Raw genomic sequence first — 218722 nt, forward strand, 5'->3', positions numbered from 1 at the left:
CCGACGCGCTCCGGGAGGGCAGCGTGGGCTACGAGGTCACCGAACTGGGGTGACGCCTCCCGGCCTGGCGCGACCGACTACGCGTCTTCCCCGGGTCCGTAACACCGAACGGCCCCGTTATCGAGCCCCGTGAATCCGAAGTACGCCCGCTCGCCGACGACGGTTATCGGAGTCGGGTCGTCGTCGTCCTCGAATTCGTCGACCCAGCGCTCGGCCCCGTCCTCGGTGGCAATCGCGTACAGCGTCTCGTTGTCGGTTCCAGCGTACACCGTCCCGCCCGCGACGGCCGGGGTCCGGAACGTCCCGATGGCACCGGTGTTCCACAGTTCCGTCCCGGCGGCGTCGTAACAGGCCAAATCCTTGTTCGCCGCCGCGAACACTCGGCCGTCCGCGACTGCGGGCGCTCCCGTCCCCTCGTCTCCGTTCGACCAGAGCGAGCGACCGGTGTCGGCGTCGAACGCCCGCACCGCCGCGTCGTCGGTCGCAACGAACACCGTTCCGTCGGCGACCGTCGGCGGAAAAGTCATCTTCGCGGCGTCCGTGCGCCAGTTCTCCGACCCGTCGGCCGCGTCGAGTGCCGCGAGGCCGCCGCCGGTCTCACCCACGTACGCGGTCCCGGAGTCGACGGCGACGCCGGTCGCTCCATCGGTCTCGACCGGCGTCGTCCAGCGTTCGTCGCCGGTGTCGGCGTCGAACGCCTGCACCGCCGCCTCGTCACCGTCGAAGGTCTCGCTGGTGCCGACGTAGACGGCTCCGTTCGCGACTACCGGCGAGTTGACGCTCCCTCCGCCCGCCAGGTCGGCCGTCCACGCGGTTTCCCCCGAGTCGAGCGCGACCGCGTAAAGCTTGCTTGCTGCGTCCGTGACGTACGCCGTCCCGTCGGCGATAGCTGCGGAAACGTTGACCGAGCCGTCGGTGGCGTACTGCCAGCGCTCGTCGCCCGTCTCGGCGTCCAGCGCGTATAACACGCTCGAGTGCGACGTCACGAGCAGCGTCTCGCCGGCGAGCGTCGGTTGGGCCGGCGATAGGTCGTAGGTGAGTTCGGCGCGCCATCGCTCGTCGAACCCCTCGCGGGGTCCCTCGGCGTTCGGATTCGACCCGGTGTTGGCCGCGTCGTACTGGAACGACGGCCACGAGGCGTCGCCCCCGTCGCCGGTCGCCGTGGTCTCGTCTTCCGTCGTCGGCTCGTCGGTCGTCGATTCGTCGGCCGTCCCCTCGTCGTCGGGGGTTGGCGTGGTTTCGGTCGTCGCGTCGGTCCGGGCCGTCCGAGCGGACGAGTCGTCCTCGTCCGACCCCGTACAGCCCGCCAGGCCACCCAAGGCGGTCGTGAGCCCGAGCGCGATGACGTGGCGTCGACCCTCTCTCATTACCCCACGTACTTTTCTCAATATACAAGTATCTGACTGTCTCAGCGGTTTGCAACCCGGATTTCGGGCGGGCGGTGCGTCGGACCCTCCGCGATCTAGCTCGCCCGGTTCTTGGCCGCGGTGTACGCCTCCCGGACCCGCTGGAACTCCTCGCGGTCGCCGCCGTGGTCGGGATGGACCTCCTTGACCCGCTCGCGGTAGGCGCGCTTGACCTCCGAGCGGGTCGCGCCCCGGGGGACGCCCAGAATCGCGAACGCGGCGTCCGCGGGGTCGACGCGGTCCTCGTCGTCCGCCTCGGAGAGGTCGGGCGTCTCGAACGGTAACCGGTCGCCCAGATGCAGTCCCGGCATCTCGTGTTCGACCAGGACCGCGTAGGTGGGCGAGCGCTGGATGCGGAAGTACGCCCGCGCGTCGAAGGTGATGGCCACGTCGCGCTTCGGGAGGTAGAACGCGACGTGCTGGCCCTCGACGAAGTGGTCCTCGGCGAACTCCTCGCCGACGGTCGAGAGGTACTCGCGTATCTCGACGCGGCGTCGGCCCTCGCCCGTGGAGTAGGTGGCGTTCGGCGTGCCGTCGGGGACCAACCGCGCCCCGGCGACGAAGATGGCCGCGATGAGGACGCCGACGCCGGCCGACAGCCAGAGGCCGACCACCAGCCATTCCGGCAACACGCGCGGCGGTACGCGCCGTGCGGTAAAGAATCCCTCGCCGGTCGCGTCCGGCAGTTTTCGTGAGACGATACCAACATTAATGTTGGTCGACCAAGATACGTCGAACGGTAGATATCATCCAGCGCTATCATCACGACAAATGACAGTCGAGGACCAAGGCGCGGACTACGACTCGCGACTCGACCCCGGCCAGATACACAACGTCCTTCGGAACGACCGGCGTCGGCGAGCCATAAAGCACCTCAGGCGCTCCGAACAGCCGGTCTCCGTCGATGCGCTGTCAGAACACATCGCGTCGGTCGAGACTGGCGAGTCCCCGCCGCCCCGAGACGTCCGCAAGAGCGTGTACGTGTCACTTCATCAGACACATCTCCCGAAGTTAGACGAACTCGACATAATCGAGTACGACCAGCGCGACCAGCAGATAGCCCTCCGGGACCGGGCCGAGGAGGTGGAGGTGTACATGGAGGTGGTCCCGAACGAGGACATCTCGTGGGCGACCTACTACCTCGGTCTCAGCGTCCTCGGCGTGGTCAGCCTCCTCGCCGTGCGGTTCGAACTCCTCTTTCTGTCGTCGTTCGACGTGGAGTTCTGGGCGTGGTACTTCCTCGTGCTGGTCGGGGTCTCGGCGCTGTACCACAGTTACGCCGAGCGCAAGCACCGGCTGTTCGGCGACTGAGCGCGGCGCTCGGTCCCGTCCGCCACCGCCGGGCGTGACCTCGCCGGCCGGCGGTCGGGGCCCGCTCCGACACCGAGACACCACGCTTTTCCACCCGGGTCGCTAACTCCTCGCCATGGCAGACGACGAGTCCACCGAGAGCGAGCCCGAGACCGAGTCCGAATCCGGCGACGACGGCGAGGAGAAGTCGTTCCGCGAGCGCGTCGAGGAGATTCGCGAACAGCGCGCCGAGGAGGGCGACGGCGACGGCGAGGACCGCCGCGAGAAGATGGAAGAGATGATGGGCGGCGGCGGGCCCGGCGGCATGGGCGGGGGCAACCCCTTCGCCCAGATGATGGGCGGCATGATGGGCGGCGGCGGGCCCGGCGGCATGGGCGGCGGGCCCGGCGGCCCCGGCGGTCGCCCCGGCGAGAGCGAGAGCGCCGGCGACGAGGAACTCGTCCGCGAGGTCCGACAGCTCCGCGACGAGGTCCGCGACGCGACGCGGCAACTCCAGCGCATCGCCGACGCGGTCGAAGACCTCGACTGACGCCGGTCGCGTTCTGTCGTCTTTCGTCCGGCCGACGTCGCACGGGTTTCCGGAGCCGTAGCCTTATTACCCCGACCCCAGCTATTTCGGTTCGTAACAGTGTCCGAGTCGAGCGGCGGGTCGCTCCGCCTCTTCGGAAACCGGGAGTTCCTCGCGCTGGCCAGCACCGCGTTCGCGCGGAGTCAGGCCTACTCGACCATCATCATCGCGCTGGCGCTGTACGCCGACATGTTCGACACGACCGGGACGGTCGAGGGACTGTTCGGCACGGCGTTCGCGGCGGCCCAGTTGCTCATCGTCCTGCCGCTGGGCCGGTACGTCGACCTCCGCAACTCCAAGCGGCTCCTGCTGGCGGGGCTGGTCGTCAACGTCGGCGTGTTCGTTGGCTTCACGCAGGTCTCGTCGGTCGGCCACGTCATCCTGCTCCGGATGGTCCAGGGGCTGGGCGCGAGCGTCCTCTGGATAACCGGGATGACGGTGGTCGGCGAGATAAGCCCGGACGAGTCCCGGGGACTGTGGATCGGCACGTACAATCAGGTCGGCGCGTTCTCCAGCCTGTTCGGCGACGTGTTCGGCGGGCTCATGCTGTTCCTCTACGGGTTCGAGCTCACGTACGCCCTGCTGTCGGCGTTCACCGTCGGCGCGTTCGTCGCGGTGCTGGCCGCGCTCCGCGACGACCCCGGCGGCACCGCCGACCCAGAGGACGCCTCCGGCATCGAGACCATCCGCGAGCTGCTGGGGCGGCGCGCCATCCAGGCGCTCGTCTTCTTCCGCGGGTCGTTCAGCGTGGGCAAGATGGCGGTCATCATCTTCCTCCCCATCTACGCCCGGACCGGGTTCGGCATCAACGCCTTCCTCATCGGCGGCATCATGGCGGGGGGCAAGCTCACCAAGTCGCTCACGCAGGGCTGGGTCGGCGACCTCACCGACAGGGTCGGCAAGCGCGAGCGGTTCATCCTCGCGGGCGCGCTCGTGTACGCGGTCGGGGTCGCGCTCATCCCGCTGGCCGGCTTCGCGGAGGGGCACGTCCCCGGGGTGACCGTCGCGGCGTTCGGCGAGCAGATGGCGCTGCCCGGGGCCTTCTTCGTCCTCTTTGGGGCCTACGCGGTGCTGGGCATCGGCGACAGTCTCCGGCTCCCCGCGAGCATGGGGCTGTTCGTCGAGGAGGGCGAGTACTTCGACGCGGTGGGGTCGAGCCTCTCGCTGCGCTCCATCGCGTGGAAGGTCGGACAGGTCGGCGGCCCCGTCCTGGTCGGGGCCATCTGGGACGCCACGTCGGTCCTCGTGGCGTTCTGGACCGCCGCGGCCTTCATCGTCGCCTCGACCGGCGTGTTCGCGTACCTGTTCAGGGTCGAGTCCGCGCCGGACCACGTCGCTTCCCCGGCCGACGACTGAGCGGCCGACGACCCGGCGAGGTCCGCGAACCGAAAGAGAGGGCGACCGATTACGACACCGCGACTTCGTCCGCACGCTTGATTATCTCGACGTCCTCGGCGTCGACGGACTCGACTTCGAGCCAGTGGGGCACGTAGTTGCGCCGCTCGAAGTCGTCGCGCTCGTCCTCGGTGCCGATGGTACACCACAGCTGGGGCTCGTCGGGGCCGTGCCAGTCGCCCTGCCGGTTGATGGAGAAGCAGACGCGCTCGCCGCCGTCGTACTCGATGACGGCGTTCTTCCGGATACCCGGGTTGCCGTGGATGATGAGCTGCTTCATGCCCGGTGGTTCGGAAGGCCGGCGTTTAAGCGCTTCGGGAACGCCCGAGGCCGGTCTCGGCGGTCGACGCGGTGACCGGACGTCCCGCCGACGCTCACCGGACGAACGCCTCGATGGCGTCGGCGACCGACTCCTCGCGACGGTCGACCCGGCGCTCGTAACACTCCGAGCAGACCAGTCCCGGCTCGCCGACCGGCGTTCGGTCGGGGTCGCTTCGCTCGGGGGCGAACGAGTAGCCACAGTCCGCGCAGACGAGGAGGTCGTCGGCGGGCACGAGCAGGCCGCGGAGCGACCCGTACGCCGTCTCTCCGGACAGCAGGTCGTCGGGCGCGGGGTCGTCGGGCCACCGGGGCGTCGACGCGAGTCGGTCGGCGTGGGCGTTCGCGAGGTGGGTGCCACCGGCCTCGCGGACGCGCTGTCGGGCCGCCTCGCTGTCCTCGCCCCTGCCGTGGATGCGGTGTCCGCAGAGGGCACACTCGAAGCGATGTTCGACGGTCATGCGGACTCCGGCGGGCGAGGGCCGCTGTCCGTCGCTCCGGTCGGCGTCCCGCCGTCGCCCGGCCGGCCCGCGGGGCCGCCGCCCGGCGTGGCGGCCGACCGCGCGCTCGCCATCCGGGCGCGAGTCGGATTCGTGGGCGTCGGCTGCGCGATACCGTCGCGTGCGTGTCGGGGGCGTGGAACGTCGTGGGCGTGCATGCGTCGTTGTCCTCCCGCTGGCGGGTCGTCGGGCCACACCACCGCGTCCCCGCCGCGTTCGGTACGTCGTACGTCTGCGGGAGCTACCTTAAAATCGCTCCACCCGAAGCGGAAGTAAAACTGGGTCCGGCCGCCGCGGCTGTTCGGAACCAAACGGGTTTTAAGCCCCGTGGCCCTACGTAGCGACAAGGTAGATATCTATGGAGATGCCACGACGCTTCAACACGTACTGCCCTCACTGCAACCAGCACGAGGAACACGAGGTCCAGAAGGTCCGGACCGGGCGCTCGTCCGGCATGAAGTGGGACCAGCGCAAGCAGCGCGAGGGTTCGAAAGGCATCGGCAACCGGGGTCGGTTCTCGAAGGTGCCCGGCGGCGACAAGCCCACCAAGAAGACCGACCTGAAGTACCTGTGCGGCAACTGCGGCAAGGCCCACCTCCGCGAGGGATGGCGCGCCGGCCGACTCGAACTCACCGACTGAAACCATGGCAGGCAACTTCTACACCGTCCAGTGTCCCGACTGTGACAACGAACAGACCGTCTTCGACAAGGCCGCCAGCGAGGTCGCCTGCGCTGTCTGTGGCGCGACGCTGGCTCGCGCGACCGGCGGCAAGGCCGAATTCGAGGGCGAAGTGACCGACACCGTCCAAGCGCGATGAAGTTCAGCGGCTGGCCCGACCCCGGCGAACTCGTCGTGGGCAAGATCGACGAGATAGAGGACTTCGGCGTGTTCGTCGACCTCTCGGAGTACGAGGACAAGCGCGGGCTCGTCCATGTCAGCGAGGTCGCGAGCGGATGGATAAAGAACATCCGCGACCACGTCAGCGAGGGCCAGACGGTCGTCGCCAAGGTGCTGGAGGTCGACGAGGACTCCCAGCAGATAGACCTCTCGCTCAAGGACGTCAACGACCACCAGCGCTCGGACAAAATCCAGGACTGGAAGAACGAGCAGAAGGCCGACAACTGGATGGAACTGGCGTTCGGCGAGGACCTCGACGACGAGACGTACACCCGCGTCGCCAACGAGATGCTGGCGTCGTTCGGCGGCCTCTACGGCGGCTTCGAGCAGGCCGCCATCCACGGCCCGGAGGCGCTCGACGAGACCGACCTCGACGACGAGGAAACCGAGCGGATAGTCGAGACGGCCCGCGAGAACGTCTCGGTGCCGTACGTCACGGTCACCGGCTACGTGGACCTCGAAAGTGCGGCGAGCGGTGGCGTCGACGACATCAAGGAGGCCCTGCAGGCCGCCGAGGGCAACGGCGACATCCCCGACGAGGTCGAACTCGACGTGACCTACGTGGGTGCGCCCGAGTACCGCATTCGGGTGCGTGCGCCCAACTACAAGACCGCCGAGTCCCAGTTAGAGGAGAGCGCGGCCCGCGCCGAGGACGCCATCGAGTCGGTCGGCGGCTCCGGACAGTTCCACCGCGAGCGCCGGACCGACGACGAGTGACCCGCCGCCCGCGACCCGGACGATGAAGTCCGACATTCTGGTCTGCTCGGCGTGGCGCGACCGACACGACCGCCCCGTCTACACGCTGGCCGACTCCTGTCCGGCGTGTGGAGCCGACGCGGTCAACAGCGCGCCAGCCCCGTTCAATCCCGCCGATCCTTACGGCGAGTACCGACGGGCACTTAAGGAACGCGACCGGCAGTGACTACCATGAACGAGATAACCGTCGATGCGGTCGCCGACCCCGAGCTCCGAGACCCCGTGTTCGTCGAGGGACTACCGGGCGTCGGTCACGTGGGAAAGCTCGCCGTCGAACACCTGCTCGAGGAGTTCGACAGCGAACTGGTGCGTCGCGTCTACTCCGAGCACCTTCCGCCCCAGGTCGTCCTTCAGGACGACGGGACGACCCAGTTGTCCTGCGTCGAGGTCCACGCCGTAGCACTCGACGACCGCGACCTCCTGGTGCTGACCGGCGACCACCAGGCGAGCGAGGGCCCGGGCCACTACCGGCTCGCCGAGGCGTTCCTCGATATCGCCGAGGCGTTCGACGTCGAGACCGTCTACGCGCTGGGCGGCGTGCCGACCGGCGAGCTCATGGACGAGTACGCCGTCCTCGGGGCGACCAACGACGCCGACTTCGTCTCGGAGCTGTCCGAGGTCGGCGTGGAGTTTCGCGACGAGGACCCGGCCGGCGGTATCGTCGGCACGAGCGGCCTGCTGCTGGGTCTGGGCGAGCGCCGCGGGCTCCGCGCGGCCTGCCTGATGGGCGAGACCAGCGGCTACCTCGTCGACCCCAAGAGCGCCCGCGCCGTCCTGGAAGTGCTCGAGGAGATGCTTGGGTTCGAGGTCGACTTCGAGTCGCTCGAAGAGCGGGCCGAGGAGATGGAGGACGTCGCCAACAAGATTCAGGAGATGGAGAACCAGCAGTCCGGCATGCCCTCCGAAGAGGACCTGCGGTACATCGGATAGCCGCCGACTGAGGAGTCGGACAGCCGGCGGCCCCGTTCGGCCCCCGCTCGACCGACTCGCGAGATGCGCCTGGGGTCGGGGCGCGCGGGTCGCCGCCGCCCGGCGCGAAGGGTTGGGTTTTTAATCGCCCCCTCCGTGGCGGTTCGTATGCGCGTCGCGTTCGTCTCGGAGACGGTGGCTCAACACCGCGAGACGGGGGTAACGCGACGGCTCCGCCGGACCGCCGAGGGCCTCGCGGCGCGGGGCCACGACGCGGTCGTCTGCTGTGCGCAGTGGTGGGAAGGCGACCACGAGACGTTCGAGCAGAACGACGTGACCTACCGGCGGGTCACCGAGGAAGCGCCCCGCGAGTCGCGCCGGTTCGCGCTCGCGCTCCCGGCCGTCCTCCGGGCGGCCGACCCCGACGTGATTCAGGCCACCGCCGCCGTCCCGAGCCACGTCCTCGCCGCCAAGCTCGCCGGCGTCGTCCTCCGCGCGCCCCTCGTGGTCGACTGGTACGCCTCGCCCGACGCGGGCGACGCCGACGACCCCCTGTGGCGACTCGCGGCCACGCTCCCGGAACTCGTCCTCGCCCCCTCCGAGACCGTCAAGACCCGCGTCCGTGAACTCGGCGCGGCCGACGACGCGGTCAGGGTCGTCCCGAACGGCATCGACCTCGACGCCGTGCGGGCGGCCGAACCGCGAGACGTCGCCGACGTGGTCTACTCCCGGCGGCTCGACGAGGACGCCAACCTCGAAAGCCTGTTGCTCGCGCTGGCGGAGTTGCGAGACCACGACTGGTCGGCGCTGGTCGTCGGCGACGGCCCCGAGCGCGGGACCTACGAGCGACAGGTCCGGGACCTCCGCATCGACGACCGGGTGTCGTTCGCGGGCGACCTGCCGCTCGACGACCGGCTCTCGGCGTTCAAGGGCGCGCACGTCTACGCCCAGACCGCCCGCCGGGAGGCGTTCCCGACCGACATGCTCCGGGCGCTGGCGTGTGGCTGTGCCGGCGTGGTCGAGTACCACGTCGGGTCGAGCGCCCACGAACTGGTCGAGCGCGAGGACCGCGCGTTCCGGACCACCAGCGAGCAGGAGTTGACCGAAGCGCTGGTGGCCGCCAGCGAGATGGAGCGGCTCGACTACAACGAGAACTTCGCGGCGTACGACGAGCGCGAGGTGCTGGACACGTATCTGGACTGCTACCGCGAGGCCATCGACCGGATGGGCGTGGTCGAACTGGCTGCGGTCGCGGGCGTCGTGGTGGTCGCCGTGGCGCTGGTCGCGCTTCTCGTCGTGGGGTTGTGAGGGAGGTTCCGTCGGCGGCGGACCCGGCTTCCGGTCGTCACCCGCCACACTGCAGGACGGTCACTGCGTTTTGCGACGCACTGAGATATCGTCCGGGCTCCCCGCAGTCGACCTCCCGAATCGCCTCCACGCGCTCGTAATCGTAGACCGCGTCGTACGTCTCGACGAACTCGGCCCGCTCGCTCGCGTTTTGCCAGGTCACCCGCCACGAGACGACGGTCGAGTTGTCCGCGCGGTAGTGGTCCAGCCGGTCGTTCGTCCAGCCCGCTGCTGCGGCGGCCGCGCGTTCGGCACTCACACCGTTAGTTCTGAACGTCCCCCGGAGGAATAGTTCACCGACGCGGTCGGACTTGACGTGTTCGACCGAATCTATCGATAGATTTGGACGTTCGGGCAGTCTAACTACGTCGATTTCCCGATTGGGGTGAAGGATTTGTGCTGTCGAATTGGGCGTACTAGTTTCGGGTATCGACCGCTGGTTGGTCTGGACGCTGTAACGGTAGCCCGAGGAGTACGCAGACTGGACCACTCGCCGTTTCCAGTTCGACTCGTTCGCATCCAATACTGAGACGTTCAAGTGACCGCCATACCGTTCGACGTACCTGTCGGCGACGTACAGCGAGACGCCGTTTGCGAGGGCCTGTTGGGAGAGTAATCCATCGGTTGTCTGCGGCGGAGTTGCCTGTTCGTTTCTAGGAACGTCATCGGGAATTTCTGCCGGTATCCTGCTTGCGTCACTTAGTTCGTGAGCGACGAGACCCTCGTACGAAATCCACGAAACGTTCTCGACCACACTTTCGTTCGCGAGAAATATCTCCACCGGCCCGCCGTTCAGTGATACCGACGTGTGGCCGAGTGACGACCGCACCCGTGAGTTCGGCGTCACGTCGAGTCCGAAGAACGAGAGGCCCGGTTCCCCAATTCGGGCGAACTGTCCCTGATTCGGTGTCGTGTCGATTCCACCTTCTTCCCGTTCGACGCACATCGACACGTTCCGCTCCAACTGGGTCCCCTTTATCTCCTCGACGCGAGCGGCCATCCGTTCGTAGTCGTAGCTCGGGAGGGAGTCGCACGTCTCGATGTCGACGTTCGGCTCATCGGCTTCGGGTGGCGTGACTTCGACCGCGTGGAGGGCTCCAAGCGCGAGGACCAGTATCGCAGCGGCTATTAGCCATCCTCGAACATTCATACGGCCAACAAATACTGCTCCAGCACATATCAGTTACGGATGGTGCTGCCTTCGAAAAACACGAGACGTTACTCTTCGAACCGCTCGGCGTCGTCGGCCGCCTCGACCGCTCGCACCGCCGCCACGTTCGCCGCGACGTCGTGGACCCGGACGATGTCAGCACCGCGCTCGGCCGCGACGGCGGTCCCCGCGACCGTCGCGGCGGTCCGGTCGTCGTCCTCGCCGATGAGCCCGAACATCGACTTGTGGGAGTGACCCACGAGGACGGGACAGTCGAGCGCGTGGAACTCGTCGGTCCGGCCCAGTAGCTCGAAGCTCTCGACGCTGGACTTGCCGAAGCCGAGTCCGGGGTCGACGATTATCTGCTCGCGGTCGAGGCCGGCCTTCTCGGCCAGCAGGACCGTCTCTTCGAGTTCGTCTATCACGTCCGCCACGACGTCGTCGTAGTGGACCTCGCGGTCCGGCACCACGGGCGCGTCGATGCTGTGCATCACCACGAGGGGCGCGTCGTACTCGGCGGCGACGAACCGCATCTCGGGGTCCTCCAGTCCGGACACGTCGTTGAGAACGTCCGCACCGGCCTCCAGCGCGGCCCGCGCGACCTCCGCCTTGCGGGTGTCGACCGATATCATGGCGTCGAGCTCGGCGACGCGCTCGATTACGGGCACCACGCGCTCTATCTCCGCTTCGACCGGGATCTCCTCGGCACCGGGCCGGGTGCTCTCGCCGCCCACGTCGATCACGTCGACGCCCGCCGCGACCATCTCCTCGGCGCGGGCGACCGCGTCCTCGATTCGCTCGTACTCGCCGCCGTCGTGGAACGAGTCGGGCGTGACGTTCAACACGCCCATGACCGCAGTGCCGTCCTCCCACGGGTAGCCCCGGCGCTCGGGGTCGGTCCGGATGTCGAGCGACTCCCGGAGGTCGTCGGCGAACACCGAGAGGCCGTAGGGCTGGCCGTCGAGTTTGTTCGCGAGGCGCTTGAACTGCGCGAGCGTTCCCATCAGCACCACGTCGACGTTCTCCTCGTCGTGCTCGTTGAGCCCCGAGAGCGCACACTCCCCGCCGAGGCTCAGCATCTCCTCCTTGAGGTAGCGCGCCTGCCGGACCTGCACCCGGGTTTCGAGGACGCGGTGGACCGCCTTGCCCCGCATCCGCCACACGCCGGGGTCGGTCACGTCCGCGCGTTCGAGCGTCTCGCGGGCGTCGTCGAGGTCCCCGACGCGCTTGGGAATCTCCGCGCGGGTCCACCGCGTCCGGGCCTCCGCGACCGCGTACAGCGACCCCGCGACCAGCACGAGGTCGCCCGAATCGGCGGCGTCGAGGGCGTTCTCGACCGCGCCAGCCACCGCGTTCCGCGCCAGGACCTCGTCCGCGCCCGCCTCCGCGAACGCGCGGGCGACGACCGCCTTGTCCTCCGCGCCCCGGATGTCGGGCTGGCAGGCCACCACGCGGTCGGGCGTCGGCAGCGCGGCCGCCATCCCCCGGAGGTCCTTGTCGTGTTTCGCGCCGAAGACGAGGTGGAAGTCGTCGTACTCGCCGTCGAACTCCGCGAGCGTGTCCGCGAGCGCCTCGCACGCGCCGGGGTTGTGCGCGCCGTCGAGGGCCACCACGGGGTCGGTTCCCATCACCTCGAACCGGCCGGGCCAGTCGGCCTTCCGGAGGCCGCGAGCCAGCGTCTCGGCGTCCACGTCGGCCACCTGTCGGGCCAACGTGGCCGCGATTCCCGCGTTGCGGGCCTGATACGCGCCCAGCAGCGGGATGGCGGTCTCGACCGACCAGTCGGGGCCAGCCAGCGAGACGGCGGCCTCGGTGTGGTTAGTCCGGCCCTCGTAGGCGACGCGCACGTCCGGCGGGTCGCCGGCCCCGTCCTCGCCGCTCACGCGAACGAGTTCCCCTGCTTGCTCGCGCACCGCGTCGAGGGCGTCGCCGGTCGCGGCGGTCACGAGCGGCGCGTCGTCGGGCGCGACGTGGGCCTTGTCGGTGGCGATCTCGGCGATGGTGTCGCCGATGATACCGGTGTGTTCGAGCGTGACGCTGGTGACCGCGCTGGCGACCGGGTCGACGACGCTGGTCGCGTCGTACTTCCCGCCGATGCCGACCTCGAGGACGGCGACGTCGACGTCCTCGCGGCCGAAGTGCCACAGCGCCAGTCCGGTCATCACCTCGAAGAAGGTCGGAGCCTCGCCGTCGGTGGCTCGGGCCTCGACGTGGTCGCCGATCGACTCGGCGTACTCGACTATCGCCCCTTTGGGCACCTTCCGGCCGTTCACCCGGACGCGCTCGCGCACGTCGTCGAAGTGCGGCGAGGTGAACAGCCCCACGTCGAGTCCGGCCTCCCGGAGCGTGCGCTCGACCATCCGGGCGGTGCTGCCCTTCCCGTTCGACCCGGCGACCTGCACGTACTCGACCCCCTCGTGGGGGTCGTCGAGGTGGGCGAGTAGCTCCGCCGTCGACTCCGTCCCTGGCTTGGGCCGGTACCGCCGGAGCTCGAACAGGAAGTTCGCCGCCTCGTGGAAGTCCATGTCTGCGAGAACTGGCGCGGCCCGCTTTAGCGTGTCGGAGTCGGGAGAGCAGGCCCTACTGGTGTCGCTGCTCGCGTGCGTTCCGGCGGTCGTTCGCCGCCCGTTCGAGCGAGCAGTCTCGGACAGCACCGCAACCACACAGCCACGCCCCGAGACTACGACACCGACCACGCCCCGAGACCACCACACCGACCACGCATCGAGACCACCACACCGACCACGCATCGAGACCACCACACCGACCACGGGACGCGCCGCGAGCGCGCTCGTGCGCTCGCAAGCGGGGAGGCACGGGGCGCGGTGCGGGGCGGTTGCGGTGCAGTCGCGGTTGCGGTGCGGTCGACTCATCGGCTCAAGCAGAAGCTAGCGTCCTGTTGTTGTCCTCACTTCGTTCGTAGTTGGGTCGCTGTCCTCTCACTACTCGCGGTTGCGGTGCGGCCGACTCATTTGCTCAAGCAGAAGCTAGCGTCCTGTTGTTGTCTTCACTTCGTTCGCAGTTGGGTCGCTGTCTCGGTCTCGTTCGAGCGAGCGGGTGTATATAAAATGATAGGAACGCTGCTATTGCTTGAGCCAAGGAGAACAGCGACCGCACGACACAGCGACCGCACGGCCCCCACCACCGCAGCACCCTGAACCACACGTCCGACCGCGACTCACCGCTCGAACTCGTACTCCGACTGGGTCCGACCTCGCTCGCGCCCGACGCGGTCGTCGTCCGCGTCCTCGTCGCGCAACAACGCCTGTAGCTCGCGCTCGTACTCGGCCTCGGTGATCTCGCCGTCGACGTACCGCTGCTTGAGGTCGTCGATGCGCTCTTCGGTCGTGGGTGCGACGTGCTCGGAGAGGTCGCCGTCCCGAATCTGGGGGACGTGGCGCTCGACGCGCCGGGCCGCGTCGGCGAGGCGGTCGTTCCGGGGCAGCGACGCCCGCCGGACCGCTGCGACCAGCAGCCAGACCAGGAAGACGACCGAAATGCCGCCGACGAACACGCCGGCCAGCAGGTACTGGACCACGGCTTCCAGCATCGCTACCAACACCGGGGTCCCGGCGGGCGGCGCGAGCAGCGCCGAGACGACTGCGAGGACGCCGAACGCCGCGACGCCCACCAGCGCGAACAGCGAGAGCAGAAAGCCCGCGACCAGCAGTTTGACTCGCCGGTCGTCTAGCAGTCCCATCGTGGCGGGGTAGGGCCGGGGCGTACTTGATTCGTTCTCTTCGGCTCGCGCGTGCGTCCACACCGAAGAAATCAAGCTATAAACACACCTATTTCATGAAGTATATTATATTTATATACTAGAAAAAATATGATTATGGGAAGTATAAATTAGTTCCTATGGACATTGACGAGGTAAATAGGCGAGAGTTCTTAGGTACTGCTAGTGCAGTTAGTGGATTCGCTCTTACCGGTAAGGTCAAAGCAACGCGACAAGATGTGACTCGACTTGGTGAACTCCTCCAGTCGGACAAAGTCTCTTTCATCCGTTCGGAACTCCCGAATCTGAGTCTGCAACCGGACCAAGCGACACAGGTAGAATTGTCAGCAGAAGGGGACTCGTTTTTCAGCATGACACACGTACCCGCGAATGTCGGGCGTCGGTGCGTGTTTGGTTTGCTTGACCCACTCTTGCGGTGTTGCAGCACTTCCCGACGTTGGATCGTGTAACACCATTGCGGCTTGCGCTGGAATTATACCGGACTGGGAACTCCCAGACGCGTAATCGACAGCCACACGTTCAGGCCCGACTAACTACCGGCACTACGAGCCGGATTCCGAAATCATGATGCTCGATAATCTCTCCACGACGCAGAAACACGCTATCTCCCTTGCGTACTACGTGACGGCTGGTACTCTGCTTGCGGCCGTCGTCTTCGATGTCGTCGGCTCTGCCGCGCTGCTCGTGTTCTTCCTACTCGTCGTAGCGAGAGCACTCTGGATATGGCGGTTCTGGGTCGCTGACTCGTAAGCTTCTGTGTATCCTGTTCGCCGAATCGCCGTGGTTCAGTCGTGGCGGAAGCTACGCGTCCCCGTAAAGACCATCGCCATGTCGTGGTCGTCGGCGGCCTCGATCACGTCCTCGTCGTTGACCGACCCGCCGGGCTGAATCACCGCCTCGATGCCGGCCTCGGCGGCCGCCTCGATGGCGTCGGGGAATGGGAAGAAGGCGTCGGAGGCCATCACCGCGCCCGCCGCGGACTTGCCCTCGGCGTCCGAATCGGCCTTCATCCGCGCGATTTCGACCGCGTCGACCCGGCTGACCTGCCCCGCGCCCACCCCGACCGTCTCGGTTCCGGTCGCGAACAGGATGGCGTTGGACTTGACGTGCTTGACGGTCCGCCACGCGAACAGCAGGCTCTCGTACTGGTCGTCGGTGGGTTCGCGGTCGGTGACGACCTCCAACTCCTCGCGGGTCGGCGCTTGCAGGTCGCGCTCCTGAACGAGCGTCCCGCCCACGAGGTCCTTCTCGGTGGTGGTTTCGGTGACGTCGCCGAACTCGTCGCCTCCGCCGACGTCCAGCACGCGCAGGTTGTCCTTCTCGGCGAGCGCGTCGAGCGCGTCGTCGGTGTAGCCCGGCGCGACCACGACCTCCTTGAACGAGTCGGTGATTTGCTCGGCGGTCGCGCGGTCGCACTCCCGATTCAGGGCCACGACGCCGCCGAACGCGCTCTTGGGGTCGGTCGCGAGCGCCCGGTCGTAGGCGTCGGCGAGCGTGTCGGCGGTGGCACACCCGGCCGGGTTTGTGTGCTTGATGACTGCGGCCGCCGGGCGGTCGAACTCCTTGACGAGGTCGAGCGCGGCGTCGGCGTCGTTGTAGTTGTTGTAGCCCATCCCCTTCGCGCCCTCGTTCAACTGGGGCGCGCCCACCACGCTGGCCTCCTCGCAGGTGGCGTCCCCGTAGAGCGCGGCGTCCTGATGGGGGTTCTCGCCGTAGCGCAACTCGTCGGCGCGGTCGGCGGTCTCGACCCGTCTGCGGGGGAACTGTCCGCCGTCGTCGCCCGCCACGCGGACCCGATTCTCGTCCCAGTCTATCTCGACCCGGTCCTCGGCGAACCACTTCACGGCGCGGGGGTAGGCTTTGAACTCGCCCTCGTAGAGCACGCGCTCTTTCAGCGACTCGCGGTCGTCGCCCTCGTAGACGGGGACCGGTTCCTGCGTGACGACCGGGCCGGCGTCGACCTCGTCCTCGATGACGTCGCCCTCGTCGTCGGTGGCGTCGGTGACCGCGTGGACCGTACACCCGGCCACCTTCGCGCCCGCGTCGAGCGCGTCGCCCCACGCGTCGGTCCCGGGGAACGACGGGAGCAGCGACGGGTGGACGTTCAGCGTCGTGGGGGCCTCGTCGAGGAAGGCGTCCGAGAGGATTCGCATGTAACCGTCGAGACAGACGAGGTCGACGTCGTAGTCGGCGAGCGCGTCGAGGACCCGCCGTTCGTGGTCCCGGCGCGACTCGTCGTCTCGGAGTGCCACGACCTCGGTCGGAATCCCGCGCTCGCTCGCGCCGTCGAGAGCGGGCGCGTCGGCGTCGGTCGTCAACACGACCGCCAGCTCGGCCCCGCCGGGCGCGAGGTCGGCGACGTGAAGCAGGTTCCTGCCGCGATTGCCAGCCAGTCCGGCGATTCGAGTCATGGTCGAATCAGCGCCCGCTCCGGCAAAAGAAGTTGCGATTCCAGACCGATTTGTATCCAAGCTCGTGCATATGTCTGGGGGACAGAACGCGATTAATCGGCCTTACTATGCACGAGCTTGGCCTCCCCGACCGACACGCTTTTTGCTCGCGCCCCGGCAGATACGCGCATGAACTCCCTCTACGCGGTCTCGCCGCTCGACGGCCGGTACGCCGACCGAACCGAACCGCTCCGGGCGTACGCCAGCGAGGCCGCGCTCATGCGCGCCCGCGTGCGAGTCGAAGCCGAGTACCTGCTCGCGCTCGCGGACCTCGACGCCACGCCGCTGACGGTCAGCGAGCGCACCCGAACGTACCTCCACAGCCTCTACGAGGACTTCGACGAGTCGGACGCCGAACTGATAAAGCAGATCGAAACCGAGGGGTACGGCGAGTACGAGGCCACCAACCACGACGTGAAGGCCGTCGAGTACTTCGTCCGGGAGCGACTCGACGACCCCCAGCAGGCCCACGTTCGACCGTGGATACACTTCGGGCTGACCAGCGAAGACGTGAACAACCTCGCGTATCGCCTGCTCGTTCGGGACGCGGTCGAGTACGCGCTCGTACCGGAGTTTCGGCGCATCCGGGCCGCCCTCGGCACGCTGGCCGAGGACCACCGCGACGTGCCGATGCTGGCCCGGACCCACGGCCAGCCCGCGACCCCGACCACCTTCGGCAAGGAGATGGCGGTGTTCGCCTCGCGGTTCGACCGGGCGCGGAACCGAGTCGAGGACGCCGTCGACGGGCTACAGGGCAAACTCGCGGGCGCGTCGGGCACCTACGCGGCCCACGTCGCGGCCTACCCCGAGGTCGACTGGCCGGCGTTCGGCCGCGAGTTCGTCGCGGGACTCGGATTCGAGCACGCGCCCCTGACCACGCAGGTCAACCCCTCAGACGACCTCGCCGAACTGTTCGACGCGCTCGGCGCAGTCAACGACGTGTTGCTCGATCTGGATCGGGACGCCTGGCGGTACGTCAGCGACCGCTACCTCGGTCAGGAGGCCGCCGAGGGCGAGACCGGTTCCTCCACGATGCCCCACAAGGTCAACCCCATCGACTTCGAGAACAGCGAGGGCAACCTCTCGAAGGCCAACTCGGACCTCGACTTCCTCGCGGACTACCTCACCAAGTCGCGCCTCCAGCGGGACCTCTCGGACTCGACGGTCAAGCGCAACGTCGGCGCGGCGTTCGCCTACTGCCTGCTGGGGTATCTCAAGCTTCAGGACGGCCTCGACAAGGTGGTCCCGAACGAGGCGGTCATGCGCGAGGACCTCGAATCCACCCCCGAGGTCATCGGCGAGGCCGTCCAGACCATCCTCCGGCGCGAGGGCCACGACGACGCCTACGAGCGCGTCAAGGACCTCTCCCGGGGCCGGCGCGTCGACCTCGACGACTTCCGGGACCTGTTCGCGGACCTCGACGTCGACGAGGGCACCCGCGAGGAACTGCTGGCCCTGACGCCCGCGGGGTACACGGGCGTCGCCGACGAGATGGTCGACGAGTTGGGCGAAGAGTGAGCGCTCGGAGTCGCGTCGACGCGCTGGAACCGAGGTAGCGCTACTCGGTACTGTCCGGACCACGGGAAAGTGAGGAGAGGTACTGATGGCGTCTCGTCAGTCGGGACAATCGTTTTCGCCCTCCGAGAGTGTACGTTTAACCGATGAGTACCACCGCCGATGACCGCCACGAGGAAGGCGTCGAGTTCACCTCCGAGGAGACCCTCGTGACGGCGCGTGACATCGAGACCGGCGTCGCTGGCTCGGGCGAATCGAAGCCGGAAGCGCTCTCCATGCTCGCCGAAGCCCTCGAACTCCACGAAGGCGGTGGTGAACCCATCGAAGACGAAGACGCGTTCCTCCGCGAAATCGGGGTCGACCCCAGCGAGGTCGAGGAAGACGAATCCCCGCCACCGTGGCTCGGTTGAGACCGGATGGCGTACGCCGACTTCGATGGCCGGGAGAGAGTGAAGGCACTCCGGTCGAAACGCTACAAACCCATCGACCGAACGGGCAGCCACGTCAAACTCCGTTCCGAGCATCCGGAAACTGGCGAAGTCCGAATCGTCACGGTACCGTTGACCGACGCGGACCACATCTCCCAGGACACGTACCGGTCTATCGCCGAGCAGTGCGGCGCGGCCGATTTCGGCGAGCGGGTCGCCCGGAACTGCTAATTCTCCGTCCGACGCCCGACGGGACGCCGAAGAGCCTGTCCGTTCGCAGGCGGCTTTCCGCAACTGCGGACTCGACCGGGCGTCGTACTGGTTCGGCACTGAGAACCGAGTGTCACCACCGCACCAGACCGAACAGCGCGCCCACCAGCGCGGCAACCCCGACCAGATACGGCCCGACCGCGTCGAGGACGCCGGCAGTCGCCGCCCCGACGAACGCGACCGCGAGCAGTCCGACCGCGACGCCGAATCCGACCGGCGGCCGCTCCGTTCGGGCGTCGGCGTCGTCCCCCTCGCCGAAGGCGTCGCGTCGCTCGTCGACCATCACGCTCCGAATCGGACGCCGCCGTCAAAAGTTCCCGCGTTCGACGCGAGTCGCGGCGAACGCGTCGGGCCCTCGCACTGCTCGACGTCGGTCACCCGCACAGGGCCGCGAGCGCGTCCGCGAGCATCCCGGCCGCGCGCTCGACCTGGGGGACGCGGACGTACTCGCGGGGCGCGTGGGCCACCGCGCCCTCGTCGTCGGCCAGCGCGCCCGGCCCGAACACCACGGTCGGGGCGACCTGTGCGAAGTACGAGGCCTCGGTCGCGGCCCCGAAGGGCCGCACCCGCCCGGCACCCGCCGCCCGGAGCGCCCCCACGACGTCGGCGTCCTCGGGCGTCTCGAACGCCCGCAGGAACGGGGTCTCGCGCTCGGCGAGGCGCACGTCGACGGTCGCCTCGCTCGGCGTGCGCTCGGCGAGGTGGTCCGCGAGCGCCGCCCGGAAGCCGTCGGCGGTCTCGGGCGGGACGGTCCGGCGGTCGACCACGAACGAGCAGTCGGCGGGCACCTGGTTCGTGGCGGTGCCGCCCTCGACGGTCGTGGGAACCAGCGTGGGCGCGCCCAGCGCGTCGCTCGGGTCGGGCGCGTCCGGTCGGTCGTCGAACGAGTCGAGCGCCGCCAGCGCGTCGGCGGCGGCCCGAACCGCGTTGACGCCCGCCTCGGGTTCGGCGGCGTGGGCGTTCGCGCCGCCCACGGTCACCGCGGCCTGAAATCTGCCCTTCGCGGCGGTACAGACGTCGAGCTCCGTCGGCTCGCCGACGACGACGGCGTCCGGAACCGGGCCGAGGTCGTCCCGGGCGTCGAAGTCGAGCGCGGCCGCACCCGTGGACGCCGTCTCCTCGTCGGGCGTGACCGCGAGGGTGACGCGCCCGCGGTCGACTTCCGCGCCGAGGAACGCCGCCAGCATCGCGGCCAGCGGCCCCTTGGCGTCACACGAACCCCGGCCCCGAATCACGTCTCCCTCCCGCTCGAACTCGACGTGGGGCGGCACGGTGTCGACGTGGGTGTTGAGGACGACGTGGGGTCCCGCGCGGTCCGCCTCCCGGACGGCGAGGGCGTTGCCGGCGTCGTCGACCGCGACCGAGACGTCGGCGGACGCGGCTTCGACCGTTTCGACGAGCAACTCGCGCATCCCGGTCGCGTCCTCGTGGGAGGGCGTCCGGACGGCGGTCTCGAGGAAGTCGACGGGGTCGAAACTCATGCGTGGCGGATTCGGCGGGGTTCGGGCGTCGACGCGAGTTCGCCCGCGAACTCGCGGACCGTCGGGCCGGTCAGGGTCGTCCGTCCGTCCCGGACGCCGACGTCGAGGCGGCCGCCCGGCGGGAACACCGCGACCGACTCGTCGTCGGTCAGTCCGAGCCTGTGGGCGACCACGCCGACGGCGACCGCGCCGGTGCCACACGACCGCGTCTCGCCCTCGACGCCGCGCTCGAAGGTGCGCTGGTCGAACCCGCCGTCGTCCCGGGGCGCGGCCAGCGTGACGTTCGCGCCCTCCGGGAAGACCTCGGCGTGACGGAGCGCTGGCGCGACCGCGTCGAGGTCGACGGCGTCCACGTCGTCGACGAACGCGACCGCGTGCGGGACGCCGGTGTTCACCGCGGTCACCGCGAGGTCCGGGGCGTCCTCGCCGGCGACGACCTCCTCGACCAGCGGCTCGTCGCGGGCGAGCGGAACGTCCTCGGGCGCGAACGAGGCTCGACCCATCTCGATGGTCACGGCGTCGTCGCGGACCTCGGCGCGGCGAGTCCCGGCCTGCGTGTCGAGCATGATGGCGTCCGCGCCCGTGCGCTCGGCGGCCCATCTGGCGGCACACCGCGCGCCGTTGCCACACATCGCGGCGGTCGAGCCGTCGGGCTGGACCAGCGTCATCACCGCGCGGGGCGGCGAGAACTGGGCTTCGAGCGCGAGGAACAGGACGCCGTCCGCGCCCACGCCCTCGGCCGGGTCACACACCTCGCGGGCGAACGCCGCCCGGTCGGGGACGTACTCGTCGGCGTCCACGACCACGAAGTCGTTGTCGGTGCCGTGGTACTTCTCGTACGCGACGGTCATCGATCCACCTCCTGTTCTACCCGCACGACGTCCGCGACCGTCTCGCGCCGCCGGGCCAGCGAGGCCGTCCCGCCGTCGAGGACGACCGACGCCGGCCGGGGCCGAGAGTTGTAGTGGCTCGCCATCTCGTAGCCGTAGGCTCCGGCGTTGCCAACCGCGAGCAGGTCGCCCCGCTCGGGGTCGGGCAGCCAGTGGTCGCCGAAGGAGTCGGCGCTCTCGCAGACGGGCCCGGCGACGGTCACCTCGCGCTCGGGGCGACCGACCGCGTCGCCGCGTCCGTCCGCCCCGGCGTCGACGCTCCCGTCCGCGCCGGCGTCGGCCGAGACGTTCCGGACCTCGTGGTGGGCGTCGTAGATGGCGGGCCGAGCGAGCGCGGTCATCCCCGCGTCGACCCCCGCGACGACGCCCGAGGGCACGTCCTTGACCGTGTTGACCTCGGTCAGCAGGACCCCGGCGTCGGCCACGAGGTAGCGGCCGGGTTCGACCGCGAGCGCTGCGTCGACCTCGCCCAGCGCCTCGCGGGTCGCGGCCGCGACCGCCCCGAGGTCGAGCGGGTCGTCCTCGGGTCGGTAGGGGACGCCGAAGCCGCCGCCGACGTCGACGAACTCGAGGGACGCGCCGCGCGCGGTCACGTCCCGCGCGAGCTCGCCCATCCGCGAGACGAGTTCCCGATGGGTCGAGAGGTCCTCGCCCGAGATGCCGCTGCCGGCGTGGGCGTGGAGACCCACGAGGTCGAATCGCTCGCTCGCGTCGACCGCCACCTCGGCGGCGCGGTCGTAGGGCACGCCGAACTTGGCGTCCGCGCCGGTCGCGACCTTCTCGTGGTGGCCCGCGCCCACGCCCGGATTGACCCGGACGCATATCCGCCCGTCGTAGCCACGCTCGGCGAGGCGGTCGAGGGTGTCGACCGCGCCCGCCGTGACGGTGAGGTCGGGGTGCTCGTCGGCGAACTCGACCGCGGCGTCGAGGTCACGTGCCGGCGGGTTGACCGCGGTGTAGTGGACGCGCTCGGCCGGGACGCCAGCGCTCGGCTCGTCGCTTTCGGCCGGCGAATTCCGGGCGCGCCGGGCCTCGCCGGCGTTCAGGGCTCGCGCCAACTCGCCCGCCGACGCGCACTCGACGCCCGCGCCCTCGTCGGCGAGGGCCTCGAGGACGGGTCGGGCCGCGTTGGCCTTCGCGGCGTAGAAGATTTCGGCGTCGGGGAAGGCGTCGGCCATCCGGCGGTAGTTCTGCCGTGCGCGGTCGAGGTCGAGGACGTAGAGGGGCGCGCCGTACTCGGCGGCGAGGTCGGCGAGCCGGTCGGCCGACCAGTCGCCGAGCCGTCGTACCGGCGGATTCTGTCCGGAGTCGCCGGCCTCGCCACCGTCGGTAGTTCGGGCGCTCATTCTCGCAACGCCTCCTCTCGCTCGACGCCGGCCATCGTGGTCTCTTCGAGGTCCATCGCGACCACGGCGGGCTTGTACGCCCCGCCGTCGAACAGGTCGTGATCGCCGACCGACGACTCCACGAACCGGGTGAACGCCCGGCGCTCGGGCGGGAGTCGACCGTAGAGGACCTCCTCCTCGACGAGGTCGTACACCGGAATCCGGGGCGTGAGCAGGGTGTTCTCGGCGACCACCGAGTTCTCCCCGACCACGAACCCCGAGGTGACCCGACAGCCAGCGCCCAGCGACGCGCCGTCCTCCACGACGACCGGCGCGTCCTCGACGGGTTCGAGGACGCCGCCGATCAGGGTGTTCGCGCCAAGCTTGACGTTCGCGCCGATTTGGGCGCACGACCCCACCGTGTCGCACGAATCCACGAGCGCGCCGTCGCCGACGTGCGCGCCGATATTTACGAAGCTCGGACTCATCAGGATGGCGTCCGCACCGACGTAGGCACCGCGCCGCAGGACCGTCCCGTCGGGCGTGTTGCGCGTCCCGCGCCCGGGCAAGTCGGCCGTCTCCCGCAGCGGCAGGACGTCGTGGTAGGTCACGTCGCCGTACTCCCGGCCGACGATGTCCCGGAGGCCGAAGGTGAGCAAAATGGCCTGCTTGACCCACTCGTTGGCCTCCCACGACCCGTCGCGCTTCTCGGCCGCCCGAACCTCGCCGGTCTCGAGCGCGTCGAGGAACGCGTCGAGCGTCGAGAGTTCGCCGGCTTCCGCGTCCTCGGCGGTCAGTACTCCCTCGTCGTATCGGTGCCACATGCCCCGTATCTCGGATTCCAGGCTCATCGGTCGCTCCCTCCGCGTTCGTCGGTCGCGTCGCGTTCGTCGGTCGCCTCGGCGTCCGCGCTCACCGCGTCCGCGAACTCGTACCGGCCGGGGTCGCGGCCCGCCAACCAGACCGCGGCGTCGAGCGCGCCCTCGGCGAACACGCCCCGGTCCTCGGCCCGGTGGGTCAGTCGCACTTCCTCGTGGTTGCCCGCGAGCAACACCTCGTGTTCGCCGGTTATCGACCCGGCGCGGCGGGCGTGGACGCCGACTTCGCCCGCCGCGCGCGGGGCCTCGCCCTCGCGGCCGTGGACGCGCTCGGGGTCGTCGGGTCGGGCGTCCTCGACGGTCTCCAGAATCGTCTTCGCGGTGCCGCTCGGGGCGTCGCGCTTCCGGTTGTGGTGGGTCTCGGTCACCTCGACGTCGTAGCCGGGGAGGTCGGCCACGGCCGACTCGACCGCCGACACCAGCGCGTGGACGCCCCGGCCGAAGTTCGCGGCCTTCAGGACGGGCGCGCGCTCGGCCGACTCCCGGAGGGCCTGCTCGCCCTCGTCGTCGAACCCCGTGGTGCCGACCACGCTGGCGACGCCCGCCTCGGCGGCGGCCGCGACGTACTCGACGCTGCTCGCCGGGCCGGTGAAGTCCACCAGCGCGTCGGGGTCGCGCTCGGCGAGCAGTCGGTCGAGGTCGCGCGCGGGTTCGACCGGGACGGCGTCGAGGTCGCGCGCGTCCTCGCGGTCGCTCGCATCGCGTGCGACCGCGAACGCGACCGAGACGTCCTCGCGGTCGCTCGCGGCGTCGAGTACCGCGCGGCCCATTCGCCCGGTCGCCCCGGTGACTGCGAGGTCTACGCCCATGGGTTTCGCTCCGCACGTAGTCGATTCATGGTCGTACCTCAGTCGGTTCGTCCGATAACTCGCCGAGGATACCCGCAAGTTCTGCGCGGTGCTCCTCGGCGAGTCGGGTCAGCGGCGACCGGAGGTGGCCCGGCCCGTAGCCCCGAATCGCCATCGCCTCCTTGACCGGGATGGGGTTGGTCTCGACGAACAGCGCGCGGAACAGGGGCGCGAGTTCCTCGTGAATCTCGCGGGCCTCGCCGAACTCGCCCGACCGCGCGGCCTCGACCAGCGCGGCGGTGCGCTCGGGTTCGACGTTGGCGGCCACGCTGATGGCCCCCGTCGCGCCCAGCGAGAGCATCGGGAGCGTGAGGTAGTCGTCGCCCGACAGCACCGAAAAGGCCTCGTCGCGGGTGCGCTCTATCACCTCGCCGATTCGGGCGAGGTCGCCGCTCGCGGCCTTGTAGCCAACGACGTTCTCGTGGCGGGCCAGCGAGGCGGCGGTCTCGACCGCGATGTTGCGCCCGGTGCGCGAGGGGACGTTGTAGATAATCTGGGGCAGGTCCACCTCGTCGGCGACGGTCCGGTAGTGGCGCTCCATTCCCTCGGGCTCGGGCTTGTTGTAGTACGGCGAGATGAGCAACAGGGCGTCGGCCCCGGCGTCGGCCGACCGCCGGGCGAGTTCGAGCGCCTCGCGGGTGTTGTTGCTCCCCGCGCCCGCGACGACGGGCACGTCGACCGCCTCGGCGACCGCCTCGACCACTGCGACGTGTTCGTCGTGGTCGAGGGTCGCGCTCTCGCCGGTCGAGCCGACCGGGACGAGGCCGTCGACCCCGGCGTCTTCGAGGCGCTGGGCGTCGTCGCGGAGCTGTTCGAAGTCGATGCTGTCGTCGGGTCGGAACGGGGTCGTCATCGCGGGATAGACCCCGGCGAAGGGTTCGTCGGTAGCTGTCATCGGTGTGGGTTGTGGGAAACGCCGGACGCTGGTGGAGTGGTGATACAGAACGAGGACGGCCCGCGACGGGTGTGCCACGCCCGCCGGGGACCACCGTCTACCGGAATTTTGTGCGTTTCCGCCCGGCAAAACCGACCGACCCGCCGCTGGTCGCGCTCGCGCGACCGACTGCGGCGGCGTCGGAGTGCATGTACAGTTCTGATTCGTGCCGGCACTTAACTCTTTGTCTTCGAATCTCGGTCGTCGTTCGGGGACACGGTTCGACTCGGTCGCGCTTCGCCGAGCGCGGGCGGGGCACACTGACTCGGTTTTTCACGGTCGGCGCGCGCTGGCGCGACCCGTCAGTGGTCGCCCCAACGCGTGCGAGGGAGGCGAGCGCGTTTAGGCGCTCGCCGAGGCTGGGGAGGGGTGAGGCCCGCCGTCGCGGTGCGGGTGCGGGTGCGGGGCTGTGCGGCTGTGGTGCTGTCCCCTCGGTGGACTGAAAGGGCGAGGCGGGCTCGCGCAACGCTTGGTCGCCTCAGCGTGGCAACTATTTCGCGGCTCGGGCGGTGTGGAGAGAGCCGCGAAATATCCCGCTGAGCGACCGCGAGCGCGCCGAGGGCTTTCGAGGAGTTGGTTGCAGTCCTGTTGTCACAGAGCGCGCCGAGGGCGTTCGAGGCTGTGATTGCGGTTCAAGCGTTGTCACAGAGCGGTCCCAGGGCGGTCGGCGAGTCCACCGTAAACGAGGAGCTTTATCCTTCGGCCCGCCAAAGCCGCGACCGATGCTCGTCCTCGGAGACGCCCACGCCGACGACCCCGCCCGGCGACGCGCGCTGTTCGCCGCCTACCGGGCCGCCGACGCCGACGTCGCGCTCCAGCTCGGCGACCTGCTCTGTTACGACCTGCCGATTCCGACCTACTTCGTCGCCGGCAACAACGAGGACTTCGACGTGGTCGAGGCGCTCCGGCACGGCCGCGTCGAGAGCTCCGACGTCGACGGCGTCACCCTGCTGGCGGGCGACGTCGTCGAAATCGAGGGCCTTCGAGTCGCGGGACTGTCGGGCAACTTCGCGCCGACCCAGTTCGAGCGCCCCCGGCCGAACCTGCAGGGCGAGCGCAGGCGACACTTCGTCCGCGACGACGTGGAGGCGGCCAAGCAGCTCTCGGACGTCGACGTGCTGTTGACTCACGAGGCACCCCACGGGCTGCCCGTCACCGAGTCCTACGAGGTGGGCTGTGAGCACGTCGACGAACTCCTCGACGCGCTCGACCCCGACCTCTGTCTGGTCGGCCACCACCACGAACACGCCGAGACGACGTACGGCGACACCCGCGTCGTCGGCCTCGCGCCGGCGTGGGAGCGCTACTACGAACTCGACCCCGAGACGCTCGAACTGACCAGCCAGCCGACGCCCGAGGCGTAGGTCGCCCCAGCGCGCCGGTGGCCGGTACGGGGCCGGGGGTCAGGTCAGTCGGCGGCCTCGACCAGCGCCTCGCGGCGCTCGACCGTCGAGCGATTCGACACCGCGTCCTTCTCGACGGACACCACGTCGTCGGCGGCCGCGACCAGTTCGTCGTCGTGGCTCACGACGAGTATCTGCTCGACGCCGAGGTCCCGCATCGAGTTCACGAGCTCCGCCAGTTGCGAGACGTGGCCCGAATCGAGGAACACGGTCGGCTCGTCGAGGATGAGCGGCGGCATCGGCGCGGTCCCCTCGATGCCCTCCGAGAGCAGCCGGTAGATGGCACACCGGAGGCTGAGGTTGAACAGCGCGCGCTCGCCGCCCGACAACTGCTCGGGGTCGAGCGGTTCGCCGTCCTTCTGGTAGACGGTGAGCTCGTACTCGCCGTCGAGTTCGATGCGCGCGTACGAGTCGTTCTGGTAGACGAGCTCGAACACGTCGTTGAGCATCGCCTCCAATTGCTCGACGTTGCGCTGGCGCAGGTCCGCCCGGAGGTCGCCGTACATCTCCTGGAGGTCGGCGGCCTCCTCGCGCAGCGATTCGAGCGCGTCGACGCGCTCGGCGAGATTCGCCCGGCGCTCGCGCAGATTCTCCAGCTGGCGTATCTCGCCCTCGACGCCGCCGATCGCGCCCTGCAGGTCGTCGCGCTTCTCCCGGAGTTCGCTCAGTTTGACCTCGACCTTTTCGAGGTACGCCTCGGCCTCCCGTTTGTCCTCGCGGGCCGACTCGACGGCGTTCTCGTCGTAGCTCTCCCGGAGGTCGGCCCGGCGCTCGCGCTTGTCGGCCAGCCGGTCGCGCCGCAGGTCGTTCTGCTCGTCGAGGGTCGCGCGCTTCTCGCGGCGGCGCTCGACCTCGTCCTCGGCGTCGGCGACCGCCTCGCGTCGCTCCCGAATCTCGGTCAGTCGCTCGCGCTCGGCGGCGAGTGCCTCGCGCTCGGATTCGAGTTCTTCCACGCGGCGTTCGGCGTCTTCGGCCTTCTCTCGGAGGTCGGCGGCGTCCCCGCGCTTGTCCTCGGCCTCGGCGGCGAGGTCGGCGGCCTCCTCGCGGAGCTGTTCGGCCTCGGCGCGCTTCTCGGCGACCGTCTCCTCCCTGTCCGCGACCGACTGTTCGGCCAGCTCGCGGTTCTCGCGCAGGTTCCCGACCTCGCGCTCGGCCTCGACGAGGGTTTCGGCCGTCTCGACCGCGTCGGCGGCCGCCTCGCGCTCCGCCCGGAGGTCGTCGAGTTCGGCTTCGAGTTCGGCCACGCGCTCGCGGTCCTCCTCTACGGTGTCGACGTGCGGGGAGTCCTCGACCGGCTGGCCGCACTCGGGGCACTTGCCCTCGGCCAGCAGCGCCTCGGCCTCCTCGACGCTGTCGCGGGCGCTCTTCAGGTCGGCCTTCACGTCCTCGACGCGGCTCCGGAGGTCGTCGCGCTCCTCGCGGCAGTCGGCGAGGTGCGCCTCCGCGTCGCCGAACTCGACGGGCTCGTCCTCGAACTTCGCCCGCTCGGTCTCGATGCGGTCGTCCAGTTCGTCGCGTCGCTCGCGCCGGCGTTCGAGGTCGTCGGCCGCGTCGTCGGCTTCGGCCGCCAGCGCGTCGGCGCGCTCGCGCTTCTGCTCGGCGCGCGCTTCGAGTTCGTCGATTCGGTCGCTCAGGTTCTCGACCTGCGTGTCGAACCGCTCGGCCCGCTTCTCGGCGTCGTTCAACTCCGACCGGAGGTCGTCGTCCTCGGCGTCGAGTTCGTCGAGTCGGGCGTCGATAGCGCCCTCGTCGGCCGAGTCGAGCCCGGTTTCGGCCACCTTCTCGTCGACCTCGCGTTCGAGGTCGTCGATTCGCTCGCGGAGCTCCCCGATTCGCTCGCGATGGTCGGTCCGCTCGCGCTCGGTTTCGGAGATTTCGGTCTCCAGCTCGTCTATCTCCTCGGCCAGCGTCTCCAGCTCTTCGCGCTTGTCCTCGTACTCCTCCAGCACCTCGATTGCCTGCTCGCGGGTCTCGCGGGCGGTCTCCTCGTTGTCCTCGAAGCGGTCGATTTCGCTCTCGACGCCCTTGCGGTCGGACTTGAGTTCGTTCAGGCGCGCGTGGAGGTCCGCGTCCTCCTTGGCCTCGATCTGGGAGTCGAGTTCCGAGAGGCTACCGCGTCGGTCGTCCAGCACCGACTTGACTCCGAGTCGGGCGTCGCTGGCCCGCTCGCGGTACTCCTCTAACGTGCCCAGTTGGAGCAGGTCGTCTATCATGTCCTGGCGCTGGGACGGGCTGGCGTTGATGAGCTTGTTGACCTCGCCCTGCCGGACGTACGCGCAGTTGACGAACGCCTCCGAGTCCATCCGGAACAGTTCGGCCACCTCGGCGCGCACGTCGCGTGCGCCCTCCACGGTGTCGTCGGGGGTCTCCAGCACGCACTCGGCCGTCGTGGCGCGCTCGCCGGTCGCCCGGACGCGCCGTCGGACGTGGTAGTCGCCGCCGTCGTGGGTGAACCACAGCTCCACGATGGCCTCCTCCTCGCCGATGGTCACCACGTCGTCGAGCGTGCGGTCGAGCGCGGTCGCGCCGTACAGCCCGAAGAAACACGCCTCCAGCAGCGAGGACTTGCCGCTGCCGTTCAGCCCGTGGATGACGGTCACGCCGGGGTCGAGCCGCAGGTCGGCGTCGGCGTAGCACTTGAAGTTCCGAAGCCGGACGCGGTCGAACTTCATTGGTACTCCTCCAGCGTGGCCACGTCGTCCGCGTCGGTCGGGTCGTCCGACGCCGACTCGTCGTCGGTCGGCCCCTCCGGGGTGGCGTCCTCGGGTGACGGGTCGTCGGGCGCGGACCCGTCGTCGGGCGCGGACTCGAACGCGTCGAGGTCGCCGTCCGCGACCAGTTCGTCCACCCGGTTTTGGACCGACTCGCGCACGTTCGCGTCGGCTACCTTGCTCGCGCGGACGGTCTCGTCGATGCCCCGCGCGGCCTCGCTCAGGCCGAGGTCGCGGACGCGCTCGCGGACGGCCTCGTCGGGGTCGGCGAACGACACGTCGACGCTCTCGTCGTCGTCGTCGACCTCGCGGCGGTCGGTTACGCGGGCGACCAGCGCGCCCCGTTCGAGCGCGAACTCCTCGACGCGGGCGGGCGTGACCCGCTCGCCCTCGCCGTCTACCTCCACGATTACGACCGCGTCGTCGAGGTCCCGCTCCCGGAGTTTCTCGCGGACGCGCTCGATTCCCTCGTCGTCGGCGAGGTCGACCGAGACGAACGCGAACTCGCGGGTCGCGTCGAGCCCCCGGCGGGTGATGGACGCCCCGTCGTCGAAGGTCACGATGTTGTACCCCCGCTCGTCGCGCTCGGTCGCGCTGCATCGCTCGGTCGACCCGCAGTAGGTGACCCACGCGTCGGCGACCTCCGTCTTGCCGGGGTCGTGGTTGTCGCCCAGCAGCATCGCGTCGAAGTCGACGGTGGCCTCGGTCAGCACGGTCTCGGCGTCCCAGTCGCCCAGATCGAACGGCTGGAACAGCCCGTGGCTCACCAGCGCGGCGTGGTCGGCGTCGTGGGGCGCGAACTCGTAGTCGAGGTCGTCGCGCTTGGACTTCGGGACGTGGTCGAGCCCGTAGAAGGCGGTCTCGCCCACCCGAACCGGCTCGTCGCCGAGTCGCGTGGCCAGTCCGAGCGTCTCGAAGAGGTCGAGCCACTGGCGACCCCGCGTGCCCTCGTGGTTGCCGACGATGGCGAGGAACGGTATGTCGGCGTCCCTGAGTCGGCCGAGGATGGAGATGGTGGCGTGGAGGGCGTCGAGGTCGGGCCGGCTGTCGTGGAACAGGTCGCCGGCGTGGATTACGGCGTCGACGTCGTCCGCGATGGCGTCGTCGACGACCTGCTCGAACGCCCGTCGGAAGTCGGCGCGTCGCTCGGGGGAGTGGTACTGCCGATACCCGAGGTGGGTGTCCCCCGTGTGAATCACCCGTGTCATCGTCCCGTGGTTGGCGTCGGCCCCCTAAAGTCGTTCCGCGACACTCGTCGCGGCCCCGAGGCCGGGTCGACGGAATTACTTTCGGGAATACGGAGACCGCGCGGAAACTGCCCTCACGGTTCTTTTTAGAGCCGACACACCGCGAATGTAGCTGTAGCGTACTCATAAGTTATAGACATTCTATGGAGATAGTGCAACCAGCTTACCGAAAATGCCCTCCTCATGTATGGGAAAGAGTTATATGCCTCTCCCGCATATTTTGTAATGGATTATGACTGGGTACTACGACATCGTCCTCGGACTCATCCCGCTTTCACTCGTCGGTGTAACTGCCGTGCTGAGCGCCGTCGGCTTCTCGGTGACCTCGGCCGTCCCGGTCGCGGCGACGATTCCGGTCGCGCTCATCGGCCACGCACTGTTCGTGAACGGTCCGGTCGAGGACTCCCAGTCGTCGCCCGACGCCGTCGACTCGTCGGCCGCGTCGTTCGAGCCGGCGGACTGACTCGGCCCGGTCGCTCTCTCGGCGCTTTCTCCCGATTTTCCGGCACCGTAGCGCGATTCCGTCGTTCGCTCGACAGTCCCCGACTCGCGGGACGGATTCGACCCCTGCGTGGCTTGCACCTAGCTATCAAATCGAAAGACATTATGCAATACCTACCAATGTTCCCGCATGGACTGGGCCTTCAGAGTCCGGAAGGACGTCCCGCCGTGGGTGATGAAGCTCGTACTGCTCGTCGGCATCCTGCTGATCGCTGGTCTCCAGCAGTTCGGCGTCCTGTCGTGAGAGTTCGGCCCCGGATTTCGGCGGCGCGAAGGTTCTCCCGATGCCGACAGCCACGAAACGGAACGCTTCCGACGAGCGGTCGCCGAACAGTTAACTGCGCGACCTCCGATTGGCCGACCATGGAGCTCCTGTCCGAGCAGACCGAGCGGTTCGTCCGCGCGATGGTGCCCGACCGCGACGACGTTCTCCGGGAGATGGAGGCCCACGGCGAGGAGACGGGCTTTCCCACCGTCGGCCCCGAGGTCGGGGCCTTCCTCCGGCTCGCCGCCCGGATGGTCGACGCCGAGCGCGTGTTCGAGTTCGGGTCGGGCTTCGGCTACTCGGCCTACTGGTTCGCCGGGGCGTTGCCCGACGACGGCGAAATCGTGCTGACCGAACACGACCCCGACGAACTCGACGAGGCCCGCGATTTTCTGGCGCGGGGCGGGTACGCCGACCTCGCGGTCTTCGAGGACGGCGACGCCCTCGAAACTGTCGAACGTCACGACGGTCCCTTCGACGTCGTACTGGTCGACTGCCACAAGGAGGGTTACCCCGACGCGCTCGACGCGGTGCGCGGGAAGGTGGCCGAGGGCGGAATCCTCGTCGCCGACAACGCGATGCACAGCGGGATTCAGGACTTCGAGACCATCCTCGACGTTATCGAGGGCGGCGACCCCGACGACGTGGACGACCAGAGCCGGGGCATCGCCGACTACCTGGTCGAGGTCCGGGACAGCGACGAGTTCGAGACCGCCGCGATTCCGCTCGGTGAGGGGCTCGCAGTGAGCTACCGCCGGTAGGTGAGGGTAGGCGACTGCCGGACGTGGAACGGAGTGCAGCGTCGACGTTCCGACCGCTGGGGCATGGGAAGATATTTACCGGTCTCGTCGCTACCCCGACACGACAGGCCCCCGCGACCCCTCCATCGCGGGCGACCCACAGACAGATGTCACCGACACCCACGAGCAACCAGTCCCGTCCCGGTTCCCGACGACGCCGACGCTCCCCGCGCTCGCCGCTCGACCCGCGGGAGGTGTCGGTCCGTCGATGAGCGCGCTCGAAACCCTACAGGGGGCGCTCTCGGGTGCGTTCCTCCGGCCGCTGGGGCTGGCCGCGCTCGCGGCCGCGATACCGATTTTGCTCCTCTACCTGCGAAAGCCCGACCCCACGACCGTCGCGTTCCCGGCGGTCGAGTTCCTGCTGGGCGACAGCGACGAGCGCACCCAGCGTCCCGCCTTCCGACGGCTCCGGCGGAGCGCGCTCCTGGTACTCCAGTTGCTCGCGGTCGCCGCGCTCGCCGTCTCGCTGGCCGCGCCGTACGTCCCCGTCTCCGAACAGCGGACCGTCGAGGAGACCGTGGTCGTCGTCGACCGGAGCGCGAGCATGGCGACCCAGTCCGACGGCGCGACCAGGTTCGACCGGGCGGTCGCGGCCGCCACCGAACAGGTCTCGGACGAGACCTCGGTCGTCGTCGCGGGCGGCGAGACGACCGTCAGCGCTCGGCGCGTCCCCGCCGCCGAGGCCCGCGAGACCCTCGACGGCCTCCGTGTCACGGGCGCGCCGGGCGACCTGTCGAGCGCAATCGAGCGCGCGACGGCCGTGGCGGGCGCGGACGCTCGGCTCGTCGTCCTCAGCGACTTCGCGAGCGACGACGACTGGCGGACCGCCGTCTCGGCGGCCCGCGCTCGCGGTCTCTCGGTGTCGCTCCGGCAGTTCGCGGCCGGCGGGTCGGGAAACGTCGGTATCGTGGACCGGTCGTTCAACGACGGCACGGTGTCGGTCCGGGTCGAGAACTTCGACGACGCGCCGGCCGAGCGTCGGGTCGAACTCGGCGACGCCTCGCGGTCGCTGGCGCTCGCCCCCGGCGAGGTCGGGCAGGTCACGCTTCCCGTCCCGGCCGGCGGCGGCACGCTCCGGCTGACGCCCGGCGACTCGCTGCCCGTCGACGACTCGGTGCCGGTCGCCGCGCCCGCCGACCCCACGGTCGACGTGCTGGTCGTGACCAACGAGGACAACCGCGAACTCGTGACCGCGCTGTCGGTCGTCGAGTCGACCGACGTGACGGTCGCCAACCCGCCGGCGTCGGTGTCGGGCGAGTACGACGTGGTGGTGTTCGGCGGGGTCGAACCCGGCCGCCTGCTCGACGGCACCCGGCAGGTCGCCCGCGAGACGCTCTCGCGGGGCGGCGGCGTCGTGATTCAGGCCCAGTCGAACCTCTCGGCGGTCGGCTACGGCGACCTGCTCCCGGTCGAACCCACCGGCGTCGAGACCGACCCGTCCGTCGGCCAACCCGCCGACGGCCCGCTCACCGAAGGCATCACCTTCCCCGCGCCGGCGTCGACCGTCGGGGCCGACCTCCGGACCGGCGAGGCGCTCGTCCGGACGGGCAACGGGACGCCGCTGGTCGCGACCGCCGACGTTGCGGGCGGACGGGTCCTCTACTACGGCTATCCCGCCAACGACTCGACGTTCGCGCGCAACTACCGGTATCCGGTGTTCTGGAAGCGCGCGGTGTTCGAACTCACCGGCCGCCAGTCGCTCGACGAACGCAACCGTCGGACCGGCGACCGGCTCGGGTTCGGCGAGTCCACGACCGTCGAGACGCCGGCCGGCACTCGCGAGGCGGCGTCGGTCGCGCTCGACCGGGTGGGCTTCTACGAGGCCGACGGCCAGCGGTACGGCGCGTCGCTGTCGGACCGCGCGGAGTCGAACGTGACCGCCCCTTCGATTGCCGGGGACGGGTCGACGGGCGGGAACGCCACGTCCGAGTCCCGGACCGTCCCGCTCGCGCTCACGCCGCTCGCCGCCGGACTCGCGGGCCTGGTCGCGCTGGCCGAACTGGCCTTCCTGCGCTACCGGGGTGACCTCTGATGGCGCTCGCAGGCGGCCTTGCGGTGCCCGGAGTCGACGCCTCGGTCGCGTTCGCCCGCCCCGCCGTGCTGGCGGCGCTCCCGGTCGGGGCGGCCGCCCTCTGGGTGCTGCTGTTCTCCCGGCGGGGCGGCGAGGCGAGCGACGCCGGCGGGGAATCGGAGCCCGACGCCGCCGGCCCGGTCGCGAGTCGGCGCGCCCGCTGGGCGCTGTACGCCAGCCGGCTCGCGGTCGTGGCGTGTCTCGTGGTCGCGGCCGCCGGCCCCGCGACCGTCGCCACCGAGACCACGGCCGGCGACCCGCAGGTGACGATGGTCGGCGACGAGTCGGCCAGCATGGGCGTGTACGACCCGGTCGCAGACGACCTCGAAACCGCCCTCGAGGACGAGGGCGTCGCGGTCGAGCGCGTCACCGCCGGCTCGGGCAACCGCTCTCGGCTCGGCGAGGGGCTGGTCGCCAACCTCCGGTCGAACGGGAGCCTGCTGGTGGTCTCGGACGGGCAAGTGACGGGCGGGCCGTCGCTGGCCCGCGCGGCCGATTTGGCGGACTCGCTGAACGCCACGGTCAACCGGGTCGACCTCTCGGCGAACCGGAGCGACGCCCGCGTGACCGTCTCCGGCCCCGCGAAGGCCAGCGTCGGCGTCGAGACCGAGTTCGGCGTCCGGGTCGCGGGCGTCGAGGACGCGCCCGACGACGCCGAGGTGACGGTGTCGGTCGACGGCGAGCGGGTCGAGGCCCGGACGGTGCCCGACGGCGGGGCGTTCACCGTCTCGCACAACTTCTCGTCGGTCGGCCCCCACCGCGTGACGGCCCGCCTCGCCGGCGGGGACGCGTTCGCCGTCAACGACGTCTACTACAAGAGCGTACAGGTGGTCGAGCGGCCCGAGGTGCTGTACGTCGCCCGGGGCGACTACCCGCTCGAAGACTACCTCTCGGAGCTGTACGACGTGACCCGCGCCGAGTCGGTGCCCGAGGAGTTAGACGACTACTACGCGGTCGTGGTCCAGGACGTGGCCGCCCCGGACGTCGGCTCGGTCGGCGCGCTACAGGAGTTCGTCGTCGGCGGCGGCGGACTGGTGGTCGCGGGCGGCGAGAACGCCTACGAGAACGGCGGGTACGAGAACGCCCGGCTGTCGTCGCTGCTCCCGGTCAGCGTCGGCGGCTCCTCGGGGCGAGAGGCCAGCATCGCGCTCGCGGTCGACGTCTCGGGCAGCGCCCGGTCGGGGATGCGCGTCCAGAAGGCGCTCGCGCTCGACGTGCTCTCGCAACTGGGCGACCGCAACCGGGTCGGGCTAGTCGGGTTCAATCAGGACGCCTACCGCGTGGCCGACCTCGCACCCCTGTCGGACTCGCGGAGCGACCTCCAGGAGCAGATTCGGAGCCTCCAGAGCGGCGGCGGCACCGACCTCTCGGCCGGACTGCTGGGCGCGGCCGAAGCGCTGGGCGGGGAGGGCGGCACCGTGGTCCTGCTCAGCGACGGCCGCGACGACGCCGAGCGAGCCTTCGCCGCCGCCGAGCGCCTCGCCGAGCGCGACGTCCGCGTCGTCACGGTGGGGGTCGGCGACGTCGACGCCGAGGTGCTGCGAGGCGTCGCCGAGCGGACCGGCGGGTCGTACCTGCCGGCCGACGAGACCAACCGGCTCCGGGTCCAGTTCGGCGGCCCGAACCGCCAGTACCGCGGCGACCACGCCGTGGTCGTCGACGACGGCCACTTCGTGACCGGGGGCGTCGAACCCGCCGCGTCGCTGCCCGGCGCGAACGAGGTGAGCGTCAAGGAGGGCGCTCGCCTGCTGGTCGCGACCGGCTACGGCGCGCCAGCGCTCTCGACGTGGCGGTTCGGCCTCGGCCGGGTCGCCGCCATCACCGCCTACGGCGCGGACGGCAGCCTCGGCGACCTCCGGACCCGCCCGGACTCGCTGTTGCTCTCGCGGTCGGTCAACTGGGCCATCGGCGACCCCCAGCGCAAGGCGGCCGGGGTCGTCTCCGCGCCCGACACGCGCGTCGGCGAGCCGACCACCGTGGTCTACGCGGGCGAGAGCCCGCCGGCGGTCGAGAACGGGAGCGAGAGCCTGTCGTTCTCGCCCGTCGGCGAGTCGCGCTACGAGGCCCGGGTGACCCCGACCGAGTCGGGCTACCGGGCGGTGCTGGGAAGCTCGTACGCCGTCAACTACTCCGCGGAGTACGCCGCCCTCGGCGTCTCCGCGGACCTCGACCGGGCGGTCGAGCGGACCGGCGGCCGGACGTTCGCGAGCGACGAGTCGGCCGCCATCGCGGCGGCGGTCACGCGCCAGACGACCCACGCCCGCACGATAGAGCGGTCGTGGGACTGGGCGTTCCTCGTGGGCGCGCTCGTCGTCTACGTCCTCGAGGTCTGCGCGCGGCGGCTCCGCCGCCACCGAAACCAGGAGGTGATTCCGTGAGTCACATCGGCACGACCATCAACGTCGCGCTGGCGCTGTTCGTGGCGCTGTCGGGCGTCGGCATCGTCGGCACGACCCTCTACTACCAGGAGTCGGTCGAACAGCTCCGCTCGCAGAACCAACAGCTCGCCGACCGGGGCGAGGAGCTGTCGTCGGAACTCGACGACCGCGAGCGCCGCATCGACGAACTGAACGAGACCCTCGCGTCGGTCAACGAGACGCTCGAGACCAGACGCGAGGACGTCGCGGAGGTCTCTGACCGGCTCCGGGCGACCGAGCGACGGCTCAACGCGACCCGCCAACAGCTCAACGAGACCGAGGCCGAGCTCGGCCGGGCGAACGACCGGGTGGAGTCGCTCCGCGAGCAGGTGTCCGAACTGGAGGAGCGCCGCGACGAACTGGCCGAGCGCCGCGACCAACTCGAATCGGAACTCGAACGCGCCCGCGATATCAGCGACGAGCTCAACGAGACCCTAGAGCGGCGAAACGAGCTACTCGACCGGCGAAACGAGACGCTCGACGAGAAGAACGAGACCCTCGACAGGCGCGACCGGCTGCTCGACCGGAAGAACCGGACCATCGCGGACCTCCGGGAGCGAATCGAGGAGCTCGAACGCGAGTCGGAGGAGCAATGACCGGGGACGAGCCGAGCGAGCGCGACGGAAGCGGTCCGACGGGACGCGACGAGGGCGTTCCGGCCGGGAGCGCCGACAGTCGGGACGGGCCGGACCCGGACGGCCGACCCGAAGTCGACGAGACGTGGGGCGGGACCGGCGGCCCGAACCAGGCTGTTGGCGAATCGAGCGACGACCCGGACGAGCCGGTCCACAGCGGCGGCGCGGCTGGCGACGACGGCCGGGTTCCGGACGACCCGGCCGAGGCGAAGGCGGGCGACGCGCGAGCCGACGACGTCCGGAGCGCGCTCGCGGAGGTACGCCGCGAGCAGTACAAGGTCGCGGTCGTCCACGCCAGCCTCGAAGCCGCGTGTCTCGCGCTCGCGGTCAACCTCCTCGCCGGCGTCGTCGGCGTTCCGGCGCTCGACGCCCCCGTGCTCCCGTCGGCGTTCGAGTCGTCGGGCGTCCCCGCGCCCGACGTCGGCACGGCGGTCGCCCTGCTGGCGGGCGTCGCGGCCTTCGCCGCCGGGGTCGGCCTGCGCGCGCGCCGGCCCGCGGTCGAGTCGTTCGAGGCCGCCAATCCCGAGGTGGCGGAGGCGCTCCGGACCGCCCGCGACGCGGTCGGCGACGACCGGGCGAACCCGATGGCGCTCGCGCTGTACGACGACGTGCTCGACCGCCTGCGCGGGACGTCCAGCGTCCGACTGGTCGACCGGCGGCGGCTCGTCGCGAGCGTGGCGGTCGCGTTCGCGCTCGGCCTCGCGTCGGTCCAGACCGCCGTCGTCGGCGTCGACCTCGCCGGACCCCCGTCGGACGCGGCGGTCGGCGGAACCGGCGACTCGGAGGCCGACCGCGCGGCGCTGGAGAACGGGTCGACGCCGACCCTGCGGGACGGCGACGAACTGCTCGGCGAGCCCTCGGAGGTCGACGCCGGGTCGGAGAACCTGACCGCCTCCGTGGGGTCGAGTCCCGGCGGGGAAGGCGACGAGGCGCGCAACTACGACAGCGACGGTAGCGGGAGCGACGGCGGCGCGGTCGCGCCCGAGCGCGCCGGGTTCGACTCGCCCGAGCGCGTCGAGGACGCCGACCTCGTGGCGCGGTACGCCCGCGAACTCGAAGGGAACCAGACCGATGACCGATAGGAATCCGTCCATCGACGACGTGACGAACCGCATCCAGGCCATCCGCTCGGCGGTCGGGCGGCGCATCGTGGGCCAGCAGGAGGTGGTCGACCACGTGCTGGCGTGCATGCTCTGTGACGGCAACGCGCTGTTGGAGAGCACGCCCGGCCTCGGCAAGACCCTGCTCGTCCGGACCCTGGCGGAGGTGACGGGGCTCTCGTTTTCCCGCATCCAGAACACGCCCGACCTGATGCCCTCGGACGTGGTCGGGACCGAGATGGTTCGGGAGACCGAGGCGGGCCGGACGTTCAGCTTCGAGAAGGGGCCGGTGTTCGCAAACCTCGTCCTCTCCGACGAGATAAATCGGGCGACGCCCAAGACCCAGTCCGCGCTGCTCGAAGCCATGGAGGAAGGGCAGGTGACCGCCGGCGACGAGACCTACGACCTCCCCGAACCGTTCTTCGTGCTGGCGACCCAGAACCCCATCGACCAGGAGGGGACCTACCCGCTCCCGGAGGCCCAGACCGACCGCTTCCTGCTGAAGGTCGTGGTCGACTACCCGACTGCCGACGCCGAACGGGAAATCGTCGACCGGTACACCGGCGACGTCGACGCCTCGATATCGGTCGACAGGCAGGTGTCGCCCCGCGAGTTCCGGACGATGCAGCAGTTCACCCATCAGGTCCCCATCGCCGACGACCTGCGGGATTTGGCGGTCGGCATCGTCAGGGACACCCGGACCGCCGAGGACCTCGAATACGGCGCGAGCCCGCGCGCCAGCATGTCGCTGGTCCGGGTCGCGAAGGCCCGCGCGCTGATGGAGGGCCGAACCCACGTCAGCGCCGACGACGTGACCGCGATGGCGAAGCCGGTGTTGCGCCACCGCGTCGTGGTCGACTTCCGGGCCGAGCGCGAGGGGCTGACCGCCGCCGACGTCGTCGAGTCCATCGTCGAGGACCGATGATAACCCCGGAGTTTCTGGCCGAACTCGACCGGTTCGAGGCCGCCCGCGACCGACAGGCCCGCTCGGAGCGACAGGGCGAGCGCACCACCGACGCGGTGGGCGAGGGGCTGACGTTCGCCGACTACCGGCGGTACGAACCCGGCGACGAGCCCAGATTCATCGACTGGAACCTCTACGCCCGGACCGACGAGCTCTACGTCAAGCAGTTCGAGGCCGAGCGCAACTTCACGGTCCACGTGCTGGTCGACGCCAGCGCGTCGATGGACTTCGGCGCGGGCGAGGCCCACAAGTTCGAGTACGCCGCCAAGCTCGGGCTCGGGTTCGCCTACCTCACCGCCCGCGAGCACAACGACTTCCGGTTCACCGTCTTCGACTCGACGGTCGACCGCCTCGACCGGGGCCGGTCGAATCGCGGCGAGGTGATGGGGCTGGTCGAGGAGTGCAACGCGGTCGACCCCGACGGCGAGGCCGACTTCGAGGCCGCGCTGGCCGACTACGCCGCCACCATCGACTCGAAGGCGCTGGTCGTGGTCTGTAGCGACTTCCTCGGGGACGCCGACGCCATCGACGCCGGACTGGAGGCGCTGGCGTCGAACCAGCTCGTGGCCGCCCACGTCGTCGCGCCCGAGGAGCGCGACCTGCCCAGCACCGGCGACACCCTGTTCGAGGCGCTCGAATCCGACGAGTCGCTGCGGGCGTACGTCGGCAGGCGCTTCGAGCGGACGTATCGGGACCGCTTCGACGACCACGCCGACGCGGTCGAGGGCGTGGCCCGCGACCTCCGGGCGCGCTACGAGCGCGTCGACACCGGCGCGCCGTTCTTCGAGTCGTTCGGCGACCTCTGGTTCGAGTGAGGTCGCTCGGGGCGTCTCGATTACGGTCGGTTCGCGTCGGACGGTTCCACCGAGATTCCGAAACGACTATAATCGATGCTTGAAAGGGAGCGAACAACCCGCTTGGGGGAGAACCAATGAACGAGGGAACCGACGAACGGGACGCATTCGTGCGGATGGCGAGCGACTTTCCGGTGCGGACCGGCATCTTCACCTTCGGCCTGCCGGCGTTCGGACTGTTGCAACTGATAAACGGCTATCTCCACGAGGCGTCGCTGGTCTTCATCGCGGCGTTCACCGTGTTGGCGGTCGCCTTCTCGGTGATGCTCACGCGGTATCACGTCGCAAACTACCGACGGACGCGGCTGGCCCGTCGAGTGTGGAGCGACGAGTAACGCCGCGTTTCCGCCGGTTCGTCTCGACCGAGGAGCGTCCGACCCGGCCAGCCCCGCGAGGGCCGCCCTCGCGTCGCCGGCCGACTTGGGCGGCGACGCGCTACCGCCGACTGCCGGGCTGGGGGTCGACGTGCGGTTTCGCCAGCAGGTCCTCGAACCGCCGGTCGTCGAGCCACTCCAGCAGCTTCACGAGCTGGTCGCTCGCGGCCTCGAACAGCCGTTCGCCCTTCTCGGGCGTGGCGTCGGTCTGGTCGCCCAGCACGCCGTTGTCGGTGTTGTCGATGGAGTCGTAGAAGTCGCGCGCGCCGTGGACGTACGCCTCGCCGCTGTCGGCCCAGTCCACGAGGCCGCCGTCGCGGGCGTCCTCCAGCTTCTCGGTCTTCACGTTCTCGGGGTCCAGGTGCAGCATCATCGACGTCTCCTTGGGACCGCCGTGGGGACCGTTGGTCTCGAACAGGTCGTCCACGAGCTCCGGAATCGACTCGTCCCACATCCACTCGACCGCGTAGGCCACCTCGTCCTCGCGCAGTCGGCGGCCCACCTCCCGGAGGTGGGTCTGGTTGCCGCCGTGGGCGTTGACGTAGACGATGCGGTCGATGCCGTGGTACGCCAGATTCCGCGAGAAGCTCTCGACGTAGTCGCGGAACTCTGGCGGGTCGGCCCACATCGTGCCGTGGAACTGCTTGTGGTGGACGCTCACGCCGACGTTGACGGTGGGCGTACAGAGGTAGCCCGTCCGGTCGGTCGCTTCGCGCGCCAACCCCTCCGCGATGGCGTGGTCGGTCGACAGCGGGAGGTGCGGGCCGTGCTGCTCGGTCGACCCGAGCGGCACGACCGCCAGCGACTCCTCGGCCACGTAATCGCCCAGTTCCGGCCACGTCTGGTCTGCGACGTACATATCGGCATCCGGGGAGCGAATCGACAAAGGTCTTGCCCGTCGCCGCGCTCACGACTCCCGGACCCCGCTCAGCCCAACAGGCCTTCCTCGTCGAGTACGTCGCGGAGGCGCTCCATCGTGGCGACCACCACGTCGCAGGCGGGCCGGACCGCAGGTTTGGGGACGAACCCGACCGCGAGGCCGGCCACCTCCAGCATCGGCAGGTCGTTCGCGCCGTCGCCGACCGCGACGGTGTCGCCGATGGGAATCCCGCGCTCGCCCGCGAGGCGTTCGAGCGCGTCGTCTTTCGTGCCCTCGATGAGCGGCCCCTCGACCTCGCCGGTCAGGCGGCCGTCTTCGACGGGGAGGCGGTTTGCGACGATGGCGTCGACCGAGACGCCTTCCGCCTCCAACGCGCGCTCGACGCCGCGCTCGAAGCCGCCGGTCAGGACGGCAGTCGTCACGCCCGCGTCGTTCAACTCCCGGACGACGGTCCCGGCGTCGGGACGGAGTTCGACCTCGTCGAACGCCGCCTCGGCGTCCTCGACCGCAAGTCCCTCCAGCAGGGCGGCCCGGTCGCGCAAGCTCCTGGCGTAGCTTATCTCGTCGTTCATCGCGCGCTCGGTGATCTCGGCCATCTCGTCGGCCACTCCGTTGCGCTCGCCGAGCAGGACCGTCATCTCCGAGTCCGAGAGCGTGCCGTCGAAGTCGAACGCGACCAGTGACATGCCTGCGGATTCGGCGGCCGGGGGCTTGAAACGACCGGATGGCGCAGGTGACGCGGGAGCCGCGTTCTCGCGCCCGTCGCGGCGAACCCGCCGACGCCGAGGGGGAACCGGCGAGCGAACGGCCCGACCCGACCAGTCGGCGAGCCCTGACGGGTCCGGGAGATTTAGACCGCCGCCGCCTCAACCCACACTCGATGAGCCACTTTCCCGAGTTCGAGGTCGTCCCCGCCGTGGACGTGCAGGACGGCGAGGTCGTGCAACTGGTGCAGGGCGAGCGCGGCACCGAGAAGACCTACGGCGACCCGGTCGCGGCCGCCGAGCAGTGGGTCGAGCGGGGCGCACAGACCCTCCACCTCGTGGACCTCGACGGCGCGTTCGACGGCGAGCGTGCGAACGCGCCGGCCGTCGAGTCGGTCCTCGACGCGGTCGACGCGGACGTGCAACTCGGCGGCGGCATCCGGTCGGTCTCGGACGCGACCGCCCTGCTCGAACGCGGCGTGGACCGCGTCATCCTCGGGACCGCGGCGGTCGAGAATCCCGACGTCGTCGCGGAGATATCCGAGACGCATCCCGATTCGGTGGTGGTCAGTCTCGACGCCAAGGACGGCGAGGTCGTCGTCTCGGGGTGGACCGAGGGCACGGGCCTCGACCCCGCCGAGGCTGCCGCGCGCTACGAGGAGCTGGGCGCGGCCGCGATTCTGTTCACCGACGTCGACGTCGAGGGCCGGCTCGCGGGCGTCCAGACCGACCGCGTGCGCGAGGTGGTCGAGGCGGTCGAGATCCCGGTGGTGGCGTCGGGCGGGGTCGCCTCGCTCGACGACGTGCGGGCGCTCCGGGACGCCGGGGCCGCCGCCGTGGTCGTCGGCACCGCGCTCTACGAGGGGGAGTTCACGCTGGCCGAGGCGAAGTCGGCGTAGCGGGCTCGCGGCGGGTGGCGTCGAGTCGGTTCGGGACGGGTGGCCTCGCCCCGCGGTGCCGTAGGTATTTGGGCGATGGCGGCCAAGGGCCGGACATGGACGAACTGACGCTGTCCGTCCCCGACCCCATCGTGGAGTCGCTGCCGGCCGACGGCGAGGACGCCGCCCGCGACATGCGCGAGGCGGTCGCGGGCTGGCAACGACGCCTCAACCGCGCCATCGAGGACGCCGAGAGCGACGACGACGCGGCCGGCGCGGTGGTCGACGCGCTCGAACGCTTCGAGGGGCGGTGGGAGCAGTACGACGACTTCGTGGCCGAGTTGCGCGCGTGGGGCCAGTCGCCCATCTACGCGATGGCGTGGCGCGACCTGATGGCCGCGTTGATGCGCCAGCTGTACGACCACGGGGACCTGAGCGACCGCATCGACCGCGAACGTCACGCCCGCATGGTCAGCGACGGCATCCGGCCGGGGCGATAGGATGGCGCTGGAACTGCGCTTTTTCGCCAACTTCCGGGAGGCGGTCGGGCAGAAGACGGTCGAGCGCGAGTGCCCCGAGGGGACCACGGTCGGGGACGTGCTCGCCGACCTCGCCGACGAGTACGACATGGACCTGTTCGAGGACGGCGACCTCCGGCCCCAACTGTCCATCATGAAGAACGGCACGGACGTCGTCCACCTCGAGGGCCTCGACACGCCGCTCGACGACGGCGACGTCCTGAGCGTCTTCCCGCCGGTCGCAGGGGGATAGATGCGCGTCGAGCGGTCCTACCGGGGCATCTCCGAGCGACTGGCGCGCCACTACCTGACGAACCTCGGCGGGCGCGTCCGGGACGCGGACGACGGCGGGGACGCCCAACAGCCGGCGGTCGTGGCCGACGACTGGCGCGCCACCCTCAGCTCCGAGAAAGTCGGCGTCGGCCCCTCGCTGACGCTGACCGAGGTGACGGTGGTGTTCGAGGGCGACGAGGCGGTCCTCGACGACCTCGTCGCGAGGTTCTCGCGGAAAGCCATGCGGGCGGGCGGGTGACCCCGACTGATTCGGTCGCGCTCACCCGCCGGCGCGCGGCGCGGTGGACTTGCCGGCGCTCGCCGGCTGCAGTTCCGGGACGGAGGCCCCGATGACCGAGGACAACCCCGTGGAAGGACAAGTGCTCGTGCTCACCGCCGCGAAGGCCAGCGTCCCCGGCCGGCGCGTCCCGGACCTCGTGGCCGAGGCGCGCCGCGAACTCGACCCCCGGACCGACGAGTTGCGGCGGCGCTACGAGCGCGTCCACGCCGACGACGTCCGGGACATATTCCTCGCCCCGACCGGGTTCTGGGTCGAGGTGGGCGAGGACCTCGGCTGGAGCGAGCGGGCGCGCGAGGCGGTCGCCCGCGCCCACGCCGAGCAACTGCTTCGGGTCGGCCGGCGTGAGGGCCGCGAATCGGAGTTCGAGGCCGCGCTTGACGTCCGCGAGGCGGTCGTCGTGAGCGCGTCTGACCCCTAACTACGCCTCCCGGTGGCTCGCCCGCGTGGCGGTCGCCTTGAACGAGGCCACCACGTCGACGCCCTCCTGTAGGCCCAACTGCTCGACGCTCGACGCCGTGACCAGCGCCGCGACGCCCTCGTCCGCGCCCACGTCCACGAGGACGCGCGCGACCGCCTCGCCGCGGTCGAGGCCGACGACGACGCCCGCGAACCGATTGCGAGCGCTGGTGGCCGCTTCGGCCGGCGCGTCCGTCGGGTCGTGGAGGGTCACCGCGTCCGCGCGGACCGCGACCTGCACCGGGGTCCCGTCCGGCGTCGTCCCGGTGGCATCGTCGCTTCGGCCACTGTTCGATTCCGGGGCCAGCGCCCGGACCCGACCGGCGGGGGTGTCGACGCTCACGAGTTCGCCTTCGCGGGCTCCGACCCGTCCCGACAGCACCGTCTCCTCGACCCGCGCGGTTCCGGTGAACTCCGCGCGGAGGCGCTCGAAGCGCGCCAGCAGGTCGCGGGCGTCGTCGGTGAGTCGGCTCCCGCCGCCGCCCGACCCGCCGCGCTGGCGGACCACCAGCGGGCCGACCGATTCTTCGAGGTCGGTGAGCCGCTGGTGGGCCCGCGAGTACGACCGCCCGAGCGCGTCGGCGGCCCGGTTGAGCGACCCCGCCTCGTCGATGGTCCGGAGGAGCTCGGCGTCGGCGGCGTCGAACCGCACGCCGTCGGTCCGGAGGTGGGCCTCGAATCCGGCGTCCATGTGGTCCGGGAGGCGGGGGAGTTCCAAAGTCGTTGGGTCGGCCGCGACCGGCCGGCGTCGGGGGCCTCGTTCCGGGCGGAGGTCGTTCCCGGGCCGAACCCGTTCGGCCCGACTCTCGTCGGTCGAGAACGTGAGCGGGTTTATATCCCCCATCGGCGGGAACCTCCGGATACAGATGACCTCCCACACGCTCCGCTCCGGCGACGGCATCGAGCGACGAACGTTCCTGAAGGGCGCGGCGGGCGTCGCCGGCGTCGCGGTCGCCGGCACCGGCGCGACCGCACCCGTGACGGCCCAGTCGGCCTTCGACGGGTGGTTCGACGGTGTGAGCAACTACGACGGCGTGGTCGACCGGACCGACGAGTCCGAGGTGACGATCGAGGTTGGTGCGCAGGGCAACGACGGTAACTTCGCCTTCGGCCCGGCTGCGGTCCGCATCGCGCCCGGAACGACGGTAGTCTGGGAGTGGACCGGCAAGGGCGGCAGTCACGACGTGGTCGCCGAGAGCGGTGCGTTCAGCAGCGAACTGGTCGGCGACACGGGCCACACCTTCGAGTACACCTTCGAGCAGGCGGGCGTGAGCAAGTACGCCTGCACGCCCCACAAGGCGATGGGGATGAAGGGCGCGGTCGTGGTCGGCGAGGACGCGGCCGCCGACGCGCCGGCGGCCGCCGCGTCGGCGTCGGGCGGGCGGAGCCTCACCGAACTGCTCACGCTCGGGTTCGCGGGAGCCATCGTGGCGGGACTGTTCGGCCTCCCGTTGGCCGACCAGCGCTCGAAGCGCCGCGAGGCGTAGGCCGGGACCTCGACCCGTCCCCGTCGTCGGCGCGGGCACTGCAACCACGTCTCCGAACGTCTCCGGCGTATTCTGAGACGACGACTGCAAAACCGGTGGCGAAACCTCGAACGCTCTCTATCTCCGGAACCGTACCCACAGCCTCGAACCCCCCGGCGCGCGCGTCGTTCGCATGACCCCGCCTCGCCCGTTCAGTCCGCCGGCGGACAATCCGCGTCCGCCGGGGTCTGCGCAAGCGAAGCGCGCGCAGGCCCCGCGCAGGTTGGCGCGAGCTGAACTCGCGCCAGCGCGCGCCGACGTAGACCAGACGAACTGGCGCGCGCCGACGTAGGGGAGCCCGTCGACCACGGCGGTCGGCGAACCGGCGGGTCGCGGCGGCGTCCCGGTAGACGTTCGCGGTGAGCCGCTGCTGGGGCGACTCGGCGACTATCTCCCCGAGCGGTCCGGACTCGAAGTCGTGGTTGCCGAACGTCTCGAAATCGGGCTCGACCGCGCGGAAGCAGTCGAGTGCCCGCCGAACGGTGCCGAGGTGGTCGCTCCGATGGTTTTAAACGGTCGAACGCCCCACTTGAACACAATGGCTTTTGAGGACCTCCTCGAAGACCCGGTAATCCAGAAGTATCTTCACGAGCTGGTCGGTCCCAAGGGGATGCCGGTCGCGGCCGCGCCGCCGGACGGCGAGGTCACCGACGAGGAGCTCGCCGAGGAGCTCGACCTCGAACTCAACGACGTGCGCCGCGCGCTGTTCATCCTCTACGAGAACGACCTGGCGACCTATCGCCGGCTCCGCGACGAGGACTCGGGCTGGCTCACCTACCTCTGGACGTTCCAGTACGAGAACATCCCGGACAACCTCGAAGCGGAGATGCACCGGCTGCTGGACGCGCTCGAAAACCGTCAGGAGTACGAACACCAGCACGAGTTCTACCTGTGTGAGGTGTGTTCGATTCGGTTCGAGTTCGGCGAGGCGATGGACTTCGGCTTCGAGTGTCCCGAGTGTGGCTCGCCCCTGGAGTCGATGGAGAACAGCCGGCTCGTCGACGCGATGGAGCACCGCATCGAGCAGTTGCGCGAGGAACTCAACGTCGAGCAGCTCGAAGAGGCCGAGGCATAGATGGTCGTCCTCGCAACCAAGGTGTACGTACAGGGCGAGGCCCGCGAACGCGCGCTCGACGCGCTCCGGTCGCTCGCGGACAACGCGGTCGGCGACCTCGAGGTCGAGTACACGGTGGGCGTGCGCCACGACGAGTTCGCCACGGTCACGCTGGAGGGCGACGACGAGGTGGTCGCGCGAAACCTGCTCCGCGAGGAGTACGGCGAGATAACCCCGGAGTTCGAGGCCGGCGAGACCTACGTCGGCACGCTCGAAGGCTGGGACGAGGAGGGGTTCGTCCTCGACGCGGGCGAGCGAGTCCGGATTCGGGCGAGCGAGCTCGGACTCGGACAGGGGACGCCGATCCAGATCGTCGAGCGGTTCGGCCTCGTCCAGCACATGCCGCTTCGGTTCGTCTACGGTGACCAGGCCGATGTAGACGACGGGCATGCGGACGGCGACGCCGACGAGGACGGCGGTTCCCACCGACTCGCCGACGCCGAGCGCGACCGCCTCTACGAGTGGACGCGGGGCTCGGGCCGGGTGAACGTCAACAGCGCCACCCGGGGCGAGGTGCGCGCGACGGTCAACCGCGCGGGTCACGCTCGGGACATCGTGACGGTCGAACGACTCGGCCTGTTAGAGCAGAGCGTCGTCTGCAAGGACGAGACCGACCCGCCGGGACTGCTGGCGGCGGTCGGCGACTACCTGCCGGCCGAGATTCGTTGCGTCATCCCCTGACGGTTCCCATGAATCGACGACTCCTGCTCGCGGTCGCGTCGCTCGCGCTCCTGTCGCTGACCGCCGGGTGTATGGGCATGTTCGGCCCCGGCGAGATAAGCGACGAGCAGTTGACGGGCGACGAGAACGCGACCTACGACTGGGACACCACCGCCGACGTCCACCTCAACGTCACCAGCGGCGAGTACGTCGCAACCTACGACTTCACGAACCGGTCGGAGCTCGCGGTCCACCAGCGCCAGTCGTTCGGTGAGGAGGGGCCGGTCGAGGTCGGGACGGTCCGGTTCCGCTATCCGAACGGCACCGTGGTCGCGCTGGGCCAGGAGCGCGTGCACCGACAGGACGACCAGACGCTTTTCGAACTCCCGGCCGAGGACGGGACGTTGGCGTACACCGCGCCCCATCGGGGCAAGACGTTCACCACGCCCGTCTACGTCGAGGGCTCGTACGAGGTCGTCCTGCCCGACGGGATGCGGGTCGGGGCCCCGATACTGAGTCAGGTCCGGCCGAACGCCGACGACCGGGAGCTGCGGGACGGCCGGACCCACCTGCGGTGGGGTTCGGTGACCAGCGACAGCCTCGTGGTTCGGTTCTACCTCGCGCGGGACCTCACCATCTTCGGCGGCGTCGTCGCCGCGGCCCTCGTCGTCGGCCTCGTCGGACTGGGCTACGTCCGGCTCCAGATTCGGGAGCTCGAACGCCGGCGCGAGGAGATGGGACTGGACGTCGACACGGGCGACGACGAGTTCGACCAGGGGCCGCCGCCCGGGATGGGGTAGTCGCGGCCGAACGACCCCGCCGGGAGAGCGCTCGCTTTTTGGTCGCGTGACCGCTACGGACGGTCATGCGAGTAGCGCTGGTCACCGTCGGCGACGAACTGCTGAGGGGCGACACCGTAAACACCAACGCCGCGTGGCTGGGCGAGCGCCTGACCGACCGGGGCGCGAGCGTCGAGCACGTCGCGGTGGTGCCCGACAGGGAGGCCGACGTCGCCCGCGTGGTCAACGAACTCCGCGCCGAGCACGACGCCGTCGTCGTCACCGGCGGGCTCGGGCCGACCCACGACGACCGCACCATGGAGGGCGTCGCGGCGGCCGTCGGCGTCCCGGTCGAGGAACACGACGAGGCCGTGGCGTGGCTCGCCGAGCAGGGCGGCTACACGCACGCTGACCTCGCGGAGGGGACGGCCCACCTGCCGAAGGGGTCGCGGCTGCTCCCCAACGAGGTGGGCGTGGCACCGGGTTGTGTGGTCGAGGGCGTCTACGTCCTGCCGGGCGTCCCCGAGGAGATGCACGCGATGTTCGAGTCGGTCGCCGACGAGTTCTCGGGCGACCGCCGCCACGTCCGGGTCGTGGCGGCCGACGAGCCCGAGAGCGCGCTGATAGACCGGCTGGCCGACCTCCGGGCTCGGTTCGACGTGACCGTCGGGAGCTACCCCGGCGACCACGTCCGGCTCAAGCTTCGGAGTACCGACGAGGACGAACTCGACCGCGCGTCGGCGTGGCTGCGCGAGCGAGTCGACTCGGCGGAGTGACCCGGCGTCCGGCGGGCCGAGCTACCGGTAGAAGTAGACCAGCCACGCGACGACCAGCAGGATGCCGAGTCCGCCGACGACGATACCTGCGGCGTTGGCCGGGACCGACGCGGATTCTGCGAGTACGAACATACCCGGAGGTTCCGGAGCGGGTCCCTTAACGCTTGCCAAGCCGCCCCGGACCTCGCGCCGTCGTCGGGCGAAATCCCGGGTTGAAACAGCGAACGGTCGGGAAACGTCGGCCTACCGGACGTTCGTTTCCGAGCCGAGACTCGTTTTTTCGACCCGCTCGGGGACGAAACACTACGTTGCGCGGATGAACGGTCGCCAACAGTCGACCCGGTTTATGCGTCGTTCCGGCGAACGCCGTCGTGTCCGCGCCGGTCGCACCGAGCGGGCGACCGACGCGGCGGGAGAGTACCAATGTCACGGCAGAACCAACAGCCAGCGGGACGCGTCGGTCAGGAATCGTACGGCGGTAAAACGACGGGCGGCACGCAGCAACCCATGGGGCAGTCGAGCGGAATGGGCGGCCAGCAGATGGGCGGTCAGGGCGGAATGGGCGGCCAGCAGATTGGCGGTCAGGTAGGGAGCCAACAGTTCGGCGGGGCAGGGACGTCCCACCAGCAGACCCACCAGCAGGTCGGCCAGCAGTTCGAGTCCGAGCTGACGCCCGAACTCAACGAGGCGCTCGAAGCGTTCGACCGCGTGGGCGAGATCGCCGCGTGGTGCGCCGACAGATGCATCGAGAGCGGCCCGCAGATGGCCGAGTGCGCTCGCCTGTGTAACGACCTCGCGGACCTGGCGGAACTGAACGAGAAGCTCATCGCCCGCGACTCCATCAACGGGCCGGAACTAGCCGAGACGTTCCTCCGGGTCGCCCACGAGGGGCTGCCGATACTCGAACAGTACCAGCAGTCACCACACGTCCAGGAGACTCTGCACGCGGTCGACCAGGCCATCGAGTCGACGAACCAACTGCTGACGTCCATCGGCGGCCAGCACCAGCAGGGGTTCCAGGAGATGGCCCAGCAGACGCAGCAGGGCGGGATGGACCAGCAGGGCGGAATGGGCCAGCAGGGCATAGGCCAACAGTCGCAGGGCCAGCAGTTCCCGCAGTCGTACTGACCCACTGGGGCCGCACCCGGCGCGGCGCTTTTTTCGGTATCGGACGGTTTTTGCACCGGACCCGCGTAGTTCGTGGTATGCGACGCATCGGCGTGGTCGTCAACCCCGTCGCCGGAATGGGCGGCCGAGTGGGACTGAAAGGCACTGACGGGAAGGTCGCGGAGGCCCGCGAGCGCGGGGCGGAGCCGCGCGCGCCCGACCGGGCGACCGAGGCGCTGCGCGCACTCCGCGAGCGCACGAGCCAGCGCGGGGGCGACGCCGCCGTCGAGCTTCTGACCTACGGCGGCCGGATGGGCGCGGACGAGGCCCGCGAGGCCGGCTTCGACCCCGAGGTCGTCGGCGACCCGGTCGGGTCGCCGACGATCGACGAATCGTCAGGGAGCGAGACCACCGCCGAGGACACCCGCGAAGCCGTCCGGCGGTTCGTCGAGGAAGGCGTCGACCTCGTTCTGTTCGTCGGCGGCGACGGCACCGCGGTCGACGTGGCCGAGACGCTCGATCACCTCGACGCCGACGTGCCGATGCTCGGCGTGCCGGCGGGCGTGAAGGTGTACTCGGCGGTGTTCGCGGTGTCGCCCGAGGCGGCCGGCCGGGTGGCCGCCGACTTCGACCGGACCGAGACCCGCGAGGTCAACGACATCGACGAGGACGCCTACCGCGAGGGCGAGGTCCGCGCCGACCTGAAGGCGCTGGCCGAGGTGCCGGTCGCCGAGGACCTCCAGTCGAGCAAGCAGGTCGGCGGCGGCACCGTCGAGAGCCTCGCGGCCGGCGTGGCCGAGGACGCTCGCGCGGACGCGGGCGGGACCTACGTCCTCGGGCCGGGCGGCACCGTCGGCGCGGTGAAGGCCGAACTCGGGTTCGACGGGTCGCCGCTCGGCGTCGACGTGTGGCGCGGGGTCTCCGGAAGTAGTGCGACCGGCGGCTCGTCGGACGGCGGCGAGGTGCTGGTCGCGGACGCCAGCGCCGACGAGATTCTGGACGCGCTGGGCGACCGGAACGTCGTCGTGGTGTCGCCCATCGGCGGGCAGGGGTTCGTCTTCGGCCGTGGCAACGACCAGCTCTCGCCCGCGGTCCTCCGGCGGTGCGACGTCGAGATCGTCGCCTCGAAGCGAAAGCTCGACGGGCTGGGCGTCCTCCGGGTCGACACGGGCGACGAGGCGGTCGACGAGTCGTTGCGGGGCTGGCACAAGGTCCGGGTCGGTCGGTTCGAGCGCCGGATGATGAAGGTAGTTTAAGGCACAATAATGGTCCCTTAGTCAGGCTTAAGGTAGTCGGTCACCCACTGTTCCAACATGGAAACCCGCAAGGTACAGCGGCTCGGGCCCTCGACGCTGGCGATGACCCTGCCGGCCGAGTGGGCCTCGGAGAACAACGTCGAGAAAGGCGACGAGGTCTCGCTCCGGATGGGCGGCAAGGGAACGCTGACGGTCCTGCCCGAGTCCACCCAGACCGAGGAGTCCGAGGCCGTCATCCACGCCGAGGAGCTCGACGCCGGCGCGGTCGAGCGCGCCATCGTCTCCCAGTACGTCCTCGGGCGGCGAGTCATCCACGTCCGGAGCGAGGAGGCCCTCGACAGCGCCATCATCAACGCGGTGTACAAGGCCGAGACCCAGCTCATGGGACTGGGCGTCGTCGAGGAGACTCCCGACAGCATCGCCATCAGGTGTTCGGTCGACCCCGAGGACTTCAGCCTCGACAACCTGCTCGAACGCCTCGAAAACACCGGTTCGACCATGCGCGGCGAGGCGGTCAAGGCGCTGGCCCACGGCAACCCCGACCTCGCCGAGCGCGCCCTGAATCGGGAGCGACAGGCCAACAAGATATTCGTCCTGCTGCTCCGGCTCATCTTCACCGCCTACCAGAACCCCACGCTGGCCCGCGCGGTGGACCTCGACACTGGCTTCCCGCTCATCGGCTATCGCTCCATCGCGAAGAACCTCGAACTCACCGCCGACAACGCCGAGGACATCGCCGAGATCGCGCTCGACGCCGAGGGCCACACCCTCGACGTGGACGGCGCGACGATGCGGCGCATCCGGGAGTTCACCGACCAGGTCGACGAGATCACGGCGCTGGCGGTCAAGGCCGCCGTCGAGCGCGACTACGACACCACCCTGGAAGTGCGGGCGCTGTTCCACGAGATCGGCGACCGCGAGAGCGACATCCTGTCGGACCTGCCCGAGATGGACAACGACGCGCTGCTGGCGGTCCGCGAGGTGCTGGTCAGCCTCCAGCAGACCGCCCAGTACGCCATGCGGAACGCCGAGATCGCCGCGAACCTCGCGCTGAACGAGGAGAGCGAGCACACCACCATCAAGTAGCTGGGGACGGACCGGGTCGGCGCTCTCGGCCCGCCAACGACCGCGTTCTACCCCGACGCCGGGGATTCGTCCACGAGCCTCGTCGACTCGTCAGTGACGTCCTCGTCCCCGACGCCGAGCCGGGGCGTCGCACTGGAGCCTACAGACTGCGGCGAGCGGTTCGACGAACCGCTCGGTGAGTGTCCGAACTGCGGGTCCGAGGACGTCAAGGAAGTGGAGGGGTTCGACATGGCTCCGGACTCGTAGCCCGGCGAGGCCGTCGGAAGGCGGTCAGACGAGCTAACGCGCCGGGGTCGATAGCGAGCGGGCCGTCTCCCGGTCAGTCCGCACTCACCACCTCGGCGTCTTCGGCCGCCGTCGGTTCGTCGGACGCGACCGCCTCCTCGACGGACCCGTGGTCGCCGGTCTTCTCGGCGGTCAGGGGATTCCGGCTCGCGATACCGCAGTCGAACGCGGGATGCTCGGCGAAGTGGCGCACCAGCATGTGCCGTCGGGAGCCGGTGATGCCGGCTCGGCCGACGTCCTCGGCTCCGAACGCCGCCGGCAGGCGGTCGAACAGCCGGCGCAGGGCCCCGAAGCCCTCGAACACCTTCGAGTTGCCCGCCGAGTCGGCGCCCCGGCGTGCGACCTCGTAGCTGCCGTCCGCGCGGTGGACGCCTTCGGTCCGGAAGAACTCCCGGCGCTGGGTCAGCGCCTCGCCGACCGCGTCCTGCAGGTCGGCGGCCTCGTCGCTGGTTAGTTCGTGATCGCGGCCGTCGACCGCCAGCACTATCGATTCGCCGTCTCGTCGCACCGAAACCGATGTCTCATCGCCCGAGAAGAACTCGATCAGGAGCGTCTACACTCCGTGTCATGCGTCCGTACGTGGCAGTGCCGGGGTTAAAACGGTTTCGCCGCCGCTCGATGCTGCGCGGTCGGTCGAGCTGGCCGCCGAGTGCGGCGAAAACCCCTCGCAGACGACCGGGACCGACACGCTAATCCGGGCGATGGACCTTCCCGGGAATGTATGGCCGACGTCCGCAAGCGCGTGCTCGCCATCTGGCGGCGGACCCTCTCGTTGTCGTGGCCCATCGCCGTCCAGCAGACGCTCAACACGCTGATGCGGACGGTCGACGTCGTGGTCACGGGCCTGTTCTCGCCGGCGGCGGTGGCGGCGGTCGGCCTCGCGGACCTCTACGCCCAGATTCCCCTGCGGGCGGGACTGGGGCTCGGGACGGGCGCGATCGCGCTCTCCAGCCAGGACACCGGGCGCGGCGACGAGGCGACCCGCAACCGCGCCATCACGCAGGCGTTCCTGATAGGATTCCTGATAGGGCTGCCCCTGATAGTCGTCGGACTCACGATTTCCCCGTGGCTCATCCAAGTTCTGGGTGCCGAACCGGCGGTCGTCCGGCAGGGCGGGCAGTACCTCGCTATCGTGTTCGCGGCCGCGCCGATGCGCATCGTCGGCCTCGTCGCCTCCCGGTCGCTGCAGGGCACCGGCGACACCCGCACGCCGATGCTGGTCAACGGCTCCGCGAACCTCCTCAACATCGGCGCGACCGTCGGACTGGGGCTGGGCGTGGGCCCGTTGCCGAACCTCGCCATCGTGGGCGTCGGCGTCGCGACGGCGGTGAGCCGCACGTTCGAGGCGGCGGCGATGTCGCTGGCAATCCGGAGCCGCCGGACCGACCTCTCGTTCGCGCGTCCCCGGAGCCTGACGGTCACGCGCCAGCTCGTCTCGGTGAGCCTCCCCACCTTCGCCGAGGGGATGAGCACCTCGCTCGCGAACTTCCCGTTCAACGCCCTGCTGTTGACCTTCGGGACGGAGGTCAACGCCGCCTACCACATCGGGCGGCGCATCTACCAGCAGGTCAGCGGTCCGCTCTACCGGTCGTACAGCACGGTCGCGAGCATCGTGGTCGGCCAGACGCTCGGCGAGGGCGACCCCGAGGGCGCGCGCTTCTCGGGGCTCGCCATCACGGCGCTGGGCGTGCTCACGCTGGGCGTGGCCGGCGGCGTCCTGTTCTTCGGAGCCGAACCCATCGCCCGGGTGTTCACGAGCGACGCCGCCACCCTGGGCTACGCTGCGGACTTCACCCGCGTATTCGGCGTCTCGATGCTGTCGTTCGGCGTGTTCTCCCCCATCGCCGGGAGCCTCCGGGGCGCGGGCGACACCCGGACGCCGTTCTACGCCCGGCTGAGCGGGACCCTCGGCTTCACGCTGGGCTTCTCGTACCTGTTCGGCGTCGTGCTGGACTACGGCCTCTGGGGCGTCTACGTCGGCCTCGGGCTGTCGTACGCGTGGTGGGCGGTCGGAGTCGCCGCCGGGTTCTGGTGGGGCGACTGGGCCGAGAAGGCGGGCGAGATGATGGCCGAGCGGGCGGAAGCTTCGGATTGAACGGACGCTACAGCGCGGAAGAGCGCTACTCCTGTGGCGACCTGGCGCGCTCGGCCACCAGCACGCCGACCTGCTCGTGGACCCGCTCCACCGCAGTCAAAGCAAAACCAGCGTCCGTCAGCGCGTCCGCCAGATGCCCCACCGTCGAAGGGTCGTCGACCTCCGGACTATAAAAGGGCTCGTCGGGGTCGGGCGTCCCGAAGAACATCACGTCGCCGAGGACGAACGTCCGCGGTCCAAGCTCGGCAATCGCTTCGATGGCCTCGCGCTTCTCCGCGTCGCTCAGGTGGTGCATCGCGAAGTTCGACACCACCACGTCGACCGCGCGGTCCTCGGCGACGTTCGGCTCGCGGAAGCGCCCCTCGTCGAACTCGACGTTCTCGATGCCCTGCTCTGCGGCCTTCTCGCGGGCCTTCTCCATCATCCCCTCGCTGATGTCCCGGCCGAGTACCTCGCCGGCGTCGTCGGCGAGCGCGAGCGCGATGGCTCCCGTGCCGGTGCCGAGGTCCACCACGGTTTCGTCGGCGTCGGGGTCGGCATGCTCGACCACCAGCGAGACGCAGGCGCGGTACTCGTCGGTGTCGTTCTGGCTGTCGTCGTACTCGCCGGCCACTTCGTCGAAGCGCGCGGCGTGGTCCTCAAGACTCCGTTTCATACCTGCCGCGTTTGACTCCCGGGCCAATGAACTCGTCGGAGCGGCGCTCGCGGTTGCGCTCGGCGAGGTCGGCCCACTCCCGGAGGCCGCGTCGAATCTGGTCCGCCGAGAAGCCAACCGACTCCCCCACGGCGACCAGTTCGCGGGGCGCGCGCAACTGAAGGTGGCTGGTCGGGCGGGCGCTGACCACGAACGGCGCGTCGTAGTGGGTCACGATTTCCCGGAGCTTTCGGAGGTCCTGAATCGCCTGCACGCGCGGCCCGCCGTCGGCCCGGAGGACGCGCGAGAAGTCGAACTCCACCCGGACGCCGTTCTCGGCCGCCGCCTTCGCCAGCACGTGATTGAAGTCGCCTCGGCCGGCCATCGGGTGTGCGAGTACGTCGACGCGCTCGTGTTCGACCGCGAAGCGATTGAGCGCGTTCGTCCCGCCGTGGACCGCGAGAATCGTGACCTTCGGTCGGTAGTTGCCGACGTGGCCGGCCGCGACCTCGGGGTCGTCCGCCCGCAACTCGATTGCCTCGACCACGTCCACGCCGTACTCGTCGGCGACGCGCTCGGCGTCGTAGTCGGCGCGCGCGTCGCTGTGGTTGCGCACCACTACGCCGTCGAACTCGTACTCGGCGGCGGTGGCGGCCATGCGCGCGACGGTGCTGTCGCCGTCCGGATGGGCGTGGACGCTCTCGTAGCGTGGCATAGTTTGGATGGTTCGTCGAGAGGTCGAGACGGAATCGTCGGTCGTGGCTTCTCGGCCGTCCGGTTTGGGCGTTGTCCTTCGTCGACGGGACGCCGGACGACTAGAACTGATACCGCCGGTCGTCGTTCTGCTGTTGCTGGGGGAACTGGTTCCCGCCGGTCATCTCCTCGAAGCTCATCCCCGAGAGGTACTCGTCGTAGGTCGCGTCGTACTCGCTCCGGAGGTGGAAATCGAGGTTGCCCGTCTCCACGGCCGTCCGGAACAGCGCGTGAATCCCGCGTCGGAGGAGTTCGTCGGTCCCCTCGGGGTCGAACGCGGCGTTCAACATGGCCAGTTCGTTTCGGGTCTCGCGGTCGAGCGACACCGCCACCTCGTCGCCGAGGTCGGCGTACTCCGACTCCACGTCTTCCTGCAGGTCGTCGAGGCTCATGCCCGGACGCTCGGGCGCGGGCGGGAAACGCCTTTCGACCCGCCACGAGTCTTCAAGTAGTCGGGCGTGGTTTCACCCGTGGGGATTCAGATGGAGAAGAACGTCGGCGGACTCGACCAGGGGATTCGAATCACGCTCGGTCCGGCGCTCGTCGTCGCCGCGATAGCGTCGATGGGCGGCGAGCGAAGGCTCGGCCCCGCGCTCACGGCGGCCGCGTTCGCTGTCGGCGCGATGCTCACCGTCACCGGGCTGACCCAGACCTGTCCCGCGAACAGCGCGATGGGCCGGAACACGTACGGACAGTCGGAGGACCTCGGCGATGCGGCCCGCGAGGTTCGGGAGAAGGCGCTCCAGTAGCGCGGTCGGTCGAACGACCCGAACCACCGCCTCTTTATCCGCGTCGCCCCTACCGCGAGGCGATGAGCGACGCCGACGCGGACGACGGTCCGTCTCCCGCACTCCCCGACGACCTGCCGGCGGTCCGCGACGCCCTCGTCTCGTGGTACGAGGCCGACCACCGGTCGTTCCCGTGGCGCGAGACCGACGACGCCTACGAGATTCTGGTCTCGGAGGTGATGAGCCAGCAGACCCAGTTGGGTCGCATCGTGGAGGCGTGGGAGGCGTTCCTCGACCGGTGGCCGACGCCCGAGGCGCTGGCCGACGCCGACCGCGCGGACGTGGTGGGGTTCTGGACCGACCACAGCCTCGGCTACAACAACCGCGCGAAGTACCTCCACGAGGCCGCCGAACAGGTCGTAGCGGAGTACGGCGGGGAGTTCCCCGAGACGCCGGACGAGCTTCAAAATCTCATGGGCGTCGGGCCCTACACCGCCAACGCGGTCGCCTCGTTCGCGTTCAACGACGGCGACGCGGTGGTCGACACCAACGTCAAGCGCGTACTGTATCGGGCCTTCGACGTGCCGGACGACGATTCGGCCTTCGAGGAGGCCGCGAGCGAGTTGATGCCGGCGGGCGAGTCCCGGGTCTGGAACAACGCCATCATGGAACTCGGCGGCGTGGCCTGCGAGCAGTCGCCCAAGTGCGATTCGGCGGGCTGTCCGTGGCGCGAGTGGTGCAGCGCGTACGCGACCGGCGACTTCACGGCTCCGGACGTGCCGACCCAGCCCGAGTTCGAGGGGAGCCGCCGGCAGATGCGGGGCCGAATCGTCTCGGTCCTGAAAGAGTACGACGAACTCCCGCTGTCGACGCTCGGCCCTCGCGTCCGGGTCGACTACGCGCCCGACGGGGAGTACGGCCGGGAGTGGCTCGAAGGCCTCCTGAGCGACCTCGAAGACGACGGACTCGTCAGCGTCGAGGAACGCGACGGGGACGACCAGAGAGGAGGAGTCACGGCGCGACTCCGCCGATAGTCAGGCCAGCGCCAGCGTGTACGGCTGGGCGTCGTAGCTCCCGATGGAGACGTAGACGACGCCGCCGACGACCGCCGCGTCGCCGGGGACGTTGGTTCCGGTCCGGAACTTCCACCGGCGAGTCCCGTCGCTCCGGTCGATGGCGTGCAGGCCCGGCTCGCCGCCGTTGTCGTCGCCGCCGACCAACACGGTGTCGCCGACGACGGTCGGAGAGGCGTTGAAGATGCGCGTTTCCGTCTCGTACTTCCACTCGGGGTCGCCCGACTCGGCGTCGAGCCGGTAGACCTCCCCGTCGCCGGTCCCGTAGTAGACCGAGCCGTCGGCGAGCACCGGCGAGCCGTCGGTCCCGTTGAGCGTCTCGAACCGCCAGACGACCTCGCCGGTGTCCTTGTCGAGCGCCCGGAGGGGGTAGTCCGAGTTTCGGGTGACGTACACCCGGTCGTCGCCGAGCGTGGGCGCGGACTCGACGCTGCCCACGTCGGCGACCCACAGCTTCTCGCCGGTCTCGGGGTCGAGCGCGTGGACGCCGCCCGGTCCCGAGTCGGCCTGTCCGGTCGGGACACAGAGGAGTTCGTCGTCGACGCCGAACGGGACGCCGGCGACCCTGACCTCGGCGGAAGACAGCGTCGTCCGCCACGCGACCGACCCGTCCTCGGGAGCCAGCGCGTAGACCGTCGGCTCCTCGGTCGCCGCCGCCAGATACACGTGACCGTTCGCGAGGCTGAATCCGGTCTTGATGGCCGACCCGTCGTCGAGGGTGACGTCCCACCGGGACTCGCCCGTCGCGGCGTCGAGCGCGTAGACGTGCTTGTCGCTCGTCCGACCGTTGTGCGCCGAGAAGTACACCGTCCCGTCGGCCACCTGCGGCCAGCGCACGTACGAGAGCGTGTCGACCAGCGCGTCTTCGGTCGACCACGCGAGGTCGCCCGTCACCCGGTCGAGCGCGCGCAGGTGGTCCCCGTTGCCGCCTTTGATAACGACGTCCTCGGTGACGACCGTCGAGTAGAGCGGCCGCGACGGCATCTCCCGCTTCCACGCCACGCAGGGTTTCTCGGTCGGGACCGACCCGTCCGAACGATAGCCGGTGTTCGCGCCGTCGAGATACGACTGGGGCCACGCGGCCGAGACCGACTCCGGAACGGGGTTCCCGTCGCAGGTCCGTTCGAGGTCGGTGTCGGGTTCGGCAGTGGTGGTCTCGGTCGTCGTCTCGGTCGTGGTCGACTCGGTGGTCTCGGTCGTCCGCGTCGTCGGGGTCGTGCGCGTGGTCGTCTCGGCGGTCGTCCCCGAGGTCGTCGTCGCGGGGTCGTCGCCGCCGAGACAGCCGGCGGCCGCGAACGCGCCGACTCCGGCGAGGAACTGTCGTCGGTCCATCGGTACGAACGACGAGCCACTATCCCGAGATATAGCTACTGGTCGGGGCGAATCCGGCACGCCGTCGCCGTGACGGCCTTGGTCCCAGCCCCCGGTGGCGGCTCGTCCCCGTCACTGAAAGCGGCGTTTCAGTCTTCAGAAAGCGTTTACCGGCCCGCGTCGACTCCCGAATATGACCCGCCCACCCTCCGACCGACTCCGACGACGCGAGACCCTCGCGCTGACCGGCGCGTTTCTCGCGGGACTCGCCGGCTGTGCGGGCGACGCTCCGGCGACCGACGACGAGGTGGACGCGACGACTCCCGGCGCGGCTGGCGGAACCGAGACGACACCGGCCGACGGGACGACGACCACCGACGACGGGGACGGGTTCGCCGACTCCGAGGTGCCGCCGTTCCCCGAGCTCGACCCCGCGACCGACCCCCGGATTCCGGCGGACGCGCTCGCCGACCAGATACGTGGCAACGTCGCGTTCGCGCTCGACCTGCTCGGCGTCCTGCGCGAGCAGGAGGGCGGCAACCTGTTCGTCTCGCCGTACAGCGTCTCGACCGCGCTGGCGATGACCTACGCCGGGGCGCGGGGCTCGACCGCCGACGAGATGGCCGACGCGCTGTACTACGTCCTCGACGGCGAGTCCCTCCACGGGGCCTTCGGCTCGCTGGAAGCCGAGTTCGAGCGCCGAAACGAGGACGGACGGGACGCGAACGTCCCGACCGGTCCCGACGACGGCGAGGACGCGGGACCGGCGTTCGCGCTCTCGACCGCCAACGCCGCGTGGGGCCAGGACGGCTACCCCTTCCGGGAGGACTTTTTCGAGTTGCTCGACGCTTACTACGAGGCGGGCCTGCGACTCGTGGATTTCGCGGGCGACGCCGAGGCCGCGCGCCAGCGAATCAACGACTGGGTCGCCGAGCGGACGAACGACCGCATCGAGGACCTGTTGCCCCAGGGCTCGGTCGACGCCGCGACGAAACTGGTTCTCACCAACGCCGTCTACTTCTCGGCCCGGTGGCAACACCCCTTCGACGAGGACGCCACCGAGCCCCGCGCGTTCACCGCGCTCGACGGCTCGACCGCCGAGGTACCGACGATGCACCAGGAGTTGAAGGCCCAGTACGCCGCAATCGACGGCCATCAACTCGTGGAACTGCCCTACGCCAACGCCGACACCAGCATGGTAGTCGTCCTCCCCGCCGAGGGCGAGTTCGCGTCGTTCGAGCGCGAGTTGACGGTCGACCGGCTCGCGGTCATGCTCGACCGGACGAGTCAGGCGCTTGTCGACCTCGCGCTCCCGACGTTCGAGGTCGAGACGGGGGTGAGCCTCGTGGAGACCATGGAGTCGCTCGGGATGGAGGACGCGTTCACGGGGAGCGCCGACTTCGGCGGCATGACCGACTCCGGCGATCTGTTCGTCGACGACATCCACCACCGGAGCTTCGTCTCGGTCGACGAGCGCGGCACCGAAGCGGCGGCCGCGACGGCGGTCGTGATGACCGAGTCCGCACCGCCCGAGCGCGTCGAGATGCGAGTCGACAGGCCGTTCCTGTTCTACGTCCGGGACCGGCCGACCGAGACGCCGCTGTTCGTCGGTCGCGTGACGAACCTGTCCGAAAAATAACCGACCGCAGTTCCCGCCCCTGGCCCGGCGCGTCGGCGTCGTCCGCCGCAAGCGAACCCCTTCTTCGCGCGAAGCGAACGCGACGCGCCCGCCGTCTCCGGAGTTCGCTTCGCGGGGTCTCGTCCGTTCGGACTCCCGTCCGCCGAGCTACCCTACGGCCACAGCCCGCGGCTGGCCTTGGCCTCGCCGACGCGGCCCAGCGCGACGACGTAGGCGGCGTCGCGCCAGCTCACGTCGCCGGCTTCGACTTCGGCCTCGACGTCGTTCCACGCCGACAGCATCATCGACTCGAGTTCGTCGTTGACGCGTTCGAGCGACCACTGCCGGCGGTTGATGTCCTGGAGCCACTCGAAGTACGAGACGGTCACGCCGCCCGCGTTGGCGAGGATGTCCGGGATGACCGGAATCCCGCGCTCGTCGAGGATGGTGTCGGCGGCCGAGGTGGTCGGCCCGTTCGCGCCCTCGACCACGATGTCCGCCTGGACGTCGTCGGCGTTGTCGGCGGTGAGAACGTTGCCCAGCGCGGCCGGAATCACCACGTCCACGTCGAGTTCGAGCAGTTCCTCGTTGGTGAGCGTGTTCGGCGCGTCGTAAGTCATCACGGCCTCGGGCTGCTCCTCGTGGGAGGGGACGGCGTACGTGTCGAGCCCGTCGGTGTCGTAGGCCGCGCCGTTGACGTCGCTGACCGCGACCACGTCCGCGCCCCAGTCGTCGAGTAGCCGGGCGGCGTTCGCGCCGACGCTGCCGAACCCCTGGACCGCCACCGTGGCCCCGTCGACGGTCTTGTCGTAGTACCGGAGCGCCTCGCGGGCGGCGATGGCGACCGACCGGCCGGGAGCCTCCTCGCGGCCCTCGCTCCCGCCGACGACGGGCGGCTTGCCCGTGACCACGCCCGGCGTGGTGACGCCCTCCTGCATCGAGTAGGCGTCCATGAACCACGCCATGGTCTGGGCGTCGGTCCCCATGTCGGGCGCGGGGATGTCCTTCTTCGGACCGATGGTCTCGCGAATCTCCTCGGCGAACCGGCGGGTGAGTCGCTCCTTCTCGCCGGGGCTCAGGTCCTTCGGGTTGACGACGACCCCGCCCTTCGCGCCGCCGAACGGGAGGTCCATCACCGCGCACTTCCACGTCATCCACATCGAGAGGCCAGTACACTCCTCGGCGGTGACCTCGGGGTGGTAGCGCAGGCCGCCCTTGTACGGGCCGCGCACGTCGTCGTGCTGGGCGCGATAGCCCGTGAACACCTCGACGCTGCCGTCGTCGCGCTTGAGCGGCACGCCGACCTCGACCACCCGGGTCGGGTGCTTGAGCCGCTCGATGACGCCGTCGTCGACGTCGACGTGCGTGGCGGCCGCCGAGAGCTGTCGGAGCGCGGTTTCGAGCGCCGATTCGGTCTCCTCGTAGTCCGTCGCGTCCTCGTCGTCGAGCGTGTTGGTCGCCATGTTCGGGAGTTATTCGAGGGGCGTCCGCCTGTTACGCATTGCGGTTCCGCAATCAGAGCAGGTCCCGGGGTGGGAGGCGGCACGCAGTATCGTCCCACACGCCAGACACTCGTACGCGCGTTCCTCGTCGGAGTCGTAGTCGACGTCTCTGTCGGTCATCGTCTACTACGTGCTAGCGCGTCCGGGCCCATGGACTGGCATGTTGAATAGTAAGCCGTCGGCCGCCGGGACCCGGGTTACTATTCAACGTCTTCCGGTCGCGGGGCGTTCTCGAACAGCGACCCGAACAGCTTGCGCTGGATGCGCCGGACGTGGTCGTAGAACGCCGTGTGGGAGATGCCCAGCATCTCCGCCACGTCCCGGCCGGTCACGTCGCGCTGGGAGTCGAAAAAGCCCGCGTGGTAGGCCATCCTGGCCACTTCGAGCTGGCGCTCGGTGAGCTCGTCGAGCAGCCGGCCCGGCCGACCCGCCGTGTCGAGCGCCCGGGTCCGCTCGCGTCGGGCGACGAGCTCGGCGTCGTCGTAAGCGTTCGACACCACCTCGTCTATCGACCGGGCCGTGACCGAGTCGGGCACGTCGACCGAAAGCGAGAGCCCGTCGGGGGTCGCCCGCAGACTGCGGGCGACCGCCCCGTGGTCGGCGAGCGCCGTCGCCACGACCGCCTCGCGGACGCCCAGTCCGACCAGATCGGCGTCGTCGGACTCCCGGACGGACTCGGCGTCGGCGACGCCCACGAGGTCGTCGGCCGCCTCGAGCACGCGGTCGGCCCCGCCGGGTTCGGTGGCGACGAACACCAGGGTCGTGTCGTCGTCGCGGTCGGCGGTCCCCTCGACGGTGAGCGGCGCGTCGCTCTCGTCGGCGAGTCGAGCGAGGGTCGCGTTCGGGTCCGGCACGTCGTATTCGAGTTCGACCACCGCGTCGCTCCGGAGCGCCTCCTTGCGCTGGGCCGCGTTGATGGCCGACGCGACGGTGTCGCCGAGCTCCGAGAGCACCGACCGGACCATCTCGTCGAAGGCGTCGGGTTCCTCGGCGTAGATGGTCAGCGTCCCCAACAGCACGTCGTCGTACGCCAGCGGAATCGCCAGCACCGACTGGAAGTCGCGGGCGAGAGCCTCCCTGCACCACCGGCCGGCCCGGAGTCGGTCGGCGACGTTCGAGACCAGTACGGTCTCGCGCTCGGCGGCGGCCCGGAGGCTGGGTTCGGCCCCCGGGAGGGCGTCGGACTCGGCCGCCGGTCGCCCGGCGTCGAGCGACAGCGACACGTCGTCGAGGTACCCCCGGTCGTCCCCGGCCCACGTCCCGGGCTGGAGCGTCCGGTCTGGCCCCGCGGTCTCGCCGACCCACGCGAACGCGAACCGGTCGTCGTCGGTCAGCCGGTCGCAGACCGCCGCCTCGATGGTCCCGCGGGACCCCGCCCCGACCAGCGCCTGGTCTATCTCGCGGATGAACTCGTTGACCCGGTTGAGCTGGGAGAGCCGCTCGTTCTGGCGCTGGAGTCGCCGGTCGCGGTCCCGGAGTTCCCGGTCGCGGTCGACCCGGTCGAACGCCGCCTCGGCGGTCGCCGCGACCAGTTCGACCACGTCCTCGCCGACCTCGTCGAACGAGTCGCCGTCGGTCGCGGCGGCCAGAAAGACCCCGTGGTCGCCCAGCGGGACCGCGACGTACTCGTCCAGCGGCGCGAGCGGGCCGGCCCCGGCGTCGGGCGCGCCCCCGGGGTGGGACTGGCCGTCGACCGACCGAGTCTCGCCCTCGACGAACGCCCGGCCGACGGCCGTCTCCCGGTCGGGCCGGAGTTCCGGGAGCGTCCCGACCGCCGCCGCCAGTTCGTCGGAGGTGGCCGTGGGGTACAACACGTTGTCCTCGCGGTCGAACTGGTAGACCGCCGCGGCGGCCGACGGCAGGATGTCGGTCGCGTCCGACGCCACGCGGTCGGCTATCTCCGGCCCGGTCTCGGCGTACAGCAGGTTCCGGCTGGTGCGGTGGAGCTGGGTGAGCGCGCGCTCGCGCTGCTTTCGTCGGGTGATGTCCCGGCAGCTGTACAGCGTCGTCCCGTCCTGAATCGACACGCGTCGAACGTTGACCAGCAGGGTGTGCTCGCGGCCGTCCTCGTCGGTCGCGGTGCACTCGACGTTGGTGAGGACGCCCTCCTCGTCCAGTCGCTCGCGGTCGAACAGGTCCTCGCCGAGGAGCTCGTCGATGGTGCCGAGGGCGTGTATCTCCTCGGCGCTGTAGCCGAAGATGAAGTGGACGTTCGGGCAGACGTAGGTGAACGCGCCGTCGTCGTCGGTGACGAGGACGGTGTCGGTCATGTTGTTGAGCGTCACGCGGTGGAGCTCCTCGGACTCGCGGAGTCGGGCCTCCAGTCGCGCGCGCTCGGCGACCGCCCGCCCGTCCACGAGCAGTCGGTCGGCGGCCCCGTCGTCGGCGGCGATGTCCCCGACCGGGCGCACCGTGAACTCGAATCGAACGCCGCCGTCGCCGCCGGGGAGTCGGGCCTCGAAGTCGGCGTACTCACCCTGTCGAGCCCGGCCGACGGCGCGCTGGAGCGTTCGCCGGACTCCGTCGGCGTCGGGCCACGGGAGCGCCCAGAGTCGCTTGCCGAGGGCGGTGCGCTCCCCGACCCCGAACCGTTCGAGCGCGGCCTCGTTCGCCCGAACCACGGTCCCGTCGGGGTCGAGGACCGCCGCGAACTGGTCGGGCGTCTCGAAGAACGCCGCGAACGCGTCGGCCCGCTCGTCGTTCCGGCGTCGGTCGACGGCCCGCCGACACCGACGGCGGAGGTCGGCGGGGTCGGCGTCCGCCGGGACGTAGTCGGCGACGCCCGCGTCGAGGGCACGGCTGGCCAGCGACTCGTCGCCGCCGGCGGGCGCGAGGACGAACGCCGGCGGGTCGGTCAGCGAGCGCAGGTCCGACAGGAGGTCGAGCCCGGTCGCGTCGTCGAGTTCGGACGCGGCGACGACGCAGTCGACGCGGTCGCTCGGGTCGCGGTCGCTCGCGGCCGTCGCCGTGTTCGTGGCCGGTCCGGCGTTCGCGGCCGTCCCGGCGACGACCGCGACGGCTCGCTCGGCCGTCCCGACGGCTCGCGTCGAGACCGCGTCCGACGACTCGAACGCGGATTCGAGACTCGCTCGCCACTCGTCCGGGCCCGCGAGCAGGACCGAGACCGGGCCGTCCTCCCCGGGGGCGTCGGCTTCCCGACCACTGTTCATCGTCGGACGGTTCGTGCCCCGACCGATAAGGATGTCGTCGCGGCGGCGCGGAGTCGGGCTCACAGCCGCGCCGCGCGAGGGACCGACCGCTGTCGGCGTTCGCCGACCCGCGGACCGCGTCGGCGTTCGAGACCCCGACCGCTACGGAACCGGCAGCCAGTCGGTCGTCTCGCCGACGCCCGTGACGCGGAGTTCCGACCCGCCGTCGTCGGTCGTCCGGACCTCCATCTGGCCGTCGAACAACTGCTTGAGGGTGCTGGTGGTCTGTTGGTCGTGGGCCGTCGAGTCGACGACGAACACGCCCAGTGCGTCCGCGCTCTGGACCCGACCGGTGAACACGTGGAGGAACCGGAACACGGTCTGGAGGTTCGAGTACATCAGCAGGGTCGACAGCGAGTGGAGCAGGATGCGATTTCGCTCGACCCCGGCATCCTTGTAGAAGGCTTCGAGGAACTCCGAGAGCTGTATGCCGATGCCGGTCATGTCCTTGGGCGAGGACGCGTAGGTTATCTCGTCGGTGTCCACCGGGGCCGTCCCCTGCTGCTTGGAGACGCAGTCGACGATGCCGAGCGGGCCACTCTCCTCGCGGCCGAGCAACTCGCGGAGGGAATCGCGCACGTCCGCGCCGCCGTCCTTCGTCGTGACGACGATGGAACCCTCGCCTCGGCGGCTACCGTGCGCGAGAATCTCCAGGGCGAGTTCGCGTTTGCCCGTCATCGGCGGCCCGGTCACCAGGAGGTTCGTTCCCGGTTCGACCTCGACCCCCGCGGGCTCACCCAGTCCGTACATGGCAGTTCCTCGCGGTGAAATCGCGACCGGGAGGCGACCCGACTCGGAACCGACGCGACCCGACTCGGAATCGAACCCGGCGTCTTCTGACAGTAAAATCTCCTGTTCCGTTTATATTCTTTTTGATTACTATCGCACACGCGGAACGACCGACCGATACAACCCGGTTCACGCTCCGGCGGGGCCGACAGCGCCCGTGCCGGCCCGCAGGCCGGGGGCGCGGTCACGCCCGCAGGCCGTCGATGCGGTCGAGCGACTGCTGGCGGACGTACTCGACCGCGATGCGGGTGAGGTGGTCGCCGTCGTCGGCCCACTCGTCGGCCCGCGAGAAGTACGTCTCCACGATGCGTCGCAGTCGCTCGACGCCCGTCCCGCGGTCGTCGGCGAGGTTCAGTTCGGCCGTCACGGGCGTAAGCTGCGTGCCACGGTCCTCGGGGTAGTCGTCGGTGTCGTCGAGCCCGATTTGCGCGCCGACGACCAGCAACACGATGGCGCGCTTGAACCCCTCGCCGAGGTCGACGCCGAGGTCGGCCTCGTACATGTTGAGCATGTCCTCGTAGAGGATGCCGACCCGGGCGTACTGGGTGGCGAAGTACGGGAGGTCGACGTCGGCCTCGAACAGCCCGGCCTCCTCGGGGTCGGCGAACTTGTACCGCTCGCGGACCGCGTCGGCCGCCGCCTCGCGCTCGTCGGGGTCGGCGGCGTTCCGGAGGCGGTCGAGCAACTCGCGGAACCCCCGGTCGGCCTCCTGGTGGCGCTCGGAGCGGTCGACCGCGTGGTCGTACGAGGCCCGGACCGCCTCGGGGGTGTCGGGGTCGTCGAGCCACGACTCGACGCCCGCCTGGAGGCTCCGCTGGGCGAGTTCGGCCACGCGCTCGCGCGGGCGGAGGTTCGTCTCGAAGTCCTCGTACTCGTCGTCGTTGACCGCGTCGCGCATGTCGCCGTCCAGCAGCGCCCGGACGACGTTGCGCGTGGTCTCGCGGCCCCGCGCCACGAAGTCGCGGTCGACCTCGCGGCCGACGCGGGCCAGCGGCACGTCGCCCGCGAGGACGTGGATGCGCCCGAGCGTCAACATCGCGGGCAGGACGAGCCGGGTGTCGTACTCGAACCGGGCCTCCTCGTCGGCCGCGCCGGGGACCGGTTCGAGGTCGCCCGACTCGCGGGCGCGCTGGAGGTCCCGCTCGACCTCCGCGAACAGCCGCTCGGTCATCGACTCGATCTCGGACTCCGCCTCGCTCCGGAGCAACACCGTGGCGAACACCCGGGGGTCCCGGCTCTCCGCGAGGTGGCTCGCCAGCGCCCGCACCGTCGCCGGAACTCGTGACCGAACGCGACCCATGCCTTGCCCGCAACTCTCGGGCCGCCGCACATGAGGATTGTGGAAGGCGTCCCAGCGCGGCGGCCCACCGGGCGCGAACGAGCGTCTCGGAGAAGCGACCCTTTTATCATCGCTCCGGCGGGCCCTTGAGGCGTATGACGACGCTCGACGGGATCGCCCGCCGACTGGGGCGGCTGGCTCGCGGGGGCTCGGTCGCCGCGCGGACGGCGCTGCCGGTCGACACGAATCCGGTGCCCGCCGACTGGACCCACGTCACCAAGGTCGACCCCGAAGACGACAAGCAGTTGCCCCTGCTGTACCCGCTGTACCTCCGGCACACCGACGCGGTGTCGGTCGGCGGGTCGGCCGACGTGACCGCCCGGAACACCGAGGAGACGTTCGAGTTGCTCGCGCCGGCGTCGGTCCCGGCGTTCCACGAGCCCAGCGGACCCCGACAGGTCACCCGCCGGACCCGCGAGCGGGCCGATTTGCTGGCCATCCCCGAGGTGCTCAACGGCGACGTCGAGGCGCTGGTCGGCGAACTGGGCGCGGCGACCGAGTACGTCCGCGAGGAGCTGGTGCCCGACTTGCTCGCCGACGAGTACCCGTGGCTCCCGGCCGGCGTGACCGACCGGCTCGCGAACGCCGCGGCGTCGTGGCTGCTCGCCGAGGCGGTGTTCGAGGCGTACGTCGTCCAGAACCCCGACAGCGCCGCCGCCCGCGAGTCCGGCGTCTCGGCCGACGACGTACTGTCGCCTCGCGAGGCCAAACGGCGCGCGATGGCGGCCGAACGCCACCTCGACAGCGAACTCGTCTACCTCGAATACTCGGGCACCTACGGCGGCGACGAGGCCGCCGAGACGCTGGCCCGGATGGACGACGCGCTGTCGTGGTCCCGGCTCTGGTACGGCGGCGGCCTCGCCTCCCGCGAGCACGCCGCCCGGATGCTCGACGCGGGCGCGGACGCGGTCGTGGTCGGCGACGCCTTCCACCGGGTCGCCGCCGAGGAGTTCGACGTCTGCGAGCGCGCCGCCCGGGACCTCGACGCGGACACAGAGCCCTCGGACGTCGCGGCGTGGGTCACCGACCACGTCGCGGTGGCCGACTCGAACGCGGCGGCCTATCTGGCCACGATTCCCTCGGTCGCCGACCCCGAGCGACTGGCCGACCGCTACCTGACCGCCACGGTCCGGGCGTGGCTCGGACTCCGGGGTGGGGCCGACCGCGAGCGACCGGTCGATGGGAGCGCCACGCCGCGTCTCGACGACCTCGTCGGGACAGGGCTGGTGGATGGACTGTCCGAAGCCGACGCCGCACTCCTCGCGCGCTGTCTGGGCGCGCTCCTCGCGGACGTCGACGGGTCGCCGACGCTCCCGACGAACCACTTCGCGCTCTCGCTGTCGGGCTGACGCCCTCGGCTCGGGTGTCGGTTCGGCGGCACGTCCGGCAAAAACCGCGACGTTTAAAACAACGGGTCGATTACGTGTTGGCGCGGGCGCTTAGCTCAGTCTGGACAGAGTACTTGGCTTCGGACCAAGCTGCCGCGGGTTCAAATCCTGCAGCGCCCATTCGTTTTCCGAAAGATTCGGGATTATAAACGCACGAACTCCTATTTCGGTATCGCCCATCGACATCCAAAATCTATCATTAGGGGTTTCCGCCGCGTACTGTACTCAAGCGAGCACCCGGTCGGAATTGGAACTACGTCGAGGTGGTGCGGCTCCGTGCCGATCCGCGCCATTTCGAACGCATGAATTACCCGGTTTAAACCGTTCTCGTGGGACTTTCGCGCGCTCGAAAAATCGTCCGCTGGAATGCTCCGTCAGGGATTCGAACCCTGGTCCTTGCCGTGAGAGGGCAAGATGATTGGCCGGACTACACCAACGGAGCGTGCACTTTCGGGTAGTCGGACGGACCGTTTAACAGTTGCGCTTTCGTGCCGTCGTGTCCCGGTTCCACACGGACCGCAGCCGCCGAACATTCGCGGAGAAAATCGGAGCGTGACGCCGTTCGGGACGCCGGACGAGGAATTGGTCAGCGTGAACGGTCACTCCTCCAGCGGGGAGCCCGCCGCGTCGGGTTCGTGGCCCTCGAGGCTGATGATGTTCTCGCGGCCGACCCGGAGCTTGCTGATCTCGCCGTCGTCTTCCATCTCCGAGAGGAGCATGCTCACCTTCGACTTCGACCAGCCGGTCTCGTCCACGATGTTGACCTGCTTCATCCGACCGCCGTTCTCGTCGAGGAGCTTCTTCACCCGGGCCTCGTCTGTGAGGAGTTCCTCGTCGCTGACCGCGGGTTCCGTCGACCCGCCGGTCGCGCCGCCGGCCACCGCACCGGCGGCGTCGCCGCCGTCCGGATTCCCGCCGTCGCCGGCGAGCGAGCCGAAGTCGCCCTGCCGCCACGCGAACGCGGCCGCGAGGCCGAGCAGGACGACCACGGCACCGACGAACAGCATCAGGGGCGACCAGCCGTTAGTACCCGTCGGCTGCTGGGCGGGCTGGGTCGTCCCGGCCGGCGGCGTCCCGGCTTCCCCCGTCGTCTCGGCGGTCGCTCCGCCGCCGGTCGGGCCACCGTCGGTCGTCTCGCGTGCCGTCGTGGTGGTCCCGGGAACCGGCTGGAACGTCACCCTCGGTCGCCGGTCGGTGAAGTCGTACTCGCCTTGCCACGTCACCGACCCGCTCTGGACCAGCGTCTCGGCCGAGGTCACCGCGGGGTCGAGGGGCTCGGCCGAGGCGAACCTGAGTTGCGGGCCCGCGTGGACGACCAGCGACTGGTTCGGGCCGACGTAGAGTCCGCCCTCGAACACGTCGTCGACGATGACGGTCTCGTTGTCGGAGTAGGTGAAGCTGGTCCACTGGAACGTCATGGTGACGACGCCCCGGTTGCCCTCGACCAGTCCGTCGATCTGGGCCGCCTTCCGGAAGTTCTGGGCCTCCATCGTCCGTCCGGTGACGTTCTGGCCCGCGTCGGTGAGTTCGCGGGCCTGCGCCCGAAAGTCCGTCCACATCGGCGTCGACTCGTTGTTGAACTCCCGGGCGAACTCCCGGAACTGCTGGCGTTCCGAATCGTTGTCGAGCGTCTGCTGGTACGAGAACGTCCACTCGGCGGTGCCGTTCTCGTACACCGTGATGTGGAACTCGACGTCGTCGAACTCGTCGGTCGTATCGAGCGTCCGGGTGACGTTCGGGTCGCGGAGTTGACGGGACTGGGCCGTCGAGTCGAGCGCGTCCGACGGGGTCGTCGCGGCCTGTGGTCCCGGGGCGGGGCTACCGCGCGCGGGAGCAGCGCCCGTAACGGACGCTACGGGGACCGCACCGACGAGTAACGCGACTACGAGGGCGACAGCCAGCAGCCGTCTCATGCACGTTATTCCTCCATTGCCCGGTATAAAAGACCTTTTGACGTGGCCCTGTCACCGGACGGCGATTCCGTCGGCCACGACGCGGGCGGGCGACTGCCACGCGGTCACGTCCGCCGTCGGGTCGTCGTCGAGCACCACGAGGTCCGCACGATACCCTTCCGCGACGACGCCGACCTCGTCGCCGAGCCCGAGCAGGTCGGCAGCGTTGACGGTTGCGGCCGCCAGCGCGTGGTCGGGCGTGAGCCCGTGTTCGACCAGCAGTTCGAGCTCCTCGGCCGCGTCGGCGTGGAAGTTGAACGGCGTCCCGGCGTCGGTCCCCATCGCGATGGGGACGCCCGCGTCGAGCGCGTACTCGAACGATTCGGCCCACGAGTCGGCGGCGTCCTCGGACTTCCGGACCGCGAACTCCGGGACGCCGGCCTCGGTGCCCGCCTCGACGATGCCGAACAGCGCCTTCCCGGTCGGCACCCAGTAGGTGCCCCGCTCGGCCATCAACTCGGCCGCCTCGCGGTCCATGAACGTGCCGTGTTCGATACTGGCGATGCCTGCCCGGGTCGCGTTCTTGATGCCGGCCGCGCCGTGGGCGTGAGCCGCCGTGGGCACGCCCTTGGCCGACGCCACGTCGACCAGCGCCGACAGCTCGTCCTCGTCGAGTTCCGGCGCGCCGGTCAGCGCGCCCTCGGTCAGGACGCCGCCGGTCGCCATGCACTTGACCACGTCGGCACCGCGCTTGAGCTGCTCGCGGACCGCCTTCTTGACCTCGGGGACGCCGTCGGCCTCGCGGCCGAACCAGTGGCCGTGGCCGCCGGTCATCGCCACGTTCTCCCCGCAGGCCAGCACGCGAGGGCCGTCGAGGACGTCCGCCTCGACGGCGTCGGCGGCGTCGAGCGCCAGCGTTCCGGGCGCACCCAGATCGCGAACCGTGGTCACGCCCGCGTCGAGCGCGTCCTCGAGGTTGGCCGCCGCCCGGTAGGCCAGCATCGTCTCGCTCTCGCCGTCTATCGTCCCCGGGTCGGGCCGGCCGTCCATCATCAGGTGGACGTGGGCGTCCACGAGTCCGGGCGCGACGAACTGCCCGCTCGCATCGATGACCTCGTCGGGGTCGTCGGGCGCGTCCCCGACCGCAACGATGTCGCCGTCTTCGACCGCCACGTCGGCCTCTCTCGTTCCGTTCGCGTCGACGACAGTGCCGTCTCGCAGTACGAGCATATCGGTGCTTCGGACGCGAGCGCCTAAGTATCGGGGTAGCGGCAACGGACCGCGCTCGAGTCGCGTTCGCGTCTCGGAATCGGAACCCGGTTCGTCGAGTTGGCCTTGCAGTGGGACGTGGCTCCGTGCCGGGAGTTCCCGGCGGCGGGGTGGCGCGCGCGAGCAACGCGTGCAAGGGATGAGCGAGCGACTGCACGGAGCGAGCGAATCGGCTGGGGAGGCGTGTGGTTGCGGCGACTCAGAGGTCTCGGTAGTAGCTAGCGTGTTCGATTTCGAGACAAACGTAGACGGACTCTCGAAGCTAGCTTCTGCCGAGGCCCAGGGAAACCGCACCGCAACCGCACGACATCGCACGGTACCGCACGACATCACACGATATCTCACGGCACCGCAACCGCACCGCGAACCGCACGCCTCCCAGCCTCCTGCGGTCTCTGCGAACCACGTTCGCAGATTAGCGGGACGCCCCCGGCGTCCCGCAAGTCTCACCGCGTTGCGGTCCTCGTCCCTCGCGCGGGTTGGCGCGACACGAGGTCGCGCCAACCCGCACCACGTGGAAAGCATCGTCGAGTTCGAGAGGGGGCGGTCGATTCGAGCGACCGTGTCGAGGCGAGTCGATGGGGAACGAGCCGAGATCGTCGAATCGGCGAAAGACCCAACTCGGTCGCCCACGCACCGCCGACCATGGCGAACGAACCACTGAGCGGGAAGACCGCACTGGTCACGGGCGCGAGCTCCGGCATCGGCGAGGCGACCGCACACGCGCTGGCCCGCGACGGCGCGCGGGTCGCGCTCGCGGCCCGTCGCGAGCAAGCGCTCGACGGCGTTGCGAGCGACGTCGAGCGCGAGTACGACGCCGAAACGCTGGTCGTCCCGACCGACGTGCGCGACGAGTCGTCGGTGGCCGAGACGGTCGAGACGACCGTCGAGGCGTTCGGCCATCTCGACGTCCTCGTCAACAATGCGGGACTCGCCCGGGGCGAGTCGGTCGAGGAGATGACCACCGACCAGTACGCGGCCATGATGGAGACCAACGTCGACGGCGTCTTTTACGCCACCCGCGAGGCGATTCCCCACCTCCGGGAGACAGACGGCAACCTCGTCTTCGTCGGGAGCTTCGCCGGCCAGTACCCCCGGCCGTTCAACCCCGTCTACGCCGCCTCGAAGTGGTGGGTCCGGGGGTTCGCCCACAGCGTCGAAGCGCGCGTCGGCGCGGACGGGGTGGCGGTCACGGTGGTCAACCCCACCGAGGTCCGGACGGAGTTCGGGTCGGCCTACGGCGAGTCGTTCGCCGAGCGGTTCGAGGAGGGCGAGGTGACCGAGCCCGAGGAGGTCGCCGAGGCCATCGCGTTCGCGGCCGGACAGGAGAAGTCGACGGTCAGCGAACTCGACCTCTATCGGCGCGACAAGTTCTCGGGGTTCTGACGCGGCAGACTGCGGTTGCGGTGGTGTGCGGTGGCGGTGGCGGTTGCAGCGCCGTGCGGTTTCTCATCGGTGTCGGCAGAAGCTAGCTCGACAGGTCCACAGTAGAGGTCGACGCCGTCACGGAGCGAGCTCCTGGCTCGAACAACGAGAGGGCCGCACCGCAACTGCATCACAACCGTACGCGACCGCACCACGACCGCAACTGCACGGACGCGCGGTCCTCGCGTGCCGGGGCCCAGTCAGACCGAGACGAAGCTCTTCCCGCTCAGCGACGGGGGCACGGTGATTCGGTACACCGTCGTCGCGCCCGAGGCGGTCGTGAGGTGGAGTTCGGCCTCGCTGCCGGCGGGGAGCGGTTCGGCGAACGGTGGGGTCACGGCGTCGCGGGTCTCGGCCTCGACGAGGGCGGCGTTGACGTAGACGGTGATGCGGTCGTCTTGCTCGCCCAGGACGACGTGGTCGCCCCCGTCGACCGAGTAGGTGTTGAATACTCGATGGGCATCGGTGGCGGTGCGGCCGCCGCCGCGTCGACCGCCCCTGGGTTCGAGTCCGAACGTCCCGGCCTCGTCCTCGTTCTGGACGCCGGGCGCGTGGTCGGCCGCCTCGCCGTGGACCAGCGTGGTCGAGGTCTCCGGGCCGACCCACGCCACGGTCGCCTCCGAGAGGTTCACCGTGCCCGAGCCCGGCGCGCGCTGAATCGTGAGTTCGAGGGTGTCGACGCTCTCGTTTGGCATCACGTCCTCGTCGGTCTTGATGCCGGAGTTTTTCGTCTCGTCGGTGACGTGGCCGTAGGCGCTCACCACGGCCAGCCGGTTCGAGACCTGCTGGACCGACTGGTCGCCGGTCGCCTCGGCGCGGTTCGAGAGTACCCCGGCGGTGTCGAGCAGCACCCCGGCGGCGATGGCAGCGACCAGCACCATCGCGATGAACACGACCAGCGTGCCGATGCCGACCTGCGCTCGCTCCCGATTCCATCGCGTTCGACCGCCCGTCAGTCCACCTCGCTGCACGGTTGTATACGCGCCGAGTTTGTCCACGATTATATTTAAACCCCGGTGGACTCCCCGCTACCGGAGCGCGGCGGCAACCTTCTCGACCGGGTGGGGCGGCTCGCCGCGAACGCCCTCCCAGCCGCCGAGTTGTGCCCGGCAGGACGCGCCCGGCGCGACCACCGTCTCGCCGTCGCTGTCGGCGACCTGCTCGAAGAGGACGTCGGCGATGGCCCGGCTCATCGAGTAGTGTTCGGCCTCGTAGCCGAAGCTCCCGGCCATCCCGCAACAGCCCGAATCGAGCGCGTCCACCTCGTAGCCCGCCGCGCGGAGGACGTTGGCCGCGTGGGCGTCCTTCGTGGTGGCTTTCTGGTGGCAGTGGCCGTGGTAGGTCAGGCGCTCGTCGGGCGCTTCGAACCCGAGGTCGAACTCGAAGGCGTCGAGGTACTCCATGATGCCGTAGGCGTTCGCGGCCACGCGCTCGGTCGCAGTTGCGAGCGATTCCGCCTCGTCGACGGTCGAGCCAGCCGAGTCGCCCGGGAGCAGGTCGAGGTAGTCCGACTGGAGCATGACGGCGTCGGAGGGCTCGACCACCACCACGTCCCAGCCGTCCCGAACCCGCGGCGCGAGCGCGGTCACGTTCGTCCGGGCGCGCTCGCGGGCCGTCTCGACGAACCCCTGGGAGAGCGCGGGCCGCCCGCTGTCGGTCACGTCGTCGGAAATCCGGACGTGGACGCCGGCGGCTTCGAGGACCCGGACGGCGGCCCTGCCCGCGTCGGGGTGGTTGTAGGTGGTGTAGGCGTCGGGGAACAGCGCGACCCGGCGAGCGGCCTCGGACTCGGGGACCTGCGGGCCGCCCCGCGCCTCGAACCAGTCGAGGAGGCTCTCGCGGTGGAAGGTCGGCAGGTCGCGCTCGCTGGCGATGCCGAGGGTCGCCTCCGCGAGAGCGCGCGCGCCCGGCACCTTGCTCGCCCAGTTCGACAGCGGCGCGAGCGCGCTCCCCACCTTCGAGAGCGTTCCGACGTTGGCGAACGCGCGCTCGCGGAGGCTCGCGCCGTGGCGCTGGTGGTACTCGTGTTCGACCTCGGTCTTGAGCTTGGCCATGTCGACCTCGCTCGGACAGTCGCGGGCACAGCCCTTGCAGCCGATACAGAGGTCCATCACCTCCGCCATGAACTCCACGTCGAGGTCGTCGTCGCTCGCGCCCGCCCCCGCAGGGAGGTCGCCGCTCATCGCCTGCCGGAGCAGGTTCGCCCGGCCGCGCGTGGCGGTGACCTCCTCGTCGGCCGCGCGGTAGGTCGGACACATCACGCCGCCGGTGGCGTCCTGGCCCCCGCGACAGCCGCCACAGCCATGGCAGAGTTCGACCATCCCCTGAAAGCCGTTCTCGTTGTCCCAGTCGAGTTCGGGGGCGAACCCCGCCGAGAACTCGTAGTCGGGGTCGAATCGGAGGTTCTCGGTCATGTCGTGGTCGCCACAGACGTTGCCGGGGTTGAGCAGCCAGTCGGGGTCGAACGCCGACTTGAGGTCGCGGAACACCCCCCAGACGGCGTCGCCGTACAGCTTCCGGTTCCACTGCGTGCGAGCGCGGCCGTCGCCGTGTTCGCCCGACACCGACCCGCCGTGTTCGACCACGAGGTCGGTCGCCGCGTCCGCGATTGCTTCCATCTGGTCGACGCCGGCGGGACTCTTGGTGTTCACCAGCGGCCGGACGTGGAGACAGCCCGGCCCCGCGTGGGCGTAGAAACTGGCGAACGTGTCGTTGTCGTCGAGCACCTCCTGGAAGTCGGCGACGTACTCGGGCAGGTTCCCGGGCGGCACCGCGGCGTCCTCGATGAACGAGATGTGCTTGGCGTCCGAGGTTCGGGACAGCAAGATGGGCAATCCTGACTTCCGGAGCTTCCAGAACCGGGCGCGGTCGGCCTCGTCGTGGGCCTCCAGCGCCGCGAACGCCCGCTCGTTCCGGCGGTCCGCCGTGAGTTCCGCCACCTTCTCGCGGCCCTCCTCGTCGTCCTCGGCGTAGAACTCCACGAGCAGCACCGAGTCGGTCCCCTCGGGCAGCATGCCGACCACGTCGGCGAACTCCTCGGTGTCGCGCGCGAGGTCGAGCAGCACGTCGTCCAGCACCTCGACGGCCGCCGGGTCGTGGTCGAGGATGGGTTCCACGTCGGCCATCGCGTCGAGCAGGCCGTCGTAGGCCAGCAGCGCCATCGACTTGGTCTCGGGGAGCGGTTCGAGCGAGACGGTGGCTTCGGTCACGACCGCGAGCGTGCCCTCGCTGCCCGCGAGCAGGCGCGCGAGGTTGACCGACCCGGACTCGGCCTCCTCGACCAGCCGGTCCAGGTTGTAGCCCGAGACGTTGCGCTTGAGCTGCGGGTAGGCGTCACGGACCGTCTCGGCTTCCTCGTCGACGATGCGGGCGACCGCCGCGTGAATGCGCGCTTCGAGGTCGCCGTCGGGGTCGGCGCGCTCGCGGAGTTCGGCGAGCGAGACCTCGCCGAAGGTGGTCACGGTGCCGTCGGCCAGCACCACCTCGCAGGCCTCGACGTAGGCGTCGGTCTTGCCGTACTGCAACGAGTGCGCGCCGGTCGAGTTGTTGCCGATGGCCCCGCCGAGCGCCGACTTGTCGCCCCACGCGGGGTCGGGCGCGAACTTCAGACCGTGGGGCGCGAGTTGGTCGTTCAACTCGGCCAAAATTGCGCCGGGCTGGGCGCGCGCGGTCGGCGTCTCGGCGTCGGGGTCGACCGCAACCACGTCGTCCATGTATCGGGTGAAATCCAGTACCACCGCCTCGTTGACCGCCTGCCCGGCGAGGCTGGTGCCGCCGCCGCGAGGCAGGACTGGAATCCCCCGTTCGGCGCAGTAAGCCATCACGGCCGCCACGTCGTCGGTCGACGCCGGGAGGACCACGCCGATGGGCGTCACCTCGTAGGCGCTGGCGTCGGTCGCGTACAGGTCGCGGGAGTAGCTGTCGAACCGCACCTCGCCGTCCACGCGGTCGCGGAGGTCCGAGACCAGCCCCGGCCGCGCCACGTCGTCCGAGCGGTAGTCGTAGTCCGCGCGCGGGTCGCTCGCCGGGTCCGACGCGTCGTGGGTCGCCATGCGACGGCGTACGGACGGCGGACCGAAAAGGAATGGGTTCAATCCGTTCCCCCTCAATTCGGCGATTTATCTAATCGGGATTCAGTCACCTCCGCCTCGATACCGTGTTCTGTTAGTAGTTGTTCGACGACTCGGGAGAATACGTTCGAAGTCCCCGGCTTGCAGACGACAGCATTTACGAGCGCATCCGTATCTATTGAAACGTATTGGCCCGAATCGGCAACGTCCATCTCTTTACCGGTGAGCAATCCATGTAATTGAGCCCCATCGAGTCCGCTCTGATCTGGTGTCATGACTGAGTCGTCTTCGAAAACGGCCCGAAACTCCCGCTCGTCCTCGAACGCGTTTCGCTTGTGAAAGTACCTCGAATAGGAGAGTTGACTACCGGGAATCGCGTCCTCGTCGTAATCGACGTACTCTACGCTACCAATCTGGAGTTTCGATAGTTCGTCGTACACCTCGTCGAGCGCTTTGGAGCGCTTTCTTCCCGTAGCTCGCACATAGTTTCGATACGTTTCGAGGTAGCCGTCCGAAACCGACATCTCGATAGCGTTCCGAAAGTCCCCAACGGTCGTTTCGACTGCGACGCCGGGTTCCGTCCCGAGATACGCGTCCCAGAACACGGCCGACTCGTCCCGACCAACGCGCCAACAGTTGATGTACGTCTTGTCGTCACTTCGATTACGAACGCGTTCGTTGTGGTCTATCTCGGCGGGGTTTCGCCCGGACCAGCGCTTGACGGCGTCTCGAAGATTTGCATTCGGCCTCGGGAGCGTCGCCTCGAAAGAGTCCGAAAACCCATCGACGCGCGAAAACCAGATTCCCGATTCGTCGAGTAGAGATTGAAAACGTCCTATGCTCAGATAGCGACGTATCACTCGGTCATCGGACGGGATTTCGGGCTCCCACTCCGAGTGGATGGTCAATCGTTCTCTGAGTTGGTCCAAATCGTTTTCGACTGCAAACAGCGTATTCTCGACGTCGTCGAGACCAGGGTTAGCACGTCGAAGTAGTTGCAGTTCCTCTGCATCGAGATACTCGTCCTTGACGAACGACGCATAGATGCGCTTCAAAACTCGTCGCAGTTTTTCTTGGTCATCCAGGTCCATACTGTTTCACTCGACTACGGTGCGAGCCGATTCTTCCTATTTTTCATGTGCTCGTTATAGTATTTGAAGGTGAGGGGACACCACTCCTCGGCGATATCGAGGACGGTTTCGGTCATCTCCCGTATCTCCCACTGAGCGTCCGCAGCCGCCCGCATGTCCGCGACGTGCATGAGCATCCTCGGATTCATCGACATGACCATATTCACCTTCGTTCCGATGGGGAGGACGAACCGAGCGTCTTCCGGTGGAACACCGAGGTCGAGCAGTTCCTGATATGCTTCGACCGATTCTCTGACCGACGATTCGAACACCTCCTCGCGCTTTTCGACGGTTTCTTCGTCTACTGCACCGACCTGTTGATTTCGACCGATCCAGTCCGGGTCGGTTATCGAAGGCGGAATCACTATCATCTCACCGCGACCGACGTCGTCGGGGTCGATGTCGTCGAAGGAGACGTATCTCATGCTCTGGACATCGAAACTTACGTGTCTGTGTCGCGTTATTTGAGCCATACAGGAGCGACTAATCCCTTTTACTGCGAAGATAGCCTTCGGATGTTCGAATGGCCCGAAGTGTCCGTGACTGAGAAGGTGACTGATGAGGGTATACCGTTTTTCTTCGGTCGTATCACCGTCGATTGTTTCCATAATCTCCTCGAAACTCTTCTCTCCGACCCAGTCGTTCATATAATCGTTGCGCGCGGCAGTACAGATGGCTTCTTCCGGATTCTCGGTCGCATCCAGCAGCGTGACTTCCATAGGTGAGACGACTAGCGTCACACTATAAAAAGTCTCACCAGACGGCTCCTCCGAGTAACGACACCCACAAATCACCCGCGCGCCTATCCCCGACCATGATAACGAACATCGCGCGCGGCGTGCAGGCGTTCACGAGCAACGCCTTCCTCGTGGAGGGCGACCGGACCGTCCTCGTCGACGCCGGCGCGAACTTCGACGCCGTGGCGGAGATTCGCGAGCGGACGGACGACCTCGACGCGGTCGTCCTCACTCACACCCATCCCGATCACGTCGGCAATCTCGACGCGGTCAAAGACGCGTGCGACGTGAGCGCGTGGGGGTTCGACGCCGACCAGCCCGGCGTGGACGAACCCATCGCGGACGAGGGGACGGTCCGAATCGGCGACCACGGCTACGTCGCACTCCACACGCCGGGACACAAGAACGACCACCTCTGTTTCTACTCGGCGGGCGCGAGCGTCCTGTTCGCGGGCGACCTCGTCTTCCAGAACGGCGGGTTCGGCCGGACCGACCTCGAAGAGGGCGACCGCCGGCAGTTGATAGCGAGCATCGACCGACTGGAGGACCGCATCGACGAGCGCCTCGAGGAGATGTACGTCGGCCACGGCCCGACCGTGACGACCGACCCGTACCACGACGTCGAACTGGCGGCCCGCGCGGCCCGGATGGGGTGAGTCGCGGGACGAACTCGTCAGACCGAGGCGACCGCGTTCCCGACAGCGCGGCGTTGCACGCCCCGTAGACCCGATTTCGGTCCGGGGCCAAGCTTGATACTGTTGGCCCTACAACGTCTACGCGACTATGAATTGCAGAGTTGTCGTGGAAGCCGCAGTCCCGGTCTACGACGTGGAGACGCCCGACGAGGCGGTTCGGATCGCCATCTCCAAGACCGGCGAGTTGCTCAACCCGGACCTCAACTACGTCGAGATCAACATGGGCGAGCGGTCGTGCCCCCACTGCGGGGAGGCGCTCGACCCGGCGTTCATCGCGGCCGACGAGAGCCTGGTCGCGCTGGAGCTGGAGATGACGGTGTTCAACGTCGAGCGCGAGGAGCACGCCTCCCGCATCGCGCGCAAGGAGATCGGCCAGCGGCTCGAAAACATCCCGCTCACCGTCCTCGAAGTCGAGGTCGTCGAGGAGGAAGACGACGAGGAGTCGGACTCCGAGCCGGGCGAGACCGACCGAACGGAGACCGAGGCCGAGACCGACGACGACGAGGTCCTTCCCGAGTTCGAGGACCTCATCGAGTGACCCGGCGACCGCGGACGTGCGAGGCCGGGCCCGACGCGGGCTCGGACCCGCCGGACGAATCGGTCGCCGGTCGGACGGGCTCCCACGCGATTCGTAGTCCACGGCGTTGGTCGGGGGTTTCCACGGGCGTCGCTTTGTCGAGCGTGTCGTTTCCAGCGAGCAGGGCGACGCGGCGAAAACACGTACGGGAGGAAGCGAAAGCAGGGAGTACGAGAGCGGTCGCTACCGGGTTCGGTATGTCGACAGGAAGCGTCGCGTCGCCTTTCAGTCGGCCTTGGCGGCGACTTTCTCGTCCGCCTCGACCTCGGCCATCTCGGATGTGATCGATTTCGCCATGGCAAAGACTGCGGTCTTGTGGTCCGTCTTGGATTTATGAATCGACGTTGGTCGTACGCCGAGAGAATCGTAGTCGTCGAGATCGATTTGGGTGTTGTGCTCTTCCTCGTAGTAGTTTCCGACCTCCGCGAGCAGGCCGTGAAGGTGGATGAGTTCCTGCTTCTTCATAACCAAGCGACGCTAACAGTTGCAGGGTTATAGTATTATCTTGAGTCCCGTTAACACGGAGTGTGAATTACTCCTCCCCATGGGAACGTAATGCGGGGGAACGAACCCCTGCCGAGAACTGTGAAACGGTCGCGTTGGGTTCAGCCTACCCGACTCGTAAGCCGTGCTTACCACGGTACGGCGGGGGTTCGCGGCCGCGGTCTGAAAGGATTTTTATCGGTCGCAGGTCCTTTGGACAGCTATGGAGAGCTACGACGACCACCTCGACAGAGCGCTCGACGAGACCCCGGACATCGAGGGGAGCGACGACCGGTTCGAGGTTCCGGACGCCGAGGTCCGACAGGAGGGCAACGTCACCGTCTACGAGAACTTCCAGGACGCGCTCGCCGAGTTGGGCCGCGACGGGGACCACGTCCTGAAGTTCCTCCAGAACGAGCTGGGGACCAGCGCCCACATCGACGAGAGCGGGCGCGCCCGCCTGACCGGCGAGTTCGGTCGCGACCGAATCGAGGACGCCCTGGCGGACTACGCCGACGAGTTCGTCCTCTGTCCGGAGTGTGGTCTCCCGGACACGCAACTCGAACGCGAACAGGGCGCGGTGTTGTTGCGGTGCGAGGCCTGCGGCGCTCGCTCGGCCACCTCGGGATAGCTACGCGAACTGCTTGAGCGTCTCGAGGTCCCGCTCGGTCCGCGTGAACTCGGCCGTCCGGCGGACCACACCGCACTGCGGACAGGTGAACTCCTCGTCGTGGGTCGGCAGGTCGTCCGGCGACGACTCCCAGTCTTTGTCGCACTCGGGACAGACCAGCCGCACGTACGTTTCGTTCATGCGTTCGTCAATGGGCGTGGCTGGTAGAAAAAAGTTGCCGCGAGACGGGCCGACTCGGGGCACGGACATGGGAAACCGTGGCGGTCTGGCCTGACCGGGCCCGACCGGAAGCCGGGCGACGCCCGGGGAAAACCGGACGGACGTATCGTTTCCCGGAAATCTACCAACAGTTAAGGCCCACCCATACCATCGTTGGCCCATGGACGGAACACCGCAGGAGATCACGACGCTCGTCGGACGGGAGGTGTACTCCAACAGCGGCGTCTTCGTCGGCGAAATCGAAGACGTCCGCCTGAACGTGGACGCCGTCGCGGTCACGGGGCTCGCGCTCGGCGAACTCAACCGCGAACTGTTCTCGGAGGTCGTCGACCACGACGACGGCGTACTCGTCCCGTACCGCTGGGTGCGGGCGGTCGGCGACGTCGTGCTCATCAACGATACCATCGAGCGCCTCCAGCAACCCGGAGCCGACGGCGACGAAAAGGCCGCGGTGTAGTGCGGTCGGTGTCGTCGAGTAGTTGCAGTGGTGTCGTCGAGTAGTTGCAGTGGTGTCGTCGAGTAGTTGCGGTCACCCGTCGGCTCAAGCGACGCTAGCTTTCCCGCGATTTCGTTTCGCCGTCCGGCTCGGTCCGAGCTAGCTACTGCCGAAGCCAATGAGGTACCGCAACCGCAACGCACTGCAACCGCACAGCACCGCCACCGCGACCGCACAGCGGGAGCCTCACGCCTCCCCAGCCTCGGGGCGCACGAGCGCGCCCCTCCCTCGCGCGTTGCGTGCGGCCACGAGGGCCGCACGGCGCGCGCCGAGCGGAACGGTCGCGTGCCGCGAACTCCAGTCCGAGTCGGTAGTCGGGGGGATAGAACGGTCCGAAGTCGACAATTGAAGACGTCAGCACGGCGGTTCGGGGTTCAGCTCCCGTTGGAGCTCTCGCCGCTCTCGACGCCCATCGCGTCGAACAGCTTCCGCTTGACGGCCTCCTCGGTCAGCGACAGCAGGGTGTCGCGGTTGTCGTCGGTGGTCTCGATGCCGGTGAAGATGCCCAGCGGAATCTCGACGCTGGCCTGGGTCGAGTGGCCCGCCGCTTCGCCGATGTCGGCGAAAGCGTCCTGGAGCACCTTGCCGATGTTCATCCGGATGTCCTTCGAGCGGGCCGCCAGATAGATGGTCTCCTCGGCGATGCCGAACACGGCCGTCGTCGTGATGCCCTCCAGGTTCAGCAGGTGGGAGGCGGCCTGGGTCAGCGCGTCGCGGTCCCTGATGAACCCCGCGTTGCTCACGAGGTGGCTCCCCTGGACCTCGCGGTTGGTGATGGCTTCGGCCAGCACGTCGAGCGTCTCGGGGCTCATCGAGGGCGACTCGACCTGTTCGAGCGTGTCGTGGTTGGCGAACGGGTAGAGGTACGCCGCCGCGGTCAGGTCCGCCGGCGTGGTGTCGCGCTTGAAATCCAGCGTCTCGGCGCGGATACCGTACAGCAGCGCGGTAGCGACCTCCTCCGAGACGTTGAGGTCGAACTCCTGGACGTACTTCGTGAGGATGGTCGAGGTCGAACTCACGCTCGGCCGGACGTCCACGAAGTCCGCTTCGTACTCCTCGTCGGGCTCGAAGTGGTCGACGAGCACGTTCACCGGCCGGTCGAAGTTGGCCTCGGTCGCCTTGGCGTGGTCGACCAGCGCGATGGTGTCGTAGGCCTCGACGTCGGCGTCGTCGTACGGCAGGAGTTCGATGCCGAGCAGGTTGACGAACGCCCGGTTCTCCTGGTGGCCGATGTCGCCGATGTAGAGGATGTCGGCCTCGACGCCGAGGTTCTCGGCGATGGCCTGTAAGGCGACCGCGCTGGCGATGGAGTCGGGGTCGGGGTTGTCGTGGGTGACGACCGCGAGCTTCTGGTCGGTGGCCTCGATGACTTCGGCGAGCTGCTGGGCCTTGTACTCGAGCTCGCCGGTTTCGAGCGCCCGGAGCGCCGAGTCCGCGATGACGGTCGAGGGGTTTATCACTACGTCCGCGCCGAGTTCGGTCAACTCGTCCTCGGAGACGGGGTCGCTGGCGCGCACGACGATGAACTGCTCGCCGTCGTTGTCGCGGATGTTCTCGACCGCCTGCTTGTTGGCCTCGACGTCCGACGAGAGGATGAGCACGACCTCGTTGTCGGCGACGGTGTCGTAGATGTCGTCCTCGCGGATGTCGGCGGTCTGGGCGTTGAGGTCCTGGTCGCGCAGCGCCTCCACGCGGTCGGCGTCCCGGTCGATGATGAGGACGTCCTTGTCCTGTGCTACCAGTTCCTCGGCGACCGCGTGTCCGACGCTCCCGCAGCCCAGAATAGCGTAGTCGGACATCGAGGAGATGGTAATCCCGGCGCTCATGATACTGTGGCGTAACTCCGGACCACACTTAACGTTCCCGGAGCGTGGCCGTGACGCCGCTTGCGAGCGATTACTCGGCCATCGCGTCCGCGCGAACGGACTCACCGCCGACCGATTCGCCGACGGGACCGTTCGACTTACGGGAACGGATGCCCCCGGTGAGTCAGGTCGTCGTCCGCGAGCGCGGGATGGTTCTTCGGCGGTAACGCGGGCGGACAGAGCGCCACGAGTTCGGGGACGTACCAGCGGGCGACCCGCAGTCCCGCGTCCCGGACGCCGGGCGTCGTGAGGTCGAACGCCACCGGGGTCGCGCCGGCCGCGTCGAATGCATCGAGACAGGCGTCCAGTTCCGCCCGCGAGTCCTCGAACTCCCGGTCGTCGCGCCGAGGCACCACCTCTCGGTCGCCCTCGAAGTAGACCGAAACTTCCTCGAAGTGCTCGGGGGAGGCGTAGTATTTGAAGTTCTCCTCGAGGTTCATCACGCCGGGCGACTCGACCTCGGGGACCCCCTCGTAGGCCACTGTGGTCTGTATCGACCGGACGCCCTGCGCGGCCTCGACCAGCGCGTCCCGGGCCGCGCTCGCGAAGTCGAGGTCGGCCGACGCGGCCAGCACGAACTTGGGCGTGCGGTCGCGCTCGTCGACGTACGTCACGCCGAGCGTGTGGAGGTCGTGGTCGGTCTCGAACCGGCAGAGCCGGTACGTCGCGAAGTCGTTCTCGAACGCCCGTCGTTGCTCGCGCAGTTCGGGCCACTCGTCGAGCGCGAGTCGCGTCGGCGGCTCCTGTCGGTACCACGACCGCATCACTGCGTCGCGTTCGACCGTCTCGTAGGCCGCGCCGACCAGTGCCGACGGCAGGTCGGGGCCGCAGGCCAGCCCGTTCGACGTCGAGAAGAAGTACGGGTCGCCGTCGGTCGTATCGCCGAGGCCGACCAGCGGCGAGGGGACGAAGACCTCCTCGCCGTCGAGCAGGTTCGTCCCCGCGACCCACCGTATCTCGGTCCTCCTGTCGAACGGCCCGAGCCCGCGCTCGCGGAGGTCGGCGGCGTCGAACGGGGTGAGGTACTCGAAGTCGACGACGTCGGTCTCGCCCGCCGCCAGTTCCTCGTAGGTCGCCTCGGTGGTCCGGTGGGCGTGGACGGTGGTCGGCCAGAACGCGCAGTACCGCTCGGTGAACTCGCCGACCGCCGTCACAAGCGCCTCCGTGCTGGTGTGTCCCTTCCCGCCCGCCGCCGGGTCGGGGTCCTCCTCGCGGTCCTGCGGGAGCGACCGACCGATGGCCGCCGCGTCGACGTCGACGTTCAGCGTCGGATCGCCGTCGCGACCCGACGGGTCGAAGGTCACGTCGGAGACCAGTCCCGTGCGGTCGCCAAGCAGTCGCTCGACGTCGGCGGTTCGCGAGCGCCTTCGCGCGCGGAGATTAATCGTCGTCACCTCGATTGGGATTTCCCGCCGCGTGCTCCCGGTTTCGGTCCTGCACCATCGCGTCGAGACCGAGGTGTCGGCCCTGGTCGACGCCGTCCGAGGACGGGCCGCAGACCGAGCAGCGCGGCATCCGGAGGACGTCGTCGGCCCCGACCGACAGGTCCGCGAAGTCGTAGTGAACCACGCGCCCGACCGTGAACCCGAAGCCGCTGGACAGCTGGTTGACCAGTTCGAGTTCGAGACAGCCCGCGACGACGTGGGCGAATCCGGGGAGGTTGGGGCCGGGCGCGCGCCCGGCGTCGCCCGCGACCGCCTCGTACGCGCGGTAGCCCTCGGGTGCCTCGACGTTGGCGTAGCGTCGTCGTCTGAAACACTCGTAGCAGGGCGTCTCCCCCGGCAGTATCGTCGGGCCGACCACGCCGTCGAGCCCCGCTATCTGTCCGAGCAAAAGCGGCGTTTCGATATCGTGGACGAGTCGATTGAGCCGCGCGAGCGCGTCGGGTCGCTGGCGGTCGGCGGCGTGGACGACGAGGTCGGCCGCCTCGATTGCGTCCGGGAGTTCTCCGCGTTCGAGCGAGACCACCTCGTCGTGACTCGCCCGGGCGCTCGAGGTATCGCCGAGGCCGAGGAATCGGACGTCCTCGATGCCCATCTCGACCGCGTCGGCCGCGAGGATGGTCGCCGGACGACCCGACCCCACCAGCGTCACCGTCGACGACGCGACTCGCTCCATCGCGTCCGCGGAGAACTGGTCGGTGGCACGGAGGTAGCCGGTGACGTCCTCGCGCTCGAGAGCACGCTCCCCCGCGTAGAGGAGTCCCTCGTCCTGAAGCACGTAGATGACCTCCAGCACGTCCCGTCGGTCCGCCTCGTCGAAGGCGTCGAGTATCTCCTCGACCGCGTTCGTGCCGTCGAGCATGGCGACGAGGTCCGCGAGCATCCCGTCCTCGTCGTCGTCGGTGAGGTCGAAGACCGTCCCGCTCCACGGTCCCGCCCTGAAGTGGACGTCGTCGGGCGAGAGTCGGACCGGGACGAGCGACGGGTCGATTTTGGGGAACGCCACGAGCGCCTCGCGGAGCGAATCGCTCATGGCGCGCTCACCGCCTCGTCCGCGGGGTGACCGACGCCGACGGCGTAGACCACCGCCTCGTCGACCCCGTCGACGTCGAGCAGCGCGTTCATCTTGCGGTCGTCGAACGCCGCCGCCGGGACGCCGCCGAGTCCCAGCGCCTCGGCCGCGAGCAGGAGGTTCTGGGCGAGGTGGCCCGACTCCTGAAGCACGTACCGGTAGCCCCGGGGACCGTACTTCGACTTGCTGCGCCAGAACGCGCCGGTCATCACGAACACGACCGGCGCGTCGGCGAGATTCAGCTGGTCGCTGGTGACCAGCGCGTCCTCGAACGCCTCGGAAAACCCGTCGTCGCCCGTGCGCAGGCGTCGAAGGCCGTGTTCGGCGACGCTGTAGTAGTACAGTCCCGACTCGACGCCGTCGACGTCCAGCACGACCGGGTACAGTTCGACGGGGTAGAGTCCGCCGCCGGACGGATAGGTCCGAAGCGCCTTCTCGTTGCCCGCCGCGTCCGTCACGGTGCCCGAAACGCCACAGCCGTACCGCAGGAGAGCCGACAGGGTCGAGAGCGAGACCGGGGCGTCCGCGTAGCGACGCACGCTTCTGCGCTGGTCGAGCACGTCGAACGCGTCCGCCGACTCGACGCCGGGGTCCTCGGGGAGTTCCACCAGCTCCGACCCGCGATAGTCCTGCTCGATGTTCGCGAGGACGTAGCTCAGACCCTCCTCGGCCAGCTTCGCGGTCGACCCCGACTGGCGGCGGTCGTGGACCGGCCCGCCCTTGGTGTTCTCGTGAAATATCTCCGCCACGTCTCCCGGTTCGAACTCGCGGCGGCCTAACTGCTCGAAGTAGCTCCCCTCGGGCCACAGGTCCTCCCCGCGCAGTTCGGCCCCCTGTACGTGGAGGTCCCTGACGTTCCCGAACGCTTCGGCGCTCAAATCCATCTCACGTCGTACAATAAATCAACCCTACATCAATTTTTCTTTGGTAGTTTTGATAATCGCATGTATAGGTAAGAGATTTATTCTAACTTGCAAACACACATCCATACATTCGAAACTGTCGAGATATAATCCCAGAATATTCTATTAGTAAACTAAAGTAAATTTTATAACTCTCGTATAGGTATGAAGGAGTGGTTCACACCATGAATGTGAATGTCAGCCGTTCCGGTGAGCAGAAGAAAGGTGAGAAGAAACTAGACAAGGTCGCCTGCTGTATCGGCTTCTGCGTCGGCAACGGGTAACGACGACGGCCGTTTTTCCGTCGGTTCCGAGGACGAACAGACGACGATAGAAAGAGAAACGTATTTAGGTCGGACCCAACTACTTCCGAGTGCGTTGGGCCGGTAGCTCAGTTAGGGAGAGCGTCTGACTCTTAATCAGACGGTCAGGGGTTCAAATCCCTTCCGGCCCGTGATTTTGCCGCGAGTAACTCGGCGAGCAACTCCCGCCCTCGTCTCGACGGCGAGGAAGACTCGACGCCAGTGGGACGTGAAGGCGACGAGTCCCGTACCTTCATTGGGTCGCTCGGCCAATCCCGTGCCATGACCGACCTGATGGACACGTACATCGAGAATCGCCACCTCATCCAGCCCAACCACACCAACAACCTCGACACCGCCCACGGCGGGAACGTGATGAAGTGGATGGACGTCGACGGCGCGCTGTCGGCGATGCGGTTCGCGGGCGAGACCTGCGTCACCGCCCGGATGGACCAGGTCGACTTCGTCCAGCCGATTCCGGTTGGAAACACCGCGGTCGTCCGGGCGTACGTCTACGAGGCGGGCCGAACCAGCGTCCGGGTCCGGCTCAAGGCGTTCCGGGAGAACCCCAGGACCGGCGACCGGGAACTGACCACCGAATCGTTCTTCGTCTACGTCGCCATCGACGACGACCGCGACCCGGTCGAGGTGCCCGACCTCACCGTCGACAGCGAGCGCGGCGAGCGACTCCGAGCCGAAGCGCTCGACGGCGAACAGTCGGTCCCGAATCGCGAGTGAGCGTCCGGTTCGGGGAGGCTCGCGGTCGTCGCTCGAACTCCTCACTCCACTGGCATTTCTTTCGTCATCGACAACGGTAAAAAGGGATAGCGTGTAACGCGAACGATGAGCGATTCAGCCGAGTTGGGCGCGGGCGACGGCGAGGGGAGCGTTCGCCTCGTCGGGACCGCCCACGTCTCCGCCGACAGCGTCGATGAAGTCCGGGAGGTCGTCGACGCCGAGCGCCCCGACGTGGTCGCGGTCGAACTCGACGAGGGCCGCTACCGCCAGATGCAGGGCGAGGTGGCCGACGACCTCGAACCCGCCGACCTGCTCGAAGGCAACACCGTCTTCCAGTTTCTGGCCTACTGGATGCTGTCGTACGTCCAGGCCCGGATGGGCGAGCAGTTCGACATCGAACCCGGCGCGGACATGCAGGCGGCCATCGAGGCCGCCGAGGGCGTCGGCAGCGAGGTAGCGCTGGTCGACCGGGACATCCAGACCACCATCCAGCGGTTCTGGGCCCGGATGACGCTGCCCGAGAAGCTCCGGATGGTCGGGAGTCTGGCGCTGGGGGTGACCGACCCGGTCACCATCGGGGTCGCCGGCGGGGCCGTCGTCGGGACGATGCTCGCGCTGTTGTTCGGCGTGTTCGTCGCGCCGACGATCGGCCTCGGGGGCGTGCTGACGTTCGGGGCCGGGGCGGTCGCCCTGCAGACGGTCGGCGGACTGGTCGGCGGCGCGCTGGTCGGCGGCGCGGTCGGAGCGCTGTTCCTCGCCGGCGTCGTCACGCCGCGAATCGACCTCGCGGCCGGCGGCGGGCTCGCGGTCGGCGCGCTCGCGGGCGTCGCGGTCGGCCTTCGGGGCGGGCTCGCGCCGGTCGTCGACGCCGCGACGCTGGCGGCGCTGGGCGACCTCGTGTTGCGGTCGCTGGTGGCCGTGGCGGGCGGTATCGGCGTCGGCGCGGCGCTGGGATTCCTCGTCGGCCTCGGCATCGACGCGGTGACCGCCGACGAGGACGAACTCGACGAGGAGTTCGACATCGCCGAACTGACCGACGGAGACGTGGTGAGCGCGATGATGGAGGAGTTCCGCCAGTTCTCGCCGGGCGGGGCCGAGGCCCTCATCGACGAGCGCGACGCCTTCATCGCCCACCGGCTGGTCGCGCTCCGGAAGGCGGGCCACGACGTCGTCGCGGTGGTCGGCGCGGGCCACCGGGCCGGCATCGAGAGCTATCTGGAGGCTCCCGAGACGCTCCCGCCGATGGAGAGTCTGGTCGGGACCGAGTCGGGGAGCCGGTTCTCGCTGTTCAAGATATTCGGCTATCTGATCGCGGTCGCCTTCCTCGCGTTCTTCTTCCTGCTGTTCATGGCGGGCGTCCAGAACGCGTTCCTGCTGGAGGTGTTCGCGGCGTGGTTCCTGTTCAACGGGGTCTTCGCGTTCGGGCTGGCCAAGCTGGCCGGCGCACACTGGACGTCGGCGGGCGTCGGCGGCGCGGTGGCGTGGCTCACCAGCGTCAACCCGCTGCTCGCGCCGGGGTGGTTCGCGGGCTACGTCGAACTCAAGTACAGTTCGGTCAACGTGGGCGACATCGCCGAGCTCAACCAGATTCTGAGCGACGAGGAGAGCCCGATTCCGGACCTCCTCGCCCGGATGCTCGACGTGCCCCTGTTCCGGCTCATCGCCATCGTCGCGATGACCAACGTCGGGAGCATGGTCGCCAGCTTCGCGTTCCCGTTCGTCGTCTTGCCCCTTCTGGGCTCGCAGATCGGCGGCGTGAACGCCATCGGTGACCTGATGATAGAGGGCGCGCGAAACAGCGCGGATCTCATCGCGAACGCGCTCACATGAACGTCCGGTTCAGCCAGCGCGAACTCCTCGATTTGGCCGTGGCGTGGCTCGCGCTCGGGGTCGCGTTCGCGCTCTTTTTCGGCGGCGGCGGCCGAGCGCTCCTCGCTCGGCCCGACGCCCTGCTCGGGCTCCTGCCCACGAGTCTCCTCACGGCGGGGCTGGGATTCCTGCTCCACGAACTCGCCCACAAGGTCGCCGCCGTCCGGTTCGGCCAGCTCGCGGAGTTCCGGGCCGACTACGGCATGTTGTTCCTCGCGGTCGCGGGCGCGCTGGCGGGCTTCCTGTTCGCCGCGCCCGGCGCGGTGTACCATCGCGGCCGGGCCACGCTCCGGGAGAACGGCCTCATCGCGGTGGCCGGGCCGCTGACCAACGTCGCGCTCGGCCTGCTGTTCGTCGCGCTGGAACTGCTTTCGGGCGGAACGCTCGCCAGCGTGGCGTCGCTGGGCGTCCGCATCAACTTCCTGCTCGCGGGGTTCAACATGATTCCGTTCGGTCCCCTCGACGGTAACACCGTCGAGGAGTGGTCGACCACCGCGTTCCTCGGGGTCGGACTCCCCTGTTTCGGGCTGGCCGCGTGGGCGCTCTTTGGGTTCTCGTTGCCCTGAGCGTGCGTCGGTGGTCGGCTCGCGGGCCTCGCTCGCCAGCGGTCTCGACGACTTCGACCCCGTAGGACCGAAGACGGACGTCTCGCGGCCGGGACCGGCGACTCGCTCGCAATCGTCGTCTCGCTGGCCGCGAGCGACCGAACGGCGGCGCGGCTCCGGGCGGTCGAAAACCGGGGAGAAGGGGATTCGATTACTCCTCTTCGGGCTCGCTCTCGGTGCCGTCGTCGAGCAAGTCGAACTCGGCGAGGTACTCCTGGGTCTCGTCGTTCGTGAGTTCGAGGAACTGCTCGGACTCGACGTCGACGGTCGCCAGTCCGACGCCCTCGGGCGTGAGGTCGCCGTCGTTGACGGAGGCGAGCGCGCTGAGCGCGAGTTCGAGGCCGCCGTCGAGGTCGGCGGTCTCCTCGTAGTTGTCCTCGAGGTACTCCTGGAGTTCGCCCCGGTCGGCACCCACGGCGATGGCCTTCCACTCGTAGGGCGTCCCCGACGGGTCCGTCTCGTAGAGGCGGGGCTCGCCGTCCTCGATGCCGCCGATGAGGAGCGCGACGCCGAACGGTCGCGCGCCGCCGACCTGCGTGTACTGCTGGATGTGGTCGGTTATCTCCTTGGTCAGCGTCTCGACGCCGACGGGCTCGCCGTAGCGCAGGCGGTTGACCTGCGACTGCTCGCGGGCGAAGTCGATGAGCTGTCGGGCGTCGGCGACGTGGCCCGCCGAGGCGATGCCGATGTGGTCGTCGGCCTTGTGTATCTTCTCGACGCTCGACTCCTCCATCAGGGTCGAGCGGGGCCGCTTGTCCACCGCGAGGACGACGCCGCCTTCGGTTCGGACGCCGATGCTCGCCGTGCCGCGCTTGACGGCTTCGCGGGCGTATTCGACCTGATAGAGCCGTCCGTCCGGAGAGAAGATGGTGATTCCCCGGTCGTAGGCTTGCTGTTGGGATTGTCCCTGCATAGTATCACTCGAAATCGAGTTCCGTCGTCCCCGCGAACGCGCCGTCGGTGCGGACGTCGACGAGCCCGTCCCGCTCGACGGCCGACCGCCGCGCGTCCCCGAACACGACTTTTCTCTCGCCCGGATTTTGGCTTCCTCCGCGTAAATACTTTTCTTCACAGGCACGGACCGTACCGCTTATACCGCTGACGCGAACGCCGACCGGAGCGTCGCCGATCTCGTCCACGCAGGCCAGTGCGGCCCGCGCGTCGTCGGTGCATCCGCGCCGGGCCCGCACGATGGCCTCGCCCGTCCCGTCGGCGAACTCGAACTGGAGGACGGTCAGGTCGGCGTCCGCGCTCCCGGCGTCGCCCAGCAGGTTCTGGGCCGCGAACCAGAGGCTGCGCTGGAAGTCGCGTCGGTCCAGGTCGGCGTCGGGCCACGCCTCGATGGCGACCGCGAGGTAGCGCCGGCGCGGCCGGAGGTGCTTGGGCAGGTGTTTCATCTCGGTAGCTCCCGGGTCGTTGTCCCGGAATCGGCTTGAATGGTGCGTTTCGGTCGCATCTACCGTCGGTGGAGGTCGGAGAGGAGATAGAGGCTACAGCCGACGACCACCGTTCCGACCCCCGCGAATCCCGCCGCCGCGACCCCCGACGCCGCGAGTGCGAACTGGAGCAGTTGGAGACCGACCAGCACCGCGAACGCAGCCAACACCGTCCAGACCACAAGCGACAGCAGCGAGCGTCCCGCGTCGACCGTCCCCTCCCGGACGGCCGCGCGAACCTGTCGTTCGGTGAGGTCGTCGGTATCGCCCATGGGAGGCATGTAGACCGTCCGACCACTACAACCTTGCCCTCGGGAGCCCGGAACCGACGTTACAGCTCCAGCCCGCGAATCGCCACCGCGTCGCCGTCCCGAACCTCGCCGACGAGTCGCCCGTCGGTCGCGTCGGCCAGCGATTCGGCCTCCTCCTCGGGCAGGGCCACCACGAACCCCGTGCCCATGTTGAACGTCCGGTGCATCTCCGCGTCGTCGACGTCGCCCGCTCGCTGGACGAACTCGAACACCGGCTGGGCGTCGAACGGGTCGGTAATCTCGTAGCGGAACGCGCCCATCCGCGAGAGGTTGGTCCACCCGCCGCCCGTGACGTGGGCCGCCGCGTGGACCTCGCGCTCGCGCAGAGAATCGAGCAGGTAGGTGTAGATGCGCGTCGGTTCGAGCAGGACCTCGCCGATGGTGCGGTCGGGATTGGGGGGGAACGGGTCGTCGTACTCGTACTCGCGCGTGACCGCTTCGCGCGCGAGCGTGAGACCGTTCGAGTGGATGCCGCTGGACGGGAACCCGACCAACGCGTCGCCGACCTCGGCCTCGCCGGGGAAGACGGCGTCTTTCGGAGCCAGCCCGGCGCACGCGCCGGCGAGGTCCAGCCCCTCGATGACTTCGGGCATCACGGCGGTCTCGCCGCCCACCAGCGCGAGGCCCGCTCGCTCGGCCCCCTCGGCGAGTCCCTCGCCGACCTGCTCGGAGAAGGTCTCGCTGGGCTCGTCGACCGCAAGGTAGTCGACGAACGCGACTGGTTCGACCCCGGCGGCGACGAGGTCGTTGGCGTTCATCGCGATGCAGTCGATGCCCACCGTCGAGTAGTCGCCGAGCGCCTCGGCCACCAGCAGTTTGGTCCCCACGCCGTCGGTCGCGAGCGCGAGGTAGCGGTCGCCGATGTCGACCAAGCCGGCGTACTCGGAGTCGTCTATCTCCCCGACAGCGCCGACCAGCGCGGCAGTCGCGGCCTCGCTGGCCTCGACGTCCACCCCGGCGTCGGCGTAGGTGAGTTCCGCGTCGTCGCTCATGGTCGAGTCCGGGCGGCCCGCGAGTAAAGTTCCACCGCTTGCGTTCGGGCGAGACGCTCACCCGTCGAGGACGCCCACGCGCTCGGCCCGGTAGCCGAACACGTCCTCGTAGCCGTCGGCCGACAGCAACACCGGGTAGAACGACTCCTCGGCGACCACGGGCCGGTCGTCGGCGGCTGCGAACGCCTCGCCGGCCGCGACCTCCTCGAAGTTGGCGGCGAACACCTCGTACTCGTCGGCGGCCGCCTTCGGAACCGGCGGGCCGAGACGGTAGACCACCACCTCGTCGGTGGTCGAGCGGGGCGTGACCGCGGGGTCCTCGCCCACCACGTCGGTCGCTCGGAGGAATCCTCGAATCAGCTCGACCCCGTTGTCGGCCGCGCGGTCCGAACCCTGCAGTCCGCACTCGACTTCGAGGACGTCGGGGGACGCGATGAGCCGCCCGTGGCTCTGTTCGCCGGTCTCGACCAGCACGGACACCGACAGGAACGGACAGACCGACCGCGCGAGGTCGCCGACCCGGTCGACGAGCGCGAACGGCTCCGCGTACGACCGGGTCGAGTGCAGCGACAGGACGGTGCAGTCGCGTATCTCGGCGACGAGTTCGGCCGCCAGCCGCCCCTCGTGGGTGTCGGCGTCGGGGTCGCCCGGGAACGCCCGGTTGAGGTCCTCGTCGACGTACCGGACGCCCCGGTCGAGCGCGCGCTCGTTGGCCACGACGAACTTCACCGGACGGTCGACCGCCGGCGGGTCCTCGAGCAGTCGCTCCATCGCGCGGACGCCGCAGGGCTCGTCGCCGTGAATCGCCGCGACCACGGCCACTCGGGGCCGGCCGTCGCCGAGTTGCTCGACTCGCATTCGAAACATAGCGGGAAATCCGAGGCCTTGAGGATTTCGACTCTACTCGCCGACGGCCTCGCAGAGCCGCCGGACCGTCGCTTCGAGCGCGCGGCCCGCGTCGGTCGCGGCCACGAGGTCGCCCTCCTGGTCGTAGGACGCGAGGCCCGCGCTCGTCAGCTTCGGGACGTGGGTGTGGTACAGCGACAGGTAGACGTCGAGGACCGCGTCGGGGTCGATCTCCGGCAGCGACCGGCCGCGCTCGGCCACCGCGACCTCGTCGGCCAGGTCCGGCAGCGACAGGTCGCCGTGAGCCAGCAGCGTCCGGAGCGCGCGCCGTCGGCGGGCGTCCGACAGCACCCCGAACAGGACGTCGAGCTCGACCGGCGGGTCGGCGGCCGCGACCGCCGCGCGGACCGGCTCGAACGCGGCGTCCGGCCCCGGCCGGACCAGTTCCCGGTCGGCGTCGTAGGCCACCAGCCCCACGTCGGCGAGTTTCGGCAGGTAGGTGTGGTGGAGGCGCGCCCGCACCCGGCCGTCGTCGCCGGGCAGTCGGGAGACGAGCGCGTCGACGGAGAGGCCGTCCTCGGCGTCGGCGAGGCAGTCGAGCAGCTGCCGACACCGGTCGCTGGCGAGCGCGTCGAACACGGCGTCGGACCGGGATTCGCACCCGGAGCCGTGCAGTCTCGCGTCGGAACCCGCGTCGAACGTCGAATCGGTCGTCGTCATGTCGTCCTCCGTGCGGTGGCTCGCGCGGTCGGCGGGACCACTCGCTCGATAGATGGACGGGCTATCTATATAAGTTGTCGATTCCGATTGATTACGTGTGCGTCCGACGAGATAAACTACGGCTCCGAGCGTGGGCGCTCACTCCAGCGATTCCGCGTACTCGAAGTCGAACTCGTCGGCGACCGGACGGCGGCCGTCGAGCTCGATTCGCCAGTCCGCGAGGGCATCCGGGTCCTCCAGCGCGTCCGCGAGCGTCGCCCGCACGTCGCGGACGCTCACGCCGTAGTAGTCGTCGGGGACGTCCCGGAGGTACCGGCGCGCGGTCTCGAACAGGCTCCGCATCCCGCCGTCGTCCTCGAAGTCGAAGTGCTTGTACGCGCCAGCCGCGACCTGCACCATCCCGTGGCAGAAGGCGCTCTCGGTCGTCCCGCTCCCGTAGTTGTACCACTCGTCCTCGAAGCAGTCGTGGGCGTCGTGGAACTCGCCGGCGTTGTACAGCGCCACGCCGTGGACCACCGCGCGCCGGAGCGTCCCGTGCTCCCAGCCGTTCGACGCGCCCCGCGTGGGTCGCCAGCCGGTCGGGTCGCCGGTCGTCGGCGGCGCGACGGCGTCGTCCCGCGTGTGGTCGTCCATCGGTCGGGAGTCGTCGCCCGGCCGGATAAACCGGACGGATGCGGCGTCCGGCCGGGGCCCCGAGGGGCGTCCACTCGAACCGCACTCGGTGGCTTTAGGCCCCTCCGGTCGCTACTCGGGACCACATGACCGACTCGCACCCTCGCGAGGGTCGCCGCCGGGACCCCGACGCCCTGCTCCGGCGCGCGGGCGTCCGAGGGGACCCCGACCGCGACCAGCACTTCCTCGTGGACGACCGGGTGCTCGACCGCTTGCCGGGGTACCTCCCGACCGACGCCGACCGCTCGCACGTCCTCGAGATCGGCCCCGGGACCGGCGCGCTGACCGACCGACTGCTCGGAGTGGCCGACCGCGTGACCGCAGTCGAGCGCGACCCGGACCTCGCTGCGTTCCTGCGCGGGGAGTTCGCCGACGAGATTGCAGCCGACCGACTGACCGTACTCGAGGGCGACGCGCTCGACGTCGAGTTCCCCGAGTTCACCGCCTCGGTCTCGAACCTGCCGTACGGCGTCTCCAGCGAGCTCGCGTTCCGGCTCCTGCCGCGCGGGCGACCGCTGGTGTTGATGTTCCAGCGGGAGTTCGCCGACCGGATGGCGGCCGACCCTGCGACCGACGACTACGGTCGGCTCTCGGTGAGCGCCCAGCACTACGCCGACGTCGAGGTGGTCGAACCCGTCCCGAAAGAGGCGTTCTCGCCGCCGCCGCCGGTCGAGAGCGCGGTCGTCCGAACGACGCCACGGACCCCCGACTACGAGGTCGACGACGAGGCGTTCTTCCTCGGGTTCGTCAAGGCCGTGTTCACCCAGCGTCGGAAGACCGTCCGGAACGCCGTCCGGAACACCGCCCACATCTCGGGGCTGGACGACGCCGACGCGGTCGTCGACGCCGTCGCCGAGGGCCGGACGGACGTCGACCCGGACGTGCTGGGCCGGCGCGCCGGTGACCTCCCGCCCGAGACGTTCGCGGGGCTGGCGAGCGCGGCGGCCGAGTACGGCCTCGGAGGTGAGTCCGGGTGAGCGCCGGGACGTTCGCCGGTCTGGTCGACCGACTGGCGGGGTTCACGGCGACCGACCTGCGACTGGCCGTGACGGCGCTCGTCGTGCTCGTCATCGGCGGCGGGGTCGTCGCCGCTCGCTACGGCCGCCGCCGCCTCCGCGAGCGATTCCCCGACAACGTCGCGAACGTGGCCTACGCCGGCGCGGTCGGACTCGTCATGCTCGGCGCGACGTTCGCGCTCCTCGTTCTCTGGGGCGTCGACGGCGATGTCGCCCGGACGCTCGCCGAGTTCAACGGCGTCATCGAACAGGGGTTCACGGTTCTCGTGGCGCTGCTCGTACTCGGGGGCGCGTACGTGGCCAACGGAGCCGTCGGGCGGGCCATCGACAGAATCGTCGAGGACCACGACACCATCACCGAACACCAGAGCGAGATCGTCTACCGCGTCTCGCAGGTGACGGTGTACGTCATCGCGCTGGCCATCATCCTCGGGATGTGGGACGTGGACCTCAGCGGCCTGCTGGTCGGGGCCGGGTTCCTCGGCATCGTGGTCGGTATGGCCGCCCGTCAGACGCTGGGGTCGCTGCTCGCGGGATTCGTGCTGATGTTCTCCCGGCCGTTCGAGATCGGCGACTGGGTCGAAATCGCCGACGAGGAGGGAATCGTCACGGACATCTCGGTCGTCAACACCCGAATCCAGACGTTCGACGGCGAGTACGTGATGATTCCCAACGACATCGTGAGCGGGCGGAAGATACTCAACAAGAGCCGCAAGGGCCGGCTCCGCATCGAGGTCGAGGTCGGCGTCGACTACGAGGCCGACGTCGAGGCCGCGGCCGAACTCGCCAAGGACGCGACCAAGGACCTCGACGAGATAATGAAGGTCCCGGCACCCAAGGTCGTCGTCAAGCAGTTCGGCGACTCCTCGATACTTCTCGGTCTTCGCGTCTGGATCGACAAGCCCAGCGCTCGGCGGCGGTGGCGCGCCCGCACCGCCGTCATCCAAGCCGTCAAGACCGCGTTCGACCGCGAGGGCGTCAAGATACCGTTCCCGCAGCGGGAACTCGCCGGGCGCGAGGAGTCGGGCGGCTTCCGGTTAGCCGACGAACCGGTCGCACGAACGGCGACCGCCGACGGCGGGCTCTCGGAGGGCGACGAGGTGGGCAGCGAGTGACCGACCTCGCCGACCGCCGGGACGCCGAGACCGAGGTCTACCAGCCCGCCGAGGACTCGGGCCTGCTCGCCGACGCCGCGATAGCCGACCTGCATGGGGACGCCACGGCCGACCTCGTACTGGAGGTCGGCACCGGGTCGGGCTACGTCGCCGAGCGGGTCGCCGAGGAGACCGGCGCGCGCGTCCTCGGCTCGGACGTGAATCCCCACGCTTGCGAGCAGGCCAGCCAGCGGGGGGTAGAAACGGTCAGAGCCGACCTCCTCGACCCTTTCCGTGAGGGGGCCTTCGACGCCGTCCTGTTCAACCCGCCCTACCTGCCGACCGACCCGGGCACCGAGCGCGACGACTGGATGGCGGTCGCACTGTCGGGCGGCGAGGACGGTCGTGCGGTCGTCGAACCCTTCCTCGCCGAAGTGAGCCGCGTACTGGCCGAGGACGGCGTCGTCTACCTGCTGGTCAGCAGCCTCGCGGGCGTCGACGAGGTGGCCGAGCGCGCCGGCTCGGAGGGGTTCGCGGCGGTCGCGCTCCGCGACGAGTCGTTCCCCTTCGAGACGCTGACCGTGCTGAAGCTGGTTCGCTGACCGGGGCGGGCCCGGCGGAGTCGGCGACCGCCCGCGAGCGACGAGTGTGGCGTGGTACCACGGGCCTATGATTGAAGGTTATTTCCTAAGGAGAAAATATTAAGCACCAGCATTCCATAGGTCGAGTCACATGACAGAGCGCGTCGCGACGACGGTGGGAGTGTTCCCGCTTCCGGACTGGGCGAAGTCGGACCTCGCGGACCTCAAGGGCCACCAAAAGCACGACCTCGTCGACGGCGACGAGGGCGAGGCAATCACCGGGGCCTACGAGGAGGCCCGCGCGGAGGTCCTCGACCGACAGGTCGACGCGGGGCTTGACCGCGTGGTCGAGGGTCAACTCCGGTGGGACGACATGCTTGCCCACCCGCTGGCCGTCCACGACGCCGTCGAGACCCGGGGTATCGTCCGCTACTACGACAACAACAACTTCTACCGCGAGCCCGTGGTGACCGACGAACTCGGGTTCGACGGTGACGTCGCGCGCGAACTCGACGCTGCGGCCGACCGCGGAGACCTGCAGGCCGTCGTTCCCGGTCCGTACTCGCTCGCGGACCTCGCCACCGACGAGTTCTACGGCGACGACGCCGACTTCCTCGACGCGGTCGCCGACTTCCTCGCGAGCGAAGTAGAAGCGTTCCCCGAGGTGGAGACGCTGTTCGTGCTCGAACCCTCGCTGGTCGAGAACCCGCCCGTAGAGGGTGAAGACGAACGGGCCAGCGAGGCGGTCGACGCGGTTGCGAACGCCGCCGGGCCCGGGACCGACGTGGTGGTCCACACCTACTGGGGCGCGCTCGACGAGAGGGTCCACGCCCATCTGCTCGACGCCGACGTCGACGCACTGGGCTACGACTTCGTGGCGAACCACGAGGACAACCTCTACAACATCAACGAGTACGGCACCAAGGAGTCCATCGCGGCCGGGGTCGTCGACGGCCAGAACACGCTGGTCGAGGACGCCGAGCAGATCGCCGAGCGCGCCGACTGGCTGGAAGAGAACACGCCCGCTGCCGACTTCGAGACCGTCTACCTGACGCCGAACACCGAACTGTTCTACCTGCCGTACTCGACGTTCGAGGAGAAACTCGCCGCGCTGGGCGAGGCGACCGACATCGCGGAGGTGACGGCATGACCTCGAACCGCGAGCAGTTCCGTCCCGAAGGACATCCCAACGACCACTTCCTGTTGACGACCGTCGTCGGTTCGTACCCCAAACCGAAGTGGGTCGACCGGGCCCGCGACCTCTACGAGGACGACGAGGCGGATTTCGACGCGGACGCGTGGCAGGAGGCCAAAGACGACGCGGCCCGACTCATCACCGACGAACACGAGCGCGCCGGCCTCGACGTGGTGGTCGACGGCGAGATGCGCCGCAACGAGATGGTCGAGTACTTCGCCCACCGCATCGGGGGCTACGAGTTCAACGGGCCCGTGAAGGTGTGGGGCCACAACACCTTCGACAAGCCGTCGGTCGTCTCGGACGTGACCTACGACGAGACGTGGCTGGTCGACGAGTACGAGTTCACCGCGAGCGTCGCCGACCGCCCGGTGAAGGTGCCCATCACGGGGCCGTACACCCTCGCGAACTGGAGCTTCAACGAGGCGTACGACGACACCGAGGCGCTGGCCCGCGACCTCGCGGACCTCGTGAACACGGAGGTCGAGAAGCTGGTCGAGGCGGGCGCGCGCTACGTCCAGATCGACGAGCCCGCGCTGGCGACGACGCCCGACGACCACGCCATCGTCGGCGACTGCCTCGAACGCATCGCCGCGGACATCCCCGACGACGTGCGAATCGGGCTACACGTCTGTTACGGCGACTACTCGCGCATCTACCCGGAGATTCTGGAGTTCCCGGTCGACGAGTTCGACCTCGAACTCGCCAACGGCGACTACGACCAACTCGACGTGTTCCGGGAGCCGGAGTTCACCGCCGACCTCGCGCTCGGGGTCGTCGACGCTCACGACGCCGACGTGGAATCGGTCGAGCGGATAAAGCGCAACATCCGGAAGGGACTCGAGGTGGTGCCGCCCGAGCAGTTGACGGTCAGTCCGGACTGTGGCGTCAAGCTCCTCCCGCGCGAGGTGGCCTACGAGAAGATGGCGAACCTCGTGCGTGCCGCGCGGGAGGTCGAGCAGGCGCTCGACGCCGGTGAGATAGACGTCGACCGGTCGGCTGCGACCGCCGACGACTGACCGACCGGCTGTGACCGGTGATGGCGCTCGGAGGGGCTGACAGGCGGCGCGCGTGGCGGTCGAGGCGTCTCGCGGCGGTGCCGTTCGGCCCCGCCTCACGGGGCGACTCGCATCCGGAACGTCGCGCGCCGCGCGACCGCGAACGCGTCCCGGCCCGGCTCAGGTCACGACCCGACTTGGCCGCGCTTTCGTACTTGAAGTTTTGTGACGGCGAGCGAGCGTCGCGTACCGGTGGTCACCCGCGCTCTACACGCCCCGAACGCGGACAGTCCCGTGAGAATTGCAGGACCCAACGCGGTCGACTGGCCCGTGACCTAAAACCGCCGTTGCAGGGCGCGCGAGTTTGCTGGATACCCGCTGTCCGGTGTCGGAACGCACGCGAACGGCTCTGCTAGCGGAGGCCCCGCGCGCCGGCCGCGGACGGCATCGGGAGACGAAAATATTCCAGTACCACATCAATCAATAAAGTTTACGTGCCTTTATTTTATACGGTATTTGTATGCCATCAGGTACGGAGAGGAACGGTGCGACCGACGGTTTCGGTGGGGCGTCGACCCGACAGCAACGAGGCGAAACGGAGGGGTGCAAATAGATGCAACCCGTCCGACTCTCGGTGTTTCTCGACTACAAGTGTAACTTCGCCTGCGACCACTGTAGCGTCGGGAGCAGTCCCGAGACCGAATTCGAGATGGAAGAGGACTTCCTGGATTCGGTCTTCGAGCAGTTGGACGACGTCGACTCGCTCCAACAGGTCGTGTTCACCGGCGGCGAGGTGACCCTCCACAAGGAGCGACTGCTCGAGTCCATCGAGCGCGCTTCCGAGAAGGGGTATCTGACTCGGATCGTGTCGAACGGCTGGTGGGCCCACGACATGGCGAGCGCCCGCGAGATGGTCGACGAACTGGTCGAGGCCGGTCTCGACGAGTTGAACACGAGCTACGACGACTTCCACACGGACTACATGGCGGTCGAGAACATCGTGAACCTCGTGGAAGCGAGCGTCGAGCGCGACATGACGGTCGCGGTCGCGTGCGTCGTCGGGGACGAAGACCCGGAGTACGACCGCGAGCGAATCGAGTCGCTCGTCGACGAACGACTCGACACGCCCGTCGAACAGCGCCGCGACGTGACGCTCATCGAGGACGTCGCCGCGCCGCTCGGGTCGGGGGCGCAACTCGACACCGCGAACGTGGCCGCAATCAACGAGATCGACCGAGGATGTACCGACGTGATGAACACCCTGTCGGTCCACCCGGACGGGACCGTCAAGTCCTGTTGTGGCCACGCGATGTTCTACTATCCCGACCTCACCATGGGAAGCCTCCACGAGGAACCGCTGGCCGACATCGTCGAGCGCGGTAAGGGGAACCTCATCTACTGGCTCATCCACGAGGTCGGCCCGGTCGAACTCATCGACCGACTCGATGTCGACAACGACACGGATTACGCCAACATCTGCCACGCCTGTGGCGACCTGCTCGGCGCACACCGCGAAGACCTCTTCGAGTACATCCGGGAGAATCAGGAAGAACTCGTCCGCGACGACATCCTGCTCAACGACGCCGTACAAAAACGGGTCGGGTCACTGATGGAGAACCGTGAAGAGGTGTTGAACCATCTCGCGGAGGTCCGCGAAACCGACAGCGAGGACACGGAGTTCCTCTCCGCGTAGGCCCGAACCGATTACTGATTCACGGTGGTACTGTGCCGTCAACAGGTGTCTAGCGAATTATATTTTATCAATATCTCATAAAAATTTATATGCCCGGGCGAAGAGAGGTGTCGTATGGCAGACGCCGTTCAAGCCGCTGCACGAATCGATCACACGGACAGTGCCGCGTATCAAGACAGCGAGTTCAACACTGACCTCGACGTCGAGACGGTACAGACGATCAACGCGCAGGCGTATCTCGACGCCGAACCCACCGAGGACCACCTCGAGGAGATCGAGTTCGACCAGGTCGTGACCGACGAGGACATCGAGTCGATGAGGTCACTGGAGTTCGACGCCGACGACTTCGACGTCGATGTCCTAGACGACACAGAGGAACTCGAATCCGCCGCTGCCGACTGCGAATTCACCGCCGACGAACTCCAGATGCTGACCGAGCTTCGCTCGGCGTTCCGTCAAGCCGACCGGGACGAAATCAACCTCGCCGACGAAGGATTCGGACAGCAGGCGATGATCTGCACCTTCACGGTGTGTACGGTCCACGCGACCGTCGTCGTTGAAGTTCAAGTCAGCATAAGCGGTGTCTGAGGAGTCACAACGTTCGACTTTTCCCGCGAACGAAAAGTGAAACTGCGTCGCTACGCTACTCGTAGAGCCACTGCTCGTCGACGCGCTCGTAGTCGACCAGTTCCGCCTCGTCGAAGAACAGGTCGATCTCGCGCTCGTTGGCGCCCTCGTCCTCGTGGTCGGAGCCGTGGATGACGTTCCGGCCGAGGTCGAGGCCGTAGTCGCCCCGGATGGTGCCGGGCGCGGACTCGGCGGGGTCGGTCTCGCCCATCATCTTGCGGACCTGCCGGGTCGCGTCCTGACCCTCCCACACCATGGCGAAGACCGGGCCGGAGGTGATGAACTCGACGAGCCCCTCGAAGAAGGGCTTGCCCTCGTGTTCGCCGTAGTGGTCGTGGGCGAGTTCCTCGTCCATCTGCATGAACTTGCCGGCGACCATCTTGAGGCCGCGCTCCTCCAGTCGGCCGACGATTTCGCCGATGAGGCCGCGCTGGACCCCGTCGGGCTTGACCATCACGAAGGTACGCTCGGTCTCGCTCATCGCTCGCCCTCCTCACTGCCTCCTTCCTCGGTCCACTCGAGGTCGCGCGGTTCGCGGTCGAGGTCGGCGTTCTTCTCGCACTTGGCCGAGCAGAAGTGGACCGTGCTACCGTCGGTGCGGACGTACATCGTGCCGGTGCCGGGCTCGATGTCCGACCCGCAAAAGTCACACGCTCTGGTCTGGGGCATCGGTCACTGACCTCCGATGGAGTCGGCTTCGCGGGCTGTCTCGCGCAGTTGCAACACGTCGCCCTCGCGGACGGGGCCGAGGCAGTTCCGCGTGATGATGCGGCCCTGGTTCTCGCCCTCGCGGATGCGGCACTTGACCTGCATGGCCTCGCCGTGCATCCCCGTCTTGCCGACGATCTCGATCACTTCGGCGGGCGTGGAGCCTCCTTCTTCGGATTCCTCTGCGCTCATGACTGGACCACCTTATCGAAGTTCCTCGACCTTGTCGGCGACGTCCTCGACGTCGTCCTCGGCCTCGCCGGCGTCGGTGACGGCGGCGGCGGCGCTTCCGACTTCGAGGCCGGCGGCGTGGCCGATGTCGTCCTGGGTCTCGACGAAGACGAAGGGGATGCCCTTCTCGTCGGCCAGCTCGGGGAGGTGCATCACGATCTCCTCGGGCTGGACGTCCTCGGCGATGTAGACGAGGTCGGCGTTGCCGCGCTCGACGGCCTTGGTCGTCTCGTTGGTTCCTTTCTTCACGGTTCCGGTGTCTCGGGCGACCTCGAGCGCCTCGACGGCGCGGTCCTGAAGGTCGGCTGGGACGTCGAAGTTTACGTACACTGGCATAGGTTGTTCACCTCCCCGCGCGTCGGCTCAGGCTCCCCTGCCGGTCGAATCCTGTGCGGCTAGGAGCATCATCAACCGCGCGCAGGTCGTACCCTTGGGTAGTTCGTCACCCCTTAAAAGCGCTTTCAAATGCTACGACGGCGTGGGAACCGGAGACACGGGCAGGGCGGTGGGACGAAACGACGAAGGACGCGGGGGTCGTCTCACCGCTCGTCATGACGGTAGTCGCGCTCCTGAGCGTCGCACCGGTAATCGAAGACAGCATGGCCGACGAAGTGGCGAACGCGGTCGCCGCCCTGGACGACTTCGACGTCTCGTACGAGACTAATCCGATGGGGACGGTGATCGAGGCCGACTCGACCGAGGAGCTGTTCGCGGCGGCCCGTGCCGCTCACGAGGCGGTCGACGGCGACCGCGTGAGCACGTTCCTCAAGATAGACGACAAGCGTGCGCGCGAGCAACGCGCACGCGAGAAGGTCGACGCGGTCGAGGAGTCGCTGGGCCGGCCGGCCAAGCGAGAGCGCTAGTCCCGCTCGTCGTCGCCGAACGCGCCCGCCGCCGCGAGGTCGTCGATTTCGGCCGCCGAGTAACCGAACTCCCGCAACACGTCGCGGTTGTGCTCGCCGAGTCGCGGCGGCGGCGACCGGAAGCCGCTCTCGGCCTCGCGGAACTGCAGGGGATGCTCGACGACGGGAATCGTGCCGCGCTCGTCGCCGGCGTCGAGTTCGGTCACGCTGCCGCGGGCCTCGACCTGCGGGTTCGAGAGCGCGTCCTCGACCTCGTACACCGGGCCGGCGGGGACGCCCGCGTCCTCGACTAAAATCGCCATCCACTCGTCGGTCGTCTTCCCCGCGAGTTCGGCCTCGATTTCGGCTTCGAGGTCGTCCATGTGTTCGACCCGGTCGGCGTTGGTCTCGTATCGCGGGTCCTCGGGGAGGTCGGGGCGTCCGATGGCCCCGCAGAACGCCCGCCAGAGCTTCTGGTTGAGACAGGCCACGTTGAGGTAGCCGTCCGCGGTCTCGTAGGTCTGGTACGGCGCGAGTACGGGGTCTTTGGTGCCCATGCGCTCGGGGCGCTCGCCCGCGAACACCCTGCCGGCCTGCTTGGTCAGCCACGGCAGCGCGGCGTCCAACATCCCGAGGTCGATGTACTCGCCCGCGCCGGTCCGCTCGCGCTCGTAGAGGGCGTTCACGATGCCGAAGGCGGCCCACATTCCCGTGATGAGGTCGGTCTGGGGAAGCCCGACTTTGACCGGGCGACCGTCGGCCTCGCCCGTCACGCTCATGATGCCGCTCATCCCCTGGACGAGCAGGTCGTAGCCCGGCCGCTCGCGCCACGGGCCGGTCTGGCCGAACGCCGAGATGGCGCAGTAGATGATTTCCTCGTTGCACTCGCGGATGGTCCCGTCGTCGACGCCCAGCGTCTCGGCGGTGCCGGGCCGGTAGTTCTGGACGAACACGTCGGCCTCCTCGGCGAGGTAGTACAGCGCCTCGCGGCCCGCCTCGGTGGTCAAATCGAGTTCGACCGAGCGCTTGTCGTAGTTGACCGTCCAGAAGTACGGCGACTCGCCGTCGACGAACGGCGGTCCGGCGTGGCGGTTGTCGTCGCCGACGCCCGGCCGCTCGACCTTCACGACGTCCGCGCCCTGATTCGCCAGCATCAGCGTGCAGAACCCGCCGGTGACGAACGTGGTGAGGTCCAGCACGGTCACGTCCGAGAGGATGCGCTCGTCGGTCATGGTGGCACGGAGAACTCTCGGACTACTATTTGTTCCGCCTCAAGAGGGAACCTTCTCGGCGCACTCGCGGAAACAGCACCTCGACGCGCTCGCTGCGACTGCACTTCGGCACGCCCACTGCAACACCATCTCTACAGGCCCACTGAGACAGCATCCCGGTGCGCTCACTGCAACGACACTCCGGCGCGCGCTGGCGTGACCCGTCAGTGGTCACGCCAACGCGTGCGAGGGAGGCGAGCGCGTTCAGGCGCTCGCCGAGGCTGGGGAGGCGTGAGGCTCGCGGTCGCGGTGCGGTTGCGGTTCTCATCGGTCGAGGCAGTAGCTAGCTTCTTTCTCGCTCTATCCGTTTTCGGGCGTGTCAAGCTAGCTACTGCCTCGACCGATGTGAAACCGCACCGCAACCGCACAGCACGGCACCTCGTCCTCCCCAACCGCTTGCGGTCCTCGCGTTGCTGCGGTCCTCAGCCACCGGCGGACAAACCGCGTCCGCCGAGCAGTCCGTCGCTTCGCTCCCGACGACCTCGCACGAGGTGGCGCGCTCACAAGAGAGCGCGCCAGCGCGCGCCGACCGCAATCGGATGTGAAGACCAGCGTACACTCCGGTCCTCCATCCTCGCGCCGACTGATAAACGGTTTACCGCCCGACGCCCAACCCCTCGGCATGGACAGTCTCAATCGGAACGCGCTCGAACTCGCGGACGAGGCGCTGGACTTCGCCGAGGAACTCGACGTGGGCGCGCGCGAGTTGGACACCGGTGCCACCGTCATCGACTTCGGCCACGAGTTCGACGGCGGGGTCGAGGCCGGACTCCTGCTGGCCGAGATGCAGACCGCCGGCCTCGCCACCGTCCAGTCCCGGATGGGCGAGGTCGCGGGCACGCCCCGCCAGCAGGTCGAGTTGACCACCGACCACCCCGCGCTGGCGCTGCTGTGCTCCCAGAAGTCGAGTTGGGAGGTCAGCACCGACGACTTCGAGGGACTGGGGAGCGGTCCCGCCCGCGCGCTCGTCGCCGAGGAAGACGAGTTCGCCCGCGTGGGCTACGAGGACGTCTCGGAGTTCGCGGTGCTGGCGGTCGAGAGCGACGACTACCCCACCGACGCGGTCGCCGAGCAGGTCGCCGACCTCGCTGGCGTCGAACCGTCCAGCGTCTTCCTGCTGGCGGTGCCGACCGCCAGCGTCGCGGGAAGCGTGAGCGTGGCCGCCCGCGCGGCCGAGATGGCGACGTTCCGGCTCGCGGAACTGGGCTACGACCCGCTGGACGTGGTGAGCGTGTCGGGCACGGCACCGGTCGCACCCGTGGCCGGCGACGAGGAGACCGCCATCGCGCGGACCAACGACGCGCTGGCCTACGGCGGGCGAGTCCACCTCACGGTCCGCGAGGAGTTCGACCGCTTCGGCGAAATCGTCTCGACCGCCAACGACGAGTACGGCACCCACTTCGCCGAGATATTCGAATCGGTCGACTGGGACTTCTACGAGGTCGACGAGAGCGTGTTCGCGCCCGCGCAAGCGACGATAGACGTCGTCGGCGGCGACACCCACGTCGTGGGCGAGTGCGACGAGGACCTGCTCGCCGAGAGCTTCGGGCGATGAAGTTCAAACTGGTCCCCGAACCGCCCGCGGACCTCGACTTCGTGGCCGACGCCCAGCGCGCGGTCCCGCTCGTGCCGGGCACCGAGGACGACTGCTGTGCCCGCATGCTCGACCGGACCGACCTGACGAGCCGCGACCAGGCCCGGACGTGGCTGACCTTCCTCCGCGCGCTGGGGCTGGCCGAGGAGACGACCTCGGGGTTCGCGCGGACTCGCCGCGACCCCGACCCCGAGTTTCTGCGCGAGCGGTTCCGCGAACACGTGTTCGGCGTGCCGGCGCTGGTGGAGGTTCTGAACGGGGCGGCGGAACCGATTTCCGTCCACGCGGCGTTCGAGGCGTTCCGCGACGAGGTGCCGACGTGGGAGCATCACAAGAATCCGAACTCGTGGGAGGAAATCTGGCGCGAGCGCGTGGAGAATCTGTTGGAGTGGGCGGTGCTGTTGGGGTTGGTGGCGGAAGCCGACGGGAAGTACGCGGTCGAACAATTTGAGTAATCCTGTGGAATCGTTTCGATACATCTGTTCGGCAGCTTGTCGTATCCCTCGGTAGCCCCCTGATAACCTGAAGAAGTTTGGCAAATTTGTTATTATTACTGACTATACCCTAACTGTTTTTGCCGATAGAGAGTCAGTTACGAGCGTGGCCGACGAGTGGACCGACAAGCGACGGGAAACCACGTACACCGAAGCACGGGCGGTCATCGACGCGCAGAACGCCACGATGACTGATATCGATGACAAGGCGATGCGGACCGTCCGGTTGAACGCTGTTCTGCTCGGGTTGCTGGTAACGGGGCTTCAACTCGCACCGGATATGTTCCACGACGCCATGCTCATGGCAGGGTTCGGACTGCTCGTCGGCTCGACGGTATTCGGCGTCATCACCTACAACGAATCGAATCTCTACGTGGGCCCGCAAGGTGATTACATCGAAGACCTCGCCGAGGACGACTTTTCCGATTCGCCGTGGGAGGAAGACTTGCTAAAAACGATGGCAGGAATGATCGCCGAGAATTACGACGACATACGGCGCAACTCGCGCTGGTTGACTGCTACGCAGGCCACGTTGGTCCTCGGTATCGGCACGGCCGTCGTAGCCGTAGTTATTTAACGCTAAAAGGCGTACGTTCGGATATGAGTGCCGAGAGCCGGAAGAAAGCCGAAGAAAACGGGCAGAAGAGCGGGAAGGGTTCGGAGCTCGTCTCCAAAGCCATCGAGAAGGTTACCGGCGGTGACGGGGACAGCGAAGACTAACAGGCTCCGATTCTGAACCGATAGTCGCTCACCGAATCTTCCGCACGTTGCTGATGTCGAACCTACAGCCGTGGACCTCCGTCATCTTTCGACGCCGAGGTATCCAGCTGCTTCCCGTGCGATTTTGGCTGTCGTCGGTTCAACTAAACGGCCTTCTTCGCCATAGATGTCGGCGTGGCGGATGGGGACGACGGTCCATGGGTTGACGTAGCTCTCTCGTGGAAGCCCACCACTTTCGAAGTCGGCACGAGCGAGCGGGATGGCAACCCCACGCCGGGTCGTCGTGACTGCGGCGTAAAGTGCCTCCTCATCACTGAACGGATGGGCGTCGTCACTTAGACAGACGTATGGCCGATAGTCGTGGTCGGCGAGCAAATCCGGGCCCTTCACGACGGCCCCTCGTTCGTACGTCATCGATTACTCCTCGTCGTAGTAATCGTCGTTCGTGGATGCTGAACTGGCCTGCGTCTGGGCCGCGTACGAGGCGAGGTGGTCGTCCTCGCCGATGGCCCAGTATCGACCGCGATGGCGGACGAGACCCCGGTCTTCGAGACGTGACAGCACCGCGCCGACGCTCCCTCGCTTGATACTGGTCGCCTCGTGAATCTCGGTCTGGGTGAACGCCTGCTGGTCGTTCTCGGCGAGGAACTGGATCACGCGGTAGGCGTTGGTTCCCTCTTGGAGGTCGAGGATTTCGGGCGGGCCCTCGTCGAACTGGTCGATTCTGATCGGCATGTGTAATAGACTGTAATAGAGTGTAATAAGTGCAACGCACGGCGTAACATCCTGTAACGGATTCTGCGTCGAGAAACCCGAGACGAGCTACAATCCCATCACCGAATCTTCCGCACGTTGCTGATGTCGAACCCGCCCTCGTGAATCTCGGTCTCGAACCGGATGATGTCCTCGGCCTCCAGTCGGGACAGCACGCCCCGGAAGTCCCGGACGAACATGATGCGGTCGCGCTCGTTGCCGCCGGTCTCCCACTCGAAGGCGATGGTGCCGTCGGCCGCGCCCATCAGGCTCCCCATGTGCTCGTCGGTCATCGCCTCCTGGTTGACCAGCACGAGGATGAGGCCGTCCCACGCCCGCGAGGCCTTCTGGAGGCCCTTGACGAGCAGACTGATGTCGCTCCAGTCGAGATGCTCGTTGGGCGCGCGGGCGAGGTCGGTCAGCGAGTCGATGACGACCAGGTTGCCCGGCGCGTGCCGGCTGAGGTACTCGCCGAGCGCCTCGAGCACGTCCCGGCGGTCGCTTCCCTTCCCGAGGTCGGTGATGGACTGGGTTCGGTGGGTGTACCACTCGCGGGGAATCGCCGACAACTGGAAGTACTCCTGGCTGAAGTCGGCGAAGTCGACGGCTTCGACTCCCGAACGAACGATGTCCTCGCTCATCGCGAACTCTATCTCGCGGCGGAGTTCGTCGCCGTTGGCGGTGAACGAGACGTAGTGTATCTCCTCCGGCACGGACGCGCGGTCGGACACCTCGCCGTAGTGGAGTTCGAACTTGTCGCTGTCGCCGTGGGCCAGTCCGTTGACGGTCGCGGCGGTGTAGCAGAACTCGCGCGCGCCGGCCCCGGCCTCGCCCGCGAGCAACACCACGCTGCCCGGCGGCGCGCCGCCGCCGACGATGTCGTCGAGTCGGGAGACGCCGAACGGAACTCGGTCCATGCGCTTCTCCCTAGGAGCGTCGCAATCGGGGTGCTTGGGTCTTTCGTCTACGGGGACCCACCGCCCGCGCCGAGACGCCGACGTTTAGGGGGTCGGGGCCCCGAGGGGAGCGTATGATAGGGAAACTCGACCCCGCGGCGCTCGCGGACGTGCTCGAACGGACGGGCGCACACGACGACGACGTGCTGATGGGCCCCGAGTACGGCGAGGACGCGGCGGCGATGCGGGTCGGCGACCAGTTGCTCGTCGCCAGTTCCGACCCCCTGTCGCTGGCGCGCGAGCGCCTCGGCACGCTCGCGGTCCACGTCGCGTGCAACGACGTGGCGGCCTCGGGGGCCGACCCCCGGTGGCTCACGAACGTCGTGTTCCTGCCCGACGACGACCCGGAGACGCGGGACGTACTGACCCGCCAGATGGACGAGGCGGCCGAGTCGCTGGGCGTCGCCATCGTCGGCGGCCACTCCGAGTACACGCCCGCGCTGGACCGTCCGATGGTGTCGCTGACCGCGATGGGGCTGGCCGACGAGTACGTCCCGACCGGCGGGGCCGAACCCGGCGACCGCGTGCTGCTCACCAAGGGTGCGGGAATCGAGGGCACCGCGATTCTGGCCACCGACTTTCGAGCGGAGGTCGAGCTACCCACGGAGCTGTTCGACCGCGCCGAGTCGTTCTTCGAGGAGATAAGCGTCGTCCCCGACGCCACAGCCGTCCGCGAGTACGCGACTGCCATGCACGACCCGACCGAGGGCGGGCTGGTGAACGGCCTCGTCGAAGTGGCGGTCGCCTCGGGGGTCCGACTCGACGTCGACCAGAGCGCGATTCCGGTCCGGGACGAGACAGCCGCGCTCTGTGACGCGATGGGCGTCGACCCGCTCCGCATCTTCGGGTCGGGCGCACTGGTGGCTACGGTCCCCAAGAGCGTCGCCGACGAGGCGCTCGACGCGCTGGACGCGGCTGGCGTCCCCGCGAGCGATATCGGAGTCGTCGCCGACGAGAGCGGGGACGCCGCCACCACGGCGGCTTCGACTCCGGGCGTCTCGATCGACGGCGAAGTCGTCGCCGACGCGGTCCGGGACGACCTCTACGACCTCTGGACGTAGCGCGGGCGGAGGCGGGACCGTCGGCGCGCCCCCACGAAAGAGGGAATGTTTACTCGATATAGAATAAATCTTTTTAGCGCTCGCGGTCCTACCCCCTCGCATGGACGCAATCGTCGTCCGACGGGGCGAGTCCTCGCCGGAAGTCGCCGAGCTACCCCGACCCGACCCCGAGCCGGGCGAGGTGCTGGTCCGGACGCTCCGGGTCGGCATCGACGGGACCGACCACGAGGTACTCGCGGGAAGTCACGGCGGCTTTCCGCCGGGCGAGGACTACCTCGTGCTCGGCCACGAGGCCGTCGGCGTGGTGGTTGACGCCGGCGACACCGGCTTCGAGGCGGGCGAGGTGGTCGCGCCGACCGTGCGCCGACCGCCCGAGTCGGGCTCCAACGAGTTCTTCGCGCGCGGCGAACCCGACATGGCACCGCCCGAGGCCTGCGTCGAGCGGGGCATCGACGGCGCGCACGGCTTCATGGCCGAGTACTTCACCAGCCCGGCCGAGTCGCTGGTCCGGGTGCCCGAGAGCCTCGCGGAGTGGGGCTTTCTGGTCGAACCGATCAGCATCACCGAGAAGGCACTCGAACACGCCGGGGCCTCGCGGTCGGCGTTCGACTGGACGCCCGAGTCGGCGCTCGTCCTCGGCAACGGGAGCCTCGGCCTGCTCACGCTCGCGATGCTCGACGCGCGGGGCTACGACCGTCTCTACTGTCTCGGTCGGCGCGACAGGCCGGACCCGACCATCGATATCGTCGAGGAACTGGCCGCGACCTACGTGGACTCCCGGCAGACGCCCGTGCCCGAGATTCCCGAGGCCCACGAGCCCACCGACCTCGTGTACGAGGCCACCGGCTACGCCAAACACGCCTTCGAGTGCGTCGAGGCGCTCGCACCCGGCGGGGTCGGAGCCCTGCTGGGCGTGCCCGACCCGTGGACGTTCGAGGTCGACGGCGGCCGCCTCCACGAGGAACTGGTGTTGAACAACAAGGCGCTGGTCGGCAGCGTCAACTCGAACGTCCGCCACTTCGAGGCCGCCGTCGAGACGCTCGGCGACCTGCCGGCGTGGTTCCGCGACGACCTCGTGACGGGGGTCCACGACGTCGACGAGTACGGGTCGGCGTTCGCGGCTGTCGACGACGAAACGGCAATAAAGACGGCGATACAATTCTCTCGGACATGAAGAACGTAGACGACCTCATCGAGAGCGCGGCCCAGTTGGCCGGACAGGGGCTGTCGAAGGGCGAGATCGCGGACGAACTCAACGTCTCGCGCGAGACCGCCAGCTGGCTGGTCGAGCGCAGCGGCGCGGGCGCGGACGCTCGCGCGCCGCCCAGACCCGAGCCCTCGGGCGGCCCCCACGACATCCACGTCGACTGGTCCGCCCTGGGCCGGGACAGCAGCCGGCTCTCGCACGTGGCGGCCGCGATGGCCGACCTGCTCGACAGGCAAAGCGAGACGGTCGACCTGACCATCGGCATCGAGAAGGCGGGCGCGCCTCTCGCGACGTCGGTCGCCCGGAAGCTCGACACCGACCTCGGGACCTACGCGCCGAGCAAACACCAGTGGGAGGAAGGCGACATCGACGACCTCGGGGGCACCTTCTCGCGCAACTTCGCCCAGATTCGCGACCGGGAGTGCTACGTGGTCGACGACACCATCACCAGCGGGACCACCATGACCGAGACCGTCGAGGCCATCCGCGAGGAGGGCGGCACGCCGATCGCGTGCTGCGTGCTGGTCGACAAGCAGGGCGTCGACGAGGTGGAGGGCGTCCCGGTCCACTCGCTCATCAACGTGGTCCGGGTGGGCGACGAGGACTGACGACGGAAGGCCGACGAGGAGTAACGCAACTTCTTTGCGGCCCGGCAGCGTATCGCAGAGTATGACATTCCAGCCCGGAAGCGAACTGTCCGACGAGGAGGTCCGCGAGCGCGTCGACGCCGCCATCTCGGACAACGACGTGGTACTGTTCATGAAGGGCAACGAGCTCATGCCCCAGTGTGGGTACTCCCAGAAGGCCCTGGAACTGATCTCCCAGCACCGCGACGACTACGAGACCGTGGACGTGCTCGAGGCGCTCGACGCGTACCGGGACGCGCTCGAAGACCACAGCGGGTGGGAGACCATCCCGCAGACGTTCGTCGACGGCGAGTTCGTCGGCGGGAGCGACGTGTTGGGGGAATTAGACGAACGCGGCGAACTCGCCGACACCCTCTCGCCGTGAGTTGTTTCGACTCCCCAACGCGGGACCTAAAGAGCAGGTCATATATGTTCGGACCGCCTACACAACCGCGTACCGTGTCGACAGCCGGGAACCTGCGTGTAACCTACAGATGACGGGGCAAGTATATCGACTCCACTCGACGCTCGAACTGCCGCTGGAAACCGTGTACGACTACTTCGAGGACGACCCCGACCTCCCGCCCGAGATCGCCAGCGTGGACATCACCCGGCGGAAGAACACGCTCATCATCAGCGCGGTGTCGGACGACGAGAGCATCAGCAAGTACACGCCGACCGCCCAGCTCAAGGCCAGCATCTCCGAGACGCGGGTCTACACCGAGGAGGAGCAAAAGCGCCGCGAGGGACCACGATGGGGCGACGACGTCGAGGAGATCGACGAGGACGAGGAGCCGCTGGGCGAGCTCATCGAGGTCGCCGCGTTCAAGGGCGACCGCGAGACCGTGCTCCAGAACACGGCCGTCCAGTACCCGATGTTCCTCGTGCTGTGTGAGCTCGCGCGACAGGCCGAGAAGGGGACCCTCACCGCCATCGCCGAGGTCGACGGGGAACTCGAAGCGACCCGCATCGTCGAGGGCGAGGACCGCCCCGCCTCCATCGAGGTCGTCGAAGGCCCGAACTCCGCGGGCTCGTCGTCGAACGGGGTCAACTGGCGGGACAACGAGTTCATATAAGACGCCTTTTTGCTGCGGGCGACCCGCGGGAGCGCCGCCCATGCAAAAGCTCGCCCAAAACCACCGGAAGACAAACCGCGTCTTCCGAGCCGTGGGGGGGGGGGGGGCCCCCCCCCCCCCCCCCCCGCCACCGGCACGCCGCGGTGGGGGGGGGGCACGCCCCCCCCGCCCGCGCCCCCCCCCCCCCCCCGCCCCCCCCCCCCCCGCCCGCGCCCCCCCCCCCCCCCCCCCCCCGCCGCTCCGTGGAAGGTTCCTCGGGCCGCTCGCTCACGTTCGTTCGCTCGCGGGACGACTGCTCGCGGGCGAGCCGCCGGCTCGCTGCGATGAGAAGTCGCTCCCAGCGCCGGCGCGGCCGGACCCATCGAGCGCCGACGCGTGCTACCTGATACCACCTGAGCGTCGAGTAGACGCTCCGTACGCGAACTCTCGGGCGTCCTATCACGACGATGAGCCGAAAAGCACTTTAGGCCGGTAATTAGATGTAATTACGAACGATGCCCGAAGACTTCCCGAACTACGTCGACGTCGACTACACCGACGGCGAGGGCGAGACCCCCGAGGACTACCCCTCCATCGAGCACAAGATAGAGAAGGCCATCGAAGTGACCCGCAAGGGCCTCGAAGAGTACGAGAACCCCGCCGTGATGTGGACCGGCGGGAAGGACTCGACGCTCACGCTGTACTTCATCAAGGAGGTCGCCGAGAAGTACGACCTGCCGACCCCGACCGCGGTCTTCATCGACCACTTCCAGCACTTCGACGAGATTCACGACTTCGTCGCCAAGTGGGAAGACGAGTGGGACCTCGACGTGGTCTACGCGAGCAACGACGACGTGGGCGAGTACGCCGAGGCCAACGACCTCGACCCCGGCGACGACATCCCCATCGACGCGCTGAACGACCACAACCAGCACCACGTCCGCGAGATTCTCGAATACGAGGAGGACACCTTCCCGTTCCTGCTCGACACCTACGTCGGCAACCACCTGCTGAAGACGGTCGCGCTCAACGACACCATCGAGGAGCTGGACATCGACGGCATCATCTCGGGCGTCCGGTGGGACGAACAGGAGGCCCGGGCCGACGAGACGTTCTTCAGCCCGCGCCACGACCCCGACATCTACCCGCCCCACGACCGCGTCCAGCCCATCCTCCAGTTCGACGAGCGCGCCGTGTGGGACGCCTTCTGGGGCTTCGTCGTCCCCGACACCGTCGAGGACTACCCCGACGACGGCTACGTCCCCGAAGGGGCCGACGACCTCCCGAACGGCCTCACCCAGGACGACATCCCCGTCAGTCCGAAGTACTTCGCCGGCTTCCGCTCGCTGGGGAGCGAGGTCAGCACCGAGAAGACCACCGAGGACCCCGCGTGGCTGCAGGACCTCGAGGACACGACCGAGCGCGCGGGTCGCGCCCAGGACAAGGAGGACCTGATGGAGCGCCTGCGCGACCTGGGCTACATGTAAGCCGGCCTGGCTTCGCACTCGGCGGCCCCCACGCGGTGACTTCTTTCGAGGCGTGGGCCCCGATTCGGAGCGGGGTCCGCCCAGCGAGGGGTTCGCGACGGACAAGCGTTATACCTGTTTGCTCGTCTACGTAGCATGTGGAGAGAACTCGGCGGCAATCAGAACGAGAGAGCGGGGCGGAGCAAGAACAGGAACGCGAGCGCGGCGAGACCCAGCAGTGTCCGGAGTGCGAATCGACCAAGCTCGCCAAGAGCGCGGACGGGACCGAACTCACCTGCGAGGAGTGTGGCCTCGTGCTCGAACACGAGAACATCGACCGTGGGCCCGAGTGGCGGGCGTTCAACCACCAGGAGCGCCAGAACAAGAGCCGGGTGGGCGCGCCGACCACCCAGACGATGCACGACAAGGGGCTGACCACCACCATCGACTGGAAGGACAAGGACGCCTACGGCCAGTCGCTTTCGTCGGAAAAGCGCAGCCAGATGAATCGCCTCCGGAAGTGGCAGAACCGCATCCGGACGAAGGACGCGGGCGAGCGCAACCTCCAGTTCGCGCTGAGCGAGTCCGACCGCATGGCGTCGGCGCTGGGCGTGCCTCGGTCGGTCCGCGAGGTGGCGTCGGTCATCTACCGGCGGGCGTTGAAGGAGGACCTCATCCGGGGCCGGTCCATCGAGGGGGTCGCGACCGCCACGCTGTACGCCGCCTGCCGCAAAGAGGGCATCCCCCGCAGTCTAGAGGAGGTCGCGGGCGTCTCCCGGGTCGAGCGCAAGGAAATCGGCCGCACCTATCGGTACATCTCCCAGGAACTCGGCCTGGAGATGAAGCCCGTCGACCCGACCAAGTACGTCCCGCGCTTTTGCTCGGAACTCGACCTCCCCGAGGAGGTCCAGGCCAAGGCCAACGAAATCATCGAGACGTCGGCCGAACAAGGACTGCTGTCGGGCAAGTCGCCGACGGGGTACGCGGCCGCCGCCATCTACGCCGCCTCGCTGCTCTGTAACGAGAAAAAGACCCAGCGCGAGGTCGCCGACGTCGCCCAGGTCACCGAAGTCACCATCCGCAACCGCTACCAGGAACAGATCGAGGCGATGGGGCTCACCGGCTGACGGCCTCGAATCGTCGACTTCGGGGGGTCGTCGTTCGGACGGCGTCCCCTACCGCGTCGCCCGATACTCGCCGTGCTTGACGCCGACGAAGAGCGCTATCAGGCCGAACACCAGCATCGACGGGGCCACCATCATCAGGACGGTGTCGGTCGCCATGACGTCCATCCCGACGAGTCCGCCCGTTCCGACGACGACGAGTGCGAGCAGTGCTCCGGCGGTAACTGGGAGGTCGAACTCCATGCGGGAGGATGAGGACGAAAGCGACAAAAGCGTTGCTCTACTCGCCTTTCGGTCGGACCACGTCGGCCAGCGTCACCAGCAGCCCGAAGAACCACCCTATCGGCACCGACAGGCCGAACCACATCGCCACGTAGTTCGCGCCTTCGAGGGTGAACTGCTCGCGCAGGAACGTGTTGATGCCCCAGAGGTCGAGGGGATTGTCCAGCAGCCACACCGCGAGCGAGTAGCTGTTGGGGAAGATGACGTCAGAGAGCGCGGGCGAGTACAGCGCCGCGACCACCGGCGGCAAGAACACGGCGGTCACGGCGAACGGGTACGCGAGCAGGACGGTGCTCGCGCGCCCGCCGCGCGTGCCGGTGAGATACGCCAGCGCGGCCGAGAGGGTGGCGACTCCGCCGGCCGCGCCGACCGCGAAGAAGCCCGCCGTCGAGAACCGGAGTCGCGCGAGGACGGTCAGCCCGCCCCACGCCAGAAGCGAGACGACGACGACCCCGACAACGCCGATTCGCGTGGCGGTCCCGTCTATCTTCCGGGTGTAGTACCGGGTCGCGAATCCGAACAGCGCGAGGGGATAGAGCAGGGCCACGACCAGCGTCCCGACCGCGCTCCACCCTCGATACGCGACCTTGCCGGTGGTCGACGACGGCTCCCACTTGCCGAGGACGCCGGTCTGGGTCCCGCGCTGGCGCGGGAAGAACAGCGCCATCCAGCTCTCGTGCAGTCGTTTCAGGTCGTATCTGATCGCCCCGACGACGCCGGTGGTGCTGGTTCCGCCGTGCATCTACGCTTTTTCATACGTGACGGCCGTTATCAAGTTTCGGGGTTCCCGGCTCGGCTCGCGGGGGTGACGCCCGGAGCTACGGGCGGGGACGGTCGACGGGAGTTAGTTCCACGGGCCGAAGTCGGGGTCGACCTGCCGGTCGCGCTCGTCGATGGCGTCTATCTTGGCGACGTCCTCGTCGTCGAGGTCGAGGTCCGCCGCCGCCCAGTTGTCCCGGACGTGGTCCTCGCTGGAGGCCTTCGGGATGGCCGCCACGCCGTCGCGCTGGAGCAGCCACGCGAGGCTGACCTGAGCGGGCGAGACGTCGTGTTTGTCCGCGACCTCGCGAATCTCGGGCACGTCGAACACCTTGCCGCGAGCCAGCGGCGAGTAGGCCACGACGTTGACGTCGTGTTTCCGGCCGTACTCGACCAGTTCGTCCTGGGGGAGCAGCGGATGGACCTCGACCTGGTTGGCGAACACGGGCGCGTCGAGGACCTCGCGGGCCTCGTCGAGGTGCCGGGGTTCGAAGTTCGAGACGCCGACGTTCCGAATCAGCCCCTCGTCGTACAGCTGGTCGAGCGCCGACAGCGTGCCCTCGGGTTCGTACTCGCCCGCCGGCCAGTGGACGTACAGCAGGTCGAGGGCGTCGACGCCGAGCCTGTCGACGCTCTCCCGGGCGGTGTCGAGCACGTCGTCGTGGGCGAGGTTGCTGATCCAGACCTTCGTGGCGAGGAACACGTCCTCGCGGTCGACGTCGGCCTGTGCGATGCCCTCGCCGACGTACTCCTCGTTTTCGTACGCCTGCGCGGTGTCGACGTGTCGGTACCCAACCTCCAGCGCCTGTCGGACGCTGTCGGCACACGTCTCCGGGTCGGTGTTCTGCCACGTCCCGAACCCGAGTCGGGGCATCTCGTCGAGTCGACTCACGTCCGGGGAAGTGTCGCTGGTAGCCATAGCGTGTCCACGTTGGGACACCGCGAAGAAAGCCGTTTCGACCCCGGAGAATCCGCGTGGGAACCCGTCGCAAACTTCGCCGGAAGCGAAGAAAACACTTTTAACTCAGCTACCGTATGTGGTTCGATAGCAAGGGCAGGCCCATGATAGACACCACGCTGGACATGGAGCAGTACGACTGCCCGTTCGTCGACACGACCGACGACCACGGGGTCGCGTTCTCGGCCGTCCAGTGGGACTTCGACCGCGTGAACGACCAGCTGGAGACCCGGATGGTGGTCGAGGGCGACGACCGTGGCGCGCTCTCGGACGGCCTCTCGACCCTGCGCGCCCACGGCAACATGCACGAGTTCGACCTGCTGACCCGCCGGGACAACGTCGCGCGCATCCGGACGGTCATCGCCGAGACCGAGGCCATGGCGACCATCCGGGACAACGACGGCTACGTCACCGGGCCGTTCTACATCGAGGGCGGCAGCGAGGTCTGGCACGTCGGGTTCGACGACCGCGAGGACGCCGACACCACGCTGGCGGAATTAGAGCGCGACAACGAGTACGACGTGCTCGAGCGCACGAACACCGACCTGCCCGAGATGCAGGGGTTCGTCCAGAACGCCGGGGCCGCGATGACGCTCATCGAGGGCTGTCGGGACCTCTCGGACGTCGAGCGCGAGACCCTCGAAACCGCCGTCTCGGACGGCTACTTCGAGAGTCCCCGGGACGCGACGCTGGGCCACCTCGCCGACGAGTTCGACGTGTCCAAGCCCGCCGTCTCGAAGAACCTCCGGCGCGGCCAGCAGAAGATGATAGAGCGCGTCGTCGAAGCGCTCGACGAACTGGAGTGAGTGGGTCGCCGAGACCCGGACGAACGGCCAAGGTATTTTTCGGTCCGTGACGCAGGGGGCCACATGACCGACGCGCTCGAACGCGGACGGGAGAACGCCACGGAAATCGTCTCCTCGTTCGTCACCGGGACGTGGATTCTGGCCCTCATCGCGGGCTTCGACTGGTGGCTCTGGTTCATGCTGTTCGGGTACGTGGTGCTGGTCCCGACCGCGTCGAGGCTGTCCGGCGACAGCGACGAGTGGGAGGACGGCGACGAGGAGTGGCAGGACGGGGGCGAGACGGCGGAGCATCGCGAGGACTCGCGGGCCGAGGAGGGATGGCGGGGCCACCCTGGCGCGTGGTGGGGTGACGCCCACTCTGGCGACGGGACAGAGCGACCGCAAGCGGCGGAAGCGGGGCCAGGAACCAACAACAGGGACGCCCTGGAGACGCTCCGCGCTCGCTACGCGCGGGGCGAACTCACCGACGAGCAGTTCGAGCGCAAGGTCGAGCGACTGCTCGAGACCGAGACGCTGGAGGACGTCGAGGACCGCGCGCGCGCCTCGGCGTCGAGCGAGGAGTCGCTCGCTGGTTCGTCGCGCGAGGGGAGCCGTCGCGAGACGAATCGGTGAGCGCGTTCCGACCAGACCGGACGCTCCCCCGAGAATTCGGTTCCGTGACGCGTTCGCGCGAACGAATTCGAGAGCCGGCGACCGCTTCGGAGCGCGAAAACGATGCCGCGGGGGGTCAGTCGTCGGCGCGCGCGGCCCCGGGGGCGTCGCCGACCCACGTCCCCCCGGCGGAGTCGACCGCGTCGTTCCACTTCGCGACCAGCGTCGTCACCGCGAGGTCGCCGCTGATGTTGGTCGTGGTCCGCAGCCGGTCGAGGATAAGGTCGACGCCCGCGACGAAGCCGACGACCTCCAGCGGGAGGCCGAGCCGCGTGAGGACGAGCGTCAGCACGATGAGTCCCGTGCCGGGGACGCCGGCAGGGCTTCCGGGCGAACCGGGCCGCTCCGCTCGCCCGACGACTACTCGTAGGTCAGGCTCATCCCGCCGTCGAAGCGCAGGTCGCCGCCGTTGAGGTGGCTCGCGTGCTCCGAGAAGCCGAACGCGAACAGGTTGCCGACCTCGGCGGGCGTCATCATCTCGGTCGCGCGCGACTGGCCGAGCATCACGTCCTCGATTACCTCGTCGGCCGAGATGCCCCGCTGGTCGGCGGTGTCGGGAATCTGGTCGGTCACCAGCGGCGTCTTCACGTAGCCCGTGCTGATCGAGAACGCTCGCACCCCGTCGCGCTCGGCCGCGATGGACTGGGTGAGCCCCCGGAGGCCGAACTTCGCCACGTTGTACGCGACCTTGTCGCTTGTGACGTAGTGGCCGTGGACCGACGCCATGTTGCCGACGCAGCCGAAGCCGGCCTCGCGCATGTGCGGGAGGCAGTGTTTCGTCAGTTCCACGGGCGCGCGGACCATCACGTCCTGCATCCGGTCGTAGGCGTCCATCGGGAACTCCTCGATGGGGTCGATGTGTTGCATCCCAGCTATGTTGGCGAGGTACGCGAGCCGACCGTGGTCGGCGGCCGCGTCGACGATTTCGGGCACGTCCTCGCGCAGGTCGCCGACGACCGTCTCGACGGTGCCAGCCACGCCGTGGTCCTCGGCCCGCGCAGCCGTCCCGTCGAGTCCCTCGGCGTCCACGTCGGTTCCGACCACGGTCAGGCCGTTCTCGGCCAGCACGAGCGCGGTCGCGCGCCCGATGCCCGAGGCCGCGCCCGTCACGAGCGCGACGTTCCCGGGGGCGAATCGGTCGTCGTCGAGGACCAGCGCGTCCTCGGTCGAGAACTCGGGCGGAGCGATGTCGTCGGACATGGTGTGATTCGGCGTCCGGGAGGACGGAAAAACGAGGGGTTAATACGTGAACGGTCGACTCGCCCGCGGCGGTGGCCGGTCGCGCTGGTCCGGGCGGTCCGCCCGCGGACGACCGCCGGCCCCACGGCGTCGCCGTTCACATGTTAACCCCGCAGTATTTGCCGGATAGGACGGTTCACTCTAATCCGTTATGACGGACGAGAACGTCTCACGTCGGCGATGGCTCGCTGCGCTCGGTGCGACCGGGGCGGCGGGGTTCGCCGGCTGTATCGGCGGTGACGGTGGACAGGACGACACGACAACGACCGCGGGGAGCGACGAGACCACGGCGAGCGGCGACACGGACGAAGGCATGACGGAGACCACGGCGGGGACGACCGAGTCGAGCGCGTCGGGAGCGATGAAGATAGGAATCCTCCAGCCCACGTCCGGCGACCTCCAGTACTACGGCCAGCAGGGCCTGTGGGGGTTCTACTCCGGGCTCGCGTACAAGGCCGGCGACGACCCGCTCGACAGTTCGAGCACGGGGAGCCACACGGTCACGGTCGGCGACGTGGACTACGAACTCGTCGTCCGGGACACCCAGTTCGCGGCGGACACGGCCCAGCAGTTGGCGACAAACCTCGTCCAGAACGAGGACGTGGACATGCTGTACGGCTGTGCCTCCTCGGGCGCGGCCGACCGCGTCATCCAAACGGTCGCAAAGCAGGCCAACGTCCCGTACATGGTCGGGCCGGCGGCCTCCGCCACGACGACCGGTAGCTCCGAGACCTGCGGCGAGATGATATTCCGCGCGAGCGAGAACACCGCGATGGACGCCCGGTCGGGCGGTCGGTACGTCGCCCGCGAGACCGACGTCTCGAGCGTCTACCTGTTCGGCGCGGACTACTCGTTCGGCCGCGCCGTGGTCAACAACTACCGGGAGGTCCTCGAATCCGAAGGCGTCGAAATCGTGGGCGAGCGGTTCGTCCCGCAGGGGTACGCCGAGTGGGAGGGCCTGCTCGACAACGCCCAGGAGGAGGGCGCTGAGGGCATCGTCGGCGGGTTCACCGTCTCGACGCTGCCCAACCTGTTCACGTCGTTCCTCAACGGCGACTACGACTACCGGGTGTTCGGCGGGTTCGCCACCCAGATCACCAACGCCGCGATGGGCCAGACCCTCGTGAACGCGCTGGGCGAGGACATGACCGCCGAGGACATCGCCGAGACCAACATGGGGCCGTTCACGACCCGGTACCACTGGAACCAGTACGACAACGAGATCAACAACCAGTTCGTCGACAGCTACACCAGCACGTACGGCGTCGTGCCCGACCTGTTCACCTCCGGCTGTTTCACGGCCGCGTCGGCCATCGTGCAGGCGGTCGAGGAGAGCGGGTCGACCGAGGGCGCGGACGTTGCGGGCGCGCTCCGTGGCATGACCGTGACCGACACGCCGAAGGGCGAGGACGGCTACACGTTCCAGGAGTACGACAATCAGGCCCGGTCGGCGATGACCGTCGCGGACGTCATCCCGACCAGCGACGAGTGGGCCGACAACTGGGACGCGCCCGTGATGCCCAGCGAACCGCTGGCGACCATCTCCAAGGACAATACCACGGTGCCCGCAGACGGCGTGGACTGCTCGCTGTAGGCCATGTTGCGAACGTCGGGACTGACGAAGGAGTTCGGCGGTCTCACGGCCGTCGACGACGTGGACCTCGCGCTCGAAGAGGGCGAACTGTGTTCGCTCATCGGCCCGAACGGTGCCGGCAAGACCACGTTCTTCAACCTGCTGACGGGCGTACTCACGCCGACCCGCGGCACCATCGAGGTCCGCGACGGCGACGGGTGGCGCGACATCACCGACTCGACGCCGTACGAGACGGCGGCGCTCGGGCTCCACCGTTCGTACCAGATTACGAACGTGTTTCCGACCAGCACGGTGCTGGAGAACGTCCGCATCGCCGCCCAAGCCGCCAGCGACGACGGCCGAAAGCTGTGGCGCAACGCCGACGCCTTCGAGGCTCACGTCGAGGAGGCCCACCGGATTCTCGACCGGGTGGACCTCGCCCACGAGGCCGACACGCCGGCCGAGAGCCTGAGCCACGGCGCGAAGCGCCAGCTGGAGGTCGGCATCGCGCTCGCGGGCGACGCCGAGGTCCTGCTGCTGGACGAGCCCAACGCCGGGGTGTCCTCCGAGAGCGTCGACCGCATCATCGACCTCATCGAGGACGTGGCGACCGACCACGCGGTCCTGCTGGTCGAACACAACATGGACATCGTGATGAACGTCTCCGACCGCGTGGTGGTGTTGAACCAGGGTGCGGTCATCGCCGAGGGAAGCCCGGACGAGGTGCAGGGCGACCCCGCAGTCCAGGAGGCGTATCTGGGCGGCTACGAGCCCGGTAGTCTGGACGCCCAGTCGGAAGCCGGCCCCGAATCCGACGCCTCGCCACCCGAGGCGTCGGATTCGGAGGAGGGGACGGCGTGACGCCGACTACTCCCCCGTCGCGCTCCGCGACGCGGACCACCGGAACGCGCTCGGCGACACCGACGACCGGAGCGCGCCCGGCCCACCACTCCACCGTGGGCGGGACCGAAAGGGGCCGCGCCGTGGCGGGCCGCAAGCCCGTGGTCGCCCCTGCGCGGCCAGTATCTCGCGCCCGCAGTTCTGCGGGCGCGAGATACCCCGCAGAGCGACCGCCACGGCGCGGGGGCTTTCTGGCGGTTCACTCCCCCAGGCACTGTGGACGCCCAGTTTCTGACGACACCGCCACAGTAACTGATCCAACGGAGGTCAGGGAATGACACTCTTAGAAGTCGAGAACGCCCACACCTACTACGGCGAGAGCCACATCCTCGAAGGCGTCTCGCTCGACGTCGCGGAGGGCGAGGTGGTCGCGCTGGTCGGCCGGAACGGCGTCGGCAAGACCACCACGCTCCGGACCGTCCTCCAGTTGACCCCGCCCCGCGAGGGCAGCGTCCGGTTCCGGGGCGAGGACCTGACCGGGCTGGCGACCCACGAGGTCGCCGACCGGGGCGTCGGCTGGATTCCCGAGGAGCGACGCATCTTCACCCAGCTTTCGGTCGAGGAGAACGTCCGTGTCGCGGTGCCCGGGGACGGGAACGCCGACGCGGCGGTCGAGACGGCCTTCGAGACGTTCCCCGACCTGCGGGAGTTCGCGGGCCGGGACGCCGGCACGCTGTCGGGCGGCCAACAGCAGATGCTCGCGCTGGCGCGCGGGCTGGTCGGCGACAACGACCTGCTGCTGGTCGACGAACCCAGCGAGGGACTCGCGCCCCAGATCGTCGCGCGGGTCGGCGAGGCGCTCGCCGAGGCGGCCGAGGACACCACCCTGCTGGTGGTCGAACAGAACCTCCCGCTCGCGCTCGACCTGGCGGACCGGTTCTACGTGCTCGACAACGGGCAGGTGGTCGAGTCGGGCGACGCCGACGAGACGTCCGCCGACGACGAACGACTCAGGAGGTATCTCTCCGCATGACGACGGTACTGTTGCTCGACGCGCTCGGACAGTTCCTCCAGCCGGGCAACCTCGCGTCCGTCCTCGTCGACGGGCTCGCGAAGGCCGGGCTGTACGTGATGATAGCCAGCGGGCTCACGCTCATCTTCGGACTGATGGGCGTGCTCAACTTCGCCCACGGCTCGATGACGATGATCGGCGCGTATCTGGGCGGGCTCGTCATGGTGACGATGGTCGGCAACGCCACCGGCGCGGGGACGCGACTCCTGTTTTTCTTCCTCGCGATGGCGGCGGCGTTCGCCGTCCTCGCCGGCCTGGGCGGCGTCGTCGAGGTCGGCCTCATCCGGAAGCTGTACGACCGCCCGCCCGTCTACCAGATACTCCTGACGTTCGGGCTGACGCTCATACTCGACGAACTGGTCCGCATCGTGGTGCTGTTCTACGGGATGCAACCGACCAGCGACTGGCAGGTCGCGCTCGGAACCAAGCCCCAGGCCCTCGAAACGCAGGTCGACCTCGGGTTGCTCTCGGTGCCGGGGCTGGACCTGTTCGAGATAGCCTTCGGCGCGCTCACGGTCGCGGCCCTGTGGGCGTTCCTCACCCGGACCCGGTACGGCATGATAGTCCGGGCGGGCAGCGAGGACGCCGAGATGACCGAGGCGCTGGGCATCGACGTGCGCCGAGTGTTCACGGTCGTCTTCGCGCTGGGCGCGGGCGTCGCTGGCGCGGCCGGCGCGCTGTTGATGTGGGACTCGACGTGGGGCGCGAGCGTCCCGCTGGCGGCCGACGCGCTGCTCCCGGCGTTCGTGGTCGTCATCATCGGCGGCCTCGGCACCTTCCGGGGCACGGTCGTCGCGGCGGTCATCGTCGGGATGACCGACGCCGTGATGACGTGGTGGTTCGTCAACCACATCGAGTTCGCGGGCCTCCCCGAGATGACCATCTTCCTCCTGCTCGTGGTGATGCTCGTCTTGCGACCGCAGGGGCTGTACGGCGTCGAGGAGGTGGGCGGCCATTAGCACCGAAACACCCGATTCGGGGGCCGACCCGGCCGCCGAAACCGACGCCGACTCGGAGGCCGCCGACGCCGAGCGAGCCACCGACGCGTGGTGGCCCGTGGCGTACGCCCGCGAGCAGTTCGCCCACCTGCTGGTGGTCGCCTTCTTCGCGGCCTACCCCGGCATCTACGCGGTGCTGGTGAACTCGCCGCTGGGCGCGGAGATGGTGACGGTACTGCCGCGGGTCGAGACCATGGTCGTGGTCTTCTACTTCGGCCTGTTCGCGATGTCGTTCGACTTCATCAGCGGCTACACGGGCTATCTCTCCTTTGGCCACACCGCGTTCTACGGCACGGGCGCGTACTTCGTCGTCCTCGCGGCCAACGGGAAGGTGCCCCTGCTGGGGCCGAACACGCCGTTCGTCTACCTGCTGGTCGTCGGCGGCGTGCTGGCGGTCGTGCTGGCGCTGCTCATCGGCGCGGTGTCGTTCCGACTGAGCGGCGTCTACTTCGCGATGATAACGCTGGGCTTCGCGCAGGTGCTGTACGTGTTCGTCCGCGAGTGGGGCTACCTGGCGAACAACCCCCGCGACGGCCCGGCGGTGTTAGAGCGAACCGACCCGTTCAGCATCGGCGTCCCGGGCGTGGACTCGCTCAACCTCGCAATCGGCCAGCTCGCGGGCGACGCGGTCGACGGGTTCCTCGGCGTGCTGTCGTTCACTCAGGCCGAGGTGTCTTACTACATGATCGGCCTCGTGGTGTTGCTGTGTTACTTCGCCATGCAGCGCATCATCCACTCGCCGTTCGGGCGGGTGCTCGTCGCCATCCGCGAGAACGAGGAGCGCGCCGAGGCCATCGGCTACAACACCTTCTGGTACAAGCTGGGCGCGTTCGCGGTCAGCGCGTTCTTCGCCGCCATCGCGGGCGGGCTGCTCGCCGGGTTCCAGCGGTCGGTCTCCCCGGAGAACACCTTCTACTTCCTCGTGACCGGCGACGCCCTGCTGGCCGCCATCATCGGCGGGTTCGGCACGCTGGCCGGGCCGCTGTTCGGCTGGCTGTTCGACGAGTCGGTGACCGAATTCCTGTCGAAGGCCGGCGAGGGCGGCGGCCTGCTCCCGTACCTCCGGGACAACCTCGGCGAGGCCACGATGTCGACCGAGCTGTTCAACGGCCTGACCGTCAACGAGGCCATCGACACGTTCCTCAACGGCCACGCCGAGCTGTACGTCGGCGCGATATTCGTGCTGTTCGTGCTGTTCGTGCCGAGCGGCCTGCTCGGGACGGTTCGGGACCGACTCGGCGGTCCCGTCGGCGAGCAACTCGCGAAGCGACTGCGAGGTGACGACGAGTGACGACGATTCGACGACCCGCCGGGCCGCGCTCGGTGACGCCATCCACGGGACCGCGCCCGGTGACACCATCCACGAGCATGCACCCGGTGGTACTGTCCACCAGAAAACGGCCGGTGGCGCAGTCCATCGGAACGCGCTCGGTGCCATCATCCACCGTCCGGGTGGACGAAAGGGGCCGCGCGCTCGCGGGCCGCCGGCCCGTGGTCGTCTCAGCGGCCCCTATTCGGCGCGCGGTTTGCGCCGAATATGCCGCTGAGCGACCGCGAGCGCGCGGGGGCTTTCGTGGCGTTGTTCACCCCTGTAGCTGTCACATCGAGGTCGACCGAGATGTAACGCGACCGGACGGGGATTTTCCGGACGTTCACGGCCACAGCAATCACGACGGCGAAATCAGTGACGACGTAAAGCGAGCGCGCGCGGGCTTTCGAGGAAGTCCCAGTCACCGTTCTGTCGGTCGCGCTCCTCGAACAGTCACTGCCGGTCGCGCTCCCCGAACAGTCGCGCCGAGACGAAGCAGTCACGGACCTCCCGCGCCAAGGAGGAGTACTGCATGACCGATGCCGACGACCCACGGGTCGGGCTCACCGGCTACGGCACCTACGTTCCCGACTCGGTCATCACCGGCGAGGAGATCGCCGCCGAGAGCGGGATTCCCGAAGAAGTCGTAATCGAGAAGATGGGCGTCCGCGAGAAGCGGGTCTGCCCGCCCGACGCCGACCACGCGACCGACATGTGCGTGAACGCCGCCGAGGAAGCGCTGGCCGACGCCGACCTCGACCCGGCGGACGTGGACCTCGTGTTGTACCACGGCAGCGAGTACAAGGACTTCTACGTCTGGAGCGCGGCCGCCAACGTCGCCGAGCGACTCGGGGCCGAGGACGCCTTCGCCGTCGAGAGCTACGCACTGTGCGCTGGCGCGCCCCTGGCAATCCGGCAGGCCAAGTCCCAGTTGCTCGCGGACGCCCCGGAGACCGCGCTGTTGGTCTCGGCCAGCCGCGAGGAGGACCTCGTCGACTACGCCAACGAGGACTCGTCGTTCATGTTCAACTTCGGCAGCGGGGCGTGCGCGATGGTCCTCGAACGTGACCCCGAGGACGCCCGCGCTCGCGCCACGGTACGGGAGAGCGCCGCCGTCACGGACGGCAGCTTCTCGGAGGACGTGGTGATGCCGGCCGGCGGGTCGCGCAACCCGCCGACTCGCGAGACGGTCGCGCAGGGACTCCACTCGCTCGACGTGCCCGACCCCGACGGGATGAAAGAGCGGCTCGCCGACGTGAGCCTGCCCAACTTCCTCGACGTGGCCGACGACGCGCTCGACCGGTCGGGCTACGACCGCGCGGACCTCGATTTCGTGGCGCTGACCCACATGAAGCGGTCGTTCCACGACCTGCTGACCGAGAAGCTCGACGTCGACCACTACTACCTCGACGAGTACGGCCACGTCCAGAGCGTCGACCAGATTCTGGCGCTCGACGAGGGGTTGGCGCGCGGACTGGTCGAGCCGGGCGACGTGGTCTGTTTCCTCGCGGCGGGGACGGGCTACACGTGGGCCGCGACCGTGCTGGAGTGGCACGGGTAGTCGAATCGCGTCGTCGCTTCTTCCACACCTTCCGAATCGCTTCGTCCCTATCACGGATTGTGCTCCGTCGCTTCGCTCCGCCATCAATCGTCGCTCCGCTTCGTTTTCCTCGTCGCTCCGCCTCGTTTCCGTTCGGGATTTGGCGCGCGCTGGCGCGGTCGTGCTGAGCGAAGCGAACCACTGCTCGGCGAACCGGATTGTCCGCCGGTGCCCCCTGTCGCGTGGTCTCGCGCGAGGGACGACTGAACGTAGTGACGTAGGAAGCTACGGCGGTTCGAGGTGCGGTCGCGATGCCGTGCGGCGCGGATGCGGTCTCCCATCGGTCGAGGGAGTAGCTCGCTTGTCGGTCAGGCCACAGTTGTTGTGGTTCAGCACGAGCTAGCTTCTGCCTCGACCAATGAGCAACCGCGACCGCCACGGCACCGCAACCGCGACGGCGGGCCTCACACCTCCCCAGCCTCCTCGCTCACATTCGTTCGCTCGTCCCTCGCGCGTTTGGCGCGGCCACTCCGGGCCGCGCCAGCACGCGCCGACCGATAAAATATCTCCGCGCGAATCACAGAGACGACGAAAAGCGCGCGCGAGTCGCGACGGAGAACCCAGTTCAGCCCTGCCGGACGTCCGCGTCGGGGTCGACCACGCGGTCGACTCGGTCGGGCGCGCGCCAGTCGGTCGCCAGTTCGAGCAACTGGACCAGAATCCGGGCGGTCGCGCCCCACACCGTGTAGCCGTCGACGTGGAAGAAGTGGACCACGGCCTCGCCGTATTCGGGGTGCTCGCGGCGCTCGCTCTCGTAGTTGTCCGGGTCGAGCAGGCCCGACAGCGGGAGAACTGCGATTTCGGCCACCTCGCGCTCGTCGGGCACGTACTCGCGGTCGGGCACGCGAGCGACGTACGGCGTGACCGCGTACCGGGTCGTGGTCCGGATGTCGTCGAGCCGCCCCACGACATCGGGCTCGTCGGGTCGGAGACCGATCTCCTCGTTGGCCTCGCGGAGCGCGGTCGCCTGCAGGTCGGCGTCGCTGGGCTCCCGACTGCCGCCCGGGAAGCTCATCTGGCCGGGGTGCTCCCCGAGGTGGTCGGCCCGCTTGGTGAACAGGAGCGAGTACTCGCCGCCGCGCTCGACCACGGCCGCCAGCACCGCCGCGTCGTGGTCCTCGCCGGTTATCTCCCGCGGGACGTGCTCGGCCACGCGCCCGAGTTCCATACCGAAACCTTGGATTCCGGGACCTTAATCTCCTCGCCCTCGCGCCGACGGCTCCGGCGGACGCGTCACTCGAACGCCCGGTCGAGCGTCTCGCGCACGTCGTCGGCCTCGACGGGAGCCCACGCGTCGAGGTCGTAGCTCACGTCCAGCAGCGTCTCGGCCCGGTCGGCGTCGCCGGCGGCCGCGACCGTGCGGGCCTCCTCGCGCAGGCGCTCGGCGACCGCCTCCCCGAGCCGCTCGCGGTCGACGTCGCGGTCGGGGACGTCGAGGATGTGCGGGAGGTCCTCGCCGTTGTCCGGCACCGTCGGGAACGCGGCGGGACCGGCGACGAGGACCGTCTCCGGGTCGTCCTCGCTCGCCCCCGCCGTCGCCTCCGCGAGGTAGTAGTCATCGACCGCGCGGTCGATCGCGGCCGCGACCGCCTCGCGGTCGACGTCCTCGCCCTGCTTGAACGCGAGTTCGACCAGTGCTCGTTCGAGTTCGTCCCGGGTGAGTCCGCCGAACAGGTCCACAACGCCGGCGAGTTCGTCGGTCGTCTCGGCCATTCGTTACGGGAGACGGTTGCGGCCGGGGCTTAGTTGTTGGGGACGCGGGCGCTCACGGGGCCTCCCGTTCGAGGCGGTCGCGCAGCTCCGCCGCGAGTTCCTCGTCCAGTTGGGCGACCCGGTCGACGAGTTCGGTCTCGACCTCCCGTCGGACGCGGTCCTCGACTTCCTCCTGGACGTGGTCTTCGACCTCTTCCTGAACGTGATTTTCGACTTCCTCTTGAACCTGGTCGGCGACCTCGCCCGGGACCTGTTCTTCGACCCGGTCCTCGACCTCGCCGGGAACCTGCGTCTCGACCTCGCCGGCGACCTGCGCCTCGGCTTCGGCGGGCACCCGCTCGGCGACCTCCTCGGCGACCCGCGCCTCGGCCTCCTCGGCGATCTCCGATTCGAGCACTCGCTCGTAGACGGTCATGTTCTCCCAGACGCGGAGGAAGTAGCCCAACACCAGGCCGCCCTCGAACGCGGCGACGCGCGGGTCCATCCCGAACAGCAGCAGGTAGCCGAACCCGACCGTGAACGCCACGCCGTAGACCACGTCGATGTAGAACTGCGTCTGTCGACCCCTGAACCGAACCATCGTCGGTCGCCAGTTGGGACGGCTGGTACAAAGGTGCTACGCGCGTCCCGGTCCGGTCCATCGCCGACCCACGAGGTCCCCGCCACGCGAGCACGATTCGCGCTACGCGAACACGACGAACTGGAACGTCAGGTACGAGGCCACGGTGGCCACCACCGGGACCACGTTCTGCATCACCACGACCCGGACCGTCGTCGACGGGTCGAACAGCGCCGAGGCCTCCGGGAGGTCCTCGGCGGCCTCGTCGCCGATGGAGCGGGGCGTCGCGCTCGCGGTGCCCGGGCCCGGGTCGCCGACCGTCGGGCTGTCGTCGCCGGCCGTGAGCGCGCCCACCGAGACGTGCGCGGCGTCGTTGCCCCGGACCGCGTCCGCGACGGTGACGGTCCGCGTGGCCCGGCCCCAGCCGAGTCCGACGATGCACATCGTGGCGATGACGACGAAGCTCGCGGGGATGCCCGCCGCCGAGAGCACGACCACGATGGTCGAACTCACCACCGCCACCACGATGGCGGCGGTCAGGGGCAGGTCGGTGATATCGTTGCCCAGCGTCTCCATGGTCCGCCGGGCGATGGTGAACGAGCCCACCGCCACCGCGACCGACCCGACGAGGATGGCCCGGTCCATGCCGAGCTCGCCGCTGCCGACCAGCGGGGCCACGGCGTTGGCGATGTTGCTGGTCCCGGAGCTGAACGCCATCAGACAGCCGATGGCGACCACGACCGCGGTCCCGACGAGCTCCCGGCGGGTGGTGTTCGGCCCCGGTGCCGGTCGGGGCATCGGACCGGACCGCTCGACCGCGAGCAACGGGCCGTCCGTGTGTTCGATGGCGACGACCCGGTCGATGCGCGGGTAGACGTACCGCCCGATCATCACCGACGTCCAGAAGCCGACGACCGGCGAGACCAGCCACCACGCGAGTATCTCGCCGACGACCGCCCACTCGAGCGCGTCGGCCGCGACGCCCAGGCCCGCGATGGCTCCGACGGCCGTCATCGACGTCGACGCGGGCGCGCCCGAGACGTTGCCGACCAGCAGCGCGGCCCCCACGAAGAACAGGACCACGACGCTCACGGGCAGGGTGAACAGCGACGGGTCGGTGACGAGGTCGCGCCCGAGCGTGTCGACCACGCGCCGGCCGAGCGTCCACGCGCCGGCAAAAAAGCACACCGACATCAGCCCGGCGGCGACGGGCTTGGAGACGACGCCCGCGCCGACCGCGGGGCCGAACGCCGGGCCGGTGGTCGACCCGCCGACGTTGTACGCCACGAAGCACGCCACGAGCACGCCCCCGAGCAGCAGCGCCTCGGTCACGGTTCGGTCCGAGTGTACGTACTCGGCGGTTTATCGGCCTGTCGGATTCGGCGAGCCCGACGGCGACGCCGGCGTCTATCCGAAGTAGTCGGCGAGTCGCTCGGCCGCTTGCTCGACGCGCGGGGAGACGAGCGCGAACCGGAGCCAGTCGGTTCGCGAGTCGCCGAACGCCTCGCCGGGCATGCCAGCCACGCCCGCCTCGTCGACGAGCCGCTCGACGTTGTCGAGCGTCCCCGGGAACTCGGGGAAGCGAGCCATCACGTAGAAACTGCCGTCGGGGGTCGAGTAGTCCGCGCCGGCGTCGTCGAGCGCGGCGGTGAACGTCCCGATGCGCTCGCGCAGCAGTTCGCGGTTGGCCTCGTAGTAGGCGGGGTCGGTGTTTTCGAGCGCGTGGAGCACCGCGTACTGGCCGGGCCGGGTCGTGGCGACGTTGGTGAGCATGTGGCGGGTCTTGGCCGCGTCGACCAGCGACTCGGGGAAGACGGCGTATCCCACGCGAAAGCCCGTGATGGCGAACGTCTTCGAGTAGGAGTTGGTCACGACTCGGTTCTCCGAATCGAACGACAGCGCGGAGGTGAACCGACCCGAGAAGTCGAAGTGGTCGTACACCTCGTCGCTGAGCAGGAGGGCGTCGTACTCCTCGGCCACCGCGAGCAACTCGCGCATCGTCGCCTCGTCGTACACCGCCCCGGTCGGATTGTTGGGCGTGTTGACGAGGATGGCGGCGGTCTCCTCGCTGGCGGCCGCCCGCACGTCGTCGGGGTCGAGGTGGCCCTCGTCGTCGGTGTCGACGTAGCGCGCGCTCGCACCGAGCATCGTCGTCTTGCCGGGATAGTACGGGTACACCGGGTCGGTCAGCACGAACTCCGAGCCGCGGTCGCGTTCGAGCGCGCGTGCCATCGCGAGGTAGTTGGCCTCGCCCGCACCGTTGGTCACGACGACCTGCGAGGTGTCGACGCTCCGGCGCTGAGCTATCTCCTCGCGGAGTTCCCGGAGGCCCTCGCTGGGCGGGTACTGGAAGTCCGCACCCCCGAGGTCGGCGTACTCGTGGAGGCCCTCCGCGATGGCGTCGGGCGACCCCCAGTCGGGGTTGCCGCTCACCATGTCGACCACGTCGCGGTCGGCGTTCGCGGCGTACTGCATCACCTGGAAGAACAGCGGCGTGTCGTAGTCCATGCCGAAAGGGACACACCCCGCGCAAGTCTTTCTTTCGCACCGTGGCGACTGTCACCCCGAAACAAACTACAGCCCCGAGCGCGTTGGCCGACGCATGGCGACCGCAGACCCCCAGAAGGTCCGAGACTACTACGACTACGTCGACGCCGAGGAGTACGAGTCGCTGTTCGACCTGTTCGCCGACGACGTGACCTACGACCGGCCCGGCCAGTCGAGCCTCTCGGGGATGGCCGAGTTCCGCGAGTTCTACCTCGAAGACCGGCCGCTCGAAGACGGGAGCCACGAGCTTCACGACGTGGTCGCGGCTGGCGACACCGTGGCGGTCCGGGGCGAGTTCTCCGGCGTGCAGGACGGGAGCGAGGTCTCGTTCGGCTTCGCCGACTTCCACCGGTTCGACGACGAGGGCCGGATTGCCGAGCGGTGGACCTACACCGACCGCGACGAGGTGTGAGACGTTTCTACAGCTTCGAAAGCCCTCGGCGCGCTCAGCAACAACTGCGACGCAACCACAGCCTCGAAAGCCCTCGACGCGCTCGCGGTCGCTCCACGGGATATCCGGCGGTCTCTCCGCACTGCCCGACCGCCGGATAGTCGCCCGTGGAGACGACCACGGGCCTGCGGCCCGCGAGCGTGCCTCGCCCTTTCAGTCCGCCGCCAGAGCGTTGCTCTGCCGAGCCTGCGGTCGCTTCGCTCCCGCAGACGCCGAGGGCGGTAGTCGGTTCGCCGAGCGCACCCGGTCGGTGGTCGGCCGCGTCTGCGCGCTGGCGGTTCCGGAACCCGCACCGTTTTGGCGCTCGCGCGACTCTCGACGCGCATGGAACCGGACCTCTCGCCGCTCGCCGACGCGCTCGCAGACGCCCGACTCGACGGCTATCTCGGGTACGCCGACTCCGACGACTCCGACCAGCGATACCTCTCGGGCTTCGACGCCCCCGACCCGTTCGTCACGCTGTACACGCCCGAGGGCACCAGCCTGCTCGTCTCGGGGCTCGAATACGGCCGGGCGACCTCCGAGAGTCGCGCCGGCGAGGTGGCCCGGCTCGCCGAGTACGACTACCACGAACTCGTCGCGGAGTACGGTCGGGACGGAGCCCACGCCCGGGCCTGCGCGGCGTTCCTCGCGGACCACGGCGTCGAGTCGGTCGCCACCGGCGGGCGATTCCCGCTGGGACTGGCCGACGCGCTCCGCGAGCAGGGCGTCGCGGTCGAGGTACTCGACGGCGAGGTAGTCGAGGAGATTCGCGCGGTCAAGACCGACGAGGAAATCGACCACGTCCACGAGGCCCAGCGGGCCAACGAGGTGGCGATGGCGGCGGCCGAGGACCTGCTCGCGGCCGCCACGGTCGAGGACGGCGTCCTCCACCACGAGGGCGAGGTGCTGACCAGCGAGCGCGTCACCGAGGAGATAGAGGTCACGCTCCTCCGACAGGGGTGTGCGCTCGACGAGACCATCGTGGCCTGTGGCGTGGACGCTGCCGACCCCCACGACCGCGGGAGCGGGCCGCTCCGGGCGGGCGAGACCATCGTCATCGACATCTTCCCCCGGAGCAAGGCGACCAAGTACCACGGCGACATGACGCGGACGTTCGTCAAAGGCGAACCCAGCGAAGAGGTCCGGCGGCGCTACGAGGTCACCGAGGAGGCGTTCGAGGCCGCGCTCGACGCGCTCGGGCCCGGCGTCACGGGCGAGGAAGTCCACGGCGCGGTGTGTGACGTCTACGAGCGCGAGGGGTACGCCACCTTCCGGAGCGACCCCGACACCGAGACGGGGTTCATCCACAGCACGGGCCACGGCATCGGCCTCGACGTCCACGAACTCCCGAGTCTCAGCCCGAACGGCGGCGAACTGGAACCGGGCCACGTCGTCACCGTCGAACCGGGGCTGTACGACCCGGACGTGGGCGGCGTCCGCATCGAGGACCTCGTGGTCGTGACCGAGGACGGCTACGAGAACCTGACCGACTACCCGATTCGCCTGCGACCGGCGTAAATCCGTCGAGCGACGCGGATTGGGTCGGCGGACGACGACGATTTTCCGGAACGTTTCTCGCTGATTTGAGTATTCCGACCGGCGCGCGCTGGCGCGGCGCTCGTGCGCCGCGCCACGCCGCGCGAGGGAGGGGCGCTCTCGTGCGCCCCGAGGCTGGGGAGGGGTGAGGCTCCCGCTGTGCGGTCGCGGTGCGGGTGTGGTTGCGGTGCGGGTGTGGTTGCGGTTCTCATCGGTCGAGGCAGTAGCTAGCTGCTTCGAGAGTTCCCCGATTCGCCGTCTACGGGTCTACTTCCCGGAGATGCGAGCAGTAGCTACCGAATTCGAAACTGAATCCGAGATTCGACGCGAGCGAACTCGACCGCGACGAGTAGGTCCGCCACCACTGCCGACCGCCACAACCCCAAAGTACGCGTCCCGCGAAGTAAATCGCCATGCTCGGACAGCAGACTGGCAGCGGCGAACGCGGGGACGAGCCGAGAGAACAGCGCGAGTCGCGGGGGCTGGTGGGGCAGAGTCTCCCGTTCGCGGCCGCGTTCGTCGCGGGATTCCTGCTCGGCAGGCGGCGCGGAGGGAGCGACGGCGAGGCGACCGAGCGCGAGGGAGCGATACGCGACCTCGGTGGGGCAGACGAGGAGTCGGCGGGCCGACTGAGCGCGGTCGCGAACCGGATAAAGAGCCGCGCGATGCCCGGCGACGCCGGGAGCGCCAGCGCCGAAGGGGCGGACTTCGAAAGCGGGGACGCCGAGCGCGCGGACGCCGAGCCGGCGACCGACCAGCCGAGTTCGATGGGTAGCGTGGCGGGCGAGCAGGCCCGCCAGCGAGAGCGCGAGCACGCGGACGAACCGTCCGAGACACACCAGGAGGCCGGCGACACTGACGAATCGGGCGACGCGAGTCCAGACGAACTCGACGCGGTCGAAGCGCCGACGACGCGCGGGATGCCGATGCTCGGCCTCGGCACCTACGGGATGGAGGCGGACGACGAGTGCTTCGGCAGCGTCCGGGCGGGACTCGGGATGGGCTACCGCCACCTCGACACCGCCGAGGGGTACCACAACGAGGAGGCGGTCGGCGACGCCGTCGCCGAGGCCGACGTCGACCGCGAGGACCTGTTCGTCGCGACCAAGGTGAGCCCGGACAACCTCGACTACGACCACGTCCTGACGGCCGCCGAGGAGAGCCTCGACAGGCTGGGACTCGACGCCGTGGACCTGCTGTACGTCCACTGGCCGACCGGCGAGTACGAGGCCACCGACACGCTCGACGCGTTCGCGGAGCTCCGCGAGGAGGGAGTGACCGAGGAGATCGGCGTGAGCAACTTCACCGTCGAGTTGCTCGAGGAGGCCGTCGAGGTCTCCCCGGAACCGATATTCGCGAATCAGGTCGAGATGCATCCCCTGTGCCCGCAGACCGAACTCCGGCAGTTCTGCGCGCAGGACGACGTGGACGTGGAACTGGTCGCGTACTCGCCCATCGCCCGAGGCGACGTCGACGACGTCGAGGAGTTGCAGGCGGTCGCCGACGACCACGACGCGACGCCCGCGCAGGTCAGCCTCGCGTGGCTCCGCGAGAAGGGCGTCACCGCCATCCCCAAGGCCACCAGCCAGAGTCACCTCCGGGAAAACTGGCTGAGCCTCGGGGTCGACCTCGACGAGGCGGACGTCGAGCGCATCGACGCCATCGAGGAGCGCCGCCGGCTGGTCGACCCCGACGAAGCGCCGTGGAACCAGTAGCCGGCGCGTCACTAAGGCCGTTTAAGGGATTTTATCATGATAGACCATTATGTTTAACTTCGGGTAGCGCGACCGTCCAGTCGCAATGGGACGACCCACCCTGCTCGCCGCCGCGTACGACGCGATCTCGGACACCGCCGCCGACCGAGCCGCCGGTTCGGCCCGGGTATCCGGGCCCCGCTCGTCCGCACCCGCCCACCACCGGCACCAGTCGTCCGAGGACCCGCTCGGACTCGGCGCTCGGACCGAGCCGCGAACGCGCGGTCGCGCGGGGGGACGATGAGTACGGACGCCGAGGGACCGGACGGGAGTCGGTCCTCGGACCCTGCCGCCGCCGAGTCGTTCCCCGCACCGCCCCGGACCGTCACCGACGACGAGGACCGGACGATTCGACTCCGGGCCGGAGCCGAATCGTCGGCAGGGTCGGACTCCTCGCTCGCAAAGCCGGACGGCTCGCCGGCAGGGCGCGAGTCCGCCGACCCGACCGACGAGCGCGAGGCGCTGGCCGCGATGTACGACGCCTTCGGCACCGCCGACCGAGCGCAGGGGATTCCGCCGGCGAACCCGGGCCGACGCGGTCGGTGGCTCGACCGAATCACCGGCGGCGCGACCGTGGTGGCGTGGCACGGCGAGCGCGCGGTCGGCCACGGCGTCCTGCTCGACGGCGACGACGGGCACGAACTCGCGCTGTTCGTCCGCCCGGGCTACCGCCGGGCGGGCATCGGGTCGGCGGTCCTCCGGACGCTGCTCGGGCGCGGGCGGGCGGCGGGCGTCGAGCGCGTCTGGCTGTCGGTCCAGCGGACGAACCGGCCGGCGGTCCACCTCTACCGGAAGGCCGGCTTCCGACCCGACGGCGCGGGCGACCTCGGGGCGGCGCTGACGATGGCCCGCCCGCTCCGGTAAGCGAACTCCTTTTGCCACCGGACCGGCTACCGCCACCCGATGAAGCTACTCGTCGTCGGCGCGGGCGAGATGGGCCGGTGGGTCGGCGAGGTCGCGCTGGCGGAACTCGACGCCGACGTGGCGTTCGCCGACGCCGACCCCGAGGTCGCCGCGGACGCCGCGACCGAGGTCGGCGGCCGCGCGCTCCCGGTCTCGACCGCCGAGCGGTTCGACGCTGTCTGCGTGGCCGTGCCGATGTCGGCCGCCGAGTCGGCCATCGAGGCCCACGCCGAGCGCGCCGAGCGCGCGCTGGTCGACGTGACCGGCCGGATGGCCGAACCGGTCGCGGCGATGCGGGCGGCCGCGCCCGACCGCGAGCGGGCGAGCCTCCACCCGCTGTTCGCCGCGACCAACGCGCCCGGTAACGTCGCGGTCGTCCGCGACGAACCCGGCCCCGTCACCGACCGACTGCTCGACGCGCTGCGTGCGAGGGGGAACCGCGTCGTCGAGACCACGCCCGCCGAACACGACGAGGCGATGGAGACGGTGCAGGCCCGGACCCACGCCGCGGCCCTCTCGGTCGCGCTCGCGGCCGACGACGTGCCCGAGGGGCTGACCACGCCCGTCTTCGAGGACCTGCGCGCGGTGGCCGAACAGGTCGCGGGCAACGACCCCGACGTGTACGCCGAGATTCAGGCGGCGTTCGGCGGGAGCGACCGCGTCGCCGAGGCCGCAGCGCGAGTCGCCGACGCCGACCGCGACGAGTTCCGGACCCTCTACCGCGAGGCCGGCGAGCGACTGGCGGGAACTGCGGACGACGGCGAGGGCGAGCCATGAACGCGGAGCGCCGCGAGCAGGTCCGGTCGAACGCCAGATACCTCCGGAACGTCAGGCCGCTCGACCCCGACGAGATAGCCGAGTACGTCGAGGGCCAGCCCCACCCGGCGGTGGTCCGGCAGGTGCTCCGCGAGGAGGCCGCGTCGCTCGACCTCGTGGAACGCGACGACGGCACCTTCGTCCCGGTCGACGACGACCCCGTATCCCCCGCGTTCGCCGGCGTCGAGGCGTTCCCCGACGAGTACGCCCGGGCGCTCGAAGACCTGCTGGTCGAGCGGGTCGGCCCGGACTGGCACGCCGGCGAGTCGGGCGACGGCCTCAGGGCGACGATTCGAACGCTCAAGGACGACTACTTCCGGAACGAGCCGGTCGAGTACGACGACCTCGCGGCGCTGGGCTACGCCATCTACCACCTTCCCGACAACTACGCCGTGGCCCAGTACGTCCTCCACGAGCTCGCTGAGCCGGGACTGGTCGGCCGACGACTCCGGATTCTGGACGTGGGCGCGGGCGTCGGCGGCCCGGCGCTGGGCGTCCACGACTACCTGCCCGCCGACGCGCTCGTGGAGTACGAGGCGGTCGAACCCAGCGCGGCCGCCGACGTGTTCGAGGCGTTGGTGGCCGAGACCGGCCGGAACTTCCACCCCGAGCTCCACCGGACGACCGCCGAGGCGTTCGCGCCGGGCGCGCCCGACGACGGCGAAGCGACCGGCGCGTCCGGGTCCGAGCGGACCTACGACCTTATCCTGTTCGCGAACGTCCTGAACGAACTCGACGACCCCGAGTCGGTCGTCTCCCGCTACCTCGACTTTCTGGCCGACGACGGGACGCTGGTCGCGATCGAGCCCGCCGACCGCGAGACCGCCATCGGCCTCCGGGCGGTCGAGCGCGCGGTCGCCGACGAGGCGGGGGCCGCGACGGTGTTCGCGCCCACCCTGCGGCTCTGGCCGGGCGAGCGCCCCACCGACCGGGGCTGGTCGTTCGACGTGAAGCCCGACCTCGCGGTGCCGTCGTTCCAGCGCAAACTCGACGAGGGCGCGAGCGAGTCCGACGACGGGGTCGGGAGGTCGGACGCCACCCCCGCGACCGGCGAGTTCGTCAACGTCGACGTCCAGTTCGCCTACTCGCTGCTTCGGACCGACGGCCGGCGCAAACTCGACTTCCGGGCCGACCCCGACCGGTCGGCCAAGATGGCCGAGATGGACCGCCACGTCACCCACCGCATCGACCTCGTCGCGGTCAAGCTCAGCCACTCGCTCGCGGACGACGACCCGGCGACCGAGCGCGACCCGAACCCCGTCTTCAAGGTGAGCGACGGGAGCGAATCGACCGACCACTTCGCGGTGCTGACCGACGAGACGTCGCTGAACGCCGACCTCCGGACCGCCGACTACGGCGACCTGCTGTCGGTCGAGCGGGCGCTGGTGCTGTGGAATGACGACGAGGCGGCGTACAACCTGGTGGTCGACGAGGAGACGGTCGTCGACCGGATTCCGGCGTAGCGGCCGTCGACCGGACGCCGGGTCAGTACTTGGTCGACACCGAGACGTCGTCCTCGTCGCTGGCGTCGACCACCGCGTCGAACGGCGACTGGAGGGTCGCCATCGTCTGGCGGTCGTGGGCGTCGGGGTTCATGTGGAAGTGCGCGAACCCGTCGACCGCGTCGAACCGGCGAGTCACGACCCGGAGGAACCGATACATCGTCGACCGGTCGGCGTACTGGAGGAAGTCGGTGACGGAATCGAAACAGACCACGGTCCGAGCGTCGCTGTCGCTCCACTCCTTGATGACGTCGCTGACGGCCATTCCGACGCCGGTCAGGTCGGTCGGGCTCACGGTCCGGACCGTCACGTCCTCGGGGTACGACGTCGAGCCCTGGAGGGTCTCGTCTATCTGGATGACGGTGACCTCGTTGGGCCGGTCGTCGTACTCGGTCCGGAGCTGCTCGACGAGGTGGTCGGCCCGCCCGAACGTGAGGAGGAGCACGTTCTCGCGGTCGAGCGGCTCGCCCGCCAACAGGTCCCGGTGGACGTCCCCGGCGTCGGAATCCAGCGAGGTCGACAGCAGGAGGACGTTCGTGGCGTCCCGTATGCGCTCCCTGTCGGCCTCGCTCATTCCTCGTCCTCCACCGTCTCGGCTATCAGGTCGACGACGCGGTCGGTGTCAGTGTCCCCGTCGAGCGAGACGTAGATGCCCGCCTCGTCGGTGACGTACCGGACGATGGTCTGGTCGTCGAGGTAGACCGCGAACGCGTCGACGCCGCCGAGGGGTCCGTAGAGGTCGGCGTACATCTCCCGTTCGGTGAAGTCGAGCTTGTAGTTGAAGTGAAGCTTCTCCGCGAACGCGTCGACGTTCTCGGGGTTCCCGAGGTCGTCGACGACTCGCTCGGCCACGAAGAGGGGGTTGAACGCCTCGGCGTCGTACTCCACGAACGCGCGGAGGTCGTCGCCCGCGACCTCGCTGACGGCCTCGAACGCCGCCGCCGCGTCGAAACCGGTCAGTTCCGGCTCGTTTCTGATACGCTCCATGACACCGGAATCCCGACCGACACGTAAAAGTCTATCTCCGGCGAGCGCGTCCGAGCCACCGGCCCCGATTGCCGACTCGGACGGCTTTTAACCCGCGACGCGCCAAGACCGCACATGGGCACCTTTCGCTCGTTCGAGGGACTCCGCGACGCGCTCGCGGACGCCGACTTCGACCGACCGCCGGCGTTCGTCGCCAACGCACACGTCACCGGATTGAGCGTCGCCCGCGCGCTGCAGGCCCGTGACGTGCCCGTCGTCGCCATCGACCGCGACGGGAAGGGCGTCGCGCCCTACTCCGAGGCGGTCGAGTTCGCCGGCCGGGTCACCTACCCGCTCGACGACGAGGACGGCTTCCGCGAGGACGTCGAGGCCCTCGCGGCCGAGGTCGAGTACGAACCGGTGGCGTTCGGCTGCATGGACGAGTGGGTCCACGCCTTCTCGCGGACCGACCCCGAGGGCGTCCGGCTCCCGTTCGCCGACCGCGCGACGGTGAATCGCGTCCTCGACAAGGAGTCGCTGTACGCCGTGGCCGACGACCTCGACGTCCCGTACCCCGAGACCTACCGCGTCGCCGAGACCGACCCGAGCGCGACCGGCGGCGAGGCCGGCCCCCGCGGACGCGGCGGGGCGACCCGCGAGAGCGTCCCGGCGGCCGAGGCCGCCGACCGGCTCGGCTTCCCGCTGGTGGTCAAGCCCGCGCTCAAGCGCAAGTTCGAGGAGGCCGTCGGCACCAACGTAATCGAGGTCGACGACCGCGAGCAGTTCGAGGACGTGGTGGCCAACGCCGCCGACGCCGGGATTCGGGTGATGGCCCAGGAGAAGGTGGCGGTCGAGCGCGGCGCGGACTGCTCGCTGGCCTCCTACGTCCCCGAGTCGGGCGAGCCCGTCACGTTCGTCGGGAACGCCCGCGTCCGGTACCCGCTCGGGTTCGGCACCTCCTCGGTGGTCGAGCGCGCCGACGACTCGGCCGCCCGCGAGGTCGAGTCGAACGCGCTCGCGGTCCTCGACGAGACGGGCTACTACGGCATCAGCGAGGCCGAGTTCGTCTACGACGCCGACCGCGAGGAGTACGTCCTGCTCGACGTGAACACCCGGCCGTGGAAGTGGATATCGCTGCCGGTGCAGGCCGGCGCGAACCTGCCGCTGGCGGCCTACAGCGACGCTGTGGGCGAGACCTACGAGGCCGACGAGATTCGGGACGCGCGCTGGGTCTACCTCGCCGACTACCTCAAGGCGCTGGACACCGAGGGGTTCGTGGACGTGCTGGGGAAGCGCGACTGGCTCTCGCTCATGTCCGGGGAGTTCGAGGCCAGCGCGGACCTCACGACCGGCGTGTACCGGCCCTCCGACCCCGGCCCGGCGTACCAACTGCTCGACACCGAGTTCGGCACGCAGGAGTACTACTGTTCCTGCTAAGCCACCGTTTACTGCACTCGGAAATTCGCCTTCGGCGAATGTCCTCGCTGGTAAAAGCTGGACCAAAAACACCGTCAGAGCTACGCTCTGACGAGCCTGCGGTCGCTCCGCTCCCGCAGACACTGCGTCGTCCCGTTGGTCCTCCCTCGGTCCGCTCGCTCGTCGCTTCGCTCCTCGCTCGCGGTACAAAAACTGGTGCGCTCGGTGGGTTGGTCGGTTCGTTTCAGCAGTGCCGTCTTCCACCGGGTCGCGCGACGATGGACGATTCACGTCGCGCGTGCGCTCGTACAGAACTGCGCGAGCGCAGACGCGGCGTGAAGGGCGGTGTGGTCGCGGTTGCGGTGTGGTCGCGGTTGCGGTGTGGTCGCGGTTGCGGTGTGGTCTCGGTTGCGGTTCTCATAGGCTCAAGCAGTAGCTAGCTTCGCCTCGACCCCGGTGTCGTTCGCTTCGCTCCGGCCTCGGTGTCGTTCTCCTCCCTCCGGCCTCGGTGTCGTTCTCCTCGCTCCGACCTCGGTGTCGTTCTCGCCGGAAGCGTCAGGTCCGTCTCGTACTGAACCCGATACTCGCACGTCCGAGGTCGGCCCGGCATCTCGCCGGTAACCCCGCCTTTTCCCCCGCCGACGCCCTCGAAGCGACCAATGAGTAGCGACTACATCCACCTCAATCTGTTCACGATGAACTCGGTCGAACACGTCACGGCGGGCAACTGGCGGACGCCCGGCGACCAGTCCCACCGCTACACCGACACCGACTACTGGCTCGACGTGGCCCGCACCGCCGAGCGCGGCGGGTTCGACGCCGTGTTCTTCGCGGACGTGCGGGGCATCTACGACGTGTACGGCGGCGACAGCGACACCGCCATCGAGAACGCGATTCAGACGCCCGCCAACGACCCCCAGGCGCTCGTGCCCGCGATGGCGACCGTCACCGACCACCTCGGGTTCGCGGTGACGCGCTCGACCACCTACGTCCATCCCTACCAACTGGCGCGCGAACTCTCGACGCTCGACCACGTGACCGACGGCCGGGTGGCGTTCAACGTCGTCACGTCCTACCTCGAAAGCGCGGCCAGAAACCTCGGCCTCGACGAGCGGATGGACCGTCGGACCAGATACGACCGCGCCGACGAGTTCATGGACGTGTGTCACGCGCTCTGGGAGGAGAGCTGGGACGACGACGCCGTGGTCCGCGACCGCGAGTCGGGCGTCTACACCGACCCCGAGAAAGTGAGGGGAATCGACTTCGAGGGCGAGTACTTCGACGTGCCGGACGCTCACAGCTGCGAGCCCTCGCCCCAGCGGACGCCCGTGCTGTATCAGGCCGGCTCCTCGGACCGGGGTCGGGCGTTTGCGGCCGACAACGCCGAAGCGGTGTTCGTGAGCCAGCCCACCGAGGAGGGCGTTCGGGAGTACGTCGCGGACCTGCGCGAGCGCGCCGAGGCGCGCGGACGCGACCCCGACGAACTCCGATTCTTCCCCGGCATCGTCCCCATCGTGGGCGAAACCGAGGCGATAGCTCGCGAGAAGTACGAAACCTACGCCGAGAACGTCGACTACGAGGCCACCCTCGCCTTGCTGGCCGGGTTCATCGACCTCGACTTCTCGGAGCTGGACCCCGACCGGAGCGTCGAACACATCGAGACCGACGCGATTCAGGGCGCGATAAACGCCTTCACGAGGAACGACCCCGACCGCGAGTGGACCGTGGGCGAGGTCGCGGAGTTCGCGGGACTGGGCTCTACCTCGCCCGTCGTCGTCGGCGACCCCGAGCAGGTGGCCGACGAACTCCAGCACTGGTTCGAGGACGTGGGCGTCGACGGCTTCAACCTCAAGGAGGTCGTCCGGCCCGGCACGCTCCGGGACTTCGTGGACATGGTGGTGCCCGAACTGCGCGAGCGCGGACTGGTCAGGGAGTCCTACGAGGGCACCACCTTGCGCGAAAACCTGTTCGAGGAGGAAGGCCGGACGCGACTCGCCGACGACCACCCGGCGCGGAACTGAGGGCTCCCAGACCTCGCCAGGACGCCGACGCTCGACACCGCAACGTTTAACCCCCGTGAACATACCGCATCCGAGAGAGATGGCAACGACGGTACGAGGCTTCGTCGGCGGCATGGCGAATCGCGCGAACCCGGCGTTCGTCGCGGGCGTGGTGGCAGTTCCGCTGGTCGCGCTGGCGTACGGACTCACGGCCGGGTCGGTCCAACAGTTGACCTACGTTCACGTGATGGCGGGCGTGCTGTGGTCGGGCATCGACCTGTTCATGGGGCTAGTTCTCGGCCCGGTGGTCGGCGGACTCGCGGTCACACAGCGCGCGGCGGTGTTCCGGCGGCTCACGCCCAAGACCACGTTCCTGCTACCGTCGCTCGCGCTGGTCACCGTCTTCGGCGGGGTAACCCTGGCCCGACGACTCGGCAAGTTCCCCCACGCCGACCCGTGGATAGCGTTGTTGAGTACCGCCATCGCGGTGCCGGTCGTGTTGCTCTTCGCCGCGCAGTTCGACGCGCTGACCGACCGCCGGACGCTCGCCGTGTTCGGCGTCGTGGCGGTGGGCCACGCCGCGTGGTTGTTCCGGACGCTCCCGGAGTTCGCCATGACCTCCCACGTCATCGCGGCCGCGCTGGGCATCGTCGCGGCGCTCTCGGTTCTGGGGTTCGGCGTGTTGCTTCCGGGCGAACTCCGGATGTACCGCGAGATGACCGCCGAGGACCCCGACGAGGAGGTCATCAGCACCATCGGAATGCGGAACGCCAAGCTGGCCGGCGTGCAGGGCGTGCTTCAGCTGGCCATCATCTTCGTGATGGTGTACGTGCGGTTCTGAGCGGGCCCGACTCGTCCCTCTCGGTCCTGCTTCGCGTCGTCTCGACTTCTGTACGGGGGAGAACTATTTTCGACGTGGCGCGTGCGAGCAACGCGCGCGAGGGAGGGGCGCGTTTATGCGCCCCGAGGCTGGGGAGGGAGAGGCTCGCGGTCGCAGTGCTGTGCGGTCGCGGTTCTCATCGGTCGAGGCAGTAGCTCGCTCGGGCCACCGCGAACGATTCGACGCCATCACGAAGCGAACTATCGCTCGAGCCGAGGAGCGACCGCACGGCACCGCGATTGCCCCGAACGAAACCGCGACCGCCCCGCACCGTACCCACTTCACACCCCAACCGTACACCGCCCGCGTTGCGGTACAGTTTTCTCTCGGCCACCCCCAATCGAAGTCGAATGACCGACTCGCTCGAAATCCTCCTCACGAACGACGACGGCATCGACAGCCCCGGCATCCGCGCGCTGTACGACGCCCTCTCGAAAGTCGGCAACGTCACGACCGTCGCGCCCGCAGACGACCAGAGCGCGGTCGGCCGCGCGATGACCTACGAGGTGCCGGTCCGCGAACACGAACTCGGCTACGCGGTCGAGGGCACGCCCAGCGACTGCGTGGTCGCGGGCCTCGCGGAACTCGGACCCTACCCCGACGTGGTGGTCTCGGGCTGTAACGAGGGCGCGAACCTCGGCGCGTACGTCCTCGGGCGGTCGGGCACGGTCAGCGCGGCGGTCGAGGCCGCGTTCTTCGGGGTGCCCGCCCTCGCGACGTCGCTCCACGTCCCCCAGAGCGAGTGGCCGCCCGACACCGACCCCCGAGATTACCGCGAGGTCGCCGACGCGGTGACCTACCTGCTGGAGAACGCGCTCGACGCCGGCGTCTTCGAGGAGGCCGACTACCTCAACCTCAACGCCCCGCTCCCCACCGACGACCACACGCCGATGGTCGTCACGCGGCCCTCCCACGTCTACGACATGGACGCGACCGAAGAGGAGGGCGTGGTCACGCTCCACGACAACATGTGGGCCCAGATGGACTCGCCGGACCTGCCCGACCCCGAGGGGACCGACCGCCGGGCGGTGTACGACGGCAAGATAAGCGTCTCGCCGCTGACCGCGCCCCACACGGTCGAGCGCCACGACTCGCTCGACGAACTCGCCGAGCGGTTCTGAGACGGGCAAGCGGTCGGCCCCCGACCGCGCGCCGGGGCCGGCTGTCACTCGGTTCCTCAAAACAACCCCCGTGTGAAAATGCTAGCGTTTCACAACCTGCGGCCTGCTAGAGGAGCAGCGATGCAATCGAACGTACGAACTCGGCTGGACGTCCAACTGGACGCACTGTCACACGTGAAACGACGTCGAGTTCTGTTCGCGCTCCTTCGCGAGCGGCCGGGGGCGTCGGGGCGCGGGAGTTCGGGGGCGGGCACGGGAGTCGAGGTCGAGAGTCTGGGTGGTGGCGGACTCGCGATGTCGTCGGTCGACGTGTATCACAACCACCTCCCCAAACTCGACGACCTCGGATTCGTCTCGTGGGACCGCGAGACCGGCGTCGTCGCTCCCGGGCCGCAGTTCGAGGAGATACGACCCCTGCTCGAACTGCTCGCGGACAACGGACACGAACTGGTAACTATCGACGAAACCGAACTGACCGACGACTGACTCTGGCGGAGAACTGAACCCTCGCGTCTCGTCGGCCGGCGACGAGGCCAGCAGCGACGGCGAACGCCGTCCGTTCCGCGACGCAGAAACTGCCACCGAGGGTGGCAGCGTGGCGCGCTCGATGTGGTTGGGCCAGACGAGCGCGCCATCCGAGTCTTTCAAGTACGAACACAAGTAGTTTGTGTGATTAAGCGGGTGACATCCGGGAAATCGCCGCACAACACGAACCCTTTTCCCTCAGAAACGTAACTATCGCGTACGGTTTGTGGTTGGGCCCATGACGCAGGAACAAACTCTGGCAGAGACGGTGAGTCTGTTGCAGGACCTCGGGTTGAAGGAGTACGAAGCGCGTTGCTTCCTCGCGCTCTCGCAAGTACCGTCGGCGACCGCGAAGGAAATCAGCGAACTCTCCGAAGTGCCTCGAACTCGCGTCTACGACGCGGTCCGAGTACTCGAAGCGCAGGGACTGGTGGAAGTACACCACTCGAATCCCCAGACGTTCCGCGCGGTCAGCGACGAGGAGGCGGCCTCGACGCTCCGACAGCGGTACGACGACCGCATCGAGACGCTCCAGACGCACCTCGACGACATCGAACTCGACGACGACGAGTCGGACGAACGGGTCCAGGAGGTGTGGTCGCTGACCGGCCACGAGGGCATCGAGTCCCGGACCGCCGAACTCGTCGAGGGGGCTTCCTCGGAAATCGTCCTCCTCGTCGTGGAGGAGGATATACTGACCGATTCGTTGGTCGAGCGACTGCGAGCGGCGACCGACCGGGGCGTGACCGTCATCGTCGGCGGGTTCACGGAGTCGATAGTCGCCCGCATCGAGTCCGACCTCCCCGGCGCGCGGGCGTTCGAGACGGACCTGAACTGGCTCGTCAGTGGCGAGAGCGGGAATGAAGTCGCCATCAGCAGGCTGTTGCTCGTCGACCGGACGCGCCTGCTGGTGAGTTCGTTCTACCCGACCGACCACGCCGACGGGGGCGTGAGCGAGCAGGCGGTCTTCGCCAACGGCCTCGGCAACGGCGTCGTGGTCCTCATCCGGCGTCTCATCTCCTCGGGGCTGCTACCCGGTCAGGACCCCGCCCAGTAGTAGTCGCACGAACAGCGCCAGTTCAGCGACGCGACCCGTCCCGGAGTGTCGAGGCGAAACCGAGAGCTACACGTCGGAGGGGGTCCTCACGCCGACCATGGTTCGGACCATCGTCGAGCTGCTGGCGGGCAACGACGACCACGCCGGCGAGTTCGACTCGCGGTTCGACGACGTACAGGACGCCCAACACCCCGACGCGGTCACGGTCTGTTGCTCGGACTCGCGGGTCTTGCAGGACCACATGTGGGGCAACGACGAGCCGGGCCACGTCTTCACCTGCGGCAACATCGGCAACCGGGTCGTCCAGCGGGCCGACGCCGGCGAGGCGGGGTCGGGCGAGAGCGCTCCCGACGAGGTGGTCTCGGGCGACGTCCTCTACCCCATCGCACACACCGGGACCGACACCGCCGTAGTCGTGGGCCACACGGGCTGTGGAGCCGTCACCGCGACCTACGACGCGCTGGCGGGCGACGCCGACCCCGGCTCCGAGCCGCCGGGCATCGAACACTGCCTCGACCTGCTCGGCCCGCACCTCAAACCCGGCATCGAGGCGCTGCCCGACGACGCCGACCGCGCCGAGGCGATAAACCGGCTGGTGGAGTACAACGTCGACCGGCAGGTCGAGTTCCTCGTCGAGAGCGACGAGGTGCCCGAGCGCGTCGAAATCGTCGGCGCGGTGTACGACTTTCAGGACGTCTACGGCGGCAGTCGCGGCGAGGTCCACGTCGTCAACGTCGACGGCGAGCGCGGGGTCGAGGGGTTGCGCGAGGAGTACCCCGAAATCGCGTCCCGAGTCGGGCGGCTCTGGGAGTACTGAACGCGAACGACCGACGGCCTCGCGGAGGCCCGACCACGTGCGCGACGACCAGTCGCTCGCGAGAGCGACACGATACCAAACGCCGTCGGCCACACTCAGTCGTCGGCGCGCGGGGTGTCCGGCGTGAACGTGACCCCGCCGATATCGATTTCGTCGGGCACGCGGCTGGTGTCGTGGGTGCCGACCGGCGGCACGTTCGTTTCCGCGGCGGCCGACGCGTCGAGGTCGGTCCCGTCGTCGATGGCCGTCATCTCGCCCTCGACGTCCCGGGCGTCCTGGTCGATTCGCATCGAGCAGAACTCGGCCCCGCACATCGAGCAGAACCGCGCTTCCTTGTAGTTGTCGCCGGGCAACGTCTGGTCGTGGTAGTTCCGCGCGCGCTCGGGGTCCAGAGCGAGTTCGAACTGCCGCCGCCAGTCGAACTCGTAGCGCGCCTCCGAGAGGGCGTCGTCCCAGTCGCGTGCGCCCGGCAGGTCGGTCGCGACGTCCGCGGCGTGGGCCGCGATTCTGTAGGCCGCGAGGCCGTCCCGGACGTCCGCCTCGTCGGGGAGCCCGAGATGCTCCTTGGGCGTGACGTAACAGAGCATCGCCGCGCCCGCGCGGGCGGCCTCGGTCGCGCCGATGGCGCTCGTGATGTGGTCGTAGCCAGGAGCCACGTCGGTCACCAGCGGCCCGAGCACGTAGAAGGGAGCGCCGTCGCACACGGCCTGCTGTCGGTCCACGTTGTCGGCGATCTCGTCCATCGGGACGTGACCCGGCCCCTCGACCATCACCTGCACGCCGTGGCTCCGCGCGGTGCGCGTGAGTTCGCCCAGCGTGTCGAGTTCGGCGAACTGCGCCTCGTCGCTCGCGTCGGCGAGGCAACCGGGCCGGAGCCCGTCGCCCAGCGAGAACGTGACGTCGTGTTCGGCGAAGATTTCGCATATCTCCTCGAACTCGGTGTACAGCGGGTTCTGCGTTCCGTTCTCGGTTATCCACTGGGCGAGGATGGAACCGCCGCGCGAGACGATTCCGGTCTTGCGACCGTCGGTCAACGGGAGATGTTCCATCAATACGCCCGCGTGGATAGTCATGTAGTCGACGCCCTGTTCGGCCTGCTTCTCGATGACGTCGAGCAGCAGTTCGGGCGTGATGTCCTCGGGGGCGTCTACCCGCTTGACGGCCTCGTATATCGGCACCGTTCCGATGGGGACCGGCGAGTGTGCGACGTTCGCCTCGCGGGTCTCGTCGAGGTCCTCGCCGGTCGAGAGGTCCATCACCGTATCGGCACCGTAATGTACCGCGGCGTGGAGCTTCCGGAGTTCGCTCTCCGGGTCGCCGGTCGCGTCGCTGTTGCCGATGTTGGCGTTGACTTTCGTGGAGAACTCCCGTCCGATAATCGTGGGGTCGAGCGGTTCGTGCGCCCGGTTGGCCGGAATCACGGCCCGTCCGTCGGCGACTTCCCGGCGGACGAACTCCGGGTCGCGGTTCTCCCGCTCGGCGACGCGTTCCATCGCGGGCGTGACCTCGCCGTCTCGGGCTCGCTGGAGTTGGGTTCCTGCCATCGATAACTAGGTTGTACCACTAGGTAATATAGCTAGGGGCGCGAAGTCGTCTCGGCGAATTCAGTCCGCGCTCAGCGCTTTCAGGACCGTCGCCGGGTTCCCGCCGACGACGCCCTCGGGAACGTCGTCGGTTACGACCGCGTCGGCCGCGACGACGGCGTCGTAGCGGTCGCCGTTCAGCATCTTCCCCTTCTCGGCGGTCATCGGTCGCCGCGTTCTGTCCAGACGGAGGACCGACGATAGTTTACCGGCGACCAACGAACGCGCCGGTAGATGAACGCGAAGCGCTGGCTCCGGCGGCGGCAGGTCGCCGTCTACGCGGTCTTCGTCCTCCTCGCCGTCGGCGTCGGGGTCGGTCGGCCGAACTCGGCGGCGTTCTTCGAGCGACTCGTCGAGCCGGTGCTGGCGGTCCTGCTCTACGTCACCTTCCTCGAAATCCCGTTCGTTCGGCTCCGCCGCGCGTTTCGGAACGGGCGGTTCGTCGCGGCGGCGCTGGGGATGAACTTCCTGGTCGTCCCCGTCGTGGTCTGGGGGCTGACGCGATTCCTCCCGCAGCGACCGGTCGTCCTCGTGGGCGCGTTCATGGTCCTCCTGACGCCGTGCATCGACTACGTCATCACCTTCACCGAACTGGCGGGCGGCGACGCCGAGCAGATTACCGCGACCACGCCCGCGCTGTTGCTCGTCCAACTGCTGTTGCTTCCCGCGTATCTCTGGCTCTTCATGGGGCCCGAGGTCGCGGCGGTCGTCGAACCGGGACCGTTCGTGGAGGCGTTCCTGTTACTCATCGCGCTTCCCCTGACGCTGGCGTGGCTCACCGAAATCTGGGCGGAACGGTCCTCGCGGGGCGAGACGTTGCAGGCCGCGATGGGATGGTTGCCGGTTCCGATGCTGGGCGCGACGCTGTTCGTCGTCGTCGCGTCCCAACTCCCCCGGGTTCGGAACTCGTTCGAGCAGATCGCGGTCGTCGTTCCGGTGTACGTCGCCTTCCTCGTCGTCATGCCGATACTCGGACGACTCGCGGCGGGCCTCGCGGGCATGGACGCCGGCGAGAGTCGGGCGCTCGTGTTCACGTCGGTCACCCGTAACTCGCTGGTGGTCCTCCCGCTCGCGCTCGCGCTGCCGGCCGAGTTTCGGCTGGCACCCGCCGTCGTCGTGACCCAGACGCTGGTCGAACTGGTCGGGATGGTCACTCTCACGCGCGTCGTCCCGGCGTGGCTCGTCCCGGAGTCGCCGGAGCGCATCCCGCTTTCCGGGCTAGTGAGCCGCGAGTGAACGTTTCGGATCGCCCGGCCGCTCAGAGGCTGATCCGCTCCCCGTCTTCGGGAACGAGGACGTCCTCCGTCTCCGACCGCAGTTCCTCGCGCGACAGCAGGCAGTGGTTGACGGCCTCCATGTACATGATTGGAGAGCGCGCTACCGCTGCTCGACCTTGTTCAGGTAGCTGAAATCCACGATGGAATCTTACAGGCCGTCGTTTGGTTCGGCTAGAGCGTGTCGAACGGGTCGATCACGTCGCTCGTCGTGTAGGCCTCGACGACATCCTGTTCCTCGAAATCGGAGTCGTCGCTCCAGATATCGGCGTCGCTGGCAAGAGCACACGCAACGTACAACACGTCGTCCGGGTCGGTGTCGCCGAGCGCCTCTTCGGCCTGCTCGATGTACGGATGGAATTCGCTGGCGGGAACGACTTCGATGTACTGAAAGAGGAGGGCGATGAACTGTGCGACTCGATCTGGAGTCATACCTGACCTCTCGACGATCAACCCCTCGTAGTTCTCGATTTCGTCGTGGACGAACTCGGGCGTCAAGAGATCGGGGTCGAGAGTAACGATGAGTTCGCGGGTTGTCGAGTCGGCGATGAGCGCGGAGATGACGACGTTGGCATCGACAACCAGCTTCACTTGTGGGGACTACTCCGACCCCTCTTCGACGCGCTCGCGTGCGCCCTCGTTGATTCTGTCAGCGATTTCCGCGACGTCGCTCTCGGTGAGTTCGCTGCCGGACGTGAGTTCGTCCATCACATCGAGCGCCTCGATTTTCTCCTGGATCGCCTGTCGCGTGACCTCGCTCCAGTTGATCTCTGGGTGCTTTTCCATTCGCCTTTTGAGGTCGTCGTCGACGTTGACCGTGATCGTGGGCATACAGGAAACTATGTACACACAGAATACTGTGTCTTCCGGCGAACGCGTTTCGTGTATCGTTCCCAGGGATGCTTCTGGAGAGGGTCGAACTCTCAAAATCGAATTACCTCAGCGGGACTCCCGTTGCTCGACCTTGTTCAACTCTATCAACAGCCGAAAGACCGCCTTCACGAGGTTCGCGTCCACGTCGAACTGCTCGGCGAACTCGCCCGCACGGTCCATCACGCGCTGTTCCTGGTCCTCGTCGGTCGTCGGCAGGTCCCGCTCGGCCTTGACCTGCGCGACCGTCTCGGCCACGTAGGTTCGGCGAGCGATGAGCTCGACGAGTTCGCGGTCGATGGTCTCTATCTCCTCGCGGAGCTCCGTGAGGCTCATCTCGTCCGGGTGCCGTCGTTGCGTGTCGTCGTCAGCCATGTCGTTCCCTCTCGTTGGTTCCAGCGGTCCCGCAGTCGCTCCAGCGTCGCGCGCTCGCCCACCGCGACGAAGCTCGGGCCGGTGCCCGACAGCGAGACGCCCCGAACCGCCGGCAGGGCGTCGAGCATCGGGGCGGCCGGAAAGTCGAGCGCCGCGCAGAAGGCGAAGCCGTTGACCGTCATCGCCTCGCCGTACCGGCCGTCGAGCGCGAGGTCGGCGACGACCTCGGCTACCGGCGCGATTCGCTCGCAGCGGGCGACGTCGGCGTCCGCGCTGAAGGCCTGCTCGGGCGGGGTCCAGACCAGCACGTCCCAGTCGACCGCCTCGCGGGCGAGCAGTTCGTCGCTCCGGTTGTCGGTCACGGTGACGCCCCCGAGCATGCTCGCGCTCGCGTCGTCGAACGCGCCCGTGACCGTCACGCCCGCGTCGCGGGCCGCCCGCACGCCGAGCCGACAGGCGTCCTCGCGAGCCACCTCGTCGGCGACGCCGAGCGCGTCGAGGGTCGCCAGCACGGTGGCGTTGGCGGCGGCGCTGGAACTCTTGAGTCCCGCCGCCATCGGCACCTCGCTGTCGGTCCGGACCGAGCCGCCGACCGCCGCGGGGTCGGCGACGCCGAGCGCGTCGAGGGCCTCGGCGTCGCCGTACTCGTCGACCGCGAGTTCGACGCATCGCTCGACCAGCGCGGTGTCGGCGTCGGGCGCGTCGGCGACCTCGCCGACGACCTCGCCAGACGCGTCGAGGGCGACCGTCGCGGTCGTCTCGGCGTCGATGGCGAACGCCGACCCCGTGCCCGTCGCGAGGGCGTTCAGAATCGTCCCCGCCGCGGGTGCCACTGCCCGGCCGTCCATGGTGGGTCGTCTCTCGCGGGGCGTATTGACGCTGGTGGTTGCTGCAAGGCCAGCGGCGTCGCGATGGCGCTCGAGTCCGGCCGCGTCTGGCGGGGTCAGCCCAGCAGATATCGCATCCACGGATAGCGCTCGACCAGCGGTCGGCCGCCCACGTCGTACTGCTCGATGTAGGCGTCGAGCCCGAGGATGCGGCCCGCGCCGAACGCGGCGACCGAGAGGAACACCAGCATGTACGCGAAGTCGCCGTTGATGTAGCCGTGACCGACGTCCCAGTTGCCGAGGTAGAACAGCAGCATCATGAACGCGCCCCAGAACGCCGCGAGGCGGGTGAGCGCACCCACCAGCAGGCCGAGTCCGATGAGAATCTCGCCCCACGGCACGGCGACGTTCACGAAGTCGACGAACCACGGCGTCTCGCCCATCGCGACGAACAGGTCGGCGACGGGGCTCCCGTTCGCGGGCGGCGAGTTCACGAGGTAGCCGTTCGCGGAGAACTCCCCCGACAGCACCTTGTCGACGCCGCTCTGGAGGAACGCCAGTCCCATCATCAGCCGCAGCGCGAGGATGAACCACACGCTCAGCGTGTGGAGTTTCCCTTCCGCCGTGAACCCTGCTATCGTACTTCGGAGTTCGACTTCCTGTGTGGACATCGTGGCCCAAACTGTAAGCTCACGGTAGATATTCTTTTCCCGTGGCTCCGGCCAGCGGGCCAGAAGCGAGACGACCGACTCCGGACGGTCTGAGAAGACCTATGGCGCTGGCGCGCGCGTCCCCGACCATGGCGATTCCGGAGCGGTACGCCCGCCGGTTCCTCGAGGACGGGGCGAACCTCGCGTGGCTGGCGTCGGTGAACGTGCTGGCGATGCTGGTCGGCGTGCGCTTCTACGTCGAGACCATGCCCGAGGTACCGACCTACCTCTGGCCGCTGTACGCCGACTCGCCCGCCGCGCTGTTCCTCGCCGTCCTCTCGCTGACCACGCTCTTGCCGAACCTCGGGCGGCGGGTCGAGGACGCACCCCAGAATCGGCCGCTCGCGTACCTCCACACGTTCGCGTTCGCGTGGCTGGTCAAGTACGGCCTCTGGACGTTCGTCGCGCTCAACCTCGGGGTCGGGTCGTACTTCGGGCCGCCGTGGGACCCCGACGCGCTGTGGTCGTACTGGTTCATCGTCCTCACCCACCTGGCGTTCGTGGTCGAGGCGTACCTGCTCCCGCGCTACGGCGCGACCACCCGGGGCGCGCTCGCGACCGCGCTCGCGGCGCTGCTGGTCAACGACGCGCTCGACTACGCGTGGGGCATCCACCCGCCGCTCCGGTACGAACCCGGCGTCGCGTTGCCGGCGGCGACGGTCGCGCTCTCGGTGCTGGCGGTGGTCGCGGCCGCGCGGGCGTTCGACCGGCTCGCCCCGGAACGGGGCGACGCCCGCGCGTAGCTGGCGGAGCCGGTTCGGAGCGGCGGTATCGCCCGACTCGGCGCGGTCGCGGACCCACGGTCGACCCGGTTCGGAACCGCTGTGTCCGTTTTGAACGCTACGAGCAGTTCTGCGGGGTTGAAATCGGGCCGTGAACGGAACGAACGAAGGTCCGTCTTTTTAACCTAGAGGGAGCAAGGACCACCCGATGAGTGCCTTCCGAGTCGTCCTGTTGGCGCTTCTGGTAGCCGGTACGGTAGCCGTCGTCGCTCCGACGGCCGCGACAGCAGCCGACGCTGCCGAAGCGACCGGAGACGCGACGCTCGACGCGACCGCCGCTCAGAACGAGACCGAGAACGCCTCGACCCTCGGCGGGGACATCTCGTCGTTCATGCAGTCGAACGCCGCCGAGGTCGACGGCGCGGTCCGGACGGGGATGTGGGCGGCGGCGTACGACGCCACGGACAACCGAACGGTCCGGACGCAGCTGGTCGAGCGCCGGACCGGCGACCTCCGCGCCGAACTGGCCGACCTCAGGGAGCGCAAGCAGGAACTCGCGGACGCTCGCGAGGCCGGCGAGGTCAGCGACGCCGCGTACAGGGCCCGCGTGGGAGGTATCGTCGGACGGATCCACGCGCTGGAGTCGGCGCTCGACGAGACCGAGACGCGCGCGCGGCAGGTGAACGCGAGCGTCGAGGACCTCGACGAACTCCGGAGCCAGACCGACGAGCTGGCCGGGCCGGAGATCGCTTCGGTCGCGCGGAACCTCTCGGGCGTCGGTGCGGGCGAGCGCGGCCCGCCGACCGGCGTCGGGAACGGCACCGGACCGGACGACGGGAACCGAACTGGCGTCGGGGCTGCGAACGGGAACGGCAACGCGAACGGCGACCAAAACGGCACGCGTGCGGGGACCGACGTCGGGAACGGGAACGGCGTCGGCGAGGGAAGCCCAGACGGCACCAGTGCGGACGCCAGTAGCGACGGCGAGGGGTCAAGCGGAGCCAACGCCAGTACCGGCGGGAGCGGAGAGCGCGCAGGGACCGACGGGACCAGAGGCGGTGGGGACCGCGGAAACGGGAGCGACGGGAATCCCGGACGCGGACCCGACGACCGACCGCCGGGAAGCGACGACGGAGCCGGCGACGGTCCCGCGAGCGAAATCGACGCCCGCACGGCCGACCGCGGACCGTAGACGAGCGGTCGGGGTCCGGCCGAGAGACACGCTTTTGAGCGCGCGATTCCTACCCACGACACCGAATGGATTCCGCCGAACTACTCGACATCCTCGGGAACGAGAACCGCAGGCGCATCCTCCGCCTGCTCGCGCGCAAGCCGTGTTACGTCACCGAGATAAGCGAGTACCTGGGCGTCAGTCCGAAGGCGGTCATCGACCACCTCCAGCGCCTCGACGACGCAGGCCTCGTCGAGAGCCGGACCGACGACCGTCGGCGGAAGTACTTCAGCATCTCGCGCAACCTCCGGCTGGAGGTGAGCGTCTCGCCGTACGAGTTCGGGATGAAAAGCGCCTACCCGGCGAGCGCCAACCTCGACGTGAGCCGGTGTCGACGCGTCTCGCTCGACGTCCAGTTCGGCGACGTCCAGGGCTCGGGCGACGGGGCCGGCGACGCCGAGGACCGCGCGACGCCGAACGGCGGGACGGACGCGGCGTCAGAGCCCTCGACGTCGTCGAACGCGAAATCGGACGGCGACGCGACCTCGGACGCCGGTGCGACTCCGGACGTCGACGCCGAGTCGAGTGCGGACGTCGACGCCGAATCGAGTGCGACCCCCGAGGCGGAGTCGGACCCAGCCGAGTCCGCGACCCGTCTGGCGTCCGAGCTCGACGAGCTCCAGCAGCTCCAGAACGAGCTCTCGCTGGCCCAGCGGTGGGTCCACGGCCGCATCGCCGACGTGCAAAAGCGGCTCGGCGACGCCCTCGACGCGAACGGCGAGCGCCGCCTCCACGCGGACGTGCTGGCGGCGGTCGCGGGCGGGGCGACCACCCGGGCGACGGTGAGCCGGGCGGTCGAAGCCCCCGAGGGCGTGGTCGAGGAGTGCCTGCGCGAACTCGCCGACAGGGAGTTGGTCGAGCGCGAGGGCGAGGAGTGGACGCTGGCGGGGTAGGAGGTCTCGCCTCCCTCGCCCCGCTCGTCGACTACCTTCGAGCGTCGTGGGGAGTAGGGTGCGAGCGGTCCGTTCGTATTCACTCACTCGAACGGCCGTGGCGACATGGCCCCCGCTAGCGAACACGACTGGCCGCGTGTAACAGCATCGATACCGTGTACCGCACAATCCGCGTATCGTACCCGGACGTTACTCTTGAACTCAACGCTCGGTGCGGTTTTCGAGAGTGCGACCTCGGTATCCCGTAGGGGGTCTACGAAGTCGTATTCGTACTATTCGCCGTCTAGTCCCCGATTCCCTCCCCTATTGTGAGTTCTCCACGACTGAGGTACAGCCAAACCACTAGACAGATGCCCCCGGCTAGTACCTTGCCGACCACCAGCTCGTACCGACTTACCGAATACGATACCTGTCCGAGAGCTGGTGTCAGTAGTGTGGCCTCCGACGGTTGTAGCACGACCGCCGGCCAGAGGTTGTACCCGAGGTGGAGTCCGAAGGGGATTGATAAGTTACCCGTCATCACGTAGCCGCCACCCCACAGGAGCCCTAACAGCGCACTCGTGATTACGAGTTGAAGAGATCGTCCTTCGGAGCCGCCGCCTCCTTGCCTGATGACGTGACTGAATCCGAATATCACGCTGCTGAAAAGGAGGGCAAACAGCGCTGACGAGCTCCAGGAGCCACCGCGGTCTATCAGGCCCTCGGTGAAGTTCTTCAGCATCACACCGCGGAAAGCGAACTCCTCGAACGCGACTTGAAAGAGAAACCCCGCCACAGTCAGGGTGATGGCGAGCACAATAACGCCGAGAGAGTCGGCAGGGAGGGGACCGGATGGCGCTAGTTCGGCCTCGCCCAGATAGAGGAATACGGCCGTCGGAACCGCGTAGGTGAGGCCGCCGATAGCGACCCCGACAACCAAGTCGGTCAGGTCCTCCCGAGAGGCCGCGATACCGTACGCCGAAATCGAGCGCTCGTCGAGCCGTGTGGCGAGACCGACTGCGAAAATGAGTCCAAGGGCCGAGGCCACCCCTAGGAGCGTGGACTCCACCAACGAGGTGGTAACGGCACCGAACTCGGAGACATCGAAGGCACTGCGAATGCCCAATAGTATCACGGGGAGCAGCAACAGTTGCACGCCGAAACCCACGCACCAGGGAAGGATGCCTCGCCACGTCGCCCGTACGCGCGTGTCCTCGCTACCAGTCGCCACGCGGCGTAGCGTTCGTTTCAACGATGACATATTCGGGGGTATGCCAGATACTGAATATAATTTTCGATTCCCGTCAGACGCAGCACGGGAGTAGTATTGTCCCCATCAATTGTTGCAAACGCGACTTCTGTATCCAGTCTTCGGCGCGACTGTTTCGTGCCGATGTCCGGCTCGCGTTAGTGATCGAGACGTCACCTACGGCCAGACCCACTCATCCAAAAGAGCTATAATTTACTAATCGGTTAGTTAAGTCGTGCAGTCTACAGACTCAGTCGACAGTGCTCGCCAGCACCCGACCGCGCTCCAGAGCCGTGAAGCACAACTCGACCCGTTCGAGTGGTACGCCGAGATGCGACGTGCGGACCCCGTTCACTACGACGAACGACGCGAAACGTGGGACGTCTTCCGATACGAGGACGTCGACCGCGTCCTCCGCGACCAAGAGACGTTCTCGGCGGACCGGTCAGGGAGTGGAGCCACCGCAGCGGGCACCGAAGGGGACGGTGGGGCAGTCCTCAAAACGATGATTAGCACGGACCCCCCGGAACACGAGCGCCTGCGGGGGTTCGTCAACGACCGCTTCCAGCCGGGGGCGCTCAGCGAATATCGACCCCGGCTCGAGGAGCTCACTGACGAGCTGGTGGACGAACTCGAAGACGCAGGCGAGTTCGACTTCGTCGACGAGTTCGCGGTCGCGCTCCCGGTGACGGTCATCGCCGAGTTGCTGGGCATCCCTCCGGAACGCCGCGACCAGTTCAGGGAATGGTCGGGCGCACTCATCGCTCGGCCTGAAAGCAGCGATGAGGAAGCCATCCAGCGTATGAAACAACGGCGAGAGACGGCTCAAACGGAGATGGGGCGATACTTCGCAAAGCTCCTCGAGGAGCGTCAAGGGGGCGACGGTGACGACCTGATTACGCTGGCGGCAAACGCGGACGAGTTGAGCCGGCAGGAGAAGATCGGCTTCTGTATGATATTGCTGCTCGCGGGCAACATCACGACGACGAACCTCCTCACGAACGCTATCTGGACCTTCGAGGAACAGGGCATCACGGAGGACGTCGGGTCCGGCGACGTCGACCGCAAGAAGGCCATCGAAGAGGTCCTTCGGTATCGCTCGCCCGTGCAGGAGATTCAGCGTATCGCCAGCGAGGATGCCCAACTGGGTGGTCAACAGGTCGAGGCCGGCGACGTCGTGAACGTCTGGGTTGGGGCTGCGAACCGCGACCCCGAGGTCTTCGACGACCCCGAGACCTTCCGTCCCGAACGGCGACCCAACCAACACCTCGCCTTCGGGAAGGGCGTCCACTACTGCCTGGGCGCTCCGCTCGCTCGGCTCGAAGCCGACATCGCGCTCGAACGACTGCTCACGCGCTTCGAACGGTTCGATGCCGACATATCGGACCTGCAGCCGATTTCCGGCCACTACGGTCTCGAATTCCTCCACTGCCAGGTGAACTAGACCGGTCCTGGCCCAGTAGTCTCTTCCCAGCCGGGAGAACCGCGTGGGGAGCGACCATCGCTAATCAATCATGCACGAGTCAGTACGGGAGAGAAGCGGACACACCCGTATCTGATCGGCACGAGTCAGCGCGAACACTCCAAATCGGTTTTAGGTTCTTTCTACGGATGCGTGAGTTGCAGACCCAGAGCTGGAACGGTCTGTTCACGTCCTAATCGGCCGATTTCCCTTACAGCAATACCGCGTCGACGTATTCGCTTGCAGTCCGGCGCGCCGATTCGAGCTCCCCGTCGTCGTCTAACACCACCGCCCGGGTTCGGGCACCGTCGACGATAGTTGCCAACGAACGGGTGGCGTGGGCCGCGTCCACGTCGTTAAACACCCCTTCGTCGATTCCGTGGTTGATCACTGCTTTGAGCATGTATCGCATGTACTCGTCGTTCTGCTGGAACCGCTCGCGGAACTCCTCCTTGTAGGGGGCTTGGCTCCGCATTTCGAGCAAGGCTATCGAGAGGTCCGAATCTTCCTGCGGGTCGACGAGCATTTGGTCGAGCAACAGCTCCAGGCGTTCCTGCGGGTCCGTCGTCTCGATATCTTGAATCGAATCGACGAACCGCTCCAGGATGTAATCGAGAAACGCCGCGAGCAGTTCGTCTTTCGTCTCGAAGTAGTAGTGGACTGCAGCCGTCGATTTGCCGTACTCGTCGGCGATTCGCTTGATGGTCAAATCGGCGTACCCGTGTTCGTGAAGTACTCGATAGGTCGCCTGCATGATCGCCTCGGGTTGCTCCGAGAAGGAGTGTTCTGATTGTTCAGTCATTAAGCACGATTTCTGCGTGCAGACGAATAATCGTTGTGAACTCCTCGAAGAGCGTTTCGCTGGTCGCATTTCGTCTCGCCGGATGTGGTCCGGCCGCCAGTAAGCCATGCACGTACTCCGGGCTTCCAGCGTATTTTACTGATTGGTTAGTAAGTGCTGATAGCGACCATGACCGCCGATACGGTCCTCGGTGCGTCCGGGCGTCTCCGGCATTTGTACCGTCGCCGGGGCGTTCATCGCCGACGGCTGGTATCAATCGGGGGCCTGGCGGCAGAGCCGCCTCACCGAGAGCGAGGTCGACCTCGACAAGACGGGCGTCGACGCGGCCACGGACGGGGACTGAACGCCATGGCTGACCCACGGACCGTCGACCAAAGAACAGCAGTAGCTGATTGTTCGAACGGAATCCTCCTCAGCGAATCACCTCCCGCTCGATTCGGACGTCTCTCGAGGACCGCCCGACCGCAACCGTGTACGTTCCCGGGTCGACGGTCCAGCCCGCAGACTCGTCATAACGACCGAACGCTCGTTCGCTGAGGTCGATTTCGACGGTCCTCCTCCCGCCTGCTGGGACGCTAACAGCTTCGAAACCACCGAGTTCACGAACGGGCCGGTCGGCGTCCGTTTCGGGCGGCCGGACGTACGCTTGTACGACCTCCCGACCGTCCCGGTCGCTTTCGTTTTCGAGAGTAACCGACAGCGTCCCGTCGTCCAGTTCGGCGTCCACGTAGGTAAACTCGGCGTACGAGAGGCCGTGCCCGAACGGATAGGTGGGTTCGGTGTCGCGCGCATCGAAGTACCGATAGCCGACGAAGACGTCCTCGTCGTAGCGAACTGTGCCGTCCTCACCGGGGAACCGCTGTTCGGTTGCTGTCGGATACGTCGGTTCTGGCGCGAAGGTGACGGGCAGGCGACCACCGGGGTCGGCGTCGCCGAAAAGCACCGCTGCGGCGGCGTCGCCGTGCGCCTGCCCGGGATACCATCCCTCGACGATTGCGGCGACCGACTCGCGCCACGGCATCTCCACGGGACCGCTCGAATTGACCACCACGACGGTCCGGTCGTTCGCCTCGGCGACGACCTCGACCAGTTCGTCCTGACGTTCGGGGAGCGCGAGGCTCGGTCGGTCGACGGCCTCGGAAGCGACGTCGCGGACGAACACCACGGCGACGTCGGCTGCCGCTGCGGCGCGTGCCGCGCCCTCGATGTCGGGCTCGCGGTCCGGTCCGTCGTCGGTATCGGGACCGAACATATCGAGCATGGAGACGCCCTCGACGGGCGGAAGGCCGTAGGTGACCGTCACCTCGCCGGCCGAACGGTCGGTGATTCCGTCGACCGGACTCCGGGGGTTCGCGGCTGCTATCTCGGAGGACCCGCCGCCGCCGAGCAGCGCCTCCTCGACGTTCGGTCCGACGAGTGCGACGTCGGCGTCGTCCGCGAGGGGCAAGATTCCGTCGTTGTTCAGGAGTACCGTGCCTCGAACGGCGACCCGTTCGGCGTGTTCGCGGTGTTCGGTCGTGTCGACGGCCCCGGACTCATCACGCGACCCGTCGAGAATGCCGCGTTCGGACATCACCGTGAGGACCCGTCGAACCATGTCGTCGAGCCGTTCCGTCGGTACCGCTCCGGACTCGACGGCGGGAACGAGCGCTTCGGCGAACCGTTCACAGGTGGTCGGGTCGGGCATTCCGTCGGCGAATTCGGGCGACATTCCGAACGCCCCGTCACCCGCTCCCTGTTCGTCCGCGGGACCGTCCCCGCCGAACAGGTCGGCTCCGGGCGAGTTCCCGTCGCCAGCCATCGAACTCGCTAGCTCGGCCATCGGGACGCCGGGCATCTCGACGTCGAGGCCGCCGTTCGCCGCCGCTGCGGCACCCTCGGTAGCGAACCAGTCCGAGACCACGAACCCCTCGAATCCGAACTCGTCCTTGAGGACATCGCGGTTCAGGCGGCCGTGTTCGCTCATCGGCGTCCCGTTTACTGCGTTGTACGCGGTCATGACGCTTCCTGCGCCCGCGTCGACGGCGGCTTCGAACGAGGGCAGGTAGAGTTCGCGGAGCGCGCGCTCGCTCACGTCCACGCTGACCGACGCGCGACTGGTTTCTTGATTGTTGGCGACGTAGTGTTTCGGCGTCGCGACGACGTCCTCGGACTCGATACCGGCGGTGACAGCCCTCGCAAAGGCGGCCGACTGAACTGGGTCTTCCGAGAAGTACTCGAAGTTCCGGCCGTTCTGCGGGACGCGAATCAGGTTCACGCCGGGGGCAAGCAGGGCGTCCATTCCCTGTCGGTTCGTTTCACGACCAAGTGCCGCCCCGTGGGTGCGAGCGAGGTCAGTATCGAACGTCGCTGCCAGCGTTAGCGGTGCCGGAAACGCGGTCGCCTGCGCTCCGGGAATCCGGGTGCCGAGCGGTCCGTCGACCATCCGAAATGATGGAACGTCGAGTCGCTCGATACCGGGAATGTAACCGGTTGCGCGACCTGTCGGGTCTACTGCACCGTGGACAAGCTGGCACTTTTCTTCAGTCGTGAGGTCGGCGAGTATCTCGTTGACAGCATCCTGCTCGGGCATGAATAACTATCCAGTAAGTATCCCAGACACTAATAGACTTAGATTCCAGCCGCGTAGGGTGCTTCCCGCCGGAGGTAGGACCACATGACGGCCAAATATGTGGTGCCAGCTGTTTTCATCGGTGTGTCGTCTCATCTCACCCCGGCGTAGAGTACGACGGAGTACTTAATCGGGAAGTTAGCTGTTCGCGCGGTGTGCAGCTATCCCCATTGGGACCGCGAGTCGGTCCCATATACGGTCGGACTGGAGTACCGACCGAACGCGACAGAACGCCCCGCGTTCCAGTTACCCCTCTCGCCCCATCCGCCTCCGACGCCGGCCTACTTGTTGTGAACCCGTCACTCTCGCATCCAGACGGTTGGCGGCGCTATATGCCGAGTTACCCCGGAAATCCAGGGACGTACTCGTCTCGCGGAGGAAAACGACCGCACTAGCGGCGTTGCTTAGTCCGCAGCCTGTCCGCCGTCTACTGGGAGGGTATGGCCAGTAATGTACGACGCGTCGTCCGAGCAGAGGAACACGGTCGCTCCAGCCATCTCCTCCGGTTCCGCAACGCGGTCCATCGGGACGTCAGTCATCGCCGACGTATCGAACGGAAGCGACCGCGGGTCGGCATCCGTGTCCGGGGAGTTCGCCTGGATGTTCGTCTTCGTCGGCCCGGGTGCTATCGCATTGACGCGGATACCCCTCGAGGCATACTCGAGGGCGACCGATTTGGTGAGGCCGACGACGCCGTGTTTGCTGGCCGAGTAGCTGGACAGCCCGCCCATCCCGACGAGGCCGGACTCCGAAGCCGTATTCACGATCGCGCCGCCGCCCTGTTCTTCCATCACCGAGAGTTCGGCTTTCATGCACGCCCAGACGCCCTTCAGGTTGATGTCGATGAGCTGCTCCCACTGGTCCTCGTCGATGTCTGTGACCCCGGCGAATCCCGTGAGAATCCCCGCGTTGTTGTGTGCGAAGTCCAGCCCGCCGTACGTATCTACCGCGACGTCGACCATGTGCTCGACTGACTCGACATCGGAAACGTCGATGTCGACGAAAGTCGCATCACCGCCAGCGTCCTCGATTGCGTCGACGGTCTCTCGCCCGCCTTCCTCGTCGATGTCCGCGACAACCACGTTTGCACCCTCTTCAGCGAACCGCTCCGCCGAAGCGCGTCCGATTCCCGAGCCGGCTCCCGTCACGACCGCGGTCTTGCCTGCTAATCCGTTCATACGTGTTCCCGAATGTTACTAACCGCTTAGTTAGTATAGTCTTTTCCCTCAACGTCCGGCGAACCGTCCCGAAGCGGTCAGACCCACGCTGAGCGTCTCCCTCCATCCATCGAGAGAGTTTCGGGCTCGCGAGGCGGTCTCCGCTGAGGGATTCGATACGAGGCCCCTTGCCAAGTGTAGGGCCCGAAACCCCGCGACTCTGGCCTTCTATTCCGACTTCGCTGCCCACTTCTCCGACAGCCGGACGGTCGCGAACAGCCCCCGCGCCGAGGAGACGGGTGAAGCCGGGAGCGAGGGGAGCAACTGACCACCGGTGAGTTGATGCAGGCCGTCGAGGACGACCCGCGCGACCTTCGGCTTCCGACCGAACCATCGGAGACCAAGCGGGTATCCGGAGAGATAGCCGGTGCCGAGTGGGCTCGGTCAGATGCCCATCGAGCGAACGAAGACAATCGGCCTTGCGATGGATCGAGGTCAGAGTTCGTACGCAATCGCCCGTGGTGGAGGTGTGCGACTCCGGGGAACAGGGGTTCCGCGTTCAGACGTCCTGCGTCAGCCCGTCCCGGAGGTCGCCGCCGAAGTGCGCGCCGAGCGCGCCCACCACCAGTCCGGCCCCCGCGCCGACTGCCGCCATCGGAACGCCGAGGCCGCCGACGACCGACAGCGTGAGGTTCGTGAGCAGGACCCCGACTCCGAGCGCGGCCGCGCCGGCGACCGCCGATTCGAGGACGGTCGAGCGCTCGACCGCGAGTCCGAGGACGAACGCGCCGACGAACGCGCCGACGAGGCCCGCGAGGCTGTCGACGAACGGAATCGGGACGAACGCGTTGCCCGCGACCGTCCCGCCGCCGAGCAGCACCAGCGCGTAGAGGAACGCGCGGGGCGAGAACAGGCTGGTCGCGCGACTCCCGAGGCGCTGTCCGACCGACGAGGAGTCGGACGGGGTCGATTCCGGCCGGGCGGCGTCCGAGTCGGCGGATGCGTCCGTCGGCTCGTCGTCGAGGAGGTCGGCGTACTCGCCCGCGACCGAGTCGGAGGAGTGCTGGTCGGAACGCTGGGGCATACGGGTGTGGTGAACGCGGGAGGTTATGGGTCTTTTCGTGGGCGGAGGGACCGCGCCGCGTCTCGTCTCACTCTGGGGACGACTGACCGTCCGGTCCCACGCCGCGAAAAGATGGTTTCAAGTCCGCAGGGCCGATAGCCCGTGATATGAATCCCGGCGACCGCGTCCGCGTCGAGCGGACCGACCAGACCTACGAGGGCGTACTGCTCCCCTCCTCGACGACCCAGAACCTCGTCGTCAAACTCGACGGCGGATACAACGTCGGCGTCGACCGCGAGGACGCCGACGTGGACGTGCTCGAACGCGACGTGTACGACATCGAGACGGGCCAGACCGACGAGTCGTCCGAAGTAGCGTTCGACGAGGACCTGCCGACCGTCTCGCTCATCTCGACCGGCGGCACCATCGCCTCGACCGTCGACTACCGGACCGGCGCGGTGACTGCCCAGTTCGACGCCGAGGACGTGCTCCGAGCCGTGCCGGACCTCGCGGGCCGCGCGAACTACCGAGGCCGGGTCGTGGCCAACATCCTCTCGGAGAACATGACCCCGGACGTGTGGCAGGACCTCGCCGAGGCCGTCCGCGAGGAGGTCGAGGCGGGCGCGGACGGCGTGGTCGTGATGCACGGCACCGACACGATGCAGTTCACCGCGTCGGCGCTGTCGTTCGTGCTCGATACCCCCGTGCCGGTCGTGTTCACCGGGAGCCAGCGGTCGGCCGACCGGCCCTCCTCGGACAACGTGATGAACGCGGTCTGTGCGGTCGAGGCCGCCAAGGCCGACGCGGCCGAGGTCATGATCTGCATGCACGCCTCCGAGAGCGACGACGCCTGCGCGCTCCACCGGGGCACGCGGGTCCGGAAGAACCACACCTCGCGACGGGACGCCTTCGAGACGGTCGGCGCGAAGCCCCTCGGCGAGGTCGCGTACGACGGCGGCGAGACGGCCGTGTCCTTCCGGCGCGAGTACGCCGAACGCGGCGGGACGGAACTCGCTGTTCGCCCCGACCTCGAATCCGACGTGGAACTGCTCAAGTTCACGCCCGGCACGGACGCGTCGGTGCTCGACCTCGCCGAGGGCAAGGCGGGTCTGGTGCTGGAGGGCACCGGCCTCGGGCACGTCCACACCGACTGGATAGCCCGCATCGCGAACCTCGTCGACGACGGGACCACCGTGGTCATGACCAGCCAGTGCATCGAGGGCCGGGTCTGTGACCGCGTGTACGACACCGGCCGGGACCTGCTCGACGCGGGCGTGGTCGAGGCCGGCGACACCTTACCCGGCACCGCGAAGGTGAAGCTGATGTGGGCGCTGGCGAACGCCGACGACCCCGAGGAGACGATGCGTGGCCCCATCGCGGGCGAACTGACCCAGCGGTCGGTGCCGTGGGAGTGAGGTGGGCGCGGTGACCCGGACTGCCGACGCCGTTCGCGTTCGCGCGGCGCGCCACGACGACTACGACGCGGTCGCGGCGTTCACCCGGGGGACGTGGCCCGGCCGCGACAGCACCGACTACATCCCGCGGGTCTATCACGACTGGATAGACGGCGACGAGGGCCGAAAGCGAACCGTCGTCGCGGAGGTCGACGGCGAGGTCGCGGGGCTGGCCCAGGCGGTGTTGCTGTCCGACTGGGAGGCGTGGAATCAGGGCATGCGGGTCCATCCCGACTACCGGGGCCGGGGCGTCTCCGTCGCGGTCACCGAGGACCTGTTCGAGTGGGCGCGCGAGCGCGGCGCGACGGTGGCCCGGAACATGGTGTTCTCGTGGAACGAGGCCGGACTCGGCCAGTCGCGGTCGATGGGCTACGCCCCGGCCACCGAGTTCCGGTGGGCGCGTCCCGAGCCCGACCCCGACGCTGACCCGGAGGCCGACGTCACCGCCGACCCCGACGCAGCGTGGCGGTTCTGGACCGACAGCGACGCTCACGACCACCTTCGCGGACTCGCGCTCGACGACGACGAATCGTGGGCCGTCTCCCGGCTCGCCCGAGCGGACCTCCGGGCGGCGGCCGACGACGACGGCCTGTTCGTCGTGCAGGACGGCGGCACGCGGGGGTTCGCCCACCGCGTCCGGGAGTTCGAGCGCGAGGTGGACGCCGACGAGAGCGACGATTCCGGGACGGGGGCCGGCGAGACCGAGCGGTGGGCCGAGTACGGCGTCGGCGCGTGGGCCGACGCCGACAGCGCCGGGGCCGTCCTCGCCGCCGTGGCGCGCGACGCCGCCGCCCGCGGAGCCGACCGGACACGCGTGCTGATACCCGAGACCGTCGAGACCGTCAGCGACGCCGCCGCCTGCCGGGTCGACGTCTCGGACGACCCCGACTTCGTGATGGCGGCCGACCTCACCGGGCGGTAGATGCCCGCCCGGTCGGTCGCGGCCCGTCAGTCGTCGGCGCGCTGTTTGTCCTCGCCGGTCGGCACCTCGAAGTCCGAGACCGTCACGTCGTCCTCGCTCCAGTCGAACTCGTCGAGTTCGCTCCCGCGTTCGAGCACGAACGGCCCCGAGGCCAGCGTCCGGAGCGTCACCGTCATCGCCCGCAGGACGAACGCGGTCAGGACGACGTACGGCGTGAGCGCGACGGTGTAGGCCACGCTGACGAACACCGCCAGTGGCGTCAGCGTGAAGAACGTCACGTCCGGGAAGAGGTTGCTGTCGAGCGCGAGCATCACGTACGACGTGAGGACGATGGTCGGCAGCGAGACGTACAGCAGCCTGCTCGACAGGCGCGCGAACTCCCGCTTGTAGTACAGCGACTTGAAGTACTCCCGGCCGGTGGCGAACATCTTGAGCGTCTCGACGAAGTCGTCGATGGCCGCCTGCTGGTCCTCCGAGAGGTCGTCGCCGTACTTGCGCTTGAACCGGCGGGCGACGTGGAGCTGCCACGAGTAGTCGTAGTTGAGCCCGGCGAGCAACACCTTGAACGAGCCGAACCGGGCGTCGGACAGCGTCTCGCCCGCGCGCTCGGCCTCCGCGGTGACCTCCTCGACGAACGTCTGGGCCTCCTCGGCGAAGCCGTCCTCGCCGCCCTCGGCGATGGTCGCGATGGCCGAGGCCTGCTTGTCGATTATCCGGAGGATGGTTCGGAGGAAGTCGGCCGGACGGGCGGGGCTCACGTCGGCCTCGATGTACTCCTCCAGCTCGCCGCGATACCGGATGGAGGCGTCGATGCGCTCGCGCTGGCTCTCGATGTCGGTTATCTCCTCGGAGAGCACGATGGAGCTGATCGAAACGACGATCGAGACCAGCAGGATGGTCCCGCTGAGCAGCGAGTTGAACAGCGTCTGGGCCGTGTTGGTGTCCTGAAGCAGCGCGCGCACGTCGACGGGCCGAACCACCGAGAGGGCGAGCAGCCCGGCGAGGACGCCGACCAGCAGTCCCACCGTCACCGACTCCCGGCGGCCGCTCAGCAGGACCCAGTGGTGGGCGCGCTCGACGGGCGACAGCGACGCCCGGTCGCCCGGAATCAGCGTGTCGAGCGAGCGATGGTCGGGCATCAGTTCGTCGATGGACCGGTCGGTCAGTCCGTCGGACGCGCTGGCGTCGTCGGACGCGTCTCCGTCGCTCGCCGCCGTGTCACCCCGGCCCATCCCACGCGGGATAGCACGCCACCGGGTTAAGCGCTTCTGGCCCTGACGGGCGTAGAATCGACGGGGACGACCGCCACCGCGTCACCCGCCGCTGACCGGCGGGAACAGCGCGAGTTCGTCGCCCTCGTCGAGTTCCGTGTCGAGGCCCTCGGCGGCGCGGACGTTGGCCCCGTTCCGCAAGACGTTGATGTGTTCGCGCAGGTCGCCGTCCGCGTCGTAGATGCGGTCGGCCAGCCCGGGGTGGTCGTCGACCAGTTCGGCCAGCGCCGCCCCGACCGTGTCGCCCGGTTCGGCGTCGACCGCGACCGCCTTGCCGCCCGCGATCTCGGCGAGGTCGGCGAACAGCTTCCACTCCATGGTCGACACGTGGGCGTCGCGGACACGTAACTGTTCCGCGAGGCGCACAACAGGTCGGTCAGTCGCCCTGCCGAATCGTCGTCGCGTCCGACCGGCCACCGCTCGCCGACCCGCCGCTCCCCGCGGCTGCCTCGATTCGCCGGAGCAGGTCGGGGCGACCGACCACGTAGAGGGTGTCGCCGGCCGCCAGCACGCGGTCGTCGGCCGGAATCGTCTCGACGCCCGCGTCGGTCCGGACCGCGACCACGGTGGCGTCGACGCTTCCGACCGGCGCGCCGACCAGCGAACTGTCTGCGGCGACCGTGGCGGTTCCGACCGTCTCGTCGGCCGCGCGGAGGTGCGCGGAGAACTCCCGGTCCGCCCGGGGTTCGGTCGGCAGCGTCACGAGCCGGTACTCGGCGTCGGGGTCGATTCGCCGGGCGTCGGTCGCGTCGAGCGCCAGCGTCGCCACGTCGCCGACCGTCGCGCGGAGTTCCGCCGTGGCGACCCGCTCGGCGGCCTCGCCGGTCGACCGGACCTGCACGACGTCGCCCGCGCTCGCACCGGCGGCCGGGTCCGCCCGGACCGCCACCGCGACCGTCCCCGGCGCGAGCGTGGGGCCGAGTCCGGCGACGCGGCCACCGGCGGCCAGATACTCGACGGTGCCGTCGGCGGCCAGTTCGACGTCCACCCGCCCGACGTCGTAGTCGTCGCGGAGCCGCGCGACGAGGCGCTCGCGCAGTTCCGCGACCGTCAGCCCCCGCGGGAACCGGAGGGTCGCGCCCGCGAGCGTCTCCCGCGTCTCGGCGTCGAGCGGTTCGTACCCGTCCACGTCCGCGATGTCCTCGGGGAGGTCGACCGCCACGAATCGCCCGACGGTGCCGGCGAGCCGGCCGACGTCCGCGCCCAGCTCGCCCGCGAGGACGCGAGCGCCCGAGCGCGCCCCGAGCGCGGCGGCGGCGGCCCCGAGGACGAACGCCGCGCTGTTGACCAGCGCGACCGACGGCGAGGGGACGACGTCGCCGGTCCCGAGGAACTGCCGGAGCGCGGTGGTGGTGTTGAGCCAGCCCCCGACCACGGCGAGGCCCACCAGCACCGCGAGGCCCTCGGGCATCTCCTCGCGAGCGTACACGCTGTAGACCGTCCCCGCGACGGTCGCGACGCCCCCGGCCAGCACCGCGAGTCCGACCACGCGGACGACCGCGGCGACCGGGCGTTCGAACGGTTCGAGCACGGCCGGACTCGCGAGTTGCGCGGCCGCAGCGACGGTCATCGTTCGCCCCCCTCGGCCCGAGTTTCGTCCTCGACCCGGTCGAGCGACTCGCGCGACCCGACGACGTAGAGCGCATCGCCCGCGGCCACCCGGGTCGGGCCGCGGGGCGCGACCGTCCACTCCCCGCCGCGTCGGACCGCCAGCACCGCGACGCCGTGGGTCCGCCGGAGCGCCGCCTCCCCGAGCGTCGTCCCGTCGAGCGCCGACCCGGCGGCCACCTCGACCCGGCGCATCCGGTTGCCGTGTCGCCGGAGCAACGAGAGGAGTTCGAACTCCCGACGAGTGCCCCGGGCCCGGACCACCACGTTGGCCGCGTCGGTTTCGAGGAGCGTCTCGGCGTCGCTGCGCGCCACCGCGACCGTCACCCGCCCGTCGCCGCCGGTCGTCCGGGCGGCCGTCCGCGCGGCCGCGCCGGGTGCGGGCGTCGCCGGGTCCGGTCCGGCGGTCGCCCCGTCGCCGCCCGTCGGCGGGTCCGCAGGGCGAACCGCGACGGCGGGCGTGGGCGCGTCGGCCCCCGACCGGGCGCTCAGCACGGTTCCCTCGACGCCCTCGGGAGCCGTCCCCGCGCTCCCGTCTCCCGTTCCGGCGACGGCTCCGTCGCGAATCGGGGTCGCGGTCACCTCGTCGCCGCGCGCGAGGCCGGTCGGGACCAGCGCGTCGACCGACACCGCGCGCTCGCCCGGCGGAACCCGCCGCGAGAGCGCGCCGACCGGCGGGGCCGCGCTCACGGTCGCCCGGCCCCGGTCGTCGATGCTCGCGGTCGCCTCCGCGAGGTCGTGTTCGGTCCGGAGGCGGTCTTCGAGTCGGCGTTCGAGTTCTGACAGCGGCAGGTCCGCCGGAAACGTCCACTCGCCGTCGCGTATCGCGGCCCGGAGGTCCTCCGAGAGGGGCGGGTACCCCTCCACGTCGCCGACCTCGCCGGTGGTCCGCACCCGGGCGCGACCGAACCGTCCCGCGCGCTCGACCGCCTCGGCCGAGAGGCCCCGCTCGCGCAGGCCCCGGACGGTGAACCGCCGGGGGAACTCCGTGCCCATCCGGTCGCCCTGCGCGTGGGCGTACAGCGTGGCCATCATCACCACGAGTGCCGACACCAGCGCGGTGGGCGAGGCGACGAACTGCGGGTCGAGCAGGCCGAGCAGGCCGCCCTGAATCCCCGCGATGGCGACGCCGAAGACGAGGACGCCGAACCCCGGAATCGTCACGCCGGTAAAGTACTTGAACGTGAACCCGAGCGCCCACGCTACCAGCGCGGGCACGACGGCGGTGAGACCGCCGATGTAGAGCCCTTCGAGGACGTCGACGAGCAGGTCCGGACCGACGTTCATGCTACTCGCCAGTGCCACGACGCCTAAAGTCCTACCGACCCTTTTTTGTCCGCGACCGCGACAGGACCCGGTATGGAGACGACCTGGCGGTCCCACATCGGCCTGCGGGCCGCGGTGTCGCTGACGTTCGCGGTGGCCGTGCTGTCGATAGCCACCGGCGTCTCCAGCATCGGTATCACGGCGACCTCCGCGCGGAACCTGTTCGGCGGCGGAATCCCGGCGTGGGTCCAGGAACTCGCCGGGTTCACCGGCACCCTGACGGGCTTTCTCATGTTCGCGAGCGCGGCCGGGATGCGACGACGGCTCCGGGTCGCGTGGTACTCGACGCTGGTGTTGCTCCCGCTGACCGCGATACAGGGACTGGTCCAGTCGAGCCCGTACTCGCTGCCGCTGGTCGTCGTCTCGCTGGCCGGGCTCCCCGTGGTGGTGGCGGTCGGACGCGGGCGGTTCGACCGCGAAATCGACCTGTCGACGAGCCAGCTCGCGGGCGTCGCGGCGCTCGTGGGCGTGCTGGTCTACGGGACGGCAGGCACCTACGCGCTGGCCGACCAGTTCACCAGCGTCGACACGCCCCTGGACGCGCTGTACTACACGCTCGTCACCGCCACGACCGTCGGCTACGGCGACGCCGCGCCGGCCACCCAGACCGCGCGGCTGTTCAGCCTGTCGGTCGTCGTGCTGGGCACCGCGACGTTCGCGGTCGCGCTGGCCTCGCTGCTCGGCCCCGCAATCGAAGCCCGACTGACCGCCGCACTCGGAAGAATGACAGACACACAACTCGAACTCCTCGAAGACCACGTCGTCGTGCTCGGCTACGGCGACCTGACCGAACCGATACTGAACGAACTCCACGAGAAGTCGGAGTTCGTCGTCGTCGCGCCCGACTCGACGACGGCGAGCGACCTCGCCGAGCGCGGGGTCACGGTCCACCGGGGCGACCCCAGCGACGAGGAGCCGCTCGAGCGCGTCGGCGTCGACCGGGCGCGGGCGGTCGTCGCGGCGACCAACAACGACGCCGAGGACGCGCTCGCGGTGCTGACCGCCCGCCAGCTCAACCCCGAGGTCCGCATCGTCGCGGCCGCGACCGACCGCGAGAACGTCGACAAACTCAAGCGGGCCGGCGCGGACGCCGTCATCAGCCCCGCGACCATCGGCGGCCACCTGCTCGTGCTGTCGGCGCTGGGCAGCGAGGAGATGGAGAGCGTGGCCGACAGACTCGCGGGCGGGTCGGCTCGCGTGGAGTGAATCCGGAGTCCGACCCGGCCGACGACGGTCGCGCGCCGGAGCGACGATTGCGCCCCGAAGCGACCACCAGGCCCCATGGAGGGCGGTCGCTCCCCGAAGCGACGGTCAGGCCCGATGGACGACCGCCACGTCACACTCCAGTTCGTGCAACTGCTCGAACGTCGGGGGCGAGACGAACCGCGAGGCCGCCGACCGGTCGGTGCTCGCGCCCATCACCACGAGGTCGTAGTAGGCGTCGTTGGCGTCGAGGAACGACTCGATGGACGACCGCGACACCCGGGTCTCGAACGACCCCTCGAACGTCTCCACCAGATTCGCCAGCATCGCCTCGGTGGACCGGCGCTCGGCCTCGCGGTCGATGCAGGTGCAGACGCTCACGCGGTCCGCCAGTCGGCGAGCGAAACCGATCATCAGGTGGGCCGTGTCCCCGGCCCGCCGGACCGGGACCAGCACCCGATTCCAGCGCGACCTGGGCGCGCGCTCCGGGCTGGACCGGAACGCGACGGTGTCGACGTCGCCCCGAAACAGCCCGCGGACGAACGGCGAGAGGCTCCCCCGCTCCTCCTCGTAGGGGGCGACCACGAGGTCGCAGTTCGTCTCGCGGGCCGTCCGCAGGACGGTCGCGGAGGGGTCGGTGCCGTCGCCGGCGACCACCACCTCGCAGGGGACGCCGACCGACCGCTCGATGCGACTGGCCTCGGATTCGAGGCGGTCGACCGACTCGTCGGCGGCCGCCTCGGTCGCGTCGTGGCGGCCGCCGCCCTCGTCGACCACGTCGAGCAGGACGACCTTGCTCGCGGCGTGGGCCGCCGCCAGCCGCGCGCCGAACGTTGCGGTCGCGCTGGCGCGGTCGCCCCGCATCGGTATCAGCACGTGGTCGTCGCCCTTCGTCGACGCGTAGAGAAACTGGGACCGACGCTCGTAGAACTCCCGCCGCCAGACGCTGAACGCGCCGGCGACGAGGCTGCTGGCGACGAACACCGACCCGACGAACTCGGCGAAGAACACCCGGACCGTGGCGGGGCCGCCGAACGCGGGCGCGATGAGCGCCAGCAGCGCCGTCGAGAACGCGGCCGGCTCCTCGAAGTCGAGCGCCCAGGTGACCGCGCCGGTGAGAAACACCGCGAGCGCGGCCTCGGCCGGCGACACGGCGAGTGCGGTCGACTCCAGCGATGTCCGGAGGCCGGCGCGGACGCCGACCCAGACGGCGACGGTCCCGCACACCGCGCCGGCGGTCAGGCCGCCCACGAACGTCGTCGTCGAGGCGTACGTCCCCTCCGGGTCGGCGAACAGCGTGAACGTGCCCGACGCCAGCGGGGGGAACAGCACGAACGGAAGCAACTCCACCGCGTTCGAGACCGCCGTCACGGCCGCGATGAGCAGCGGGACGAACAGCAGGACCGAGAGGTGGATGAGATTGGCCGTGTGCTCGACCCACCGGCTGAACGCCCGGACCTCCCGCCGTTCGACCCGCCGGGCTCGGCGGCGGAGCGCGTGAAAGCGCGCACGCAAGCCGTCCAACATCGTCGTCACGTCACCTCCCGCGAGTAAAAGGTCTGTCCACTCGGCGCACCCGCCCGCGGTCGTCCACCCGACCGCACGCAACCCCGGACGCGCCGGTGACGGGGATAAGCCCGCGCGGGGCGGTCCTCGGCGCGCCCGGAGCGGTCGCCCGCGAGTCTACACGCAGGTCGCCGGCGACCGGACCCCGCGAGTCCCGCCGTGGCGTCACGGCGGCACGTACCGGTCGAACCGACCGACCGCGTACCGGTACAGCAGGCCGGCGGCCGCGACGCCACCGACCAGCAGACCCCCGCCGAGTACGACCTGCAACTCGGCGATTCCGACCGAACCGACGGCCTCGCCCACGTCGGCGAACCACGCCGCAGTTTCGGCCAGCGTCCCCTCGTCCGAGGCCGCGAGCAGCCTGAGCGCCAGCGCCGGCGCGAACCCGAACGCGCCGGCGAAGACCATCCGAATCGCGGCCGGCGCGACGACCAGCCCCGCCAGTAGCCCGCCGGGGAGCACGGTCAGCGCGGCGTGGACCGCGACCGCGCTCATCCGGGGCGGGAGCACCTCGCGGCTCTGGCCGACGCTGATGGCGCTGAACCGGGGCAGCGCCATCCCGACCGCCGGCGTGACCGCGACCGCGACGCAGGTCAGGTACGCGCCGAGCGCGACCAGTCCGACGCGCTCGGCCGGGGAGTACGGCGAGAGCAGTCCCGCGACGGCGGCGGCGACGACGACCACCGGGAGGCCGACGAGCAGGCCCGGCACCAGCAGGCCGCGAACGTACGCCCGGCCCGAGACGGCCGTCAGCGTCACCGGCAGCACCCGTCCCTCGTCCCCGAGAGGGTTCATGGCGAACAGCGAGCCGGCGAACCACGGGAGCACGACCGCACACAGCGGCGCGAGCAGCGCGCCCGTCGACCCGGACTGGACCGCCGTGCTGACGACCGGACTCCCGAACGCCATCGCGGGAATCAGGAGGAAGGTGAGTCGGTTCGGGTCGCGCCGGGTCCGCAGGAGGACCCACTCGGCGACCCGCCGGACCGGTTCGGAGACGAGGCTGCGGGGCACCGCCAGCGGCTCCACGGCGTCCGCGAGCGCGTCGCGTCCGGACGCCGCCGGGGACTGCTCGCCGGCCGCGCCGGGGGTCGCGTCGACGCTGGACCGCTCGTCGGCCGCGCCGGACTCGTCGGCGTCGACGCTCACCGGGTCGGTGAACCACAGCGCGGTCGTCTCGCGGTCGACCAGCGCGCCGCCGCCCAGCAGGACGACTGCACTGACGAGGAGGACGCCCGCCAGACGGGTCGTCGAGCCGACGAGCGGCGTCCCGACGACCGCGAGGTCGGCGACCCAGCCCACCGGGAGCCACGCCAGCGACGCCCCACTCAGCCCGACCAGTCCCGGGTACAGAAACAGGAAGTACCCGCCCATCGCCGCGAGCGAGGCGACCGACCCGAGCGCGGTCTTGTGGCGGGCCACGAACAGCGAGGTGGCGACGAGCCACGCAGCCGCGTAGCCGACCGCCGACCCCGCGACGACGACCGTGGCCGCGAACAGGACCACGGCGGCCGGCACCGCCACGACGCTGGCTGGCGAGCCGAGCAGCGCGACGCTCGCCCCGGTCACCACGAGCGTCGGCAACCCGAAGTAGGCGAGGATGCGGAGCGTCTCCGCCAGCGCCAACCCGGCCGCGACCGACCGCGCGGACACCGTGGTCAACAGGAGCGCCTCGGCGTCGGGCCGGGGCCGGGCGGACGCGACGCGCTGGGCCACGAGGAACACCGCGAACAGCCAGAACAACGCGACCGTGCCTCGAATCCCGTCGGGCATCGGCATGGGTTCGACGCCGCGTATCGCGTCGCCGAGCAGGACGAGCACTCCGGCCACCACTACCGAGGGCAACACCACGCCGAGCGCGGTCAGCGCGAACCGGGCCTTGTCGCGCCACAGTTCGCGGACCGACCGCCGGAACTCGAAGCGGCCGACCCGCAGGGCGTGTCGGACCCATCCGGGTTCAGCCATCCGCGCGCCACCTCGGTTCGGTCGCCAGACGCCGCCTCGATTCAGTCATCCGTGCGCTCCGCGCCCTCGCGGGCGGTCGCGTCGACGCCGACCTCGGCGGCGTCGTCGGTGCCGGTGAGTTCGAGGAACACGTCTTCGAGCGTCTGGGTCTCGCCGGTCTCGGCGCGCCGGGTGAGCGCGTCGGGGGCGTCCTCGGCGACCAGCGCGCCGTCGTAGAGGATGCCGACCACGTCGGCGACCTCCTCGACGACCGGAAGGATGTGCGTCGACAGGAAGACCGTCGTCCCGCCGTCCGCGAGGTCCCGAATCATCCCCCGGATGGTGCGGGCGGCCCGGGGGTCGAGTCCGGAGGTGGGTTCGTCGAGGAAGACGACGTCGGGGTCGTGGAGGACCGCCTGCACGTACGCGACCTTCTGGCGCATCCCCTTCGAGTAGTCGGCGATGCGGGTCGAGGCGTCGGCGGCCATGTCGAGGTCGTCGAGCAGCGCGTCGACTCGCTCGCGGGCATCGGCCTCCGGCAGGTCGCGCAGGCCCGCGACGTACGTCAGTTGCTCGTAGCCGGTGGCCTGCTCGTACAGCGGCGGTTCCTCGGGGAGGTAGCCGACGCGCGACCGGAGGGCGTCCCGGTCCGTGACGGGCGCGCCCGCGACCGACGCGGTCCCGCTGGTCGGCCGCGCGAGACCGGTGAGCATCCGCATCGTGGTGGTCTTGCCCGCGCCGTTCGGGCCGAGGAAGCCGTAGACGACGCCCTCGGGGATGGAGAGGTCGAGACCGTCGACCGCGAGTACGTCGCCGTATCGCTTGGTCAGGGCGGTCGTGTCGATTGCAGCCATCGTAGTTCGGTACGTCCCAGTGACGGGGCGAGGGGCAAAATAGTTCCTCTCCGACCTGTCGGCGGAGATTCAGGTCGAACCCCCGACCTACGCCGCGAGGTCGACCACGGCGTCGAGCGTGATGCGGATGGCGCGCTCGACGTTGTTCCTGGCCTTCTCGGGGAGTTCGTCGCCCTCGGTCTCGCCCTTCTGAGTCCCCTCGACGAGGTTGCCGTCGACGGTGCAGATGGCTCCCGCCCGCATGCCCCGGCGGCGGGCCAGCGAGAAGACGGTCGCCGCCTCCATCTCGACCGACAGCAGGTTGGCTTCCTCCCAGTCGGCGACGTACTCGTCGGTCTCGGCGTAGAAGGCGTCGTCGCTCGCGATGGGACCGACGTGAACGTCTTCGTCGTTGGCCTCTGCGGAGTCGACCAGCGCCGAGAGGACGCCGTAGTCGGGGACGGCGGGGTACTCGACGTCCTCGTAGCGCTTGCTGGTGCCCTCGTTTTTGGCCGCGCCGGTCGCAACTATCATGTCGCCGATCTCGATGTCGGACTGGAGCGCGCCGGTCGTCCCGACACGGACGACGGTCTCGACGCCGACCTCGTGGAGTTCCTCGACCGCGATGGCGGCCGACGGACAGCCGATGCCGGTCGAGCAGATGGTGAGGTCGGTGCCCTCGTAGCTGGCGTTGACGACCTTGTACTCGCGGTTCTGCGCGACGACCTCGGAGCTATCGCAGAGTCCCGCGATGCGGTCGACCCGACCGGGGTCGCCGGGTACGAGCGCGATGTCGTTCACGTCGCCGTCTTCCACGAGGAGGTGTGGTTGTTTCGCCATGCGAGTTGCTTGTCGGGAGCAAGAGAAAAAGCGTGCGGGTTCGGGGCGGCGAGTCAGGCGTAGCGTTCGCGGGCGTCCCACTCGGTCCGGATGAGTTCGCCGATGCCGTGTTTCATCACGGCTTCGCCGAGCGAGGTGGCGACGTAGTAGGAGTAGAGACCGTCGGCTCCGCGTTCCGTCTCCAAGCGATTACCGACCACGCCGACGTCGACGAGTTTGTCGAGGTGGTAGTGGAGCCTGTTCGAGGGGATATCGAGAGAGTCTGCGAGTTCTTTCGCGCTCATTTCGCCTTTCCGGAGTAGTTCCGCGACGATACGATAGCGAGTTTCCTCGCTGACCGCTCTCTGCATAGCGAGGTAGTCTTCGAGTTCGAGGATGCTCTCCTCGGGGAGCTTCGGCGGGTCGTAGCGGTCGGCCACGTCGAAGCGTTTCGGACGTTCGGCCCATTAATCACCGAGTCAGTACTCGCTGAAAACTCCGCTCTTTAAAACACGAACGACCCCTAGAACTGCCCGTCCAGAAACTCCTCGACGTCATCGAAACTCGGCGCGGTGCGCGCGCCCTCCTCCGTCGCCGCCAGCGCGCCACAGGCGTTGGCGAACTCCAGCGCGCGCTCGTAGTCGGCGTCCGGGCCGAGGACGCCGCCCTCCCGTAGAAGCACCGCGAGGAACCCGGCTGCGAAGGCGTCGCCCGCGCCCGTGGTGTCGACGGCGTCGGCGTCGAAGCCCGGGTGTGCGACCGACGATGCGGGCGTGTCGACCCGCGCGCCGTCCTCGCCCTGCTTGACCACGACCACGCGGCCGTGGAGTTCGGCGGCGGGGCGGTCGCGTTCGTCGTCCAGAATCGCGCGGGCCTCGCGGTCGTTGAGGAAGACCACGTCCGCGCGGGCCAGCGCCTCGGCGAAGTCGCGCTCGGCCAGCCGCCGCCCGGGGTCGAAGCTCACGGTCACGCCCGCCTCGGTGGCGACGCGGGCGAGTTCGGCCGCCGTGTCGGGCCGCTGGCTCGTGAGGTGGATGTGGTCGGCCCCCGCGACGTACTCGGGGTCGACGTCGTCGGGTCCGACCGCCTCGTTCGCGCCGTCGTTGCCGAGCACCATCACCTCGCCGGCCTCGTCGACGACGAGGTACTTCGTGGTCGTCTCGGCGGTCTCGACCGCCAGCAGGTGCGAACAGTCGACGCCCGCCGAGTCGAGTTCCCGGCGCGCGAGCAGGCCGGTCTCGTCGTCGCCGACGCTGCCGACGACGCCGGCCTCGACGTCCATCCCTGCGAGTGCGACCGCGACGTTGGCCGCACTGCCGCCGCCCGACCGGCGCTGGGAGTCGATTCGGGCCTCCCCGTCGGGAACGGGCAGGGCGTCCACCCGGAGGGTCACGTCCCAGTTGACGTGCCCGGCGGTGATCACCTCCACCATGGCTGGCGGCGGAGGGGGTGGTTCGCGGACCGGGGGACGAGTCGGTTCGCAGACCTGGAGATATCCGTCGCGAGATGCATGTCGCTATCGTACGCAACCGCCGGTCAAAATTCTGGTGGACGCCGCCGGAGGCGTTCGAACGTCCGCGTTGCACAGTTCTGTTGGACTGCAAGCAGGGATTCGACGGGCACGGGCTGGTGTTCTTCGCCTGCGGAGCCTCCCACGTTGGGTGGTCGGCTCGAACGCACCACAATTAACACGTCGCGGTTGTACGGTAATCGTATGCCCCCTTCGAGACGTGTCGTCACCGCGACAACCCTCGCCCTACTCGGAATCGCCGCGCTCGCGTACTCGTTCGTTTTCGTCCAGCGGCCGCTTCTCGGCGCGGGCGTCGCGGTCGCGTTCTTCGTCGTCGCGGCGTTCGCGTACGAGGGGGACGCCGACCGGCAGACGCTCGCTCGCGCGACCATCGTCGTCACGCTCGTCTACGGCGTCTTCACCCTCCAACTTCCCCTCGCTGTCGTCGCGGCCTGCGTCGTCTACCTCACCGCGTGGCTCACCGGTCCGGACAGCCCGCTGGACGCGCCCGACACGCAGGTCCTCCCGGTCGAGTCGGCGGCCCCCGACGACTCCGAGGAGTGAATCGGCGACCCGCCCGACCCCGTGGGTCGCCCGGTCGCCGGCTACGCGACCCGTCGTTCGCCGGGTCGGTTCGCCGTACGGACCGGCCCGTTTCCGGCGGGCGGACGGTCGGGTTTCGGGTCCGACCGCGTCCCGAGCAGTAGTTTGAACAGCCAGCCGGCCGAGACGACGGACATGGACCACACCGCCGAGCGCGTCACGCTCGCCCGACTCCCCTCGGGCGTCGAGATCGAGACCACCGTCCACACCTACGACGGCGACCGGGACGGCCCGACCGTCTACGCGCAGGCCGCCCAGCACGGCCGCGAGATAAACGGGACCGAGGTGCTCCGTCGGGTCCACGGGCGGCTGACCGGCGGTCCGGAAGCGGACGTCGCCGGCCGGGACGACCCGGACCTTGAGCTCGCAGGGCGACTAATCGCGGTCCCGGTCGCGGACCCGCTCACGTTCGACCGGGTGTCGTACACCACGCCCGAGCAACTCGACAGCGTCAACCCCAACATGAACCGGGTGTGGCCCGGCGACCCCGAGGGGAGCCTCCACGAGCGCATGGCCGCGCGGCTGTGGGAGTACGTCGCGGACGCCGACGCGGTGCTCGACCTCCATACCGGGAGCCCGGAGATGCTGACCCACGTCGTCTTCACCGAGGGCCACGAGCGCTCCCGCCGCCTCGCCGAGGCGTTCGGCACCGACCTCCTGCTCTCGGAGGCGGCCGGCGAGGACGCCGACGAGGAGTGGGCGAGTCGGGACTTCGGCGGCAAGCTCCGGGTCGCGGCCGCGCGCGAAGACGTCCCGACGATAACGCCCGAACTCGCGCACAACAAGCAGTTCGTCGAGGACGCGGTCGAGACCGGCGTGACGGGCGTCCTCGACGCGCTCGCGCACCTCGGCCTGCTCGACCGCGACCCCGAGCCGAGCGGCGAGCGCGTGGTGGCGCGCAACCACCTCGGGCGCGTGACCGCCGAGGAGTCGGGGCTGTTCCGCGCCGACCCCGACCGGTCGGTCGGCGAGCGCGTCGCTGCGGGCGAACGGGTCGGGACGCTGTACCATCCGACGAGCTACGAGGTGATTCAGGAGGTCGAGACCGACAGGGCGGGCGTCCTCTACGCGCTGACCCGGGAAGCGACGGTGACGAGCGGCGGGAAACTGGCGAACGTGGCGCTGGTCCGCGAGGACTGACTCGCGCGAGGACGAAACGGGGCGAGGTTGACGGAATCGAGTTCGTGCGGGCGACCGGTCGGACTATCGGTTGGCAGTGGCGTACAGCAGGGGTGCGACGACCAGCAGCGCGACGCCGAGGAACCGGAACGACAGCGACGCGAGGCTCACCGGCATCAGGACGAAGACGAGTCCGAACACGATGGCGTTCAGCGACAGCACCTTCCGTGAGGCCAGCGGAACCGCCGCCAGCACGGACAGGACGAACAGCACCAACAGCGCCTGCCCCGCGTTGTAATTGAGCAGGAAATCGTCGACGACCTGGAGTGGCACGAGCTCTATCATCTTTGTCGGAACTCGGCCCGAAATACCCTTTAAAGTTCCGCTATCCCGCGGTCAGCCGGTCGCCGCGCGCAGGTCGAGCGGTCGAACCCAGACGTACCAGACGCCCAGCATCGCGACGAGGTAGCCCCCGAACCACGCGACCGTCCCGAGCGTCTCGTAGCCGGCGCTCGCGAGCGCGTAGTTGGCCAGTCCCGGGACCACGACGCCGACCGCCAGCGCCAGCCCGAGTCGAACCGCCTCGCGTCGGCTCACCGGCGACCACCTGTGGATTCGGACATGGACGGACCTACGGCGTCCAGCAAGGTCAACCGCTCGGTTTCCTCGCGGAGCCGTCCGGGGTCGTGGCGACCCGCGGCTCGCTGGGCGGGCGTCCCGTCAGTGTGGCCGACCGCGAAAACGGCAGAGAAGAGAGGATGGAGACCGCTGCATCGACAACTGACTGGCTGTGGCTGGCTGTCGCGGCGCAGACGACAGGTGCCGTGCCCGCGGCGTGTCGAGACGCGGGGGAGTCGGACACGGCACACAGGGTAGCAGGCACCAGCCCACCAAAAGGTTCGCTAATTGCACGATATATCACTCTATACGCCTCCCCAGCCGACGGAACGCGCCGGAGGTCCCGTAGTCGGCGGGTTTTTGCCGGGCCGGCGCGACAGGCGGACCGTGAGCGCCATCACCTTCTTCGGCACGACCGACCGCGACCGCGTGGTCGACTTCTACGTCGGGACGGTCGGCGCGACCGTCTGGCTCGAACAGCCCGATTGCACGATTCTGAAGTACGACAACCAACTGCTGGGGTTCTGCGAGCGCGAGTCGGCCGACACCGCGGGCGTCGTCACCTTCGTCTACCCCGACCGCGAGGGCGTCGACGAGATGCACGAACGGCTCGCCGACCGCGCCCGCGAGGAACCGCACGAGAACGAGCGCTACGACATCTACCAGTTCTTCGGCGAGGACCCGGACGGCCGCGCGGTCGAGTTCCAGACGTTCGAGCACCCGACCGACGAGGTGTGAGGACGGTTCCCGGTGTACCCCGACCGCACCACAAAGCACTTCAGCGCCACCTGTGAGCCGTCGGATATGAACCGCGAGACGATGCTGGTCGGCGGTGCGGCGGTCGTCGTGGCGGCGGCGCTGGTCGCGGTCGCCGCGGTCCCCGGCGCGATGGCCGACCTCGACCCGGACCCGGTCCGGGAGGGTCACCTCTCCCTGCAGGAGGTCTCCATCGCGCCCGGCGAGGTGACCGGCGAAACGGCGACGCTGTCGGTCGACACCCGGCTGGACCACTCCGGGGGCCGCTCGGAGAACGTGACGCTGCTCGTCCGGGCGGTCCACCTCGATTCGGGACTGGTCGAGACGAGCGAGGAGGCTCCCGTCCCGGAGGTCTCGGGCGACCGCGAGGTGTCGGTGGTCCGCAACCTCACGGTCGAGCGGGCCGGCGGCTACCGTATCGAGACCGTGGTCTTCCGCGACGGCGAGCGACTCGCCGAGGGGAGCAAGCGCGTCGAGGGCGTCGGCACCCTCACGCCGGCGTACGCCGAGACCGACGTTCGATTCCACTGGCAGGGCGACGACGGCCTGCCGCCGATAGAGTACACCGTGACCGACGCGGACGGGAACCGGACCGTCCTGAACGTCTCGACGTTCCTGACCAACGAGGGCGACGCGCCCTCCGAGCAACTGCGCGTGGCGTTCACCGCCCGACAGGCCGACTCGAACGTGGTCGCCGACCGGGCGTCCGTCCGGGTCGGCGACGTGGGACCGGGTCGGACCGCCGCGCCGAACGTGGCACTGTCGGTGCCCGAGGGGTACAACTACTACCTCGACGCGGTGCTGTGGAAGGACGGCGTCATCGTCGGCACCGCCCGGAGCGTGGCGAACCTGAACCCGACCGAGACGGTCGCGCCGAACCGGACGGTCCGCGAGGTCGGCATCGAGGTCAGCGACTTCGAGACCGAGGAGACCGACGACCCACCGGCGCGCGAGGGGACCGTCGAGGCGGACGGGGGCAACGCCGGCGGCGTCCCCGGCTTCACGCCGCTGGCCGCCGGGGCGGCGCTGGCAGGCGCGCTGGCGCTGGCGCGGAGGCGAGCGCGATGAGCGACCCACGCGCCACCGGGAGGACAGACGCCCACGCCGACGAGCGTGCGGATTCGAGCGCGACCGACATCGACCGGAGGACCCCATGAACGAATCCACCACCGACGCCACGACCGGTACCGACAGCGAAAGCGACACCGAGACCACCGGCGACGCGGCCGCTGAACCCGCAGACGACGCGGACGCGACAGCAGTCGATGGGACCGCCCGCGACGCGGACGCGGCCGCCGACGGCGGGACCACCGCCGAGGTCAGCGCCGAGTCCGCGCTCCGGACCAACCTCTACCGGGGCGGACTGGGGCTGTTCGTCCTGCTGGCGGTCGTCGCGGTGGTCCAGCTCTACGCCAGCGTGAACGCGACGATAAACACGTTCGTCGCCCGCGAGTACCGGTCGCTGTTCCGGGCGGCGTTCAATCTGGTCGTGTTGCTTGTGTCGGGGGCCGGCATCTCGTGGTGCGTGCGCGCGCTGAGCGGGGAGTGAGTCACCGCGGGCTGTCGTCGCGTCGAGCCGCGTCCTCGGCCGCTCGCATGAACGTCTCCTGGGCGCTCCGGGCCTCGCCGTCCGAGTCGACCCGCTCGTAGCTCCCGTCAGACCGCATCACCCATCGGTTGCGGTCGTCCGAGAACAGAACGTCGAGGACGGCGTCGAGCCGCGACTGGAGGTCGGGGTCGTCGATGGGCGCGACCGCCTCCACCCGCTTGTCGAGGTTCCGGGTCATCCAGTCGGCCGACCCGAGGTAGTAGCCGGGGTCGTCGTTCTCGAAGTACCAGACCCGCGAGTGTTCGAGGAATCGGCCGACGATGCTGTACACGTCGACGTTCTCGCTGACCCCCTCGAGACCGGGCCGGAGCCGACAGATGTCCCGAACCACGAGGTCGACGTCCACCCCGGCCATCGACGCCTCGTACAGTTCCGCCACCAGCTCGGGGTCCTCCAGGCGATTCATCTTGGCGACGATGCGGGCGGGCTCGCCCCGACGGGCGTGGTCGGCCTCGGTCCGAATCAGGTCGACGAACCGCTCGCGCATGTTGCCCGGCGCGACCAGCAGCGTCCGGTACTCCTCGTGGAGCGAGTGGCCGGTGAAGTAGTTGAACAGCTTCACGAGGTCCTGGCCCACGTCGCGGTCGGCGGTCAGCAGGCCGAGGTCCTCGTAGCGCTTGGCGGTCTCGGAGTGGTAGTTGCCGGTGCCGACGTGCGAGTAGAGCCGGACGCGCTCGCCCTCGTCGCGCACGACCAGCGAGGTCTTGGTGTGGGTCTTGTAGCCGATGGTGCCGTAGGCGACGTGGATGCCTTCGGCCTCCAGCCGCTTTGCCCACTCCAGGTTGTTCTGCTCGTCGAACCGGGCCTTGAGTTCGACCATCACCGCGACCTGCTTGCCGTTGCGCGCGGCCTCGATGAGCGTCTCGATTATCTGGGAGTCGCTGGCGGTCCGGTAGATGGCGGCCTTGATGGCGAGCACGTCGGGGTCGCGGGCCGCCGCTTCGAGGAACTGCTGGACGGTGCCCGTGAACGAGTGATAGGGGTGGTGGACGAGCACGTCGCGCTCGCGGATCGTGGCGAAGATGGACTCGTCGTTCGCGCGCGCCAGCCTCGGGTGGGGCTTGGGCGTCCAGTCCGCGAGCTTGTGGTCCGGGTAGTCGAGGTCGGTCAGCGCCGCGAAGTCCCGGAAGTCGAGCGGGCCGGGGCGCTCGAACACCTCCCGCTCCGAGAGATCGAGCTGTTCGGTCAGCAGGTCCCGGACCGCCGGGTGGGTGTCGGACTCGATTTCGAGTCGGACCACGGTGGCGAACCGCCGCTCTTCGAGGACCTCCTCTATCATCTCGATGAGGTCCTCGGCCACCTCCTCGTCGCGCCCGACCTCGGCGTTGCGCGTCACCCGGAACCGCGAGTGGTCCACGATTTCGACGTTCGGGAACAGCAGTTCGAGGTTGTCGGCGATGACGTCCTCCAGCAGGACGAACCGGTCGCCGTCCCCGTCGCCCACGGGGACGAGTCTGGACTGGTTCTGGGGCACCTTCACCCGCGAGAAGGTCAACTCGGCGTCGGGGTCCTCGCGGGTCAGTACCGCGAGCGACAGGCTGAGGTTCGAGATGTGGGGGAACGGGTGCGCGGGGTCGAACGTCAGCGGCGTCAGCGTCGGCAGGACGGAGCTCTCGAAGTAGGCCTGCAGGTCCGACCGCTCGGCGTCGGTGAGGTCGTCGTAGTCGAGTATCTCGATGCCGACCTCGGCCAGCGCCGGCCGAATCGTCTCGCGGTAGCAGTCGGTCTGGCGCTCGAACAGCGGTCTGGCGGTGTCGAGCACCGCCCGCCACTGCTCGCGGGGCGTCCGGCCGTCGGGCGTGCGCTCGTCGACGCCCGCCGCCATCTGCTGTTTCAGGCCGCCCACGCGCTTGCGGAAGAACTCGTCGACGTTTGTGGTGAAGATGGCGAGGAACTTCACCCGCTCGAGGAGCGGGTTGCGCTCGTCGAGCGCTTCGGCGAGCACGCGCCGCTGGAACGCCAGCTCGCTGAGTTCGCGGTTGAGATAGTAGTCGGGGTCGTCGCGGTCGAACCGACCGGCCGGCGAGTCGTCCGACAGTTCGGCGTCACCCGCCGCGTCGTCCTCGCCGGTCGCCGGCGGGTCCTCGCCCGAGTTCCCGGCGGCCTCCGACGCGCCGTCCGAGAGGGGTCGTTCGTCGCTCATGCTATCGGAACACCGTGTCGCGTCCGTCCTCGGGCGAGACTATCTTGTCCTCGCTCCGGTCGAGATAGCGCTCGCAGGCGCTCACGGCGACGAACTCCCCGGCACCGCAGTCGTAGGCGGTCAGGTCGCCCCCGTGGACGCACCCCGTGTCGAGGGCCACGGCGTGCTCGCGTTCGGTCGCTCGCCCGTGGACGGTGTGCCCGAAGAAGATGCGGGGCGGTCCCTCGTACTCGTCGTACCACAGCGGCCCCTCGTACTCGTCGGCCGCGTGGGGCGCGCGCATGTTCAGCAGGTCGACCGGGTCGTGGTCGGGGAGCGGTCGTCGGGGGTCGACGCCGCCGTGGACCACCAGCGCCCCGTCCCACGAGATGGCGACCGGGAGCCGCCCCACGAACGCCGCGAGGTCCGGCGGGAGGTCGAGGTCGGTCTCGCCGCGGAGGTACTTGGCCTCGTTGTTCCCGCGGACGCTCTTGAGGTTCCGGCGGTCGCGGACGAGTTCGAGGACGCCCTCGGTGTCGGGCCCCTTCCGTATCAGGTCGCCGACGAACACTGCGAGTTCGTCGGCCGCGAGGTCGATGCGGTCGAGGAGGCGTTCGAGTTCGCGTCGACAGCCGTGCACGTCGCCGACGACGTAGATGGTTCGCCACTCGTCGGCGTCGAGCCGCTCGTGGCGCGACTCGACCGTCTCGTCGAATGTGGGCCGAATCTCGGCGTCGGGACCCTCGGTTCGTGTAACGCCCATGGTAGTTGCCCCGTGATTCGGGAAGTTACTACTAACGAGTTGCTATGAAGAGTATATAGCTGTGGGTACGGCGAGGTGCTTCGGTCCGGTCGGACGCGGTGTTAGCCCCGGAGCGCCTCGACCGGTTCGGACCTGGCGGCCTTCCACGCCGGGTAGAGCCCGCCGATAACGCTCACGCCCAGTCCGAACGCGAACCCGATGACGGCGTAGCGCAGCGCCTCGCCGGTGAACGCCAGCGGGTCGCCCAGCAACGCGGCGTTGATGATCGCGCCGATTCCGAAGCTCAGCGCCGTCCCGATGAGCGCGCCGGTCAAACCGAGGAGCGCGGCCTCCGCGAGCATGATGCGGAGCACGTCCATCCGGTGGTAGCCGACCGCGCGCAACACGCCGATCTCCTGCTTGCGCTCGATGACGCTCATCAGCATCACGTTGGCGATGCTGATGCCCGCGACCACCAGCGAGATGGCCCCGATGCCGAGGAGGAACAGGTTAATCTGGGCGTACGCCTGGTCTATCTGGTCGGAGACCTGCGACCGCTCGTAGACCATAATCACGTCGTTGCGCGTGTTGAACTCCTCCCGTATCGCCATCGCGGTCGCGTTGGCCTGTTCGGCACCGTCGGTGCGAACGATGGCCTGCGTGTACCCCTCCGAGTCGAACTGCTCGACGGGCAACACCACGGCGTCGTTCGGGCGGGCGGGCGCGGCCTGCCCCGCGTCGGCGAGGATGGCCTGCACGCGGTAGGTGTCGGTCACCTGCACCTGCTCGCCGTCGCGGGTGGTCGTGCGCTGGAGTTCGAGTTTGTTACCCGGTTCCACGTCGTTCTGGTCGGCGAACGTGGCACCCACCAGCGCGCCGTTGCGCCAGTTGCCCGGAATCGAGCCGCGGGAGACGTCGTAGAGCGCTTCCGGGTCGGTCACCCCGTAGGTGGTCACCCCCGTACTCCCGTCGCCGGTCGTCCGGCGCTGTTGCTGTTTGAGCGGCACGACGCTGCTGTCGCCCGCGAGTCGCTCGATGGTCTGGACGTCGCTGTCGGTGATGTAGGTCGGGTCCTTCTGGCCGGTAGCGTACACCTGAAGGTCGCTGCCGATCTCGCCGATGGTGTCGAGCTGGGCCTGCTTGAACGCGACGCCGAACATCCCCAGCGACGCGATGGCGACCACGCCGATGACGATGGCGAGGATGGCGAGCGCGGTCCGCGTGCGGGCCCGCGTGAGGTTTCGCCGGGCGATGAGGAACGTCGGGACGCGCCGCCACAACGGCTCAAGCACGGGCACCACCCTGCGGGTGTTCGGCGTCCTCGCCGGTCACCACCGAGCCGTCGATGAGTTCGACCACGCGGTCGGCGTAGTCGGCCACGTAGTCGTCGTGGGTGACCGTCACGACCGCGACCTCCTCCTCCTCACAGACCGCGCCGAACTCGTCGAGGATGACGTCGCCCGTCTCCCGGTCGAGGTTGCCGGTCGGCTCGTCGGCCAGCAGGAGGTCGGGCTGGTTTATTAGCGACCGCGCGATGGCGACCCGCTGTTTCTGGCCGCCCGACAGCTCGTCGGGGTAGTGGTCGGTCCGGTCGCCCAGCCCCACCCGTTCGAGGAGCTCGGTCGCCCTCCGGGTGGTCTCGTCGGGCTGGCCCGCGAGGAGCCGGGGCACCTCGACGTTCTCGCGCGCGGTCAGCGTGGGCACGAGGAAGAAGCTCTGGAAGACGAACCCGATGGTCTCGCTCCGGCGGTCGGTCCGGTCGGCCTCCGCCATCCCGGAGACGTCCTCGCCGTCGAGCAGGACGGTCCCCGACGTCGGCGTGTCGAGCAGGCCGAGGATGTTCAGCAGGGTGGACTTACCGCTCCCGCTGGGGCCGACGATGGAGACGAACTCCCCGCGGTCGACCGCGAAGTCGATGCCCTCGAGCGCGCGGACCGTCTCGCCCCCGGTCTCGTACTCCCTGACGACGTCGGTACCGGTGATGAGCGCCATGTTACCGTCGGGCCCACCAGACGCTTGCGACGAGCACGAGCGCGACCAGCACGCCGACCAGCGCGAACGGCAGCGAGCCGCCGCCACCGCCGCCGGACCCGGATTCGACCGACCGGGTCGGTGCGGAGCCTGCCTCGGCCATCACGGTCCGGGTCCTGGTCACGCCGTCGACCACGTAGCTCACTTCCAGGGGCACGGTCGTCCGGTTGTTCGACAGCCGGGCGTTCACGTCGAACGAGACGAAGTCGCTGGACTCGACGGTCCCGACGAAGTACTCGGGCTGGGGCTGGACCGCCGCGACGTTCTGGGCGTCGGCGACGCTCACGACGACGCTGTCGACGGCTTCGCCGCCGAGGTTCGCCGCGCTCCCCGAGACGGTGACCGTGTTGCCCTGCCGGTCGGTGCTCACGCCGGTCAGCGAGACGTTGCCGGGGTTCTCGGGCGGAGTCATGTCGGCCTGCACCGTGCGGGTTATCTGTCGTTCGAGCCCTTCGCTGTCGACGTAGACCAGCGTGAGGTTCACCGGATACGTGCCCGACTCGCTCGCGCTGGCTCGATACGAGAACGTCCGTTCGGCACCCGCGTCGAGCGACGAGACGACCCGCCGGTTCTCCCGGATGGTGACGTCGTCGCTCTCGGTCTCCAGCGAGACCTGCCTGACTTGCTTCTCCATGCCGTTCGAGACGGTGACGTTGAGCGCCCGCCACGCGTTCTCGACCGCCGACTCGCTCGTGACCGACAGTTGCGGGTGCTCGCTGGGCTGGGCCGGCGGTCCGAAGTCGGCCCGGAGCAGCCGGGTGAGCTGACGGGGCTCGCCGTCCGCGGTCGTGTACGACAGGGTCACTTCGACCGGGTGAGTGCCGGCCTCCTCCGCGCTGGCGGTGAACGAGAACGAGGTCTCATCGCCGCTGTCGAGTTGCGCGCGAATCTTCGAGTCCTCGTCGACCGAGACGTCGTCGCTCTCGACTTCGAGGGCCAGCTGTCTGACCACGTCGTCGCGACCGTTCGAGACGTTGACCGTCATCGTGCGCGAGTCGAGCGAGACGGCCGACTCGGTGTCGAGAGACAGTTGTGGATGCTCGCCGTTCACGTCCAGCGTGACGGGCTGGACGATGCGCTGGCTGTCGCCGTCGCTCGTCACGAGGACGACGTGGACGTAGAGGTCGTGCGTGCCGGTCTTGTTGAACGTCGATTCGAAGCTGCGGCGGATGGTCTCGCCGGGGTCGACCGTGGTCGGCCCCAGCCGTCGCTCCGAGTGGAGTTCGGAGCCGCTCGCCTCGCCGCTGCGGAGTTCGAGTCGCCTCACGTCGTACCTCGTGTCGGACACTTCGGCGTTCTTGACGGTCGTGCCGATTCGGAACGGCTGTTCTGGTGTCGGGAATGCGGGCGCGTCGACCGCCACCGAGACGAAGTCGTCGTCGGCGACGGCGACGCCCGCACCGGCCGGTGCTACCGTCGCGGCGACGACGAGCGCCACGAGCAGCGGGGGAACGGGGTTTCGAGTCATCGTTTTATCGTTTGTTGGGGGTGTCGTCGGGCGGAGTCGGTACCGCCGCGGCGTCGGGGCCAGTCGGACGGGGACGGGTCCGAAACGGGGTCGGACGCCGCGGCGGCGACGAGCGACCGCGGCTCGTCGGTCCCGAAAGCACATTGCTCTCGGAGAACCGATACGTCATTCGCTTGCCGTTCGTTCGTTTCGGTCGAGACACCTGATAATGATTACGATACGCGAGCGAGTGCAAGCCGACGCTGGCTCCGGCCGGACTCAGCGTGACGCGCCGTCGGTCGACGCCGGGGCCGTCGTCACTCCGACATCACGGTGACGACGGGCTGGTCGGCCCCGAGCAGGACCGACTGGGTGGTCGAACCGAACACCGCCTTGCCGACCGGGGACCGGCGGCGCGCGCCGACGACGACGAACCTGGCGTCGATCTCGTCGGCGACGGCCAGGATGCCGTCGGCCGGGTCGTCGATTCGGCCTCTGGCGGTCACCTCGACCGAATCGTCGAGCGCCCGCTCCACGACGGCCTTCGCTTGCTCGGCGGCCTCCTGCTCGGCCTGCTCGATGGGTTCGGCGTCGACGCTGGCGAGCGACGTACCCTGCCGGTCCCCGAGGAACTCGCCCTGCGGGACGACGTGGAGTGCGACGAGTTCGTCGTCGTACGCACGCGCCATGTCGGCCGCGGTCCGGACGACTTCGTTCGCGTACTCGTTGTCTTCGACGGCTGCGAGGATGGCCATACGTGGAACAGAAACGGGTAACCGATAAAAGTTGAGGGTGAACCGTCGGCCTGCCGAACGAACTACGCTTGCGACCCGAGTAATCGAGGGATTCTCCGAGACGGGGGCTGCCGGGGCGGACGTGACGCGGTGTGGGCCCCGGAGCCAGACGTCGCTCGACCGACAGCGGCGGTGCTGTCGACGTCTTCGACCGCGTCGAGACGAGGCGGACGGGAACTGCCTGCCATCGGACTGTGGGACATCGGCGACAGACGTTGGTACGCGATTGTGTAATCTATACACAAATCTTTTAACCGCAAAGCGCTTACCCGAGCGTGATACTGATGCCCGACTCGATGGCTGAACAACTCCGGCAGGACATGGAGTGCGAGGGCCTTCTAGAGTGTTTCCACGGTCTCAAGCAGCTCGACAAGGACGTCTTTCAGGCGCTCGTCGACGCCGGCGAAGCGCTGACCGTCGACGAGATCGCGGCGGCGGTCGACCGCGAGCGCTCGACCGCGTACCGGGCCGTCCAGCGACTGCTTCAGGCGGGCTTCATCCAGAAAGAGCAGGTCAACTACGACCAGGGCGGCTACTACCACGTCTACAAGCCGACCGACCCGGCGACCATCGCCGACGACATGCAGCGACTGCTCAACGACTGGTACGCCAAGATGGGACAGCTCATCCAGGAGTTCGAGACGAAGTACGAGGACGACGTCACCGCCCAGTCGGTCGAAAGCTGAGCCCACCGGGACGCCCGGAGGCTCCGCCTTTCGTTCGGTCGCCGTCGCTCGGACCGACGTTCGACGAGCAATATTGTGTGCTTTCTTCAACTCACTCGCTACTGCTCGCGCCCGAGCGGAGCGGACAGCCCGAGCGACTCGGCACGGCGACGGGCCCGTTCGAACCTCGACACCGACGACGCAATCGGAATCCCGACCGCTGGGCCGGCTCGCGTCCGCGCTCCTGGGACGCCGTCGCGTTCAAGCGCGCGCACCGCGTACAGCAAGTCGCGCTCGAACGCGTGGAGCTGCGCGAACGTACGTGAGGCGGCCTCGCTCATGCGCGAGTCACCTCGGTTCGGTTGGTGCATCCGTGGCCGGCGCTTTCGACGGATTGCACTTAAAGAAGGCTCGATAGTGAGGTGAAACTGAAACTGGACAGCTTGCTAGCGAGCGTTGTTCGAAGTCGATGCGCGTCGTCGTGCGGGAGTTTCAAGTCCCGTCGTAGCGATTGCGTACATGGCTTCCGTAGCGTGGTTACGAGGCTCACGCGGACCCGATGTCTCCAGCATCGGGGTCCGCATTTCTGTGGACCTATCGGGGAGCGACGGGTCCGCGATTTGCTTCCGTGATAGCGACATGTTTACCCGTACGTAATAAATTTATTCACTATATAGTGACTTTTAAATCACTCTTTAGTGCTTGACGCAAGTCGGGAGGGGGTAACTCGTCGATTACAAAAATTGATAGACCATCGATTGGTGGATCGAGTTGAACGGGGGAAGTACGAGATTACCGAAGAAGGGTCGAAGTATCTCGCTGGCGAACTTGACGCGAGCTGGAAGCCGACGAAGAATAGGCCGTTTCTGCTACGGAAAAATCCAAGTCGGACTCATGCTAGTCCATCGATAGAACTGATGATAGACTTAACCGACTTACAGGAGGACATTCTTACGCTCGCAATCAAACACCCCGACATGACGAATGGGGAGATCGCCGATGTACTCAACTGCTCCGAGGAATACGTTGGTGAGGTCCGCCGTGACTACGAACACGCGGTGGATGAAAGCAAAGTTGATAACGAACTGAATACTATTCGAAGGAACGCCCGCGACGTGAATATGGGGAATGGCGGAATTTTGGATGCTCTTATCCTCAAACCGCTTGTCCTGACTCTCACCTTCTCTTTTTGGGCATTGGAAACCTCATTTGAGGAGTCTTTCTGGTTGCTGGAAAAGGGAGTTGGTCTGATGTTCTGGCTTATCGAACTTCCATTTCGATTACTTGATGTAATTACAGGACCAGACAATAAGTAACTTTCAGGTACTATCGTCGAGAGGACTTTTAACTAAGGTGTTGAATAAGGAAAGATATTTCATACAGAGAAAGGTTGGGAGAATCTCACTGGCGGTCTAGATGTAAGTGAATCCCAAGAATCCGATTTGTGAAACGAAAGTAGCTGGACTAAGTTTGAGACGGTGAGTTTCTCCCCCACCGCTGGACAATGTATTTCACAATAAAATCCCAAAGGGTCCCAATTATGAAAATACTGATGATGATTATACTCATTCGGGAAAACTGGAATGGACTTCTAAGCAAACTAGAAACGATGACTGCGGTACTTCCTGCTATTATCCATCTGTTTGCCTGTATCATAGAATCCTTTAGCTCGTTATTTCCATTGGAACCCCCAGATCCTCCGTTCTCATCACTATTAAACGGTTCATGACCAAGTTTCCTTAGCGTCTCGTCTCTTAACCTCCTAAACTCTGGAGCCAATCCAGAAATCAAACCCTCTAGTGCCTCTTTTTTAGTATTCTCTTCACCACTCAGTTCATCTCTTTCCTCAAGTTCATCAACCTTCGAAATCATGTATTTGAGTTTGTATGCGTGAGAATAAAACTCTATTAATTGTTCCGACACACTTGGTTTTAATAAACCAATATTAGAAGCATTATCCTCATAAATCGAAGTGGAAATCGTAGAGTCTATCGCTTTGGTGGGAATCTCCGAGTCTTCATCATCTAAATCCTCAAAAAAGTCATACATATATTGTATCTCGGAAGCTATAGCTCTCTTTAACCGGGTTTTCTCTCTGCGCGTTCTCCGATAATCGTGAATCCATGTCCCTCCAAACCCAAATATCGCTCCCGTTATTGCACCTAGAATGCCACCGGTAACTGAGGGGGATAGTGATTCAAACATATATTGTTCTTAGGTACCGCTAATCGGCCGCCGCTTCTTCTTCCAAACTCTCTACTCGATTCATGAGGCGTTCATCACCGGTCTTTTCGGCCTTCTCCTTGAACACATCGAGGAACTGGTCGAAGGTGTTCTCGGCGATCTGCTGCATTCGTTCGTAGGTACGCCCGTAGATGTCGTCCCTTTCGAGACGCCTAGCTTTTCGCTCGGCCGCGTCGGAGATTTCTCCACCAATCACGTATCCGCTCACGGAACGATAGATGTCGTCTTGCTCCACGACGTAGTTACGTAGGTGGTCCACGTACATCTCGAGGTTTTCCAGATGTCGACGTTCGATAGTATCGTTTGGCCTGAGGATTTCGACAACATTCAGGTTTTCACCGTAGCCCAAGCAAAGAACTTTAAGACGGTCGTTAGGATTGTCGTGCACGTTTTCTGACGGGAACTGGTGGCTCACTTCTTCCCTATATTCGGGTTCATCGTCAACGTAGTCCCACCTCGGCTCAAGGACCCACGGATTCTCTGAGATGAACCTGTGAACCTGCTGGTCGTCCCTCGCATCCGACTCAATTAAGTCCCGGAATTTCGAGATTGTCTCGAGACGCCCTCGAGCAACCTGCATCAATTCGAGAGCATCGATGACCTCCCACCGGTCGAAGAGATCGAACACTGCATCCGTATTCGACACTTCGACCTCCTTCATATCCGTGAGAAAGTCCGTAAAGAGTTCTTGTTGGGCGCTCTCGGCTACTTTTTCGATGAATTCGTCCTTTTCCCCCGAGTTAAAATCACGATGTTCAGAGGCTTTCCCGATGAATTCATCTATTTCTTGTTGCTTGTCATCCGGGAGTCCCGTAATCCTTTCATCGTAACTTTCTGTTTCCTTAGCTTCACGAGCCTGTTCTTCCCTACGCTTGTCGCCACCCTCGTCGGCGACATCCACAATCTCATCCCGAATCCACTCACGTAGCTGTGTAGCTGGTTCTTTACCCCAAGCTAGGCTACTCCGATCAGTAGAAATCAAATCAAGGTCGGCCTTATCTATGAAATCCGCATGAATCTCTCCAACTACGTACTCAAGATCGAATTGACCAGAGCTCGATGAAGTGACTCCAAGGAAGGTTGGTTCCTGCACCAATTTTCCTCGAGCCATGACCGCAACTCCTTTTTGTTCATCATCACTGACGGGGTCTTCCATGGTCCCAATCCAACCTTTTACTTCATACTCATTGCCCTGCGTATCTTCTATAGACTCACTGTATTCCCGAATATAGTTACACTTCCTTTTGATTCCTCTATCAGTGGGTTCCACCCTTTCTTCGTTCACCCGTACAACGAAATCTTCATCAAGGACGGAGAATCTACGAGCAAGCCGTTCTTTTATATAACGAAGAGTGGGTTGTCTTTCTCGGTCAAGATCGGTTAGAGTTACATCAGTACCGTTGTCCTTCTCACCGTCAGTCCCCCAGTCTGTCACTTCTGGGTCGTATGTACTGGTATCCGCGGGGTTCTCTTCGTTCCCTTCTTCCTTCATCTGGTCGTAGTCGAGCTCAAATTCCACGTACTGGCCGTCTTTGTACGTCGTTATAACAACTTTCCCGGCTACACCAAAGCCAGCGAGTTTTCCAATCCCCTTACGGCCCATAACCGGTCTTTCCATGCCACGAATTTCGACGACATCCCTATTCTCATCGTCGCGTCGGTTCCGTCCAACCACGAGGAACTTGTCTTCGACCTCGTCATATGACATTCCGATTCCGTTGTCGGAAACAGTAATCTCGTAATCCTCGCTCATCGACTCCTCTGTCGGCACAGAAATATCAACCTCTGTCGCTCCAGCGTCCCAGGCGTTGGCGACATATTCTGAGATGACTGCCGGAAGGCTCGTGTACATCTTTAGCCCGAGATGCTGGAGAATATTCATGTCCAGCGTCATTGTCAAATCGGGCTCTTCGATTTCGTTGTTCGTGGGGTTAGTTTCTGAGTCGCTCATTGTTATTGGGTACGGCTTTGATTAACCTCGTCTTGGAGCTGGTCTATCTTTTCAAGGGTGTCCTGGTCCTCGGAGACACGGAAATAAGGTTTCACTGCGCTGAGCAGTTCCTGATTAACTTGAACGGTCCGTTCTAACGCTTTAGAGTATGTACTTGCGGTAATTCCAAAATCACGGTTCCTTCCTAGTCTTCGCTCGATATTACCAAGCTCTCCGCCATAGATACATCCATTCGGATTATCATCCGTTGCTGAGGACAATTTGGCTACTGAGTCAACACATGCTTCAAGGAACGAAAATTCTTGATGGCCTACTTGATTCGTAGGCGCGAGAAGCACCGATACAAATATACTCCCTTCATTTGAGAAGCACAGTATCTCGAAATCAGATGGTGTTACCCTCCCCCCATCAGCAGAATGGATGATTTCATCAGTTACGCCCTCTAGTCGCTCTACGTCATACCAGTTCTGGTCTATCACCTGAGGATACTCCTGAAACACATCGATGGGAATTTCTCCATCCGAATCGAAAATTGTCTGCCTAAGCCTATCAAGACAGTTAATTTGTTGTAGTCCGACTTCCGTATTCTGTATCATTCCAACAGCATCGATGAGGTCCTTTTCTCGGAAGATACGAGCTGACGCCTCAATAGGCCTCTTTCTCAAATACTGTTTGCGAGGCTCTTCTACCGGCGAAAACACCTCTTCGGCGTCCAAATTGATACTTTCGATAGAGGGAGCATATTCATCAAGTATCTCTTCTGCTTCCTGCGCTTCGACGAAGCCAGCCAACATGGCACCATCAATGAGTTTTACGTTTTTATCTCTGGCAAACTCATAAGCTCCTCTAGTGAATGCGGCGGAAGTCGCTAATATGACGATATCTGTATCGATATCACTACGGTCAATCGAAGAGTATTGTTGTACCTCTGGTCGCCCAACCTTGTTCCCTGGGTCAGGTCGTTTGGCTTGTATTGATGCCTTTTCCTGGTAGAGTGTGTTTTTGTGAGCGATAACGTCAACCCCGCCATCGGCTGAGTCCTGAGTCACCTCAGTATCCCATCCGGCGAGCTCAAAGATCTCCGCTACAAAGTCCTCAAATTCGTAGCGGTCAATCTCTTGGAGACGAGTGATGGTTTCACCCCGCTCCTGAGCCTTACTCATCAGCCTGGATGATAGACACCATGGGGTATTAAATGTACCACAGTCAATATTGGACTGAAATAGACTGTGTACCTTGATAAACATGAGATTAGAACAAATTGACATTAAAGTTGGAGAGCGCCTCTCACAAGCAGATTTCAAAGAAGTATTTGATCAAGGGGTTACCGGCAAAGGAATCGAAATAAGATACGACGAGAAAGGACAGAAATACATCTGGCTCTTTGCGAAGGAGGAGGGCAGGTATAATGATGATCTTGGTACTGAGCAGTTCCGCTTCACTGGTGAGGATCCACAAGGTCACGGCGTTGAAGACCCAAAAGAGGAAAATCAAGAACTGAAGCGGGGGAATGAGGCTCTCCGTAATGCCATTGATACGCCCGTGCCAATTTTCTTATTTTATCAATCAGTTGCTAGGGAAGGGTGGGAATATCGAGGGATGGTTGAAGTAATCAGTTTTGAATATAAATCAGATAACGGACGATACATATACGAGTTCCTGCTGGAACCAGTTGAGGGTGACTCTGAAATTCCTTCTCCCCTTCAGGTAGACAATTCTGAACAATCAACTGATACTAAAGAGCCCCCTCAAACCCAATCTACAGTAAGCCGTATCGTTAGAAACACGGCACTCGTGAAAGAACTCAAAGGGCAATATGAATATACTTGCCAAGTTTGTGGTGATCAGCGGCGAAGGAACAATGGGGAACCATATGCAGAGGGTCATCATATTAGACCACTTGGCAAACCACACAACGGAGCGGATAAAAAGTCCAATATCCTAGTTCTCTGTCCAAACCACCACGCTGACTTTGATTTTGGCCGAATCAGGATTGACCCACAAACATTCAAAATCAACCATGCGTATGAATCAAAAGTGGATGGTACCGAACTACGGAGAAAGAAAGAACATGATATAGATGAAAGATGCGTCAGGTATCATAATGAGGGTATCGTTCAATTCTAAACCAAAGCCCAGACTGCCGATTCTTGTACAGTCTAAATAGCCGGGAGAGATAATCACAAAAGTCTATTACTTTCGTTCCGGTTCGGTGAGTTTTATAACCCTGGGTCCGGAGGACCTTCTTATGAGCATCCGCGCTGTCGATATATTCTGTGGGGCAGGGGGTCTTACTTATGGTCTTCAAGAGGCTGGTATAGACGTACAAGCAGGATTTGATATAGAACCTGAGTGCAGGCATCCGTATGTGGAAAACAACGCTGATGTAGAGTTTATAGAATCCGATATTGCGGCAGATGTATCCGTTGAAGATATCGAACCGTATCTTTCAGCCGGCGAAGCAGATCATACTCTGATTGCTGGCTGCGCGCCCTGCCAACCATATTCTAAGATGAGCAATGGGAACAAGAACAGTGCAGATAACCATGAGAAGTGGGGACTAATGGAGGAATTCTCGGACTTAATCGCTGGTGTTGAACCTGATTTGGTTACTATGGAAAATGTCCCACAGGTTCGAAAACATGAGCCCTATGAGAATTTTCAATCTCGTCTAAAGGAACTCGGCTATATGATTTGGGATGGGGTTGTGGACTGCCCGAAATATGGAGTTCCACAACAGAGGAAGAGACTGGTTCTACTGGCCTCCAAGCACGGCCATATTGAACTTCAGGATCCTACCCATGACCCAGATGAGGTGACGGTGAAATCAGAACTCGAACGATATGACCTTGCGAAACTTGAGGAAGGGGAAACATCCGACGACGACTTTCTCCATACCGCTCGAGGGCTCTCGGAAAAGAATATCAAACGAATTCGAAATTCCGAACCAGGCGGAACGTGGGAAGACTGGCCCGAAGATCTTAGATTGAACTGTCACACCAAAGATAGTGGCCGAAAATACACGGCTTCGTATGGTCGAATGAAGTGGAAGGACCCTGCACCAACTATTACCACTAGGTTCTTCAATTATGGTAGTGGCAGATTCGGTCATCCTGAAGAGGATCGAGCCATTACTGTTCGAGAAGGGGCAATCCTTCAAACGTTCCCGAAGGATTACTCATTCGTCTCCTCGGAAGACGATCTGAGCGTACAATCTATGGGGAAGCTGATAGGCAATGCCGTTCCTGTTCGACTCGCAAAGGCGATTGGAGAAACCCTTGTTCAACACGTTGAAAACGAGGGGCCTCAAAAAAGACTTCAAACAGCAACACAAGATTAGTAACCCATCTACCATCACCCCTCATAACCGACTCTTTGTTTTGCTCAAGTTTCAGAAGTTCATCACCAGATGCTCCCGCGTCTGCTTCGCACTCCCGCTCTTCCCGTTCCCATGAAGTTCCGCTCACCACGACCCACAACCCGATACTCCGCCAGCCCGTCCGGTAGCTCCGCGTACGACACCACCCAGTCCGCCTCCAACTCACCCAGCGCCTCGACGAACGCCGAGTGCTCGATTGCCGAGACGGGATAGTACCCCTGCCCACGTACGGCGGGCCGCAGTAGAACACCGTCTCCGGGCCGTCGTACTTCTCGAACACCTCGCTCCACTCCAGATTCTCCAGCACGACGTCGTCGAACCGCGCGGCGAACTCCTCCAGCCGGTCGATCTTGTTCGCGTACCCCTGCGCCTGATTGTTCACCTTGCTCGTCACGAACCCGCTGTTCGACGCGTACTTGCCGCCCCACTGGGCGTACCGCAGGTAGAAGAACTGCCCGGCGCGCTCGACCGAGTCGCTCGGCCGGTAGCCGTTGTAGAACGCCTCGACCCACTCCGAATGCACCGCCCGCGAGTACGGAACCGTCTCCAGCCACTCGACCAGCTCGTCGGGGCGCTCGCGCAGCACCTCAAAGAACTGCACGAGGTCGCCGTCGCGGTCGTTGTACACCTCCCCGCTACTCGCCTCGGGGTCCTCGTTCACCAGGACGCCCGCCGCGCCGCCGAACACCCCCACGAAGCACGTATGCTCCGGGACGTACTCCAGAATCCACGACGCCAGCCGGGACTTCCCGCCGGGGAACGGGAACACCGCGTCAGGCACACCGCGTCACCTCGGGCTGTCCGCTACGTCTCTGGTCGACCGTCGTCCGGGGTCGGATACTCACCATACGATGCTCGACGCGACCGGCGACGGTATGAAAGTCGCTCGATAGTAGGCCGGAAGTGAAAGTAAACGAGGGCTCGGACGTCGGTCAGGATTTCAGCACGATCTCCTCGCGCGGCACCGTCTCGCCGGTCTTCTGGTCGTACAGCTCCCAGAACTCGGGGTCGACGTCGAGTTGGTTCGCGCAGGCTCGACGCCACATGTGGTTGAATCTTCGCGTCGCGGCATCCCTGAGACCACTTCCGGAACTTCCGGAAACCAGCCTCTTCCTTTAAGTCCCAGTAGCCGGATACCGCAACCAATGATTACCGATGCTCGCGTCCTCCGGACCGGCTTCGTCCCGCGAGAAGTCGAGCATCGCGACGCCGAGGTCACCCACCTCACCGAGATCCTCAAGCCCCTGATCGACGGCGACCCCGCCGACACCACCCTCCTGCTCGGCCCCTCCGGCGCTGGCAAGACCTGCCTCGCCAAATATACCGCCGAACAACTCCGCCAGGAGGTCCTCGACGTCGAGTACCAGTACGTCAACTGCTGGCAGAACTTCACCGAGTATCGCGCCCTCTACCGCCTCCTCGACGGCCTTGGCACCACCGTCGACATCCACCGCCAGTCGACGCCCCGCGACGAACTCTACGAGCGTCTCCGAAACTACGACGGCCCGCCCTGCGTCGTCATCCTCGACGAGGCCGACCAACTGGAAGACAAAAGCTTGCTCTACCACCTGCACGAACTCCCGCAGTTCTCGATGCTCCTCATCGCCAACCGCGAGCGCGAGCTGTTCGCGAGTGCCGACGAACGCCTCACCAGCCGCCTCACTGGGAGCGAGCGCGTGCGCTTCGACCGCTACAGTGCCGACGAACTCGTCTCCATCATGGACGCCCGCGTCAAGTGGGGCCTCGAGGAGGGCGTCATCTCCCAGGACCAGCTCGCCACCATCGCCGACGCCGCCGCCGGGGACGCCCGAGTCGCGCTCAGCATCCTGCGGACTGCCGCCCGGCAGGCCCACCAGAACTACGCCGACGAGATCGCCGACGAGGCCATCGAGACCTCGATGCCGGAGGCCCGCGCCGAGCGCCACGAGAAGGACGTCGAGACGCTGACGCCCCACCAGCGAACCCTCTACGAAATCATCGAGGAACACGAGGAGATCTCGCCGAGCGACCTCTACGAGGAGTACAAGGAGCGAATCGACGACCCGAAGACCGACCGGACGGTCCGCAACTACCTCTCGAAGATGGACCAGTACGACGTCATCGAGGCAGCGGGGGCGAGCCGGAATCGAACGTACCGCTCGGTTTCGGAAACATTCGGAAACCTCGAAGAACGGTAGGTACCGCGCCGCCACTCCTTGATTCGTGGCGGTTACGCATGTCCCGGAACTTCCGGAAGGCGCGCGGCGTCGCTTATCCGAAGACCCCACGTATCAGTGCGTATGCGACCGACTCGACAGAACGATGGGCCACCGGAACTCCCCGAGTTAGAAGCCGGCGTCCGTCTCCTCGACGTGGAAGGCGACGAACGGGCCACTGGACCGCTCCACTCGCTCGTCCTCGACCACCTCCTCATGAACGACGGCTCGGCGATGTGGGTGGACGCCGGCGGTCACGCGGTCTCTCAATCGCTCGCGTCACTCGCGCCCAGCACGCGCGTCCTCGACCGCATCCACGTCGCCCGTGGGTTTACTGCGAATCAGCACTACGAGCTCGTCCGGCGACTCCCGGACCAATTCGACGAGGACACGTCGCTGGTCGTCTGTCCGGCCTTCGACCACCTGTACCGCGACGCGGAAGCCTACGCCGACGAGGGCCAGGACCACATGCTCCGGGCGCTGGCAACCGTCACCCGGCTCACCAACGAGTACGACGTCCCGGCCGTCTTCACCCGCTCGAAGCGAGACTCGTTCGCGGACCCGCTGGAAGCCGCCGCGAAGGAGACGCTCCGGTGCGAACAAACGAAGTTCGGCCCACGGTTCGTCGGCGAGGAGTTCGAGACGCTCGTCTACCCGATGGAGAACGGCTGGGTCCAGACGACCCTCGCCTTCTGGAAGCGCGTCCTCCAGGCCCGCGTGTCGGCCGAGAACGCTGCAACCACTCCGACGCCGGAGGTGACCACGAATGGGGCGTACTAACCCGACGTTCCGCGACGTCCTCCGGTCGCTCGAAGGCAACTGGCAGGACTACCGCCGCGCCCTTCGGCGACCCGATCAGGACCGCTTCGACCAGCTCTGGGAGGAGGCCCGCCAGTACGCCGACGCGGGCGGCTACCTCAACCACCAGAACCCGATGGTGGTCGTACTGTTCTCGATGGTCCTCGCTCACGAGCAGCGCATCCAAGATCTCGAAGCGGAACTGGAAGCCGAACAGTCCACCGCTCCCGACGCCGGTGACAGCGACGACTCGACCGAATAGGAGGGACGATGCCCTTCAAAATCGACTTCTTCGACGGCGAGGTCGTCGAGTGGTCGCTGACCGACGACGGTGCGACGAGCGAGCGCGTCCTCGACTACACGCCCACCTTCTACGTCGGCCTCGGCGAAGGTGACGCCGAGTCCCTCTCGAATGCACAGAACGTCCTCGAGCAGTTCCCGGCGGTCGCCCGAACGCGATTCGAGGAGTGGCGACCTGGATTCCGGCACGACGCCGAGCAGGTACTCCGGGTCGACTGTACCCACGTCGACGAAGTCAGGCAACTCGCCGGCTGGATTCGCGAGTGGGGCGACCCCGGCGAGTATCGGTGTTTCAACGTGGACTTCTCGCAGGAGTTCCGCTACTGCCTCGAACGGGACCGCTCGCCGACTCCCAGGACGGAACTCACTACGCTCTCCATCGAAGGACGCGCTCACGAGTTCGGCGACTGCGAACTGCCCCCACTGACTGTGGGGGGCGAGCAGGTGGGCCGGTCGCCGAGCGTCGCACTCACGCGCATCGAGGAACTCGTGGACCGGGCGGACCCGGACGTACTCATCGTCGATTCCGCCCAACTGCTCGCCGAGTTGCACGCCCTCGCGGACCGACTCGGCTACGACCTCCAACTCGGCCGACGGTCGGGGTTCCAGCAACTCGCCAGGGAATCGACGTATACGAGCTACGGTCGGGTCGGTCACTCGCCCGCGCGGTACAACGTTCCCGGCCGCGTGCTCCTCGACCGCTCGAACACGTTCTTCTACCGGGAGACCAACATCGCTGGTTGCGTCGACCTCGTCCGCCGGTCGGGCAAACCCCTCCAGGAACTCTCCTGGGCGTCCATCGGTAACGTCTTGACCGCCATCCAGATTCGGGAAGCCCTCTCCAGAAACGTGCTCGTACCGTGGCGGGCGTGGCGACCGGAGCAGTTCAAGACGATGCGCCAGCTGAACGACGCCGACCGTGGCGGGTTCACGTTTTCCCCCGACGTCGGCGTCCACGAGAACGTCCACGAACTCGACTTCTCGTCGCTGTACCCCAACATCATCTGCAAGTACAACGTCTCCCCCGAGAGGATTCGATGCGACTGTCACGCCGACCGTGAGGACGTCCCGGGACTCGGCTATAGCATCTGCGACGAACGGGGATACCTGCCGGACGTCCTCCAGCCCCTCGTCGACGACCGCGACGCAATCAAAGCCGAAATCGCCGAGACGGACGACCCCGAGCGACTCGCGGAACTGGAGGGTCGGTCGGGGGCAATCAAGTGGATTCTCGTCTCCTGCTTCGGATATCAGGGGTTCTCGAACGCGAAGTTCGGTCGTATCGAGTGCCACGAGGCCATCAACGCCTTCGCGCGGGAGATTCTGCTCGACGCCAAGGGCGTCCTGGAGGCCGGCGGCTGGAAGGTCGTCCACGGTATCGTCGACAGTATCTGGGTCACCGCCCGGGACGGGTCCGAACAGGAACCGCTCGATGCAGTCGCATCCCAGATCACCGACGATGCTGGGATTCGGCTCGAACACGAGGCGACGTACGACTGGTCGGCGTTCGTTCCACAGCGGAACTCGGACGCTGGCGCGCTGACGAAGTATTTCGGGTCGCTGGCTGACGCGGACGAGTACAAGTACCGGGGAATCGAGTGCCGCCAGCACAGCACACCACCGTTCATCGCCGACGTGCAGGAGTCGCTCGTCGAGACGTTCGACGAGTACCGTTCGGCGGAAGCGGTGTGCGACCGCTTACAACAGGAGTTGCGCCGCCTCCGAACCGGTGACGTTCCTCCGGAGGCGTTAGTGATCGAGCAGCAGACCTCGAAGCACGCCGAGGAGTACGCCCGTTCGACGCGTACAGTAGCCGCCCTACGGCGCGCGAGCGATAGTGGCCGGGGTCTCTCACCGGGACAGCGGGTCAACTACGTGGTCGTCGACGACTCGAAGCAGTCGCGCGACCGCGTCCAGTTGGCCAGTGACGCGACGGACTACGACGTGGACTTCTACGCAGAACGACTGTTCCGGGCGGCCGAAAGCGTCCTTTCTCCGCTCGGGTGGCGACAGTCCGATATTGCGGAGTATCTCGCCGATCGGACCGACGCGAGTTTAGCGTCCTACGCCGATACATAGGGATGAGTCGATTCCTTCGAGAGTCGCTACGAAAGCTGTCTCGCTACGCGTTGCGGTCGAGCCACTCGCAGAAGGCGTCGAAGTCCTGCGCGCCGGCGCTGTCGGCGATGTCTCGGAGCGTCCCGGTCCGGAGTTCGTCGTGCAGCGGGACCGTCACCTGCCGACGGTCGGCCTCGTTCGTCGGATGTTCGTAGTACAGTTGAGCGTGGTCGCCGGTCGTCCGCCGCCACTCGAACCCGCCAGCGTTCACCAGCACCTTGACGACCTCTCGCCCGGAGAACGTGCGTCGGCTCATCCTACTCCAGGACGTCCGGCGGCTCCTCGTCGCCGGTCGCGTTCGTCGCGGGGTCGATGCCCAGCTCCCGGAGTTCCTCGTCGGTCGGTTCGCGCCCGATCTCGTCGTGGTGGAGCGCGACGGCCTCGTCAAGGTTCTCCAGCGCGGCCGCACGCGATTGGGCTTGGGTCGTGACGCCCGTATCGACGTCCTTCGCGATCCACCAGCCGTCCTCGCGCCACAGGCGAATCTCCTCGTCGTGGGCGTTTCCGTCTCGGGTGGAACTGGCCATTATAGTCGTAGTTACGGGATGATCGGGATAAGCGTTCGGCCGAGCCACGAGCTCAGCCAAACTCCTTTCACCGCGTTACCTGTACCCCGCGATGATGGTGAGCACACCACGCGACGACGGGAGGCCGATGGCGTTCGGTTCGTCCACGAGGACGACGGCTCCATCACTCGGATCGCTCGCACGGTCCGCACAGGCGTCGGTCTGGCCAGAAGCATCAACAGGAGCGCCGGAACTCACGCCTTCTGGCCTCCGGGAACGTCGGCGGTCTGTTCGGCCGGATGGGGAGCGCGACGCCCGCCTCGACATCGGAGAGTTCGCTCGCCCGGACGAACCCGCTCACCCCGGCTCACCCCCATGGCGACCGGGCGAGGTCTCGGGGTCGGGAATCTCGACGTCGACGCCGACAGCGCTGCCGTGCGAGAGACGAGCGCAGGTGTCGCACTCCGAGCAGCGGTGCGCGCGGTCGTGGTCGTCGCCGAAGACGCGTCGGAACTCGTCGGTGACGAACGTCCCGCAGTGGTGGCGCTCGCCCTGCTCGGCGGCCGCCGAAACGGTCGTCACGCCGACCACCCCGTTTCGGCTACGAGAATCGACGGACTGCGCGGGGGTGCGGTAGAGAACCGCCCGAGAGTATCAGACTGCGGTCGCTCCCGATTTCGCGGAAGCCGCGAAATCGCGGCTGTCAGTCGTTGAGTCCGTAGAAACGTGTGGGCTGAAGAACGCCCGATTTCGGGATGGGCCAACGCGGGATACGGATTTCGTTCTGCCGATGCGGTCTTAACTCGGGAATCAGTGGTGTCGCGGGTCATGGTCACAGTTCCTCCGGAAGCTGGTCACGTCGACGGCGCATCCGCTGGCGCTTCGATGCCTTGTCGTAGTGCTTCTCAAGAATCCGCTCGCTCACGTCACCACGGTCACTCACGACCTGTCGCGGCGTTCCAGCGTCCCGGTGGGCCGTAATCGACCCCGTGCGAACCGGGTGCGGCGAAAGCGACGACGGGCACTTGCTCGCTCGGTCGTAGTCCGCAGCCTCGCAGGTCTCGGGGTCCTCGCCATGCGGGCAGGTCTCCCCAATCTCGCACGGCCGGGTGACCCGGTAAATCCAGTTCTGGACGGTCGAAAGCGACGGACGCCCCTGCTTCGTCGTAATCAACGGTTTCCGGCCGAACTCGTCGGTCACGTCGTAGCGGTTCGGCCCGCTGATGTAGTCCTCGACGACAGTGGCGACGTGCGGCTGGAGAGACACGTCGCGCTCGCCCGTCCCCTCGTTCTTCAACGGGGTTCCCTCGCCCGGCCGATGCCGAAAGCACACCGCCCGGTCCTCGGCGTCGTAGTCCTCAAGGTCGAGCGCGCGAATCCCGCCGCGTCTGGCCGACGTACGCCACATCAACAGGAGCGCGACGTGTTCCTGCGACGCGTACCGATACTCCCGAAGGAAATCGAGAATCGCCTTCGCGCGGCCCGCGTCGAGCTTGCGGTCGTCGCTCTGGTCCTCGCCCCGCACCGTCGGCAACCGAACCCGCTCCGGTAGCTCCTCGGGAACCGCCTTCAGGTCCACGCACCGTTCTAAGAACTTCCTGAGCGTCGAAACCTGCCCCTGCATCGTCGTCCCGTTGCAGGTGTCTTCCTCGCCGTTGTCCTCGCGCTTGTAGACCCGGTAGGAATGGATGGTCCGGAGGTCCACCTCGTTCATGTTGTGGATGTCCTGCTCCTCCAACCAGTCCACGAACGACTGGATTCGGGTCTTGTGAGTCCTGTACGTCGAATCCGCGAGGTCGTACCGTCGTTCATCGAGGTAGTAGTCGAGCGCGGCGTCGGGCGTGATGGGGTCGAGGTCGTCAGGTCCGCTCATCGGCATCCCCCCGCGTGTTCCGGGCAGACCGGAACCATGTCCGGGTAGTAGTCCTCCTCTCTCGACAGGTCGAATCCGTTGACCTCCGTGGGGTCCCACGTCTGCCCGCAGAAGTGACACACCGCGAACTCGGCGTGCGGGTCAACGAAAGGCGGGCGCTCAGTCACGCCGACCCCTCCCAGCAGCGTCGGGCCGACCGGTGTTTCAGCAGTCCGGCGTACGTCCAGCGGACGGCCCCACAGTCGCAGGTGAACCGGCCGACGAATCGGTCAAGCGTCGTCTGGCGGCTCGCCGTCACGGCGACCACCACCCTTCGAAGACCGTCCGAGCGCATTGCTCGTGTAGGTAGTAGTCGGTCGGCCTGTCGCGGTCGTCCATCCGCTTCTTCGTCGACCGCACGCGACGGTGGTCCTCGTCGAGCGCGACAGGCCGACCACAGACCGCGCAGATGAGCGATTCGACCGTCACGCCGACCCCTCCCGACCGCTCCACAGGTCCGGGTACGGGCCGGCGGGCGTCACCAGTCGCAGGTCCTCCCGCTCGAAGACCTCGCCGGTCGCCTTGTTCCGAAGCTTCGAGAACTCGCCGTCGACGCCGCGCTGGCGCGAACAGGACTGACACCAGAAGTGGTTGTTCGTCGGCTCCCACGTCCGATGACCGCGCGGACACACCCACCGCCATCGGTCAGTCTCGTCTTCGAGACGTATTTCTTCAGACATACAGGTCCGAGCGACGAACGGGTTGGTAAAAGCTCGAATCCTTGCACGCGGTGAAAGTGAAACTGTAACCGCTCGTCGCGTCTGAGCTTGGATTGGTCGAGCGCGCGATACTGCCGGTCGGTCGGGGCTTTCAAGACCCCGCGCGATGTTCTCGTACATGGCTTCCGTAGCCTGTTTACGGAGGCTCACGCGGACCCGCTGCCCTAACAGCGGGGTCCGCTTTTCGAGGGACCCATCGGCGAGCGACGGGTCCGCGATTTGCTCCGTGAGAGCGACATATCAGTGGGGGCACTTAGTACTAGTGTATCAAACGATACGCTATATCGTATTGTTTGCGCTACTATTAAATCAGAACCAATCAAACTAACATCTGGATTTGTATGGTTCCAATCAGATGCGCCGCCCTCGGGTTGAATGGATGACTCGCGCAGACGACATTATTTTGGAGTTCCTGCTGAACGAGGGCAATCGCCCAATCAATGCGAGTCCAGCAGTAGTTCAGGCAAATGTAGACTACCAAATCTCACACGTACGAAATCGGCTTAGAGAACTTCACTCAGCGGGATTAGTCGAATACTACGACGAAAACCGTGGGATATACAGAATTACTGAGAAGGGTCGCGCGTACCTCGCTGGCGAACTCGACGCCGACGACTTAGAAGATTAATCTTTATTTTTCGAGCGCGACAGGTCGAGTTGATGCAATCGACAGCGGAACGCCAGCGAAAGGAAATCAGTTCGCACCTCTCGGCGAACGAGGAGATTCAGGCCGGTTGGACGGGGCCGAGTGAGGTCGTCGTCGTCACGGATTCGCGGGTCGTCTCGATGGAAGACAAGACCGAAGACGGCCGCTCGATGCGAGATATTCGGAGTACGTCGCTCACGGACGGCGCTCGGGGCGTCGAGATTCAGGAATTCGGGTCGAAAGCAGTCGACTGGGTGCAAGCAGGATTCTGGTGTTTGGCGCTTCTTGTCGGGATTTTGGTTTCTGTGCTTGCCTTTGACAGCAGTGGGGCGCAAAGCAGAATCATGCTACTTGTCGGATTGATTGTTATCGTCAGCGCGGGATACCTGATTTATGACACATTCGACACGCCAGACGGAGAGATTCAAGTCGACGTAAAGACCGACGCCGGAACGGATACGTACTGGCTACCGCCGAGTGAGTCCGACGTGGCCGCGTCGGTCTCGGAAGTGGTCGGGAAGAACAGATCGAGATAGCCTATCGCCACTGACTCTCGATACTCGTCCGGTACCGAAGCCCGAGAACGTCGGTGTTACAGCAATCCTTCACCTCCTGCGGCGGATACTCGGTTCGCACGTCTTCGAGGTTCCCGGCACTCTGAATCAGGTGGGTGAGCGCGGCGTCGAGAACGTCGGACATGGGCGGGTCGTCGGCCGGGTCGCTGGCGACGATTTCGCTGGCTCGGTCGAGCTTGCGCTGTCGGTCGTCGGTGAGCTTGAGACTGGTGCGTCGGGTCATAAGTGAGCGTATGTACTGGGGGTCGGTTGGCGTCGTTCTGGGGTCACTGGCTGGCTGTGCGACTTAAACCCCGGCCGGTCGAGCGCGTCGACCGCGCCGGAGCGCGGGGCGGGCCGGGCCGATTCTATGCACCTCGCGCGGCGACCGTGGCCGCGAGGGTGCATAGATTCGGGATGGCCGATACATCTGAGCGCGACCCCATGGGTTCGCGCTCGAACACCCGCTTCTCGGGGTTCGTCGGTCACTGGAACACCTCGGACAGGTCCGCGAGGCCGTCGTCGGTCACCTCGCGCACGAGGTACGAACCCTCGCCGACGCGGGAGAGATGGACTTGCTTCCCGTCGGGTACCTCACCGTCTTCGGTGAGAACCCCGTCCATGTCGAGTTCGTCCTTGTCGAGCGCGACGACTGGCGTTCCGTCGTGGTCACGGAGTTTTCGGAACATCGCGTCCGGCGCGGCCACCCGCCGGAACTTAACTGTTCGTGATGGGTTACCGGCAAGCTACTGTCGCTATACTTTTCCTGAAATTTAAGAGCCGGCGGGTGGCCGCCCCGCTCGCAATGTCGATAGGACACCGTGCTGGCGAAATCGACCTGACCGACTACCTCCTCGGTCTGTCGTACCTCGTCAGCGTGATTGGCGCAACGCAAATCGGCCAAGTCAGCCTCTACGAACACGGAATGGGCGACGCCCTGTGGTCCGGCGACGGCGTGACCATCACGGTCGGGTTCGTCATCGGACTCGTCTCGTTCGCTGGCGCGTGGGCGACGAACCAAGTCCCGCTCGGCGAGCTGGACGAGGTGGAGACGGCGGCGGCCATCGGCGTCGTCGTCATCTTCGTCGCGGTGTCGCTCATCCCGCCGGTCCGCGAAGCGGTGACTGGTTCCCAGGTCTGGGGGTCGGTCGCGGCCGTCCTGAGCATCGCTGGCTACACGCTCATCGCGTGGAAGTAACGTAGCGGATTCCCTTTCAGCAACCCATGACAACCGAGTTTTCCGCAGATTCGGACGAACAGTACGCGAACCACACGGACGGGCGAATCCTGCTCGTCGGGATGGACGACGAGACGGCCGAGGGCGTCCGCGAGGTGCTTGAGAACGGCGGCGTCCGAACGGAGGTGGTCGAGCGTGTCTAAGGCCGTGGTCCGGGTCGCGCTCGTCGCGCTGCTCGTCGTCTCGGCGGGCATCCCGGCCGGCGCTGGAACGGCGGTCGCCGCCGAGAAAGGCAACTGCTCGAATCTCGACGACTTCGTGATGTTCCTGACGCTCGGCGCGGTCAACGCCGAGGACTGTTCTCGGGCGGCCTACGTCGACGATGCGATTCAGGATATGAAAGAATCCGATGCATCACAGGAGAAAGTAGACATCTACTCTGCCGGTACAGGGCTTCAAGCAGGGTCTGAAGCGTGGAGTGCTCCGTTTGACAATTACCTTAACGATACGGAATCTGTCGCGTGGATGAAAGTTGAAACTGCTGTTGCAGAGGCCTATCAAGACGGGGCTTCGCAAGCCGAGGCCGAGGCCGAGGCACGCAAAGCGATTGCTGATTATTACGCTGTGAAACAAATCAATCTCATCGAGCAGTGGAACACGACGATGAAGCAGATAATGACGCTTGAAGGGCAGTCGGAGATGGAAGACGGGATTTCCTCCGATTTTGTTTCTATCGAGCAAGCTGGGAATGAATCGACGTGGGGCGGGGATGAGCCAAATAAATTCCATGAAACTTCTGATTTCTATAATCGTGATGCCGTGTCTACGTTAGAACTCGTTAATGGTAGTCATAGGGATCATTATTATCTAACCCATGATGCAGCTTATGACGATAATAGTTGGATGCGTTTAGACGGAGGTGACGGCTGGAAAAATGGGGATGTCGTTGAGGTTTGGGTTACCATCGAGGCTCCAAACCAGAACTTCGAGGCTGAGAACGTGACGGCAGCTAGTGGGTTAACGGACCGCTGGAACCGAATCGAGACGATGAACGACCAGCTTCAAACAGAAGCTGAGAATTTCGTCGCAGCAACCTACTCTGATTTCGAGAGCGGCCAGATAAACGCCTCTGACGTTGTTTCCGCCAATACTGCTATGTTCGAGTACGGGGTTCGCGGCGCGAATGAGAGCGAAGGACTCTATCAAAGCACGGCCGCGCTCTCCCTGATGGGCTACCAGACACCGAACATGTCGACTGCCGGCACGATGACGGTTCGGTACCAGAACCAGAACTACACGGGTCTCGTGCTTGCTGAAAACGCCCCGAACGGGTCGTGGGAAACGGGCGTCCAGTACGATACGGCGAACATCGAGGGGCCGGTCTTCATGGCAACGGCCAACAGTTCGAAAATCGACTTCGCCGAGGGAGAGACCTTCACGATTCTGTCGATGACGGCAAAGGACGGCTCCGAGGTCGAGACGCAGGAAACGACCCAGTACAACTACCGGACGGCGAACACCAACGAACTGCTCAAGAAACAGCAGGAGCTACTCGAACTCCGGCAGGAAATCGAGAACCGCGAACCCGACTCCGGCGGAGGCGGTGGCTTCGGGGATGGAAGCGTTCCGATGTGGGTCGGCGCGGCACTCGCTGGCGGGGTCGTCCTGCTCGTCGTCCTACGGGAGTAACCATGCTCGGAACGCGCACCTTCGCGGTCATGGTCATCGCGCTGCTGCTGGTTCCGGTCGCGGGAGCCGCGACGACCACCTCGGCCGGGACCAACGCGACGACCACGACGACCGCGAACGCAACGGCGGCCACGACCTCGGAATCGGTCGGCGTCGCGTCCTCGAACGTCACCCACGAACTGAGCGACGTGACGAAGATTACGCGCTGGCGCTACGAGGACGGGCAGTTCCACATCACGCTACAGATGGACCTCCCGTACGAGGTTGAGGTCACCGACAACGGCGCGCTCGTCTCCCAGCTTCGTGACGGCGAGGGTGCGCGCGTCGTCGACGTCGACGCCGAGAGTCAGACGTTCAATCCGGGCGCGGGAACGACCACGATTCGCGTCGACGCCGAGACCGTCGACGGGAGCGCGGCCGTGAAAGTCTCATCACCGGGCGGGACCGCCCTGCTTCGGACCGGCTCGGTGGGCGTCGGCAGTCCCTTCGCGGGCGACTCCACGACCGTCGGATGGGTCGGCGGCGCGAGCATCGCGGTCCTGATGGCGCTGCTCGCGGCCGGATACGAGATGTGGGCCGAGCGGAGTGAACCGAAGGTGGCGAACCGATGAAGCCGACCTTCTCGAGCTGGCGCGACCGGGTGACGTTCATCGTCGCCGAAGCCCAGCTGCTCGTCGCGGCGTCCATCGTCGCGGTCGGATTCGCGCTATGGTGGTTCGACCCGTCGATTCCGCAATTCCCGACGTGGGTGACCGATTACCTCGTGGCGCTGATGATGCTCGGCCCGCCGCTGTTCCTCGTGTTCATCAAGTTCGTCCGGTGGGTTCGGGTTCGCAACTGGGTCGAGGTTCATCACGTCAACGCGGCCGAGGACGTGCTGGAAAAGCACCTCGTGCCGCCCGAGACGTGGAAGGACAAGACCGTCGAGGGTGCGGACCCGTGGCCGGTCAACGACGGGAGCGCGTGGGCGGTCAGACAGTACGAGTACCACGAGGAGACCGGGGACCTCGTGGTCGAAGGCGTGTGGCTCTCGGCGGCCGAGGACACCAAGCTCCTCACCTCGAAGAACCACCAGCGGAAGCTCTACAGCACGCTGCTCGACCACTACCGCGAACTGCTCACCGTCCGCGACCTCGCCGAGTGGATGGGGTCGCGCATCCAGCACAAGCTCATCAACGCGGCCGCCGAGGCCCGCGAGCGCGGCAAGCACCTCGACCCGAACGCCGTGAGCGAGGCCATCGAGGACGCGAAAGACGAGGTGCCCGACGCCGACCCCGACGACCTGCCGAGCATCGACGAGATGGACGACCTCCCCGAGGACCTGTCGCGCGAGGGCATCACCCCGGACGTGGCCGGGAGCGAATCGGGCGCGCCGTCCGCCAGCGGCGGCGAGTCGGTCGCGACCGACGGCGGAGGTGAGCCGTGACCATGACCGAGGGAACCGACCAGCAGGACCTCTACACGGCGGCCGAGTACCGCGAACACGTCGAGGGGAAGGGAAGCCGCGAACCGGACGCACACGACTTCTCGGGCATCGTCCGCGACGAGTCGGTGAGCCGCTTCATGGCGGTCCAGAGCGAGGAACACGACCCGACCGAGTGGGACGACGTGGGCCACGCGCCGGGGCGCGCCGAGGACCTGCGAGAGATGCGCCAGATGCGTTCGCTCGCCGCGACCGAGGTGGCCCGGACCGCGATGGAGACCGGGGATACGATGGCGCTCAAGCACCTCACGGGCGACGCCGACCGACAGGCGGACGTGTCCGGGATGAAGGCCATCGGCCGGGTCGACAACCTACTTACCGGACCCGCGCCGGTAATCGTCATCATCGGTGAGATGGGCGCTGGAAAGACGGATTTCGCGTGTCTGCTCGGCCAACGGTGGAAGGACCACAACCCGAGCGGTCTCGTCGGGACGAACATCGGGAGCCTGCGCGAGCGCGACGACTGGACCGACCGCGATGGCGAGGCCCGCGACGGGTTCGTGTCCGACTACGGGACGCTTGAGGAGTGGGTGAAACAGGACGGAGACCCGCTGGAACACCGCCAGACGCCAAAGCTGTTCATGGGCGACGAGTTCAGTTCGGTCGCGTCGGGGTCCGGCAAACAGGGCCACCTCGTTCGGAAGCGGATGGGGCCGCTGGTGTTCAAAATCCGGAAGTACGGCGGCACACTCGTCTACATCGCTCACGACGAGAGTTCGATTCATCCGCTCCTGTGGCGGGTCGGGGTCGTCATCAAGAAGACCTCGAAGAAGGAGGCCGTGGTCGCCGACTCCATCAAGTCCGGCGAGATTCGGGACGTGCAGTTCGAGATAGAGGGCGTCCCGCCGACGGACTGGCAGTTCAACACGCTCGAAGCTAGCGACTGGTCGTGGTCCGAACACGGCGACGAGGACGAATGGGAACCGGACGAGGCCGCCCGCGCCACCGCGATTTGGACCGCGATTCGGTGCAAGGAGGAAGGAATGAGCGACCGCGAAACCGCCGAGTACGTGCCCTACAGCCACGGATGGGTCAATTCTCGATGGACGGAGTACATGCAGGAGGACCGCCACGAGGAGACGCTTGCCAGAGTCGAGGAGGTAATCGCGTGAGGGCGCGGAGGTGTAAAGGTGCATAGCGAAAGTGCCACCCCCTTGGGTCATAGCCGCGCGGCTGGCCCTGCCGGGCCACCCGGCCATGACCGCGCGCGGTCCTCGTCGATAACTGACGGAGGAGTTACATATATAGGACGCGCGACGCGCGGGCCGAACTCGCGCGGGAGTTCGAGCGATGCCGAGTAGCCGCGCGAATCGCTACGGGTCGCTGGCCGAGCGGAAGGCGGCCGAGCGGTATCGACTCGTCCGCGACGGCGTTCACACGAGTTGGTGCGACGCGCTCGACTCGGACGGAACGCCGGTCGAAATCAAATCCTGCGACGCGGGCCGGGACGCGCCGCGTTTCCGTATCTTCGAGAAGTACCACGACCGGCTACAGTCCGAGGGCGGCCACTACGTGTTCGTGCTGTACAAGAAGCGAGGCCGTGGGATTACGGTTCTCCGGATGACGCGGATGCACGCCTCGCGCCTTCCGGCCGAGACGTGGTACGGCGCTGGCGGTCACCGCGAGAGTCGGCAGACGAAGCTCCGGCCGAAGACCGTCTTCTGACGGAGGGGTGGGGTCAAATTTTTCGCGCGGCCCCAAGGGGCCGGGTTCGCGTGCGCTCGGCCAACCGGCGGCGGTGGTGTTTTGGGATTGTGGCCTTAGCCACACCCCTAACCGGGAATCGAACACCTGCGGTTCGATTCCCGGCGTGGGGGTGGCCGGGCCACGCACCCGGCCACCGCACTAATGAAAATCAGGTTGGGGGACTCAGCCCTATAACCACAACTGCACTTGTATAAAAAAGGTGTCTGGATAGTGATGCCTCTCACAAGTCGGCCGCTATCCGAGGGCCTGCCACGCCGGACAGTAGCCCTTCTCTCCGAGGTCCAACTTAGCCGACCGGAACCGTTGTGGGTCTTTCCCGGCCTCACACCAGAGTTGGTAGGCGCGCTTGGCCTTCCGCGTCACGTTGTTCACGCCGTCGAATCGAAGCGTGAGCCGGGCGTCTCGCCGGCCGTCTACCTCGATGCCCACACGCGCACACCATGCCATGAACGCGCCGGTCGTCTCGTCAACGCCTCTCTCTGCGGCCTCTTTCGCTCTCGCGGTGGCCTCGACCGCGCGGCGCGTCGCGTCTTGG

General features: G+C 67.8%; 234 protein-coding genes, 3 tRNA genes and 6 pseudogenes (2 of these 243 running past the window's edge). 124 read left to right on the forward strand and 119 right to left on the reverse strand.

All coding sequences use genetic code 11. The features are described 5' to 3' along the window. A protein-coding gene (locus tag EPL03_RS07540; RefSeq protein WP_135828741.1) for a DUF7839 domain-containing protein crosses the window boundary here: on the forward strand, positions 1-53 show its final stretch. It extends 730 nt beyond the left edge of the window; only the last 53 of its 783 coding nucleotides appear in the window; its start codon lies beyond the left edge, outside the window; the stop codon is at positions 51-53. Positions 54-77: 24 nt separating this feature from the next. Here the strand turns inward: EPL03_RS07540 and EPL03_RS07545 are convergent, their stop codons facing one another. Beyond that, entirely contained in the window at positions 78-1367 is a 1290-nt protein-coding gene (locus EPL03_RS07545) for an outer membrane protein assembly factor BamB family protein (protein WP_135828742.1), read from the reverse strand. 95 nt (positions 1368-1462) lie between these two features. Beyond that, on the reverse strand, positions 1463-2035 hold the full coding sequence (locus EPL03_RS07550) for a J domain-containing protein (RefSeq protein WP_135828743.1): 573 nt from the start codon (positions 2033-2035) through the stop codon (positions 1463-1465). A 142-nt stretch (positions 2036-2177) separates the two neighbouring features. Here EPL03_RS07550 and EPL03_RS07555 point away from each other — a divergent pair, with 142 nt between their 5' ends. The 3 genes from EPL03_RS07555 to EPL03_RS07565 all read left to right on the forward strand — a co-directional run bounded on the left by EPL03_RS07555 (position 2178) and on the right by EPL03_RS07565 (position 4641). Beyond that, positions 2178-2717, forward strand: coding sequence for a DUF7344 domain-containing protein (locus EPL03_RS07555; RefSeq protein ID WP_135828744.1), 540 nt, complete (start codon positions 2178-2180; stop codon positions 2715-2717). Between the two features lie 115 nt (positions 2718-2832). Then, positions 2833-3246, forward strand: a complete 414-nt coding sequence (locus tag EPL03_RS07560; protein ID WP_135828745.1) for a hypothetical protein — start codon at positions 2833-2835, stop codon at positions 3244-3246. A gap of 99 nt (positions 3247-3345) precedes the next feature. Beyond that, on the forward strand, positions 3346-4641 hold the full coding sequence (locus EPL03_RS07565) for an MFS transporter (RefSeq protein ID WP_135828746.1): 1296 nt from the start codon (positions 3346-3348) through the stop codon (positions 4639-4641). A 49-nt stretch (positions 4642-4690) separates the two neighbouring features. Here the strand turns inward: EPL03_RS07565 and EPL03_RS07570 are convergent, their stop codons facing one another. Both EPL03_RS07570 and EPL03_RS07575 read right to left on the reverse strand, forming a co-directional pair. Continuing rightward, on the reverse strand, positions 4691-4960 hold the full coding sequence (locus EPL03_RS07570) for an HAH_0734 family protein (RefSeq protein ID WP_135828747.1): 270 nt from the start codon (positions 4958-4960) through the stop codon (positions 4691-4693). A 94-nt stretch (positions 4961-5054) separates the two neighbouring features. Continuing rightward, positions 5055-5459, reverse strand: a complete 405-nt coding sequence (locus tag EPL03_RS07575) for a hypothetical protein (RefSeq protein ID WP_135828748.1) — start codon at positions 5457-5459, stop codon at positions 5055-5057. A 397-nt stretch (positions 5460-5856) separates the two neighbouring features. Between EPL03_RS07575 and EPL03_RS07580 the strand changes: the two genes are divergently transcribed. The 6 genes from EPL03_RS07580 to EPL03_RS07605 all read left to right on the forward strand — a co-directional run bounded on the left by EPL03_RS07580 (position 5857) and on the right by EPL03_RS07605 (position 9369). After that, entirely contained in the window at positions 5857-6138 is a 282-nt protein-coding gene (locus EPL03_RS07580) for a 50S ribosomal protein L44e (RefSeq protein WP_135828749.1), read from the forward strand. 4 nt (positions 6139-6142) lie between these two features. Beyond that, positions 6143-6316 carry a 30S ribosomal protein S27e gene (locus EPL03_RS07585; protein ID WP_135828750.1) on the forward strand — a complete coding sequence of 58 codons (174 nt, stop codon included), beginning with the start codon at positions 6143-6145 and terminating at the stop codon, positions 6314-6316. Next, positions 6313-7113 (forward strand): translation initiation factor IF-2 subunit alpha, encoded by an 801-nt coding sequence (locus EPL03_RS07590; RefSeq protein ID WP_135828751.1) that lies wholly within the window; start codon positions 6313-6315, stop codon positions 7111-7113. The genes EPL03_RS07585 and EPL03_RS07590 overlap by 4 nt, the downstream gene beginning before the upstream one ends. Positions 7114-7135: 22 nt before the next feature. Further along, positions 7136-7318 (forward strand): RNA-protein complex protein Nop10, encoded by a 183-nt coding sequence (locus EPL03_RS07595; RefSeq protein WP_135828752.1) that lies wholly within the window; start codon positions 7136-7138, stop codon positions 7316-7318. A gap of 5 nt (positions 7319-7323) precedes the next feature. Beyond that, positions 7324-8082 (forward strand): proteasome assembly chaperone family protein, encoded by a 759-nt coding sequence (locus tag EPL03_RS07600; RefSeq protein ID WP_135828753.1) that lies wholly within the window; start codon positions 7324-7326, stop codon positions 8080-8082. 147 nt (positions 8083-8229) lie between these two features. After that, on the forward strand, positions 8230-9369 hold the full coding sequence (locus EPL03_RS07605) for a glycosyltransferase family 4 protein (RefSeq protein WP_135828754.1): 1140 nt from the start codon (positions 8230-8232) through the stop codon (positions 9367-9369). Between the two features lie 37 nt (positions 9370-9406). On the opposite strand, the gene EPL03_RS07610 is transcribed toward EPL03_RS07605, so the two are convergent. From EPL03_RS07610 to EPL03_RS07620, 3 genes are all read right to left on the reverse strand, one after another. Continuing rightward, on the reverse strand, positions 9407-10408 hold the full coding sequence (locus tag EPL03_RS07610) for a hypothetical protein (RefSeq protein ID WP_135828755.1): 1002 nt from the start codon (positions 10406-10408) through the stop codon (positions 9407-9409). A gap of 218 nt (positions 10409-10626) precedes the next feature. Next, positions 10627-13083: a dihydropteroate synthase gene (folP, locus tag EPL03_RS07615; RefSeq protein ID WP_135828756.1), complete on the reverse strand. Its 2457-nt coding sequence runs from the start codon at positions 13081-13083 to the stop codon at positions 10627-10629. 653 nt (positions 13084-13736) lie between these two features. Then, on the reverse strand, positions 13737-14258 hold the full coding sequence (locus EPL03_RS07620) for an SHOCT domain-containing protein (RefSeq protein WP_135828757.1): 522 nt from the start codon (positions 14256-14258) through the stop codon (positions 13737-13739). Between the two features lie 603 nt (positions 14259-14861). Here EPL03_RS07620 and EPL03_RS07625 point away from each other — a divergent pair. Further along, positions 14862-15047, forward strand: coding sequence for a hypothetical protein (locus tag EPL03_RS07625; protein ID WP_135828758.1), 186 nt, complete (start codon positions 14862-14864; stop codon positions 15045-15047). Between the two features lie 35 nt (positions 15048-15082). Here the strand turns inward: EPL03_RS07625 and purH are convergent, their stop codons facing one another. Further along, a complete protein-coding gene (gene purH / locus EPL03_RS07630) occupies positions 15083-16708 on the reverse strand; it encodes a bifunctional phosphoribosylaminoimidazolecarboxamide formyltransferase/IMP cyclohydrolase (protein WP_135828759.1) in 1626 nt (541 codons plus the stop codon). A gap of 168 nt (positions 16709-16876) precedes the next feature. Between purH and purB the strand changes: the two genes are divergently transcribed. From purB to EPL03_RS07645, 3 genes are all read left to right on the forward strand, one after another. After that, entirely contained in the window at positions 16877-18265 is a 1389-nt protein-coding gene (gene purB / locus EPL03_RS07635) for an adenylosuccinate lyase (protein ID WP_135828760.1), read from the forward strand. A 143-nt stretch (positions 18266-18408) separates the two neighbouring features. Then, positions 18409-18672: a type II toxin-antitoxin system HicB family antitoxin gene (locus tag EPL03_RS07640; RefSeq protein ID WP_135828761.1), complete on the forward strand. Its 264-nt coding sequence runs from the start codon at positions 18409-18411 to the stop codon at positions 18670-18672. A gap of 6 nt (positions 18673-18678) precedes the next feature. Next, entirely contained in the window at positions 18679-18921 is a 243-nt protein-coding gene (locus EPL03_RS07645) for a type II toxin-antitoxin system HicA family toxin (RefSeq protein ID WP_135828762.1), read from the forward strand. A 112-nt stretch (positions 18922-19033) separates the two neighbouring features. Here the strand turns inward: EPL03_RS07645 and EPL03_RS19895 are convergent, their stop codons facing one another. The 7 genes from EPL03_RS19895 to dapA all read right to left on the reverse strand — a co-directional run bounded on the left by EPL03_RS19895 (position 19034) and on the right by dapA (position 25277). Continuing rightward, positions 19034-19243: a hypothetical protein gene (locus tag EPL03_RS19895; RefSeq protein ID WP_168216210.1), complete on the reverse strand. Its 210-nt coding sequence runs from the start codon at positions 19241-19243 to the stop codon at positions 19034-19036. Positions 19244-19334: 91 nt separating this feature from the next. Beyond that, on the reverse strand, positions 19335-20441 hold the full coding sequence (locus EPL03_RS07655; RefSeq protein WP_135828764.1) for a M20/M25/M40 family metallo-hydrolase: 1107 nt from the start codon (positions 20439-20441) through the stop codon (positions 19335-19337). Beyond that, positions 20438-21292 (reverse strand): diaminopimelate epimerase, encoded by an 855-nt coding sequence (gene dapF / locus EPL03_RS07660; RefSeq protein ID WP_135828765.1) that lies wholly within the window; start codon positions 21290-21292, stop codon positions 20438-20440. Before dapF ends, EPL03_RS07655 begins: the two co-directional genes overlap by 4 nt. Continuing rightward, positions 21289-22677, reverse strand: coding sequence for a diaminopimelate decarboxylase (gene lysA, locus EPL03_RS07665; RefSeq protein WP_135828766.1), 1389 nt, complete (start codon positions 22675-22677; stop codon positions 21289-21291). The genes dapF and lysA overlap by 4 nt, the downstream gene beginning before the upstream one ends. Continuing rightward, entirely contained in the window at positions 22674-23507 is an 834-nt protein-coding gene (locus EPL03_RS07670; protein WP_135828767.1) for a 2,3,4,5-tetrahydropyridine-2,6-dicarboxylate N-succinyltransferase, read from the reverse strand. Before EPL03_RS07670 ends, lysA begins: the two co-directional genes overlap by 4 nt. Further along, entirely contained in the window at positions 23504-24343 is an 840-nt protein-coding gene (gene dapB, locus EPL03_RS07675) for a 4-hydroxy-tetrahydrodipicolinate reductase (RefSeq protein ID WP_135828768.1), read from the reverse strand. The genes EPL03_RS07670 and dapB overlap by 4 nt, the downstream gene beginning before the upstream one ends. Positions 24344-24368: 25 nt before the next feature. After that, positions 24369-25277, reverse strand: a complete 909-nt coding sequence (gene dapA / locus EPL03_RS07680; RefSeq protein WP_135828769.1) for a 4-hydroxy-tetrahydrodipicolinate synthase — start codon at positions 25275-25277, stop codon at positions 24369-24371. A gap of 548 nt (positions 25278-25825) precedes the next feature. Between dapA and EPL03_RS07685 the strand changes: the two genes are divergently transcribed. Next, the gene (locus EPL03_RS07685; RefSeq protein ID WP_280178837.1) at positions 25826-26680 is read left to right on the forward strand and encodes a metallophosphoesterase family protein; all 855 of its coding nucleotides are present in this window, start codon (positions 25826-25828) and stop codon (positions 26678-26680) included. 44 nt (positions 26681-26724) lie between these two features. On the opposite strand, the gene rad50 is transcribed toward EPL03_RS07685, so the two are convergent. Continuing rightward, positions 26725-29391 carry a DNA double-strand break repair ATPase Rad50 gene (gene rad50 / locus EPL03_RS07690; protein WP_135828771.1) on the reverse strand — a complete coding sequence of 889 codons (2667 nt, stop codon included), beginning with the start codon at positions 29389-29391 and terminating at the stop codon, positions 26725-26727. Next, positions 29388-30638, reverse strand: a complete 1251-nt coding sequence (gene mre11, locus EPL03_RS07695; RefSeq protein WP_135828772.1) for a DNA double-strand break repair protein Mre11 — start codon at positions 30636-30638, stop codon at positions 29388-29390. Before mre11 ends, rad50 begins: the two co-directional genes overlap by 4 nt. Positions 30639-30909: 271 nt before the next feature. On the opposite strand from mre11, the gene EPL03_RS07700 reads away from it, so the two are divergent. The 9 genes from EPL03_RS07700 to EPL03_RS07740 all read left to right on the forward strand — a co-directional run bounded on the left by EPL03_RS07700 (position 30910) and on the right by EPL03_RS07740 (position 40619). Beyond that, positions 30910-31140, forward strand: a complete 231-nt coding sequence (locus EPL03_RS07700) for a hypothetical protein (RefSeq protein WP_135828773.1) — start codon at positions 30910-30912, stop codon at positions 31138-31140. Between the two features lie 401 nt (positions 31141-31541). Continuing rightward, complete coding sequence (locus EPL03_RS07705; RefSeq protein ID WP_135828774.1) at positions 31542-32204, forward strand: O-methyltransferase; 663 nt, start codon at positions 31542-31544, stop codon at positions 32202-32204. 247 nt (positions 32205-32451) lie between these two features. Continuing rightward, a complete protein-coding gene (locus EPL03_RS07710; RefSeq protein ID WP_135828775.1) occupies positions 32452-34275 on the forward strand; it encodes a vWA domain-containing protein in 1824 nt (607 codons plus the stop codon). Further along, positions 34275-36692 carry a vWA domain-containing protein gene (locus tag EPL03_RS07715; RefSeq protein WP_135828776.1) on the forward strand — a complete coding sequence of 806 codons (2418 nt, stop codon included), beginning with the start codon at positions 34275-34277 and terminating at the stop codon, positions 36690-36692. The genes EPL03_RS07710 and EPL03_RS07715 overlap by 1 nt, the downstream gene beginning before the upstream one ends. Beyond that, on the forward strand, positions 36689-37327 hold the full coding sequence (locus EPL03_RS07720; RefSeq protein WP_135828777.1) for a chromosome partitioning protein: 639 nt from the start codon (positions 36689-36691) through the stop codon (positions 37325-37327). Before EPL03_RS07715 ends, EPL03_RS07720 begins: the two co-directional genes overlap by 4 nt. Next, positions 37324-38448 (forward strand): DUF7502 family protein, encoded by a 1125-nt coding sequence (locus EPL03_RS07725; protein ID WP_135828778.1) that lies wholly within the window; start codon positions 37324-37326, stop codon positions 38446-38448. The genes EPL03_RS07720 and EPL03_RS07725 overlap by 4 nt, the downstream gene beginning before the upstream one ends. After that, positions 38438-39391 carry an AAA family ATPase gene (locus EPL03_RS07730; RefSeq protein WP_135828779.1) on the forward strand — a complete coding sequence of 318 codons (954 nt, stop codon included), beginning with the start codon at positions 38438-38440 and terminating at the stop codon, positions 39389-39391. Before EPL03_RS07725 ends, EPL03_RS07730 begins: the two co-directional genes overlap by 11 nt. Beyond that, entirely contained in the window at positions 39388-40245 is an 858-nt protein-coding gene (locus EPL03_RS07735; RefSeq protein WP_135828780.1) for a DUF58 domain-containing protein, read from the forward strand. Before EPL03_RS07730 ends, EPL03_RS07735 begins: the two co-directional genes overlap by 4 nt. A 116-nt stretch (positions 40246-40361) precedes the next feature. After that, on the forward strand, positions 40362-40619 hold the full coding sequence (locus EPL03_RS07740) for a hypothetical protein (RefSeq protein ID WP_135828781.1): 258 nt from the start codon (positions 40362-40364) through the stop codon (positions 40617-40619). Between the two features lie 100 nt (positions 40620-40719). Here EPL03_RS07740 and EPL03_RS07745 read toward each other — a convergent pair whose 3' ends face one another. Together EPL03_RS07745 and serB are read right to left on the reverse strand one after the other, a co-directional pair. Further along, positions 40720-41517 (reverse strand): creatininase family protein, encoded by a 798-nt coding sequence (locus tag EPL03_RS07745; RefSeq protein ID WP_135828782.1) that lies wholly within the window; start codon positions 41515-41517, stop codon positions 40720-40722. 68 nt (positions 41518-41585) lie between these two features. Beyond that, a complete protein-coding gene (serB, locus tag EPL03_RS07750; RefSeq protein ID WP_135828783.1) occupies positions 41586-42224 on the reverse strand; it encodes a phosphoserine phosphatase SerB in 639 nt (212 codons plus the stop codon). Between the two features lie 194 nt (positions 42225-42418). Between serB and hisA the strand changes: the two genes are divergently transcribed. From hisA to EPL03_RS07775, 5 genes are all read left to right on the forward strand, one after another. Further along, a complete protein-coding gene (gene hisA, locus EPL03_RS07755; protein WP_135828784.1) occupies positions 42419-43141 on the forward strand; it encodes a 1-(5-phosphoribosyl)-5-[(5-phosphoribosylamino)methylideneamino]imidazole-4-carboxamide isomerase in 723 nt (240 codons plus the stop codon). Positions 43142-43236: 95 nt separating this feature from the next. After that, complete coding sequence (locus EPL03_RS07760; protein WP_135828785.1) at positions 43237-43620, forward strand: hypothetical protein; 384 nt, start codon at positions 43237-43239, stop codon at positions 43618-43620. A gap of 1 nt (position 43621) precedes the next feature. After that, positions 43622-43891 carry a ubiquitin-like small modifier protein 1 gene (locus EPL03_RS07765; protein WP_135828786.1) on the forward strand — a complete coding sequence of 90 codons (270 nt, stop codon included), beginning with the start codon at positions 43622-43624 and terminating at the stop codon, positions 43889-43891. Continuing rightward, complete coding sequence (locus EPL03_RS07770) at positions 43892-44170, forward strand: hypothetical protein (protein WP_135828787.1); 279 nt, start codon at positions 43892-43894, stop codon at positions 44168-44170. A gap of 91 nt (positions 44171-44261) precedes the next feature. After that, the gene (locus tag EPL03_RS07775) at positions 44262-44630 is read left to right on the forward strand and encodes a hypothetical protein (protein ID WP_135828788.1); all 369 of its coding nucleotides are present in this window, start codon (positions 44262-44264) and stop codon (positions 44628-44630) included. Here the strand turns inward: EPL03_RS07775 and EPL03_RS07780 are convergent, their stop codons facing one another. Then, on the reverse strand, positions 44631-45359 hold the full coding sequence (locus EPL03_RS07780; RefSeq protein ID WP_135829525.1) for a TOBE domain-containing protein: 729 nt from the start codon (positions 45357-45359) through the stop codon (positions 44631-44633). It lies immediately after the preceding gene. Between the two features lie 175 nt (positions 45360-45534). Between EPL03_RS07780 and EPL03_RS07785 the strand changes: the two are divergent. The 9 genes and pseudogenes from EPL03_RS07785 to EPL03_RS07825 form a co-directional block, all read left to right on the forward strand. Further along, positions 45535-46065 (forward strand): annotated as a pseudogene (locus tag EPL03_RS07785) (halocyanin domain-containing protein); the annotation flags it as partial. Positions 46066-46732: 667 nt separating this feature from the next. Beyond that, positions 46733-47269 carry a transcription factor gene (locus EPL03_RS07790; RefSeq protein ID WP_135828790.1) on the forward strand — a complete coding sequence of 179 codons (537 nt, stop codon included), beginning with the start codon at positions 46733-46735 and terminating at the stop codon, positions 47267-47269. Next, positions 47270-47989, forward strand: coding sequence for a DUF2110 family protein (locus EPL03_RS07795; RefSeq protein ID WP_135828791.1), 720 nt, complete (start codon positions 47270-47272; stop codon positions 47987-47989). An 8-nt stretch (positions 47990-47997) separates the two neighbouring features. Next, complete coding sequence (locus EPL03_RS07800; RefSeq protein ID WP_135828792.1) at positions 47998-48768, forward strand: DUF5803 family protein; 771 nt, start codon at positions 47998-48000, stop codon at positions 48766-48768. Positions 48769-48833: 65 nt separating this feature from the next. After that, positions 48834-49523, forward strand: coding sequence for a competence/damage-inducible protein A (locus EPL03_RS07805; protein ID WP_135828793.1), 690 nt, complete (start codon positions 48834-48836; stop codon positions 49521-49523). A gap of 507 nt (positions 49524-50030) precedes the next feature. After that, complete coding sequence (locus EPL03_RS07810; protein WP_210424935.1) at positions 50031-50651, forward strand: hypothetical protein; 621 nt, start codon at positions 50031-50033, stop codon at positions 50649-50651. Between the two features lie 77 nt (positions 50652-50728). Continuing rightward, entirely contained in the window at positions 50729-51886 is a 1158-nt protein-coding gene (locus tag EPL03_RS07815; protein WP_135828794.1) for an ATP-NAD kinase family protein, read from the forward strand. A gap of 57 nt (positions 51887-51943) precedes the next feature. Then, positions 51944-52972 carry a phosphate signaling complex PhoU family protein gene (locus EPL03_RS07820; RefSeq protein ID WP_135828795.1) on the forward strand — a complete coding sequence of 343 codons (1029 nt, stop codon included), beginning with the start codon at positions 51944-51946 and terminating at the stop codon, positions 52970-52972. Positions 52973-53065: 93 nt separating this feature from the next. Further along, positions 53066-53218 (forward strand): hydrogenase maturation nickel metallochaperone HypA, encoded by a 153-nt coding sequence (locus EPL03_RS07825; protein WP_135828796.1) that lies wholly within the window; start codon positions 53066-53068, stop codon positions 53216-53218. A gap of 73 nt (positions 53219-53291) precedes the next feature. On the opposite strand, the gene EPL03_RS07830 is transcribed toward EPL03_RS07825, so the two are convergent. Then, positions 53292-53765 (reverse strand): DUF7528 family protein, encoded by a 474-nt coding sequence (locus EPL03_RS07830; protein WP_244605221.1) that lies wholly within the window; start codon positions 53763-53765, stop codon positions 53292-53294. A 213-nt stretch (positions 53766-53978) separates the two neighbouring features. On the opposite strand from EPL03_RS07830, the gene EPL03_RS07835 reads away from it, so the two are divergent. Further along, positions 53979-55352, forward strand: coding sequence for an MATE family efflux transporter (locus EPL03_RS07835; RefSeq protein ID WP_135828797.1), 1374 nt, complete (start codon positions 53979-53981; stop codon positions 55350-55352). 25 nt (positions 55353-55377) lie between these two features. Here EPL03_RS07835 and EPL03_RS07840 read toward each other — a convergent pair whose 3' ends face one another. From EPL03_RS07840 to EPL03_RS07850, 3 genes are all read right to left on the reverse strand, one after another. After that, entirely contained in the window at positions 55378-56007 is a 630-nt protein-coding gene (locus EPL03_RS07840) for a class I SAM-dependent methyltransferase (RefSeq protein WP_135828798.1), read from the reverse strand. Further along, positions 55991-56701, reverse strand: a complete 711-nt coding sequence (locus EPL03_RS07845; RefSeq protein ID WP_135828799.1) for an RNase P subunit p30 family protein — start codon at positions 56699-56701, stop codon at positions 55991-55993. The genes EPL03_RS07840 and EPL03_RS07845 overlap by 17 nt, the downstream gene beginning before the upstream one ends. A gap of 100 nt (positions 56702-56801) precedes the next feature. Beyond that, positions 56802-57131, reverse strand: coding sequence for a hypothetical protein (locus tag EPL03_RS07850; RefSeq protein WP_135828800.1), 330 nt, complete (start codon positions 57129-57131; stop codon positions 56802-56804). Positions 57132-57197: 66 nt separating this feature from the next. On the opposite strand from EPL03_RS07850, the gene EPL03_RS07855 reads away from it, so the two are divergent. Both EPL03_RS07855 and EPL03_RS07860 read left to right on the forward strand, forming a co-directional pair. Beyond that, on the forward strand, positions 57198-57488 hold the full coding sequence (locus EPL03_RS07855) for a YgaP family membrane protein (RefSeq protein WP_210424936.1): 291 nt from the start codon (positions 57198-57200) through the stop codon (positions 57486-57488). 62 nt (positions 57489-57550) lie between these two features. Further along, positions 57551-58501 (forward strand): HhH-GPD family protein, encoded by a 951-nt coding sequence (locus EPL03_RS07860; protein ID WP_135828801.1) that lies wholly within the window; start codon positions 57551-57553, stop codon positions 58499-58501. On the opposite strand, the gene EPL03_RS07865 is transcribed toward EPL03_RS07860, so the two are convergent. After that, a complete protein-coding gene (locus tag EPL03_RS07865; protein WP_135828802.1) occupies positions 58502-59872 on the reverse strand; it encodes an outer membrane protein assembly factor BamB family protein in 1371 nt (456 codons plus the stop codon). 172 nt (positions 59873-60044) lie between these two features. On the opposite strand from EPL03_RS07865, the gene EPL03_RS07870 reads away from it, so the two are divergent. Continuing rightward, a complete protein-coding gene (locus tag EPL03_RS07870) occupies positions 60045-61490 on the forward strand; it encodes a serpin family protein (protein WP_135828803.1) in 1446 nt (481 codons plus the stop codon). Between the two features lie 152 nt (positions 61491-61642). Here EPL03_RS07870 and gdhB read toward each other — a convergent pair whose 3' ends face one another. From gdhB to EPL03_RS07895, 5 genes are all read right to left on the reverse strand, one after another. Next, positions 61643-62932 (reverse strand): glutamate dehydrogenase GdhB, encoded by a 1290-nt coding sequence (gene gdhB / locus EPL03_RS07875; protein ID WP_135828804.1) that lies wholly within the window; start codon positions 62930-62932, stop codon positions 61643-61645. 9 nt (positions 62933-62941) lie between these two features. After that, the gene (locus EPL03_RS07880; RefSeq protein WP_135828805.1) at positions 62942-63091 is read right to left on the reverse strand and encodes a rubrerythrin-like domain-containing protein; all 150 of its coding nucleotides are present in this window, start codon (positions 63089-63091) and stop codon (positions 62942-62944) included. A gap of 80 nt (positions 63092-63171) precedes the next feature. Further along, complete coding sequence (locus tag EPL03_RS07885; protein WP_135828806.1) at positions 63172-66141, reverse strand: bacterio-opsin activator domain-containing protein; 2970 nt, start codon at positions 66139-66141, stop codon at positions 63172-63174. 141 nt (positions 66142-66282) lie between these two features. Then, the gene (locus EPL03_RS07890; protein WP_135828807.1) at positions 66283-66930 is read right to left on the reverse strand and encodes an RAD55 family ATPase; all 648 of its coding nucleotides are present in this window, start codon (positions 66928-66930) and stop codon (positions 66283-66285) included. Positions 66931-67153: 223 nt separating this feature from the next. Then, positions 67154-68269 (reverse strand): hypothetical protein, encoded by a 1116-nt coding sequence (locus EPL03_RS07895; protein ID WP_135828808.1) that lies wholly within the window; start codon positions 68267-68269, stop codon positions 67154-67156. Between the two features lie 134 nt (positions 68270-68403). Between EPL03_RS07895 and EPL03_RS07900 the strand changes: the two genes are divergently transcribed. Next, a complete protein-coding gene (locus tag EPL03_RS07900; protein WP_135828809.1) occupies positions 68404-69657 on the forward strand; it encodes a geranylgeranylglyceryl/heptaprenylglyceryl phosphate synthase in 1254 nt (417 codons plus the stop codon). 84 nt (positions 69658-69741) lie between these two features. Next, positions 69742-69816, forward strand: a tRNA-Arg gene (locus EPL03_RS07905). Between the two features lie 247 nt (positions 69817-70063). Here EPL03_RS07905 and EPL03_RS07910 read toward each other — a convergent pair. From EPL03_RS07910 to EPL03_RS07920, 3 genes are all read right to left on the reverse strand, one after another. After that, positions 70064-70138 (reverse strand) — tRNA-Glu (locus tag EPL03_RS07910). Between the two features lie 157 nt (positions 70139-70295). Next, positions 70296-71609 (reverse strand): helix-turn-helix transcriptional regulator, encoded by a 1314-nt coding sequence (locus tag EPL03_RS07915; RefSeq protein WP_135828810.1) that lies wholly within the window; start codon positions 71607-71609, stop codon positions 70296-70298. A 51-nt stretch (positions 71610-71660) separates the two neighbouring features. Continuing rightward, on the reverse strand, positions 71661-72818 hold the full coding sequence (locus tag EPL03_RS07920; RefSeq protein ID WP_135828811.1) for a metal-dependent hydrolase family protein: 1158 nt from the start codon (positions 72816-72818) through the stop codon (positions 71661-71663). Positions 72819-73502: 684 nt separating this feature from the next. Here EPL03_RS07920 and EPL03_RS07925 point away from each other — a divergent pair. Continuing rightward, the gene (locus EPL03_RS07925; protein WP_135828812.1) at positions 73503-74243 is read left to right on the forward strand and encodes an SDR family oxidoreductase; all 741 of its coding nucleotides are present in this window, start codon (positions 73503-73505) and stop codon (positions 74241-74243) included. Positions 74244-74482: 239 nt separating this feature from the next. Here the strand turns inward: EPL03_RS07925 and EPL03_RS07930 are convergent, their stop codons facing one another. Genes EPL03_RS07930 through thyX form a run of 4 tightly spaced genes read right to left on the reverse strand, consistent with a single transcriptional unit; the run spans position 74483 to position 80201 of the window. Then, positions 74483-75253 carry an archaellin/type IV pilin N-terminal domain-containing protein gene (locus EPL03_RS07930; protein WP_244605222.1) on the reverse strand — a complete coding sequence of 257 codons (771 nt, stop codon included), beginning with the start codon at positions 75251-75253 and terminating at the stop codon, positions 74483-74485. 57 nt (positions 75254-75310) lie between these two features. Continuing rightward, positions 75311-78334 carry an FAD-binding and (Fe-S)-binding domain-containing protein gene (locus EPL03_RS07935; protein ID WP_135828813.1) on the reverse strand — a complete coding sequence of 1008 codons (3024 nt, stop codon included), beginning with the start codon at positions 78332-78334 and terminating at the stop codon, positions 75311-75313. Between the two features lie 53 nt (positions 78335-78387). Next, positions 78388-79443, reverse strand: a complete 1056-nt coding sequence (locus EPL03_RS07940; protein ID WP_135828814.1) for a hypothetical protein — start codon at positions 79441-79443, stop codon at positions 78388-78390. Positions 79444-79457: 14 nt separating this feature from the next. Then, positions 79458-80201, reverse strand: coding sequence for an FAD-dependent thymidylate synthase (gene thyX, locus EPL03_RS07945; RefSeq protein WP_135828815.1), 744 nt, complete (start codon positions 80199-80201; stop codon positions 79458-79460). A 95-nt stretch (positions 80202-80296) separates the two neighbouring features. Between thyX and EPL03_RS07950 the strand changes: the two genes are divergently transcribed. Continuing rightward, on the forward strand, positions 80297-80875 hold the full coding sequence (locus tag EPL03_RS07950; RefSeq protein ID WP_135828816.1) for an MBL fold metallo-hydrolase: 579 nt from the start codon (positions 80297-80299) through the stop codon (positions 80873-80875). Between the two features lie 127 nt (positions 80876-81002). After that, positions 81003-81452 (forward strand): DUF555 domain-containing protein, encoded by a 450-nt coding sequence (locus tag EPL03_RS07955; protein WP_135828817.1) that lies wholly within the window; start codon positions 81003-81005, stop codon positions 81450-81452. 264 nt (positions 81453-81716) lie between these two features. Here the strand turns inward: EPL03_RS07955 and EPL03_RS07960 are convergent, their stop codons facing one another. Further along, a complete protein-coding gene (locus EPL03_RS07960) occupies positions 81717-81956 on the reverse strand; it encodes a UPF0058 family protein (RefSeq protein WP_135828818.1) in 240 nt (79 codons plus the stop codon). A 241-nt stretch (positions 81957-82197) separates the two neighbouring features. On the opposite strand from EPL03_RS07960, the gene EPL03_RS07965 reads away from it, so the two are divergent. Beyond that, a complete protein-coding gene (locus tag EPL03_RS07965) occupies positions 82198-82605 on the forward strand; it encodes a translation initiation factor IF-2 subunit beta (protein WP_135828819.1) in 408 nt (135 codons plus the stop codon). On the opposite strand, the gene EPL03_RS07970 is transcribed toward EPL03_RS07965, so the two are convergent. Beyond that, positions 82606-82785 carry a DUF7836 family putative zinc-binding protein gene (locus EPL03_RS07970; protein WP_135828820.1) on the reverse strand — a complete coding sequence of 60 codons (180 nt, stop codon included), beginning with the start codon at positions 82783-82785 and terminating at the stop codon, positions 82606-82608. 199 nt (positions 82786-82984) lie between these two features. Here EPL03_RS07970 and EPL03_RS07975 point away from each other — a divergent pair, with 199 nt between their 5' ends. Continuing rightward, positions 82985-83281 (forward strand): PRC-barrel domain-containing protein, encoded by a 297-nt coding sequence (locus tag EPL03_RS07975; RefSeq protein ID WP_135828821.1) that lies wholly within the window; start codon positions 82985-82987, stop codon positions 83279-83281. 413 nt (positions 83282-83694) lie between these two features. Here the strand turns inward: EPL03_RS07975 and EPL03_RS07980 are convergent, their stop codons facing one another. From EPL03_RS07980 to EPL03_RS07995, 4 genes are all read right to left on the reverse strand, one after another. Beyond that, positions 83695-85146, reverse strand: coding sequence for a DHH family phosphoesterase (locus EPL03_RS07980; protein WP_135828822.1), 1452 nt, complete (start codon positions 85144-85146; stop codon positions 83695-83697). A 137-nt stretch (positions 85147-85283) separates the two neighbouring features. Beyond that, positions 85284-86579 (reverse strand): YcaO-like family protein, encoded by a 1296-nt coding sequence (locus tag EPL03_RS07985; protein WP_168216211.1) that lies wholly within the window; start codon positions 86577-86579, stop codon positions 85284-85286. After that, on the reverse strand, positions 86566-87660 hold the full coding sequence (locus EPL03_RS07990) for a TOMM precursor leader peptide-binding protein (protein ID WP_135828824.1): 1095 nt from the start codon (positions 87658-87660) through the stop codon (positions 86566-86568). The genes EPL03_RS07985 and EPL03_RS07990 overlap by 14 nt, the downstream gene beginning before the upstream one ends. Further along, on the reverse strand, positions 87657-88583 hold the full coding sequence (locus tag EPL03_RS07995; protein ID WP_135828825.1) for a SagB/ThcOx family dehydrogenase: 927 nt from the start codon (positions 88581-88583) through the stop codon (positions 87657-87659). Before EPL03_RS07995 ends, EPL03_RS07990 begins: the two co-directional genes overlap by 4 nt. 398 nt (positions 88584-88981) lie before the next feature. Here EPL03_RS07995 and EPL03_RS08000 point away from each other — a divergent pair. The 4 genes from EPL03_RS08000 to EPL03_RS08015 all read left to right on the forward strand — a co-directional run bounded on the left by EPL03_RS08000 (position 88982) and on the right by EPL03_RS08015 (position 92076). Continuing rightward, a tRNA-Lys gene (locus EPL03_RS08000) sits at positions 88982-89055 on the forward strand. Between the two features lie 130 nt (positions 89056-89185). After that, a complete protein-coding gene (locus tag EPL03_RS08005; RefSeq protein WP_135828826.1) occupies positions 89186-89641 on the forward strand; it encodes an acyl-CoA thioesterase in 456 nt (151 codons plus the stop codon). A 105-nt stretch (positions 89642-89746) separates the two neighbouring features. Next, complete coding sequence (locus EPL03_RS08010) at positions 89747-91471, forward strand: TraB/GumN family protein (RefSeq protein ID WP_135828827.1); 1725 nt, start codon at positions 89747-89749, stop codon at positions 91469-91471. Continuing rightward, a complete protein-coding gene (locus EPL03_RS08015; protein ID WP_135828828.1) occupies positions 91468-92076 on the forward strand; it encodes a zinc metalloprotease in 609 nt (202 codons plus the stop codon). Before EPL03_RS08010 ends, EPL03_RS08015 begins: the two co-directional genes overlap by 4 nt. Before the next feature lie 190 nt (positions 92077-92266). Here EPL03_RS08015 and psmA read toward each other — a convergent pair whose 3' ends face one another. The 7 genes from psmA to EPL03_RS08050 form a co-directional block, all read right to left on the reverse strand. After that, complete coding sequence (gene psmA, locus EPL03_RS08020) at positions 92267-93028, reverse strand: archaeal proteasome endopeptidase complex subunit alpha (RefSeq protein ID WP_135828829.1); 762 nt, start codon at positions 93026-93028, stop codon at positions 92267-92269. A gap of 4 nt (positions 93029-93032) precedes the next feature. Then, a complete protein-coding gene (locus EPL03_RS08025) occupies positions 93033-93512 on the reverse strand; it encodes an Rpp14/Pop5 family protein (protein WP_135828830.1) in 480 nt (159 codons plus the stop codon). Between the two features lie 59 nt (positions 93513-93571). Next, a complete protein-coding gene (locus EPL03_RS08030; protein ID WP_135828831.1) occupies positions 93572-93823 on the reverse strand; it encodes a hypothetical protein in 252 nt (83 codons plus the stop codon). 59 nt (positions 93824-93882) lie between these two features. Further along, on the reverse strand, positions 93883-94854 hold the full coding sequence (gene purM, locus EPL03_RS08035) for a phosphoribosylformylglycinamidine cyclo-ligase (protein ID WP_135828832.1): 972 nt from the start codon (positions 94852-94854) through the stop codon (positions 93883-93885). A 57-nt stretch (positions 94855-94911) separates the two neighbouring features. Beyond that, positions 94912-95712: a M14 family metallopeptidase gene (locus EPL03_RS08040; protein WP_135828833.1), complete on the reverse strand. Its 801-nt coding sequence runs from the start codon at positions 95710-95712 to the stop codon at positions 94912-94914. 42 nt (positions 95713-95754) lie between these two features. Next, positions 95755-96420: a DUF7344 domain-containing protein gene (locus EPL03_RS20315; RefSeq protein ID WP_210424937.1), complete on the reverse strand. Its 666-nt coding sequence runs from the start codon at positions 96418-96420 to the stop codon at positions 95755-95757. Positions 96421-96558: 138 nt separating this feature from the next. Further along, positions 96559-97053 carry a DUF309 domain-containing protein gene (locus EPL03_RS08050; protein ID WP_135828834.1) on the reverse strand — a complete coding sequence of 165 codons (495 nt, stop codon included), beginning with the start codon at positions 97051-97053 and terminating at the stop codon, positions 96559-96561. A gap of 125 nt (positions 97054-97178) precedes the next feature. On the opposite strand from EPL03_RS08050, the gene EPL03_RS08055 reads away from it, so the two are divergent. The 7 genes from EPL03_RS08055 (at position 97179) to EPL03_RS08085 (ending at position 104257) form a co-directional block, all read left to right on the forward strand. Then, positions 97179-98069 carry a 16S ribosomal RNA methyltransferase A gene (locus EPL03_RS08055; RefSeq protein WP_135828835.1) on the forward strand — a complete coding sequence of 297 codons (891 nt, stop codon included), beginning with the start codon at positions 97179-97181 and terminating at the stop codon, positions 98067-98069. Beyond that, positions 98066-99223 carry a mechanosensitive ion channel family protein gene (locus EPL03_RS08060; protein ID WP_244605223.1) on the forward strand — a complete coding sequence of 386 codons (1158 nt, stop codon included), beginning with the start codon at positions 98066-98068 and terminating at the stop codon, positions 99221-99223. Before EPL03_RS08055 ends, EPL03_RS08060 begins: the two co-directional genes overlap by 4 nt. Further along, on the forward strand, positions 99220-99804 hold the full coding sequence (locus tag EPL03_RS08065) for a HemK2/MTQ2 family protein methyltransferase (protein WP_135828836.1): 585 nt from the start codon (positions 99220-99222) through the stop codon (positions 99802-99804). Before EPL03_RS08060 ends, EPL03_RS08065 begins: the two co-directional genes overlap by 4 nt. Before the next feature lie 130 nt (positions 99805-99934). Beyond that, positions 99935-100933: a 5-methyltetrahydropteroyltriglutamate--homocysteine methyltransferase gene (locus tag EPL03_RS08070; RefSeq protein ID WP_135828837.1), complete on the forward strand. Its 999-nt coding sequence runs from the start codon at positions 99935-99937 to the stop codon at positions 100931-100933. Further along, positions 100930-101997 carry a methionine synthase gene (locus EPL03_RS08075; protein WP_135828838.1) on the forward strand — a complete coding sequence of 356 codons (1068 nt, stop codon included), beginning with the start codon at positions 100930-100932 and terminating at the stop codon, positions 101995-101997. The genes EPL03_RS08070 and EPL03_RS08075 overlap by 4 nt, the downstream gene beginning before the upstream one ends. Before the next feature lie 592 nt (positions 101998-102589). After that, entirely contained in the window at positions 102590-103669 is a 1080-nt protein-coding gene (locus EPL03_RS08080; RefSeq protein WP_135828839.1) for a radical SAM/SPASM domain-containing protein, read from the forward strand. Between the two features lie 114 nt (positions 103670-103783). Further along, a complete protein-coding gene (locus EPL03_RS08085; RefSeq protein ID WP_135828840.1) occupies positions 103784-104257 on the forward strand; it encodes a hypothetical protein in 474 nt (157 codons plus the stop codon). A gap of 55 nt (positions 104258-104312) precedes the next feature. Here the strand turns inward: EPL03_RS08085 and ndk are convergent, their stop codons facing one another. Genes ndk through rpl7ae form a run of 4 tightly spaced genes read right to left on the reverse strand, consistent with a single transcriptional unit; the run spans position 104313 to position 105571 of the window. Next, positions 104313-104777: a nucleoside-diphosphate kinase gene (ndk, locus tag EPL03_RS08090; RefSeq protein ID WP_135828841.1), complete on the reverse strand. Its 465-nt coding sequence runs from the start codon at positions 104775-104777 to the stop codon at positions 104313-104315. Further along, positions 104774-104965, reverse strand: coding sequence for a 50S ribosomal protein L24e (locus EPL03_RS08095; RefSeq protein WP_135828842.1), 192 nt, complete (start codon positions 104963-104965; stop codon positions 104774-104776). The genes ndk and EPL03_RS08095 overlap by 4 nt, the downstream gene beginning before the upstream one ends. A gap of 3 nt (positions 104966-104968) precedes the next feature. Then, positions 104969-105196 (reverse strand): 30S ribosomal protein S28e, encoded by a 228-nt coding sequence (locus EPL03_RS08100; protein ID WP_135828843.1) that lies wholly within the window; start codon positions 105194-105196, stop codon positions 104969-104971. Positions 105197-105208: 12 nt separating this feature from the next. Beyond that, positions 105209-105571: a 50S ribosomal protein L7Ae gene (gene rpl7ae, locus EPL03_RS08105; RefSeq protein WP_135828844.1), complete on the reverse strand. Its 363-nt coding sequence runs from the start codon at positions 105569-105571 to the stop codon at positions 105209-105211. 215 nt (positions 105572-105786) lie between these two features. On the opposite strand from rpl7ae, the gene EPL03_RS08110 reads away from it, so the two are divergent. Continuing rightward, positions 105787-106098, forward strand: a complete 312-nt coding sequence (locus EPL03_RS08110; protein WP_135828845.1) for an MTH1187 family thiamine-binding protein — start codon at positions 105787-105789, stop codon at positions 106096-106098. On the opposite strand, the gene EPL03_RS08115 is transcribed toward EPL03_RS08110, so the two are convergent. Then, positions 106095-107309 (reverse strand): CaiB/BaiF CoA transferase family protein, encoded by a 1215-nt coding sequence (locus EPL03_RS08115; protein ID WP_135828846.1) that lies wholly within the window; start codon positions 107307-107309, stop codon positions 106095-106097. The two genes, EPL03_RS08110 and EPL03_RS08115, sit on opposite strands and share 4 nt — an antisense overlap. Positions 107310-107970: 661 nt before the next feature. Between EPL03_RS08115 and mch the strand changes: the two genes are divergently transcribed. From mch to EPL03_RS08130, 3 genes are all read left to right on the forward strand, one after another. Then, positions 107971-108903 carry a methenyltetrahydromethanopterin cyclohydrolase gene (mch, locus tag EPL03_RS08120; protein WP_135828847.1) on the forward strand — a complete coding sequence of 311 codons (933 nt, stop codon included), beginning with the start codon at positions 107971-107973 and terminating at the stop codon, positions 108901-108903. Beyond that, positions 108900-109397 (forward strand): hypothetical protein, encoded by a 498-nt coding sequence (locus EPL03_RS08125; protein WP_135828848.1) that lies wholly within the window; start codon positions 108900-108902, stop codon positions 109395-109397. The genes mch and EPL03_RS08125 overlap by 4 nt, the downstream gene beginning before the upstream one ends. A 145-nt stretch (positions 109398-109542) precedes the next feature. Beyond that, on the forward strand, positions 109543-110013 hold the full coding sequence (locus EPL03_RS08130; RefSeq protein ID WP_210424938.1) for a hypothetical protein: 471 nt from the start codon (positions 109543-109545) through the stop codon (positions 110011-110013). A 224-nt stretch (positions 110014-110237) separates the two neighbouring features. On the opposite strand, the gene EPL03_RS08135 is transcribed toward EPL03_RS08130, so the two are convergent. The 3 genes from EPL03_RS08135 to EPL03_RS08145 form a co-directional block, all read right to left on the reverse strand. Next, positions 110238-110570, reverse strand: coding sequence for a hypothetical protein (locus EPL03_RS08135; RefSeq protein WP_135828849.1), 333 nt, complete (start codon positions 110568-110570; stop codon positions 110238-110240). 3 nt (positions 110571-110573) lie between these two features. Next, entirely contained in the window at positions 110574-110891 is a 318-nt protein-coding gene (locus EPL03_RS08140; protein ID WP_135828850.1) for a MarR family transcriptional regulator, read from the reverse strand. A 98-nt stretch (positions 110892-110989) separates the two neighbouring features. Continuing rightward, a complete protein-coding gene (locus tag EPL03_RS08145; protein WP_135828851.1) occupies positions 110990-111826 on the reverse strand; it encodes an RAD55 family ATPase in 837 nt (278 codons plus the stop codon). A 113-nt stretch (positions 111827-111939) separates the two neighbouring features. Between EPL03_RS08145 and EPL03_RS08150 the strand changes: the two genes are divergently transcribed. The 7 genes from EPL03_RS08150 to EPL03_RS08185 all read left to right on the forward strand — a co-directional run bounded on the left by EPL03_RS08150 (position 111940) and on the right by EPL03_RS08185 (position 118407). Next, on the forward strand, positions 111940-112926 hold the full coding sequence (locus EPL03_RS08150; RefSeq protein ID WP_135828852.1) for an AIR synthase family protein: 987 nt from the start codon (positions 111940-111942) through the stop codon (positions 112924-112926). 100 nt (positions 112927-113026) lie between these two features. Then, complete coding sequence (locus tag EPL03_RS08155; RefSeq protein ID WP_135828853.1) at positions 113027-114100, forward strand: glucose 1-dehydrogenase; 1074 nt, start codon at positions 113027-113029, stop codon at positions 114098-114100. Next, the gene (gene gfcR, locus EPL03_RS08160; protein WP_135828854.1) at positions 114097-114741 is read left to right on the forward strand and encodes a transcriptional regulator GfcR; all 645 of its coding nucleotides are present in this window, start codon (positions 114097-114099) and stop codon (positions 114739-114741) included. Before EPL03_RS08155 ends, gfcR begins: the two co-directional genes overlap by 4 nt. Before the next feature lie 61 nt (positions 114742-114802). Then, positions 114803-115144, forward strand: a complete 342-nt coding sequence (locus EPL03_RS08165; protein ID WP_135828855.1) for a glutaredoxin family protein — start codon at positions 114803-114805, stop codon at positions 115142-115144. 109 nt (positions 115145-115253) lie between these two features. After that, on the forward strand, positions 115254-115835 hold the full coding sequence (locus EPL03_RS08170; protein WP_135828856.1) for a DUF7110 family protein: 582 nt from the start codon (positions 115254-115256) through the stop codon (positions 115833-115835). Positions 115836-116329: 494 nt separating this feature from the next. Beyond that, on the forward strand, positions 116330-117301 hold the full coding sequence (locus EPL03_RS08180; RefSeq protein WP_135828857.1) for a phosphoadenosine phosphosulfate reductase family protein: 972 nt from the start codon (positions 116330-116332) through the stop codon (positions 117299-117301). A 137-nt stretch (positions 117302-117438) separates the two neighbouring features. Next, the gene (locus tag EPL03_RS08185; RefSeq protein ID WP_135828858.1) at positions 117439-118407 is read left to right on the forward strand and encodes a transcription initiation factor IIB; all 969 of its coding nucleotides are present in this window, start codon (positions 117439-117441) and stop codon (positions 118405-118407) included. Positions 118408-118455: 48 nt separating this feature from the next. On the opposite strand, the gene EPL03_RS08190 is transcribed toward EPL03_RS08185, so the two are convergent. The 3 genes from EPL03_RS08190 to EPL03_RS08200 all read right to left on the reverse strand — a co-directional run bounded on the left by EPL03_RS08190 (position 118456) and on the right by EPL03_RS08200 (position 120364). Continuing rightward, positions 118456-118647 (reverse strand): DUF7333 family protein, encoded by a 192-nt coding sequence (locus EPL03_RS08190; RefSeq protein ID WP_135828859.1) that lies wholly within the window; start codon positions 118645-118647, stop codon positions 118456-118458. A 37-nt stretch (positions 118648-118684) separates the two neighbouring features. Next, the gene (locus tag EPL03_RS08195; protein ID WP_135828860.1) at positions 118685-119428 is read right to left on the reverse strand and encodes a hypothetical protein; all 744 of its coding nucleotides are present in this window, start codon (positions 119426-119428) and stop codon (positions 118685-118687) included. A gap of 102 nt (positions 119429-119530) precedes the next feature. Continuing rightward, on the reverse strand, positions 119531-120364 hold the full coding sequence (locus EPL03_RS08200; RefSeq protein ID WP_135828861.1) for an aldo/keto reductase: 834 nt from the start codon (positions 120362-120364) through the stop codon (positions 119531-119533). A gap of 143 nt (positions 120365-120507) precedes the next feature. Between EPL03_RS08200 and EPL03_RS08205 the strand changes: the two genes are divergently transcribed. Both EPL03_RS08205 and EPL03_RS08210 read left to right on the forward strand, forming a co-directional pair. Continuing rightward, positions 120508-121209 (forward strand): helix-turn-helix domain-containing protein, encoded by a 702-nt coding sequence (locus EPL03_RS08205; RefSeq protein ID WP_135829532.1) that lies wholly within the window; start codon positions 120508-120510, stop codon positions 121207-121209. Positions 121210-121272: 63 nt separating this feature from the next. After that, complete coding sequence (locus tag EPL03_RS08210) at positions 121273-121821, forward strand: SHOCT domain-containing protein (RefSeq protein ID WP_135828862.1); 549 nt, start codon at positions 121273-121275, stop codon at positions 121819-121821. Positions 121822-121936: 115 nt separating this feature from the next. Here EPL03_RS08210 and EPL03_RS08215 read toward each other — a convergent pair. Together EPL03_RS08215 and EPL03_RS08220 are read right to left on the reverse strand one after the other, a co-directional pair. Further along, positions 121937-122179 (reverse strand): annotated as a pseudogene (locus EPL03_RS08215) (cation:dicarboxylate symporter family transporter); the annotation flags it as partial. Positions 122180-122220: 41 nt separating this feature from the next. After that, positions 122221-123060, reverse strand: a complete 840-nt coding sequence (locus EPL03_RS08220) for an SDR family oxidoreductase (RefSeq protein ID WP_135828863.1) — start codon at positions 123058-123060, stop codon at positions 122221-122223. Between the two features lie 190 nt (positions 123061-123250). On the opposite strand from EPL03_RS08220, the gene EPL03_RS08225 reads away from it, so the two are divergent. The 5 genes from EPL03_RS08225 to EPL03_RS08245 all read left to right on the forward strand — a co-directional run bounded on the left by EPL03_RS08225 (position 123251) and on the right by EPL03_RS08245 (position 128873). Further along, entirely contained in the window at positions 123251-124693 is a 1443-nt protein-coding gene (locus EPL03_RS08225) for an ABC transporter substrate-binding protein (protein ID WP_135828864.1), read from the forward strand. Positions 124694-124696: 3 nt separating this feature from the next. After that, positions 124697-125533, forward strand: a complete 837-nt coding sequence (locus EPL03_RS08230) for an ABC transporter ATP-binding protein (RefSeq protein ID WP_135828865.1) — start codon at positions 124697-124699, stop codon at positions 125531-125533. A gap of 313 nt (positions 125534-125846) precedes the next feature. Next, positions 125847-126545, forward strand: a complete 699-nt coding sequence (locus EPL03_RS08235; protein WP_135828866.1) for an ABC transporter ATP-binding protein — start codon at positions 125847-125849, stop codon at positions 126543-126545. Then, positions 126542-127543, forward strand: coding sequence for a branched-chain amino acid ABC transporter permease (locus tag EPL03_RS08240; protein WP_135828867.1), 1002 nt, complete (start codon positions 126542-126544; stop codon positions 127541-127543). The genes EPL03_RS08235 and EPL03_RS08240 overlap by 4 nt, the downstream gene beginning before the upstream one ends. Before the next feature lie 163 nt (positions 127544-127706). Next, on the forward strand, positions 127707-128873 hold the full coding sequence (locus tag EPL03_RS08245; protein WP_210424975.1) for a branched-chain amino acid ABC transporter permease: 1167 nt from the start codon (positions 127707-127709) through the stop codon (positions 128871-128873). A 209-nt stretch (positions 128874-129082) separates the two neighbouring features. Here the strand turns inward: EPL03_RS08245 and EPL03_RS08250 are convergent, their stop codons facing one another. After that, positions 129083-129394, reverse strand: coding sequence for a hypothetical protein (locus tag EPL03_RS08250; protein ID WP_210424939.1), 312 nt, complete (start codon positions 129392-129394; stop codon positions 129083-129085). 29 nt (positions 129395-129423) lie between these two features. On the opposite strand from EPL03_RS08250, the gene EPL03_RS08255 reads away from it, so the two are divergent. Next, complete coding sequence (locus tag EPL03_RS08255; RefSeq protein WP_135828869.1) at positions 129424-130452, forward strand: 3-oxoacyl-ACP synthase; 1029 nt, start codon at positions 129424-129426, stop codon at positions 130450-130452. Positions 130453-131056: 604 nt separating this feature from the next. On the opposite strand, the gene EPL03_RS08260 is transcribed toward EPL03_RS08255, so the two are convergent. The 5 genes from EPL03_RS08260 to EPL03_RS08280 all read right to left on the reverse strand — a co-directional run bounded on the left by EPL03_RS08260 (position 131057) and on the right by EPL03_RS08280 (position 135271). Further along, complete coding sequence (locus EPL03_RS08260; RefSeq protein WP_135828870.1) at positions 131057-131659, reverse strand: NUDIX hydrolase; 603 nt, start codon at positions 131657-131659, stop codon at positions 131057-131059. 65 nt (positions 131660-131724) lie between these two features. Further along, positions 131725-132204, reverse strand: coding sequence for a DUF7109 family protein (locus EPL03_RS08265; RefSeq protein WP_135828871.1), 480 nt, complete (start codon positions 132202-132204; stop codon positions 131725-131727). A gap of 52 nt (positions 132205-132256) precedes the next feature. Continuing rightward, positions 132257-132784 carry a hypothetical protein gene (locus EPL03_RS08270; protein WP_210424987.1) on the reverse strand — a complete coding sequence of 176 codons (528 nt, stop codon included), beginning with the start codon at positions 132782-132784 and terminating at the stop codon, positions 132257-132259. A gap of 102 nt (positions 132785-132886) precedes the next feature. Then, positions 132887-134095 (reverse strand): inorganic phosphate transporter, encoded by a 1209-nt coding sequence (locus tag EPL03_RS08275; protein ID WP_135828872.1) that lies wholly within the window; start codon positions 134093-134095, stop codon positions 132887-132889. Positions 134096-134170: 75 nt separating this feature from the next. Continuing rightward, positions 134171-135271: a pyridoxal phosphate-dependent aminotransferase gene (locus tag EPL03_RS08280; protein ID WP_135828873.1), complete on the reverse strand. Its 1101-nt coding sequence runs from the start codon at positions 135269-135271 to the stop codon at positions 134171-134173. A 94-nt stretch (positions 135272-135365) separates the two neighbouring features. Between EPL03_RS08280 and EPL03_RS08285 the strand changes: the two genes are divergently transcribed. From EPL03_RS08285 to EPL03_RS08310, 6 genes are all read left to right on the forward strand, one after another. After that, complete coding sequence (locus tag EPL03_RS08285) at positions 135366-135722, forward strand: ester cyclase (RefSeq protein WP_135828874.1); 357 nt, start codon at positions 135366-135368, stop codon at positions 135720-135722. A 363-nt stretch (positions 135723-136085) separates the two neighbouring features. Continuing rightward, the gene (locus tag EPL03_RS08290) at positions 136086-137261 is read left to right on the forward strand and encodes a M24 family metallopeptidase (protein WP_135828875.1); all 1176 of its coding nucleotides are present in this window, start codon (positions 136086-136088) and stop codon (positions 137259-137261) included. 938 nt (positions 137262-138199) lie between these two features. Further along, positions 138200-138994, forward strand: a complete 795-nt coding sequence (locus tag EPL03_RS08295; protein WP_210424976.1) for an aldo/keto reductase — start codon at positions 138200-138202, stop codon at positions 138992-138994. Positions 138995-139273: 279 nt separating this feature from the next. Next, positions 139274-139897, forward strand: a complete 624-nt coding sequence (locus EPL03_RS08300) for a GNAT family N-acetyltransferase (RefSeq protein WP_135828876.1) — start codon at positions 139274-139276, stop codon at positions 139895-139897. 39 nt (positions 139898-139936) lie between these two features. Further along, complete coding sequence (locus EPL03_RS08305; protein ID WP_135828877.1) at positions 139937-140713, forward strand: NAD(P)-binding domain-containing protein; 777 nt, start codon at positions 139937-139939, stop codon at positions 140711-140713. Further along, complete coding sequence (locus EPL03_RS08310; RefSeq protein WP_135828878.1) at positions 140710-142215, forward strand: small ribosomal subunit Rsm22 family protein; 1506 nt, start codon at positions 140710-140712, stop codon at positions 142213-142215. Before EPL03_RS08305 ends, EPL03_RS08310 begins: the two co-directional genes overlap by 4 nt. Before the next feature lie 22 nt (positions 142216-142237). On the opposite strand, the gene EPL03_RS08315 is transcribed toward EPL03_RS08310, so the two are convergent. After that, positions 142238-142828, reverse strand: a complete 591-nt coding sequence (locus EPL03_RS08315; protein ID WP_135828879.1) for a DUF7504 family protein — start codon at positions 142826-142828, stop codon at positions 142238-142240. After that, positions 142825-143241, reverse strand: coding sequence for a hypothetical protein (locus EPL03_RS08320; protein ID WP_135828880.1), 417 nt, complete (start codon positions 143239-143241; stop codon positions 142825-142827). The genes EPL03_RS08315 and EPL03_RS08320 overlap by 4 nt, the downstream gene beginning before the upstream one ends. Before the next feature lie 114 nt (positions 143242-143355). Between EPL03_RS08320 and EPL03_RS08325 the strand changes: the two genes are divergently transcribed. From EPL03_RS08325 to EPL03_RS08355, 7 genes are all read left to right on the forward strand, one after another. After that, positions 143356-144657 (forward strand): carboxylate--amine ligase, encoded by a 1302-nt coding sequence (locus EPL03_RS08325; protein WP_135828881.1) that lies wholly within the window; start codon positions 143356-143358, stop codon positions 144655-144657. Between the two features lie 638 nt (positions 144658-145295). Next, positions 145296-146657, forward strand: a complete 1362-nt coding sequence (locus tag EPL03_RS08330; RefSeq protein ID WP_135828882.1) for an LLM class flavin-dependent oxidoreductase — start codon at positions 145296-145298, stop codon at positions 146655-146657. A gap of 112 nt (positions 146658-146769) precedes the next feature. Next, positions 146770-147477, forward strand: a complete 708-nt coding sequence (locus EPL03_RS08335; RefSeq protein ID WP_135829535.1) for a hypothetical protein — start codon at positions 146770-146772, stop codon at positions 147475-147477. Positions 147478-147866: 389 nt separating this feature from the next. Next, positions 147867-148637, forward strand: a complete 771-nt coding sequence (gene surE, locus EPL03_RS08340; RefSeq protein WP_135828883.1) for a 5'/3'-nucleotidase SurE — start codon at positions 147867-147869, stop codon at positions 148635-148637. 174 nt (positions 148638-148811) lie between these two features. Next, complete coding sequence (locus tag EPL03_RS08345; protein ID WP_210424941.1) at positions 148812-149123, forward strand: DUF7344 domain-containing protein; 312 nt, start codon at positions 148812-148814, stop codon at positions 149121-149123. A 277-nt stretch (positions 149124-149400) separates the two neighbouring features. Continuing rightward, complete coding sequence (locus EPL03_RS08350) at positions 149401-150219, forward strand: TrmB family transcriptional regulator (protein WP_135828885.1); 819 nt, start codon at positions 149401-149403, stop codon at positions 150217-150219. A gap of 97 nt (positions 150220-150316) precedes the next feature. Beyond that, positions 150317-151036 carry a carbonic anhydrase gene (locus tag EPL03_RS08355; protein WP_135828886.1) on the forward strand — a complete coding sequence of 240 codons (720 nt, stop codon included), beginning with the start codon at positions 150317-150319 and terminating at the stop codon, positions 151034-151036. A gap of 95 nt (positions 151037-151131) precedes the next feature. Here EPL03_RS08355 and thiC read toward each other — a convergent pair whose 3' ends face one another. Both thiC and EPL03_RS08365 read right to left on the reverse strand, forming a co-directional pair. Beyond that, positions 151132-152580: a phosphomethylpyrimidine synthase ThiC gene (gene thiC / locus EPL03_RS08360; RefSeq protein ID WP_135828887.1), complete on the reverse strand. Its 1449-nt coding sequence runs from the start codon at positions 152578-152580 to the stop codon at positions 151132-151134. Positions 152581-152640: 60 nt separating this feature from the next. After that, on the reverse strand, positions 152641-152784 hold the full coding sequence (locus EPL03_RS08365) for a hypothetical protein (protein WP_244605224.1): 144 nt from the start codon (positions 152782-152784) through the stop codon (positions 152641-152643). Between the two features lie 69 nt (positions 152785-152853). Here EPL03_RS08365 and EPL03_RS08370 point away from each other — a divergent pair, with 69 nt between their 5' ends. Further along, entirely contained in the window at positions 152854-153855 is a 1002-nt protein-coding gene (locus EPL03_RS08370; protein WP_135828888.1) for an arsenic resistance protein, read from the forward strand. Positions 153856-153877: 22 nt separating this feature from the next. Here the strand turns inward: EPL03_RS08370 and EPL03_RS20730 are convergent. The 6 genes and pseudogenes from EPL03_RS20730 to EPL03_RS08400 form a co-directional block, all read right to left on the reverse strand. Beyond that, positions 153878-153979 (reverse strand): annotated as a pseudogene (locus tag EPL03_RS20730) (MBL fold metallo-hydrolase); the annotation flags it as partial. Positions 153980-154067: 88 nt separating this feature from the next. Further along, a complete protein-coding gene (locus EPL03_RS08380) occupies positions 154068-154484 on the reverse strand; it encodes a PIN domain-containing protein (protein ID WP_135828889.1) in 417 nt (138 codons plus the stop codon). 9 nt (positions 154485-154493) lie between these two features. Then, positions 154494-154724, reverse strand: a complete 231-nt coding sequence (locus EPL03_RS08385; RefSeq protein ID WP_135828890.1) for a hypothetical protein — start codon at positions 154722-154724, stop codon at positions 154494-154496. A 108-nt stretch (positions 154725-154832) separates the two neighbouring features. Further along, entirely contained in the window at positions 154833-155138 is a 306-nt protein-coding gene (locus EPL03_RS08390) for a chorismate mutase (RefSeq protein ID WP_135828891.1), read from the reverse strand. Next, positions 155096-155986, reverse strand: a complete 891-nt coding sequence (locus EPL03_RS08395) for a shikimate kinase (RefSeq protein WP_135828892.1) — start codon at positions 155984-155986, stop codon at positions 155096-155098. Before EPL03_RS08395 ends, EPL03_RS08390 begins: the two co-directional genes overlap by 43 nt. A 95-nt stretch (positions 155987-156081) precedes the next feature. Continuing rightward, positions 156082-156636, reverse strand: coding sequence for a DoxX family protein (locus EPL03_RS08400; RefSeq protein WP_135828893.1), 555 nt, complete (start codon positions 156634-156636; stop codon positions 156082-156084). A 128-nt stretch (positions 156637-156764) separates the two neighbouring features. Between EPL03_RS08400 and EPL03_RS08405 the strand changes: the two genes are divergently transcribed. The 4 genes and pseudogenes from EPL03_RS08405 to EPL03_RS20840 all read left to right on the forward strand — a co-directional run. Further along, entirely contained in the window at positions 156765-157418 is a 654-nt protein-coding gene (locus EPL03_RS08405) for a DUF1405 domain-containing protein (protein ID WP_135828894.1), read from the forward strand. A gap of 187 nt (positions 157419-157605) precedes the next feature. After that, complete coding sequence (locus EPL03_RS08410; protein ID WP_135828895.1) at positions 157606-158589, forward strand: hypothetical protein; 984 nt, start codon at positions 157606-157608, stop codon at positions 158587-158589. Positions 158590-158654: 65 nt separating this feature from the next. Next, positions 158655-158984: pseudogene (locus EPL03_RS20835) on the forward strand (ArsR/SmtB family transcription factor); the annotation flags it as partial. Positions 158985-159203: 219 nt separating this feature from the next. Next, a pseudogene (locus EPL03_RS20840) lies at positions 159204-159521 on the forward strand (MarR family transcriptional regulator); the annotation flags it as partial. Positions 159522-159804: 283 nt separating this feature from the next. Here EPL03_RS20840 and EPL03_RS08420 read toward each other — a convergent pair. Further along, positions 159805-160761, reverse strand: coding sequence for a CPBP family intramembrane glutamic endopeptidase (locus EPL03_RS08420; protein ID WP_135828897.1), 957 nt, complete (start codon positions 160759-160761; stop codon positions 159805-159807). A gap of 223 nt (positions 160762-160984) precedes the next feature. Here EPL03_RS08420 and EPL03_RS08425 point away from each other — a divergent pair, with 223 nt between their 5' ends. Further along, on the forward strand, positions 160985-162193 hold the full coding sequence (locus EPL03_RS08425) for a cytochrome P450 (RefSeq protein WP_135828898.1): 1209 nt from the start codon (positions 160985-160987) through the stop codon (positions 162191-162193). 229 nt (positions 162194-162422) lie between these two features. Here EPL03_RS08425 and EPL03_RS08430 read toward each other — a convergent pair whose 3' ends face one another. Beyond that, a complete protein-coding gene (locus EPL03_RS08430) occupies positions 162423-163013 on the reverse strand; it encodes a TetR/AcrR family transcriptional regulator (protein WP_135828899.1) in 591 nt (196 codons plus the stop codon). A 190-nt stretch (positions 163014-163203) separates the two neighbouring features. Here EPL03_RS08430 and EPL03_RS19900 point away from each other — a divergent pair, with 190 nt between their 5' ends. After that, a complete protein-coding gene (locus EPL03_RS19900) occupies positions 163204-163356 on the forward strand; it encodes a hypothetical protein (protein ID WP_168216212.1) in 153 nt (50 codons plus the stop codon). Positions 163357-163425: 69 nt separating this feature from the next. On the opposite strand, the gene EPL03_RS08435 is transcribed toward EPL03_RS19900, so the two are convergent. The 3 genes from EPL03_RS08435 to EPL03_RS08445 form a co-directional block, all read right to left on the reverse strand. Beyond that, positions 163426-165585, reverse strand: coding sequence for a beta-glucosidase family protein (locus EPL03_RS08435; protein ID WP_135828900.1), 2160 nt, complete (start codon positions 165583-165585; stop codon positions 163426-163428). A 443-nt stretch (positions 165586-166028) separates the two neighbouring features. Continuing rightward, complete coding sequence (locus EPL03_RS08440; RefSeq protein WP_135828901.1) at positions 166029-166802, reverse strand: SDR family NAD(P)-dependent oxidoreductase; 774 nt, start codon at positions 166800-166802, stop codon at positions 166029-166031. 538 nt (positions 166803-167340) lie between these two features. After that, positions 167341-167865 (reverse strand): hypothetical protein, encoded by a 525-nt coding sequence (locus EPL03_RS08445; protein WP_135828902.1) that lies wholly within the window; start codon positions 167863-167865, stop codon positions 167341-167343. Between the two features lie 146 nt (positions 167866-168011). On the opposite strand from EPL03_RS08445, the gene gatD reads away from it, so the two are divergent. Then, positions 168012-169259: a Glu-tRNA(Gln) amidotransferase subunit GatD gene (gene gatD / locus EPL03_RS08450; protein WP_135828903.1), complete on the forward strand. Its 1248-nt coding sequence runs from the start codon at positions 168012-168014 to the stop codon at positions 169257-169259. A gap of 10 nt (positions 169260-169269) precedes the next feature. Next, the gene (locus EPL03_RS08455; RefSeq protein ID WP_135828904.1) at positions 169270-170220 is read left to right on the forward strand and encodes a GNAT family N-acetyltransferase; all 951 of its coding nucleotides are present in this window, start codon (positions 169270-169272) and stop codon (positions 170218-170220) included. Positions 170221-170246: 26 nt separating this feature from the next. Here EPL03_RS08455 and EPL03_RS08460 read toward each other — a convergent pair whose 3' ends face one another. The 4 genes from EPL03_RS08460 to EPL03_RS08475 form a co-directional block, all read right to left on the reverse strand. Then, positions 170247-171452, reverse strand: a complete 1206-nt coding sequence (locus tag EPL03_RS08460; protein ID WP_135828905.1) for a hypothetical protein — start codon at positions 171450-171452, stop codon at positions 170247-170249. Positions 171453-171533: 81 nt separating this feature from the next. Then, positions 171534-171809 (reverse strand): ubiquitin-like small modifier protein 1, encoded by a 276-nt coding sequence (locus tag EPL03_RS08465; RefSeq protein ID WP_135828906.1) that lies wholly within the window; start codon positions 171807-171809, stop codon positions 171534-171536. A 58-nt stretch (positions 171810-171867) separates the two neighbouring features. Beyond that, positions 171868-173061: a TrkA C-terminal domain-containing protein gene (locus tag EPL03_RS08470; protein WP_135828907.1), complete on the reverse strand. Its 1194-nt coding sequence runs from the start codon at positions 173059-173061 to the stop codon at positions 171868-171870. Next, the gene (locus tag EPL03_RS08475; protein WP_135828908.1) at positions 173058-174386 is read right to left on the reverse strand and encodes a potassium channel family protein; all 1329 of its coding nucleotides are present in this window, start codon (positions 174384-174386) and stop codon (positions 173058-173060) included. Before EPL03_RS08475 ends, EPL03_RS08470 begins: the two co-directional genes overlap by 4 nt. Before the next feature lie 72 nt (positions 174387-174458). Between EPL03_RS08475 and EPL03_RS08480 the strand changes: the two genes are divergently transcribed. Continuing rightward, a complete protein-coding gene (locus EPL03_RS08480; RefSeq protein ID WP_135828909.1) occupies positions 174459-175631 on the forward strand; it encodes an NAD-binding protein in 1173 nt (390 codons plus the stop codon). Positions 175632-175736: 105 nt separating this feature from the next. Here the strand turns inward: EPL03_RS08480 and EPL03_RS08485 are convergent, their stop codons facing one another. From EPL03_RS08485 to EPL03_RS08510, 6 genes are all read right to left on the reverse strand, one after another. Continuing rightward, entirely contained in the window at positions 175737-177155 is a 1419-nt protein-coding gene (locus tag EPL03_RS08485) for a universal stress protein (protein ID WP_135828910.1), read from the reverse strand. A gap of 204 nt (positions 177156-177359) precedes the next feature. Further along, on the reverse strand, positions 177360-179162 hold the full coding sequence (locus tag EPL03_RS08490) for a hypothetical protein (protein ID WP_135828911.1): 1803 nt from the start codon (positions 179160-179162) through the stop codon (positions 177360-177362). 41 nt (positions 179163-179203) lie between these two features. Then, positions 179204-179995: an ABC transporter ATP-binding protein gene (locus EPL03_RS08495; protein WP_135828912.1), complete on the reverse strand. Its 792-nt coding sequence runs from the start codon at positions 179993-179995 to the stop codon at positions 179204-179206. An 87-nt stretch (positions 179996-180082) separates the two neighbouring features. Next, a complete protein-coding gene (locus tag EPL03_RS08500; protein WP_135828913.1) occupies positions 180083-180814 on the reverse strand; it encodes a nucleoside phosphorylase in 732 nt (243 codons plus the stop codon). A 53-nt stretch (positions 180815-180867) separates the two neighbouring features. After that, positions 180868-181233 carry an ArsR/SmtB family transcription factor gene (locus EPL03_RS08505; protein WP_244605225.1) on the reverse strand — a complete coding sequence of 122 codons (366 nt, stop codon included), beginning with the start codon at positions 181231-181233 and terminating at the stop codon, positions 180868-180870. Between the two features lie 83 nt (positions 181234-181316). Further along, positions 181317-182225: a carbohydrate kinase family protein gene (locus EPL03_RS08510; RefSeq protein WP_135828914.1), complete on the reverse strand. Its 909-nt coding sequence runs from the start codon at positions 182223-182225 to the stop codon at positions 181317-181319. A 282-nt stretch (positions 182226-182507) separates the two neighbouring features. Between EPL03_RS08510 and EPL03_RS08515 the strand changes: the two genes are divergently transcribed. Both EPL03_RS08515 and EPL03_RS08520 read left to right on the forward strand, forming a co-directional pair. Further along, complete coding sequence (locus EPL03_RS08515) at positions 182508-182867, forward strand: hypothetical protein (protein WP_135828915.1); 360 nt, start codon at positions 182508-182510, stop codon at positions 182865-182867. A 174-nt stretch (positions 182868-183041) separates the two neighbouring features. Further along, positions 183042-184046 (forward strand): succinylglutamate desuccinylase/aspartoacylase family protein, encoded by a 1005-nt coding sequence (locus tag EPL03_RS08520; RefSeq protein ID WP_135828916.1) that lies wholly within the window; start codon positions 183042-183044, stop codon positions 184044-184046. Positions 184047-184109: 63 nt separating this feature from the next. Here the strand turns inward: EPL03_RS08520 and EPL03_RS08525 are convergent, their stop codons facing one another. Further along, positions 184110-184370, reverse strand: coding sequence for a hypothetical protein (locus EPL03_RS08525; RefSeq protein WP_135828917.1), 261 nt, complete (start codon positions 184368-184370; stop codon positions 184110-184112). A 51-nt stretch (positions 184371-184421) separates the two neighbouring features. Then, positions 184422-184622 carry a hypothetical protein gene (locus EPL03_RS08530; protein WP_135828918.1) on the reverse strand — a complete coding sequence of 67 codons (201 nt, stop codon included), beginning with the start codon at positions 184620-184622 and terminating at the stop codon, positions 184422-184424. Positions 184623-185030: 408 nt separating this feature from the next. Between EPL03_RS08530 and EPL03_RS08535 the strand changes: the two genes are divergently transcribed. The 3 genes from EPL03_RS08535 to EPL03_RS08545 all read left to right on the forward strand — a co-directional run bounded on the left by EPL03_RS08535 (position 185031) and on the right by EPL03_RS08545 (position 186948). Continuing rightward, complete coding sequence (locus tag EPL03_RS08535; protein WP_135828919.1) at positions 185031-185381, forward strand: VOC family protein; 351 nt, start codon at positions 185031-185033, stop codon at positions 185379-185381. 66 nt (positions 185382-185447) lie between these two features. Continuing rightward, positions 185448-186467, forward strand: a complete 1020-nt coding sequence (locus EPL03_RS08540) for a DUF7490 domain-containing protein (protein WP_135828920.1) — start codon at positions 185448-185450, stop codon at positions 186465-186467. An 85-nt stretch (positions 186468-186552) separates the two neighbouring features. Then, the gene (locus EPL03_RS08545) at positions 186553-186948 is read left to right on the forward strand and encodes a hypothetical protein (RefSeq protein WP_135828921.1); all 396 of its coding nucleotides are present in this window, start codon (positions 186553-186555) and stop codon (positions 186946-186948) included. 1 nt (position 186949) lies between these two features. On the opposite strand, the gene ppk1 is transcribed toward EPL03_RS08545, so the two are convergent. The 6 genes from ppk1 to EPL03_RS08575 all read right to left on the reverse strand — a co-directional run bounded on the left by ppk1 (position 186950) and on the right by EPL03_RS08575 (position 194105). Beyond that, positions 186950-189151 (reverse strand): polyphosphate kinase 1, encoded by a 2202-nt coding sequence (ppk1, locus tag EPL03_RS08550; RefSeq protein WP_135828922.1) that lies wholly within the window; start codon positions 189149-189151, stop codon positions 186950-186952. 1 nt (position 189152) lies between these two features. After that, positions 189153-189893 (reverse strand): metallophosphoesterase family protein, encoded by a 741-nt coding sequence (locus EPL03_RS08555; protein WP_135828923.1) that lies wholly within the window; start codon positions 189891-189893, stop codon positions 189153-189155. Between the two features lie 101 nt (positions 189894-189994). Continuing rightward, the gene (locus tag EPL03_RS08560) at positions 189995-191164 is read right to left on the reverse strand and encodes an ABC transporter permease (protein ID WP_210424942.1); all 1170 of its coding nucleotides are present in this window, start codon (positions 191162-191164) and stop codon (positions 189995-189997) included. Further along, on the reverse strand, positions 191157-191864 hold the full coding sequence (locus tag EPL03_RS08565; protein ID WP_135828925.1) for an ABC transporter ATP-binding protein: 708 nt from the start codon (positions 191862-191864) through the stop codon (positions 191157-191159). The genes EPL03_RS08560 and EPL03_RS08565 overlap by 8 nt, the downstream gene beginning before the upstream one ends. A gap of 1 nt (position 191865) precedes the next feature. Further along, a complete protein-coding gene (locus EPL03_RS08570; RefSeq protein ID WP_135828926.1) occupies positions 191866-193371 on the reverse strand; it encodes a COG1361 family protein in 1506 nt (501 codons plus the stop codon). 296 nt (positions 193372-193667) lie between these two features. Then, entirely contained in the window at positions 193668-194105 is a 438-nt protein-coding gene (locus EPL03_RS08575) for a universal stress protein (RefSeq protein ID WP_135828927.1), read from the reverse strand. Between the two features lie 323 nt (positions 194106-194428). Between EPL03_RS08575 and EPL03_RS08580 the strand changes: the two genes are divergently transcribed. After that, complete coding sequence (locus EPL03_RS08580; RefSeq protein WP_135828928.1) at positions 194429-194830, forward strand: helix-turn-helix domain-containing protein; 402 nt, start codon at positions 194429-194431, stop codon at positions 194828-194830. Positions 194831-194928: 98 nt separating this feature from the next. Here EPL03_RS08580 and EPL03_RS08585 read toward each other — a convergent pair whose 3' ends face one another. After that, entirely contained in the window at positions 194929-195150 is a 222-nt protein-coding gene (locus EPL03_RS08585; RefSeq protein ID WP_135828929.1) for a hypothetical protein, read from the reverse strand. 420 nt (positions 195151-195570) lie between these two features. Between EPL03_RS08585 and EPL03_RS08590 the strand changes: the two genes are divergently transcribed. Further along, entirely contained in the window at positions 195571-196125 is a 555-nt protein-coding gene (locus tag EPL03_RS08590; RefSeq protein WP_135828930.1) for a hypothetical protein, read from the forward strand. Between the two features lie 148 nt (positions 196126-196273). Here the strand turns inward: EPL03_RS08590 and EPL03_RS08595 are convergent, their stop codons facing one another. From EPL03_RS08595 to EPL03_RS08605, 3 genes are read right to left on the reverse strand one after another with little or no spacing between them, the layout of a single operon-like run. Then, positions 196274-197014, reverse strand: coding sequence for a hypothetical protein (locus EPL03_RS08595; protein ID WP_135828931.1), 741 nt, complete (start codon positions 197012-197014; stop codon positions 196274-196276). A 19-nt stretch (positions 197015-197033) separates the two neighbouring features. Beyond that, entirely contained in the window at positions 197034-199004 is a 1971-nt protein-coding gene (locus tag EPL03_RS08600; RefSeq protein WP_135828932.1) for an ATP-binding protein, read from the reverse strand. Positions 199005-199006: 2 nt separating this feature from the next. Then, a complete protein-coding gene (locus EPL03_RS08605; RefSeq protein WP_168216213.1) occupies positions 199007-200167 on the reverse strand; it encodes a restriction endonuclease in 1161 nt (386 codons plus the stop codon). An 82-nt stretch (positions 200168-200249) separates the two neighbouring features. On the opposite strand from EPL03_RS08605, the gene EPL03_RS08610 reads away from it, so the two are divergent. Further along, positions 200250-201131: an HNH endonuclease gene (locus EPL03_RS08610; protein WP_135828934.1), complete on the forward strand. Its 882-nt coding sequence runs from the start codon at positions 200250-200252 to the stop codon at positions 201129-201131. Positions 201132-201252: 121 nt separating this feature from the next. Beyond that, on the forward strand, positions 201253-202344 hold the full coding sequence (locus EPL03_RS08615; protein ID WP_135828935.1) for a DNA cytosine methyltransferase: 1092 nt from the start codon (positions 201253-201255) through the stop codon (positions 202342-202344). A 307-nt stretch (positions 202345-202651) separates the two neighbouring features. On the opposite strand, the pseudogene EPL03_RS20455 reads toward EPL03_RS08615, so the two are convergent. Beyond that, positions 202652-203164: pseudogene (locus EPL03_RS20455) on the reverse strand (DNA adenine methylase); the annotation flags it as partial. Positions 203165-203528: 364 nt separating this feature from the next. On the opposite strand from EPL03_RS20455, the gene EPL03_RS08625 reads away from it, so the two are divergent. The 4 genes from EPL03_RS08625 to EPL03_RS08640 all read left to right on the forward strand — a co-directional run bounded on the left by EPL03_RS08625 (position 203529) and on the right by EPL03_RS08640 (position 207755). After that, entirely contained in the window at positions 203529-204560 is a 1032-nt protein-coding gene (locus EPL03_RS08625; RefSeq protein WP_135828936.1) for a Cdc6/Cdc18 family protein, read from the forward strand. Positions 204561-204662: 102 nt separating this feature from the next. Further along, positions 204663-205358 (forward strand): P-loop NTPase family protein, encoded by a 696-nt coding sequence (locus EPL03_RS08630; RefSeq protein WP_135828937.1) that lies wholly within the window; start codon positions 204663-204665, stop codon positions 205356-205358. Further along, on the forward strand, positions 205345-205638 hold the full coding sequence (locus EPL03_RS08635; protein WP_135828938.1) for a hypothetical protein: 294 nt from the start codon (positions 205345-205347) through the stop codon (positions 205636-205638). Before EPL03_RS08630 ends, EPL03_RS08635 begins: the two co-directional genes overlap by 14 nt. Before the next feature lie 8 nt (positions 205639-205646). Continuing rightward, the gene (locus EPL03_RS08640) at positions 205647-207755 is read left to right on the forward strand and encodes a type B DNA-directed DNA polymerase (RefSeq protein WP_135828939.1); all 2109 of its coding nucleotides are present in this window, start codon (positions 205647-205649) and stop codon (positions 207753-207755) included. 43 nt (positions 207756-207798) lie between these two features. Here EPL03_RS08640 and EPL03_RS08645 read toward each other — a convergent pair whose 3' ends face one another. The 9 genes from EPL03_RS08645 to EPL03_RS08665 all read right to left on the reverse strand — a co-directional run bounded on the left by EPL03_RS08645 (position 207799) and on the right by EPL03_RS08665 (position 210892). Next, positions 207799-208050 carry a type II toxin-antitoxin system HicA family toxin gene (locus tag EPL03_RS08645; protein ID WP_135828940.1) on the reverse strand — a complete coding sequence of 84 codons (252 nt, stop codon included), beginning with the start codon at positions 208048-208050 and terminating at the stop codon, positions 207799-207801. A 1-nt stretch (position 208051) separates the two neighbouring features. After that, the gene (locus EPL03_RS08650; protein ID WP_135828941.1) at positions 208052-208321 is read right to left on the reverse strand and encodes a type II toxin-antitoxin system HicB family antitoxin; all 270 of its coding nucleotides are present in this window, start codon (positions 208319-208321) and stop codon (positions 208052-208054) included. Positions 208322-208396: 75 nt separating this feature from the next. Next, positions 208397-208558: a hypothetical protein gene (locus EPL03_RS19905; RefSeq protein ID WP_168216214.1), complete on the reverse strand. Its 162-nt coding sequence runs from the start codon at positions 208556-208558 to the stop codon at positions 208397-208399. A gap of 99 nt (positions 208559-208657) precedes the next feature. Then, entirely contained in the window at positions 208658-208891 is a 234-nt protein-coding gene (locus tag EPL03_RS08655; RefSeq protein WP_135828942.1) for a DUF7563 family protein, read from the reverse strand. Positions 208892-209132: 241 nt separating this feature from the next. Further along, on the reverse strand, positions 209133-210173 hold the full coding sequence (locus EPL03_RS08660; RefSeq protein ID WP_135828943.1) for a tyrosine-type recombinase/integrase: 1041 nt from the start codon (positions 210171-210173) through the stop codon (positions 209133-209135). Further along, positions 210170-210340: a hypothetical protein gene (locus EPL03_RS19910; protein ID WP_168216215.1), complete on the reverse strand. Its 171-nt coding sequence runs from the start codon at positions 210338-210340 to the stop codon at positions 210170-210172. Before EPL03_RS19910 ends, EPL03_RS08660 begins: the two co-directional genes overlap by 4 nt. Next, entirely contained in the window at positions 210337-210471 is a 135-nt protein-coding gene (locus tag EPL03_RS20630) for a hypothetical protein (protein WP_280178841.1), read from the reverse strand. The genes EPL03_RS19910 and EPL03_RS20630 overlap by 4 nt, the downstream gene beginning before the upstream one ends. Further along, positions 210468-210641, reverse strand: coding sequence for a hypothetical protein (locus tag EPL03_RS19915; protein ID WP_168216216.1), 174 nt, complete (start codon positions 210639-210641; stop codon positions 210468-210470). Before EPL03_RS19915 ends, EPL03_RS20630 begins: the two co-directional genes overlap by 4 nt. Beyond that, a complete protein-coding gene (locus tag EPL03_RS08665) occupies positions 210638-210892 on the reverse strand; it encodes a hypothetical protein (RefSeq protein WP_135828944.1) in 255 nt (84 codons plus the stop codon). Before EPL03_RS08665 ends, EPL03_RS19915 begins: the two co-directional genes overlap by 4 nt. Before the next feature lie 394 nt (positions 210893-211286). Here EPL03_RS08665 and EPL03_RS20735 point away from each other — a divergent pair, with 394 nt between their 5' ends. Both EPL03_RS20735 and EPL03_RS08675 read left to right on the forward strand, forming a co-directional pair. Further along, positions 211287-211559 (forward strand): ArsR family transcriptional regulator, encoded by a 273-nt coding sequence (locus EPL03_RS20735; RefSeq protein ID WP_135828945.1) that lies wholly within the window; start codon positions 211287-211289, stop codon positions 211557-211559. Positions 211560-211591: 32 nt separating this feature from the next. Continuing rightward, on the forward strand, positions 211592-212113 hold the full coding sequence (locus tag EPL03_RS08675; protein ID WP_135828946.1) for a hypothetical protein: 522 nt from the start codon (positions 211592-211594) through the stop codon (positions 212111-212113). Between the two features lies 1 nt (position 212114). On the opposite strand, the gene EPL03_RS08680 is transcribed toward EPL03_RS08675, so the two are convergent. Next, positions 212115-212375, reverse strand: a complete 261-nt coding sequence (locus EPL03_RS08680) for a DUF7386 family protein (RefSeq protein WP_135828947.1) — start codon at positions 212373-212375, stop codon at positions 212115-212117. 241 nt (positions 212376-212616) lie between these two features. Continuing rightward, positions 212617-212820: a hypothetical protein gene (locus EPL03_RS08685; protein ID WP_210424943.1), complete on the reverse strand. Its 204-nt coding sequence runs from the start codon at positions 212818-212820 to the stop codon at positions 212617-212619. Between the two features lie 116 nt (positions 212821-212936). Between EPL03_RS08685 and EPL03_RS08690 the strand changes: the two genes are divergently transcribed. The 7 genes from EPL03_RS08690 to EPL03_RS08715 all read left to right on the forward strand — a co-directional run bounded on the left by EPL03_RS08690 (position 212937) and on the right by EPL03_RS08715 (position 218145). Beyond that, positions 212937-213329, forward strand: coding sequence for a hypothetical protein (locus EPL03_RS08690; RefSeq protein WP_135828948.1), 393 nt, complete (start codon positions 212937-212939; stop codon positions 213327-213329). A 26-nt stretch (positions 213330-213355) separates the two neighbouring features. Further along, positions 213356-213511 carry a hypothetical protein gene (locus EPL03_RS19920; protein ID WP_168216217.1) on the forward strand — a complete coding sequence of 52 codons (156 nt, stop codon included), beginning with the start codon at positions 213356-213358 and terminating at the stop codon, positions 213509-213511. Next, a complete protein-coding gene (locus tag EPL03_RS08695; RefSeq protein WP_135828949.1) occupies positions 213504-214997 on the forward strand; it encodes a hypothetical protein in 1494 nt (497 codons plus the stop codon). The genes EPL03_RS19920 and EPL03_RS08695 overlap by 8 nt, the downstream gene beginning before the upstream one ends. 2 nt (positions 214998-214999) lie before the next feature. Further along, positions 215000-215608 carry a hypothetical protein gene (locus tag EPL03_RS08700; protein WP_135828950.1) on the forward strand — a complete coding sequence of 203 codons (609 nt, stop codon included), beginning with the start codon at positions 215000-215002 and terminating at the stop codon, positions 215606-215608. Next, positions 215605-216423, forward strand: coding sequence for a hypothetical protein (locus tag EPL03_RS08705; protein ID WP_135828951.1), 819 nt, complete (start codon positions 215605-215607; stop codon positions 216421-216423). The genes EPL03_RS08700 and EPL03_RS08705 overlap by 4 nt, the downstream gene beginning before the upstream one ends. 2 nt (positions 216424-216425) lie before the next feature. Further along, positions 216426-217592 carry a hypothetical protein gene (locus tag EPL03_RS08710; protein WP_135828952.1) on the forward strand — a complete coding sequence of 389 codons (1167 nt, stop codon included), beginning with the start codon at positions 216426-216428 and terminating at the stop codon, positions 217590-217592. A 178-nt stretch (positions 217593-217770) separates the two neighbouring features. Next, the gene (locus tag EPL03_RS08715) at positions 217771-218145 is read left to right on the forward strand and encodes a hypothetical protein (RefSeq protein WP_135828953.1); all 375 of its coding nucleotides are present in this window, start codon (positions 217771-217773) and stop codon (positions 218143-218145) included. A gap of 276 nt (positions 218146-218421) precedes the next feature. Here the strand turns inward: EPL03_RS08715 and EPL03_RS08720 are convergent, their stop codons facing one another. After that, positions 218422-218722, reverse strand: the 3' end of a protein-coding gene (locus EPL03_RS08720) for a DUF7845 domain-containing protein (protein ID WP_135828954.1). Its footprint extends 1370 nt past the window's final position; only the last 301 of its 1671 coding nucleotides appear in the window; the start codon falls outside the window, past its right edge — the gene reads right to left on this strand; the stop codon is at positions 218422-218424.

It is taken from the genome of Halorussus halobius, assembly GCF_004765805.1.
In the GTDB taxonomy this organism is placed as follows: domain Archaea; phylum Halobacteriota; class Halobacteria; order Halobacteriales; family Haladaptataceae; genus Halorussus; species Halorussus halobius.

Coding starts and splice junctions, on each gene's coding strand:
- EPL03_RS07545 (WP_135828742.1), bottom strand. CDS start 1,367: ATGAGAGAGGGTCGACGCCACGTCATCGCGCTCGGGCTCACGACCGCC.
- EPL03_RS07555 (WP_135828744.1), top strand. CDS start 2,178: ATGACAGTCGAGGACCAAGGCGCGGACTACGACTCGCGACTCGACCCC.
- EPL03_RS07560 (WP_135828745.1), top strand. CDS start 2,833: ATGGCAGACGACGAGTCCACCGAGAGCGAGCCCGAGACCGAGTCCGAA.
- EPL03_RS07570 (WP_135828747.1), bottom strand. CDS start 4,960: ATGAAGCAGCTCATCATCCACGGCAACCCGGGTATCCGGAAGAACGCC.
- EPL03_RS07575 (WP_135828748.1), bottom strand. CDS start 5,459: ATGACCGTCGAACATCGCTTCGAGTGTGCCCTCTGCGGACACCGCATC.
- EPL03_RS07580 (WP_135828749.1), top strand. CDS start 5,857: ATGGAGATGCCACGACGCTTCAACACGTACTGCCCTCACTGCAACCAG.
- EPL03_RS07585 (WP_135828750.1), top strand. CDS start 6,143: ATGGCAGGCAACTTCTACACCGTCCAGTGTCCCGACTGTGACAACGAA.
- EPL03_RS07590 (WP_135828751.1), top strand. CDS start 6,313: ATGAAGTTCAGCGGCTGGCCCGACCCCGGCGAACTCGTCGTGGGCAAG.
- EPL03_RS07595 (WP_135828752.1), top strand. CDS start 7,136: ATGAAGTCCGACATTCTGGTCTGCTCGGCGTGGCGCGACCGACACGAC.
- EPL03_RS07600 (WP_135828753.1), top strand. CDS start 7,324: ATGAACGAGATAACCGTCGATGCGGTCGCCGACCCCGAGCTCCGAGAC.
- EPL03_RS07605 (WP_135828754.1), top strand. CDS start 8,230: ATGCGCGTCGCGTTCGTCTCGGAGACGGTGGCTCAACACCGCGAGACG.
- EPL03_RS07610 (WP_135828755.1), bottom strand. CDS start 10,408: ATGGCCGCTCGCGTCGAGGAGATAAAGGGGACCCAGTTGGAGCGGAAC.
- folP (WP_135828756.1), bottom strand. CDS start 13,083: ATGGACTTCCACGAGGCGGCGAACTTCCTGTTCGAGCTCCGGCGGTAC.
- EPL03_RS07620 (WP_135828757.1), bottom strand. CDS start 14,258: ATGGGACTGCTAGACGACCGGCGAGTCAAACTGCTGGTCGCGGGCTTT.
- EPL03_RS07625 (WP_135828758.1), top strand. CDS start 14,862: ATGATGCTCGATAATCTCTCCACGACGCAGAAACACGCTATCTCCCTT.
- purH (WP_135828759.1), bottom strand. CDS start 16,708: ATGACTCGAATCGCCGGACTGGCTGGCAATCGCGGCAGGAACCTGCTT.
- purB (WP_135828760.1), top strand. CDS start 16,877: ATGAACTCCCTCTACGCGGTCTCGCCGCTCGACGGCCGGTACGCCGAC.
- EPL03_RS07640 (WP_135828761.1), top strand. CDS start 18,409: ATGAGTACCACCGCCGATGACCGCCACGAGGAAGGCGTCGAGTTCACC.
- EPL03_RS07645 (WP_135828762.1), top strand. CDS start 18,679: ATGGCGTACGCCGACTTCGATGGCCGGGAGAGAGTGAAGGCACTCCGG.
- EPL03_RS19895 (WP_168216210.1), bottom strand. CDS start 19,243: ATGGTCGACGAGCGACGCGACGCCTTCGGCGAGGGGGACGACGCCGAC.
- EPL03_RS07655 (WP_135828764.1), bottom strand. CDS start 20,441: ATGAGTTTCGACCCCGTCGACTTCCTCGAGACCGCCGTCCGGACGCCC.
- dapF (WP_135828765.1), bottom strand. CDS start 21,292: ATGACCGTCGCGTACGAGAAGTACCACGGCACCGACAACGACTTCGTG.
- lysA (WP_135828766.1), bottom strand. CDS start 22,677: ATGAGCGCCCGAACTACCGACGGTGGCGAGGCCGGCGACTCCGGACAG.
- EPL03_RS07670 (WP_135828767.1), bottom strand. CDS start 23,507: ATGAGCCTGGAATCCGAGATACGGGGCATGTGGCACCGATACGACGAG.
- dapB (WP_135828768.1), bottom strand. CDS start 24,343: ATGGGCGTAGACCTCGCAGTCACCGGGGCGACCGGGCGAATGGGCCGC.
- dapA (WP_135828769.1), bottom strand. CDS start 25,277: ATGACAGCTACCGACGAACCCTTCGCCGGGGTCTATCCCGCGATGACG.
- rad50 (WP_135828771.1), bottom strand. CDS start 29,391: ATGAAGTTCGACCGCGTCCGGCTTCGGAACTTCAAGTGCTACGCCGAC.
- mre11 (WP_135828772.1), bottom strand. CDS start 30,638: ATGACACGGGTGATTCACACGGGGGACACCCACCTCGGGTATCGGCAG.
- EPL03_RS07700 (WP_135828773.1), top strand. CDS start 30,910: ATGACTGGGTACTACGACATCGTCCTCGGACTCATCCCGCTTTCACTC.
- EPL03_RS07705 (WP_135828774.1), top strand. CDS start 31,542: ATGGAGCTCCTGTCCGAGCAGACCGAGCGGTTCGTCCGCGCGATGGTG.
- EPL03_RS07710 (WP_135828775.1), top strand. CDS start 32,452: ATGAGCGCGCTCGAAACCCTACAGGGGGCGCTCTCGGGTGCGTTCCTC.
- EPL03_RS07715 (WP_135828776.1), top strand. CDS start 34,275: ATGGCGCTCGCAGGCGGCCTTGCGGTGCCCGGAGTCGACGCCTCGGTC.
- EPL03_RS07725 (WP_135828778.1), top strand. CDS start 37,324: ATGACCGGGGACGAGCCGAGCGAGCGCGACGGAAGCGGTCCGACGGGA.
- EPL03_RS07730 (WP_135828779.1), top strand. CDS start 38,438: ATGACCGATAGGAATCCGTCCATCGACGACGTGACGAACCGCATCCAG.
- EPL03_RS07735 (WP_135828780.1), top strand. CDS start 39,388: ATGATAACCCCGGAGTTTCTGGCCGAACTCGACCGGTTCGAGGCCGCC.
- EPL03_RS07740 (WP_135828781.1), top strand. CDS start 40,362: ATGAACGAGGGAACCGACGAACGGGACGCATTCGTGCGGATGGCGAGC.
- EPL03_RS07745 (WP_135828782.1), bottom strand. CDS start 41,517: ATGTACGTCGCAGACCAGACGTGGCCGGAACTGGGCGATTACGTGGCC.
- serB (WP_135828783.1), bottom strand. CDS start 42,224: ATGTCACTGGTCGCGTTCGACTTCGACGGCACGCTCTCGGACTCGGAG.
- hisA (WP_135828784.1), top strand. CDS start 42,419: ATGAGCCACTTTCCCGAGTTCGAGGTCGTCCCCGCCGTGGACGTGCAG.
- EPL03_RS07760 (WP_135828785.1), top strand. CDS start 43,237: ATGGACGAACTGACGCTGTCCGTCCCCGACCCCATCGTGGAGTCGCTG.
- EPL03_RS07765 (WP_135828786.1), top strand. CDS start 43,622: ATGGCGCTGGAACTGCGCTTTTTCGCCAACTTCCGGGAGGCGGTCGGG.
- EPL03_RS07770 (WP_135828787.1), top strand. CDS start 43,892: ATGCGCGTCGAGCGGTCCTACCGGGGCATCTCCGAGCGACTGGCGCGC.
- EPL03_RS07775 (WP_135828788.1), top strand. CDS start 44,262: ATGACCGAGGACAACCCCGTGGAAGGACAAGTGCTCGTGCTCACCGCC.
- EPL03_RS07780 (WP_135829525.1), bottom strand. CDS start 45,359: ATGGACGCCGGATTCGAGGCCCACCTCCGGACCGACGGCGTGCGGTTC.
- EPL03_RS07790 (WP_135828790.1), top strand. CDS start 46,733: ATGGCTTTTGAGGACCTCCTCGAAGACCCGGTAATCCAGAAGTATCTT.
- EPL03_RS07795 (WP_135828791.1), top strand. CDS start 47,270: ATGGTCGTCCTCGCAACCAAGGTGTACGTACAGGGCGAGGCCCGCGAA.
- EPL03_RS07800 (WP_135828792.1), top strand. CDS start 47,998: ATGAATCGACGACTCCTGCTCGCGGTCGCGTCGCTCGCGCTCCTGTCG.
- EPL03_RS07805 (WP_135828793.1), top strand. CDS start 48,834: ATGCGAGTAGCGCTGGTCACCGTCGGCGACGAACTGCTGAGGGGCGAC.
- EPL03_RS07810 (WP_210424935.1), top strand. CDS start 50,031: ATGGGGCAGTCGAGCGGAATGGGCGGCCAGCAGATGGGCGGTCAGGGC.
- EPL03_RS07815 (WP_135828794.1), top strand. CDS start 50,729: ATGCGACGCATCGGCGTGGTCGTCAACCCCGTCGCCGGAATGGGCGGC.
- EPL03_RS07820 (WP_135828795.1), top strand. CDS start 51,944: ATGGAAACCCGCAAGGTACAGCGGCTCGGGCCCTCGACGCTGGCGATG.
- EPL03_RS07835 (WP_135828797.1), top strand. CDS start 53,979: ATGGCCGACGTCCGCAAGCGCGTGCTCGCCATCTGGCGGCGGACCCTC.
- EPL03_RS07840 (WP_135828798.1), bottom strand. CDS start 56,007: ATGAAACGGAGTCTTGAGGACCACGCCGCGCGCTTCGACGAAGTGGCC.
- EPL03_RS07845 (WP_135828799.1), bottom strand. CDS start 56,701: ATGCCACGCTACGAGAGCGTCCACGCCCATCCGGACGGCGACAGCACC.
- EPL03_RS07850 (WP_135828800.1), bottom strand. CDS start 57,131: ATGAGCCTCGACGACCTGCAGGAAGACGTGGAGTCGGAGTACGCCGAC.
- EPL03_RS07860 (WP_135828801.1), top strand. CDS start 57,551: ATGAGCGACGCCGACGCGGACGACGGTCCGTCTCCCGCACTCCCCGAC.
- EPL03_RS07865 (WP_135828802.1), bottom strand. CDS start 59,872: ATGGACCGACGACAGTTCCTCGCCGGAGTCGGCGCGTTCGCGGCCGCC.
- EPL03_RS07870 (WP_135828803.1), top strand. CDS start 60,045: ATGACCCGCCCACCCTCCGACCGACTCCGACGACGCGAGACCCTCGCG.
- gdhB (WP_135828804.1), bottom strand. CDS start 62,932: ATGGCGACCAACACGCTCGACGACGAGGACGCGACGGACTACGAGGAG.
- EPL03_RS07880 (WP_135828805.1), bottom strand. CDS start 63,091: ATGACCGACAGAGACGTCGACTACGACTCCGACGAGGAACGCGCGTAC.
- EPL03_RS07885 (WP_135828806.1), bottom strand. CDS start 66,141: ATGAACAGTGGTCGGGAAGCCGACGCCCCCGGGGAGGACGGCCCGGTC.
- EPL03_RS07890 (WP_135828807.1), bottom strand. CDS start 66,930: ATGTACGGACTGGGTGAGCCCGCGGGGGTCGAGGTCGAACCGGGAACG.
- EPL03_RS07895 (WP_135828808.1), bottom strand. CDS start 68,269: ATGGGTCGCGTTCGGTCACGAGTTCCGGCGACGGTGCGGGCGCTGGCG.
- EPL03_RS07900 (WP_135828809.1), top strand. CDS start 68,404: ATGACGACGCTCGACGGGATCGCCCGCCGACTGGGGCGGCTGGCTCGC.
- EPL03_RS07915 (WP_135828810.1), bottom strand. CDS start 71,609: ATGAGACGGCTGCTGGCTGTCGCCCTCGTAGTCGCGTTACTCGTCGGT.
- EPL03_RS07920 (WP_135828811.1), bottom strand. CDS start 72,818: ATGCTCGTACTGCGAGACGGCACTGTCGTCGACGCGAACGGAACGAGA.
- EPL03_RS07925 (WP_135828812.1), top strand. CDS start 73,503: ATGGCGAACGAACCACTGAGCGGGAAGACCGCACTGGTCACGGGCGCG.
- EPL03_RS07935 (WP_135828813.1), bottom strand. CDS start 78,334: ATGGCGACCCACGACGCGTCGGACCCGGCGAGCGACCCGCGCGCGGAC.
- EPL03_RS07940 (WP_135828814.1), bottom strand. CDS start 79,443: ATGGACCTGGATGACCAAGAAAAACTGCGACGAGTTTTGAAGCGCATC.
- thyX (WP_135828815.1), bottom strand. CDS start 80,201: ATGGAAGTCACGCTGCTGGATGCGACCGAGAATCCGGAAGAAGCCATC.
- EPL03_RS07950 (WP_135828816.1), top strand. CDS start 80,297: ATGATAACGAACATCGCGCGCGGCGTGCAGGCGTTCACGAGCAACGCC.
- EPL03_RS07955 (WP_135828817.1), top strand. CDS start 81,003: ATGAATTGCAGAGTTGTCGTGGAAGCCGCAGTCCCGGTCTACGACGTG.
- EPL03_RS07960 (WP_135828818.1), bottom strand. CDS start 81,956: ATGAAGAAGCAGGAACTCATCCACCTTCACGGCCTGCTCGCGGAGGTC.
- EPL03_RS07965 (WP_135828819.1), top strand. CDS start 82,198: ATGGAGAGCTACGACGACCACCTCGACAGAGCGCTCGACGAGACCCCG.
- EPL03_RS07970 (WP_135828820.1), bottom strand. CDS start 82,785: ATGAACGAAACGTACGTGCGGCTGGTCTGTCCCGAGTGCGACAAAGAC.
- EPL03_RS07975 (WP_135828821.1), top strand. CDS start 82,985: ATGGACGGAACACCGCAGGAGATCACGACGCTCGTCGGACGGGAGGTG.
- EPL03_RS07980 (WP_135828822.1), bottom strand. CDS start 85,146: ATGAGCGCCGGGATTACCATCTCCTCGATGTCCGACTACGCTATTCTG.
- EPL03_RS07990 (WP_135828824.1), bottom strand. CDS start 87,660: ATGAGCGATTCGCTCCGCGAGGCGCTCGTGGCGTTCCCCAAAATCGAC.
- EPL03_RS07995 (WP_135828825.1), bottom strand. CDS start 88,583: ATGGATTTGAGCGCCGAAGCGTTCGGGAACGTCAGGGACCTCCACGTA.
- EPL03_RS08005 (WP_135828826.1), top strand. CDS start 89,186: ATGACCGACCTGATGGACACGTACATCGAGAATCGCCACCTCATCCAG.
- EPL03_RS08010 (WP_135828827.1), top strand. CDS start 89,747: ATGAGCGATTCAGCCGAGTTGGGCGCGGGCGACGGCGAGGGGAGCGTT.
- EPL03_RS08015 (WP_135828828.1), top strand. CDS start 91,468: ATGAACGTCCGGTTCAGCCAGCGCGAACTCCTCGATTTGGCCGTGGCG.
- psmA (WP_135828829.1), bottom strand. CDS start 93,028: ATGCAGGGACAATCCCAACAGCAAGCCTACGACCGGGGAATCACCATC.
- EPL03_RS08025 (WP_135828830.1), bottom strand. CDS start 93,512: ATGAAACACCTGCCCAAGCACCTCCGGCCGCGCCGGCGCTACCTCGCG.
- EPL03_RS08030 (WP_135828831.1), bottom strand. CDS start 93,823: ATGGGCGATACCGACGACCTCACCGAACGACAGGTTCGCGCGGCCGTC.
- purM (WP_135828832.1), bottom strand. CDS start 94,854: ATGAGCGACGACGCGGAACTCACCTACGCCGACGCCGGGGTGGACGTC.
- EPL03_RS08040 (WP_135828833.1), bottom strand. CDS start 95,712: ATGCGAGTCGAGCAACTCGGCGACGGCCGGCCCCGAGTGGCCGTGGTC.
- EPL03_RS20315 (WP_210424937.1), bottom strand. CDS start 96,420: ATGACGACGACCGATTCGACGTTCGACGCGGGTTCCGACGCGAGACTG.
- EPL03_RS08050 (WP_135828834.1), bottom strand. CDS start 97,053: ATGGACGACCACACGCGGGACGACGCCGTCGCGCCGCCGACGACCGGC.
- EPL03_RS08055 (WP_135828835.1), top strand. CDS start 97,179: ATGACCGACTCGCACCCTCGCGAGGGTCGCCGCCGGGACCCCGACGCC.
- EPL03_RS08070 (WP_135828837.1), top strand. CDS start 99,935: ATGACAGAGCGCGTCGCGACGACGGTGGGAGTGTTCCCGCTTCCGGAC.
- EPL03_RS08075 (WP_135828838.1), top strand. CDS start 100,930: ATGACCTCGAACCGCGAGCAGTTCCGTCCCGAAGGACATCCCAACGAC.
- EPL03_RS08080 (WP_135828839.1), top strand. CDS start 102,590: ATGCAACCCGTCCGACTCTCGGTGTTTCTCGACTACAAGTGTAACTTC.
- EPL03_RS08085 (WP_135828840.1), top strand. CDS start 103,784: ATGGCAGACGCCGTTCAAGCCGCTGCACGAATCGATCACACGGACAGT.
- ndk (WP_135828841.1), bottom strand. CDS start 104,777: ATGAGCGAGACCGAGCGTACCTTCGTGATGGTCAAGCCCGACGGGGTC.
- EPL03_RS08095 (WP_135828842.1), bottom strand. CDS start 104,965: ATGCCCCAGACCAGAGCGTGTGACTTTTGCGGGTCGGACATCGAGCCC.
- EPL03_RS08100 (WP_135828843.1), bottom strand. CDS start 105,196: ATGAGCGCAGAGGAATCCGAAGAAGGAGGCTCCACGCCCGCCGAAGTG.
- rpl7ae (WP_135828844.1), bottom strand. CDS start 105,571: ATGCCAGTGTACGTAAACTTCGACGTCCCAGCCGACCTTCAGGACCGC.
- EPL03_RS08110 (WP_135828845.1), top strand. CDS start 105,787: ATGACGGTAGTCGCGCTCCTGAGCGTCGCACCGGTAATCGAAGACAGC.
- EPL03_RS08115 (WP_135828846.1), bottom strand. CDS start 107,309: ATGACCGACGAGCGCATCCTCTCGGACGTGACCGTGCTGGACCTCACC.
- mch (WP_135828847.1), top strand. CDS start 107,971: ATGGACAGTCTCAATCGGAACGCGCTCGAACTCGCGGACGAGGCGCTG.
- EPL03_RS08125 (WP_135828848.1), top strand. CDS start 108,900: ATGAAGTTCAAACTGGTCCCCGAACCGCCCGCGGACCTCGACTTCGTG.
- EPL03_RS08135 (WP_135828849.1), bottom strand. CDS start 110,570: ATGACGTACGAACGAGGGGCCGTCGTGAAGGGCCCGGATTTGCTCGCC.
- EPL03_RS08140 (WP_135828850.1), bottom strand. CDS start 110,891: ATGCCGATCAGAATCGACCAGTTCGACGAGGGCCCGCCCGAAATCCTC.
- EPL03_RS08145 (WP_135828851.1), bottom strand. CDS start 111,826: ATGGACCGAGTTCCGTTCGGCGTCTCCCGACTCGACGACATCGTCGGC.
- EPL03_RS08150 (WP_135828852.1), top strand. CDS start 111,940: ATGATAGGGAAACTCGACCCCGCGGCGCTCGCGGACGTGCTCGAACGG.
- EPL03_RS08155 (WP_135828853.1), top strand. CDS start 113,027: ATGGACGCAATCGTCGTCCGACGGGGCGAGTCCTCGCCGGAAGTCGCC.
- gfcR (WP_135828854.1), top strand. CDS start 114,097: ATGAAGAACGTAGACGACCTCATCGAGAGCGCGGCCCAGTTGGCCGGA.
- EPL03_RS08165 (WP_135828855.1), top strand. CDS start 114,803: ATGACATTCCAGCCCGGAAGCGAACTGTCCGACGAGGAGGTCCGCGAG.
- EPL03_RS08170 (WP_135828856.1), top strand. CDS start 115,254: ATGACGGGGCAAGTATATCGACTCCACTCGACGCTCGAACTGCCGCTG.
- EPL03_RS08180 (WP_135828857.1), top strand. CDS start 116,330: ATGCCCGAAGACTTCCCGAACTACGTCGACGTCGACTACACCGACGGC.
- EPL03_RS08190 (WP_135828859.1), bottom strand. CDS start 118,647: ATGGAGTTCGACCTCCCAGTTACCGCCGGAGCACTGCTCGCACTCGTC.
- EPL03_RS08195 (WP_135828860.1), bottom strand. CDS start 119,428: ATGCACGGCGGAACCAGCACCACCGGCGTCGTCGGGGCGATCAGATAC.
- EPL03_RS08200 (WP_135828861.1), bottom strand. CDS start 120,364: ATGGCTACCAGCGACACTTCCCCGGACGTGAGTCGACTCGACGAGATG.
- EPL03_RS08205 (WP_135829532.1), top strand. CDS start 120,508: ATGATAGACACCACGCTGGACATGGAGCAGTACGACTGCCCGTTCGTC.
- EPL03_RS08210 (WP_135828862.1), top strand. CDS start 121,273: ATGACCGACGCGCTCGAACGCGGACGGGAGAACGCCACGGAAATCGTC.
- EPL03_RS08220 (WP_135828863.1), bottom strand. CDS start 123,060: ATGTCCGACGACATCGCTCCGCCCGAGTTCTCGACCGAGGACGCGCTG.
- EPL03_RS08225 (WP_135828864.1), top strand. CDS start 123,251: ATGACGGACGAGAACGTCTCACGTCGGCGATGGCTCGCTGCGCTCGGT.
- EPL03_RS08230 (WP_135828865.1), top strand. CDS start 124,697: ATGTTGCGAACGTCGGGACTGACGAAGGAGTTCGGCGGTCTCACGGCC.
- EPL03_RS08235 (WP_135828866.1), top strand. CDS start 125,847: ATGACACTCTTAGAAGTCGAGAACGCCCACACCTACTACGGCGAGAGC.
- EPL03_RS08240 (WP_135828867.1), top strand. CDS start 126,542: ATGACGACGGTACTGTTGCTCGACGCGCTCGGACAGTTCCTCCAGCCG.
- EPL03_RS08255 (WP_135828869.1), top strand. CDS start 129,424: ATGACCGATGCCGACGACCCACGGGTCGGGCTCACCGGCTACGGCACC.
- EPL03_RS08260 (WP_135828870.1), bottom strand. CDS start 131,659: ATGGAACTCGGGCGCGTGGCCGAGCACGTCCCGCGGGAGATAACCGGC.
- EPL03_RS08265 (WP_135828871.1), bottom strand. CDS start 132,204: ATGGCCGAGACGACCGACGAACTCGCCGGCGTTGTGGACCTGTTCGGC.
- EPL03_RS08270 (WP_210424987.1), bottom strand. CDS start 132,784: ATGGTTCGGTTCAGGGGTCGACAGACGCAGTTCTACATCGACGTGGTC.
- EPL03_RS08280 (WP_135828873.1), bottom strand. CDS start 135,271: ATGGACTACGACACGCCGCTGTTCTTCCAGGTGATGCAGTACGCCGCG.
- EPL03_RS08285 (WP_135828874.1), top strand. CDS start 135,366: ATGGCGACCGCAGACCCCCAGAAGGTCCGAGACTACTACGACTACGTC.
- EPL03_RS08290 (WP_135828875.1), top strand. CDS start 136,086: ATGGAACCGGACCTCTCGCCGCTCGCCGACGCGCTCGCAGACGCCCGA.
- EPL03_RS08295 (WP_210424976.1), top strand. CDS start 138,200: ATGCCGATGCTCGGCCTCGGCACCTACGGGATGGAGGCGGACGACGAG.
- EPL03_RS08300 (WP_135828876.1), top strand. CDS start 139,274: ATGAGTACGGACGCCGAGGGACCGGACGGGAGTCGGTCCTCGGACCCT.
- EPL03_RS08305 (WP_135828877.1), top strand. CDS start 139,937: ATGAAGCTACTCGTCGTCGGCGCGGGCGAGATGGGCCGGTGGGTCGGC.
- EPL03_RS08310 (WP_135828878.1), top strand. CDS start 140,710: ATGAACGCGGAGCGCCGCGAGCAGGTCCGGTCGAACGCCAGATACCTC.
- EPL03_RS08315 (WP_135828879.1), bottom strand. CDS start 142,828: ATGAGCGAGGCCGACAGGGAGCGCATACGGGACGCCACGAACGTCCTC.
- EPL03_RS08320 (WP_135828880.1), bottom strand. CDS start 143,241: ATGGAGCGTATCAGAAACGAGCCGGAACTGACCGGTTTCGACGCGGCG.
- EPL03_RS08325 (WP_135828881.1), top strand. CDS start 143,356: ATGGGCACCTTTCGCTCGTTCGAGGGACTCCGCGACGCGCTCGCGGAC.
- EPL03_RS08330 (WP_135828882.1), top strand. CDS start 145,296: ATGAGTAGCGACTACATCCACCTCAATCTGTTCACGATGAACTCGGTC.
- EPL03_RS08335 (WP_135829535.1), top strand. CDS start 146,770: ATGGCGAATCGCGCGAACCCGGCGTTCGTCGCGGGCGTGGTGGCAGTT.
- surE (WP_135828883.1), top strand. CDS start 147,867: ATGACCGACTCGCTCGAAATCCTCCTCACGAACGACGACGGCATCGAC.
- EPL03_RS08350 (WP_135828885.1), top strand. CDS start 149,401: ATGACGCAGGAACAAACTCTGGCAGAGACGGTGAGTCTGTTGCAGGAC.
- EPL03_RS08355 (WP_135828886.1), top strand. CDS start 150,317: ATGGTTCGGACCATCGTCGAGCTGCTGGCGGGCAACGACGACCACGCC.
- thiC (WP_135828887.1), bottom strand. CDS start 152,580: ATGGCAGGAACCCAACTCCAGCGAGCCCGAGACGGCGAGGTCACGCCC.
- EPL03_RS08365 (WP_244605224.1), bottom strand. CDS start 152,784: ATGACCGCCGAGAAGGGGAAGATGCTGAACGGCGACCGCTACGACGCC.
- EPL03_RS08370 (WP_135828888.1), top strand. CDS start 152,854: ATGAACGCGAAGCGCTGGCTCCGGCGGCGGCAGGTCGCCGTCTACGCG.
- EPL03_RS08385 (WP_135828890.1), bottom strand. CDS start 154,724: ATGCCCACGATCACGGTCAACGTCGACGACGACCTCAAAAGGCGAATG.
- EPL03_RS08390 (WP_135828891.1), bottom strand. CDS start 155,138: ATGGCTGACGACGACACGCAACGACGGCACCCGGACGAGATGAGCCTC.
- EPL03_RS08395 (WP_135828892.1), bottom strand. CDS start 155,986: ATGGACGGCCGGGCAGTGGCACCCGCGGCGGGGACGATTCTGAACGCC.
- EPL03_RS08400 (WP_135828893.1), bottom strand. CDS start 156,636: ATGTCCACACAGGAAGTCGAACTCCGAAGTACGATAGCAGGGTTCACG.
- EPL03_RS08405 (WP_135828894.1), top strand. CDS start 156,765: ATGGCGATTCCGGAGCGGTACGCCCGCCGGTTCCTCGAGGACGGGGCG.
- EPL03_RS08410 (WP_135828895.1), top strand. CDS start 157,606: ATGAGTGCCTTCCGAGTCGTCCTGTTGGCGCTTCTGGTAGCCGGTACG.
- EPL03_RS08420 (WP_135828897.1), bottom strand. CDS start 160,761: ATGTCATCGTTGAAACGAACGCTACGCCGCGTGGCGACTGGTAGCGAG.
- EPL03_RS08430 (WP_135828899.1), bottom strand. CDS start 163,013: ATGACTGAACAATCAGAACACTCCTTCTCGGAGCAACCCGAGGCGATC.
- EPL03_RS08435 (WP_135828900.1), bottom strand. CDS start 165,585: ATGCCCGAGCAGGATGCTGTCAACGAGATACTCGCCGACCTCACGACT.
- EPL03_RS08440 (WP_135828901.1), bottom strand. CDS start 166,802: ATGAACGGATTAGCAGGCAAGACCGCGGTCGTGACGGGAGCCGGCTCG.
- EPL03_RS08445 (WP_135828902.1), bottom strand. CDS start 167,865: ATGCCCCAGCGTTCCGACCAGCACTCCTCCGACTCGGTCGCGGGCGAG.
- gatD (WP_135828903.1), top strand. CDS start 168,012: ATGAATCCCGGCGACCGCGTCCGCGTCGAGCGGACCGACCAGACCTAC.
- EPL03_RS08460 (WP_135828905.1), bottom strand. CDS start 171,452: ATGGGCCGGGGTGACACGGCGGCGAGCGACGGAGACGCGTCCGACGAC.
- EPL03_RS08465 (WP_135828906.1), bottom strand. CDS start 171,809: ATGGAGTGGAAGCTGTTCGCCGACCTCGCCGAGATCGCGGGCGGCAAG.
- EPL03_RS08470 (WP_135828907.1), bottom strand. CDS start 173,061: ATGACCGTCGCTGCGGCCGCGCAACTCGCGAGTCCGGCCGTGCTCGAA.
- EPL03_RS08475 (WP_135828908.1), bottom strand. CDS start 174,386: ATGAACGTCGGTCCGGACCTGCTCGTCGACGTCCTCGAAGGGCTCTAC.
- EPL03_RS08480 (WP_135828909.1), top strand. CDS start 174,459: ATGGAGACGACCTGGCGGTCCCACATCGGCCTGCGGGCCGCGGTGTCG.
- EPL03_RS08485 (WP_135828910.1), bottom strand. CDS start 177,155: ATGTTGGACGGCTTGCGTGCGCGCTTTCACGCGCTCCGCCGCCGAGCC.
- EPL03_RS08490 (WP_135828911.1), bottom strand. CDS start 179,162: ATGGCTGAACCCGGATGGGTCCGACACGCCCTGCGGGTCGGCCGCTTC.
- EPL03_RS08495 (WP_135828912.1), bottom strand. CDS start 179,995: ATGGCTGCAATCGACACGACCGCCCTGACCAAGCGATACGGCGACGTA.
- EPL03_RS08500 (WP_135828913.1), bottom strand. CDS start 180,814: ATGGCGAAACAACCACACCTCCTCGTGGAAGACGGCGACGTGAACGAC.
- EPL03_RS08510 (WP_135828914.1), bottom strand. CDS start 182,225: ATGGTGGAGGTGATCACCGCCGGGCACGTCAACTGGGACGTGACCCTC.
- EPL03_RS08515 (WP_135828915.1), top strand. CDS start 182,508: ATGCCCCCTTCGAGACGTGTCGTCACCGCGACAACCCTCGCCCTACTC.
- EPL03_RS08520 (WP_135828916.1), top strand. CDS start 183,042: ATGGACCACACCGCCGAGCGCGTCACGCTCGCCCGACTCCCCTCGGGC.
- EPL03_RS08525 (WP_135828917.1), bottom strand. CDS start 184,370: ATGATAGAGCTCGTGCCACTCCAGGTCGTCGACGATTTCCTGCTCAAT.
- EPL03_RS08540 (WP_135828920.1), top strand. CDS start 185,448: ATGAACCGCGAGACGATGCTGGTCGGCGGTGCGGCGGTCGTCGTGGCG.
- EPL03_RS08545 (WP_135828921.1), top strand. CDS start 186,553: ATGAACGAATCCACCACCGACGCCACGACCGGTACCGACAGCGAAAGC.
- ppk1 (WP_135828922.1), bottom strand. CDS start 189,151: ATGAGCGACGAACGACCCCTCTCGGACGGCGCGTCGGAGGCCGCCGGG.
- EPL03_RS08555 (WP_135828923.1), bottom strand. CDS start 189,893: ATGGGCGTTACACGAACCGAGGGTCCCGACGCCGAGATTCGGCCCACA.
- EPL03_RS08565 (WP_135828925.1), bottom strand. CDS start 191,864: ATGGCGCTCATCACCGGTACCGACGTCGTCAGGGAGTACGAGACCGGG.
- EPL03_RS08570 (WP_135828926.1), bottom strand. CDS start 193,371: ATGACTCGAAACCCCGTTCCCCCGCTGCTCGTGGCGCTCGTCGTCGCC.
- EPL03_RS08575 (WP_135828927.1), bottom strand. CDS start 194,105: ATGGCCATCCTCGCAGCCGTCGAAGACAACGAGTACGCGAACGAAGTC.
- EPL03_RS08580 (WP_135828928.1), top strand. CDS start 194,429: ATGCCCGACTCGATGGCTGAACAACTCCGGCAGGACATGGAGTGCGAG.
- EPL03_RS08585 (WP_135828929.1), bottom strand. CDS start 195,150: ATGAGCGAGGCCGCCTCACGTACGTTCGCGCAGCTCCACGCGTTCGAG.
- EPL03_RS08595 (WP_135828931.1), bottom strand. CDS start 197,014: ATGTTTGAATCACTATCCCCCTCAGTTACCGGTGGCATTCTAGGTGCA.
- EPL03_RS08600 (WP_135828932.1), bottom strand. CDS start 199,004: ATGAGCGACTCAGAAACTAACCCCACGAACAACGAAATCGAAGAGCCC.
- EPL03_RS08605 (WP_168216213.1), bottom strand. CDS start 200,167: ATGAGTAAGGCTCAGGAGCGGGGTGAAACCATCACTCGTCTCCAAGAG.
- EPL03_RS08610 (WP_135828934.1), top strand. CDS start 200,250: ATGAGATTAGAACAAATTGACATTAAAGTTGGAGAGCGCCTCTCACAA.
- EPL03_RS08615 (WP_135828935.1), top strand. CDS start 201,253: ATGAGCATCCGCGCTGTCGATATATTCTGTGGGGCAGGGGGTCTTACT.
- EPL03_RS08625 (WP_135828936.1), top strand. CDS start 203,529: ATGATTACCGATGCTCGCGTCCTCCGGACCGGCTTCGTCCCGCGAGAA.
- EPL03_RS08630 (WP_135828937.1), top strand. CDS start 204,663: ATGCGACCGACTCGACAGAACGATGGGCCACCGGAACTCCCCGAGTTA.
- EPL03_RS08635 (WP_135828938.1), top strand. CDS start 205,345: ATGGGGCGTACTAACCCGACGTTCCGCGACGTCCTCCGGTCGCTCGAA.
- EPL03_RS08640 (WP_135828939.1), top strand. CDS start 205,647: ATGCCCTTCAAAATCGACTTCTTCGACGGCGAGGTCGTCGAGTGGTCG.
- EPL03_RS08645 (WP_135828940.1), bottom strand. CDS start 208,050: ATGAGCCGACGCACGTTCTCCGGGCGAGAGGTCGTCAAGGTGCTGGTG.
- EPL03_RS08650 (WP_135828941.1), bottom strand. CDS start 208,321: ATGGCCAGTTCCACCCGAGACGGAAACGCCCACGACGAGGAGATTCGC.
- EPL03_RS08660 (WP_135828943.1), bottom strand. CDS start 210,173: ATGAGCGGACCTGACGACCTCGACCCCATCACGCCCGACGCCGCGCTC.
- EPL03_RS08665 (WP_135828944.1), bottom strand. CDS start 210,892: ATGTCTGAAGAAATACGTCTCGAAGACGAGACTGACCGATGGCGGTGG.
- EPL03_RS20735 (WP_135828945.1), top strand. CDS start 211,287: ATGCGCCGCCCTCGGGTTGAATGGATGACTCGCGCAGACGACATTATT.
- EPL03_RS08675 (WP_135828946.1), top strand. CDS start 211,592: ATGCAATCGACAGCGGAACGCCAGCGAAAGGAAATCAGTTCGCACCTC.
- EPL03_RS08680 (WP_135828947.1), bottom strand. CDS start 212,375: ATGACCCGACGCACCAGTCTCAAGCTCACCGACGACCGACAGCGCAAG.
- EPL03_RS08685 (WP_210424943.1), bottom strand. CDS start 212,820: ATGTTCCGAAAACTCCGTGACCACGACGGAACGCCAGTCGTCGCGCTC.
- EPL03_RS08690 (WP_135828948.1), top strand. CDS start 212,937: ATGTCGATAGGACACCGTGCTGGCGAAATCGACCTGACCGACTACCTC.
- EPL03_RS19920 (WP_168216217.1), top strand. CDS start 213,356: ATGACAACCGAGTTTTCCGCAGATTCGGACGAACAGTACGCGAACCAC.
- EPL03_RS08700 (WP_135828950.1), top strand. CDS start 215,000: ATGCTCGGAACGCGCACCTTCGCGGTCATGGTCATCGCGCTGCTGCTG.
- EPL03_RS08705 (WP_135828951.1), top strand. CDS start 215,605: ATGAAGCCGACCTTCTCGAGCTGGCGCGACCGGGTGACGTTCATCGTC.
- EPL03_RS08710 (WP_135828952.1), top strand. CDS start 216,426: ATGACCGAGGGAACCGACCAGCAGGACCTCTACACGGCGGCCGAGTAC.
- EPL03_RS08715 (WP_135828953.1), top strand. CDS start 217,771: ATGCCGAGTAGCCGCGCGAATCGCTACGGGTCGCTGGCCGAGCGGAAG.